The organism is Duganella sp. Dugasp78, from assembly GCF_059491455.1.
The window spans coordinates 1-229,903 of record NZ_CP168506.1 but is presented as its reverse complement, the minus strand read 5'-3'; the positions used below and the strand labels follow the sequence as shown (position 1 = coordinate 229,903).

At 63.1% G+C, this 229,903-nt stretch carries 193 protein-coding genes, 3 tRNA genes, 3 rRNA genes, 1 pseudogene and 1 riboswitch (1 of these 201 cut by a window edge); of the genes and pseudogenes, 145 read left to right on the top strand and 55 right to left on the bottom strand.

Going from position 1 to position 229,903, the window contains the following annotated elements; all coding sequences use genetic code 11:
* Positions 1-791, bottom strand: the 5' end (the start) of a protein-coding gene (locus tag ACEN9O_RS01000) for a TonB-dependent receptor (RefSeq protein WP_495615809.1). It extends 1,996 nt beyond the left edge of the window; 791 of the gene's 2,787 nt are visible here — the first part of the coding sequence; it begins with the start codon at positions 789-791; the stop codon falls past the left edge of the window.
* Between the two features lie 347 nt (positions 792-1,138).
* Here ACEN9O_RS01000 and ACEN9O_RS00995 point away from each other — a divergent pair, with 347 nt between their 5' ends.
* The 6 genes from ACEN9O_RS00995 (at position 1,139) to ACEN9O_RS00970 (ending at position 5,639) form a co-directional block, all read left to right on the top strand.
* Positions 1,139-1,582: a rhodanese-like domain-containing protein gene (locus ACEN9O_RS00995; protein WP_495615808.1), complete on the top strand. Its 444-nt coding sequence runs from the start codon at positions 1,139-1,141 to the stop codon at positions 1,580-1,582.
* Between the two features lie 8 nt (positions 1,583-1,590).
* Entirely contained in the window at positions 1,591-2,283 is a 693-nt protein-coding gene (locus tag ACEN9O_RS00990; protein WP_495615807.1) for a cytochrome b/b6 domain-containing protein, read from the top strand.
* 46 nt (positions 2,284-2,329) lie between these two features.
* Positions 2,330-3,103, top strand: a complete 774-nt coding sequence (locus ACEN9O_RS00985) for an energy transducer TonB (RefSeq protein WP_495615806.1) — start codon at positions 2,330-2,332, stop codon at positions 3,101-3,103.
* A 25-nt stretch (positions 3,104-3,128) separates the two neighbouring features.
* Entirely contained in the window at positions 3,129-3,854 is a 726-nt protein-coding gene (locus ACEN9O_RS00980; RefSeq protein ID WP_495615805.1) for a MotA/TolQ/ExbB proton channel family protein, read from the top strand.
* Positions 3,854-4,264, top strand: a complete 411-nt coding sequence (locus tag ACEN9O_RS00975; protein ID WP_495615804.1) for an ExbD/TolR family protein — start codon at positions 3,854-3,856, stop codon at positions 4,262-4,264. The genes ACEN9O_RS00980 and ACEN9O_RS00975 overlap by 1 nt, the downstream gene beginning before the upstream one ends.
* Before the next feature lie 103 nt (positions 4,265-4,367).
* On the top strand, positions 4,368-5,639 hold the full coding sequence (locus tag ACEN9O_RS00970; protein ID WP_495615803.1) for an O-acetylhomoserine aminocarboxypropyltransferase/cysteine synthase family protein: 1,272 nt from the start codon (positions 4,368-4,370) through the stop codon (positions 5,637-5,639).
* Here ACEN9O_RS00970 and ACEN9O_RS00965 read toward each other — a convergent pair.
* The 5 genes from ACEN9O_RS00965 to ompA form a co-directional block, all read right to left on the bottom strand.
* Positions 5,636-6,745, bottom strand: coding sequence for a hypothetical protein (locus ACEN9O_RS00965; RefSeq protein ID WP_495615802.1), 1,110 nt, complete (start codon positions 6,743-6,745; stop codon positions 5,636-5,638). The two genes, ACEN9O_RS00970 and ACEN9O_RS00965, sit on opposite strands and share 4 nt — an antisense overlap.
* 148 nt (positions 6,746-6,893) lie before the next feature.
* Positions 6,894-7,931 carry a hypothetical protein gene (locus ACEN9O_RS00960; RefSeq protein ID WP_495615801.1) on the bottom strand — a complete coding sequence of 346 codons (1,038 nt, stop codon included), beginning with the start codon at positions 7,929-7,931 and terminating at the stop codon, positions 6,894-6,896.
* 219 nt (positions 7,932-8,150) lie between these two features.
* Positions 8,151-8,843 (bottom strand): HAD-IA family hydrolase, encoded by a 693-nt coding sequence (locus tag ACEN9O_RS00955; protein WP_495615800.1) that lies wholly within the window; start codon positions 8,841-8,843, stop codon positions 8,151-8,153.
* Positions 8,844-8,850: 7 nt separating this feature from the next.
* Entirely contained in the window at positions 8,851-9,546 is a 696-nt protein-coding gene (ubiG, locus tag ACEN9O_RS00950) for a bifunctional 2-polyprenyl-6-hydroxyphenol methylase/3-demethylubiquinol 3-O-methyltransferase UbiG (protein WP_495615799.1), read from the bottom strand.
* Positions 9,547-9,693: 147 nt separating this feature from the next.
* Positions 9,694-10,407, bottom strand: coding sequence for an outer membrane protein OmpA (ompA, locus tag ACEN9O_RS00945; RefSeq protein ID WP_495615798.1), 714 nt, complete (start codon positions 10,405-10,407; stop codon positions 9,694-9,696).
* 435 nt (positions 10,408-10,842) lie between these two features.
* Here ompA and gyrA point away from each other — a divergent pair, with 435 nt between their 5' ends.
* The 20 genes from gyrA to ACEN9O_RS00845 all read left to right on the top strand — a co-directional run bounded on the left by gyrA (position 10,843) and on the right by ACEN9O_RS00845 (position 37,294).
* A complete protein-coding gene (gyrA, locus tag ACEN9O_RS00940; RefSeq protein ID WP_495615797.1) occupies positions 10,843-13,488 on the top strand; it encodes a DNA gyrase subunit A in 2,646 nt (881 codons plus the stop codon).
* Positions 13,489-13,609: 121 nt separating this feature from the next.
* Entirely contained in the window at positions 13,610-14,146 is a 537-nt protein-coding gene (locus tag ACEN9O_RS00935; protein WP_495615796.1) for a DUF2059 domain-containing protein, read from the top strand.
* A gap of 10 nt (positions 14,147-14,156) precedes the next feature.
* Positions 14,157-15,242 carry a 3-phosphoserine/phosphohydroxythreonine transaminase gene (gene serC, locus ACEN9O_RS00930; RefSeq protein ID WP_495615795.1) on the top strand — a complete coding sequence of 362 codons (1,086 nt, stop codon included), beginning with the start codon at positions 14,157-14,159 and terminating at the stop codon, positions 15,240-15,242.
* 118 nt (positions 15,243-15,360) lie between these two features.
* Positions 15,361-16,434: a prephenate dehydratase gene (pheA, locus tag ACEN9O_RS00925; RefSeq protein ID WP_495615794.1), complete on the top strand. Its 1,074-nt coding sequence runs from the start codon at positions 15,361-15,363 to the stop codon at positions 16,432-16,434.
* A gap of 24 nt (positions 16,435-16,458) precedes the next feature.
* A complete protein-coding gene (gene hisC / locus ACEN9O_RS00920) occupies positions 16,459-17,568 on the top strand; it encodes a histidinol-phosphate transaminase (protein WP_495615793.1) in 1,110 nt (369 codons plus the stop codon).
* A 5-nt stretch (positions 17,569-17,573) separates the two neighbouring features.
* Positions 17,574-18,476, top strand: a complete 903-nt coding sequence (locus ACEN9O_RS00915; RefSeq protein WP_495618409.1) for a prephenate dehydrogenase — start codon at positions 17,574-17,576, stop codon at positions 18,474-18,476.
* Positions 18,477-18,593: 117 nt separating this feature from the next.
* Positions 18,594-19,907, top strand: coding sequence for a 3-phosphoshikimate 1-carboxyvinyltransferase (aroA, locus tag ACEN9O_RS00910; RefSeq protein WP_495615792.1), 1,314 nt, complete (start codon positions 18,594-18,596; stop codon positions 19,905-19,907).
* Positions 19,908-19,930: 23 nt separating this feature from the next.
* Entirely contained in the window at positions 19,931-20,599 is a 669-nt protein-coding gene (gene cmk, locus ACEN9O_RS00905; RefSeq protein WP_495615791.1) for a (d)CMP kinase, read from the top strand.
* A 105-nt stretch (positions 20,600-20,704) separates the two neighbouring features.
* Positions 20,705-22,384, top strand: a complete 1,680-nt coding sequence (gene rpsA / locus ACEN9O_RS00900) for a 30S ribosomal protein S1 (RefSeq protein ID WP_020705490.1) — start codon at positions 20,705-20,707, stop codon at positions 22,382-22,384.
* Between the two features lie 10 nt (positions 22,385-22,394).
* Entirely contained in the window at positions 22,395-22,700 is a 306-nt protein-coding gene (locus ACEN9O_RS00895; protein ID WP_008446215.1) for an integration host factor subunit beta, read from the top strand.
* 192 nt (positions 22,701-22,892) lie between these two features.
* The gene (locus ACEN9O_RS00890) at positions 22,893-23,195 is read left to right on the top strand and encodes a LapA family protein (protein ID WP_495615790.1); all 303 of its coding nucleotides are present in this window, start codon (positions 22,893-22,895) and stop codon (positions 23,193-23,195) included.
* Positions 23,196-23,208: 13 nt separating this feature from the next.
* Entirely contained in the window at positions 23,209-24,384 is a 1,176-nt protein-coding gene (gene lapB, locus ACEN9O_RS00885) for a lipopolysaccharide assembly protein LapB (RefSeq protein ID WP_495615789.1), read from the top strand.
* A 137-nt stretch (positions 24,385-24,521) separates the two neighbouring features.
* Positions 24,522-25,889 carry a UDP-glucose dehydrogenase family protein gene (locus ACEN9O_RS00880; RefSeq protein ID WP_495615788.1) on the top strand — a complete coding sequence of 456 codons (1,368 nt, stop codon included), beginning with the start codon at positions 24,522-24,524 and terminating at the stop codon, positions 25,887-25,889.
* Between the two features lie 10 nt (positions 25,890-25,899).
* Entirely contained in the window at positions 25,900-26,847 is a 948-nt protein-coding gene (gene rfaE1 / locus ACEN9O_RS00875; RefSeq protein WP_495615787.1) for a D-glycero-beta-D-manno-heptose-7-phosphate kinase, read from the top strand.
* A 108-nt stretch (positions 26,848-26,955) separates the two neighbouring features.
* Positions 26,956-27,363: a ComEA family DNA-binding protein gene (locus ACEN9O_RS00870; protein ID WP_495615786.1), complete on the top strand. Its 408-nt coding sequence runs from the start codon at positions 26,956-26,958 to the stop codon at positions 27,361-27,363.
* A gap of 237 nt (positions 27,364-27,600) precedes the next feature.
* A complete protein-coding gene (locus ACEN9O_RS00865; protein WP_495615785.1) occupies positions 27,601-31,278 on the top strand; it encodes an EAL domain-containing protein in 3,678 nt (1,225 codons plus the stop codon).
* A gap of 81 nt (positions 31,279-31,359) precedes the next feature.
* Entirely contained in the window at positions 31,360-32,715 is a 1,356-nt protein-coding gene (locus ACEN9O_RS00860) for a M20/M25/M40 family metallo-hydrolase (protein ID WP_495615784.1), read from the top strand.
* Between the two features lie 12 nt (positions 32,716-32,727).
* Complete coding sequence (locus tag ACEN9O_RS00855; protein ID WP_495615783.1) at positions 32,728-34,050, top strand: MBL fold metallo-hydrolase; 1,323 nt, start codon at positions 32,728-32,730, stop codon at positions 34,048-34,050.
* Positions 34,047-35,429, top strand: coding sequence for a polysaccharide deacetylase family protein (locus tag ACEN9O_RS00850; RefSeq protein WP_495615782.1), 1,383 nt, complete (start codon positions 34,047-34,049; stop codon positions 35,427-35,429). Before ACEN9O_RS00855 ends, ACEN9O_RS00850 begins: the two co-directional genes overlap by 4 nt.
* Positions 35,430-35,548: 119 nt before the next feature.
* Positions 35,549-37,294 carry a methyl-accepting chemotaxis protein gene (locus ACEN9O_RS00845; protein ID WP_495615781.1) on the top strand — a complete coding sequence of 582 codons (1,746 nt, stop codon included), beginning with the start codon at positions 35,549-35,551 and terminating at the stop codon, positions 37,292-37,294.
* Between the two features lie 21 nt (positions 37,295-37,315).
* On the opposite strand, the gene ACEN9O_RS00840 is transcribed toward ACEN9O_RS00845, so the two are convergent.
* Positions 37,316-39,085 (bottom strand): FAD-dependent oxidoreductase, encoded by a 1,770-nt coding sequence (locus tag ACEN9O_RS00840; RefSeq protein WP_495615780.1) that lies wholly within the window; start codon positions 39,083-39,085, stop codon positions 37,316-37,318.
* Positions 39,086-39,244: 159 nt separating this feature from the next.
* Here ACEN9O_RS00840 and cysM point away from each other — a divergent pair, with 159 nt between their 5' ends.
* Complete coding sequence (cysM, locus tag ACEN9O_RS00835; protein ID WP_495615779.1) at positions 39,245-40,147, top strand: cysteine synthase CysM; 903 nt, start codon at positions 39,245-39,247, stop codon at positions 40,145-40,147.
* A 60-nt stretch (positions 40,148-40,207) separates the two neighbouring features.
* Here cysM and ACEN9O_RS00830 read toward each other — a convergent pair whose 3' ends face one another.
* The 5 genes from ACEN9O_RS00830 to ACEN9O_RS00810 form a co-directional block, all read right to left on the bottom strand.
* Entirely contained in the window at positions 40,208-40,543 is a 336-nt protein-coding gene (locus ACEN9O_RS00830) for a hypothetical protein (protein ID WP_161087690.1), read from the bottom strand.
* 428 nt (positions 40,544-40,971) lie between these two features.
* Entirely contained in the window at positions 40,972-42,102 is a 1,131-nt protein-coding gene (mltB, locus tag ACEN9O_RS00825; protein WP_495615778.1) for a lytic murein transglycosylase B, read from the bottom strand.
* Positions 42,093-44,180 carry a transglutaminase TgpA family protein gene (locus ACEN9O_RS00820; protein ID WP_495615777.1) on the bottom strand — a complete coding sequence of 696 codons (2,088 nt, stop codon included), beginning with the start codon at positions 44,178-44,180 and terminating at the stop codon, positions 42,093-42,095. The genes mltB and ACEN9O_RS00820 overlap by 10 nt, the downstream gene beginning before the upstream one ends.
* Positions 44,177-45,172 (bottom strand): DUF58 domain-containing protein, encoded by a 996-nt coding sequence (locus ACEN9O_RS00815; RefSeq protein WP_495615776.1) that lies wholly within the window; start codon positions 45,170-45,172, stop codon positions 44,177-44,179. The genes ACEN9O_RS00820 and ACEN9O_RS00815 overlap by 4 nt, the downstream gene beginning before the upstream one ends.
* A gap of 6 nt (positions 45,173-45,178) precedes the next feature.
* Positions 45,179-46,099: an AAA family ATPase gene (locus tag ACEN9O_RS00810; RefSeq protein ID WP_495615775.1), complete on the bottom strand. Its 921-nt coding sequence runs from the start codon at positions 46,097-46,099 to the stop codon at positions 45,179-45,181.
* A 184-nt stretch (positions 46,100-46,283) separates the two neighbouring features.
* Here ACEN9O_RS00810 and ACEN9O_RS00805 point away from each other — a divergent pair, with 184 nt between their 5' ends.
* Positions 46,284-47,210 carry a histone deacetylase family protein gene (locus tag ACEN9O_RS00805; protein WP_495615774.1) on the top strand — a complete coding sequence of 309 codons (927 nt, stop codon included), beginning with the start codon at positions 46,284-46,286 and terminating at the stop codon, positions 47,208-47,210.
* A gap of 20 nt (positions 47,211-47,230) precedes the next feature.
* Here ACEN9O_RS00805 and ACEN9O_RS00800 read toward each other — a convergent pair whose 3' ends face one another.
* Together ACEN9O_RS00800 and ACEN9O_RS00795 are read right to left on the bottom strand one after the other, a co-directional pair.
* Positions 47,231-47,521 (bottom strand): hypothetical protein, encoded by a 291-nt coding sequence (locus ACEN9O_RS00800; protein WP_495615773.1) that lies wholly within the window; start codon positions 47,519-47,521, stop codon positions 47,231-47,233.
* Positions 47,522-47,883: 362 nt separating this feature from the next.
* The gene (locus ACEN9O_RS00795; protein ID WP_495615772.1) at positions 47,884-49,869 is read right to left on the bottom strand and encodes an OPT family oligopeptide transporter; all 1,986 of its coding nucleotides are present in this window, start codon (positions 49,867-49,869) and stop codon (positions 47,884-47,886) included.
* A 133-nt stretch (positions 49,870-50,002) separates the two neighbouring features.
* Here ACEN9O_RS00795 and ylqF point away from each other — a divergent pair, with 133 nt between their 5' ends.
* Positions 50,003-50,953: a ribosome biogenesis GTPase YlqF gene (ylqF, locus tag ACEN9O_RS00790; protein ID WP_495615771.1), complete on the top strand. Its 951-nt coding sequence runs from the start codon at positions 50,003-50,005 to the stop codon at positions 50,951-50,953.
* A 104-nt stretch (positions 50,954-51,057) separates the two neighbouring features.
* On the opposite strand, the gene ACEN9O_RS00785 is transcribed toward ylqF, so the two are convergent.
* Positions 51,058-51,855: a DODA-type extradiol aromatic ring-opening family dioxygenase gene (locus tag ACEN9O_RS00785; RefSeq protein ID WP_495615770.1), complete on the bottom strand. Its 798-nt coding sequence runs from the start codon at positions 51,853-51,855 to the stop codon at positions 51,058-51,060.
* Between the two features lie 111 nt (positions 51,856-51,966).
* Positions 51,967-52,141: riboswitch (cobalamin riboswitch) on the top strand.
* A gap of 86 nt (positions 52,142-52,227) precedes the next feature.
* On the opposite strand from ACEN9O_RS00785, the gene ACEN9O_RS00780 reads away from it, so the two are divergent.
* The 5 genes from ACEN9O_RS00780 (at position 52,228) to ACEN9O_RS00760 (ending at position 57,109) form a co-directional block, all read left to right on the top strand.
* The gene (locus tag ACEN9O_RS00780; RefSeq protein ID WP_495615769.1) at positions 52,228-54,237 is read left to right on the top strand and encodes a TonB-dependent receptor; all 2,010 of its coding nucleotides are present in this window, start codon (positions 52,228-52,230) and stop codon (positions 54,235-54,237) included.
* Positions 54,237-55,142, top strand: a complete 906-nt coding sequence (locus ACEN9O_RS00775; RefSeq protein WP_495615768.1) for a cobalamin-binding protein — start codon at positions 54,237-54,239, stop codon at positions 55,140-55,142. The genes ACEN9O_RS00780 and ACEN9O_RS00775 overlap by 1 nt, the downstream gene beginning before the upstream one ends.
* An 84-nt stretch (positions 55,143-55,226) precedes the next feature.
* On the top strand, positions 55,227-55,892 hold the full coding sequence (locus ACEN9O_RS00770) for a thiol:disulfide interchange protein DsbA/DsbL (RefSeq protein ID WP_495615767.1): 666 nt from the start codon (positions 55,227-55,229) through the stop codon (positions 55,890-55,892).
* A gap of 9 nt (positions 55,893-55,901) precedes the next feature.
* Positions 55,902-56,234: a hypothetical protein gene (locus ACEN9O_RS00765; protein WP_495615766.1), complete on the top strand. Its 333-nt coding sequence runs from the start codon at positions 55,902-55,904 to the stop codon at positions 56,232-56,234.
* Positions 56,235-56,362: 128 nt separating this feature from the next.
* Positions 56,363-57,109: an SDR family oxidoreductase gene (locus tag ACEN9O_RS00760; protein WP_495615765.1), complete on the top strand. Its 747-nt coding sequence runs from the start codon at positions 56,363-56,365 to the stop codon at positions 57,107-57,109.
* Positions 57,110-57,115: 6 nt separating this feature from the next.
* Here the strand turns inward: ACEN9O_RS00760 and ACEN9O_RS00755 are convergent, their stop codons facing one another.
* The 6 genes from ACEN9O_RS00755 to ACEN9O_RS00730 are packed head-to-tail and all read right to left on the bottom strand — an operon-like array spanning position 57,116 to position 62,696.
* A complete protein-coding gene (locus ACEN9O_RS00755) occupies positions 57,116-57,976 on the bottom strand; it encodes an efflux RND transporter periplasmic adaptor subunit (RefSeq protein WP_495615764.1) in 861 nt (286 codons plus the stop codon).
* A 38-nt stretch (positions 57,977-58,014) separates the two neighbouring features.
* Positions 58,015-58,215 carry a DUF1656 domain-containing protein gene (locus ACEN9O_RS00750; protein WP_116992902.1) on the bottom strand — a complete coding sequence of 67 codons (201 nt, stop codon included), beginning with the start codon at positions 58,213-58,215 and terminating at the stop codon, positions 58,015-58,017.
* Positions 58,205-60,352: an FUSC family protein gene (locus ACEN9O_RS00745; RefSeq protein ID WP_495615763.1), complete on the bottom strand. Its 2,148-nt coding sequence runs from the start codon at positions 60,350-60,352 to the stop codon at positions 58,205-58,207. Before ACEN9O_RS00745 ends, ACEN9O_RS00750 begins: the two co-directional genes overlap by 11 nt.
* 14 nt (positions 60,353-60,366) lie before the next feature.
* Positions 60,367-60,864, bottom strand: coding sequence for a MarR family winged helix-turn-helix transcriptional regulator (locus tag ACEN9O_RS00740; RefSeq protein ID WP_495615762.1), 498 nt, complete (start codon positions 60,862-60,864; stop codon positions 60,367-60,369).
* A 50-nt stretch (positions 60,865-60,914) separates the two neighbouring features.
* A complete protein-coding gene (locus tag ACEN9O_RS00735) occupies positions 60,915-62,357 on the bottom strand; it encodes an efflux transporter outer membrane subunit (protein WP_495615761.1) in 1,443 nt (480 codons plus the stop codon).
* A 15-nt stretch (positions 62,358-62,372) separates the two neighbouring features.
* Positions 62,373-62,696 carry a DUF4148 domain-containing protein gene (locus tag ACEN9O_RS00730; protein WP_495615760.1) on the bottom strand — a complete coding sequence of 108 codons (324 nt, stop codon included), beginning with the start codon at positions 62,694-62,696 and terminating at the stop codon, positions 62,373-62,375.
* A gap of 166 nt (positions 62,697-62,862) precedes the next feature.
* Between ACEN9O_RS00730 and ACEN9O_RS00725 the strand changes: the two genes are divergently transcribed.
* From ACEN9O_RS00725 to ACEN9O_RS00710, 4 genes are all read left to right on the top strand, one after another.
* The gene (locus tag ACEN9O_RS00725; RefSeq protein ID WP_495615759.1) at positions 62,863-63,207 is read left to right on the top strand and encodes a hypothetical protein; all 345 of its coding nucleotides are present in this window, start codon (positions 62,863-62,865) and stop codon (positions 63,205-63,207) included.
* 174 nt (positions 63,208-63,381) lie between these two features.
* Positions 63,382-65,844 (top strand): ABC transporter permease, encoded by a 2,463-nt coding sequence (locus ACEN9O_RS00720; RefSeq protein ID WP_495615758.1) that lies wholly within the window; start codon positions 63,382-63,384, stop codon positions 65,842-65,844.
* Between the two features lie 8 nt (positions 65,845-65,852).
* On the top strand, positions 65,853-66,554 hold the full coding sequence (locus ACEN9O_RS00715) for an ABC transporter ATP-binding protein (RefSeq protein WP_495615757.1): 702 nt from the start codon (positions 65,853-65,855) through the stop codon (positions 66,552-66,554).
* Positions 66,555-66,567: 13 nt separating this feature from the next.
* Positions 66,568-67,323 carry a hypothetical protein gene (locus ACEN9O_RS00710; RefSeq protein ID WP_495615756.1) on the top strand — a complete coding sequence of 252 codons (756 nt, stop codon included), beginning with the start codon at positions 66,568-66,570 and terminating at the stop codon, positions 67,321-67,323.
* Between the two features lie 153 nt (positions 67,324-67,476).
* Here ACEN9O_RS00710 and sodB read toward each other — a convergent pair whose 3' ends face one another.
* Complete coding sequence (gene sodB / locus ACEN9O_RS00705; RefSeq protein ID WP_495615755.1) at positions 67,477-68,055, bottom strand: superoxide dismutase [Fe]; 579 nt, start codon at positions 68,053-68,055, stop codon at positions 67,477-67,479.
* A gap of 125 nt (positions 68,056-68,180) precedes the next feature.
* Positions 68,181-69,161 carry a LacI family DNA-binding transcriptional regulator gene (locus ACEN9O_RS00700; protein ID WP_495618408.1) on the bottom strand — a complete coding sequence of 327 codons (981 nt, stop codon included), beginning with the start codon at positions 69,159-69,161 and terminating at the stop codon, positions 68,181-68,183.
* A gap of 246 nt (positions 69,162-69,407) precedes the next feature.
* Between ACEN9O_RS00700 and ACEN9O_RS00695 the strand changes: the two genes are divergently transcribed.
* Positions 69,408-70,400 (top strand): glucokinase, encoded by a 993-nt coding sequence (locus ACEN9O_RS00695; RefSeq protein WP_495615754.1) that lies wholly within the window; start codon positions 69,408-69,410, stop codon positions 70,398-70,400.
* A 134-nt stretch (positions 70,401-70,534) separates the two neighbouring features.
* Positions 70,535-72,718, top strand: a complete 2,184-nt coding sequence (locus ACEN9O_RS00690; RefSeq protein ID WP_495618407.1) for a glycoside hydrolase family 3 C-terminal domain-containing protein — start codon at positions 70,535-70,537, stop codon at positions 72,716-72,718.
* A gap of 315 nt (positions 72,719-73,033) precedes the next feature.
* On the opposite strand, the gene ACEN9O_RS00685 is transcribed toward ACEN9O_RS00690, so the two are convergent.
* The 3 genes from ACEN9O_RS00685 to xseA all read right to left on the bottom strand — a co-directional run bounded on the left by ACEN9O_RS00685 (position 73,034) and on the right by xseA (position 76,396).
* Complete coding sequence (locus ACEN9O_RS00685; RefSeq protein ID WP_495615753.1) at positions 73,034-73,264, bottom strand: addiction module protein; 231 nt, start codon at positions 73,262-73,264, stop codon at positions 73,034-73,036.
* Between the two features lie 61 nt (positions 73,265-73,325).
* Complete coding sequence (locus tag ACEN9O_RS00680) at positions 73,326-74,951, bottom strand: hypothetical protein (RefSeq protein ID WP_495615752.1); 1,626 nt, start codon at positions 74,949-74,951, stop codon at positions 73,326-73,328.
* 83 nt (positions 74,952-75,034) lie between these two features.
* Positions 75,035-76,396: an exodeoxyribonuclease VII large subunit gene (gene xseA, locus ACEN9O_RS00675; protein ID WP_495615751.1), complete on the bottom strand. Its 1,362-nt coding sequence runs from the start codon at positions 76,394-76,396 to the stop codon at positions 75,035-75,037.
* 1,359 nt (positions 76,397-77,755) lie between these two features.
* On the opposite strand from xseA, the gene ACEN9O_RS00670 reads away from it, so the two are divergent.
* The 9 genes from ACEN9O_RS00670 (at position 77,756) to ACEN9O_RS00630 (ending at position 85,279) form a co-directional block, all read left to right on the top strand.
* Positions 77,756-78,361 carry a MotA/TolQ/ExbB proton channel family protein gene (locus ACEN9O_RS00670; protein ID WP_495615750.1) on the top strand — a complete coding sequence of 202 codons (606 nt, stop codon included), beginning with the start codon at positions 77,756-77,758 and terminating at the stop codon, positions 78,359-78,361.
* A 9-nt stretch (positions 78,362-78,370) separates the two neighbouring features.
* Positions 78,371-78,805, top strand: coding sequence for an ExbD/TolR family protein (locus ACEN9O_RS00665; RefSeq protein ID WP_495615749.1), 435 nt, complete (start codon positions 78,371-78,373; stop codon positions 78,803-78,805).
* A gap of 114 nt (positions 78,806-78,919) precedes the next feature.
* The gene (gene lpxK, locus ACEN9O_RS00660) at positions 78,920-80,080 is read left to right on the top strand and encodes a tetraacyldisaccharide 4'-kinase (RefSeq protein ID WP_495615748.1); all 1,161 of its coding nucleotides are present in this window, start codon (positions 78,920-78,922) and stop codon (positions 80,078-80,080) included.
* Entirely contained in the window at positions 80,061-80,237 is a 177-nt protein-coding gene (locus tag ACEN9O_RS00655; protein WP_008446346.1) for a Trm112 family protein, read from the top strand. The genes lpxK and ACEN9O_RS00655 overlap by 20 nt, the downstream gene beginning before the upstream one ends.
* 3 nt (positions 80,238-80,240) lie before the next feature.
* The gene (gene kdsB / locus ACEN9O_RS00650) at positions 80,241-80,987 is read left to right on the top strand and encodes a 3-deoxy-manno-octulosonate cytidylyltransferase (protein ID WP_495615747.1); all 747 of its coding nucleotides are present in this window, start codon (positions 80,241-80,243) and stop codon (positions 80,985-80,987) included.
* A gap of 215 nt (positions 80,988-81,202) precedes the next feature.
* Positions 81,203-81,859 (top strand): adenylate kinase, encoded by a 657-nt coding sequence (adk, locus tag ACEN9O_RS00645; RefSeq protein WP_495615746.1) that lies wholly within the window; start codon positions 81,203-81,205, stop codon positions 81,857-81,859.
* A 180-nt stretch (positions 81,860-82,039) separates the two neighbouring features.
* Complete coding sequence (locus tag ACEN9O_RS00640) at positions 82,040-84,313, top strand: sodium-translocating pyrophosphatase (RefSeq protein ID WP_495615745.1); 2,274 nt, start codon at positions 82,040-82,042, stop codon at positions 84,311-84,313.
* 82 nt (positions 84,314-84,395) lie between these two features.
* Positions 84,396-84,812 (top strand): hypothetical protein, encoded by a 417-nt coding sequence (locus tag ACEN9O_RS00635; protein WP_495615744.1) that lies wholly within the window; start codon positions 84,396-84,398, stop codon positions 84,810-84,812.
* The gene (locus ACEN9O_RS00630; RefSeq protein ID WP_495615743.1) at positions 84,809-85,279 is read left to right on the top strand and encodes a hypothetical protein; all 471 of its coding nucleotides are present in this window, start codon (positions 84,809-84,811) and stop codon (positions 85,277-85,279) included. Before ACEN9O_RS00635 ends, ACEN9O_RS00630 begins: the two co-directional genes overlap by 4 nt.
* Here the strand turns inward: ACEN9O_RS00630 and ACEN9O_RS00625 are convergent.
* On the bottom strand, positions 85,276-86,196 hold the full coding sequence (locus ACEN9O_RS00625) for an acyltransferase family protein (RefSeq protein WP_495615742.1): 921 nt from the start codon (positions 86,194-86,196) through the stop codon (positions 85,276-85,278). The two genes, ACEN9O_RS00630 and ACEN9O_RS00625, sit on opposite strands and share 4 nt — an antisense overlap.
* 163 nt (positions 86,197-86,359) lie before the next feature.
* Between ACEN9O_RS00625 and ACEN9O_RS00620 the strand changes: the two genes are divergently transcribed.
* The 15 genes from ACEN9O_RS00620 (at position 86,360) to ACEN9O_RS00550 (ending at position 107,168) form a co-directional block, all read left to right on the top strand.
* Positions 86,360-87,118, top strand: coding sequence for a 3-hydroxyacyl-CoA dehydrogenase (locus ACEN9O_RS00620; RefSeq protein WP_495615741.1), 759 nt, complete (start codon positions 86,360-86,362; stop codon positions 87,116-87,118).
* 81 nt (positions 87,119-87,199) lie between these two features.
* Positions 87,200-88,999, top strand: a complete 1,800-nt coding sequence (ggt, locus tag ACEN9O_RS00615; protein ID WP_495615740.1) for a gamma-glutamyltransferase — start codon at positions 87,200-87,202, stop codon at positions 88,997-88,999.
* Positions 89,000-89,058: 59 nt separating this feature from the next.
* Positions 89,059-90,234 carry a patatin-like phospholipase family protein gene (locus tag ACEN9O_RS00610; RefSeq protein WP_495615739.1) on the top strand — a complete coding sequence of 392 codons (1,176 nt, stop codon included), beginning with the start codon at positions 89,059-89,061 and terminating at the stop codon, positions 90,232-90,234.
* Positions 90,235-90,335: 101 nt separating this feature from the next.
* Positions 90,336-95,321, top strand: a complete 4,986-nt coding sequence (locus ACEN9O_RS00605; RefSeq protein ID WP_495615738.1) for a two-component regulator propeller domain-containing protein — start codon at positions 90,336-90,338, stop codon at positions 95,319-95,321.
* Between the two features lie 124 nt (positions 95,322-95,445).
* On the top strand, positions 95,446-96,162 hold the full coding sequence (locus ACEN9O_RS00600) for a response regulator (RefSeq protein WP_495615737.1): 717 nt from the start codon (positions 95,446-95,448) through the stop codon (positions 96,160-96,162).
* A 90-nt stretch (positions 96,163-96,252) separates the two neighbouring features.
* Positions 96,253-97,902, top strand: a complete 1,650-nt coding sequence (locus ACEN9O_RS00595) for an AMP-binding protein (RefSeq protein WP_495615736.1) — start codon at positions 96,253-96,255, stop codon at positions 97,900-97,902.
* 10 nt (positions 97,903-97,912) lie between these two features.
* Complete coding sequence (locus ACEN9O_RS00590; protein ID WP_495615735.1) at positions 97,913-100,303, top strand: bifunctional salicylyl-CoA 5-hydroxylase/oxidoreductase; 2,391 nt, start codon at positions 97,913-97,915, stop codon at positions 100,301-100,303.
* Between the two features lie 4 nt (positions 100,304-100,307).
* Complete coding sequence (locus tag ACEN9O_RS00585; RefSeq protein ID WP_495615734.1) at positions 100,308-101,159, top strand: SDR family NAD(P)-dependent oxidoreductase; 852 nt, start codon at positions 100,308-100,310, stop codon at positions 101,157-101,159.
* A 15-nt stretch (positions 101,160-101,174) separates the two neighbouring features.
* Entirely contained in the window at positions 101,175-101,708 is a 534-nt protein-coding gene (locus ACEN9O_RS00580; protein WP_495615733.1) for a MarR family winged helix-turn-helix transcriptional regulator, read from the top strand.
* An 11-nt stretch (positions 101,709-101,719) separates the two neighbouring features.
* Complete coding sequence (locus tag ACEN9O_RS00575) at positions 101,720-102,574, top strand: enoyl-CoA hydratase family protein (protein ID WP_495615732.1); 855 nt, start codon at positions 101,720-101,722, stop codon at positions 102,572-102,574.
* Entirely contained in the window at positions 102,574-103,749 is a 1,176-nt protein-coding gene (locus ACEN9O_RS00570) for an acyl-CoA dehydrogenase family protein (protein ID WP_495615731.1), read from the top strand. The genes ACEN9O_RS00575 and ACEN9O_RS00570 overlap by 1 nt, the downstream gene beginning before the upstream one ends.
* Entirely contained in the window at positions 103,749-104,141 is a 393-nt protein-coding gene (locus ACEN9O_RS00565; RefSeq protein WP_495618406.1) for a RidA family protein, read from the top strand. The genes ACEN9O_RS00570 and ACEN9O_RS00565 overlap by 1 nt, the downstream gene beginning before the upstream one ends.
* Before the next feature lie 428 nt (positions 104,142-104,569).
* The gene (locus ACEN9O_RS00560; protein ID WP_495615730.1) at positions 104,570-105,607 is read left to right on the top strand and encodes a hypothetical protein; all 1,038 of its coding nucleotides are present in this window, start codon (positions 104,570-104,572) and stop codon (positions 105,605-105,607) included.
* A gap of 108 nt (positions 105,608-105,715) precedes the next feature.
* Positions 105,716-105,922, top strand: coding sequence for a helix-turn-helix transcriptional regulator (locus ACEN9O_RS00555; protein WP_495615729.1), 207 nt, complete (start codon positions 105,716-105,718; stop codon positions 105,920-105,922).
* A 196-nt stretch (positions 105,923-106,118) separates the two neighbouring features.
* The gene (locus ACEN9O_RS00550) at positions 106,119-107,168 is read left to right on the top strand and encodes a YagK/YfjJ domain-containing protein (protein ID WP_495615728.1); all 1,050 of its coding nucleotides are present in this window, start codon (positions 106,119-106,121) and stop codon (positions 107,166-107,168) included.
* Between the two features lie 66 nt (positions 107,169-107,234).
* On the opposite strand, the gene ACEN9O_RS00545 is transcribed toward ACEN9O_RS00550, so the two are convergent.
* The gene (locus ACEN9O_RS00545) at positions 107,235-108,167 is read right to left on the bottom strand and encodes a toxin-antitoxin system YwqK family antitoxin (protein ID WP_495615727.1); all 933 of its coding nucleotides are present in this window, start codon (positions 108,165-108,167) and stop codon (positions 107,235-107,237) included.
* A 110-nt stretch (positions 108,168-108,277) separates the two neighbouring features.
* Here ACEN9O_RS00545 and ACEN9O_RS00540 point away from each other — a divergent pair, with 110 nt between their 5' ends.
* Positions 108,278-108,520, top strand: coding sequence for a helix-turn-helix domain-containing protein (locus tag ACEN9O_RS00540; RefSeq protein ID WP_495615726.1), 243 nt, complete (start codon positions 108,278-108,280; stop codon positions 108,518-108,520).
* A 10-nt stretch (positions 108,521-108,530) separates the two neighbouring features.
* Here the strand turns inward: ACEN9O_RS00540 and ACEN9O_RS00535 are convergent, their stop codons facing one another.
* Positions 108,531-109,100: a recombinase family protein gene (locus tag ACEN9O_RS00535; RefSeq protein WP_495615725.1), complete on the bottom strand. Its 570-nt coding sequence runs from the start codon at positions 109,098-109,100 to the stop codon at positions 108,531-108,533.
* A 224-nt stretch (positions 109,101-109,324) separates the two neighbouring features.
* Between ACEN9O_RS00535 and ACEN9O_RS00530 the strand changes: the two genes are divergently transcribed.
* The 3 genes from ACEN9O_RS00530 to ACEN9O_RS00520 all read left to right on the top strand — a co-directional run bounded on the left by ACEN9O_RS00530 (position 109,325) and on the right by ACEN9O_RS00520 (position 113,477).
* Positions 109,325-111,442, top strand: coding sequence for a DUF262 domain-containing protein (locus tag ACEN9O_RS00530; protein ID WP_495615724.1), 2,118 nt, complete (start codon positions 109,325-109,327; stop codon positions 111,440-111,442).
* A 121-nt stretch (positions 111,443-111,563) separates the two neighbouring features.
* Positions 111,564-111,779: a hypothetical protein gene (locus ACEN9O_RS00525; protein ID WP_495615723.1), complete on the top strand. Its 216-nt coding sequence runs from the start codon at positions 111,564-111,566 to the stop codon at positions 111,777-111,779.
* A gap of 1,008 nt (positions 111,780-112,787) precedes the next feature.
* On the top strand, positions 112,788-113,477 hold the full coding sequence (locus tag ACEN9O_RS00520; protein ID WP_495615722.1) for a RipA family octameric membrane protein: 690 nt from the start codon (positions 112,788-112,790) through the stop codon (positions 113,475-113,477).
* Positions 113,478-113,542: 65 nt separating this feature from the next.
* Here ACEN9O_RS00520 and ACEN9O_RS00515 read toward each other — a convergent pair whose 3' ends face one another.
* On the bottom strand, positions 113,543-114,760 hold the full coding sequence (locus ACEN9O_RS00515; RefSeq protein WP_495615721.1) for a tyrosine-type recombinase/integrase: 1,218 nt from the start codon (positions 114,758-114,760) through the stop codon (positions 113,543-113,545).
* A gap of 176 nt (positions 114,761-114,936) precedes the next feature.
* Positions 114,937-115,011: transfer RNA gene (locus tag ACEN9O_RS00510), tRNA-Arg, on the bottom strand.
* Positions 115,012-115,185: 174 nt separating this feature from the next.
* Here ACEN9O_RS00510 and ACEN9O_RS00505 point away from each other — a divergent pair.
* The 17 genes from ACEN9O_RS00505 to ACEN9O_RS00425 all read left to right on the top strand — a co-directional run bounded on the left by ACEN9O_RS00505 (position 115,186) and on the right by ACEN9O_RS00425 (position 134,960).
* Entirely contained in the window at positions 115,186-117,081 is a 1,896-nt protein-coding gene (locus tag ACEN9O_RS00505; RefSeq protein ID WP_495615720.1) for an ATP-binding cassette domain-containing protein, read from the top strand.
* Positions 117,082-117,249: 168 nt separating this feature from the next.
* Positions 117,250-117,909: a CAAX prenyl protease-related protein gene (locus tag ACEN9O_RS00500; RefSeq protein WP_495615719.1), complete on the top strand. Its 660-nt coding sequence runs from the start codon at positions 117,250-117,252 to the stop codon at positions 117,907-117,909.
* Positions 117,910-117,949: 40 nt separating this feature from the next.
* Positions 117,950-119,170: an XrtB/PEP-CTERM-associated polysaccharide biosynthesis outer membrane protein EpsL gene (epsL, locus tag ACEN9O_RS00495; protein WP_495615718.1), complete on the top strand. Its 1,221-nt coding sequence runs from the start codon at positions 117,950-117,952 to the stop codon at positions 119,168-119,170.
* Between the two features lie 18 nt (positions 119,171-119,188).
* Complete coding sequence (locus ACEN9O_RS00490) at positions 119,189-120,568, top strand: undecaprenyl-phosphate glucose phosphotransferase (protein WP_495615717.1); 1,380 nt, start codon at positions 119,189-119,191, stop codon at positions 120,566-120,568.
* A 222-nt stretch (positions 120,569-120,790) separates the two neighbouring features.
* Positions 120,791-121,729, top strand: coding sequence for an EpsD family peptidyl-prolyl cis-trans isomerase (locus ACEN9O_RS00485; protein WP_495615716.1), 939 nt, complete (start codon positions 120,791-120,793; stop codon positions 121,727-121,729).
* 53 nt (positions 121,730-121,782) lie between these two features.
* On the top strand, positions 121,783-122,571 hold the full coding sequence (gene epsE / locus ACEN9O_RS00480; protein ID WP_495618405.1) for a polysaccharide export protein EpsE: 789 nt from the start codon (positions 121,783-121,785) through the stop codon (positions 122,569-122,571).
* Positions 122,572-122,628: 57 nt separating this feature from the next.
* Positions 122,629-124,038 (top strand): chain length determinant protein EpsF, encoded by a 1,410-nt coding sequence (gene epsF, locus ACEN9O_RS00475; protein WP_495615715.1) that lies wholly within the window; start codon positions 122,629-122,631, stop codon positions 124,036-124,038.
* Positions 124,039-124,053: 15 nt separating this feature from the next.
* Entirely contained in the window at positions 124,054-124,929 is an 876-nt protein-coding gene (gene epsG, locus ACEN9O_RS00470) for a chain length determinant protein tyrosine kinase EpsG (protein ID WP_495615714.1), read from the top strand.
* Positions 124,929-125,840, top strand: coding sequence for an exosortase B (gene xrtB, locus ACEN9O_RS00465; protein WP_495615713.1), 912 nt, complete (start codon positions 124,929-124,931; stop codon positions 125,838-125,840). Before epsG ends, xrtB begins: the two co-directional genes overlap by 1 nt.
* Complete coding sequence (gene epsI / locus ACEN9O_RS00460; protein WP_495615712.1) at positions 125,837-126,523, top strand: exosortase-associated protein EpsI, B-type; 687 nt, start codon at positions 125,837-125,839, stop codon at positions 126,521-126,523. Before xrtB ends, epsI begins: the two co-directional genes overlap by 4 nt.
* A 27-nt stretch (positions 126,524-126,550) precedes the next feature.
* Positions 126,551-127,843 carry an oligosaccharide flippase family protein gene (locus ACEN9O_RS00455; RefSeq protein ID WP_495615711.1) on the top strand — a complete coding sequence of 431 codons (1,293 nt, stop codon included), beginning with the start codon at positions 126,551-126,553 and terminating at the stop codon, positions 127,841-127,843.
* Positions 127,844-127,901: 58 nt separating this feature from the next.
* Positions 127,902-129,020: a polysaccharide pyruvyl transferase family protein gene (locus tag ACEN9O_RS00450; RefSeq protein WP_495615710.1), complete on the top strand. Its 1,119-nt coding sequence runs from the start codon at positions 127,902-127,904 to the stop codon at positions 129,018-129,020.
* Positions 129,004-130,206 (top strand): Coenzyme F420 hydrogenase/dehydrogenase, beta subunit C-terminal domain, encoded by a 1,203-nt coding sequence (locus tag ACEN9O_RS00445; RefSeq protein WP_495615709.1) that lies wholly within the window; start codon positions 129,004-129,006, stop codon positions 130,204-130,206. Before ACEN9O_RS00450 ends, ACEN9O_RS00445 begins: the two co-directional genes overlap by 17 nt.
* A gap of 10 nt (positions 130,207-130,216) precedes the next feature.
* A complete protein-coding gene (locus tag ACEN9O_RS00440; protein ID WP_495615708.1) occupies positions 130,217-131,572 on the top strand; it encodes an O-antigen ligase family protein in 1,356 nt (451 codons plus the stop codon).
* Position 131,573: 1 nt separating this feature from the next.
* Positions 131,574-132,491: a glycosyltransferase family 2 protein gene (locus ACEN9O_RS00435; protein WP_495615707.1), complete on the top strand. Its 918-nt coding sequence runs from the start codon at positions 131,574-131,576 to the stop codon at positions 132,489-132,491.
* Positions 132,492-132,549: 58 nt separating this feature from the next.
* Entirely contained in the window at positions 132,550-133,725 is a 1,176-nt protein-coding gene (locus ACEN9O_RS00430; RefSeq protein ID WP_495615706.1) for a glycosyltransferase family 4 protein, read from the top strand.
* Between the two features lie 62 nt (positions 133,726-133,787).
* The gene (locus ACEN9O_RS00425; protein WP_495615705.1) at positions 133,788-134,960 is read left to right on the top strand and encodes a DUF1972 domain-containing protein; all 1,173 of its coding nucleotides are present in this window, start codon (positions 133,788-133,790) and stop codon (positions 134,958-134,960) included.
* Between the two features lie 65 nt (positions 134,961-135,025).
* Here the strand turns inward: ACEN9O_RS00425 and ACEN9O_RS00420 are convergent, their stop codons facing one another.
* Positions 135,026-136,204 (bottom strand): glycoside hydrolase family 99-like domain-containing protein, encoded by a 1,179-nt coding sequence (locus tag ACEN9O_RS00420; protein ID WP_495615704.1) that lies wholly within the window; start codon positions 136,202-136,204, stop codon positions 135,026-135,028.
* A gap of 414 nt (positions 136,205-136,618) precedes the next feature.
* On the opposite strand from ACEN9O_RS00420, the gene ACEN9O_RS00415 reads away from it, so the two are divergent.
* The 12 genes and pseudogenes from ACEN9O_RS00415 to ACEN9O_RS00360 all read left to right on the top strand — a co-directional run.
* Positions 136,619-137,353, top strand: a complete 735-nt coding sequence (locus ACEN9O_RS00415) for a hypothetical protein (protein WP_495615703.1) — start codon at positions 136,619-136,621, stop codon at positions 137,351-137,353.
* A 285-nt stretch (positions 137,354-137,638) separates the two neighbouring features.
* Positions 137,639-138,664 (top strand): GHMP family kinase ATP-binding protein, encoded by a 1,026-nt coding sequence (locus ACEN9O_RS00410; RefSeq protein ID WP_495615702.1) that lies wholly within the window; start codon positions 137,639-137,641, stop codon positions 138,662-138,664.
* The gene (locus tag ACEN9O_RS00405; RefSeq protein ID WP_495615701.1) at positions 138,664-139,251 is read left to right on the top strand and encodes a D-sedoheptulose 7-phosphate isomerase; all 588 of its coding nucleotides are present in this window, start codon (positions 138,664-138,666) and stop codon (positions 139,249-139,251) included. The genes ACEN9O_RS00410 and ACEN9O_RS00405 overlap by 1 nt, the downstream gene beginning before the upstream one ends.
* A complete protein-coding gene (locus ACEN9O_RS00400) occupies positions 139,248-139,943 on the top strand; it encodes a nucleotidyltransferase family protein (RefSeq protein ID WP_495615700.1) in 696 nt (231 codons plus the stop codon). Before ACEN9O_RS00405 ends, ACEN9O_RS00400 begins: the two co-directional genes overlap by 4 nt.
* Positions 139,940-140,524, top strand: coding sequence for a D-glycero-alpha-D-manno-heptose-1,7-bisphosphate 7-phosphatase (locus tag ACEN9O_RS00395; protein ID WP_495615699.1), 585 nt, complete (start codon positions 139,940-139,942; stop codon positions 140,522-140,524). Before ACEN9O_RS00400 ends, ACEN9O_RS00395 begins: the two co-directional genes overlap by 4 nt.
* Positions 140,514-141,590 (top strand): glycosyltransferase family 2 protein, encoded by a 1,077-nt coding sequence (locus ACEN9O_RS00390; RefSeq protein WP_495615698.1) that lies wholly within the window; start codon positions 140,514-140,516, stop codon positions 141,588-141,590. Before ACEN9O_RS00395 ends, ACEN9O_RS00390 begins: the two co-directional genes overlap by 11 nt.
* Before the next feature lie 30 nt (positions 141,591-141,620).
* Entirely contained in the window at positions 141,621-142,886 is a 1,266-nt protein-coding gene (locus tag ACEN9O_RS00385) for a glycosyltransferase family 4 protein (protein ID WP_495615697.1), read from the top strand.
* Between the two features lie 336 nt (positions 142,887-143,222).
* The gene (locus tag ACEN9O_RS00380; RefSeq protein WP_495615696.1) at positions 143,223-144,392 is read left to right on the top strand and encodes an acyltransferase family protein; all 1,170 of its coding nucleotides are present in this window, start codon (positions 143,223-143,225) and stop codon (positions 144,390-144,392) included.
* Between the two features lie 77 nt (positions 144,393-144,469).
* A complete protein-coding gene (locus ACEN9O_RS00375; protein ID WP_495615695.1) occupies positions 144,470-145,636 on the top strand; it encodes a nucleotidyltransferase family protein in 1,167 nt (388 codons plus the stop codon).
* A complete protein-coding gene (locus tag ACEN9O_RS00370; RefSeq protein ID WP_495615694.1) occupies positions 145,633-147,048 on the top strand; it encodes a mannose-1-phosphate guanylyltransferase/mannose-6-phosphate isomerase in 1,416 nt (471 codons plus the stop codon). The genes ACEN9O_RS00375 and ACEN9O_RS00370 overlap by 4 nt, the downstream gene beginning before the upstream one ends.
* Positions 147,049-147,134: 86 nt before the next feature.
* Positions 147,135-148,154, top strand: a complete 1,020-nt coding sequence (locus tag ACEN9O_RS00365) for a TIGR03790 family protein (protein ID WP_495615693.1) — start codon at positions 147,135-147,137, stop codon at positions 148,152-148,154.
* A gap of 335 nt (positions 148,155-148,489) precedes the next feature.
* A pseudogene (locus ACEN9O_RS00360) lies at positions 148,490-148,975 on the top strand (FxDxF family PEP-CTERM protein); the annotation flags it as partial.
* A gap of 51 nt (positions 148,976-149,026) precedes the next feature.
* On the opposite strand, the gene ACEN9O_RS00355 reads toward ACEN9O_RS00360, so the two are convergent.
* Positions 149,027-149,581, bottom strand: coding sequence for a hypothetical protein (locus ACEN9O_RS00355; RefSeq protein ID WP_495615692.1), 555 nt, complete (start codon positions 149,579-149,581; stop codon positions 149,027-149,029).
* Positions 149,582-149,829: 248 nt separating this feature from the next.
* On the opposite strand from ACEN9O_RS00355, the gene ACEN9O_RS00350 reads away from it, so the two are divergent.
* The 16 genes from ACEN9O_RS00350 to ACEN9O_RS00275 all read left to right on the top strand — a co-directional run bounded on the left by ACEN9O_RS00350 (position 149,830) and on the right by ACEN9O_RS00275 (position 165,623).
* Entirely contained in the window at positions 149,830-152,865 is a 3,036-nt protein-coding gene (locus tag ACEN9O_RS00350) for an ExeM/NucH family extracellular endonuclease (protein WP_495615691.1), read from the top strand.
* 10 nt (positions 152,866-152,875) lie between these two features.
* Entirely contained in the window at positions 152,876-153,502 is a 627-nt protein-coding gene (locus ACEN9O_RS00345) for an NF038129 family PEP-CTERM protein (protein WP_495615690.1), read from the top strand.
* 198 nt (positions 153,503-153,700) lie between these two features.
* Entirely contained in the window at positions 153,701-154,426 is a 726-nt protein-coding gene (gene phoB, locus ACEN9O_RS00340; RefSeq protein ID WP_495615689.1) for a phosphate regulon transcriptional regulator PhoB, read from the top strand.
* 2 nt (positions 154,427-154,428) lie between these two features.
* A complete protein-coding gene (gene epsA / locus ACEN9O_RS00335) occupies positions 154,429-155,217 on the top strand; it encodes an XrtB/PEP-CTERM-associated transcriptional regulator EpsA (RefSeq protein ID WP_495615688.1) in 789 nt (262 codons plus the stop codon).
* A 105-nt stretch (positions 155,218-155,322) separates the two neighbouring features.
* Positions 155,323-155,766, top strand: a complete 444-nt coding sequence (gene gspG / locus ACEN9O_RS00330; RefSeq protein WP_495615687.1) for a type II secretion system major pseudopilin GspG — start codon at positions 155,323-155,325, stop codon at positions 155,764-155,766.
* Positions 155,767-155,796: 30 nt separating this feature from the next.
* The gene (locus ACEN9O_RS00325; RefSeq protein ID WP_495615686.1) at positions 155,797-156,993 is read left to right on the top strand and encodes a type II secretion system F family protein; all 1,197 of its coding nucleotides are present in this window, start codon (positions 155,797-155,799) and stop codon (positions 156,991-156,993) included.
* The gene (locus tag ACEN9O_RS00320; RefSeq protein WP_495615685.1) at positions 156,990-158,705 is read left to right on the top strand and encodes a GspE/PulE family protein; all 1,716 of its coding nucleotides are present in this window, start codon (positions 156,990-156,992) and stop codon (positions 158,703-158,705) included. Before ACEN9O_RS00325 ends, ACEN9O_RS00320 begins: the two co-directional genes overlap by 4 nt.
* Entirely contained in the window at positions 158,698-159,552 is an 855-nt protein-coding gene (locus ACEN9O_RS00315; protein ID WP_495615684.1) for a hypothetical protein, read from the top strand. The genes ACEN9O_RS00320 and ACEN9O_RS00315 overlap by 8 nt, the downstream gene beginning before the upstream one ends.
* On the top strand, positions 159,549-160,094 hold the full coding sequence (locus ACEN9O_RS00310) for a PilN domain-containing protein (protein WP_495615683.1): 546 nt from the start codon (positions 159,549-159,551) through the stop codon (positions 160,092-160,094). Before ACEN9O_RS00315 ends, ACEN9O_RS00310 begins: the two co-directional genes overlap by 4 nt.
* Positions 160,091-160,654: a hypothetical protein gene (locus ACEN9O_RS00305; RefSeq protein ID WP_495615682.1), complete on the top strand. Its 564-nt coding sequence runs from the start codon at positions 160,091-160,093 to the stop codon at positions 160,652-160,654. Before ACEN9O_RS00310 ends, ACEN9O_RS00305 begins: the two co-directional genes overlap by 4 nt.
* Positions 160,651-161,208 (top strand): hypothetical protein, encoded by a 558-nt coding sequence (locus ACEN9O_RS00300; RefSeq protein ID WP_495615681.1) that lies wholly within the window; start codon positions 160,651-160,653, stop codon positions 161,206-161,208. The genes ACEN9O_RS00305 and ACEN9O_RS00300 overlap by 4 nt, the downstream gene beginning before the upstream one ends.
* Positions 161,208-163,187: a secretin GspD/PilQ domain-containing protein gene (locus tag ACEN9O_RS00295; RefSeq protein WP_495615680.1), complete on the top strand. Its 1,980-nt coding sequence runs from the start codon at positions 161,208-161,210 to the stop codon at positions 163,185-163,187. Before ACEN9O_RS00300 ends, ACEN9O_RS00295 begins: the two co-directional genes overlap by 1 nt.
* 4 nt (positions 163,188-163,191) lie before the next feature.
* Complete coding sequence (locus tag ACEN9O_RS00290; RefSeq protein ID WP_495615679.1) at positions 163,192-163,668, top strand: type II secretion system protein; 477 nt, start codon at positions 163,192-163,194, stop codon at positions 163,666-163,668.
* Positions 163,662-164,042, top strand: a complete 381-nt coding sequence (locus ACEN9O_RS00285) for a type II secretion system protein (RefSeq protein ID WP_495615678.1) — start codon at positions 163,662-163,664, stop codon at positions 164,040-164,042. The genes ACEN9O_RS00290 and ACEN9O_RS00285 overlap by 7 nt, the downstream gene beginning before the upstream one ends.
* The gene (locus tag ACEN9O_RS00280) at positions 164,042-164,770 is read left to right on the top strand and encodes a type II secretion system protein (RefSeq protein WP_495615677.1); all 729 of its coding nucleotides are present in this window, start codon (positions 164,042-164,044) and stop codon (positions 164,768-164,770) included. The genes ACEN9O_RS00285 and ACEN9O_RS00280 overlap by 1 nt, the downstream gene beginning before the upstream one ends.
* A 364-nt stretch (positions 164,771-165,134) precedes the next feature.
* On the top strand, positions 165,135-165,623 hold the full coding sequence (locus tag ACEN9O_RS00275) for an FxDxF family PEP-CTERM protein (protein WP_495615676.1): 489 nt from the start codon (positions 165,135-165,137) through the stop codon (positions 165,621-165,623).
* A gap of 57 nt (positions 165,624-165,680) precedes the next feature.
* On the opposite strand, the gene murJ is transcribed toward ACEN9O_RS00275, so the two are convergent.
* On the bottom strand, positions 165,681-167,231 hold the full coding sequence (gene murJ, locus ACEN9O_RS00270) for a murein biosynthesis integral membrane protein MurJ (protein WP_495615675.1): 1,551 nt from the start codon (positions 167,229-167,231) through the stop codon (positions 165,681-165,683).
* 191 nt (positions 167,232-167,422) lie between these two features.
* Here murJ and rpsT point away from each other — a divergent pair, with 191 nt between their 5' ends.
* Positions 167,423-167,689 carry a 30S ribosomal protein S20 gene (gene rpsT / locus ACEN9O_RS00265; protein ID WP_008446456.1) on the top strand — a complete coding sequence of 89 codons (267 nt, stop codon included), beginning with the start codon at positions 167,423-167,425 and terminating at the stop codon, positions 167,687-167,689.
* Between the two features lie 126 nt (positions 167,690-167,815).
* Here rpsT and ACEN9O_RS00260 read toward each other — a convergent pair whose 3' ends face one another.
* Together ACEN9O_RS00260 and ACEN9O_RS00255 are read right to left on the bottom strand one after the other, a co-directional pair.
* Positions 167,816-168,040 (bottom strand): hypothetical protein, encoded by a 225-nt coding sequence (locus ACEN9O_RS00260; protein WP_495615674.1) that lies wholly within the window; start codon positions 168,038-168,040, stop codon positions 167,816-167,818.
* A gap of 142 nt (positions 168,041-168,182) precedes the next feature.
* Positions 168,183-168,743: a pseudouridine synthase gene (locus tag ACEN9O_RS00255; RefSeq protein WP_495615673.1), complete on the bottom strand. Its 561-nt coding sequence runs from the start codon at positions 168,741-168,743 to the stop codon at positions 168,183-168,185.
* 158 nt (positions 168,744-168,901) lie between these two features.
* Here ACEN9O_RS00255 and icd point away from each other — a divergent pair, with 158 nt between their 5' ends.
* Positions 168,902-170,155, top strand: coding sequence for an NADP-dependent isocitrate dehydrogenase (gene icd / locus ACEN9O_RS00250; RefSeq protein ID WP_495615672.1), 1,254 nt, complete (start codon positions 168,902-168,904; stop codon positions 170,153-170,155).
* Between the two features lie 72 nt (positions 170,156-170,227).
* A complete protein-coding gene (gene chrA / locus ACEN9O_RS00245) occupies positions 170,228-171,562 on the top strand; it encodes a chromate efflux transporter (RefSeq protein WP_495615671.1) in 1,335 nt (444 codons plus the stop codon).
* A 180-nt stretch (positions 171,563-171,742) separates the two neighbouring features.
* Here the strand turns inward: chrA and cspE are convergent, their stop codons facing one another.
* Entirely contained in the window at positions 171,743-171,946 is a 204-nt protein-coding gene (gene cspE, locus ACEN9O_RS00240) for a transcription antiterminator/RNA stability regulator CspE (RefSeq protein WP_008446468.1), read from the bottom strand.
* Between the two features lie 324 nt (positions 171,947-172,270).
* Between cspE and clpS the strand changes: the two genes are divergently transcribed.
* The 4 genes from clpS (at position 172,271) to ACEN9O_RS00220 (ending at position 181,020) form a co-directional block, all read left to right on the top strand.
* Positions 172,271-172,573, top strand: coding sequence for an ATP-dependent Clp protease adapter ClpS (clpS, locus tag ACEN9O_RS00235; protein WP_008446470.1), 303 nt, complete (start codon positions 172,271-172,273; stop codon positions 172,571-172,573).
* Complete coding sequence (gene clpA, locus ACEN9O_RS00230; protein WP_495615670.1) at positions 172,570-174,876, top strand: ATP-dependent Clp protease ATP-binding subunit ClpA; 2,307 nt, start codon at positions 172,570-172,572, stop codon at positions 174,874-174,876. Before clpS ends, clpA begins: the two co-directional genes overlap by 4 nt.
* A 218-nt stretch (positions 174,877-175,094) precedes the next feature.
* On the top strand, positions 175,095-178,436 hold the full coding sequence (locus ACEN9O_RS00225) for a S41 family peptidase (RefSeq protein WP_495615669.1): 3,342 nt from the start codon (positions 175,095-175,097) through the stop codon (positions 178,434-178,436).
* 139 nt (positions 178,437-178,575) lie between these two features.
* Complete coding sequence (locus ACEN9O_RS00220; protein WP_495615668.1) at positions 178,576-181,020, top strand: ABC transporter permease; 2,445 nt, start codon at positions 178,576-178,578, stop codon at positions 181,018-181,020.
* Between the two features lie 104 nt (positions 181,021-181,124).
* Here the strand turns inward: ACEN9O_RS00220 and ACEN9O_RS00215 are convergent, their stop codons facing one another.
* The 4 genes from ACEN9O_RS00215 to prpR form a co-directional block, all read right to left on the bottom strand.
* Positions 181,125-181,853 (bottom strand): LytR/AlgR family response regulator transcription factor, encoded by a 729-nt coding sequence (locus ACEN9O_RS00215; RefSeq protein ID WP_495615667.1) that lies wholly within the window; start codon positions 181,851-181,853, stop codon positions 181,125-181,127.
* Positions 181,853-182,893, bottom strand: a complete 1,041-nt coding sequence (locus ACEN9O_RS00210; protein ID WP_495615666.1) for a sensor histidine kinase — start codon at positions 182,891-182,893, stop codon at positions 181,853-181,855. The genes ACEN9O_RS00215 and ACEN9O_RS00210 overlap by 1 nt, the downstream gene beginning before the upstream one ends.
* A gap of 7 nt (positions 182,894-182,900) precedes the next feature.
* Positions 182,901-183,785, bottom strand: a complete 885-nt coding sequence (locus ACEN9O_RS00205) for an alpha/beta fold hydrolase (RefSeq protein ID WP_495615665.1) — start codon at positions 183,783-183,785, stop codon at positions 182,901-182,903.
* A gap of 121 nt (positions 183,786-183,906) precedes the next feature.
* Complete coding sequence (prpR, locus tag ACEN9O_RS00200) at positions 183,907-185,568, bottom strand: propionate catabolism operon regulatory protein PrpR (protein ID WP_495615664.1); 1,662 nt, start codon at positions 185,566-185,568, stop codon at positions 183,907-183,909.
* Between the two features lie 153 nt (positions 185,569-185,721).
* On the opposite strand from prpR, the gene prpB reads away from it, so the two are divergent.
* The 8 genes from prpB (at position 185,722) to ACEN9O_RS00160 (ending at position 199,549) form a co-directional block, all read left to right on the top strand.
* Positions 185,722-186,609, top strand: a complete 888-nt coding sequence (gene prpB / locus ACEN9O_RS00195; protein ID WP_495615663.1) for a methylisocitrate lyase — start codon at positions 185,722-185,724, stop codon at positions 186,607-186,609.
* Positions 186,610-186,718: 109 nt separating this feature from the next.
* The gene (prpC, locus tag ACEN9O_RS00190) at positions 186,719-187,864 is read left to right on the top strand and encodes a bifunctional 2-methylcitrate synthase/citrate synthase (protein WP_020705638.1); all 1,146 of its coding nucleotides are present in this window, start codon (positions 186,719-186,721) and stop codon (positions 187,862-187,864) included.
* Positions 187,864-190,461 (top strand): Fe/S-dependent 2-methylisocitrate dehydratase AcnD, encoded by a 2,598-nt coding sequence (gene acnD, locus ACEN9O_RS00185; protein ID WP_495615662.1) that lies wholly within the window; start codon positions 187,864-187,866, stop codon positions 190,459-190,461. The genes prpC and acnD overlap by 1 nt, the downstream gene beginning before the upstream one ends.
* Before the next feature lie 105 nt (positions 190,462-190,566).
* The gene (gene prpF / locus ACEN9O_RS00180) at positions 190,567-191,757 is read left to right on the top strand and encodes a 2-methylaconitate cis-trans isomerase PrpF (protein ID WP_495615661.1); all 1,191 of its coding nucleotides are present in this window, start codon (positions 190,567-190,569) and stop codon (positions 191,755-191,757) included.
* Positions 191,758-191,783: 26 nt separating this feature from the next.
* Positions 191,784-193,685, top strand: a complete 1,902-nt coding sequence (locus tag ACEN9O_RS00175) for a propionate--CoA ligase (RefSeq protein WP_495615660.1) — start codon at positions 191,784-191,786, stop codon at positions 193,683-193,685.
* 66 nt (positions 193,686-193,751) lie between these two features.
* Positions 193,752-194,060 carry a DUF485 domain-containing protein gene (locus ACEN9O_RS00170; protein ID WP_495615659.1) on the top strand — a complete coding sequence of 103 codons (309 nt, stop codon included), beginning with the start codon at positions 193,752-193,754 and terminating at the stop codon, positions 194,058-194,060.
* Positions 194,057-195,730 (top strand): cation acetate symporter, encoded by a 1,674-nt coding sequence (locus ACEN9O_RS00165; protein WP_495615658.1) that lies wholly within the window; start codon positions 194,057-194,059, stop codon positions 195,728-195,730. The genes ACEN9O_RS00170 and ACEN9O_RS00165 overlap by 4 nt, the downstream gene beginning before the upstream one ends.
* A gap of 177 nt (positions 195,731-195,907) precedes the next feature.
* Positions 195,908-199,549: a sensor domain-containing protein gene (locus ACEN9O_RS00160; RefSeq protein ID WP_495615657.1), complete on the top strand. Its 3,642-nt coding sequence runs from the start codon at positions 195,908-195,910 to the stop codon at positions 199,547-199,549.
* Here the strand turns inward: ACEN9O_RS00160 and xth are convergent.
* Positions 199,546-200,310 (bottom strand): exodeoxyribonuclease III, encoded by a 765-nt coding sequence (xth, locus tag ACEN9O_RS00155; protein WP_495615656.1) that lies wholly within the window; start codon positions 200,308-200,310, stop codon positions 199,546-199,548. The genes ACEN9O_RS00160 and xth overlap by 4 nt on opposite strands.
* Before the next feature lie 416 nt (positions 200,311-200,726).
* Here xth and ACEN9O_RS00150 point away from each other — a divergent pair, with 416 nt between their 5' ends.
* From ACEN9O_RS00150 to ACEN9O_RS00135, 4 genes are all read left to right on the top strand, one after another.
* Entirely contained in the window at positions 200,727-201,134 is a 408-nt protein-coding gene (locus tag ACEN9O_RS00150; protein ID WP_495615655.1) for a phiTE_015 family protein, read from the top strand.
* A gap of 5 nt (positions 201,135-201,139) precedes the next feature.
* Positions 201,140-201,328, top strand: coding sequence for a DUF1653 domain-containing protein (locus ACEN9O_RS00145; RefSeq protein ID WP_161085309.1), 189 nt, complete (start codon positions 201,140-201,142; stop codon positions 201,326-201,328).
* Positions 201,329-201,388: 60 nt separating this feature from the next.
* A complete protein-coding gene (locus tag ACEN9O_RS00140; RefSeq protein ID WP_495615654.1) occupies positions 201,389-201,832 on the top strand; it encodes a hypothetical protein in 444 nt (147 codons plus the stop codon).
* Positions 201,833-201,989: 157 nt separating this feature from the next.
* Positions 201,990-203,702 carry a methyl-accepting chemotaxis protein gene (locus ACEN9O_RS00135; protein WP_495615653.1) on the top strand — a complete coding sequence of 571 codons (1,713 nt, stop codon included), beginning with the start codon at positions 201,990-201,992 and terminating at the stop codon, positions 203,700-203,702.
* A 6-nt stretch (positions 203,703-203,708) separates the two neighbouring features.
* On the opposite strand, the gene ACEN9O_RS00130 is transcribed toward ACEN9O_RS00135, so the two are convergent.
* On the bottom strand, positions 203,709-205,202 hold the full coding sequence (locus ACEN9O_RS00130; protein ID WP_495615652.1) for a leucyl aminopeptidase: 1,494 nt from the start codon (positions 205,200-205,202) through the stop codon (positions 203,709-203,711).
* Between the two features lie 101 nt (positions 205,203-205,303).
* On the opposite strand from ACEN9O_RS00130, the gene lptF reads away from it, so the two are divergent.
* Genes lptF through ACEN9O_RS00115 form a run of 3 tightly spaced genes read left to right on the top strand, consistent with a single transcriptional unit; the run spans position 205,304 to position 207,996 of the window.
* The gene (gene lptF, locus ACEN9O_RS00125) at positions 205,304-206,440 is read left to right on the top strand and encodes an LPS export ABC transporter permease LptF (protein WP_495615651.1); all 1,137 of its coding nucleotides are present in this window, start codon (positions 205,304-205,306) and stop codon (positions 206,438-206,440) included.
* Entirely contained in the window at positions 206,437-207,606 is a 1,170-nt protein-coding gene (gene lptG, locus ACEN9O_RS00120) for an LPS export ABC transporter permease LptG (protein ID WP_495615650.1), read from the top strand. Before lptF ends, lptG begins: the two co-directional genes overlap by 4 nt.
* On the top strand, positions 207,607-207,996 hold the full coding sequence (locus tag ACEN9O_RS00115) for a sirohydrochlorin chelatase (protein WP_495615649.1): 390 nt from the start codon (positions 207,607-207,609) through the stop codon (positions 207,994-207,996). It begins immediately after the preceding gene.
* On the opposite strand, the gene ACEN9O_RS00110 is transcribed toward ACEN9O_RS00115, so the two are convergent.
* Entirely contained in the window at positions 207,973-208,464 is a 492-nt protein-coding gene (locus ACEN9O_RS00110; RefSeq protein WP_495615648.1) for a lipocalin-like domain-containing protein, read from the bottom strand. The two genes, ACEN9O_RS00115 and ACEN9O_RS00110, sit on opposite strands and share 24 nt — an antisense overlap.
* A gap of 94 nt (positions 208,465-208,558) precedes the next feature.
* Between ACEN9O_RS00110 and ACEN9O_RS00105 the strand changes: the two genes are divergently transcribed.
* Both ACEN9O_RS00105 and ACEN9O_RS00100 read left to right on the top strand, forming a co-directional pair.
* Positions 208,559-209,413: a LysR family transcriptional regulator gene (locus tag ACEN9O_RS00105; RefSeq protein WP_495615647.1), complete on the top strand. Its 855-nt coding sequence runs from the start codon at positions 208,559-208,561 to the stop codon at positions 209,411-209,413.
* Positions 209,414-209,552: 139 nt separating this feature from the next.
* Complete coding sequence (locus tag ACEN9O_RS00100) at positions 209,553-209,927, top strand: hypothetical protein (protein WP_495615646.1); 375 nt, start codon at positions 209,553-209,555, stop codon at positions 209,925-209,927.
* 13 nt (positions 209,928-209,940) lie between these two features.
* On the opposite strand, the gene ACEN9O_RS00095 is transcribed toward ACEN9O_RS00100, so the two are convergent.
* From ACEN9O_RS00095 to ACEN9O_RS00060, 8 genes are all read right to left on the bottom strand, one after another.
* A complete protein-coding gene (locus ACEN9O_RS00095; RefSeq protein ID WP_495615645.1) occupies positions 209,941-210,720 on the bottom strand; it encodes a glutaminyl-peptide cyclotransferase in 780 nt (259 codons plus the stop codon).
* Complete coding sequence (locus ACEN9O_RS00090; protein ID WP_495615644.1) at positions 210,720-211,457, bottom strand: hypothetical protein; 738 nt, start codon at positions 211,455-211,457, stop codon at positions 210,720-210,722. The genes ACEN9O_RS00095 and ACEN9O_RS00090 overlap by 1 nt, the downstream gene beginning before the upstream one ends.
* 39 nt (positions 211,458-211,496) lie before the next feature.
* Entirely contained in the window at positions 211,497-212,258 is a 762-nt protein-coding gene (gene cobA / locus ACEN9O_RS00085; RefSeq protein WP_495615643.1) for a uroporphyrinogen-III C-methyltransferase, read from the bottom strand.
* Between the two features lie 105 nt (positions 212,259-212,363).
* Positions 212,364-213,683, bottom strand: a complete 1,320-nt coding sequence (locus ACEN9O_RS00080) for a sulfate adenylyltransferase subunit 1 (protein ID WP_495615642.1) — start codon at positions 213,681-213,683, stop codon at positions 212,364-212,366.
* Positions 213,683-214,615, bottom strand: a complete 933-nt coding sequence (gene cysD, locus ACEN9O_RS00075; RefSeq protein ID WP_495615641.1) for a sulfate adenylyltransferase subunit CysD — start codon at positions 214,613-214,615, stop codon at positions 213,683-213,685. The genes ACEN9O_RS00080 and cysD overlap by 1 nt, the downstream gene beginning before the upstream one ends.
* A gap of 105 nt (positions 214,616-214,720) precedes the next feature.
* Positions 214,721-215,437, bottom strand: coding sequence for a phosphoadenylyl-sulfate reductase (locus ACEN9O_RS00070; RefSeq protein ID WP_495615640.1), 717 nt, complete (start codon positions 215,435-215,437; stop codon positions 214,721-214,723).
* Between the two features lie 11 nt (positions 215,438-215,448).
* Positions 215,449-216,036, bottom strand: a complete 588-nt coding sequence (locus ACEN9O_RS00065; protein WP_495615639.1) for a DUF934 domain-containing protein — start codon at positions 216,034-216,036, stop codon at positions 215,449-215,451.
* Positions 216,029-217,720 (bottom strand): nitrite/sulfite reductase, encoded by a 1,692-nt coding sequence (locus ACEN9O_RS00060; protein ID WP_495615638.1) that lies wholly within the window; start codon positions 217,718-217,720, stop codon positions 216,029-216,031. The genes ACEN9O_RS00065 and ACEN9O_RS00060 overlap by 8 nt, the downstream gene beginning before the upstream one ends.
* Before the next feature lie 150 nt (positions 217,721-217,870).
* Here ACEN9O_RS00060 and ACEN9O_RS00055 point away from each other — a divergent pair, with 150 nt between their 5' ends.
* From ACEN9O_RS00055 to ACEN9O_RS00045, 3 genes are all read left to right on the top strand, one after another.
* A complete protein-coding gene (locus ACEN9O_RS00055; protein WP_495615637.1) occupies positions 217,871-218,812 on the top strand; it encodes a CysB family HTH-type transcriptional regulator in 942 nt (313 codons plus the stop codon).
* Positions 218,813-218,827: 15 nt separating this feature from the next.
* Positions 218,828-219,481, top strand: coding sequence for a class I SAM-dependent methyltransferase (locus ACEN9O_RS00050; RefSeq protein ID WP_495615636.1), 654 nt, complete (start codon positions 218,828-218,830; stop codon positions 219,479-219,481).
* Between the two features lie 167 nt (positions 219,482-219,648).
* Positions 219,649-220,740: a porin gene (locus ACEN9O_RS00045; protein WP_495615635.1), complete on the top strand. Its 1,092-nt coding sequence runs from the start codon at positions 219,649-219,651 to the stop codon at positions 220,738-220,740.
* A 6-nt stretch (positions 220,741-220,746) separates the two neighbouring features.
* On the opposite strand, the gene ACEN9O_RS00040 is transcribed toward ACEN9O_RS00045, so the two are convergent.
* The 3 genes from ACEN9O_RS00040 to ACEN9O_RS00030 all read right to left on the bottom strand — a co-directional run bounded on the left by ACEN9O_RS00040 (position 220,747) and on the right by ACEN9O_RS00030 (position 224,206).
* Entirely contained in the window at positions 220,747-221,907 is a 1,161-nt protein-coding gene (locus ACEN9O_RS00040) for a sensor histidine kinase (RefSeq protein ID WP_495615634.1), read from the bottom strand.
* 100 nt (positions 221,908-222,007) lie between these two features.
* Positions 222,008-222,775 carry a LytR/AlgR family response regulator transcription factor gene (locus ACEN9O_RS00035; protein WP_495615633.1) on the bottom strand — a complete coding sequence of 256 codons (768 nt, stop codon included), beginning with the start codon at positions 222,773-222,775 and terminating at the stop codon, positions 222,008-222,010.
* 81 nt (positions 222,776-222,856) lie between these two features.
* Positions 222,857-224,206, bottom strand: a complete 1,350-nt coding sequence (locus ACEN9O_RS00030) for a sensor histidine kinase (protein ID WP_495615632.1) — start codon at positions 224,204-224,206, stop codon at positions 222,857-222,859.
* 553 nt (positions 224,207-224,759) lie between these two features.
* Between ACEN9O_RS00030 and ACEN9O_RS00025 the strand changes: the two genes are divergently transcribed.
* The 5 genes from ACEN9O_RS00025 (at position 224,760) to rrf (ending at position 229,884) form a co-directional block, all read left to right on the top strand.
* Positions 224,760-226,288 (top strand): 16S ribosomal RNA (locus ACEN9O_RS00025).
* 76 nt (positions 226,289-226,364) lie between these two features.
* A tRNA-Ile gene (locus ACEN9O_RS00020) sits at positions 226,365-226,441 on the top strand.
* Positions 226,442-226,464: 23 nt separating this feature from the next.
* Positions 226,465-226,540 (top strand) — tRNA-Ala (locus tag ACEN9O_RS00015).
* Between the two features lie 232 nt (positions 226,541-226,772).
* Positions 226,773-229,643: ribosomal RNA gene (locus ACEN9O_RS00010) — 23S ribosomal RNA — on the top strand.
* A 128-nt stretch (positions 229,644-229,771) separates the two neighbouring features.
* Positions 229,772-229,884: ribosomal RNA gene (gene rrf, locus ACEN9O_RS00005) — 5S ribosomal RNA — on the top strand.
* Together the 16S, 23S and 5S rRNA genes with 2 tRNA genes alongside form the textbook arrangement of a ribosomal RNA operon.
* Positions 229,885-229,903 lie beyond the last annotated feature (19 nt).

Genomic DNA, 229,903 nt, shown 5'->3' with positions numbered 1-229,903 from the left:
TTGACGTAGTAGCCCCGACTGCGGTCGACCAGGAAGGAGCCGCGCCAGGCCAGCAGGTCGTCGATGATAGGACCGCCCAGATTGGCCTTGGCCATCAGCGTGTCGCGCTGGCCGTAGGTGATCTGGTAGTCGGCGCTTGGATAGAACGAAGGCCGCTTGGTGTTGATGCTGACCACGCCGGAACTGGCGCCCTTGCCGCCCAACGTGCCTTGCGGACCGCGTGTGACGTCGACCGAATCGACGTCGTAGAAATCGAAGTTGGCCAGCTGCGACAGGCCGTAACTGACGCCATCGACCACCATGCCAACGCTGGGGTCCTGCGTTTCGGTGAAGGAGCGCTTGCCCAGGCCGCGTATCGACAGCGAGGCACCGCGCGTGTTGTTCTGGTTGAACTGGATGCCGGCGCTGCGCTTGGTGATGGCGCTCAGGTCCTGCGCCAGCTCGCGGTCCAGCTCCGCGCCGGTGACCACGGATACCGACAGCGGCACGTCCTTTAGTAGTTCGATCTTGCGCTTGGCGCGCACGGTGACGGCACCCAGCGCTTGCGGTTCTTCCTCTGTGGCGGCAATGGCTGGCGCGGGGGCGGCTTCGGGCGCAGGCTGCGCGACCGCGCCTTCCTTAGCGGCCAAGGCCTGCTTGAGCCGCGCGATTTCGGCTTGCAGCTCGGCGATGGTCGGCGTGTCGGCGGCGCGCAGGGCGCCCGACGACAGCAGCCCAAGTGCGGCAACGACTGCGGCCGCCAGCGGCGCCGCTCGGAAGTGTTTAGGTAAGACGTTATGCGCTTTACTCATTACTTTGTTCTCCTGACGATGGCGGTGGTATTGACCTCCATTCCGCAAGTAGCGTGCCATCGCGGAGAAATCGTTTATACGATTAACACATATGGTTAAGCATCAGTATCTGGCTGGAATTTCGCCTTTGCGTCTGGCAGCGCCAGTGTAAGGAAGCGCCGAAAGGGCTGTTGAATTCGCAGCAGCCCTGTTTCCGTTTCTGGTGACCTGACAGCACCGGCGCTGCGACGGAAAATCCCACAAAGCCCGCCAATACAGGCTTTGTGCCACATCGGCAGGCTTGGCACGATAGTTGCGGAAGTGGCTGGGCAGGCATCTCACTCAATCACTTTGAAAGCATCGATACCATGAAAAAAATTCGCATCGCCGCACTGGCCCTGGCGCTGAGCGCCACCGTATCCGCATGGGCGCAACAAGCGCCGCAGCCGTGGACTTACAAGACCAAGCAACTGGAGCGTGCCGAAGTCGACGCGCTGCTGGCCAAGCCGGAGAAGCTGGTGGTGCTCGACGTGCGTCGCCCGGACGAGGTGACCACCAAAGGCAGCTTCCCGGTGTTCCTGAATATCCAGGCCAAGGATGTCGAAAGCCAGCTGGCCTATATACCCAAGGACCGCGTCATCGTCACCGTCTCCAACCACGCGCACCGCGCGGGCGCCGTTGGCGACCTGCTGACTGCCAAGGGCTACAAGGTTGCAGGCGCCGCCGGTTCCGAAGACTATGAAGCGCAGGGCGGCAAGATCGTCCGCATCGCCGCGCCGGCCAAGCAGGTCGCCGCCGCCGCGCCTAACTGAGTCGCATCATGAACAAGCGCGCCACCTTTGAGGAAGTGCTGCCAGCCGTTGCGGTGAAAAAGCGCATCCTGGTCTGGGATCTGCCGACGCGCGTATTCCATTGGTCGCTGGTGCTGGCAGTGACAGTCGCTGTCATCAGCGGCGAGATCGGCGGCGACTGGATGGAAGTTCATGGCAAGGCCGGACTGGCGATCCTGGGCCTGGTGGCGTTCCGGCTGGCGTGGGGCTTTGCCGGCTCCACGTATGCGCGCTTCGTCAACTTCCTGCCGTCCGGCGCCGGGTTGCGCGCCTATCTGCGCGGCCGCTGGAAAGGGCAGGGCCACAATCCGCTCGGCGCCTTGTCGGTGTTTGCCTTGCTTGGATTGCTGGTGGCGCAGGCGGGGACCGGCTTGTTCGGCAACGACGACATCGCCTTCACCGGTCCGCTGTTTGCGCTGGTGGAGGAGGGCCTGGCAAACCGCCTCACCGGCGTGCACAAGCTGCTGGCCTATGTGCTGCTGACGGTGCTGGCCGTGCATATCGCGGCGATTCTGGTCTACGTGTTCATCAAGAAGGACAACCTGGTCAAGCCGATGGTCACGGGCTGGAAAGAAGTACGTGCCGGCGCCTCGGCGGCCAAGGGCAGCTGGCCGGCGCTGCTGCTGTCGATCGCGTTCGCCTTCGCGGTCGTGGCTTTCGCCAGCGGTGTTGTTCGATGGTGAACAGCGATATCAACGAATTTAGTCACACAATCGAAAGGGCCTCTTCATGACCGCACTGACTTTTGAGAGCATTAATTATTCGCCACGACGCGCAGCGGTTAGGCGCCAGGCGCGGCCCGCGCCGGTGATCGCGCCCGCGCTGCCGGTGAGCGTGGCGATATCGCGAGCGGGTACCATCGCCGCCAAAGGCAACAAGCGTGGCCTGGCCGCGCTGGTCGGGGTGGCGGTACTGCTGCATGCGAGCGTGATCGTCGCCCTGCAGCAGGGCGGCCGGATCGATCCGCTGCCGCCGAAAGCGGCCGAGCCGTTGGCGATCGAGTTCGCACCGCCACCGCCTCCACCGCCCGAACCGCCTAAGGTGCAGCAGCAGGTGGCCAAGGTGGCGCCCGCGCCGGCCAAGGCGCCGCCGCAAGTGCCAGTGGTGGCGCAGGCGCCGGTGGACGACGGCCCGCCAGGCGCCAGCACGGTACAGGTGGCGACACCGGCCCCGCCTGCGCCTGCGCCTGTCGCCGCCGCGCCGGCGCCGCCACCGGAACCTGTGACCGAGCCGCGCGGCTACGCCGGCTACCGCAGCAACCCGGCGCCCGACTATCCGGCGCTGGCGCAGGACCGCGGCCTGCAAGGGCAGGTGGTGCTGAAGGTGCACGTACTCGCTTCCGGCAAGCCGGATAACGTCGCCGTCGACAAATCCAGCGGCCACAAGATCCTCGACGACGCCGCCGTCAAGGCGGTGCTGGCGTGGTCCTTCGACCCGGCCAAACGCGGCCAGACGCCCATCGACGGCTGGGTCAAGGTTCCGCTGAATTTCAAACTTTCCTAATCCTTTTTAACTGAGAGCGCTATCCATGTCTTCCTACTACTTAGATCTTATCGTCCAAGGCGCCCTTTACGCATTGGTGCTGTTCTCCGTCATTACCTGGGTGTTGATACTGGCCAAGGGCGTGCAGCACTACCGCCTCGGGAAACGGGATAAACAATTTACACGGCAGTTCTGGAGCGCCAGCACGCTGGACGCGGCCAGCGCATTGGCCAGCGACGCCAGTCCGAAATCGCGGCTGGCCAATGTCGGTTTCGCGGCGCTGCATGTGAGCGAATCGGGCGACGCCAGCAGCGACCTGGAACACAGCTGGGACAGGCAGGAGCTGCTGGAACGCCATCTGCGCCAGCAAATCCAGAAGGAGTACCAGTCGCTCGAAAGCGGGCTGGCGGTGCTGGCGTCGATCGGCAGCACGGCGCCGTTCGTCGGCTTGTTCGGCACCGTGTTCGGCATCATCCATGCGCTGGGTGCGATCGGCAAGAGCGGCTCCGCCGGCATCGACGTGGTGGCCGGCCCGATCGGTGAGGCGCTGATCGCCACCGGCGTCGGCATCGCGGTGGCGGTGCCCGCGGTCCTGGCGTTCAACTTCTATGTGCGCCGGTTGAAGGTGACGGCCGCCGAACTGGATAACTACGCCACCGACTTCGTCAACCTGGCGCAGAAGAACGGCTTCCGCGTCACGCGTCCCGCATCAAGGGCCGTGCCGCAGACGGCCCGTCCGTCCGGCGCGCCGCAACAGGGAGCATACGCATAATGGCCTTCTCGACCGGTAGAGACAGTAGCGACGTGGTCAGCGAGATCAACATCACCCCGCTGGTGGATGTGATGCTGGTGCTGCTGGTGACTTTTATCCTGACCGCGCCGCTGCTCAACAACGCGGTGCGCATCAACCTGCCCAAGACCTCCACCACCACGCCGGCCAATCCGTCGAAGACGGTGACGGTCAGCATCGACGGCGGCAACAAGATCTTCATCGACAAGCGCGAGGTGGAGCCGGCGGCGCTGGAGCCGGAACTGAAGGAACTGGTGACCAGGGACCCGGAACTGGCACTGAGTCTGCAAGCCGACCAGGGCGTGCCGTACCGCGCGGTGGCCAAGGTGATCGCTAACATTCAGCGCTCCGGCGTGACCAAACTGTCGGTGTTGACCGAGCCGGGAGGTTGAGGCCGGATTCCGCATATTCAAGCGCGATTAAATTCCTTGGCCCCTCCGCGATTTTGTTCTATTCTTAAAGATGATTTTTTTGTAACTTCATCGCGGAGACCACATGAAACTTGAAACCATCGCCGTCCACGGCGGCTACAAACCCGACCCCACCACGCGCGCGGTGGCGGTGCCGATCTACCAGACCGTCGCCTACGCCTTCGACGACACCCAGCACGGCGCCGACCTGTTCGACCTCAAGGTGCCCGGCAACATCTACACCCGCATCATGAACCCGACCCAGGACGTGCTGGAGCAACGCGTGGCCGCACTGGAGGGCGGCGTGGCGGCGCTGGCGCTGGCCTCGGGCCAGGCCGCCGTCACCTACGCGATCCAGACCATCGCCGAGGCGGGCGACAACATCGTCTCGGCCTCGGCGCTGTACGGCGGCACCTACAACCTGTTCGCCCACACGCTGCCGCAGTTCGGCATCAGCACCCGCTTTGCCGACGCCCGCGACCCGTCCTCGTTCGACGCCCTGATCGACGAGCGCACCAAGGCCGTGTTCATCGAATCGATCGGCAACCCGCTCGGCAACATCACCGACATCGAGGCCATCGCCGCCATCGCCCACAAGCACGGCGTGCCGCTGATCGTCGATAACACCGTCGCCACACCCTACCTGCTGCGTCCCTTCGAGCACGGCGCCGACATCGTGGTGCATTCGCTGACCAAGTACCTGGGCGGCCATGGCAATTCGATCGGCGGCGCCATCGTCGATTCCGGCAAGTTCCCGTGGGCCGAGCACAAGCAGCGCTTCAAGCGCCTCAACGAACCGGATGTGTCCTACCACGGCGTGGTCTACACCGAGGCGCTGGGGCCGGCGGCCTACATCGGCCGCGCGCGCGTGGTCCCGCTGCGTAACACCGGCGCGGCGATCTCGCCGTTCAACGCCTTCCTGATCCTGCAAGGCATCGAGACGCTGGCGCTGCGCATGGAGCGCATCACCGACAACGCGCGCAAGGTGGCGCAGTTCCTCAGCCGTCACGCCAAGGTCAAGTGGGTCAACTATGCGGGTCTGGAAGAGCACCGCGATCACGCGCTGGCGCAGAAGTACCTGGGCGGACGGCCGTCCGGCGTGCTGACCTTCGGCGTCGAGGGCGGTGTGGAGGGCGGGGCGCGCTTCCAGGATGCGCTGCAGCTATTCACGCGGCTGGTCAACATCGGCGATGCCAAGTCGCTGGCCTGCCATCCGGCGTCGACCACGCACCGCCAGCTCAACGAGGAGGAACTCGCCAAGGCCGGGGTGACGGTGGATACGGTGCGGCTGTCGATAGGCATCGAGCACAGCGACGATCTGCTGGCCGATCTGGAGCAGGCGCTGGGCGCCGTTTAAGGCTTGGGTTTGTCCAGCACGCGCGTGACCAGCACTTCGCCGTCGACGATGGTGCAGTCGATGATGTGGTTGCGCGACACCGGCGCGTGCTTGGAGTACAGGTCGTGGTACTTGCCTGGATCCTCCAGCCGCAAGTCGATGCGGAAGATGTCCAGCTTGTTGGCTTCCTTGATCTGGCGTATGCGCTGCTTGCGGATCTCGGCTTCCTTGTCGCTGCGGCCGTGCATCTCCGGGCCTTCGAAGTAGCGTATCAGCGCGCATTCGATGACGTCGATGCGGTCCTTCAGCAGCACGTCGGCCGCCACCGGGTTGTCGTTGGCCGGCAGTTCGGCCGGGTCGCCGTCGTCGGAGATCACTTCCACGTTCATGCGCTGGATCAGCAGCAGCATGTCGTTGCTGTCGCTGTTTTGCTGGTGGATGCGCTGCACCGCCGGCAGGCGCGCGCGCGCCAGGCGGCCGAGCGGGTCCTTGGTCTGGCCGACGTATTGCACCTTGCTCTGGAAGGTCAGCCCGTTCTCGTAGTGCTGCAGCACGTCGTGGATCGACAGCGCCTCGATCAGGCCGCCCCAGTTCAGGGTGATGAAGCGGTCGGTGACCACCACGGTCGGCTTCTTCAGCGTGGCGGCGAACGGCACTTCCAGTTCGATGGTGAGGCTGTCGCGCTTTTCCTCGGCGCCCACCAGGATGGGCACCGTCAGCTTGAGCGAGAAGAAGCCCCAGCTGGTGCTGCGGCTGGTGTCGAAGCGCACGCGCGGACGGTTGATGGCGAAGAAGATCAGCCGCTTTTCCATCGTCGCTTCCAGGTCGAACTGCATGCGGCGCAGGTGGCGGCCGACCGGGTCGCGGATGTCGGGGATCTCGGGGAAGCCGGCCACCAAGTCGTACCAGTGGAATTTGGCGTCGGCCACGGTCACCGCCCAGGTTTGCGGCGCGCTGGTGCGCTGCGGCATCAGCGGCAGCAGCTCGTCGAGCGGCTCGACCGGCGGGGCGATCAAGTCGTGGAACGGCTCCGGCGCTTCGGCGAATAGTGCGCCCACGCCCAATTCATCGGGCGAAGGATCGGGGTAGTCGTCATCAGCGATTATGGCTTTGTAATCGCTCGTCATGGCGTGCGCTCCAGGGTCTCGGGTATTGGTTGCCCACAGTATAGTACGTCCCTGCGAATATTTCCATATAGCAAGTAAGTACGGTGTGAATTCTCCTCACAATGTAACACTGCTACGGCCGGCGCGCACGCGCGCCGGCGAGCGGAACCTAGGCTTTGGCGTTTTTTGCCGCCGGCGGCAACGGCATGGGCGAGGCCATGGCCTGGCCGTTGACGATGTGGCAGCTCAGCAGGTGGCGCCTGGCGCTGGCCACATGCTCGGAGCACAGGTATTGGTAGCGGCCGGCATCCTCGTAGTGCAGGTCGATGGTGAACTGGTCAAGGTTGTGTTCGGCCTGGACTTCGGTCACGCGGGCGGCGCGCAGCAGGCGCTGCTCCTGGTTGCGGCTGCGGGCGTTGGCGCCCTCGAAGTAGTGGGACAGCGCCGCTTCGATGACGTCCATGCGTTCGGCCTGCAGGGTGTCGGCCGCCAGCGGGTGGGCGTTGTGCGAGGCGTCGGCCGGGTCGCCGTCGGCGCAGCTGACCTGCACGTCCAGCTGCTGCACCAGCAGCAGCGTGTCGAAGTGCTCGCTGTGCTGGGCGTGCAGCTTTTGCAGTGCCGGCAGGCGGCCTTTGCCCAGGCGGGCCTCGTCGTCGCGGGTCTGGCCGACATACACCACCTTGCCCGGGATCTTCAGCGTGTGGGCGTAGGTTTGCAGGATGTCATGGATCGACAGCGCCTCGACCAGGCCGCCCCAGTTGAGGGTGACGAAGTTCGGCGTCAGCGTCACGGTCGGCTTCTTCATGGTGGCCGCGAACGGCACCTTGAGCTCGATGGTGATGCTTTCCCTGGCCTCGTCCGCGCCCATCAGCAGCGGCAGCGTCAGCTTGAGCGAGAAGAAGCCCCACTGGATCGCACCCTTGATGTCGAAGCGCACGCGCGGGCGGATCACGGCGAAGAACAGGTGGCGCTGGGCCGCGGCCGCCTCCAGCTCGAACTGCATGCGGCGCTGGTAGCGGCCGATCGGGTCGCGGATGTCCGCGGCTTGCTGGAAGCCGGCCACCAGGTCGTACCAGTGGAATTTGGCGTTGGCCACGCTGACGGTCCAGCTTTGCGGGGCGCCCGGTGCGGTCGATGGAGAGGCTAAGACAGCGAACTGCTCAGAGTGAGGCTGCGAGGTCGTGGCAGCCAGCTCAGGAAAAGTCATAAAACTCCTGATTGGAAAGTTGAGATAGTGTGGTGACTGTCTCCCTTCCCATTCAGCGAGATTGTGGCTTGCAGGAAATAAGTAATACTACGCAGTCGGGGCCGATTATTGCGTAGTTAAACTGCCTGAACAACCGATTAGTGTGCCTGTTCAAATGGCAGCGTTTTCATTGACTCGTCTATACAACGGTTAGCGTTATCAAATGCAAAATCGCTAATCTTACGCGGCCAACTCGGATCCGCCGGACAACGCCCCTTGTAATAACAGTAATAATTGCGAAGGGCTATCAAACAGGTAGTCAGCCTGCCAGCCTTGCGGTTCGACCGGGCCGCAGTAGCCCCAGCCGCAGGCGATGGTTGGCATGGCGGCGGCCTTGCCGGCCTGGATGTCGCGCAGGTCGTCGCCCACGTACCAGCATTGCTCGGGCGCCAGGCCGAGGCGGGCGGCAGCCTCGAACAGCGGCGCCGGGTGCGGCTTGGCGTGCGCCGTGGTGTCACCCGAGACCACGCAGGCCGCGTGCGCCAGGCCGATCTGCGGCAGCAGCGGATCGGTGAAGCGGGACGGCTTGTTGGTGACGATGCCCCATTGCAGACCGGCCTGCTCGATGCCGGCCAGCAGCTCGACGATGCCGGGGAACAGCGTGCTGTGCACCGCCATCGCCGCCTGGTAGTTGGCGAAGAAGCCGTCGCGCAGCGGGATGAAGCCGTCGTCCTCCGGCTTCAGGCCGAAGGCCGCGCCTATCATGCCGCGCGCGCCGGCCGAGGCGGTCGGGCGCAGCAGTTCGTAGGCGGTCGGCTCCAGGCCGCGCTCGGTGCGCAGCAGGTTGACGGCGGCCGCCAGGTCGGGGGCGGTGTCGGCCAGCGTGCCGTCGAGGTCGAACAGGATGGCGCGCGGAGGAGTGATCTGGTTCATAGGGACTTTACAGCGGACGGGTGGTGGCGACCAGGTAGTTGACGCTGGTGTCGTCGTTCAGGGAATAGATCTTGGTCAGCGGATTGTAGCCCATGCCCTTGAAGCCCTGCACGTCGAGACCGGCGCTGCGGATGTATTGCGACAGCTCGGACGGCGTGATGAACTTGTCGTAGTCGTGGGTGCCCTTGGGCAGCATGCGCAGCAGGTACTCGGCGCCCAGGATGGCGAACAGGTAGGCCTTGGGATTGCGGTTCAGCGTCGAGAAGAACACCTGGCCGCCCGGCTTGACCAGGGTGGCGGCGGCGCGCACGATGGCGCCCGGGTCCGGCACGTGCTCCAGCATTTCCATGCAGGTGACGACGTCGAACTGGCCCGGCTCCTGGGCCGCCATCTCTTCGGCGGCGATCAGCTTGTAGCGCACCGCCACGCCCGATTCCAGGCTGTGCAGGTCGGCCACCTTGAGCGCTTTTTCCGACAGGTCGATGCCGGTCACGGTGGCGCCCTTGCGCGCCATCGATTCGCTCAGGATGCCGCCGCCGCAGCCGATGTCGATCACCTTCTTGCCGGCCAGCGGCGCGCGCGCGTTGATCCACTCCAGCCGCAGCGGATTGATCTCGTGCAGCGGGCGGAACTCGGAGGTCGGATCCCACCAGCGGTGGGCCAGGTCGGAGAATTTTTGCAGTTCTAAGGGATCGGCGTTCATGTGCGTGGTCGTGTTGGGTAGGCTCGTTATTTTACCCCGCACGGCACAAAAAGGGGTCGGACCCCTGTGGGGTCCGACCCCGGCGCGCGGGGTGCGGGGTAAAAAAAAACCCCGCCGGAGCGGGGCTTCGAACTGCGGGACAAGCAATTACTTGCTGGTGCCGACTACTTCGATTTCTACGCGACGGTTCTTGGCGCGGCCTTCTGCAGTTTTGTTGTCTGCAACTGGCTGCTTCTCGCCTTTGCCTTCGGTGTACACGCGGTTAGCTTCAACGCCTTTGGAGATGATGTAGGCTTTGACGGCTTCAGCGCGGCGTACCGACAGCTTCTGGTTGTATTCATCGCTACCAACGGAGTCGGTGTGGCCGACGGCGATGATGACTTCCAGGTTGATCGAACCCAGTTTCGAGGTCACGTCGTCCAGTTTCGCCTTGCCTTCTGGTTTCAGAACGGCTTTGTCGAAGTCGAAGAACGCGTCGGCTGCGAAGCTGACTTTTTGTGCGGTAGGCACGGCAGCGGCTGGCTTAGGTGCCGGTGCTGGGGTTGGTGCTACTGGTGCTGGAGCGACTGGAGCGGCTGGAGCGACGCACTTGCCGTCAACCAGTTTCTCTGGCTCGGTGCACAGTGGCAGATCGCAACCTGGAACGGCATCGGCCGGGGTCCAGTAGCCGGTGCGCCAGCACAGGCCGAACGGGTCACGGGCGATGACGCCGCGTGCATCCTGAACATAGGCGCTCTTAGGGGTTGCCGCTTTGATGTCCTGGGTAACAGGCGCATATGGAGGAGCGGTAGGCGCGGTTTGGGCGATAGCCGAGCCGGCAAATGCGGCCGACACGGCCAACATCGAAATCAGTTTCTTCATATTTTTCTTCCTTTCGGGGGTGATATCCGCAGAAAAACTGCGCGACGTAGTAATACGTGGGGCGAATTCTACCACGCAGGGGCGTCGCGCCTGTCTCCCGATTGCGAAACGAGCAATTAACTTCTAATCCATTTTGCCACAAGCGATCTTTGGGCGTGAAAAGGGTCCAACACGACTCCTTTTTGATTCCGACCAAAATGTTGTTTTGTTGCAACGTGATTATCGATAATAATTGAGTAATGTGTCATGAATATTACATGGCGTTACAACGTGCCGGCCCTGCGGCGGCGGGGCGCGGCGCCGGAATTGTGCTGGTTGCTGTGCGCGCATGCTAAAATCGCACGCTTGCCTGTCCGTAGTGAGGGGCGCTAGAAATGCAGTAAGTGCGGCATACATTGCTTAATAAACCACAGTCAAAGATCAGTCGACCCGCCAATGGATCAATTCGCAAAAGAAACAATCCCTATTTCCCTCGAAGAAGAGATGCGCAAGAGCTACCTCGATTACGCCATGAGCGTGATCGTCGGCCGCGCCTTGCCGGACGTGCGCGACGGCCTCAAGCCGGTGCACCGCCGGGTCCTCTTCGCGATGCACGAAATGAACAACGTGTGGAATCGCCCTTACGTCAAATGCGCCCGTGTGGTGGGCGAGACGATGGGTAAGTACCACCCGCACGGCGACGCGTCGATCTACGACACGCTGGTTCGCATGGCGCAGGATTTCTCGCTGCGCTACATGCTGGTCGACGGCCAGGGCAACTTCGGCTCGGTCGACGGCGACGGCGCCGCGGCGATGCGTTACACCGAGTGCCGCCTGGACAAGATCTCCGCCGAGCTGCTGGCCGACATCGACAAGGAAACCGTCGACTTCCAGCCCAACTATGACGGCAAGGAAAAAGAACCGACGGTGCTGCCGACCCGCATCCCGAACCTGCTGATTAACGGCTCGTCCGGTATCGCGGTCGGCATGGCGACCAACATCCCGCCGCACAACCTGCACGAAGTGATCGCCGGCGCGCTGCACGTGCTGCGCAACCCGGCCTGCTCGATCGACGAGCTGATCGAACTGATCCCGGCGCCGGACTTCCCGACCGGCGGCACCATCTACGGCGTCTCCGGCGTGCGCGACGGTTACCGCACCGGCCGCGGCCGCGTGGTGATGCGCGCCAAGACCCACTACGAAGAGTACGGCAAGGACGGCGGCCGCACGGCCATCATCGTTGACGAGCTGCCGTACCAGGTCAACAAGAAATCGCTGCTGGAGCGCATCGCCGAAAACGTGCGCGACAAGAAGCTCGAAGGCATTTCCGACATCCGCGACGAGTCCGACAAGTCGGGCATGCGCGTGGTCATCGAGCTGAAGCGCGGCGAAGTGCCGGAAGTGGTGCTCAACAACCTGTACAAGCAAACCCAGTTGCAGGACACCTTCGGCATGAACATGGTGGCGCTGGTCGACGGCCAGCCGCGCCTGCTGAACCTGAAGGAAATGCTGAGCTGCTTCCTGTCGCACCGCCGCGAAGTGGTCACGCGCCGCACCGTGTTCGAGCTGCGCAAGGCGCGCGAGCGCGGCCACGTGCTGGAAGGCCTGGCCGTGGCGCTGGCCAACATCGATGATTTCATCGCCATCATCAAGGCCGCGCCGACCCCGCCGGTCGCGAAAACCGGCCTGATGGAACGCTCGTGGGATTCGTCGCTGGTGCGCGAGATGCTGGCCCGTACCGGCGAAGGCGGCACCGTGGGCGGCATCGACGCCTTCCGTCCGGAGCACCTGCCCAAGCACTACGGCATGCAGACCGACGGCATGTACAAGCTGTCCGACGACCAGGCGCAGGAAATCCTGCAGATGCGCCTGCAACGCCTGACCGGCCTGGAACAGGACAAGATCGTCAACGAGTACAAAGACGTGATGGCCGAAATCGCCGACCTGCTGGACATCCTGGCCAAGCCGGAACGCGTGACCACCATCATCACCGACGAGATGACCCACGTGGTCAACGAATTCGGCGACCCGCAGAAGGACCCGCGCCGCTCCAACATCGAGCACAACGCGACCGACCTGGGCACCGAAGACCTGATCACGCCGCAGGACATGGTGGTGACCCTGTCGCACACCGGCTATATGAAGGCGCAGCCGATTTCCGAGTACCGCGCGCAGAAGCGCGGCGGACGCGGCAAGCAGGCCATGGCGACCAAAGAGGAAGACTGGATCGACCAGCTGTTCATCGCCAACACGCACGACTACATCCTGTGCTTCTCCAACCGTGGCCGCATGTACTGGCTCAAGGTGTGGGAAGTGCCGCAAGGTTCGCGCAACTCGCGCGGCAAGCCTATCGTCAACATGTTCCCGCTGGCCGACAATGAGAAGATCACCGTTATCCTGCCGCTGTCCGGCGATAACCGCACCTTCCCCGAAGACCACTACGTGTTCATGTCGACCAGCCTGGGCACCGTGAAGAAGACGCCGCTGAAGGACTTCAGCAATCCACGCAAGGCCGGCATCATCGCGGTCGACCTCGACGAGGGCGACTTCCTGATCGGCGCCGCGCTGACCGACGGCCAGCACGACGTGATGCTGTTCTCCGACGCCGGCAAGGCGGTGCGCTTCGACGAGAACGATGTGCGTCCGATGGGCCGCAACGCCCGCGGCGTGCGCGGCATGAACCTGGACGAGGGCCAGCGCGTGATCGCGCTGCTGGTGGCGGAAAACGAGCAGCAGTCGGTGCTGACGGCAACCGAGAACGGCTTCGGCAAGCGTACCCCGATCACCGAGTACACCCGCCACGGCCGCGGCACCAAGGGCATGATCGCGATCCAGACCTCCGAGCGCAACGGCAAGGTGGTGGCGGCCACGCTGGTCGATTCGACCGACGAGATCATGCTGATCACCACCGGCGGCGTCCTGATCCGCACCCGCGTATCCGAGATCCGCGAGATGGGCCGCGCCACGCAAGGCGTGACCCTGATCGCGGTCGAAGACGGCACCAAGCTGTCCGGCCTGCAGCGCGTGGTGGAGACCGACATCGACGAAGTCGAGCTGGAACCGGGTCCTGATGCCAAGCCAGACGAAGCTCAAGCTGAGTAAGTCCTAGCACACACCGCCCGGACCCAGGTCCGGGGAGAGCGGGGTCAGGTTTATTGCGCGGATAAATGCGACAATAAGACTGGTCCCGCTTTTTATTTTTGAACGAACTTCCGAGACGACTATGAAAAAAATTGTAGCAAGTATCGTTACCGCCTTCGCCCTGGTTGGCGCTCCAGCCTTTGCGCAAGCCGACGCCGCCTCCACCGCGGCCGCGCGCGAGCTGTTCGAGGCGATGAACTACCGCACCATGATGACCGGCATCATGCAGCAGATGTCGCTGAATATCGGCCAGTCCATGCGCGCCGGCGCGGAAGCCGCCATCAAGAACAATCCGAAGACCACGGCCGAGCAGAAGGCGGCGGAAACGGCGAAGATGGAGGCCGAATTGCCGGCCGTCGTCGCCACGCTGCAAGGCGTGATCACCGACCCGGGGATGATCGAAGAAATCATGACCGAAAGCGTGCCGCTGTATGCGCGCACCTACAGCGCCGACGAACTGAAACAGATCACCGCCTTCTACCGCACGCCGATCGGCGCCAAGATGCTGGCCACCATGCCCAAGCTGACGGCTGAAGCCATGCAGATCGGCCAGCAGATCGCCACGCGCCGCATCGGCCCGGTGATGCAGAAGCTGCAGGAAAAACAAAACGCAAAATAAGGATCGCAACGTGACTCATATCTATAATTTTTCGGCCGGCCCCGCCGTATTGCCGAAGGAAGTGCTGGCGCAAGCCGCTGCCGAAATGCTGGACTGGCATGGCAGCGGCATGTCCGTCATGGAGATGAGCCACCGCGGACCGGAGTTTATTTCGATTTACAAGGCAGCCGAGCGCGATCTGCGCGAGCTGCTGGCAGTACCGGACAATTACAAGATCTTGTTCATGCAGGGCGGCGGACTGTCGCAGAACGCCCTGATCCCGCTGAACCTCGTCGGCCACAAGCCGCAGCCAGCGACCATCGATTTCATCCACACCGGTTCGTGGTCGGGCAAATCCATCAAGGAAGCCGCCAAGTACGCCAACGTGAACGTCGCCGCCTCGTCGATGACGTCGGTGCCGCCGCAGTCGGAGTGGAAGCTCACGCCCGGCGCCGCCTACCTGCACATGTGCACTAACGAGACCATCGACGGCATCGAGTTCGATTTCGACGCCGGCGTGCCGGCGCCGCAGGAGGGCGTGCTGCTGGTGGCCGACATGTCCTCGCACATCCTGTCGCGCCGCGTCGACGTGTCGAAGTACGGCGTGATCTTCGCCGGCGCGCAGAAGAACATCGGCCCGGCCGGCGTCACCATCGTCATCGTGCGCGAGGACCTGCTGGGCAAGGCGCTGCCGGCCTGCCCGTCGGCGTTCGACTTCAAGCTGGTGGCCGGCAACGAATCGATGTACAACACGCCGCCCACCTACGGCATCTACATCGCCGGCCTGGTGTTCCAGTGGCTGAAACAGCAGGGCGGCGTGGCCGAGATGGAGAAGCGCGCCATCGCCAAGGCCAAGCTGCTGTACGACGCGCTCGACGCCAGCGATTTTTATGAAACCCGCGTAGCGAAAGCCAACCGCTCGCGCATGAACGTTCCCTTCTACCTGAAGGATGAAAGCAAGAACGAAGCATTCCTGGCCGGCGCCAAAGCGCGCGGCCTGCTGCAACTGAAGGGCCACAAGTCCGTCGGCGGTATGCGCGCATCGATCTACAACGCGATGCCGATTGAAGGTGTGCAAGCCCTGGTCGACTACCTGAACGAATTCGCCAGACTATGATTGAGCCCCAACGTCAAACCCGGCCAGGCGGGGTCTGTCCCCGTGCGGGGACAGACCCCTGGTCGCCGCAGTGCGGGTTAAACTGTGCCGCGGACGTCAGCAGATAAATACGCCAACTATGACCGATAAACTTACCCCCCTGCGCGAGCAGATCGACGCCATCGATGCGCAGATCCTCGACCTGTTGAACCAGCGCGCCAAAGTGGCGCAGCAAGTCGGCCACGTCAAGGCCGAGACCAACGCCCCGGTGTTCCGTCCCGAACGCGAGGCGCAGGTGCTGCGCGGCGTGGCAGAGCGCAATCCCGGCCCGATGGGCGACACCGAGCTGCAAACCATCTGGCGCGAGATCATGTCCGCCTGCCGCTCGCTGGAGAAGCGCGTCACCATCGCCTTCCTCGGCCCGGCCGGCACCTACACCGAGCAGGCCGCGTACCAGCAGTTCGGCACCGCCGTCGACGTGCTGCCTTGCTCGTCGATCGACGAGGTGTTCCGCGCCACCGAGGCCGGCACCGCCGAATTCGGCGTGGTGCCGGTCGAGAACTCGACCGAAGGCGCCATCGGCCGCACGCTCGACCTGCTGCTGCATACGCCGCTGTCGATCAGCGGCGAGGTGTCGCTGGCGGTGCGCCACAGCCTGCTGACGGGCACCGGCAATATGGACGGCGTCACCGCCATCTGCGCCCACGCGCAGGCGCTGGCGCAGTGCCAGATCTGGCTGAACAATAACTACCCCGAGATCGAACGCCGCGCCGTGTCGTCCAACGCCGAGGCGGCGCGCATGGCGCGCGACGACCACAGCATCGCCGCCATCGCCGGCGAGCGCGCCGGCGTGCGCTACAGCCTGGGCACGGTCAAGGCCAACATCCAGGACGACCCGCACAACCGCACCCGCTTCGCCGTGATCGGCCAGCTGCAGGCCGGCCCGTCGGGCCAGGACCGCACCTCGCTGGCGCTGGCCGCGCCGCACAAGGCGGGTTCGATCTACCGCCTGCTTGGTTCGCTGGCCCAGCACAACGTGTCGATGACGCGCTTCGAATCACGTCCGGCCCGCACCGGCACGTGGGAATACTACTTCTACGTCGACGTCGAAGGCCATGTGCAGGACGCCGGCGTGGCCAAGGCGCTGGAAGAATTGCAAAGCAATGCGGCCTTCTTCAAGGTGCTGGGTTCCTACCCGGTCAGCCTGACTTAATCGTTTATTCAATAGAGAGAGACCATGTCCAAGAACTACGGCCCGGAATACGTCCGCGCCATCGCTCCTTACCAAGCCGGTAAACCGATTGCGGAAGTCGCGCGCGAATTCGGCCTCGATGAAGCGGCCATCGTCAAACTGGCGTCGAACGAGAACCCGTTCGGCGTGCCGCCGTCGGCAGTGCAGGCGATGACCGCCGCCGCCGCGGACCTGGGCCGCTACCCGGACGCCAACGGTTTCGACCTGAAGGGCGCGCTGTCCAAGCGCTACGACGTGCCGGCCGATTGGATCACGCTGGGCAACGGCAGCAACGACATCCTGGAAATCGCCGCCCACGCCTTCGTCGAGCGCGGCCAGTCGGTGGTGTATGCGCAGTACTCGTTCGCCGTGTACGCGCTGGCGACGCAGGGCGTCGGCGCGCGCCACATCGTGGTGCCGGCCAAGGACTACGGTCACGACCTGCCGGCCATGCTGGCCGCGATCCAGGAAGACACCCGCCTGGTCTTCATCGCCAACCCGAACAACCCGACCGGCACCTTCATCCCGGCCGCCGACATCCAGGCCTTCCTGGACAAGGTGCCGGCCAACGTGGTGGTGGTGCTGGACGAGGCCTACAACGAATTCCTGGCCGAGGAAAACCAGTTCGAATCGGCTTCGTGGGTCAAGAAGTATCCCAACCTGCTGGTCTCGCGCACCTTCTCCAAGGCCTATGGCCTGGCCGGTCTGCGCGTGGGATTCGGCATCGCCCAGCCGGCGCTGACGGACCTGATGAACCGCATCCGCCAGCCGTTCAACGTCAACTCGATGGCGCAGGCAGCGGCCATCGCCGCGCTGAACGACAAGGCCTTCCTGGAGCAGAGCGCCAGCAACAACGCCGCCGGCTACCAGCAGTTCACCGAAGCGTTCGACAAACTGGGCCTGCAATACGTGCCGTCGTACGGTAATTTCGTGCTGGTCAAGGTCGGCGACGACGTGGGCGCCGGCGCGCGCGTCAACCTGGCGCTGCTGAAGCAGGGCGTGATCGTGCGTCCGGTCGGTAACTACGGCTTGCCGGAGTGGCTGCGCGTCTCGATCGGCCTGCCGCAGGAGAACGCGGTGCTGATCGCGGCATTGACCAAGGCACTGGCGCAATAATGCCCATGTTGAACAAGGTCGTCATCTTTGGCGTGGGCCTGATCGGCGGATCGTTTGCACGGTCGCTGAAGAAGGTCGGCGCCGTCGGCAGCGTGGTCGGCATGGGGCGGTCCGCCGCCTCGCTGAAGCGCGCGCAGGAGTTGGGCATCATCGACGTCATCGGCGGTGACATGCGTGAGGCGCTGGACGGCGCCGATCTGGTGCTGCTGGCGGCGCCGGTGGCGCAGACCGAGGCGATCTTGGCGGCGATTGCGCCGCATCTGCAGCCGGGTACCGTGGTCACCGACGCGGGCAGCACCAAGTCCGACGTGGTGGCATCGGCGCGGCGCGCGCTGGGCGGCAAGATCGGCCAGTTCGTGCCGGGCCATCCGATCGCCGGCCGCGAGACCAATGGTCCCGAGGCGGCGATCGATGATCTGTACGTCGGCAAGAAGGTGGTGCTGACGGCATTGGATGAAAATCCGGCGCAGGATGTCGAGCGTGTGGCCGCCGCGTGGCGCGCCTGCGATGCGATCATCCATCGTTTGACGCCGCAAGAACATGACAAGGTGTTTGCCGCCGTAAGCCATTTGCCGCATTTGCTGGCGTATGCGCTGGTGGACGACATCGCGAACAAACCGCATGCAGATTTACTGTTCCAGTATGCGGCCAGCGGCTTCCGCGATTTCACAAGGATCGCGGGATCGTCGCCCGAAATGTGGCGCGACATTAGCCTGGCCAACCAGTCGGCATTGTTGACGGAGCTGGATTCTTATCTGGCACAATTGACGGGCCTGCGCGCCCGTCTGGCCGCCGGTGACGGGGCAGGGCTGGAGAGCGTGTACGGCAACGCCCAGCGCGCCCGCCACCAGTGGATTACAGCGATCGAGGCGGCCGAGGCGCCGCCGTCGCAGGACAAGGCAGATTAACAGGAGGCCGCAACGCCGTCGTTCCCGCGAAAGCGGGAATCCATACTGAGCTAGCGTTCTATGGGCCCCCGCGTTCGCGAGGGCGACGGTTTTGGGGCCGCCGCATAAGGAAACAGTATGACCCACGAATTTATCGATCTTCCAACAGTCGCCCACGTGCAGGGCGCCGTGCGCCTGCCGGGTTCCAAATCCATCTCCAACCGCATCCTGCTGTTGTCGGCGCTGTCGCAGGGCGACGTCGCCATCGTCGACCTGCTGGCCTCCGACGATACCGCCGTCATGCTGGCCGCGCTGCGCTCCCTCGGCGTGCAGTGGACCGAAGAGAAAACCGCCACCGGCACCATCCACCACGTCAAGGGCGTGGCCGGCGTGCTGCCGAACAAATCGGCCGATCTCTTCATGGGCAACGCCGGCACCGCGATCCGTCCGCTGACCGCCGCGCTGGCCGTGATCGGTGGCGACTACACGCTGCACGGCGTGCCGCGCATGCACGAGCGTCCGATCGGCGACCTGGTCGACGCGCTGAACGCCGCCGGCACCAACGTCGAATACACCGGCAACCCGGGCTTCCCGCCGCTGCACATCAAGCAGGGCAAGATCCACGCGCAGCGCCTGTCGGTGCGCGGCGACGTGTCGAGCCAGTTCCTGACCGCGCTGCTGATGGTGGCGCCGCTGATGGCGCGCGAACACGCCATCAGCATCGACGTGGTCGGCGAGCTGATCTCCAAGCCCTACATCGAAATCACGCTGAACCTGATCCGCCGCTTTGGCGTGACGGTCGAGCAGAACGGCTGGGAGTCGTTCACCATCCAGCCCGGCCAGGTCTACCAGTCGCCGGGCACCATCCACGTTGAAGGCGATGCCTCGTCGGCCTCCTACTTCCTGGCGGCAGGCGCCATCGCCGGCGGTCCGGTACGGGTCGAAGGCGTGGGCAAGGACAGCATCCAGGGCGACGTGCGCTTCGCGGCCGCGCTGGAGCAGATGGGCGTGCAGATCACCATGGGCGACAACTGGATCGAAGCCAAATCGAACGGCGTGCTGAAAGCCATCGACGCCGACTTCAACCACATCCCCGACGCCGCCATGACCATCGCCATCGCCGCGCTGTACGCCGACGGCACCAGCACGCTGCGCAACATCGCCAGCTGGCGCGTCAAGGAAACCGACCGCATCGCCGCCATGGCCACCGAGCTGCGCAAGGTCGGCGCGATCGTGGAGGAGGGCGTCGACTACATCAAGGTCACGCCGCCGGCCGTGATCACGCCTGCTACCATCGATACCTATGACGATCACCGCATGGCGATGTGCTTCTCGCTGGTGTCGCTGGACGGCGCGGCGCGCAAGGGCAATGTCATGCGCATCAACGATCCCAAATGTGTCGGCAAGACCTTCCCCGAGTACTTCGCGGCATTTGCAGCGATAGCAAAATAAGCAAAATTAGCAAAGTGAATTAAATGGTAACTTCCCCAATTCCAGTCATCGCCATCGACGGCCCTACCGCATCCGGCAAGGGCACCGTCGCGCACCGCGTCGCCGATAAGCTCGGCTTCCACTACCTGGATTCGGGTGCTCTGTACCGTTTGACGGCGCTGTCGGCCATCCGCCGCGGCACCGATCTGACCGACGAGCACGCCCTGGCCAAGCTGGCCGAGCATCTGCAATGCAGTTTCCAGGGCGGCGACATCATCCTGTCGCACGAAAACGTCACCGAGGCCATCCGTGCCGAAGAGGTCGGCAACACCGCTTCAAAAATAGCAACCTTTCACGCGGTGCGCCACGCGCTGCTGGGGCTGCAGCTGGGTTTCCGCAAGGCGCCCGGCGTGGTGGCCGACGGCCGCGACATGGGTTCGGTGATCTTCCCGAACGCCGTGCTGAAGGTGTTTTTGACCGCCAGTGTGGCGGCCCGTGCCGAACGTCGCTATAAGCAATTGATTGGCAAAGGAATTTCTGCTAATATGGAAGACCTACTGATGGATTTGCAGGCGCGGGACGACCGGGATACAAACCGGGCCATCGCGCCGCTGGTCCCCGCAGAGGGGGCGCATGTGCTCGATACCTCGAATTTGACCGCTGACGAAGCGGTCGCCCAGGTGTTGCAGTGGTATGCGGCCATCGGTAAATAGCTGGTGTTGCGGTCGCTCTGATGGCCGCAACGTTTATTAACCCTAACCCAACTGAAGTCGCATATCGCGAGCCTTGTTGGTAACCTGGAAGTTACAATGTCTAATATGGAAAGTTTTGCAGCCCTCTTCGAAGAATCCCTGTCGCGTCAAGACATGCGTTCGGGCGAAGTGATCTCGGCTGAAGTCGTTCGTCTGGATCACAACTTCGTGATCGTCAACGCCGGCCTGAAATCGGAAGCATTCATCCCAGTTGAAGAATTCAAGAACGACCACGGCGAACTGGAAGTCAAAGTAGGCGACTTCGTTTCCGTGGCGATCGAATCGCTCGAAAACGGTTTCGGCGATACCATCCTGTCGCGCGACAAAGCCAAGCGTCTGGCTTCGTGGCTGGCACTGGAAAAAGCAATGGAATCGGGCGAAATCGTCGTCGGTACCGTCAATGGTAAAGTCAAGGGCGGCCTGACCGTTCTGACCAACGGCATCCGCGCGTTCCTGCCAGGCTCCCTGGTTGACACCCGTCCAGTGAAAGACACCACCCCATTCGAAGGCAAGACCCTCGAATTCAAAGTGATCAAGCTGGATCGCAAGCGTAACAACGTGGTTCTGTCCCGCCGCGCCGTCATCGAAGCTTCGATGGGCGAAGAGCGTCAGAAACTGATGGAAACCCTGAAAGAAGGCACCGTGGTGACCGGCGTCGTCAAAAACATCACCGACTACGGCGCGTTCGTGGATCTGGGCGGTATCGACGGCCTGCTGCACATCACCGACCTGGCATGGCGTCGTGTGCGTCACCCATCGGAAGTGCTGACCGTTGGCCAGGAAATCACCGCCAAGGTCCTGAAGTACGATCAAGAGAAGAACCGTGTGTCCCTGGGCGTTAAGCAACTGGGCGACGATCCTTGGACCGGTCTGTCCCGTCGTTACCCACAGAGCACCCGCCTGTTCGGTAAAGTCACCAACCTGACCGACTACGGCGCGTTCGTTGAAGTGGAACAAGGCATCGAAGGCCTGGTACACGTTTCCGAAATGGACTGGACCAACAAAAACGTCGCTCCAAACAAAGTTGTCCAGCTGGGCGACGAAGTTGAAGTGATGGTTCTGGAAATCGACGAAGAGCGTCGCCGTATTTCGCTGGGCATGAAACAGTGCAAAGCAAATCCATGGGATGACTTCGGCGTGACCCACAAGAAGGGCGATAAAGTCCGTGGCGCGATCAAATCGATCACCGACTTCGGCGTGTTCATCGGCCTGGCCGGCAACATCGACGGCCTGGTACACCTGTCCGACCTGTCCTGGACCGAAACCGGCGAAGAAGCCGTGCGTCGCTTCAAGAAAGGTGACGAACTGGAAGCCATCGTTCTGGCCATCGACGTTGAGCGCGAGCGCGTTTCCCTGGGCGTCAAGCAACTGGAAGGCGACCCATTCAACAACTTCGCAGCCATGAACGACAAGGGCGCGCTGGTCACCGGCACCGTTAAATCGGTTGAGCCTAAAGGCGCCGTGATCCAACTGTCCGAAGAAGTTGAAGGCTACCTGCGTGCATCCGAAATCTCCCGCGACCGCGTGGAAGATGCCGGTACCCACCTGAAGGTTGGCGATTCCGTGGAAGCCCTGGTCATCAACATCGATCGCAAAGCGCGCAGCATCCAGCTGTCGATCAAAGCGAAAGACAACGTCGAGACCCAGGAAGCCATGCAGAAGATGGCAGCGACCGACAACAACGCAGCTTCGGGCACCACCAGCCTGGGCGCGCTGTTGAAAGCCAAGTTCGATAACAAGAACTAAGAACTAGTCGATGACTAAGTCCGAATTGATCAACCGCCTGGCTGAGCGTTATTCTCAGCTGGTGGCCAAAGATGCGGAGTATGCCGTCAAGACCATTCTGGATGCGATGACCAACGCCTTGGCGACTGGTCAACGCATCGAGATCCGCGGTTTTGGCAGCTTTGCTCTGAACAGCCGGCCACCGCGTATCGGACGTAATCCGAAGTCGGGCGATAAGGTGATGGTGCCCGAAAAACGGGTGCCTCACTTCAAGCCGGGCAAGCAATTGCGCGAGCGGGTTGACGCGATGGTCGGGCAACCGATCATTGAGGACTGAAGCGTCTGATGAGTTAAAATAAAAGCGGCGTCTACGGATGCCGCTTTTTTTTCTTTTGATTGAGCGTTACCCCGCACCCCGGATGCCGGGGTCAGACCCCGTACGGGGTCTGACCCCTTGGGGCCGCATTGCGGGGTTGCACTTCTGGTGCCATACTGGCGCTCTTAGAAATCCAGAACAGGAACCAAGCTGATGAAATTCATATCCACTATCATTGGATTCGTTCTTTTCGTCTTGTTTTTTGGCTTTGCCTTGAAGAACACGCAGGAAGTCGACCTGCATTTCTTCCTTCACTATGATCTGCACGGACCGCTGGTCCTGATGCTGCTGGGCTTCTTTGTGGCCGGCGCCTTCCTGGGCGTGCTGGCGCTGACACCCACCGTGTTCCGCCACCGCCGCGAAACGAACAAGCACAAAACCACGATCACCACGCTGCAAACGACCGCGCTGCAGGCCAACGCCCAGCCGCAGCCGGACAGCGTCAACACACAATAAAAAAATACAAAGCATGGAATTCGAACTCTGGTGGTTATTGGGTATTCCGGTCTTCTTCGGACTGGGCTGGGTCGCCGCGCGCGTCGACATACGCCAACTGGTGTCGGAATCGCGCACGCTGCCGCGCGGTTACTTCAAGGGCCTGAACTTCCTGCTCAACGAGCAGCCGGACAAGGCCATTGACGCCTTCATCGAGATCGTCCGCATGGACCCGGAAACGGCCGACATGCACTTCGCGCTGGGGAATTTGTTCCGCCGCCGGGGCGAGACCGAGCGCGCCATCCGTGTGCACCAGAACCTGCTGTCGCGGCCCGACCTGCCGCAGGAGCAGAAGGAACACGCGCAGTATGAACTGGGCATGGACTACCTGAAGGCCGGCCTGCTGGACCGCGCCGAGGAGACCTTCAACGCCATGGTCAGCGGCCAGTACGCGGTGCAGGCGCGCCGCGCGCTGCTGGAGATCTTCCAGCGCGAGAAGGAGTGGCCGCGCGCCATCGAGGCGGCGCTGGGCCTGCAGGAGTCGGGCGCCGGTTCGCGCCAGAAGGAAGTCGCGCAGTTCTACTGCGAGCTGGCGCAGGACGCGCTGGTGCACATGCATCCCGAACAGGCCTTGCCGCTGCTGGAGAAATCGCTGCAGGCGGACCGCGTCAACGTGCGCGCCACCATGCTGAGCGGCGACGCCCAGCTGGCGCAGGGCGATGTCGAGGGCGCGCTGCTGACCTGGCGCCGCGTCGAGCAGATCAGCGTGCCGCACACGGCGCTGGTGGCGCAGCGCATGATGGACGCCTACCGCAAGGTGGGCCGTCCGCAGGAGGGCGTCAACCTGCTCAAATCGTATCTGGAGCAGGCGTCGTCGATCGACCTGATCGAAGTGGTGTACAAGGCGGTGCTGGAGCTGGACGGGGTGGACGCCGCCAAGCAGCTGGTCAGCAATGAGCTGCGCCGCACGCCGACCCTGCTGGGCCTGGACAAATTGCTGGAGGCGCGCCTGATGGACGCGCCGGCCAACCTGGTGCCGGAACTGTCGATGGTGAAGAACCTGGTACACGGCTATACGCAGAAGCTGGCGCGCTACCAGTGCAGCCACTGTGGTTTCAAGGCGCGCCAGTTCTACTGGCAGTGCCCTGGATGCAGCCGGTGGGAGACCTACCCGCCGCGCCGCACCGAAGAACTGAATGTGATGAATTAAATACGGCGCCATCGCAGTCGTTCCCGCGCAGGCGGGAACCCATGCTGAGTATGGAGGGAATTCATGCAGTGCATGGATTCCCGCCTGCGCGGGAATGACGGCGGGGCGGCGGCGCTCAACAAGAAGGCGGAACAAACATGAAAATTACAATTATCGGCACCGGCTATGTAGGCCTCGTCACCGGCGCTTGCCTCGCCGAACTGGGCAACGACGTTTTCTGCCTCGACGTCGACCAGAAGAAGATCGACCTGCTCAACAACGGCGGCATCCCCATCCACGAGCCGGGCCTGGAAGAAGTGGTCGCGCGCAACCGCGCCGCCGGCCGCCTGCAGTTCTCCACCGACGTCGCCGCCTCGGTCGCCCACGGCTGCCTGCAGTTCATCGCGGTCGGCACGCCGCCGGACGAAGACGGCTCGGCCGACCTGCAGTATGTGCTGGCCGCCGCCAAAAACATCGGCAAGCACATGACCGAGTTCAAGGTCATCGTCGACAAGTCCACCGTCCCGGTCGGCACCGCTGACCGCGTGAAGGCCGCGGTGCAGGCCGAGCTGGCCGCGCGCGGCGATGCGTCCAAGTTCTCGGTGGTGTCGAATCCGGAGTTCCTGAAAGAGGGCGCCGCGGTGGAGGACTTCATGCGCCCCGACCGCATCGTCATCGGCTGCGACAGCACGCCGGAGGGCGAGAAGGCCCACGGCCTGATGAAGAAGCTGTACACGCCGTTCAACCGCAACCACGAGCGCACCTTCTGGATGGACGTGCGTTCGGCCGAGTTCACCAAGTACGCGGCCAACGCCATGCTGGCCACCCGCATCTCGTTCATGAACGAACTGGCCAACCTGGCCGACCAGGTGGGCGCCGACATCGAGGCGGTCCGCCACGGCATCGGCTCCGATCCGCGCATCGGCCACAGCTTCCTGTACGCCGGCGCCGGCTATGGCGGTTCGTGCTTCCCGAAAGACGTGCAGGCGCTGGAACGCACCGCGCGCCAGTACGACCAGGACCTGCTGATCCTGCGCGCGGTGGAAGCGGTCAACGACAAGCAGAAGCTGGTGCTGGGCCAGAAGGTGGTCAAGCGCTTCGGCGACGATTTAAGCGGCAAGCACTTCGCGGTCTGGGGCCTGGCCTTCAAGCCCAACACCGACGACATGCGCGAAGCCCCGGCCCGCGTGCTGATCAAGCAGCTGCTGGACGGCGGCGCGACGGTGGCGGTGTACGACCCGGTCGCGATGACCGAAGCGAAGCGCGTGCTGGAGCTGGACCTGACGGCCGCTGAAATGGCGCGCATCCGTTTCGCCACCAGCCCGATGGACACGCTGACCGCCGCCGAGGCGCTGGTGATCGTGACCGAATGGAAGGCCTTCCGCAGCCCGGACTTCGACCGCATCAAGGCGTCGCTGAAGCAGGCCATCATCTTCGACGGCCGCAACCTGTTCGAGCCGGAAGTGATGGCCGAAGCAGGCTTCGAATACCACGGCATCGGCCGTTCCATCCTGACCCGCATTTAACGAGGCATCTGTGAGCACCAACGTCACGACGTATCAAGCACCGGCACTGGATAAAGTGCGCATCCTGGTGGTAGGCGATGTCATGCTGGACCGTTACTGGTTCGGCGATGTCAGCCGCATTTCGCCGGAAGCGCCGGTGCCCATCGTCCGCATCGAGAAGCGCGAGGCGCGCCTGGGCGGCGCCGCCAACGTGGCGCGCAACGCCGCCGCGCTGGGCGCGCGCGCCGGCCTGCTGGGTGTGGTCGGCGCCGACGAGGCCGGCAATGAAGTGGAGCAGATGCTGCAAAGCGGCGGCATCCACAGCTACCTCAAGCGCGACGACGCCATCTCCACCATCATCAAGCTGCGCGTGATCGGCCGCCAGCAGCAGATGGTGCGCATCGACTTCGAGGAAGCGCCGACCGACACCGTGCTGCGCGACAAGCTGCTGCAGTTCAAGGCGCTGCTGCCCGACTACGACGTGATCGTGCTGTCGGACTACGCCAAGGGTTCGCTGGTCAACGTGGCTGACATGATCGCCTCGGCGCGCGCCGCCGGCAAGGTGGTGATGGTCGACCCGAAGGGCGACGACTTCAGCCGCTACGCCGGCGCCACCGTGCTGACGCCGAATAAGTCGGAGATGAAGCGCATCGTCGGCAGCTGGCACAGCGAAGAGCAGCTGACCGCCAAGGCGCAGCAGCTGCGCACCGAGTTGAAGCTGGATGCGTTGTTGCTGACCCGCTCGGAAGAGGGCATGACCCTGTACACCGACGGCGAGCAATTCAACATGCCGGCGCAGGCGCGCGAGGTGTTCGACGTCTCCGGCGCCGGAGACACGGTGATCGCCACCATGGCCGCCATGCTGGGCGCCGGCGTCGGCTGGCACGAGGCGGTGCAGACCGCCAATCGCGCCGGCGGCATCGTGGTCGGCAAGCTGGGCACGGCGACGGTCACGCGCGAGGAGCTGTTCAGCGCTTGACCGTTGTCATAAAACCTTCATGAACGATCTGTCAACCGCCGTCGAGGTTGGCCGTTAAGGGTGTTCAAGGCGCGCTTGCCGCCTTTCACCCACCATGGAGATTGAGACATGTTCAAGAAAATTTTGCTGGCGGTTGCGACCCTGATCGCAACGATGGGCTTCGCTTTCGCGCAGGTCGACGTCAACAAGGCTGACGCCGCCGCGCTGGATGCGGTCAAGGGCATCGGCCCGGTCAAATCGAAAGCCATCATGGAAGAGCGCAAGAAAGGCGATTTCAAGGATTGGGCTGATCTCGAGAAGCGCGTGAAGGGCATCGGCGAGAAAAGCGCCGTCAAGCTGTCGCAAGCGGGCCTGGTGGTGAACGGCAAGCCGCTGGAAGGCGCGCCAGCCGCAGCGGCACCGGTCGCCAAGGCTGACAAGGCTGACAAGTCCGCCGACAAAACCGCCGCCAAGGCCGACAAGGCCGCGGCGAAGAGCGCCAAGGCAGATAAAACCGCAGCGCCCGCCGCCAAGTAATCCCCCTCCGCAGCACGCCAGCCCGCCGCCAGGCGGGCGTTCGGCTCTCTCCAGCGTCCGTTTCACCATCCCTATAACAAAATCAGCCAAGGGCGTTAACATATCCGCCAGTTCACGAATATTTTCTATATTTAATAAGAATTTCTATTTTGAAATAACATTGTCTTCATTTATATTCATGTTTGCGCGTAGCTCGCTGCCGTCGCCAGCCGTGCTGGTCCACCGAAGTGCATGATCATGAAGAAGCCTATGCCCCTGATCTTTCGACGCAGAGCGCCGAAGAGTTCCCTTACCCGCGGTCGTCTGGCGCGTCAGGCAACGCGTCTTCAATTACAGCAGCTCAAGCTGCAGGAACAACTTTCGTCCGTCGCTGCCGCTGTGCCGGGCTTCCTGTTTACCGTTCGTGTCGAGGCCGACGGTCATACCAGCTTCCCTTATGCCAGCGCTGGCGTGGAGAACCTGCTCGCCCTGAATCCCGGAGAGATACGCGCCAACGCTGCCGTGCTGCGCAACCGCTACCATCCGGACGATCTGGCGCGCGTCCGGAAACTCATGGCGGAAACGGCCAGCACGCTGGCGCCGTTCCGTATCGAAATACGCATCGAACATCCCGATAGGGGACAACGCTGGGTCGAAATCCGCTCCACGCCGCAAAGGCAGCCGGACGGCGCCACCGAGTGGCACGGGTTGATGATCGACGTCTCCGAACGCAAGGCGATGGAGGAGCGCCTGATCGCGCGCGAGGAACAGTTCCGTTCCCTGGCCGAGAACAGTCCCGACCCGATTTACCGCTATGGCCCGGACTGCCGCCGGCTCTATGCCAACCAGGCGGTCGACAGAATATTTGGCACGCCGGTGGCGGGCTTGATTGGCTGTCCGCCCAGCGATGGCATGGCTCTCGGAGCGACGCAGAGCAGCAAACTCATGGAGGCCATACGCGGCGTGTTTGCCAACGGTGCCGCCAACCAGATCAATCTCGACTGCATCGACCGCGACCAGCGGCGCCGCGACTACAACGTGCTGCTGGTGCCGGAACCCGGCACGGACGGTCAGGTGGCGACTGTGCTGGCCATCGCACGCGACCTGACGGCCATGCGCGAAGCCGAGCGCCGCATGGCGCACTTTGTCGCCAACGTGCAGGGCTTCGTCTACACCCTGCGCCGCTCGTCCGGCGGACATTTCAGTTTTTCCTTCGCCAGTCCCGGTATCGCCGACATTTATGGCTTGCAGCCGGAAGACGTGGAGCATGACATGGCGCCATTGCGCGCGTTGCTGCATCCCGCCGACCTGTCCAAAATCGACGCCGCCCTGGCCGAGACGGTGGTCATGCTCGCGCCGCTGGAACTGGTTTTCCGCGTCTGCCGGCCGGGATTGCCGGAGCGCTGGGTCGAGACGCGCTCCACCCCGCTACGCGAATCGGACGGCTCAACGGTCTGGCATGGCTTCATGTTTGACGTCACCGAGCGCAAGCACAACGAACGCGCGCTCGAGGAATCCAGACACCGTCTGTCCAGCGTGATGACGACGCTTCCGGATTACATCTGGTTGAAAAATCCCCATGGTGTCTACGTGGCCTGCAATCCGGCCTTCGAACGTTACTTCAATGCGCCGCAAGCCGACATCGTCGGCAAGACCGACTACGATTTCGTCGATGTCGCGTTGGCCGATTCCTTCCGCCAGAAAGACAGGGAGGCCATGCAGGCCGACGGCATCCGCATTTACGAAGAATGGGGCGGCGTCGACGGGGATGGCCAGCCCATGTTGTTGGAAACCCGCAAGGTCTCGGTGCGGAGCGCCGGCGGGGAGCTGGTCGGAGTCCTCGGCATCAGCCGGAATATCACGGAACGCAAGCGGCGCGAAGAGGAGCTGGTCCGGTTGAACTATGCCGTCGATCACATCGAGGAAGCAGTTTTCCTGATCGATGAAGCGGCAAGAATTACGTATGCCAATCAGCACGCTTGCCGGGGCCTGGGCTATGACAAGGAGGAGTTGAAGGGCTTGAGCGTTCTGGATATCGATGCCGACAGCGATCCAGCGACTTGGAGGGAACATTGGATCGAGCTCCAGGCCAGCGGCTCGCTGACGTTTGAGCGCCGCCACCGGGCGAGGGACGGCCGTATTTTTCCGGTTGAAATTGTCGCGAACTATTTTGAATCCGGCGGCCAGGGCTACAACATGGCCATGATCCGCAACATCACCGAGCGCAAGCGCATGGAGGCGCTGTTGCTCACCCGGGAGCAGGAATTCCGCACGCTCGCAGAGAACTCACCCGACACGATCGCCCGTTACGACCGGGACTGCCGCCGGATATATGCCAACCGGAGGCTGATCACAGACCTGGGGGGCGACCGCGAACGTATCCTGGGCACCACGCCGATCGAGTATCCCGGCGGCCTCCACGCGCAGGAATACGTGGATAAGTTGCGCGCGGTATTCGAGCAGGGCGAGCCGCGCGATTTTGAACTGCACTGGCAGGTGGAAAGCGGGGGATACTGCACCCATATCCGCCTGAGTCCGGAATTCGACGACGCCGGCCAGGTGGTGCGGGTGCTGGCGGTCGGGCGCGACATCACGGAAATCGACCAATATCGCAAGAAGGTGCGGCACCTGGCTTTTTACGACAGCTTGACCACGCTACCGAACCGCGCATTGCTGTTCGACCGTATCCGCCTGGAGATCGCTCATGCCCAGCGGTCTCCCGACCGGATCGGGCTGATGATTCTCGATCTGGACCGCTTCAAGCAAGTCAACGATACGCTGGGGCACGGGGCCGGCGACCGCTTGCTGTGCGAGGTGGCGCAACGCTTGAAATACGCCGTGCGCGCATCGGACACGATAGCGCGGCTGGGCGGCGACGAATTCGGGGTGCTGCTGCCGGAAGTGCATGACAAAGGCGACCTGAATACGATCGCGGGGAAAATACTGCAAGCGCTGGCCGAACCATTCCTGATCGAAGGCCGTGACCTGTTCGTATCGTGCAGCATCGGCATTGCGATGTTCCCCGACGATAGTGTCGAGATGGAGGCGTTGCTCAGGTATGCCGATACCGCCATGTATTTCGCCAAAAAAAAGGGGCGCAACAATTTCCAGTTCTACGCCAAGGAATTGGGGGCCCAATTCTCCGAAAAACTGGAGCTGGAGTCGGCGCTGCGCAAGGCTTGCGACAAGGGGGAGCTGGTCTTGCATTACCAGCCGCAGATCGATTTGCCGAGCGGGCGCGTGGTCGGGGCGGAGGCCCTGCTGCGCTGGAACCGTCCGGGACATGGGATGGTGCCGCCGGACCTGTTCATCCCGATCGCCGAGGAATCGGGCCTGATCGTCGGGATAGGCGAGTGGGTACTGGCGACCGCATGCGCCGCCGTGGCGGACTTGAACCGCAGGCTCGAAGCGATGTCGGCGACGCCGGTGAAGATGGCCGTGAACGTGTCGACCCGCCAGTTCTTGCGCAACGACCTGGTGGGGGCGGTACGCCGCACTCTGGCCGACAGCGGATGCAGGGCCGAATGGCTGGAGCTGGAGATCACCGAGGGGCTGCTGCTGGAGGATAGCCCGGAAGTGGCGGAAATGCTGACGGAGCTGGACCGGATGGGCGTCTCGATCTCGATCGACGATTTTGGTACCGGTTATTCAGCGTTGAGTTATCTGCACCGCTTCCCCGTGGCGCAGATCAAGATCGACAAGTCGTTTGTGCAGGGTATTCCGCACGTACGCCGGCAGTACGAATTGGTGAAGGCCATGCTATCGATTTCAACGGCGTTGCAGCTGGAAGTGGTCGCGGAGGGGGTTGAAACACAGGCGCAGGCGGACTACCTGTCGACGCATGGCTGCTCCCTGGTGCAGGGGTATTTCTTTAGCAGGCCGGTGCCGCTGCTTAAGTTCGAGGCCATGTTAATGGTGACGGAAGCGGCGGAATAGTTGTTTCTTTCCCGGTCGGCAACGCTGCGGGTTTTGTGTTTCCGTGAGAAGATATCGCGATCTTTTCACCGGAGACCGCCGATGTATTGCAAGTCCCTTATCCTGTCCTTGCTGGCCGTCGGGCCGGCCTTCGCGGCCGCGCCCGATACCAATCGCCACCAGGCCCAGATCGACCAGATCGTGCGGGAGATCTCGCCGGCCCGTATCGAAGGCTATATCCACAAGCTGGCTGGCTTCCGCACACGCCACACGATGTCGGACACGGTCTCCGAAACCGAAGGCATAGGCGCGGCACGGCGCTGGATCAAGAGCGAGCTGGAACGCTGTGGCGCGGCCCAGGGCGGGCGCCTGCAAGTGGCGTTCGACAGCCACATCGCGCCGGTCTCCGCGCGCATCAGCCGTCCGACCGAGATCGTCAACGTGGTGGCGACGCTGCCGGGCACGCAGCCTGCGTCCGTGGACCGGATGTACGTGGTCAGCGGCCACTACGACTCGCGCAACACCGACGTCATGGACGCCAGGGGCGACGCGCCCGGCGCCAACGACGACGCCTCCGGCACCGCCGCCGTGATGGAGATGGCCTGCGTGATGGCCAAGTATAAATTCGACGCCACGCTGGTCTTCATGACGGTGGCGGCGGAAGAGCAGGGCTTGCTGGGCGCGGCGCACTGGGCCGAGCAGGCCAAACTGAAGAACCTGAACATCGCCGGCATGTTCACCAACGACATCATCGGCAGCTCGCACGACGAGCACGGCAAGGTCGACAACACGCAGGTGCGTTTGTTCGCCGAAGGCCTGCCGGTGCAGAAGGAAAACAGCGACGTTGTGCGCACGCTGATCCAGACCGGCGGCGAGAACGATTCGCTGTCGCGCCAGCTGGCGCGGGCGGTGAAGGAGGCCGGCGAGCGTTATGTGCCGAAGTTCAGGGTCAACATCATCCAGCGCCGCGACCGTTATTTGCGCGGCGGCGACCACATGCCGTTCCTGGAGCGTGGCTACGCGGCGCTGCGCTTCACCGAGCCGGCCGAGGACTTCAACCACCAGCACCAGAACATCCGCACCGAGAACGGCGTGCTGATCGGCGACCTGCCTCAGTACGACGACTTCAACTACATCGCCCAGGTGGCGCGGGTGAACGCGGCGGCGCTGTCGTCGCTGTCGCTGGCGCCGGCCGCGCCGGCCAAGGTGCAGGTGCGCACAGCCAAGCTGCAGAACGACACCGAGCTGGTATGGCAAGCCAACGCCGAGCCGGACCTGGCGGGCTACCGCATCGTCTGGCGCGACACCTCGTCGGCCGAATGGCAGGGCAGCCAGTTCGTCGGCAAGGCCACCGAGTTCACGGTGCCGCTGTCGAAGGACAACTACTACTTCGGCGTGCAAGCCATCGACAACGACGGCAACGCCAGCCCGGCCAGCTATCCGACGCCGTTGCGGTGATAACATGGCGGGATGACGCTAAAAATCTCCCGCATCCTGCACGCAGGCTATGTCTTCGAATGCGACGGCACGCTGATCGCATTCGATCCCATATTTGAAAACCCGTTCAGCAGGAATTGCCACGCCTTTCCCGATGTGCGTTTCGATCATGCTCAGATACGTGGGTGGAAGCCGGACGCGGTCTTCATCTCGCATTTCCATGACGACCATTGCTCGCTGGAGAGCCTGGATCTGCTCGACCGCGATACGCCGATCTACCTGTACTGCCTGTTCGACGAACTGTTCGCGATGATACGCGCGCTGGGCTTCGTCAACGTGCTGCCGTTGAAGGTGGATGCGCCGGTGCAGGTCGGTGCGATCGAAGTCATTCCGCGCAAGGCTCTGGACTCCGATGTCGATTCGATGTTCCATATCCGCGCCGTCGGCCTGAATGTGTTGAACGTGGTTGATTCGTGGATGGACCCGGAAACGCTGGAGCAGCTCAAGCCCTATGCGCCGTGGGACATGGTGCTGTGGCCTTTCCAGACCATGCGCGAGATCGACGTCATCGCGCCGTCGCGCGCGGAGGGCGGCGCACCTGTGCTGCCGGAGGAATGGCCGGAGCAGTTGCAGGCGCTGGCGCCGCGCTATGTGGTGCCGAGTTCCTGCCAGTTCGTGCAGGAGCCGTGGTCCTGGTATAACCACGCGCTGTTCCCGATCACCTACCGCCAGTTCGCAGAAGAGGTGAGCGCCTGGCTGCCCGGTGCCGCCGTGGTGCGCCTGAATCCCTCGGTGTCGGTGGAGCTGACGCCGCAAGGGCTGACGCCGTCCGCGCCGCTGTCATGGGTGCTGCCGGTCGGCGGGCAGGATGTCGACTACGAATACGATGCCGATATCGCGCCGCCACCGACGTCCGACATCGCCCGTCACTTCGCTCCGCTAAGCGCCGAACACACGGCGCTGGCGCTGGACTACTGCCGCACCGGCCTGCTGGAAAAATACCGCGACATGGAGCTGACGCCGGACAGCTATTTCGAAACGCCCTGCATCTGGCAGCTGTCGGTCTACGATCATGAAGGCGTGGCGCAGCAGTTCCGCTACCGCAGACACGGCGACGCCATCGCGCTGGCCGGCGACGAGGAAGCGCCGACCTGGATGACGGAAATCCCCATCGCCAAGCTGTACGCGGGCCTGGCATTGGGCGAGTCGCTGACGTCGATGTATATGCGCATCAACGGCGCGCCGCCCGACGCCGACATCGTCGATGATCCGCTGATCCGCTGCCTGTTCAACGACGCCTTCGGCGCCTACCAGTCGGCACAACTGAAACGTATCAAGGAGAGAACTGCACAATGACGTCATTGATTCCGGCTCTGGGCCGCGCCCTGGTCATCGCCGCCGCGCTGTGCGCCGCCACCGCGCAGGCGCAATCGGTGGCCTTCACGTTTGACGACGGACCCAGGCTGGAAACGACGCCGCTGCTGTCGCCGCAGCAGCGCAACCAGGCGCTGCTCGATGCGCTGGCCGCGCGCCATGTGCAGGCGGCGCTGTTCGTCACCTGCGGTAACGGCGCCGACCAGCCGGACGGCTATGCGCTGGCCAAGGCATGGGGCCTGGCAGGACACGCGCTCGGCAATCACACCATGACCCATCCGGACCTGAACAGCGCCCAGCTCTCGCTGGCGCAGTACCAGCAGGAAGTGCGGGACTGCGACCGCATCACCGCGACCTTGCCGGGCTATCAGAAGTGGTTCCGCTACACCTTTCTGCGCGAAGGCAATACGCCGGAAAAGCGCGATGGCATGCGGGCGTTCCTGAAGCAGAGCGGCTATCGCAATGCCTACGTCAGTCTCGATACCAGCGACTGGCGGCTGGATGAAAAACTGAACGAGGTGCTGCGCGCCGATCCCAAGGCCGACATCGCGCCGATCAAGCAAGCCTACCTCGCGCATGTGCGCCAGCGCGCCACCGCCTACCGCGACCTGTCGCGCAAGCTGGAGGGGCGCGATATCCCGCAAGTCATGCTGATGCACCACAACCTGATCAACGCGCTGTGGCTCAAGGACGTGATCCAGCAGTTCGTCGACATGGGCTGGACCATCACCACGCCGGCGCAGGCGTTCGCCGATCCGGTCTACCAGCTGCAGCCGGAACGGCCGGCGCCGGGGCAGAGCCTGCTGCTGTCGATCGCCCGCACGCGCGGCCTGGGCAAGTTCGAGGGCTGGGAGCGGCTGGTCGATGACGGCGACTTCGAGATCGACGCGCTGGCCGCGTCGGCGCCGCCAGTGAGCGCACGGGACACGCCGAATATGGCCCGGTGCCGCGCGCTGCTTGCGGCGCCATTCCCGTTGGCGCAGCTTGAACGGCTGTTCCAGGCGTCGGTGATGGTGGAGGTCAGGAAGACGCCACGGGACTGCGTCTATAGCCTGGCCGACAAGACCAATGCCGCGGCCGGTCCGCTGGTAGTGTTGAGTTTTTCGCACCGCAAGGAGTCGCAGAAATATTACGAGGGCAGCAAGGATAAGCCGCGCGGCGACGGGCCTCACCCGGCGGGTGCGGTGTTCGATTTCAGCTACCGTCGATTTGACCTCTACTTTGTCGAGGCGCTTACCGATGAGCAGGACTGGGTGGTGGTGGCGACTTCGCGCAAGCAGTCCCTGCCTGAAGCGACTGCGCTGGTGATCGATTTCATGAAGACGGCGCCGATGCAGCAGTGGGCGCGCGAGCCGGAATAGCGCTCGTTAGCAAGGCGACAGCACTTGAAAGCAACAGTGCTGCCAGCCATTTCATGTAACGCGCCAGATTAGTGCGCTTGGGTCTACAATCATCGGAGAACCGATCATTGGGGGCTTTCATGAAAAGCAAATTCTCGATCAAGAATATTTTCATCGTGTTCTTCCTGGTCAGCCTCGCGCTGTCCAGCCTGACCTTGTGGGCGCTGATGCGCATCGCGACCAAGGAAGCCGAGCTGAACCGCGCCAACGAGGCGCGCTATCACTCCTACCTGCTGGCAGACGAATTACGGCAGAGCTCGGACGACCTGACCCGGCTGGCCCGCACCTACGTCGTCACCGGCGACCCCAAGTACGAAAAGGAATACCTCGACATCCTCGATATCCGCAACGGCAAGAAGCCGCGGCCGCAGCATTACGAGCGCATCTACTGGGACTTCGTCGCGGCCGGCATCGACAAACCGACGCCCGACGGCGCCACCATCGCGCTGGCCGAGCTGATGCGCCAGGCCGGCTTCACCGACGAGGAATTCGGCAAGCTGAAAGAGGCGCAGGCCAATTCGGACGGGCTGGTGAAAACCGAGGTCATCGCCATGAACGCCGTCAAAGGCCTGTTCGACGACGGCAGCGGCAAGTTCAGCAAGACCGGGCCGCCCGATCCCGAGATGGCGCGCAAGATCATGCACGACGAGCAGTACCACCAGAACAAGGCCAAGATCATGCAGCCGGTGAATGCATTCCTGGTGCTGCTGGACCAGCGCACCGGCGCGGCGGTCGCGGCCTCGAGCCACAGCACCAATATGGCGTTCTGGACCGCGATCGCCCTGCTGGCGCTGCTGGTCGGCGTGTCGCTGATCTGCCTGTTCATGATTTACCGCCACATCAAACTCAGCTTCGACCACGCGATCGACACCGCGCGCAATATCGCGTCAGGCGACCTGGACCACGACATCCGCATCGAGCGCGACGACGAGGTCGGCCATCTGATGGATGCGATGAACACCATCAACACCAACCTGACCGGCATGATAGGCCGCATCCGCTCCAGCACCGACGAGATGATGGTGGCCACCGACGAGATCGCGCGCGGCAATGCCGACCTGTCGTCGCGCACCGAGGCCCAGGCCAGCTCGCTGGAGCAGACCGCCAGCTCGATGGAGCAGCTGACCGATACTGTCAGGCAGAACGCCGAAAGCGCGCGCTCGGCCAATCAGTTCGCGGCCGACGCCTCCACCGTGGCGGTGCAGGGCGGCGCGATGGTGGCGCAGGTGGTCGATACGATGGGCTCGATCAAAGCCAGTTCCAGCCGCATCGTCGACATCATCGGCGTGATCGACGGCATCGCTTTCCAGACCAATATCCTGGCCCTCAACGCCGCCGTGGAGGCGGCCCGCGCCGGCGAGCAGGGGCGCGGCTTCGCGGTGGTGGCCTCGGAGGTGCGCAACCTGGCGCAGCGCAGCGCGGCGGCGGCCAAGGAGATCAAGCAGCTGATCGGCGCCTCGGTGGAAACGGTCGACGCCGGCAGCAAGCTGGTGAACGACGCCGGCAGCACCATGACGCTGCTGGTGAGCTCGGTGCAAAAAGTGGCCGACATCATGGCGCAGATCACCGCCGCCAGCCAGGAGCAAAGCACCGGCATCGGCGAGGTCAACCGCGCGGTGACGCAGATGGACGACATCACGCAGCAAAACGCCGCGCTGGTGGAGCAGGCGGCCGCGGCGGCGGAAAGTCTGCAGGAACATGCGCAGGCATTGGCGCAGTCCGTCCAGGTATTCCATCTGAAGGGGGAGGCGCAGACCGCCTTGCAACGGCAGCCGCAGGCGCGGGCGGCGCGGCCCGCCCGGCTGGCGCTGCCAGGCCGGGCCTAGCGCCGGCTTGGGCCGGACACTTTAGCTGAACACCTTGTCGGCCGGCAGGTTGGCCAGGAAGGCGTGGATCTGCGAGACCACGGCCGCGCCTTCGCCCACCGCCGCGGCGACCCGCTTGGTGGAGCTGGCGCGCACGTCGCCGATGGCGAACACGCCCGGCACGCTGGTCTCCAGCGCCGCCCGTGACGGCAGGTCGCGCGGATACACGCCGTCGGCGAAGTTGGCCCGGCACTGCGCCTTGGTGACGTCGAAGCCGGTGCGGATGAAGCCGTGGGCGTCGACGTCCACGCCGCAGTCGCTGAGCCAGTCCGTGTTCGGATCGGCGCCGATGAACAGGAACACGCGGCAGACGTCGTAGTCGCATTCCTGTTCGTTCAGCGCGTTGCGGATGCGGACCTGCTTCAGGCCGTCGTCATCGCCTTCCAGCGCGACGATTTCCGTGTGCGTGTGCAGCTCGATGTTGGGCGTGGCCTGGATGCGCTCGATCAGGTAGCTGGACATGGTGGAGGCCAGGCTGTCCTTGCGGATCAGCATATGCACCTTGGACGCGTGGCCCGACAGGAACACCGCCGCCTGGCCGGCCGAGTTGCCGCCGCCGACCAGCACGATCTCCTCGGTCTTGCACAGCTTGGCCTCGATCGGCGAAGCCCAGTAGTACACGCCCTTGCCCTCGAACTGGCGCAGGTTGGCCAGCGACGGACGGCGATAGCGCGCGCCGCACGACAGCACCACGGTGCGCGCCTTGAGCCGTTGCAGGCTGCCGCACATTTCCACCTGCAGCGGATAGGTGTCGCAGATCAGGCGGGCGGCCGGGGCGGGGATCGCCACCTCGACGCCGAACTTCTGCGCCTGCACGTAGGCGCGGCCGGCCAGCGCGCGGCCGGAGACGCCGGTGGGGAAGCCCAGGTAGTTCTCGATGCGCGCGCTGGCGGCGGCCTGGCCGCCGTAGGCGCGCGTTTCCAGCGCCAGCACCGACAAGCCTTCGGACGCGGCGTACACCGCCGTCGCCAGGCCGGCGGGGCCGGCGCCGACCACGATCACGTCCCAGATCTTTTCGCTGTCGATCTCGGGCAGCATGCCGAGGCAGCGGCCGATGTCGACCACCGTCGGATTCTTCTTCACCACGCCGTCCGGGCAGACCACCAGCGGCAGCTCTTCCGGCTTGGGCTGGTAGTGCGCCATCAGGTCGGCGGCCTGCTGGTCCAGTTCCGGGTCGAGCACGGTGTGCGGGTGGCCGTTGGCCGACAGGAAGCTTTGCAAGGTGTGGATGCGGCCGTGGCCGCGCGGGCCGACGATCACCGGCCCGCCGGAGTTCTGCTCGATCAGGCCGACGCGGCGCAGGATCAGCGCGCGCACGATGCGCTCGCCCAGGTCGGCATGCGCCACCAGCAGCGCGCGCAGCGACTCGGACGGCACCACCAGCACCTCGACCGCGCCGTCCGCCTTGCCGTTGCCCAGCGACGGCCGGCCCGACAGTTGCGATACTTCGCCGCTGAATTGCCCCGGCTTGTGCGTGGTGATGTAGGATGTGTTGCCGAGGCCGTCGTAGCGGCTGACTTCGATGCCGCCCTTGAGCACCAGCATCAGGCCGAAGCTGGTCTTGCCGGCCTCGAAGATCATTTCACCGTCGTTGAAATGGCGCACATGGCCGAAGCGCATCATGTGCTTGATGTCGGTCGCGCTCAGCGTGGGAAAGATCTGGTGCTGGCGCTTTTCCAGGTCGAGGTTGGATATCGGGGTCGGCTCGTCCGGCGTGTCTTCGGGGAGCAGTTCCATAGGGGTTGTAGCCATGACGATTCCGCGGAAATGAGGGTGGTGACAGGAGTGGTGCAAGTCTAGCGCAAGGCCGGCTCCCGGTGTAAACACTTAGGAGGGAGGCCGGCGCAATACGTGGTCCGCCAACTCGGATTAAAATGCCTGTTTTGGCGAAATAACTGAAGATAGAACACAATGGCTTACAAGACTCTGGAAGACACGATAGGCAACACGCCGCTGGTGCAGCTGACGCGCCTGCCGGGCGCCGACGCGCTGGCACGCAACAACGTCATACTGGGCAAGCTGGAAGGCAATAACCCGGCCGGTTCCGTCAAGGACCGCGCCGCCATGTCCATGCTCAAGCGCGCCGAGGAGCGGGGCGACATCAAGCCGGGCGATACGCTGATCGAGGCGACCAGCGGCAACACCGGCATCGCGCTGGCGATGGCGGCCGCGCTGCGCGGCTACAAGATGCTGCTGCTGATGCCGGAGAACCTGAGCGTGGAGCGGCGCCAGAGCATGGCGGCCTACGGCGCCCAGATCATGTTGACGCCCAAGACCGGCGGCATGGAATACGCGCGCGACATGGCCGAGCAATTGCAGAAGGACGGCAAGGGCATCATCCTCGACCAGTTCGGCAACGCCGACAATTCGCGCGCCCACTACGAAGGCACGGGCCCGGAAATCTGGCGCGACACCGGAGGCCGCGTGACGCACTTCGTCAGCGCCATGGGCACCACCGGCACCATCATGGGGGTGTCGCGTTATCTGAAGGAACAGAATCCCAAGGTGCAGATCATCGGCGCCGAGCCGGAAGAGGGCTCGTCGATCCCCGGCATCCGCAAATGGCCGGAGGCTTACCTGCCCAAGATCTACGACCGCGCGCGGGTCGACCAGGTGGAGGCGGTGTCGCAGGCGGCGGCAGAACGCATGGCGCGCCGCCTGGCTGCCGAGGAGGGCATCTTCTGTGGGATTTCGGCGGCAGGCGCCTGCGAGATTGCGCTGCGCATCTCGCAAACGGTGGAGAACGCAACCATCGTGTTCATCGTTTGCGACCGCGGCGATCGCTATTTGTCGACCGGGGTCTTCCCGGCGTAAGGTGTTGCTACCCTCTCCCCTGGATCAGGGGAGGGAGTCGCTGCAGGACGACGGCTAGAATCAGCTCTGGCCGCCTGGTTCGCCTTCTTTAGGCTTGAACTGCTTGTCGCTGATGCGGAACTTGTTGCGGCGGTCGCCCATCAGGTAACGCAGGTCGCGGATGCTCAGGTCGCTCACTTCGTGCATGCGGATCAGCAGCGAGGCGCCAACCGGCAGGCGGTGGTGGCGGATTTTGCTGATGACCGGCGGCGCGACTTCCAGCGCGCGCGACAGGGCTGCATCGTTTTTCAGACGCAGGTTCTCGATCAGGGTATCGAGCAGGCGGTTGGGATTGTATTGCAGCAGATCATCGCCATCCGCATCGTTGTTCATATCTATGCCGACTTGGTTTGTCATGATTTCGTCTTTTCCTTCTGTAAAGTTGTCCTGCAAAGTACAACACTCGGAGCTCGCTTTGCTGCGTTAATGTTCATCCTTACCAAGGAACGAATTCACACACGGACGGATTCCGGGATAACAAGTTTCATAATATATACACAATTGTACAACAACGCGCCTTCTAATACTCATAAGCAATAAAAAAACCTGATTGCCACGGGTTATTGTTGTCCGGTTGCAACATTGTGTGAGAATTATACACCCTCTTATATGCTAAGCTGCCTGTGCGCACTTTTAATGAACACGCAAAGTTAATTATAAATTAATTTTGTTGTAGAACGGCTTACGTTTGCCGTCCTGTTACCGCAAGTTTGTACAAATAATTTCCAAGTGTCAACTAAACAATACAGCCGGTAAGTCTGTACAGCAACACTCTTTACGCTTCCTTACAAACCGCCGCGCGCCAGACGCACGGCCCGCCCCAGTTCCACCACCGACATCGCATAAAAATAACTGCGGTTGTATTGCGTGATCGTAAAGAAATTATTATTGGCCAGCCAGTACTCGGTTGGTTCGGCGCCGTTCTGCAAGTCCACCAGGCCGTAAGTCTGCTGTTCCGGCACGGGCACCGTGGTGGTGACGCCCGCCGCCGCCAGTTCCTGCGGCCGGTACCTGGCGCTCAAGCCCTGGTTGGTCAGGCTTTCCCAGGCGCGGTTGGGCGAGACGGCGGCGGAGTATACCAGCGGGCCGCCGATGTCGCGTTGCCAACCGTGCGCGGTCAGGAAGGCCGCCACGCTGCCGATGGCGTCGGTGCCGGAGTTGAGCAGGTCGATCTTGCCGCTGCCGTCGAAATCCACCGCGTATTTCATCACGCTGCTGGGCATGAACTGCGGCATGCCGATGGCGCCGGCAAACGAGCCGCGCAGCGACAGCGGATCGATCTCGCTCTGGCGCGCGAACAGCAGCGTGGCCTCCAGCTCGCCGCGGAAGAAGGCCATGCGCTCGGCGCGCTGCGGCGCCTCGGGGTAGGAGAAGGCCAGCGTGGTGAGCGCGTCGATCACGCGGAAGCGGCCGGTGTTGCGGCCGTACACGGTTTCCACGCCGAGGATGCCGACCAGGATTTCCGCCGGCACGCCGTACAGGGCCTCGGCCCGTTCCAGCGCCTCGCGGTTCTCGTTCCAGAACTTGACGCCGTGGTCGATGCGCACCGGGTCGACGATCAGGCGGCTGTAGGCTTGCCAGTTCTTGGGCTTGCCCGGCGGCGCCGGCTTGACCAGCTGCACCGCCGAGTCGACGTAGCGCACCTGGCTCATCAGCGTATTCAGCGCGGCGCGGTCGAAGCCGTCGCGGGTGGCGATGTCGTCGAGGAAGGCGCGCACTTCCTTCCATTCGCCGAAGTTGACGAACTCGCCGACGTAGTCGATCGGCGGCGGGCCCTTCTTGACGGCCGGCGCTTTTTTCTTTGGCTGCATGCTGGGCGGCAGCTTGTAGCCGTAAGGGTCGACGGCGGCCTGTCCGGTCTGGCTTAAGGTGGCGGCGCCCAGCAGCAGGGCGGTAATCAGAGTCTTCATCGGCATAAGGCTAGCAGTTTTTTCAGCGTCGTCAGCGACGCCGAGCGTGATTCGGAACCGGCGACGCCATACTTCAGCGCGCCGTACAGTGTTAAAAATTTCTCCATCGCGGCATGCTTGTCCGGGCTGGCCTGCATGTCGCGCAGGCGGGCGGCGTAGCTGAGCGGGCCTTCGTCCGGGCGGCGCGCGTAACCGTGGCGCGCCTGCTGCCGGCAAAAACGCTGGTACAGCCCGTCCAGCGGCGCCAGCGGCCGCTGTTGCCGCCGCCAGTACCACCCCGCCAGCAGGGCGCACACCGCCGCCGCACCGAGTGCGCTGCGCCAGTTGGCGAAGGCCGAGCTTAGTTCCTCAAGGAAACCTCGCTGCCTCTCTGGATTGTAATCCAGGACCCATTGATTCCAAGCATTATTCAACGCGGCGTAGTGGAATCTGAGCTTGCCCAGCCACGAATTGGGGTCGTTTTGCAGGTTCAGCAAGGGGCCGAGGCCGAATCCGGACGGCTGCGGCAGCGCCTGCGCCAGGTTGTGGGCGATGCGCTCGGGGGCGACGGCGGCGGTCGGGTCGACGCGGCGCCAGCCGGCGCCGGGGGTCCAGAACTCGGCCCAGGCGTGGGCGTCGGACTGGCGCACGGTCAGGTAGCCGTCCACCGGGTTCAGTTCGCCGCCCTGGTAGCCGGTCACCACCCGCGCCGGCACGCCCATGGCGCGCATCAGCACCACGAAGGCGCCGGCGTAGTGCTCGCAGAAGCCGGCCTTGCTGCCGAACAGGAAATCGTCGACCGCGTCGCGCCCCAGCAGCGGCGGTTGCAGCGTGTAGACGTAGCCGCCGTCGTGGAAGCGCTGCATCGCCTGCAGCGCGGCGCCGGCGGCTTCGCGCGCGGACAGCGGGGCGTCGTCGGCGGTGGACGGGGCGGCGGCCCGGCGCAGCGTGCGCGCCAGCGCCAGCGTGCGCGGGTTGTAGCCGGACGGCAGTTCGGTCCAGCGCACCATGCGCTGCGCCTGCTCGTCGGCCTGCACGCGGAAGTCGGTCCAGGCGTTGGCGTCGTAGCGCACGCGCTGCGTGACCGGCTCGCTGGTGAAAAATTCCAGTTCGTCGGAGTCGCGCACGCGGTAGCCGGGCAGCGACAGCATCGGGCCGCTCAGTTCCAGCGCCGCCAGCCAGCGGGTGTTGGTGGGCTCCATCGTGATCTCGTGGCGCAGCGGCTGGCCGCGCGTGCTGATGCTCACTTCCAGGCGTTGCAGGCCGCGCCGGCGCGGCACGCGGGTCCAGGTGCGGCCGTCGTAGTCGCCCAGCACGATGCTGCGCCAGTACAGCTGGTCCTGCGTCGGCATCTTGTTGTCGAGGAAGCGCACGCGGAAGGCCACCGCGTCCGACTGCGCCAGCGAGGACAGCGTGCCCGGCGCCATGCTGTCGGAGATGCCGGTGTGGCCGCTGTGGGCGTCGCCCGGCAGGCCCCACAGCGGGCCCTGGATGCGCGGGAAGCCGACAAACATCAGCAGCGCCAGCGGCGCGGCCAGCAGCGCGGTCTTGGCGGCAGTGCGCAGGCGCTGGAGCAGCGGCGGCACGGCGCCGGTGTACTGGAACGATTGCTGCGCCGTCAGCAGCACGATCAAGGTGGCGCCCATGCACAGCGCGGTCAGCATGGTTTGCGAGTAGAAGAAATTCGTCAGCAGCACGAAGAAGCTGAGGAAGATCACCACGAACAGGTCGCGCCGGGCGCGCATTTCCAGCAGCTTGAGGGCCAGCAGCAGCGCCAGCATGGCGACGCCGGCGTCGCGCCCCAGCAGCGTGTGGTAGCTGCGGTAGACGCCGGCCATCGCGGCCAGCGACACCGGCAGCAGCAGCCACAGCGGCGGCATGCGCTTGCCGCGCCAGGTGATGGCGGCGCGCCACAGCAGCGTGCCGCACACGACGGCGCTGGTCCACAGCGGCAGGTGCTCGAAGTGCGGCGCCAGCACCATCAGCGCGGCGGCCAGCAGCAGCAGGGTGTCGGACTTGTCGCGCGTCAGGCGCAGCGCCAGGCGCGCGCGCGCGCCGGCGCCGGCGCTGGTGCCGGCGCTGGCAGGCGGCAACGCGGCGCTCATGCCTGTCCCTCGCGGCCGAACAGCGCCAGCGCGCGCAGGCAGGCGGCCTGGTGGGCGTCGCCCAGCGCCGGGCCGTATTCGTGCTGCGCCAGGCGGAAGGTGTAGGGCAGGGCGCGCCGCTCGGCCTCCAGCACCCAGCCCGCCATGCGCGAGAGCTTACGTTCCAGGTCCATCTGCAGCGGCAGTTCGGCGAAGTCGAGGCACAGCTCGGCCACCGCGCCGCCGTCGAAATGCTTGGTGACCAGCTGCCCGCCCAGCGCCGGATCGTGGCGGGCGATCTGGCGCCAGGCCAGGTGGCGCATCGGGTCGCCCGGCTGGTAGCTGCGGATGCCGGCGAAATTGTCCAGCCCGACGGTGCCGTGGCCGTCCTCGCTGGCGGCGCCGCTGGACGGCAGCGGTTGCGCCGGCACTTCCGGCGCCGGATACACCAGCGCCCTGAGCTCCGGCCGCCAGTAGCTCCAGGCGCGGAACAGGCCCAGCGGGAAGCGCGTGACCAGGCGGATGCGCGGCGCCTGCAGCCAGCCGCGCTCGGTGGTGGCGGTCGACAGCCGCACCGCGCTGGCGCCGCCGGCCGGGATGTCGGTGACCTGGCGCGGCTCGCCGTCGGCCTGGAAGCCCAGCCAGACGGCGTAGCGATCGAGCTTGCCGCGGTTGTGCAGGTGCAGTTCGAACTGCGCCTCCTCGCCGGCAAACACCGCCTGCGCGCGGCCGGGCGCGAGCTGCAGGCGGGCCAGGTTGCCGGCGGTCTGCACCATGTCGGCCACGGCGCAGGCGCCGGCAAAGAAGGTCAGCGCGAAGCCCAGGCCGAGGTTGTAGTTGAGGGCGCCGATCAGCATCAGCAGCAGCAGGCCGGCGAAGGCCAGGCCCGGCCGGGTCGGCACGATGAAGACGCGGCGCATCGTCAGCGTGACCTCGCCCGGTTCGCTGGGGCCCAGCTGGAACAGCCACTTGTCGCGGGCCTTCCGATAGAGCGATGACAGCGGGCCGCCCATGGCCGCCTAGACCGGCACCGACTTTTGCAGTTGCAGCACCAGGTCGCGGCTGGCCAGCGCCACGCCGTGCGCCGACTTCAGCGGCCGCAGCCGGTGCGCGCACACCGGCACCAGCACCGCCTGCACATCCTCCGGCAGCACGTGGTCGCGGCCCTCGAGCGCGGCCCAGGCGCGCGCGGCCTGCAGCAGCGCGATGGCGGCGCGCGGGCTCATGCCCTCGGCGAACAGGCCGTTCTGGCGCGAGGCGGCGGCCAGCGCCTGCACGTAGTCGATCAGCGCCGGCGCCGCGTGGATCTGCCTGAGCGACAGCTGCGCCCCGGCCAGCTCGGCCGGCGTCATGGCCGGCGGCAGGGCCTTGAGCAGCACGCGGCGGTCCTCGCCCATCAGCAGCGCGCGCTCGGCGGCGGCGTCCGGGTAGCCCAGCGACAGGCACATGAGGAAGCGGTCCAGCTGCGATTCGGGCAGCGGGAAGGTGCCGATCTGGTGGGTGGGGTTTTGCGTGGCGATGACGAAGAACGGTTCCGGCAGCGGCCGGGTGACGCCGTCGGCGCTGACCTGGCGCTCCTCCATCGCCTCCAGCAGGCCGGACTGGGTCTTGGGCGTGGCGCGGTTGATCTCGTCGGCCAGCAGCACCTGCGTGAAGATGGGCCCGGGGTGGAACACGAAGCCGTTCTTCTCGCGCTCGTAGATCGAGATGCCGTTGACGTCGGCCGGCAGCAGGTCGCTGGTGAACTGGATGCGGTTGAAGCGCAGCCCCAGCGAGATGGCCAGCGCATGCGCCAGCGTGGTCTTGCCCACGCCCGGCACGTCCTCGACCAGCAGGTGGCCGCCGGCCAGCAGGCAGGTCAGCGCCTGGCGGATTTGCAGGTCCTTGCCGACGATGATGCTGCCGACCTGCCGGGCCACGGCATGCAGTTTTGTGTACATGGTATCGATGGGAGTTGATCGCTGTACAGATTCTATGCGAGAAACTGCCCAGGCGATACCATGCGGCACGGCGGTTTGGCCTTCGTTTGGTAATTGCTTTTTTGTTCATTTAGTGGCGGCGGACGGGCCGGCCCGCGCGATATCTATGGTAGATTAGCGCCTACAAGCAGCAGATACCCGCCACATGACCACAGCCATCTACAGCCATCCCGATTGCGCCCGCCACGACATGGGCGACTGGCACCCCGAATCCCCCGCGCGCCTGCAGGCGATCGCCGACCAGCTGATCGCCTCGCAGATCAGCGACCTGCTGGACCATCGCGAGGCGCCGCTGGTGGACATCGCGGACCTGGAACGCAACCACAGCGGCAACGCCATCGCCATCGTGCGCGACAACGTGCCGGCGCCCGGCTGCACCTACCCGATCGACGGCGACACCTCGCTCAACCACTACAGCTGGCAGGCCGCCCAGCGCGCCGCCGGCGCCGCCGTGGCCGCGACCGACGCCGTCATCGACGGCGAGATCGACAACGCCTTCTGCTCGGTGCGTCCACCCGGCCACCATGCGCGGCCGGTGGAGCCGATGGGCTTCTGCCTGTTCAACAACGTCGCCGTGGCGGCCAAGCACGCGCTGGACGCGCGCGGTCTGGCACGGGTGGCGGTGGTGGATTTCGACGTCCACCACGGCAACGGCACCGAGGAGGCGCTGCTGGACGAGCCGCGTGCGCTGATGGTCAGCTTCTACCAGCATCCGTTTTATCCGTACACGGAGCCGCTGCCGGTCGGCGGCCACATGGTCAACGTGCCGGTGCCGGCCCACACCAAGGGCGACGCGGTGCGCCAGATCGTGCTGGAGCAATGGCTGCCGGCGCTGCACGCGTTCAAGCCGGAGATGATCTTCATCTCGGCCGGCTTCGACGCCCACCGCGAGGACGACATCGGCGGCATGGGCCTGGTCGAGGCAGATTACGCGTGGATGACGCAGCAGGTGATGGAGGTGGCGCGGCTGTACGCCAAGGGCCGCATCGTCAGCTGCCTTGAGGGCGGCTACAACCTGTCGGCGCTGGGGCGCAGCGTGGTGGCGCATGTGAAGGCGCTGGCCGACCTGTGATCGCAGATGTCGGTGCGGGATCAGTGATCGTCGCTCAATTGATCGACTTCGCGGCGATAGCGCGGCAGGCGGCGCTCCAGTGTGTTTTGCGATTGATGGTTGGCGTGTTCCACCAGCGCCAGTGCGGTGGTTAGCGCGTCGCTCATCGATTTCGCGGCGACGGTCATGGCGTCGGCGGCGGACAGGGGCTGCTTGGCGGCGCGCTGCTGCAAGCGGTCGCGCAGGCGGGCCGCATTGGCCCAGGTTTTTTTGCCGGGCAGTAGTATCCAGAGATCGCGCCACGCGTTGCGGCCGTCGCCGGCAATCTGCATGTGATGGTCGCTTCCACCGGCGACAGCGTGCTGCCGCTCTGGCGCAGAAAGTTTTCCAGTTCGGAGTATGCAGCGGGTGGCAGTTCACAGGTACGTGCGGCATTCATGCTCGTTCTCCTTGCGCGTTTGATCTTGTTTTGTCTCGTTCCGTCTCGTTAGACCTTGTGCGCTGCACAAAGTTCAAACGAGACAAAACGAGACAGAACAAGACACGCAAACGAGCACGAATGCCGCACGGGCTGATTTTTGCATGGGGCGTCTATACTGGCGGCATGAAAATTCGAGGCCATTCGAGCTGAACCTGTTCAAATGAAAACGCCCTGCGGACTGGCAGGGCGTTGGACTTCAGGCGGGGTGCCGCATCAGGCGGCGACGTTGCGGCCGCTGGTGGCCGACCAGCGGTACAAGCCCCACACCATGGCGACGCCGAGGATCAGCGCGATGACCATGGTCTGCGCCTCGCTCAGCGAGTTGGCGATGGCCAGCGGCTCGCCCTTGCCGGTGACCACGATCAGGCCGGCCAGCGCGACGTTGAACAGGCTCTCGCCGACGATGAAGCCCGACATCACCAGCACGCCCAGGCGCTTGGCGGTGTCGCCGCCGACCTTGTGCTCCATCGCGCGGTCGAACAGGTAGCCGGTCACGGCGCCGATGCACACCGGCGTGATCACGGCGCTCGGCAGGTAGATCGCCAGCCCCACGCCCAGCGGCGGCAGCGAGTACTTGCCGTTGCTGGACTTCTTCAGCGCGAAGTTGATCGCCACCAGCACCAGGCCGACCAGCGCGCCATAGCCCAGCAGGTCCCAGCGCAGCTGGCCGCCGATGACGCCCTTGGCCAGCGTCGAGATCAGCAGCGCCTGCGGCGCGGCCAGCGGCTGGTCCGAGATCGAATTGAGGTTGGGCGCGCCGACGAAGCCGTTCGCGTGATTGAGCAGCTCCAGCACCGGCGGCACCACGCAGGAACCGGCGATCACGCCGATCAGCAGGCCGACCTGCTGCTTCCAAGGCGTGGCGTCGACCAGCTGACCGGTCTTCAGGTCCTGCAGGTTGTCGTTGCCGATCACCGCCACCGCCAGCACCACGGTGGTGACGAACAGCGCGTAGGCGATCAGCGCCTGCGCCACTTCAGGACCCATGATGCTGCGGCCCACCATGCCCACGCTCAGCGCGGCGCCGAGAATGGTCAGGATGGCGATGCCGGACACCGGCGAATTCGAGGAGCCGATCAGGCCCGCCATGTAGCCGCAGACGGCGGCGGCGAACATGCCGGCGATCAGGATGTAGCCGATGCCGACCGCCACCAGCGGGAACGCCAGCGACGACAGCGGGCCGCCCTGCAGGAAGCTGGCCAGCAGCCAGCCGGCCGGCACCATCGACAGCAGCGTGACCAGGCCGACCACGAAGATCGGCAGGTCCTGTTCGGTGCGGTCCAGCACGCCGCCATTGAGCTTGGCCTTGCGGGCCGATTCCATCGCCGACTTCAGGCCGCCCAGGATGGGCTTGGCCAGGCCGGCCAGCGTGATGATCGCGGCCATGCCGATCACGCCGGCGCCCATCATGCGCACTTCCTTGGACCAGATGCCCAGCGCGTGGGCGCTGGCGTCGACGCCGGCGGCGGCCGGCGACAGGGACGTCATCAAGGGCACCATGATGCCCCAGGCGATGACCAGGCCGGCCAGCATCGCGATGCCGACCGTGATGCCCATCAGGTGGCCGGCGCCGATCAGGGCCAGCGAGCTCGATGCGCCGATGCCGGTGGCGCCCGCGCCAGTGCGGAAGTAGATCGCCACTTCGCCGGCCATCAGCTTGACGGCGGCGCCGGCGGCAAACACGGCGGAGGCCACGCTGCCCCAGATCACGGCCCACAGGCCGGCCTTGCCCTCGGCGGCGCCGGCGCGCGAGGCCATGCCGACCTTGAGCACTTCGGCGGCGGCCACGCCCTCGGGATACGGCAGGTCGGACTGCGACACCAGCGCGCGGCGCAGCGGCATCGTGTACATCACGCCCAGCACGCCGCCGATGGCGCAGGCGCCGAAGGTGGGCCAGAACGGCACCTTGGCCCACCAGCCCACCATCAGCAGGCCGGGCAGCACGAAGATCACCGACGCCAGCGTGCCGGCGGCCGAGGCGATGGTCTGGACGATGTTGTTTTCCTGGATGGTGGCGTCCTTGAAGGCGCTCAGCAGCGCCATCGAGATGACGGCCGCCGGGATCGAGGTGGCGAAGGTCAGGCCCACTTTCAGGCCGAGGTAGACCTGAGCGGCCGTGAATACCAGCGTTATCAGAATGCCCAGGATAATGCCGCGAAGGGTGATTTCCTTCGGGTTGGACGGTGCAGCTATGCTCATCTTCAGCACTCCGGTGGAGAAATAATATTGTTTATATAATCAGAAAAAGGGAAAAGCGCCTCATGATATCCGAAGTCCCGGCGGGCCAGCAGGTAAAATAGCGGATTGTCAGAACGAATTTGAAGGTCAGAGCATGTCGATACAATGGTACCCGGGGCACATGAACGCCGCCAAGAAAAAGGCGGCCGAGCAGATGGAGAACACCGATCTGGTGATCGAGGTGGTCGACGCGCGCCTGCCCGAGGCCAGCACCAATCCGATGGTGGAGGAGCTGCGCAAGTTCCGCCAGCGTCCGTGCCTGAAGATCCTCAACAAGATCGACCTGGCCGATCCGGCCGCCACGGCGGCCTGGGTGGCCTACTACAACGCGCAGGAGGGCGTGACCGCGTTCGCGATGACGACCAAGAAGCCGGCCGACGTCGCGCGCGTGCCGGAACTGGCCAAGCAGCTGGCGCCGCACCGCGGCGTGCCGACCAAGCCGCTGCGCATCATGATCATGGGGATCCCCAACGTCGGCAAGTCGACGCTGATGAACGCGCTGCTGAAAAAGCGCGTGGCCAAGGTCGGTGACGAGCCGGCGGTGACCAAGCAGCAGCAGAAGCTTTACCTGGACAAGAACACCATCCTGGTCGACACGCCGGGCATGCTGTGGCCGAAGATCGCGCTGCCGAGCGACGGTTTGATGCTGGCCGCCAGCCACGCGATCGGCTCGAACGCGCTGATCGAGGAGGAAGTGGCGGTGTTCCTGGCCGACGAGATGCTGAAGTATTACCCGCAGCTGCTGGTGGCACGTTACGGCTTCAAGGACATCGAGAGCTTCGACGGCATCGCGGTGGTGGAGGGCGTGGCGGCCAAGCGCGGCTTCCGCCAGAAGGGCGGCGACCTCGATTTCGAGAAGGCGTCGCACACCTTCCTGGGCGACTACCGCAGCGGCATCCTGGGCCGCATCTCGCTGGAGACGCCGGCCAGCCGCAAGGAGCGGCTGGCGGTGCATGATGCCGAGATGGCGGTCAAGGCCGCCGAGAAGGCCGCCATCGCCGCCGCCAAGGCCGAAGCCTACGCCAACGGCAAGCGCGGCACCTGACCCCCGTCGTTCCGCATCGGCGGACCGCCGCGCAGGCGGGAACCTATGCTGAGCTAACTGCGCAGGCGAAGTATGGATTCCCGCCTGCGCGGGAATGACGGCGCCTAGCCGAAGCGGAAGCTCGACACCGCTAGCGATCCCATGAACGCGTCCTCGTGATACGGCACGGACGCCGCGTCGTTCTCCGACGCGCCCAGCACCACCATCAACGGCAGCAGATGCTCCTCGCGCGGATGCGCCATGCGCGCGGCCGGCGCCTGCTCCCACTCCATCAACCGCGCCGTGCGTTCCCGCGGCGGCAGCGCCATCGTCGCGCGCAGCCAGCCGTCGAAGGCGTGCGAGGCCGCCGCGCCCTGGGCGTTGAAGGCGCGCAGATTGTGGTAACTCAGCCCGCTGCCGACGATCAGCACACCCTGCTCGCGCAAGGGCGCCAGCAAACGCCCCACTTCCAGGTGCGTCAACGGATCGAGGCCGCGCTTGAGCGACAACTGCACGATGGGCACGTCCGCATCCGGATAGACCGGATACATGGCGCTGAAGGTGCCGTGGTCGAAGCCGCGCTGCGCGTCCAGCTGCGCCGGGTAACCGCCCGCATCCAGCAACTGCTGGACCTGCGCCGCCAGCTCCGGCGAACCCGGTGCGCTGTAACGCACCTCATAGGTATGCGGCGGGAAGCCGCCATAGTCGTAGATCATAGTCGGCCTGGCCGACGACGACAGCGTGAAGTCACGCTCCTCCCAATGCGCGGTAATCACCAGCACCGCCTTCGGCGTCACGCCGAGCTGGCGCGGGATATCGCGCAGCGAGGCGTCCAGCTGGCCGTACAGATGGCCCACCTGGTCCATCATGAACGGCCACGGGCCGCCGCCGTGGGAGAGGAAATAGCTAGGCAAGATAGTCATGGCAAAACTCCGGTTTGAGTATGACCTCACTATAAAGAGCGCAGCCGTGGTAATCAATGCACGAAATATAGATAGGTCCTATCCAAAATGTGAATCATCCAGGACGCAAGCGTATAATGCCGGGGTTCTGGTGCTTGCCCATGTGCTCACATGCGCAGTTAAACGGGAAACACAAGGCCACCCGCGCAGACAGTGCGACGGCCAAGGTGTGCTGCCCCCGCAACGGTAACGCGAGGCTCTTTTCAGCCTTGCCAGCCCGGATATCGGCCAGACAGGGGGAAGCGCGCAGTGACAAGTTCCGCGCGGCTTCCGTACACTTCCGGCTTGCGGGGACGCAGGCGGATGTCTCTTTTGAAAATGACCTGACCTGACATGCATTCCTCCGCTTTCCAACCGCGCCTGCTGGCCGCCGCTGTAGCCCTGTGCTTTGCCGCCGCAGTTCCCGCCACCGTATCGGCGCAAGTTGCCGCCAGCAACAGCGCAGTCGCCCAGGTGCTCGCGCCGGTGGTCGTCGTCACCGGCTCGCGCTTCGACGCCGACGCGGCGCTGGCTCCGATCGGCGCCATCGTCATCACGGCCGAGGACATCCAGCGCGCTGGCGCCAACGACGTCAACTCCGCGATCCGCAAAGTGGGCGGCGTGTATGGCCGCCAAAGCCTGGACGGCAGCCCGGACTTCAGCCTGGATTTGCGCGGCTTCGGCGCCAACAGCAGCCAGAACATGGTGATCGTGCTGGATGGCGTGCGCCTGTCGGAAAATGAACTGAGCAACGCCATCCTGTCGACCATCCCGATCGACACCGTGGACCACATCGAAATCACGCGCGGCGGCGCCAGCGTGTTGTACGGCGACGGCGCCACCGGCGGCGTGATCAACATCGTCACCAAGCGGCCGGAAAAGAACAGCCGCCGCGGCAGCGTGTTCGTCGAGGGCGGCCAGTTCCGCGCCGGCGAAGCGCGCGTGTCCGGCTTCCAGGCCTGGGACGGCTTCGCCGCCGACGCCACGCTGGACACCCAGCGCACCGACAACTACCGCGACAACAACGAATTCAAGCAGACCCACTTCAGCGGCGGCGCGCAATGGTTCGACAACGCCGGCCGCGCGGGCTTCCGCTACGAAGGCGCACGCCAGGACATGCGCTTTGCCGGCGCGCTGAACGAAGCCCAGTACAACGCCAACCCGCGCCAGGCTTCGACCCCCAACAACTACGGCAGCCTCGATAGCGACCGTTTCACCGCCTTCGGCCAGCGCCGCATCGGCGCTTACGAATTGGCGGCCGACCTGTCGTACCGGAAGAAGACGGCAGAAGCGACTTACTTCGGCTCCCAAGGCCCTAGCACTTACACTCTCGACAGCAAGCAGACCCAGTTCTCGCCGCGCGTGCGCCGCCTGGGCGAGTTTGGCGGTCTGCTGAACGAGATGGTGGCAGGCTTCGACTGGACCGTATGGAATCGCGTCAGTACCGACAGCAACCATTTCTCGGCTGCCGACGCCACGCAGCATTCGAAAGCGCTGTATATCCGCGATGAACTGCGTTTCGACGCCGCCCATGAAGGCCGCGTCTCGGCCGGCGTGCGCCGCGAAATCTTCAACAAGGACTTTAGCGATCCGCTGAACATCTACGGCACCAACACCTACAAATTGGCGCAGGGCCTGAATGCGTGGGAACTGCAAGCGAGTTACATGCCGGTTGCCCACCTGACCGTGTACGGCAAGGCCGGCCAGAGCTACCGTGTCGCCAACGCCGATGAAAACGGCTACACCGTCGACACCAACAAGGTGCTGCTGGCACCGCAGCAGTCGCACGACCTGGAGTTGGGCGTCAGCTACGGCACCGTCGCGCAGAAGGTCACCGGCCGTGTGTTCCGCCACAACCTGACCAACGAGATTTTCTACGATCCGACGGCCAACCTCGGCAACGGCGCCAACACCAACCTGGCGCCGACCCGCCGCGAAGGCTTCGAACTCGATGCAGAACAGCGCATCAGCGCCGACTGGAACCTCACCGCGCATTACCAGCACGTGGATGCCAAGTTTACCGAAGGCTCCAACAACGGCAAGGAGATGGTGCTGGTGCCGAAGAACACGCTGACCGCGCGCCTGAGCTGGACCCCAGCCAGCGGCCACACCGCCGATGTCGGCGTGCAGTGGGTGGATAGCCAGCGTTACGGTGGTGACTTCAACAACGACTGCTCGGCCCAGATCCCGTCCTACACCACGCTCGACGCGCGCTATGCCCGCAAGCTGGGCCGGTGGGAGTTCGCCGTGTCGGGCCAGAACCTGGCCGACAAGCGCTACTTCTCCGAAGCTTACGGTTGCAAGTACGGCATCTACACCGCCGACGGCCGCCAGCTGAAACTGTCGGCCCGCTACGAGTTCTGATGCACGCCATGACCACGACCGTTCGCCACGCTCTGCCGCTGCTGCCGCTGCTGGCGCTGGCGTGCGCACCGCTCTGCGCCCACGCCGCCATCACGGTGCAGGACGACGCCGGCAACAGCGTCGCCGTCGCCAAGCCGGCGCAGCGCATCATCTCGATGGCGCCGCACATTACCGAGCTGCTGTTCGCGGCCGGCGGCGGCGAGCGCGTGGTCGGCGTGATGAACTACAGCGACTACCCGGAAGCGGCCAAGCGCATCCCGCAGGTGGGCAGCAACGCCACCATCGACATGGAACACGTGCTGGCGCTGCGCCCGGACCTGCTGGTGGTCTGGAAAAGCGGGAACACCGCGCGCCAGCTGGAACAGCTGAAAAGCCTGGGCATCCCGGTCTTCTACAGCGATCCGCAAAAGCTGGACGAAGTGGCCACCAGCCTGACCCGCCTGGGCCAGCTGATGGGCACCGAGGCCGCCGCGCAAAAGGCGGCACAGGACTACCGCCAGAAGATCGCCAAACTCTCGGCCACCTACGCGCAACGGCCGACGGTGCGGGTGTTCTACCAGATCTGGGAAAAGCCGCTCTTCACCCTCAGCGGTGAGCACATCGTCAGCGACGCGATCCGCGTCTGCGGCGGCCAGAACGTGTTCGCCGCGCTGAAGGTGCCGGCGCCCACCGTCAGCACCGAGGCGGTATTGCAGGAAAACCCGGAAGCCATCTTCGGCGGCGACCAGCACGATGCCGAATCCGGCATCAACATCTGGAAGCGCTACAAGGGCATGCTGGCGGTCCAGCGCGGCAACCTGTTCATGCTGGACGGTGAGCAGCTGGTGCGCGCCACGCCGCGCGTCGCCGACGGCGTCGCCTTGCTGTGCGAACGGCTGGAGACGGCGCGCCGGCGCCGGCCCTGAGGTTTAACGCCTCCTTAATTTGCACATCGTGGAAAAAGTGGTAATCTCGCGGCGTTTGCCACTCACCCAAGATGAAGGACTGTTATGCGTTTCCTGAGCTTCCTGCGCCCCCTGATTGCCACCGCCGCCTTCATGGCCGCCGCCGCCGGCGCCCATGCCGCCGATTTCAAGAACGGCCTGGATTTCAACACGCTGGACGGGACCAGCCGTCCGGACACCGGCAAGAAGGTCGAGGTGCTGGAAGTGTTCATGTACCACTGCCCGCATTGCAACGCGCTCGACGCGCCGCTGGCGGACTGGGTCAAGAAGCAGGGCGACAAGATCGTATTCCGCCGCATGCACCTGGGCGAGGACGCGCAAGCGAAGGCCTTCTTCACGCTGGAAGCGATGAACGCGCTGGGCAACGGCCTGCACGAGAAGTTCTTCCACACCATCCACGTCGAGCACAACCGCCTCAACACCGACCAGTCCATCCTGGACTTCGTCGTGAAGAATGGCGTCGACAAGGCCAAATATCTGGAATTTTTCAATTCCTTCGCGGTCCAAACCAAGATGAAACGTGGCGTGCAACTGGCAAACCAGTATAAACTGGACAGCGCGCCGGCCCTGGTGATCGATGGTCACTACGTGACCTCGCCAGCCATCGCCGGGCACGGCCTGGCGACCGTTCCCGAGGCGCACGCGAAGATGTTTGCGGTGATGGACAGCCTGGTAGCCAAGTCGGCCCAGGAACGCGCCGGCAAGAAGTAAGGGGAAAATATGAAAGAGATCAGCGACGAACGCAAGGCGGCCGAGGGCGAGGTCATGAAGATCTACAAGGAGTCTTCGCCGGTCATCGAAACCCTGTTCGAATGGGCCTACATCAACCACGTGGCATGGAGCCTGGCAGTGCTGGCGCTGGGCTTCATCGTCTGGTTGCTGATCGCGCTGACCAACGCCGAGAACCAGCGCAACGCGCTGATGACCAAGCAGTGCGCCGATCCCGTCTTCAAGGGAGAACTCGACAAGAAGTGCCTGCGCAGCGTGCAATCGCGCGAGCACTGGTGGCAGCACGTCGGCTACGCGCTGACCCACGTCAGCCCGGAAAAATAAGCATGACCTCGGCCCGCAACAGCGGGCTTTTTTACCCCGCACCGCCAAGTGGGGTCGGACCCCGGCGGGGGTCCGACCCCTAAGTTGTGCGGCTGGCGTGCCGCTTAGGCATACGGGGGAGAACTACAATGAAACAAGTGATACTGGTCACCGGCAGCAGCCGGGGCATAGGCGCGGCGACCGCGCTGATGGCGAGCCGGCGCGGCTACGCCGTCTGCATTAATTACCTGAACGACGCCCAGGCTGCCGACCGGCTGCACGCGCAGATCGTCGCCGAGGGCGGCGAGGCGATCGCCGTGCAGGCCGACGTCAGCGTGGAGGCCGATGTCCAGCGCCTGTTCGCCACCATCGACGAGGATCTGGGGCCGTTGACGGCGCTGGTCAATAACGTCGGCATCCTGGAGCAGCAGTGCCGGCTGACAGAGATGTCAGTGGAGCGCCTGCAGCGCGTGTTCACCACCAATGTGATCAGCTATTTCTTGTGCAGCAAAGAGGCGGTCAGGCGCATGTCGACCGCCCATGGCGGGCAGGGTGGCGGCATCGTCAACCTGTCTTCCGGCGCCGCCAGGCACGGCGCGCCCAACGTCTACATCGACTACGCCTCGTCCAAGGGCGCGATCGACGTGATGACCCTGGGCCTGTCGAAGGAAGTGGCGGCCGAGGGCATACGGGTGAACTGCGTCCGGCCGGGCATGATCTATACCGACATCCACGCCAGCGGCGGCGATCCTGGCCGCGTGGCGCGGCTCGAATCGAACGTGCCGATGCTGCGCGGCGGCCAGCCCGAGGAAATCGCGGAGACGATCTTGTGGCTGCTCGGCCCTCAATCGTCCTACGTCAGCGGCGCCATCGTCGACGCGGCCGGCGCGCGCTAGCAAACCTTAGCCGTGGATCACCACGGTGCAGGTGGTGCCGGCCACCAGTTCGAGCGCTTTCGGCTGCCGGTCGATGTGGATGCGCACCGGCACGCGCTGCGCCAGCCGCACCCAGTTGAAGGTGGGGTTGACGTCGGCCAGCAGTTCGCGGCCGGTGTTGGCGTCGCGGTCGGTGATGCCGTGGGCGATGCTTTCGATATGGCCTTGCAGCTGGGCCGCGCCACTCATCAGGTGCACTTCGACGGCGTCGTTCACTTTCAGCAGCGGCAGCTTGGTCTCCTCGAAATAACCGACCACGTAGAACGAGGCGCTGTCGATCATCGCCAGCTTGGCCGCGCCGACGGCGGCGAAGTCGCCCGCATGCACGTTCAGGTTGGTGACGTAGCCGGTGACGGGTGCGCGCACCACCGTGCGTTCCAGGTTCAGCTCCGCCAGCTTGCGCGTCGCCAGCGCGGCTTGATACTGCGCCGTCGCGGTGCCAACCGCGAATTCCGCCGTCTCCTTGCTCTCGGCCGAGATGATGGAATTATCCAGCCCCGCGCGGCGGCTGGCCTCCTTGCTGCGCCGGCCTTGCTCCACCTGCTGCGACGCCAGCATGGCATTGGCCTGCGCCAGCGCGCTTTGATAGCGGGCGTGGTCCACCACGAACAGCACGTCGCCCTGTTTGACCAGCTGGTTATCGCGCACCATCACTGCGGTCACGGTGCCGGCGACGTCGGCGCTGATGGTGACCACGTCGGCCTTGACACGGCCGTCGCGGGTCCAGGCGGATTCCATGTAGCGGTCCCAGGCCGAGCGTCCCATCCACAGGGCGGCTGCCAGCAGCAGCATGGTCAGGAAAAAACGGAAGATTTTGGATGCACTCACGGTGGGCTTTCTTTCTTATCGAGCTAAATTATTTATACTTATTTATACAGCGTCACCAGCAGGGCGCTGAAGATGCAGACGAACAGGCACAGACGCACCAGCGCCGGATGCCAGCTGCGGCGGTAGGCGCCGAGGTGGCTCAAGGCGCTGTCGAGCGCCACCTGCAGCACCAGGCTGACGAGGAACAAGGGCAGCACGCCGGGCAGCAGCACGCCGAAAAAATCGATCTCACGCGGCATGGCCGGTTTCTCCTGTAGTGATCTGGTCCAGCAGGGACGTGTAAATGGAATGCAGGTCGGTCAGCGCGGTGTGCAGGCGCAGCTGGCGCTCCGGCGTGGCGGAGGGCAGGGCGGCGCGCACGCTGGCGCCGGCATCGAGTATCGACTGCAGCGCCGCCTGGCCGCTGGCGGGCGCCGGTGCCCGCAGGTAGGCGGCCAGCTCACGCACCACCAGCTTGAGCGCATCAGGCACCGGACCTGGCTGCGAGCTGGCGATCAGCTGGCGCAGTTCGATCACGGCGTGCCCCAGTTCCAGCAAGGTCAGGCCCTGACGCACCACGGCGCGCGCGGCGGCATCGGGCGCCGGGCCGGAGGCGGCGTTCAGTTGGCTGAGCAGGTCGCGCACGCGATTGTCGAAGCGGCGCTTCAGCCGGTACATCGATGCCGTGCAAGCACCTTGCGCCTCGCGCCACAGGGCGGCGGCCACGTGGTCCTTCTGACCCATGGTGTGCTCCGGCAGGATCAGCTTGAACATCAGGTAGGCCACCGCCACGCCCATCGTCAGCGACAGTTCGCTGCTCATGAAGCTCTCCACGTCGTAGCGCATCAAGTTGGTCGGCACCAGCAGCGTAGCGCAGAACATGCAGATGCCGATGCCCACGCCGGCCCAGCGCGGGCTGGTGATCAGATAGCTGCCCAGCACGAAGATCGGCAGCGCGGCGAGGATCAGCGTCGGGAAGTCGTTGGCGCGGGCGACCACGAAGAATTCGGTGACGAAGGCCAGCGGCGTCGCCACCAGGAAGCCGGTCAGCACCTGCTGGACCAGGGCCGTCGGACGCGGCGACGATGAGGCCAGCGCGCAGAAAATAGTCGCCATCAAAATGGCGTTGCCGAGGAAGGGCCAGGCCAGCCAATACCACACGCCCGCCGTCAACAGCAGCGTGACACCGGCGCGGAAGCCGCTGGCGGCGATGATGGCCGGCGGCGTCTTCGGCGTGTAGGCACCGGGATCGCTGACCTGCTGCCGCTTCTCCTGCGCCAGGCCGTGATACAGACCGGCGAAGGCTTCCAGGTCGCGCACGTAGCGTTCCAGCAGTTCCGTCGCCGTATCGAAGTCGATTTGCTGCGCGCGTTCGGGTGGCACCGCCGCTGCCGCCAGCGTGGCGCGCGCGGCGGCGATGTCGCGGGCCAGGCCGGTGCGCATTTGCGCCATGCGCTGCGGCGTGAGTTCGTCGCCCATCGCTTGCGCCAGATGCGCGTGCATCGGTTCGACCAGTTCCAGTACCGGCTGCGCGTGGGCCACGGCCGCGCCGCGCAGGCGGTGGATCAGGCGGTGCAGCGTGTAAAAGGTGGTCAGCACCGTCATGAAGGCGGCGTTGAAGGCATGCAGCTGGCGCGTGTGCGAGCGCGGATGGTCGGCCTCGAAGAAGGCCGCGGCGCGGCCCGATTCCAGCGCGGCGATGTCGGCGGCGAACTTCAGGTGACTGAGTTCCGTCTCGGCCGGCGTCAGGCGCTGTTCCAGCACCTGCGTGCAAAAGGTGATGAAGCTGGCGTAGCGCGCCTGCACGGTGCGCATCACGGCGCGCGAATGGCGGCGCGGGAAGACCACGTCGTGCACCACGGCGGCGCAGATGATGCCCAGCCCGACCTCGGTCACGCGCGTGACGGCCAGCGTGAACACGCGGTCCGGCGCGTCGATGGCGGGGACGGCGATCATGCAGGCGGTATAGCCGGCCAGGACGAAGCTGTACGATTGCTGGTTGCGGTGCATGGCGGCGCCGCCGGTGCACAGGGCGATCCAGACCGCCACGCCGATGAACAGCAGCGGCGGCGATTGCGGGAACAGCGCCACCAGCAGCAATGCAGCCGAGCAGCCGACCAGCGTGCCGAGAAAACGGTAGAAAGCCTTTTCCAGCACCATGCCGCTGCTGGGCAGCGCCAGGATCACGGTGGTGGCGAGGGCGGTGTAGGGGGCGTCGAGGCCGAGGCGGAAGGCCAGCCACAGCGCGGAGAAGGAAGCCAGCATCGTCCTGGCGACGAACACCCAGCGCTCGCCCTCGGTGTTGAACCAGCCGGCGGTTTGCGCCGCCAGCCAGCGCAACGCTCCCCTTGCCGCGCTTGGGTCCTGGTGGGGAAGGGCGGCTTGGGGAGGGTTCATGGCGTCAGTTCAGGCTATGTCAGTGCTTCGAGATTATCCAGCTGCCGTTTCAGCAGCGCTTCAAGTACTTTAACTTCTTCAGGGCTGTAGCCGTCGTAGGCGCGGGTGGTGGTCGCCCAGACTTCCGGCAGCACCTTGGCGGCCAGCTCGCGGCCGGCGTCGGTCAGCGTGATCATCACGCAGCGGCGGTCGCCGGGGCGGTTGCCGCGCGAGATCAGGCCCTGGGCTTCCAGGTCATTGCACACGCGCGTCAGGTTGGCCGGCTTTTCCATGCAGGCCTCGCCCAGCGTGGACGCGGTCGAGGTCTCGTCGTCCGAGCCGTACAGCACGGCCAGCACCATGTAGCTGGCGTCGACCAGTTCATATTTGCGCAGCGCCGCGTTGCTCAGGTCTTTCATCCTTTTCTGGATGTGGTAAGTCATGCGCAGCACGCGCATCAAATCCTCTGGGAACTCCGGCATTCGGGCATGGATGTTTTTCAGGCGTTTTTTAGTCGCTTCAAAACTGCTCATTGCCTGCTCCTCATACGTTTTTCAAAGGATTTGATTGTACTATCTAAGCATCATGGCAAATCCAGTTTTATGCCGCCGCCCAGCGCGGTCATCAATAATGTGTAGTTATCTAGTTGTTTGCTAGCCACTTGCGCCATCTGCTGTTCTTCGTTCAATAGCGTCAGCTGCGCGTTGATCACGTTCAGCGCGTCGGTCATGCCGGCGCGGTAGGCGCGTTCGGCCAGCGCCTGCTGGCGGCGCGCCGAGGCCAGGGCGCGCTGCGCCAGCTTGTCCTGCTGCCGGACCGATTCGATCCGCACCACCGCGTTGGCCACGTCGGCCATGGCCTGCACCACGGCCGCGTTGTACTGCTCGACCGCACCATCATAGAGCGCGGTCTGGTTGCCGAGTTGACTGCGCAGTCGGCCGCCTTCGAAGATCGGCAGGCTGATGGCCGGCGTCACGCCGCGCATCGAGGAGTTAGCGTCCAGGAAGTGCGCGAACCCCAGCGACTGGAAGCCGACAAACGCCGCCAGGTTGATGTTCGGGTAAAAATCGGCCTTGGCGCCGGCGATGCGCGCGCTGGCCGCTTCCATCCGCCAGCGCTGGGCCGCGATATCGGGCCGGTGGCCGACCAGCTCCGCCGGCAGCGCGGCGGGCACCGCGTCGCCATGGCCGGCGTCGAGGGCCAGCATCGGCCGGGCGATCGCATCGCCGTCGCCCGGTCCTTTGCCGATCAGTGCCGCCAGCTGGTTGCGCAGCAGGGCGATCGACTCACCGATCTGCTCATGCTCGCGCCTTCCGGCCGGCAGCGTGGTTTCTATGCTGGCCACTTCGATCTCGCTGGCCAGCCCCGCCGCCTGGCGCTTGCGCGTGATCTCCAGGATGCGCTGGCGCTGCGCCAGGTTCTGCGCCACGCTGTCCTGCAGCGTGTATTCCAGCGACAGCTGGATGTAGCTGCGCACGACGGCCGATTCCAGCGTCAGCCGCGCCATCTGCGCTTCGGCCGACGCCATGTGCGCCTCGTCCAGCGCGGCGGCCAGCGCATCGCGGTTGCGGCCCCACAGATCGAGGTCGTAGGCGCCGGACAGCGCGGCCGTGTTCTTCCAGGCGTAGTTGCCGGCCAGCGGAGCGGGCACGGTGCTGTGCGCGGAATACAGTTCGCGGTCGGCGCTGGCGGATGCGGTTACCTGCGGCAGCGTGCCGGCTTTGGCGACGCCGGCCAGCGCCTCGGCCTGGCGCACGCGCGCCTGGGTGGCGCGCAGCGTCGGGTTGTCGGCCAGCGCGGCGGCCACCAGCTGGTTCAGCTGCTCGTCGTGCAGCGCCTGCCACCATTGCTGCTCTGGCCAGCCGACGTTGGCGCTGGCGGCGGCGATGGCTTTGCCGGGATTCAGTCCGGCCGGTTCCAGCGCGACCGCCTGCGGCGTGATCTTGCCCATGTCGGCGCAGCCGGCCAGCATCGCCAGCACGCAGGCTGCGAGGGCGAAGGGCTGGACGGCGCGTGGCGATGTCATGGGGCGTGGTTCCGATTACTTGGCGTTGTGCTTCCGGGTCTGGGCGACATCCATGTCGGCCTCGGTCTCGATCAGCGTGCCGTTCTTGCGCGCTTCCAGGAACTCCGCCTGCACTTGTGCGCGGGTCAGGCCTGCCGGTTGGGCTTTGGTGGCCGTGGCCAGCGCGCCGTTGGCCACAGCGGTTTGCGCGGCGGTGGTGGCTGTGGTGGTGGCCGTGGCGGTGGTCGCGGCCGGCGCGGTGGTTTGCGCAAACGCGTTGGTGACGGTGGTGGCCGTGGCGGCGATGGCAAATGCGGCGGTGGCGGCGGCGGTGATCAGGTTTTTAGTCGTGATGCTCATGATGCTGCTCCTTTGGGTTGGCTGCGGGATGAGTTAACTATAGAGATGAATAATACATTTGTAAAGTAAAAAATTCCTATTGGAACGATAGCTTTTATGCGCGGCCACGCACGGAACGGCCACGGCGGCGGTGGTCAAATGGAGGTTTCATAGGGAGGAACAGATCATGTCTGACAGTACCTTGGACCCGGACAACATACCGGTAGGCACCGACCGCACACTGGGGCGCGGCCACGGCACGCGGGCGCTGGGCCCCAGCGACAACTCCGACAGCGGCAGCGACGTCGTCGGCGAGCCGGATCTCGGCCTCGATAGCGACACCGACGCCGAAGGCACCGGCGAACGCGCCGGAGTGGATGTGGAGACCTTGCCGGCGGATGCCGACATCGGCTTCGATCACGTCGAGACGATACCGGTGGTGGACGGCGCCTTCCACGACGAGCTTACGGAGGAGCGTCCGGAGCGGCGCGACTGGTCGAGAACCAGCTCGCCGCCGGCCCCACGTCCGTAATCGAAGCGGCGGCCGGCATGCCGGTGACATTGTGCCGGGCAATCCAGTCGTCGATTTTTGCAAACCATCGCCGCTGCCGGCGTTTCGTCGCATTCCGGCGGCCGGCCGCGCCAGGTTTGGGCATGCTGCTTTTTTTATATCGAAAGCAGCGAGATGTTCAGACTGGCGTTTTCCATGTTGCTGCGCGACTGGCGTGCGGGCGAGTTGCGGTTTTTGCTGGCGGCGCTGATGCTGTCGGTGGCGGCGCTGTCGTCGGTGAACTTCTTCGCCGCGCGCATGGGCGCCGGCATCGCGCGCAACGCCAACCAGGTGCTGGCCGCCGACCTGGTGCTGGCATCCGACCAACCATTGCCCGTCGACGTGCGCGCCGAGGCGCAGCGGCGCGGCCTGCGCAGCGCGGACACGGTCGCCATGCTGAACATGGCGGTCGCCGGCCGCGACGAGCAGGGCATGTCGATGCTGGTTGCGCTGAAAAGCGTCAGCGATGCCTATCCCCTGCGCGGCCACGTGAAGCTGCGCCGCGACGGCCAGCCGGATGCCGTGGCCACGGCCGTCCCCGCGCCGGGCACCGTGTGGGTGGGCGCGACGCTGACGGCGGCGCTGAACCTGCACATCGGCTCCACGCTGCGCATCGGTGAACGCAGCCTGACGGTGGCCGGCGTGATCGCCGCGGAGCCCGACGCCGCCGCATCCTTCCTGACGCTGGCGCCGCGCGCCATGATCTCCAGCGTCGACCTGATGTCCACCCAGCTGCTGCAACAGCATGCCATCGCCACCTACCGCCTGCTGCTGGCGGGCGAGCCGGCGCAGGTGGCCGGCTTCGAACAATGGCTCAAGGCGCGCCTCGCGGCCGCGCCCAAGCTGGGTATCGAAATCAGTTCGCTCGCATCGATGGGCGAGGACAGCCAGTCCATGCAGGACCAGGTGCGGCAGTTCCTGTCGCTGGTCAGCCTGTTGTCCGCGCTGTTGGCCGGGATCGCGGTGGCGATGGCGGCGGGGCGCTTCATGCGGCGCCACCTCGACGCCTGCGCCGTGCTGCGCTGCCTGGGTCAGACGCAGGCGCAGCAGACGCGCATGTATCTGCTGGAGTTCCTGATGCTGGGCGTGGCCGGCAGCGCCGCCGGCGTGCTGCTGGGATTCGGCTGCCACTTCGTGCTGCTGGAGTGGCTGGGCAAGCTGGTGGCTGCCGACCTGCCGCCGCCCGGCTGGCAGCCGGCGCTGCAAGGACTGGCGGCGGGACTGGTGATGCTGCTCGGCTTCGCGCTGCCGCCGCTGATCCAGTTGCGCAATGTGTCGCAGGTGCGCCTGCTGCGGCGCGAGCAGGAAGCGCCGCAGGCGCGCACCATCGCAGGCTATGCGCTGGGCGCCGCCGCCTTCACTGCCTTGCTGGTGTGGCAGACCGACGATGTCATGCTTGGCCTGGTGGCGGCGGTCGGCTTCGCGCTGTGTGGCTGTGTGTTCGGCCTGGTGGCCTGGCTGGGCGTCGGTTCGCTGCAGCGGTTGCGCGGCCTGTTCAATCATCCGGCCTGGCGCTTCGCCATCACCGACATGCGCCGCCGTCCGATCGCCAGCGTGACGACGATCGTCGCGCTGGCGCTGGGCCTGACCGCCTTGCTGCTGCTGACGGTGGTGCGCGGCGACCTGCTGGCGGCCTGGCATCGGGCCACGCCGGACGGCGCGCCGAACCACTACATCATCAACATCCAGCCGGACCAGCGGCAGGAACTTGCGGCGCGCCTGAAAAAATACGGCCAGCCGCAAATGCATGTGCTGAGCCGCGCACGGCTGACCGCCATCAACGGCAAGCCCGCGCAATCGGCCGATCCGCGCGCGAAGGATCTGGTCGAGCGCGAACTCGAAATCGAGCAGGCCGACCTGCTGCAAGCGCCCAACACCCTCACCGCCGGCCGCTGGTACGACGGCGGCGCGGCGGAGGTGTCGGTGGACCATGGCATCGCAGAGATCCTCGGCATCAGGCTGGGCGACCGCCTGAGCTTCGACGTGGCCGGCGAAACGCTGGAGGTCAAGGCCACCAGCCTGCGCAAGGTCGACTGGCGCGCACACCAGGTGGGCGCCGCGTTCGAGGTGGCGCCCAGGCTGATGGCCGGCATGCCGATGACGCTGGCGACAACGGCGCATGTGCCGGCCGACGACCGGCGCTTCGCCTACCTGTTGGCGCGCGATTATCCGAACCTCAGCGTGTTCGATATCAGCGCCTTCATCCAGCGCATGCAGGATATGCTGGCGCAGGTCAGTGCGGCGGTGGAATTTTTGTTCGGCTTCACGCTGCTGTCGGGATTACTGGTACTGTACGCGGCGATGGCGGGATCGCTGGATGCGCGCAAGCGCCAGGCGGCCCTGCTGCGCGCGCTGGGCGCGACGCGCAGGCAGCTGTCGCAGGCCCAATGGATAGAGCATCTGCTGACCGGCGCCCTGGCGGGCTTGCTGGCCGCCGGCGGTGCCACCGTCGCCAGCTGGGCGCTGGCGCGCTTCAGCTTTCACCTGGAATGGCATTGGTCGCCGCTGGTGTGGATCGCCAGCCTGGTGGCCGGCGCGCTGTGCGCCATGTGCGGCGGTTGGGCGGGCCTGCGCGGTGTGCTGAACCAGCCGCCATTACTGAGTCTTCGTGAAAACTAGGAGTAGCAATGACCAATATGAATCTCGCCGCCAGCCTGTTGCGGCCTGCGATCGCGGTAAAAAAACTGAGCAAGCGGGTGGCCGACGCCACCGGCGAACTGACCATCCTGCATGATGTCGACCTGACGGTGCAAGCCGGGGAGACGCTGGCCATCGTCGGCGCCTCTGGCTCCGGCAAGTCGACGCTGCTGGGCATACTGGCGGGGCTGGACCTGCCGACCAGCGGCACGGTGGCGCTGGAGAACACCGATATCTTCCAGCTCACGGAGGACGGCCGTGCCGTGTTCCGGCAGCAGAATGTGGGCTTCGTTTTCCAGTCCTTCCAGCTGCTGCCGCATCTGACGGCGCTGGAGAACGTCATGCTGCCGCTGGAGCTGCGCGGAGAAGGGCAGGCCAGCGAGAAGGCGAAGGCGATGCTGGAGCGGGTGGGTTTGTCGGCCCGCTTGCGGCACTATCCGAGGTATATGTCCGGCGGCGAGCAGCAGCGGGTGGCGCTGGCGCGCGCCTTTGTCTGCGAGCCGCCCTTGCTGCTGGCTGACGAACCGACCGGCGCGCTCGACGCGGCCACCGGCGCGGCGGTGATCGAGTTGATGTTCGCGCTCAATCGCGAGCGCGGCTCGACGCTGGTGCTGGTCACCCACGATTTGTCGATCGCCGCGCGTTGCGGCAGAACCGTTACCATGACGGCTGGCCGTCTGGGCCACGCTTGAGAAAGAGGACTGAATGCGTTTATCGAAACTGGTATTGATTCCCGTGCTGGCGCTGGCCGGCACCGCCGCACGCGCCGACGGCCTGGCCGACCTGAAGGCCGCGCTGGAGCGCTTGCAGGAGCCGGTGCCGTTAAAGGCCTCGCTGGATTCGAGCGTGTGGCGCCGCAACGGCGAAGGCAAGGATGCCGATGAAACCAATGGGCAGGCCGTCGTCGCCATCGAGGACGGCCAGCGCGGCATGCAGCTCAGCTACAGCCGCGAGATGCTGGCCAGGCTCGATGCCGAGGCAACGACACTGGCCCGCAACCCCAACGCCAAGACGCCGACGCTGAACGCGGCGCGCGAATTCAGCCCGACCGATCTGCGGCCCATGATCTCGGCTGCCAGCAGTCTGTCGCACATGCTGGAGAAGACCAGCTTCGTGGCCGAGAAGGCCGATGTCTACCAGGGCAAGCCGGCGCGCCTGCTCACCTTCGCGCAGGGCATCGACGCGCTGGCCGATCGCGATCGCAAATATGTCAAGGAATTTGACGGCCGCCTGAACGTATGGATCGCGGCCGACGGCACGCCGCTGGCCAGCCGCGTGACGCAGAACGTCTATGGCCGCGCGTTCATCGTGGTGACCTTCGAGGCGAAGAATGACGAGTCCAGCGTCTACGCGCTGGCCGGCAACCGGCTGGTGTCGATCCGCAAGGAGAGCCACAACACCGCCTCCGGCGCCGGAGAGAAGAGCGAGTTCAAGGCCGTCAAGACCCTGCAGCTCCAATAGGCTCGTCATTCCCGCGAAGGCGGGAATCCATGCCGGACAAGCTCACTCGCGGTGTATGGATTCCCGCTTTCGCGGGAATGACGGCGGGCGACTCAAGCTTAACTGAACGGCATTACCCCACAAGGGGGCTTTTCAGCAGCAGTCCGGAATCGCTTAAGCGAAGTTCGCGGCTGCGAAGTCCCAGTTGGCCAGCTTGAAGAAGGTCTCGACATACTTAGGACGCGCATTGCGGTAGTCGATGTAGTAGGCGTGCTCCCACAGGTCGCAGGTCAGCAGCGCTTTGGCGTCGGTGGTCAGCGGGGTGGCGGCGTTGGAGGTGTTGACGATGTCCAGCGTACCGTCGGCTTTTTTCACCAGCCAGGTCCAGCTCGAACCGAAGTTGCCTACGCACGACTTGGTGAACTCTTCCTTGAACTTGTCGAACGAACCCCACTTGGCGTTGATCGCGTCGGCCAGCGCGCCCGATGGTGCGCCTTTGCCGTTCGGGGTCAGGCCGTTCCAGTAGAAGGTGTGGTTCCATACCTGGGCCGAGTTGTTGAAGATGCCGCCGGACGATTTCTTGATGATCTCTTCCAGGGACAGGTTCTCGAACTCGGTGCCCTTGATCAGGTTGTTCAGGTTGGTCACATACGTTTGATGGTGCTTACCGTAGTGGTATTCCAGCGTTTCTTGCGAGATGTGCGGCGCCAGGGCGTCGATTGCATATGGCAGTGGTGGCAGGGTATGTTCCATTGTTCTTCCTTTTGTTGGTTTGACGATGTGAAAAGATCGAGGTGATTTTTGCCGAAACGTCCGCCATTGTAAAGCGGTTGGGGCTTCGGTGCAGAAAAGGCCAGTTTTCCGTGTGGCTACTACGGTCAGCGCACGCGCCGCGTGGTTTCGCGCACGATCAGCTCCAGCGGCGGCACTTCGCCCCGCGCTTCCTCGCCGTTGATGATGCGCAGCAGCGCCTGGGTGGCGATGCGGCCGATGTCATACAAGGGCTGGCGTATAGTCGTTAAAGGCGGCGTGGTATATGAGGAGCCGGGCAAATCGTCGAAGCCGACCAGCGAGATGTCGTCCGGCACGCGGATGCCCTTGCGGTACAGCGCCAGCCGCGCGCCATACGCGCTCAGGTCGTTGGCCGCGAAGACCGCGGTGAATTGCTGGTGCGTGTCGAACAGGCGGTTCATGGCCAGCATGCCGCTGGACTCGTGGTAGTTGCCCTCGACGATCAGGTTCGGGTCCAGCTCGATGCGCGCCTCGCTCAGCGCGCGGGTGTAGCCGGCCAGGCGCTCGGCGGCGTCGATGTTGTTGGCCGGACCGGAGATGAAGGCGATCTTTCGATGCCCCAGCTCGATCAGGTGGTGGACCGCCATGCAGGCGCCCGCTTCGTTGTCCAGCTTGAAGCCCAGCGCGCTGCGGGTCTGCAGCGCGCGGCCGGTGGAGACGATGGGACGCTGGCTGGCAAAGCCCAGCACGGCCTGGTCCGACATGCGGCCCGACAGCAGGATGATGCCGTCGACCTTGCGCGCCAGCAGCAGGCGCATGCGGTCCGCTTCCTCTTCCGCGTTCCAGTGGCCGCTGACGATCACCGAGGCGTAGCCGGTGCCCTTCAAGCCGTCGTCGACGCCGCGCAGCGTTTCGTCGAAGAAGGGGGAGGAGATGTCCTGCACCACGATGCCGATGGTCATCGAGCGGCCCTTTTTCAGGCCCTGCGCCATCTGGTTGGGCGCGAATTTCATTTTGTCGATGGCGGCCAGCACGGCCAGGCGCTTGTCGTCCGACACCTTGGCGGTGCCGTTGAGGATGCGCGACACGGTACTGGGCGACACTCCGGCCTGGCGTGCAACATCCATCAGGGTCGATGGGCCGGAGGAGTGGGGTATATCTGCCAAGGCGAGTCCTAGTCTTATTTCTATTCTTATCTGAAAACCTTTTCCTTGCAAGATTACCATAAATTTCACGATTTCCAGCCAAAACCATGCCCGATGCTGCATTGACTTTCATCGCGATACGGTATTTAATGAAAAAGGCGCTTGAAAACGTTTTCATGAGTGACCTGACATATAATCGAGCCGCCGGTAATAACAAGGAAGAGACCCATGAAACGCGAATCTTTTTCGCACCTCGCGAACGGCCCCCGCCTGCTGGCCGACATCGGCGGCACCAGCGCCAGCTTCGGCCTGGAGACGGCCCCCAACCGGATCGAGGCGATCTGGGTGACCGAGTGCGCGGCCTATCCGACCCTCGGCGCGGCGCTGGTGGCCTACCTGTCGCAGGCGGCCACGGTGGCGGCGGGCGGCTACCAGGCGCGCTTCGCCGGCATCGCCATCGCCAATCCCATCGACGGCGACTGGGTGACGATGACCAACCACCACTGGTCGTTCTCGATCGAGGCGGTGTGTTCGCAATTCAGTTTGAAATCGCTGGTGGTGGTGAACGACTTCACCGCATTGGCCAGCGCCTTGCCCTACCTGGCGCCGGACCACAAGCGCCAGATCGGCGGCGGCGTGGCGCGCGTCGGCGCCACCATCGGCCTGGTGGGCGCGGACGCGGGCCTGGGCGTGTCCGGCCTGGTGCCGGCCGGCGAGCGCTGGATCGCCATCGACAGCGAGGGAGGCCACAGCACCTTCGCGCCGATGAACGAACGCGAGATCGACATCCTGCGCTATGCGCGCCGCTATCACGAGCACGTGTCGAGCGAGCGGCTGGTGTCGGGCATCGGCATCGCGCTGGTGTACCGCGCGCTGGCCGAACGCGCCCGCATCGAGCCGCAGAACCTGAACACCGCGCAGATCATGGAGCGCGGCCTGCATCGCCTGTGCCCCGTGTGCGAGGAGACGCTGGAGGCCTTCTGCGAGATGCTCGGCACCGTGGCCGGCAACGTCGCGCTGACCCTGGGCGCCAAGGGCGGCATCTACATCGGCGGCCGCATCGTGCCGCAGATGAGCGAGTTCTTCGAGCGCTCCGGCTTCCGCGCGCGCTTCGAGCAGAAGGGCCGCTTCTCGGACTACCTGGCGCACATCCCCACCTTCGTCATCACCGAACAATATCCCACGCTGATCGGCATGTCGGCCATGCTGTCGGCCGGCTGATCACAAATCCCTCTGCGGTGGGCGGGCCGGTATCAATTACTAACAGGGTGCGCCGCGGCGTCTGCAGACGCCGTGGTGTGCATCGATAACAAGGAGACGCTTTGAAATCTGTTTTGAATCTTCGTGTGCTGGCGATGGCGCTGGCGATAGCCGCGGCGCTGCCGGCCAGTGCCGCCGATACCGTTCCGACCAACCGCCCCTGGCTGGACGCCAGGCTTGGCGCCGACCAGCGCGCGACGCTGGCGCTGCAGGCGATGACGCAGCAGGAAAAACTGGGCTGGGTGTTGGGCTGGTTCGGTTCCGACTTCGCCGACAAGAAACGCAATCCGGCCTCGCTGCCTCAATCGGCGGGCTATATCGCCGGCGTGCCGCGTCTCGGCCTGCCGGCTTTGTTCGAGACCGACGCTGGCCTGGGCGTCGCCAGCCAGGCCGGCAAGGCGCCGCGCGAGCGCACTTCGCTGCCGTCCGGCCTGGCCACGGCCGCGACCTGGGACCGCGAGCTGGCCTACAGCGGCGGCGCGATGATAGGCGCCGAGGCGCGCGCCTCCGGCTTCAACGTCATGCTGGCCGGCGGCGTGAACCTGCTGCGCGAGCCGCGCAACGGCCGCAACTTCGAATACGCGGGTGAAGATCCGCTGCTGGCCAGCACCATGGTGGCGCAGCAGATCAAGGGCATCCAGTCCAATCACGTGATCGCGACCATGAAGCACTTCGCCGTCAACGACCAGGAGACCGGCCGCTTCATCGTCGACAGCCGGATCGACGATGCCAGCAACCGCATGTCCGACCTGCTGGCCTTCCAGCTGGTGCTGGAGCAGTCCGATCCCGGCTCCGTCATGTGCTCCTACAATCGCCTGAACGGCGCCTATGCCTGCGAGAGCGACTACCTGCTCAACCAGGTGCTGAAGCAGGACTGGGGTTTCAAAGGTTATGTCATGTCCGACTGGGGCGCGGTGCACAGCACGGTGGCCGCGGCCAACAGCGGCCTCGATCAGGAATCGGGCTGGGAGTTCGACAAGAGCGCCTACTTCGACGGCGCGCTGGAAGAGGCGGTCGCCAACGGCCACGTGCCGCAGGCGCGCCTGGACAATATGGTGTTCCGCATCCTGCGCACCATGTTTGAAAAAGGCGTGGTCGATCATCCGGTGGCGGAGGGCGGCGCGATCGACTTCGCGGCGCATGCGCTGGTCAGCCGCAGCGATGCCGAGCAGGGCATGGTGCTGCTGAAGAACGCCGGCAACGTGCTGCCGTTGAAGGCCGGCGCGAAGAAGATCGTCGTCATCGGCGCGCATGCGGATGTGGGCGTGCTGGCAGGCGGCGGTTCGTCGCTGGTGTATCCGGTGGGCGGCAGCGCCGTCACCGGCATCGCGCCGACCAGCTGGCCCGGTCCGGTGGTCTACCATCCATCATCGCCGCTGAAGGCGATCCAGGCGCGTGCACCAGGCGCCAGCGTGGTCTACCTCGATGGCCTGGATGCCGCAGCCGCAGCGCGCGCGGCCACCGATGCGGACGTGGTGCTGGTGTTCGCGCAGCAGTGGATAGGCGAAGCGCTCGACGCGGTCTCGCTGTCGCTGCCGGATAATCAGGACGCGCTGATCGCCGCAGTCGCCAAGGCCAATCCGAAGACGGTGGTGGTGCTGGAGACTGGCGGCCCGGTGCTGATGCCGTGGCTGGACCAGAGCGCCGCCGTGCTGCAGGCCTGGTACGCCGGCACCAGCGGCGGCGAGGCGATCGCCCGCGTGCTGTTCGGCGAGGTCAATCCGTCGGGCCGCTTGCCGGCGACCTGGCCGGCGTCGACGTCCCAGTTGCCACGGCCGGTGCTGGATGGCGATCCGAAGGACGAGAAAACCCGCTTCGCCGTCAACTATCACGAAGGTGCGGCGGTCGGCTACAAGTGGTTCGACCTGAAGGGACTGAAGCCGCTGTTCCCGTTTGGTCATGGCTTGTCGTACACGCGCTTCGCGTATTCCGGCCTGGCCGTCAGCCAGAAGGACGGCAAGCTGCAACTGCGCTTCAAGGTGACCAACACCGGTGCGGTCAAAGGCAAGGATGTGCCGCAGCTGTACGTGGCGCCGCAGGGCGTGAAGTGGGAAGCGCCGAAGCGCCTGGCCGGCTGGGACAAGGTCGAACTGGCGCCTGGCGAAAGCAGGGAAGTCAGCGTGACGGTCGATCCGCGCCTGCTGGCGACCTACGACAGCCGCAGCAAGAGCTGGCGTATCGCCAAGGGCAGCTACAAGGTGCTGCTGGCGCACAGCGCCGCGGATGCGGATGCCGCCAGCATCAACGTTGCGCTGGACGCCCGCACGTTCAAACCGTAAGGCTGGAACTAAGGGTCAGTCGCCTTCGATATGACTGGCCCAGTAACCAGGTTTTCTACGATGACGTACGACGGCAACTACCAGGATTTCAGTCTGACTCGCCCGATATACCACACTGAATGGAAAACCTTTTACAAGTCGGCGGCGAGTTCCACCCGTTGAAGGGGCTCCACCAGCAGGATTGGCGACGGCCATGTTGATGGCAGATTCCACCGCCCGTTGAAAAATTGACACCGAGGCCAGTACCGGCAGCCGAGAAATACGCTACTTCCTTCAGAAGCTCAGCTTCAGCATCGGGTAGAAACCGGAGCTTGATCACCGCGCAAGGCTACGCACTTTGGCAAAAACGTCTTCGCCTGTGACGCTCTGTATTTCTCCACTGTCGTATGCGGCCAGGCGCCGCTCGATCTCGATAGCCCAAGCCGCCTCTACCTCGTTTATAGGCGACTCGTGGAGCGATTCAAGCAATAGGTCAACGAGCCGCGAACGATCTTCGGTCGAGAGCGCTATGCCGCGCTGCGCGAGTTCTTTCACTTGGTCATTCATGATGATCTCCCCGGAGCTAATACCAATAGTCTATACCGTTTGACAGATGAGTGGTTGGTGCTCATTCGTGCAGCAGCTGGGATAAGGCTTTCTCGATATCGATGGCGTAGAACGCCGCGCGCATTTGATACGGCGTCTGGCAGGGCACGACCAGCTTGCTGCCGTCCTTCAGGCCGAACGCCACTTCGTGCCGCGCCACGCAGGCGTCGGTCATGGCAGGGCCGGTGGCGGCGTCGCCGAACACGGGATGGCCTTCGATGCTGGTCGCGTAGCTGTCCTTGTGGATCGATTTGCAGACTGCCATGCCATCGAGGATGATGCCCTCCGGCGTCTCGGTGGTGCCGCTGCGGCCGGCGCAGTCGTCGACCATCAGCTTGACCACGGCGCGCAGTATCATCCGGTCCTTCAAGGCCTGGCTGGGGGGACGCAAGGTCGCCAGCGCGGTCTTGGGTAGCACGTCGTTCCACTGTTGTTCCATGGTCGTGGAGGAGGTCAGCAACTGCGGCAGCAACTGCGGCTTGCATGCCGGCGTGTCGCCGCATTCCAGCGCCTGCGCGAAGTCGGGCACCTGGCCCTGGCGCAGCTGATGGTAGAAGCGGTCGAAGCGCGCCAGCGCGCTGCCGGAGCCCTGGCGCGCCGCCAGGCTGTAGACATAGGCCGGCAGGCCGCACAGGTATTCGAGCCGCAGGCTGCCGATCTGACGCGGCGTCAGTGCGCGCCAGCTTTTGCCTTCGGTGTACAGCATGCATTCGGCCAGCGCCTTGTCCAGTTGCGCTGCCGCCTCCGGGCGCGTGAGCCAACCCTGCTGCACCGACGTGAGCCAGCGCAGGAACTCGCCGCCGCCTTCGTTGATCAGGCGCGAATCGGGATAGACATCGACTGCGTCGCGCAACTGGAAGCGGTGGCTGAATTCGTGCGAGACCAGCAGCGTCAACTTGGCTTTCTCTTCCGGTCCCGGCGCCTGCGGCCAGTTGAACAACGCCAGCCGCAGGATATTGCCGGCGTCGCCGCCGACATTCGGGCCTCCAGGTTCGCTGGCCGCGATGGCGGCAATCACCGGCCGGGTGAAGAGCGCTTGCGGCAGCTGCTTGCTCAGATAGGCGATCGTGCCATCGGCCACCTCGCGGATTTGCGCGACGGTCGCCGCCGACAGGCGCGGATCGAAGTAGTCCAGCGTGGCCGAGGTCTGCGGCGTCAGCATCAGCATGGCGGGGGTGTCGCCGCCGGTGGCTGCATTGGGCGTGGCCGTGTCGCGGTAGCGGTGGCCGTCCATGACGATGTCCGCAGCCTCGAAGCGGTAGCGCACCGGGCCGCAGCTGTCGGCCAGCGCGTAGTTGGAGCTGTGGACGTACATGCCGCCGGGCGCGGGGAAGGAGCCGGGATAGCCGCTGATCTTTTGCATCGTCGCCGGCACGCGGAAGCGCGCGGTGCAGGCGCCGGCGCTCTTCAGCAGATCGCCTTCCGGCGCGGCGCAATCGTTTTGCTTCTGCCATGCGGCGCGGATCTCCTGGCCGCCACGCCCGTCCTTGAGAAAGCCGAGGGCGGTGCAATGCTCCGGCAGCGCGAAGCTGACCTCCAGGGCGTCGGCGGAGAGCAGCTTGATGTCGACGTCCACCGTTGCCGAGTGGGCGGTGAGCGGCAGCAGCGCTACGCCCAGCAGGTGCAGCCAGGTAGGTGATATTTTCATGTATATCGGATGCAGTAAGCGGTCGCAGAAAATATCATAAATGCAACCGGCACACAAGCAAGCGCCGGCGCCACCCGGCCGGCTTAGTCCAGCGAGGGCTGCACCGATGCCACGCCGACTTGGGCGCTGCCTTCCGCCAGGCGCACGGTCAGCGTGCTGCGCGGCTTGAGCTGCGCCGGCGCGCGCACGATGGCGCCCTGGTCGTCGGTGACGATGGCGTAGCCGCGTTCCAGCGTGCGCTGTGGATTCAACAGCTCCAGCTGCGAGGACAGGGCCGCCAGCGCGTCGCGCCGTTGCGCCAGCTGCGTGGCGACGCTCATCGTCACGCGGTGCTGCAAGTCCGACAGCTTCGAACGCGCCGCCGTCACATCCGGCTTGCGCGCGCCGAGCCGGCCGCTTAAACGGTCCAGTTGAAAGCGCGCCTGCGACAGCGGGGCGCGGTTCGCATGCGTCATGGCGGTCGACAGGGCCAGCAGCTTCAGGCGCTGCTGGCGGATCTGCGCGCCGGGGCTGAGCAGGCGCCGCGTGTAGTTGTCCAGGTTCTGCGTCGCTTCGTTGACGCTGCGCCGCATCGCGCGCCGCAGGTCGATCGCATCGGCGCGCAGCGACGCCATCCAGTCCGCGCGCGGCGTGACGGCCAGTTCGGCGGCCGCGGTGGGCGTGGCCGCGCGCAGGTCGGCGGCGAAGTCGCAGATCGTGAAGTCGGTCTCGTGGCCGACGCCGGAGATCACCGGCATGCGGCAGTTGGCCACGGCGTAGGCCACATCTTCCTCGTTGAAGGACCACAGATCCTCGATGCTACCGCCGCCACGACAGACGATCAGCACATCGCAATCGTTGCGCAGCGAGGCGGTATCGATGGCGGCGGCGATCTTGTCGCCGGCACCCTGGCCCTGCACCGGCGTCGGATACAGCACCACGTTCACATGCGGCGCGCGCCGTTTCAACGCGGTCAGCACGTCGCGCAATGCGGCGGCCTGCGGACTGGTGACGATGCCCACCGTGCGCGGGAACAGCGGCAAGGCGCGCTTGCGCTCCGGGTGGAACAGGCCTGCCGCGTCGAGTTTTTCCTTGAGCCGCTGGAAGGCTTCAAACAGCGAGCCGACCCCGGCGCGGCGTATCGCCTCCACGTTGATCTGGTAATCGCCGCGCGCGCCGTACAAGGTAACCAGCGCCCGCACTTCGACCTTGTCGCCTTCGCGCGGAATGAAGCCGGCATATTGGGCGCGTCCGCGGAACATCACCGCGCGTACCTGGGCCGCGTCGTCCTTGAGCGTGAAGTACCAGTGGCCGGAACTGGCCTTGGTGAAGTTGGACACCTCGCCGGAGATCCACGTGAGCGGGAAGCTGCGTTCCAGCAGCCGCGCGACGGCCTGGTTGAGCGCGGTGACACTCATGACAGGGGCGGCGGCAGGGGCGTTTTCGTTACGGTCGTCGAGGTTCATACATTTCAAAAAAAGAAACTATCCACACTTTGCGATTTGAGTCATACAGCGGTCACAGAGCATCTAAAGCGCTAGGTATTATAGGTAGGTATATGATTTTAAAGGGTAAACATTTCTGCCGTATTTGCGAGCAAAGAGGAAAAACCCTTACGGATCAAGTACTTTGCCCTGGCCACCAGCAGTTACGCACAAAGTTATCCACAAAAGATGTGTGAAACTTTTGTGATCGATAGCTATTTTCTTCTTGCTGATTTTATCATGCTCAAAATTTACGCAAGGCAAGTATATTGTGACAAATCAATGACTTAAGTAGTGACGTGCGGCATTACACACACTTTTATCCACAGAAGATGTGCAAAACTCCGGACTTGCCCCCAGGCGATGCATGACGGTGAATGAGGGTGAGATCGGCGTCCGCCTTGGCCGCCGGCCGGCCTGGGGATAAAAAACCGCCTGCTTCATTTTTGCGCAGGGCAATAAAAGCGATATAAATCAATGGCTTTGACTGCACTGTCCGGCCTTGCTAACAATCTTATCCACACAAAATGTGCAGAAGTGCCCGCTTTAAGGCGATAGGCGGGCGTTATCGCTCGCGGACGCGGCAGGGGCGGTGGAAAACTTGGTTTTAGCTATGAAAAGTGGTCGAAAACCGTGGGCTGCACTATTTTTACTCACGGCAAAAATTCCCTTATAAAACAACGGTCTTTCACCATGTGGGAGGCGTTGCTCACAATCTTATCCACATTAAGTGTGCAGAAGTCCACAAGCGTACCAGCGCCGCAAGGCTGCGTTTTTGTCGGGTTTTTCCTGCGGTTTTTTTACGCATGGAAAAAATATCCTTATGAATCAAGGACTTTGTATACCATCGGAGTCCTTGCTAACAATCTTATCCACATTTTTTGTGCAGAACTCGGCCAAGTTCAGCCGTTGGCCACTTTTGGTGGCTGAAATTAGTGAAAATGCAATGGTTGTGGTGTGGATAAGGCCATATGCCAGATTTTTACGCAAGGATATAAGTTTGATTGAAATCAATGACTTGAGTGATCGTGCAGTGCCTTGCACACAATCTTATCAACAGAATATGGGCATAACTGGGCACAACTTTTGCTGAGCAAAAAGCGGGCCTGAGCATGGAAACTGCGTCATTTTTAAGCTTTGAAATTATCCCGTTTAGAATCAACGGCTTGGGTGGGGTAGGTGGGCATTGCGCACACAATTGTCCACAGAAAATGTGCAGAACTCAGTTGCTTGTATGATGACCGTCTTGCGGCGACGTTCCCTCAGCCATCGGGCACTTGCCGTGGACGGCCCAACAAGATACATTGCGCCTTCGGGTGTTTATCTAGACAGGAGTTCCTTTTGCTCGCCTTATTACAAGCCGCCGGTTGGCCTATCTGGTTGTTGCTGGTCGCCTCGATCGTCGCGACAGCGCTGATCATCGAACGCTTGCTCTATCTGCGTCGCAGCAAGATCCTGCCGAAGAAGTTGCTCGATGAAGTGGTGCAGGTCTACCGCGGCGGCAATATCACGACGGACGTGATCGACAAGCTGGAGAAAAGCTCGCCGCTGGGCGTGGTGCTGTCGGCCGCGCTGCGCAATATCGATGCGCCGCGCGATGTGATGAAGGAGTCGATCGAGGAGGCGGGCAGTGGCGTGGCGCACACGCTGGAACGTTTCCTGACGACGCTGGGCACAATCGCAACCCTGGCTCCGCTGATGGGACTGTTCGGCACGGTGGTCGGCATGATCGAGATTTTCGGCGCGCAGAATGCGACCGGCGCCAATCCTGCGCAGCTGGCGCACGGTATTTCGGTGGCCTTGTATAACACCGGCTTCGGCCTGGCGATCGCGATGCCGACGCTGGTCTTCTACCGTCACTTCCGCGCGCTGGTGGACAGCTTCGTCATCGAGATGGAACAGCTGGCGGTGAAGTTTGTCGATGTCGTGCACTCCAAGCGCAAGTAAGGACGCCGCATGAACTTTCGCAAAGGCCGGCACCGTGAAGACCCTGAGATCAACCTGATCCCGTTCATCGACGTGCTGCTGGTGATCCTGATCTTCCTGATGGTGACCACCACCTACAGCAAGTTCACCGAGCTGCAGATCACGCTGCCAACCGCCGACGCGCAGAAGGCGACCGACAAGCCGTTCGAGCTGAACGTGACGGTGGACGCCAAGGGCAATTACACGATCAACGGCGATCCGGTGTCGTTCCATGACGTGGCCGGCTTCGCCCAGGCCATGAAGAACGCCGCCGACAAGGGCGGCGCGGGCGGCAAGTCGCCGGTGGTGATCGTCAACGCCGACCAGTTCGCGATGCACCAGATGGTCATCAACGTGATGGAAGCGGCGCGCATCGCAGGCTACGAAAAGCTGACCTTCGCCGCGCAGACCAGCGGTGCAAAATAACATGTGATCGCCCGTCATTCCCGCGAAAGCGGGAATCCATAGAACGCCGACTACGGACGTTCAGCATGGATTCCCGCCTGCGCGGGAATGACGGCGGTAGGCTAAGGCTCTGAATTGCCCAATCAATCTCCCACCAAATCGTCGGCGCTCGAAACGACGCTCACGCGTAACTGGCTGCGGCGCGGGCCGCTGGCTTGCGCCTTGTGGCCGGTGTCGCTGCTGTTCCGCGCGCTCAGCGGCCTGCGGGCGGCCCTGTTCCGCGCCGGCGTGCTGAAGTCCTCGCGGCTGCCGGTGCCGGTGGTGGTGGTGGGGAATATCTACATCGGCGGCACCGGCAAGACGCCGCTGACGATCTGGCTGGTGCAGGCCCTGCAGGCGGCCGGCATGAAGCCCGGCGTGATCTCGCGCGGCCACGGCAGCGACGGCGTCGGCGACGACGCGCGCGCGGTCAGCGCCGCGTCCACGCCGGCGCAGGTCGGCGATGAGCCGTTGCTGATCTGGCAGCGCACCGGCTGCCCGGTCATGGTCGGCCGCGACCGCGCCGCCACCGGCCGCGCGCTGCTGGCCGCCCATCCCGATGTGGACATCCTGCTGACCGACGACGGCCTGCAGCACTACGCCTTGCAGCGCGACGTGGAAATCATCTTGTTCGACGGCCGTGGCGCCGGCAACGGCTGGCTGCTGCCGGCTGGTCCGCTGCGGGAACCGGTCTCGCGCCGGCGCGACTTCACCGTCATCAACACGCCCGAGCTGACCGATGAGCTGGCGCGGTCGGTCGGCTGCGCGATTGAGCCGCGAAGCCACCCCGAAGAGCTGGGGTCTGACCCCGTAGGGGGTCAGACCCCTGTTCGCCGCAGTGCGGGGTTGAACGATTTCCGCCAGCGCCCGATCCAGATGACGCTGACAGGCCTGCACGCCGAGCAGCTGCTCGACCGTTCGCAGCGCCGTGCGCTGGCCACCTTCGCGCAGCCTGGCCTGCGCGTGGCCGCCGCCGCCGGCATCGGCAATCCGGTGCGCTTCTTCGGCATGCTCAAGGCGGCCGGCCTGCGCATCACGGAGCTGCCTTTGCCCGACCATCACGACTTCCAGGACCGCCCGTTTGCCGCGCTCGACGCGGACCTGATCTTGATGACCGAGAAGGATGCAGTAAAATGTGCGCAAATTGAAGAACTCAGAGACGACCCGCGACTATGGGTCGTCCCGGTGACGGCGCAGCTCGATGGCGCGCTGGCCGACCAAATTGTGGAGAAATGTCGTGGACGCTCGATTGCTTGATATCCTGGTATGCCCGGTCTGCAAAGGCCCCCTGGAGTACGATAAAAAAGCCCAGGAAATGATATGCAAGGGCGACCGCCTGGCCTATCCTATCCGCGACGGCATCCCCATCATGTGGGCCGACGAGGCGCGCACCCTGCAGGACAAGGCGGAATAAGCGGTGTCCTTCATCGTCATCATTCCGGCCCGCCTGGCCTCGACCCGGCTGCCGAACAAGCCGTTGGCCGACCTGGGCGGCAAGCCCATGGTGGTGCGCGTGGCCGAGCGCGCGCAGCTGGCCGGCGCCAGCCGCATCATCGTCGCCACCGACCATGAAGACATCCGCGCCGCCTGCGTGCAGCACGGCGTGGAAGTGTGCATGACCCGCGCCGACCATCCGTCCGGCACCGACCGCATCGCCGAAGTGGCGCGCGCGCTGAACCTGCCGGCCGACGCCGTGGTGGTCAACCTGCAGGGCGACGAGCCGTTGATCGACCCGGCGCTGCTGCAGGCCGCCGCCGCCCGCATCAACGCCGACGTGCCGATGTCCACCTGCGCCCACCCGCTGCACGACGCCGCCGACGCCTTCAACCCGAACGTGGTCAAGGTGGTGCTGGACAAGGCCGGCCGGGCCCTGTATTTCTCGCGCGCGACCATACCCTGGAACCGCGACGCTTTTGCGCAGTCTAAATCCACGCTGCCGGACGGTTACGTACCGTTGCGTCACATCGGACTGTACGCCTACCGCAACGACTTCCTGCAGGCCTACCCGGCGCTGGACGTGTCGCCACTGGAATCGATCGAAGCGCTGGAGCAGTTGCGCGTGCTGTGGCACGGTTATCCCATCGCGGTCCATGTGACCGACTCGGCCCCGGCGGCCGGGGTGGATACGCCGGAAGACCTGGTCCGCGTCCGGCAGTTCTATTGATTTGTATCAAACAGGCGCGTCAGGCAGCCGTCAGTTACGATTGATATAACCAAGACAACGGTGCGATATTCATACGGAATATCTCTCCATACCCCGGTTTCGGGAGCTAAGAACGGTCTAAGCCGTCACAAATTGGCGTTGAGACGAAGTTTTGTGGTAAGTTTCGTACGATCCGATACCAACTAACCCATCCATATCTGTTTTAGGAATTTTTCATGCGTCTTATTCTTTTAGGAGCACCAGGAGCCGGCAAGGGCACCCAGGCTAATTTCATCAAAGAAAAATATAACATCCCGCAAATCTCCACCGGCGACATGCTGCGCGCCGCGATCAAGGCGGGCACGGAAATGGGCCTGGCGGCCAAGAAGGTGATGGATGCAGGTGGTTTGGTATCGGATGACATCATTATCGGTCTGGTCAAGGACCGCCTGGCCGAGCCGGATTGCGCCAACGGCTACCTGTTCGATGGCTTCCCGCGCACCGTCGCGCAAGCCGATGCGATGAAGGACAGCGGCGTGGTGGTGGACTACGTGCTGGAAATCGCCGTGCCGGACGAATCGATCATCGAACGCATGGACGGCCGCCGTTGCCATCCGGGTTCGGGTCGCGTTTACCACGTCAAATTCAATCCGCCCAAAGTCGACGGCAAGGACGATGTCACCGGCGAGCCGCTGGTGCAGCGCGACGACGACAAGGCCGAGACCGTCAAGAAGCGCCTGGACGTCTATCACAACCAGACCGAAGTGCTGCTGAGCTACTACAACAACTGGGCGCAAACCGGTCAGCCGGGCGCGCCGAAGTATCGCCGCATCGTCGGCGTCGGTCCGGTAGAGCAAATTCGCGACAGCGCGTTTGCCGCGCTCGCGGAATAAGCGTTAAAGTAGAGCGGACCGAGTGTCCGCTTTTTTTGCGCCTGAAATAGGCTGGATGCCATCCCGTTTTTTGAAGTGTTGCAGTTCGCAGGTTTAGTTGGCTGCGCTTGCCTACCCGGCGGGCGTTGGTTTTCTGAAGTGTGGGTTTGTAGGCTCGATCAATAAAAATAAGGGGACACTATGGCAGCTAGCCTTTGGTTTGCAGTTGCGTGCGGCGTTATCGCCGTGATTTACGGATTATGGTCACGAAGCTGGATTTTGGGTCAGGATGCGGGCAACCCGCGCATGCAAGAAATTGCACTGGCCATCCAGCAGGGCGCCGCCGCCTATCTGGCGCGCCAGTACCGCACCATCGCGATCGTCGGCGTGGTGCTGCTCATCCTCATTGCCGGCCTGCTCGACATGAAGACCGCCATCGGTTTCCTGGTCGGCTCGGTGCTGTCCGGCGCCTGCGGCTTCATCGGCATGAACGTCTCGGTGCGCGCCAATGTGCGCACGGCGCAGGCGGCCACCAAGGGCATGAACGAGGCGCTCGACGTCGCCTTCAAGGGCGGCGCCATCACCGGCATGCTGGTGGTGGGCCTGGGCCTGCTGGGCGTGGTGCTGTTCTATATGTTCCTGACGGGGATGGCGCCGGGCGCGCCCAACCCGCCGCTCAATCCGCACGATGTGATCAAGCCGCTGATCGGCCTGGCCTTCGGCGCTTCGCTGATCTCGATCTTCGCCCGGCTGGGCGGCGGCATCTTCACCAAGGGCGCGGACGTGGGCGCGGATTTGGTGGGCAAGGTGGAGGCGGGCATCCCGGAGGATGATCCGCGCAACCCGGCGGTGATCGCCGATAACGTCGGCGACAACGTCGGCGATTGCGCCGGCATGGCGGCCGACCTGTTTGAAACCTATGTGGTGACCCTGATCGCCACCATGCTGCTGGGCGCCTTGCTGATCACCTCGGCGCCGACCTCGGCCATCGTCTATCCGCTGCTGCTGGGCGCGGTGTCCATCATCGCTTCCATCATCGGCTGCTCGATGGTCAAGGCCAAGCCGGGCAAGAAGATCATGTCGGCGCTGTACACCGGCTTGTGGTGGGCGGCCGGCCTGTCGCTGCTGGGCTTTGTCGTGGTGACCTGGCAGATCTGGCCGGACGAGGCCATGCGCATGAAGATGATGGGCTGCACCGTGGTCGGCATCGTGCTGACCGGGCTGATGGTCTACATCACCGAGTACTACACCGGCACCGATTTCGCGCCGGTCAAGCATATCGCCGAGGCGTCGACCACCGGCCACGGCACCAACATCATCGCCGGCCTGGGCGTGTCGATGAAGTCCACCGCCTATCCGGTGCTGGCGGTGTGCGCGGCGATCCTGGTGTCCTACCAGCTGGGCCAGCTGTACGGCGTGGCGATCGCCGCCACCTCGATGCTGTCGATGGCCGGTATCGTCGTGGCGCTGGATGCCTACGGTCCAATCACCGACAACGCCGGCGGCATCGCCGAAATGTCGGGCATGCCGGAATCGGTGCGCGCGATCACCGATCCGCTGGACGCGGTGGGCAACACCACCAAGGCCGTCACCAAGGGCTACGCGATCGGCTCGGCCGGCCTGGCCGCGCTGGTGCTGTTCGCCGACTACACGCACGCGCTGGAATCGCGCGGCCAGAGCATCACCTTCGACCTGTCGAACCCGATGGTGATCGTCGGCCTGATCATCGGCGGCCTGATTCCCTACCTGTTCGGCGCGATGGCGATGGAGGCCGTGGGCCGCGCCGCCGGCGCCGTGGTGGTGGAGGTGCGCCGCCAGTTCCGCGACATCAAGGGCATCATGGACGGCAGCGGCAAGCCGGAGTACGACAAGGCGGTCGACATGCTGACCGCGTCGGCGATCAAGGAAATGATCATCCCGTCGCTGCTGCCGGTGGTGGTGCCCATCATCGTCGGCATGTTGCTGGGAGCGGCCGCGCTGGGCGGCATGCTGATGGGGACCATCGTCACCGGCCTGTTCGTGGCGATCTCGATGACCACCGGCGGCGGCGCCTGGGACAACGCCAAGAAATACATCGAGGACGGCCACTTCGGCGGCAAGGGTTCGGATGCCCACAAGGCGGCCGTGACCGGCGACACCGTGGGCGACCCGTACAAGGATACGGCCGGCCCGGCCGTCAATCCGCTGATCAAGATCATCAACATCGTGGCGCTGTTGCTGGTGCCGCTGCTGCCCGCCTCGGGCTGGCTGGCGGTGACGGTAGCGGCGCCGGTGAGCGCGATCGTCGCGCCGCCGCCAGTCATGATGACGGCGCCTGGCGCGGGGATGATGGGGCAGGGCGCGGAGATGATGAAACCGGCCGACGCGCCGCCACCACCGCCGGCGTCGGCGCCGATGACCGAAGGTGCACAGCCGGGGCAGGGGGCGCCGGCCGCACCGGCCACGCCGGCCGATCAGCCACCGCCAGGCAAGTAAGCGTTACCAATTGTTTCAAGTGCTTCCCTCCGGTGCTACACCTGCTAATAATGAAAGGTGTAGCACTACGCGAGGTGATGCCATGAACATGTTGAAACCGGCGCTGGCGCTGGCCTTCCTGCTGGGAGTCCTGGTCAGCCCCAATGCCTGGGCGCAGCGAGGCGGCCATGGAGGCGGTGGTCATGGTCATTTCCACGGTGGAGGAGGTGGTGGTCACGGCTATCATCACGGCCACGGCCACGGCTACTTCCGCGGCGGCGTCTTTATCGGTGCGCCGCTGTTCTGGCCGCGCTACGGCTACTACGGTCCCTACTACGACGGTTACTACTATCGGCCCGGCTATTACGCCGATGCGCCGCTGTATTTACCGCCATCCGACGCGGCAATGTCGCCGACACGCTTGTACTACTGCGACAATCCGCGCGGCTACTATCCCAACGTCACCGCCTGCCTGCTGCCATGGCGCGCGCTGACAGCCACCTTGGTGCCGCCGCCATGACGCCGCGCACCGCGCTATGCCTGATGCTGGCGCTGCCGGGCGCGCTGGCCGCCGCCCAGGCGCCGGCACCGGGCGCTGCCAGGATCGCCGCCTCCGCCAGCCCCGAGTTACGTGAATACGCCAAATTGCCGGTCTGCACCTTGAGCGCCGACGGCCTGCGGCTGGCGGTCGAACCCTGCCGCACCGCGCCGGCGCGCAAGCCGATGCCGCGCCGCCCCGTCCCACAGATCATCCAGCGCATGCCGGTGGTCAAGCAGGCGCCGCAAGTCGCGATGCCCGCCGCGCCGCCGTCGCCGTCGCTGCAGACCCTGCTCAATCCTCCCAACGCGCCGAAAGCACTGAACAACTGCGGCCCCACCGGCTGCAACGACGCCAACGGCACGCACATCAACAACGCCGGCCCCGGCACGGCAATCTCTCCTGCCGGCAAAGTCTGCAACCGCAACGGCGTCTGGCTGCAGTGCTAGCGCGTCGTCCGGTTGATGCCCACAGCGGCTGCCACGATGATCATGGTCGAGATGATCAGGTCCAGCCAGGTATTGTGAGTGAGGCGCACAAACAGGTAAGTGTGTATCAAGAAGATTTCCAGGAGATAGACCTCGAATTCCGCTAGCCGCGCAAAGCCGTGCCAGCTGAAGTTGGTGGCGTTTGCCAGCCAGACGCTGCAGGCGATGCTCGTCGTGGCGATCAGCGCTGTATTGGCGCCGTTGAATCCAGCCCGGTTTGCCGCCAGCAAGGCCATACAGCCGAGCGCGGCGACCACGGACGCAAGCCAGGCGCGCAGCCGCGGTTCTTGCGCCCCGTATGCAACCCCGAGGATAAAGCCAAGCGATGTCAGCCAAAGTTCATGGCCGATGTGGGATTTGTCTTCAAGATAAACGGCGGCGATGGTCGCTCCCGCCGCGACCGCCAGCGCCCGCTGCTTCGACCGGCACAGCTTCGCCAGGAAGGGATAGAGCAGGTAAAACAGCAACAGCAGCGTGAAGAACCAAAGGCCCGCACCCAGTCCGCTGCGGTTGCGGATGTCCAGCCAGTTCAACACACCCGACAATCCGAAAAAATGCACGAGGGTGTGCCAATGCAGCAGCGTTCCTCCCCGGAGCACGACCACGACGGCAAGAAATCCCATGATGACCCAGTAGCGCATGCCCAGCCGCTCCAGCTTTTTCTTCCAAAACCGGCGCATGTCGAGGTTGGGCCCGTAGATGCGCGAAGTAAAGTATCCCGAAGAGAAGGCGAAGATGAACAGGCCCACAGTGACCGGTATCCACAGGATTGACGGCGAAAACCAATGGCCAAGGAGAACGATGAATATGGCAACAACCTTGGCGATGGAGAAGTTGAGGCTGATCCTGGGATCCAGCGTATGGGCTTGGTTTTTCATGGTTTCCCCCTCGAGGCGCGATTGAAAACCGTAACATGCTGACGAAGATGCAACCTTGCGCCGGATCCGCCTGCACAGCTTTTCCTCATCTCCGATAAAAAATTCGCTACAATTGCGATGTGACGTTAACGTAAACGTCAAATAAAAACAGATAGGGACACACATGCAAATTCAGAACAACGTATTCATCGTCACCGGCGGCGCCTCGGGCCTGGGCGCGGCCACCGCGCGCATGATCGTCGCGCAGGGCGGCAAGGTGGTGCTGGCCGACGTGCAGGTGGAACCGGGCGAGGCGCTGGCCGCCGAACTCAAGGCCGTCTTCGTCAAGTGCGACGTCACCTCGGAAGCCGACGGCAAGGCCGTGGTCGACGCCGCCCTCGCGCTGGGCACGCTGCGCGGCCTGATCAACTGCGCCGGCGTGGCGCCCGCCGTCAAGACCGTCGGCAAGGACGGCCCGCACCCGCTGGATGTGTTCCAGCGCACCGTCAACATCAACCTGGTCGGCACCTTCAACATGGCCCGCCTGGCCGCCGACGCGATGGGCAAGACCGCCGCCACCGACAGCGGCGAACGCGGCGTGATCATCAACACCGCCTCGGTGGCTGCCTTCGACGGCCAGATCGGCCAGGCCGCCTACGCCGCCTCCAAGGCCGCCGTGGCCGGCCTGACCTTGCCGATGGCGCGCGACCTGTCGCGCAGCGCCATCCGCGTGATGACCATCGCCCCAGGCATCTTCGAAACGCCGATGTTGATGGGCATGCCGGAAGAAGTACGTACCGCGCTGGGCAATATGGTGCCGTTCCCGCCGCGCCTCGGCCGCCCGGACGAATACGCCCACCTGGCCAAGACCATTATCGAAAACACCATGCTGAACGGCGAAACCATCCGCCTGGACGGCGCCATCCGCATGCAGCCGAAGTAAACGATTTACACGATTTCGTGTAGGATGCCAGAGTGATCGGGCGCGCGGCCCTGGCCGCGCGCCTCTTATTTTGGAGAGTCCATGTCCCGCAAGTTTCGTATCGAGCCTTTGGCGCTGAGCCTCGCGCTGTCCCTTCCGCTGCTGGCCGCACTGCACGCGCCAGCCTACGCACAACGCACCGGCGCCGACGTGGCGCCCGAAATCGCCACCGGCTACAGCGAGAAAGCCGGCAAGTCCGCGCAAAAATTCATGGTGGCGGCGGCCAATCCACTGGCCACCCAGGCCGGCTACCAGATGCTCAAGCAGGGCGGCACCGCCATCGACGCCGCCATCGCCACCCAGCTGGTGCTGACGCTGGTCGAGCCGCAATCGTCCGGCATCGGCGGCGGCTCCTTCCTGCTGTACTCCGACGGCAAACGCGTGCAATCCTATGACGGCCGCGAAACCGCACCCGCCGCCGCGGACGAACACCTGTTCCAGGACAAGGACGGCAAGGCCGTCTCGCGCGAGACCGGCGTGATCGGCGGCCGCTCGGTCGGCGCGCCCGGCGTGCTGCGCATGCTGGAGCTGGCGCACAAGGAGCACGGCAAGCTGCCATGGAAGGCGCTGTTCGCGCCGGCCATCAAGCTGGCCGAAGACGGCTTCAATGTCAGCCCGCGCCTGAACGCCTTGCTCAGCTACGACCGCTACCTGGCGCGCGACCCGGTCGCCAAGGCCTACTTCTTCGGCGAGGACGGCAAACCGCGTCCGGTCGGCTACCTGCTGAAGAACCCCGAGCTGGCGCGCACGCTGCGCGAGATCGCCGACGGCGGCGCCGACGCCTTCTACCAGGGCCGCATCGCGCGCGACATCGCCGCCAAGGTGGCCGGTCATCCGACCAATCCCGGCAAGCTGACCGCCGCCGACATCGCCGGCTACCAGGCCAAGGAGCGCACGCCGATCTGCAGCGACTACAAGGCGTGGACCGTGTGCGGCGCGCCGCCGCCGTCGTCCGGCGGCATCGCCATCGCGCAGATGCTGGGCATCCTGGAAGTGAAGGACATCAGCCCGTACAAACCAGTCAACGGCGCGCTGACCGCCGAAGGCATCCACCTGTTCACCGAGGCCGGCCGCCTGGCTTACGCGGACCGCAACCGCTACCTGGCCGACACCGACTTCGTGCCGCTGCCCGGCAAGGGCGTGGCCGCGCTGCTGGACAAGGCCTACCTGAAGCAGCGCGCGGCGCTGATCGGCGATAAATCCATGGGCCGCGCCAACTACGGCACGCCGGCGTCGGTGCAGGTCGCGTGGGGCGCCGATACCGCCATCGACAAGCCATCCACCTCGCACCTGGTGGCGGTGGACGCCTACGGCGGCGGGCTGTCGATGACCACCTCGGTGGAAGACGCCTTCGGCGCGCGCCAGATGGTCGACGGCTTCATGCTGAACAACCAGCTGACCGACTTCTCCTTCGATTCGCAGGACGAGAACGGCCCGATCGCCAACCGCGTGCAGGCCGGCAAGCGCCCGCGCAGCGCCATGTCGCCGACGCTGGTGTTCGACAAGGTCACGCACAAGCTGGTGCTGGCCACCGGCTCGCCGGGCGGCTCGACCATCATCAACTACGTGGCCAAGGTGCTGGTCGGCACGCTGGACTGGAAGCTGGACGTGCAGCAGGCCATCAGCCTGCCCAACTTCGGCAGCCGCAACGGCCCGACCGAACTGGAAGCGGGACGCGTGTCGCCGGCCGTGATCGAGCAGCTCAAGGCGCGCGGCCACCAGGTGCGCGAGTTCGAACTCAACTCCGGCTTGCAGGGCATCCAGCGCCGCACGGTCAACGGCAAGGAGGAGTGGTTCGGCGGCGCCGATCCCCGTCGCGAAGGTGTCGTATTAGGCGACTAATGGCTCTAAACTGACCCCGGCGCCTCCCCAAATCCGGCAGACCCTGCTAACCTTGTCGTATGGGAATTCAAAAGAAAACAGGATTGATCCTGACGGGCGGTGGCGCCCGCGCCGCCTACCAGGTCGGTGTGTTGCAGGCAATCTCGGAGATACTGTGGGAAGCGGGCTGGCCCCCCGCGCGCAATCCGTTCGAGATCATCTGCGGCACCTCGGCCGGCGCCATCAACGCCACCGCGCTGGCCTGCCGCGCCGATAACTTCGGCGAGGGCGTGCAGAAGCTGCTCGACGTCTGGCAGGAGATCGAGGTCGAACAGGTCTACCGCGCCGATTCGCTGGGCGTGATCCGCTCCGGCGCGCGCTGGCTGTCGCTGCTGTCGTTCGGCTGGCTGCTGCGCAAATGGCGCGCCGCGCCGCCCGCCTCGCTGCTGGACAATACGCCGCTGGTCAGCCTGCTGCACCGCATGCTGGACTTGCCGCGCCTGGACACGGTGCTGTCCGAAGGCCTGCTGCACGCGCTGGCCGTCACCGCCTCGTCCTACACCGCCGGCAACCACCTGACCTTCTACCAGACCGCCGCCGACATCGCGCCGTGGATACGCATGCAGCGCGTGGCCCTGCAGGACCAGATCGGCGTCGAGCATCTGCTGGCGTCATCGGCCATCCCGTTCATCTTCCCGGCCACGCCGCTGTACATGGGGGGCCACCGCGAATACTGCGGCGACGGTTCGATGCGCCAGCTGGCGCCGATCTCGCCGGCCATCCACCTCGGCGCCAGCAAGGTGCTGGTGGTCGGCGCCGGACGCCTGACCGAGCCGGCCCGCAGCGCCGCCGAAAAGAGCGCGGCCCGCTATCCCAGCCTGGCGCAGATCGCCGGCCATGCCATGTCGTCGATCTTCCTCGACAGCCTGGCGGTCGACATCGAGCGGCTGGAGCGCATCAACAAGACGCTGTCCATGCTGCCGCCGGAGCTGCTGGAGAAGACGCCGCTCAAGCCGGTGCAGCTGCTGGTGATCGCGCCGTCCGAACGGCTCGACGATATCGCCAGCCGCCACATCGCCAGTCTGCCGGCGCCGATACGCACCATGCTCTCGGGGATAGGCGCCACCGAAACCCGCGGCGCCGCGCTCGCGTCGTACCTGTTGTTCGAATCGACATATACTTGCGAGTTGATCCGCCTCGGACAGCGCGACACGCAAGCGCGCAAGGACGATGTGCTGGCCTTCTTCGAATCCTGAAGTGCGCCCCCCGAAACGATGGGGTCTGACCCCGTACGGGGTCAGACCCCTGCCCGCGGGGTGCGGGGTAAACGGTGCCGCATACTTTTAACGAGATTCCAGTGACGGTTTTTGTTCGCCTATTTTGCCGATTCCTGCTGCCCGTCCTGCTGTTGTGGGGCCTGGGCGCGGCCGCCGCATGGGCGGGGGCGCCGCCGCGCACGCTGCGCTTCGAGCAGCTCAGCGTCGAGCACGGGCTGGCGCAGGAATCGGTGCTGGCCATCGCCCAGGACAAGCAGGGCTTCATCTGGCTCGGCACCCAGGCCGGCCTGACCCGCTTCGACGGCTACCGCACCATCACCTACAAGAGCGCCGTCTCCGACCCGCGCAGCCTGGCCGACAACTGGGTGCGCGTGCTGCACCTGGACCGCTCCGGCCAACTGTGGGTGGGCACCGACGGCGGCCTGGATCGCTACGACGCCGCCACCAAGAGCTTCACCCACTTCCTGCCGCACGAATCGGCGCAGCGCGGCAACGGCAACCGCCACGTGCGCGCCATCGCCGACGACGGCGAGGGCGGCCTGTGGCTGGCCAGCGCCGACGGCCTGCATCACTTCGAGCCGGGCAGCCAGCGCTTCACCAGCTGGCACCACGACCCGGCCGATGCCGGCAGCCTGGCCAACGACCAGGTCAACGCGCTGGCGCGCGACGCCGCCGGCCGCCTGTGGGTGGCCACCGCCACCGGCCTCGATATGCTGGCGCCGGGCGAGGCGCGCTTCCAGCACTTCACCATCGACGCCAGCGGCGACAGCAAGTACAACGCGGTGCTGGCGCTGCAGGTGGACAGCGCGCAGACGCTGTGGGTGGGCACGCTGGGCGGCCTGGAACAATGGCGCCTGCTGGGCAAGGAGCCGCAGCGCCGCCGCCTCGGCCCGCGCGAAGGCATGAAGCCGGGCATGAGCATCACCACGCTGTACGTCGACGCCGAGACCAACGTCTGGGTCGGCACCCAGGCCGACGGCCTGCTGCGCTGGCTGCCGTCGGAGAACCGGCTGGTGCAGTACCTGCACCAGTTCAGCGACAGCCACAGTGTGGCGGACAACCAGATCTCGGCGCTGTTCCGCGACCGCGTGGGCACCTTCTGGGTCGGCACCTGGAACGACGGCGCCAGCCGGGTGGACCTGGGCAGCGGCGGCTTCGCCCGCATCGTGCGCCAGGCCGACATTCCGAACACGCTGTCGGACAACAAGGTGCGCGCCATCGTCGCCGAGGCGCGCGGCCAGCTGTGGCTGGGCAGCAGCGGTGGCCTGAATCTGTACGATCCGGTCAGCGGCGAGGGCAAGGTGTGGCGCCACGATCCGCAGCGCGCCAACAGCTTGAGCGACGACCAGGTCACCGCGCTGTGGCGCGAGAAGAACGGCAATATGTGGATAGGCGGACGGGCCGGCGTCAACCACCTGGACGTGGCGAGCGGCGCGATCAAGGCGCTGTCCTTCGTGCGCGGCGACCCGGCCAGCGACACCATCCGCAACATCGTCGGCGACCGCAGCGGCATCCTGTGGATCGCCTCGCGCGGCGGCCTGCACCGGCTGGACCCGCAGACCATGGACGTGCGCACCTTCCGCCACGATCCATCCGACATGAGCAGCCTGGCCGACAACGTGGTGCGGCCCATCCTGGAGGACCGCAAGGGCCAGCTGTGGATCGGCACCTTCAACGGCCTCGATCTGCTGGACCGCAAGACCGGCACCTTCCGCCACTTCCGGCGCGACCCGGCCGACCCGTTCAGCCTCAGTCACGACGAGGTGCACTACCTGTACGAGGACGGCCGCGGCACCATCTGGGTCGGCACCGCGGCGGGCCTTAACAAGATGGTGGTGGCGGCCGACGGCGTCATCCGCTTCCGCCGCTACCTGCGCAAGGACGGCATCGCCGACGACGCCATCGCCTCGATCCTGCCCGACGACGCGGGCAACCTCTGGCTGAGCACCAACAGCGGCCTGTCGCGCCTTAACACCAGCACGGGACTGGTGCGCAACTACAGCGGCGCCGACGGCACCATCGAAGGCGCCTACTTCGACGGCGCCGCGCTGCGCACGCCGGACGGCACGCTGTACTTCGGCGGCTTCAACGGCATCACCGCCTTCGTGCCGACGGAGGTGCGCGAGAACAGCGTGGCGCCGAGCGTCGCCATCACCGATTTCCAGATCTTCAACAAGTCGCTCAAGCCGGGGCAGGGCGACCATCCCGACGTGCTGAAGGTGGCGATCGAGCACACCAGCGCGCTGACGCTGCGCGAGAGCGATTCCGTGTTCTCGCTGGAGTTCGCGGCGCTGCACTACGCGGCGCCGCAGCGCAACCGCTTCGCCTACCAGCTGCAAGGCTTCGACGAGGACTGGGTGGTCACCGATTCGACCAAGCGCTTCGCCACCTACACCAACCTCGATCCGGGCCAGTACACCTTCCGCGTCAAGGCCGCCAACAAGGACGGCATCTGGAACGACAACGCCGCCACGCTGGAGATCACCATCCTGCCGCCGTTCTGGAAAACCTGGTGGTTCCGCGGCCTGTTCGGCCTGGCCCTGCTGGGCGCCGGCTATGCCGCCTACGCCGCGCGCGTGCGCAGCCTGCACCATCAGCAGCAGCGGCTGGAGGAACTGGTCGGCTCGCGCACGGCGGAAGTCGAGCACAAGAACCTGCTGCTGCAACAGCAGAAACAGGAGCTGGAGCAGCGCCGCCTGGAGGCGGAGGCGCAGCGCGCCGAGGCCGAGCAGCGCCGCATCGACACCGAACGGCAGAAGGTGGAAGTCGAGCGGCAGAAGGAGAATGTCGAACAGGCGCACCGCAACATCTCGGTGCTGAGCGAACTGGGTCGCGAGATGAGCGCCACGCTGGACATGGAGACCTCCATGCGCACGCTGTACCGCCACGTGCATCACCTGATGGATGCGCAGATCTTCGGCATCGGCTTCGTGCGCGAGGACGAGGGCGTGATCGACTTCCCGTTCGCCATCGACGCCGGCGTGCGCACCTTGCCCTATCAGCGCCACATGGATCAGCCCAACCAGCTGGCCGTATGGTGCCTGACGCACCGCAAGCCGGTGTTCATCAACGACTTGCAGGCGGAGTACCGCGACTACATGGACGACACGGGGCTGGACATGCTGGTGGCCTGCGTGCGCGAGGATGGCCAGCCGGCCGCCGTGGCGCAATCGCTGATGTACGCGCCGCTGGTGGCCAACGACAAGGTGGTCGGCTTGCTGTGCGTGCAGAGCGTCGAGAGGAACCGCTACCAGCAGGTGCACATGGACATGCTGCAAACGCTGGCCTCGCACGCCGCGGCGGGCCTGGAAAACGCGCGCGCCTACCAGCAGCTGGAGGAAACGCTGCAGACGCTGCGCCAGACCCAGGCCCAGTTGCTGCAGCAGGAGCGCCAGGTGCGGCTGCACACCGAGGAGCTGGCGCTGGCCAACCGCGCCTTGCAGGAGAACGACGAGCGCCTGCGCCTGGCCAAGCAGAAGGCGGAAGACGCCACCCGCCAGAAGTCCGAATTCCTGGCCAATATGAGCCACGAGATGCGCACCCCGCTGGCCGGCGTGATCGGCATGCTGGGCTTCGCGCTGCGCGACAGCCGGCTGGCCATCAGCACGCGCGAGCAGATCATGCGCGGCCAGGCCAGCGCGCAGTCGCTGCTGTCGATCATCAACGACCTGCTGGATTTCTCGAAGATCGAGGCCGGCAAGCTGACCATCGAGAATATCGACTTTTCGCTGTCGGCGGCGGTGGAGAACGTGGTCAGCCTGTTCGAGGAGCAGGCCGCCGCCCACAGCGTGCAATTCAGCCTGGAGTTCGGCGACGGCCTGCCGCAGTTCGTCGTCGGCGATCCGACCCGGCTGCGCCAGGTGCTGGTCAACCTGGTCGGCAATGCGTTCAAGTTCACCGAGCGCGGATCGGTGCGGATGCGCGTCGAGCGCGTGCCGCAGGAGGACGATGTACGGGCCCGCGCCGGCTACAAGGGGGCGCTCAACCGCATCCGCTTCAGCGTATCCGACACCGGCATCGGCATCGAGGCGGCGGCGATACCGCGCCTGTTCCAGCAGTTCGAGCAGGCCGACGCCTCCACCACGCGCCGCTACGGCGGCACCGGCCTGGGGCTGGCGATCTGCCGCCAGCTGGTCGAGCTGATGGGCGGCGGCATCAACGCCGTCAGCACGCCGGGCGAGGGCAGCACCTTCTCCTTCGAGCTGCCGCTGGCGAACGGCGTGCCGCCGCCGATGGTGCCGCATGTGCCGCGCGAGCCGCACAGCCACCAGCTCAAGGTGCTGTGCGCGGAGGACTTCCCGACCAACCAGATCATCATCCGCATGATGCTGGAGGACCTGGGCCACAAGGTCGACATCGCCGCCAACGGTGCGCTGGCCGTCAAGGCCTGCTCGCTGACGCGCTACGATCTGATCCTGATGGACGGCCGCATGCCGGAAATGGACGGCGCCAGCGCCACCCGCATGATACGGTCCGGCGGCACCGAGGCGGCGCCGGTGCGAGACCAGGAGCTGATGATCATCGCGCTGACCGCCAACGCCAGCGAGGAAGACCGCAGCCGCTACCTGGCCGCCGGCATGGACGATTTCCTGACCAAGCCGATCGACGAGGACAAGCTGCACTTCCAGCTTAGCCGCGCGATCGAACGCCAGCTGCAGCGGGGCGTCCAGCTGCCGCGCATGGAGCCGCGCCACAACCCGGCGTTGGGCACGCCGGAGCTGGACTCGCTGTTCGGCGTGGCGCCGGCGGCCGAGGAGCCGGCGCGGTTGGCGCAGCACAGCGGCGGCAGCGATCTGAAACTGCGGCTGCGCAGCGCCTTCCACCAGGACGCGCCGCTGCGCCTGGTGGAGCTCGAGCGCGCCGTGGAGTTGGGCGACGCCGATGCCGCCAGCCGTCTGCTGCACGGCATGAAGGGCAGCGCCGGTTATCTGGAGGAGCAGGAACTGCAGGCGCTGTGCGGGGAGCTGGAGCTCGATGCGGACCACGGCAACTGGCCGCGCATCGTCGAGGCCATGCCGCAGCTGCGCGCGTTGCTGCTGCGGGCCGGCGCGGCTAGCACTTTGTAAGCTGCGGCAATTCGTATAAATCCTTATCTGTCCAGGACGTATAAGCCCGGTTTTTCATGTAATATCGTTGCAAGTGCCGTACTAGGGTCACACTAAAGTAGTTGTTAAGGGCACAGGGAGTCTCATGAAAGTTCTGGTAGTCGACGACGATGTCGTCTCGCGCATGGTGTTGATGCATTTGATCGACAGCTGTGGCAAGTTCGATATCGTCGAAGCGGAAGATGGCGCCGACGCCTGGCAGCAGCTGGAAGACGGCTTGCGTCCTGCGATCTGCTTCTGCGACCTGCGCATGCCGCGCCTGTCCGGCATGGAGCTGCTGCAGCGCGTCAAAGGGCATGCGGAAATCAACACCATGCCCTTCGTGCTGGTGACCTCGGCCAACGACAAGGATACCGTGCAGGAGGCCTCCAATTCCGGCGCCGCCGGCTATATCGTCAAGCCGTTCCAGGCGGAGCAGGTGCGCGTGCACCTGACGGGTTTCCTCGACCAGGCGGCCAGCGGCTACGATCATCACGCCGAGGATCCCGCCGCCACCATGCGCCGGCTGGGCATCAATGGCGAGCGACTCCTGGTTTACCTGAGCGGTTTCCAGAACCAGCTGACCGCCGCCAGCGGCGACTTGGCGAGCTTGCTGGCCAAGGGCCAGCAGCAGGAAGCGCAGGCCCGCATCGACCGCCTGCACGCCGGTTGCGTCACGCTGGGGTTGGACGGCGCGGCCGTCGTGCTGAAGGGCTTCAACCCGGGCGGTCTGTCCAACGACGCGGTGCAGGCCGCGCTGGCCGACGTGGTGCGCGCCGTGATCCATCAATCCGGCCTGATACGGCAGGGCGCCTCCGCCTGAGCGATTGCACTTGATGTTGAGATAGTTTAAGTTTAAAGTATCTGTGGCGTGAGCAGCGGATACCGAACGACTTCCAACTCCAGGGCGACCATGACCAGACCGACAGCCAGTTCTGCCAGCACTTCCGTCACCAGCAGCGACAGCGCACACACCGACCACTTCGCGCGCGAGCACTTGCCGCCGCCGGAGCTGTGGCCGGAGTTGCGCTTCGACCTGCCGGAGCTCCAGTACCCGCCGCGCCTCAATTGCGTGGCGGAGCTGTTCGAGGGCGCGCTGGCCGGCGGCGCGGCGGAACGCATCGCGATCCGCGGCGAGCAGCTCAGCTGGACCTACGCCCAGCTGCTGGAGCAGATCGACCGCATCGCCCATGTGCTGCGCGGCCCGCTGGGGCTGGAGGCGGGCAATCGCGTGCTGCTGCGCGGCGCGAACAATCCGATGATGGCGGCCTGCGTGCTGGCGGTGCTGAAGGCCGGTTGCATCGCCGTGCCGACCATGCCGCTGCTGCGCGCGCGCGAGCTGGGCACCATCGCCGCCAAGGCCGAGATCAACGCCGTGCTGTGCGCGGACGGCCTGCGCGCTGAAATGGAGGCGGTGGATTTGCCCGCCGCCGTGAAGGCGAAGACGCTGTGGTTCGGCGGCGCCGGCGCCACGCTGGAGCTGCTGATGGCGCAGCAGTCGGCCAGCTTCGACGCGGTGGACACGGCGGCCGACGACGTCTGCCTGATCAGCTTCACCTCCGGCACCACCGGCATCCCGAAGGGCACCATGCATTTCCATCGCGATGTGATGGCGATCTGCGACTGCTTCCCGCGCTCGGTGCTGGATTCGCAGCGCAGCGATATTTTCATCGGCACGCCGCCGCTGGCCTTTACCTTCGGCCTCGGCGGCCTGCTGCTGTTCCCGTTGCGGGTCGGCGCCAGCGCCGTGCTGCTGGAAAAACTGACGCCGGAAACCCTGCTCAAGGCGATCGAACAATACCGGGCCACGGTGTGCTTCACCGCGCCGACCTTCTACCGGCAGATGGCGCCGCTGGCCGGCAAGTACGACATCGGCAGCCTGCTCAAGACCGTCTCCGCCGGCGAGGCGCTGCCGCTGGCGACGCGCGAGAGCTGGCGCCAGGCCACCGGGCTGGCGATGATAGACGGCATAGGCGCCACCGAGCTGCTGCATATTTTCATCTCGGCGGCGGGCGAGCAGATACGGCCGGGCGCCACCGGCAAGCCGGTGCCGGGCTACCAGGCCTGCATCCTCGATTACGACGGCAAGCCGGTCGGGCCGGGCGTGATCGGCAGGCTGGCGGTGAAAGGCCCGACCGGCTGCCGCTACCTGGCGGACGAACGCCAGCGCGACTATGTGCTCGATGGCTGGAACCTGACCGGCGACGCCTACGAGATGGACGCCGACGGCTATTTCTACTACCGCTCGCGTACCGACGACATGATCATCTCGGCCGGCTACAACATCGCCGGCCCGGAAGTGGAGGACGCGCTGCTGCGCCATCCCGCCGTGGCCGAATGCGGCGTGATCGGCCGGCCGGACGAGGAGCGCGGGCAGATCGTCGAAGCGCACGTGGTGCTCAAGCCGGGCCACGAGGCGTCGCCGGAGCTGACGGCGCAGCTGCAGGAATTCGTCAAGGGGCAGATCGCGCCGTATAAGTATCCGCGCGCGGTCCGCTACCTGACGGCGCTGCCGCGCACCGAGACCGGAAAACTACAGCGCTTCAAACTGCGTACCGAGTAAAGAGAACCGTATGAATATTGTATGCATAGGCGGCGGCCCCGCCGGCCTGTATTTCAGCCTGCTGATGAAGAAGCAGGACCCGTCCCACCAGATCACGGTGGTGGAGCGCAACCGTCCCTACGATACCTTCGGCTGGGGCGTGGTGTTCTCCGACCAGACGCTGGGCAACCTGATGAATTCCGACGAGGCGACCGCGCGCGCGATCCTGCAATCGTTCAACCACTGGGACGATATCGACGTCTTCTTCAAGGGCGAGAAGGTCACGTCCGGCGGCCATGGATTCTGCGGCATCGGCCGCAAGCGCCTGCTCAACATCCTGCAGCAGCGCTGCGAGGAACTGGGCGTGTCGCTGGTGTTCGAGACCGAGGTGGCGGACGACCAGGAAATCGCCACCCGCTACGGTGCTGATCTGGTGATTGCCTCCGATGGCCTGAACAGCCGCACCCGCACCCGCTACGCCGACAGCTACCAGCCGCAGATCGAAGCGCGCCAGTGCCGCTTCGTGTGGCTGGGCACGCGCAAGAAATTCGACGCCTTCACGTTTGCCTTCAAACAGACGGAGCACGGCTGGTTCCAGGCCCACATCTACCAGTACGACGACGACACCTCGACCTTCATCGTCGAGACGCCGGAGTCGGTATGGCGCGCGGCGGGACTGGAAGACATGAGCGCTGAAGAATCGATCGCGTTTTGCGAGCGGCTGTTCGCGGAGCAGCTGGACGGACATGAGCTGATGTCCAATTCGGCGCACCTGCGCGGCTCTGGCATGTGGATCAAGTTCCCGCGCATCGTCTGTGGCCAGTGGGTGCATTGGAACACGGTGGGAGACAAACGTGTACCGGTGGTGCTGATGGGCGACGCCGCGCATTCGGCGCATTACTCGATCGGCTCCGGCACCAAGCTGGCGCTGGAGGATGCGATCGAACTGGCACGCTGCTTCGGCCAGCATGCCGATGCCGACGCCGATGCTGCGCTGGCGGCCTATCAATCTGCGCGCGCGGTGGAGGTCATCAAGCTGCAAAGCGCGGCGCGCAATTCGATGGAGTGGTTCGAGAACGTCGAGCGCTACACGGCGATGGAAGCGCCGCAGTTTGCCTATTCGATGCTGACACGCAGCCAGCGCCTGTCGCACGAGAACCTGCGCCTGCGCGATGCGGCCTACGTGGCGGACTACGAACGCTGGTTCGCCGCCCGCGCCGGCATACAGGCGGGCCTGGCGCCGGCGAAGGCGGCGCCGCCGATGTTCACACCCTTCAAGGTGCGCGACGTGGTCTTGAAAAACCGTATCGTCGTCTCGCCGATGGCGCAATACAGCGCGGTGGACGGCGTCGTCGGCGACTATCACCTGACCCACCTCGGCGCGCGCGCGCTGGGCGGCGCGGCGATGGTGTTCGCCGAAATGACCTGCGTATCGGCCGATGCGCGGATCACACCGGCTTGTCCCGGCATGTACGCGCCGGAGCACACCCGGGCCTGGAAGCGCATCGTCGATTTCGTCCACCAGCACAGCGACGCGAAGATAGCGCTGCAGCTGGGCCATGCCGGCGCCAAGGGTTCGACCCGCGCCATGTGGGACGGCATCGACCAGCCGCTGCCGGACAGCCGGGACAACTGGCCGCTGGTCTCCGCCTCGCCGCAGCAATACCTGGCGGGCATATCGCAGACCGCGCGCGCCATGACGCTGGCCGACATGGACCGCATCGAAGCGGACTTCGTGCACGCCACGCGGGCCGCCGATGAAGCGGGCTTCGATTGGGTCGAGCTGCATTGCGCCCACGGCTACCTGCTGTCGTCCTTCATCTCGCCGTTGACCAACGAGCGCGGCGACGAATATGGCGGCAGCCTGGAAAACCGCTGCCGCTATCCGCTGCGCGTGTTCGCCGCGATGCGCGTCGCCTGGCCGCAACACAAGCCGATGAGCGTGCGCATCTCGGCGCACGACTGGGTCGAAGGCGGCATCACGCCGGACGACGCGGTGCACATCGCCCGCCTGTTCAAGGCCGCCGGCGCCGACATGATCGACTGCTCGTCGGGCCAGGTCAGCAAGCTGGAAAAGCCGGTCTATGGCCGCATGTTCCAGACGCCGTTCGCGGACCGCATCCGCAACGAGGCCGGCATCGGCGCGATCGCGGTCGGCTCGATCTTCGAGGCCGACCACGCCAACGGCATCATCGCCGCTGGCCGCGCCGACCTGTGCGCGGTCGGCCGCCCGCACCTGGCCAATCCGGCGTGGACGCTGGCCGAGGCGGCAAAGATCGGTTATTCCGCCGTCGCCTGGCCCAAGCAGTACCTGCCGGCCAAGCAGCAGCTGGAACGCAATCTAGAACGCGAACGCCAGCTGGCGGCGGCCAATACCGGCCTCACGCCGCAGCAGGTCGCGGCCAAGTTACTGGAAGGATGAAGCAATGAGCACCACGAACAAATCCCGGGCAGCCTATCTGGCGCCTGGTTCGACGCAGGTCGGCGCGAACCTGCCGCTGGCGGGCAAGCATGCGCTGGTGACGGGCGGCGCGCGCGGGATCGGCGCCGCCTGCGCGCGGGCCTTGCTGCTGCGCGGAGCGCGCGTTACGCTGGCGGGCCGCGATGCGCAGGCGCTGCTGGCCGCCGTCCAATCCATGAGCGCCATCGTTCCGCCGCTGGGCGGTGCGGTCGCGATGCAGGTGCTGGACGTGACCGATGAGGAATCGGTGCGCAGCGGCTTTGCGGCTGCCGCCGCATGCTTCGGCCGCATCGACATCCTGGTCAACAACGCCGGCCAGGCCGCGCCCGCGCCGTTCGGCAAGACCGACGCCGCGCTGTGGCAGCGCATGCTGGACGTGAACCTGACCGGCACCTTCCACTGCACCCAGGCCGCGCTGCCCGGCATGCTGGATGCGAACTGGGGCCGCATTGTCAACGTCGCGTCGACGGCGGGGCTGGTCGGCTATCGTTATGTGTCGGCCTATGTCGCGGCCAAGCACGGCGTGATCGGCCTGACCCGCGCGCTGGCGCTGGAAGTGGCGACCAAGGGCGTGACGGTCAACGCCGTCTGTCCCGGCTACACCGAAACCGACATCGTGCGCGAGGCGGTCGCCAACATCGTCGCCAAAACCGGCCGCAGCGAGGACGAGGCGCGCGCTGAACTGGCCGCCGGCAATCCGCAGAAGCGGCTGGTGCAAAGCGAGGAAGTCGCCAGCGCCGTGGCCTGGCTTTGCCTGCCGGAGGCGGGCGCCATGAATGGACAATCCGTCGCCGTCGCCGGCGGCGAGGTAATGTGAAGTACGAGGAAAACTATGCCACCATTTTCAGACAACGATAACGATGAAATCCCGGTCGGGGACGGCGATGCGCCGGTGCTGGATCTGGCCAGCCGCCTGACGCAGGACCATCACCAATCGCTCAAGCTGTGGCTGCGCATGTTGTCCTGCACCGTCAGGATCGAGAACGAAATCCGCAGCCGGCTGCGCGCCAGCTTCGGCATCACCTTGCCGCGCTTCGACTTGATGGCGCAGCTGGAACGCTATCCGCAGGGCTTGCGCATGGGCGAGCTGTCCAAGCGCATGATGGTCACCGGCGGGAACATCACCGGCATCACCGACCAGCTGGAGCAGGAGAAGCTGGTGGTACGAGTGCCGGACCCGAAGGACGGCCGCGCCTACAGCGTGAAGCTGACGGCGGCCGGCCGCAAGGCCTTCGCCACCATGGCCACCGAACATGAAGGCTGGATCGCCGAGCTGTTGCAGGACATGTCCGGCGCCGACAAGAGCCAGCTGATCGACCTGCTGTCGCAGATGAAGCAGCACCTGAATGCCTCGGACGAAAAATAAGGAACCACACCATGCGATATCTTCCCGGCGAAGCGCAGCAACTGCCCGGCAACCGTGCCGCGCTGACCGATTACCAGGCCAGTCATTTTCTGTTTGAAGTCAGCGGCGGCGTCGCCACGCTGACGCTGAATCGGCCCGAGCGCAAAAATCCGCTGACCTTCGATTCCTACGCCGAGCTGCGCGACCTGTTCCGCGCGCTGGCCTATGCGGATGACGTCAAGGCCGTGGTCATCACCGGCGCCGGCGAGAACTTCTGTTCAGGCGGCGATGTGCACGACATCATCGGCCCGCTGACCAAGCTGGATATGCCCGGCCTGCTGGCGTTCACACGCATGACGGGCGACCTGGTGAAAGCCATCCGCGCCTGCCCGCAACCCATCGTGGCGGCGGTCGACGGCATCTGCGCCGGCGCCGGCGCGATCCTGGCGCTGGCGTCGGACATCCGCCTCGGGACGGCGCGCAGCAAGACCGCCTTCCTGTTCACGCGGGTTGGCCTGGCTGGCTGCGACATGGGCGCCTGCGCCTTGCTGCCGCGCGTGATCGGCCAGGGCCGCGCGGCCGAGCTGCTGTACACGGGACGCTCGATGTCCGGCGCGGAGGCGGAGCGCTGGGGCTTCTTCAACAGCGTGCAGGAACCGGAAGCGCTGCTGGCCGCGGCGCGCGCCTTCGCGCAAGGCCTGGCCGACGGCCCCACTTTTGCGCACGGCATGACCAAGAAAATGCTGCAGCAGGAATGGAATATGGGCGTCGATGAAGCCATCGAGGCGGAAGCGCAGGCGCAGGCGATCTGCATGGCGACCAACGATTTCCACCGCGCCTACCACGCCTTCGTGGCCAAGCAAAAACCTGAATTCGAAGGCGACTGATGGCGGACAAATCTTATCTTGAATGGCCGTTCTTTGAAGCGCGCCACGTGGAGCTGGAGGCGCGGCTCGACGCCTGGGCGGCACAGCATATCGCCCAGCACCATGAGGCCGATGTCGATGCCGCCTGCCGTCAGCTGGTGCGCCAGCTGGGTGAGGGCGGGTGGCTCGCGCACGCCATCGGCGGCAGCGCATACGGCGGCGCCGGCGACGGCATCGACACCCGCGCCATCTGCCTGATCCGGGAAACGCTGGCGCGCCACAACGGCCTGGCCGATTTCGCCTTCGCCATGCAGGGCCTGGGCTCGGGCGCCATCAGCCTGCACGGCAGCGGGGCGCAGCGGGCCGACTATCTGCCGCGTGTCGCGCGCGGCGAGGCGATCGCCGCGTTCGCGCTGTCGGAGCCGCAGGCCGGCTCCGACGTCGCCGCCATGCAGTGCGCGGCGGTTCCCGATGGCGACCACTATGTGCTCAACGGCGAGAAGACCTGGATCTCCAACGGCGGCATCGCTGATTTCTACGTGGTCTTCGCCCGCACCGGCGAACAGCCCGGCGCGCGCGGCATCAGTGCCTTCATCGTCGATGCCGGCACGGCGGGCTTCGAGATCGCCGAGCGTATCCAGGTCATCGCCCCGCATCCGCTGGCGCGCCTGGTGTTCAGCGATTGCCGCATCCCGGCCGCCAGGCGGATCGGCGACGCCGGGCAGGGCTTCAAGGTGGCGATGGCGACACTCGACGTGTTCCGCACCTCGGTCGCGGCGGCGGCGCTGGGCTTTGCGCGGCGTGCGCTGGACGAGGCGCTGGCGCGCGCCACGCAGCGGCAGATGTTCGGCCAGGTGTTGGCCGACTTCCAGCTGACGCAGGCCAAGCTGGCGCAGATGGCGACCGGTATCGACGCCGCCGCGCTGCTGACCTACCGCGCCGCGTGGCAGCGCGACCAGGGGCGCAAGGTGACCAAAGAAGCGGCGATGGCCAAGCTGAGCGCCACCGAGACGGCGCAGCAGGTGATCGACGCCGCGCTGCAGATGTTCGGCGGCCTGGGCGTGGTCAGCGAACAGCCGGTCGAGCGGCTGTACCGCGAGATCCGCGCGCTGCGCATCTACGAGGGCGCCACCGAGGTACAGCAACTGATCATCGCGCGCGAACTGCTGCGCGAACTCAATCACAAGGGAGCATGATGGAATTTCTTCAACCGCCGGGCTGGGCGCGGCCGCGTGGCTATTCGAACGGCGTGGCCGCCAGCGGCCGCACGGTGTGCGTCAGCGGCATGATCGGCTGGGACGGGCAGGGCGTGTTCCACACCGACGACTTCGCCGGCCAGGTGCGCCAGGCGCTGCAAAACGTGGTCGAGGTGCTGGCCGAGGCCGGCGCCCGGCCCGAGCACATCGTGCGCATGACCTGGTACGTGCTGGACCGGAAGGAATATGTCGGCGCCTACAAGGAGGTGGGCGCCGCCTACCGCGAGATCATCGGCGCCCATTATCCGGCCATGACGGCGGTGCAGGTGGCGGGGCTGGTCGAGGACCGGGCCAGGGTGGAGATCGAGGTATCGGCTATCGTGCCGAATTAAACGCCAGCATTTTTCGGGTGTGGTTCAGGGAAATTGGTTGGATTATTGTCAATAAGTGATGCCGGACTGGCTGGTCCTCATTGCGGACGCGATGTGCCCGCCGGTTCGCCGGCATGACAAAAAAGCCGCAGTGCCTTACAGGCACGCGACTTTTTAAGGGGTGTATGCTGGTCCCCCGACTGGAATCACATTCCCCTATAAGGAATGAGGGAAATGGATAAAGATACCATCAAAAGTACCAACAAATCTCGTGATGATGCTCGTTGTCCTCCTCCTTCGCATTGATCTCCGAAGAGAGAAGGGGTATCACGGACCGATAATAGGCTAGTCCAGCTAACTTGTGTAAGATATCACCCAACTTGTGTGCGCTTCTGTTCTTGTACGGGGGTGTACTCTTACCTTGACATCTTGACTGGGCACGTGATTTTGTGGAATTAAAAAAACCTATCTACACAATCGAAGAAGTTGCAAGGTTGCTTGCATTCGACCTAGAACATTTCATTAATAAGGCTACGGTCGAGGACTTGGAATTGTTCGTTCATGTGCCAAAATCTTTAGATGTTTACAATGTCCGTCCGTCTGATACTAACTACTACCTTGGTCAGTTTGATGCGCGGGAGCGACCATCTGACGCCTATCTGATATCTGAACTTTCTCTGCTAAGAATTCCATTTCGTGGATTGAAACGCTTGGCCAAGACTCATGTACTCAAAGAGACTATTTTTGAATATGGTGGGTCAATTGACGAGAATGGGGATGTAGTTAGAGTATTTCCGTTATCGCCCCCATCCGAGAGCACATATGTCGGTCGAGATGCTTACAATCGCCGCTTTATTACCTTTCCCAAAGGCATAGAAAATATATATTTTCAAAATTCTATTAAGCATCCCAAGCGGCTGGAAGTCGTCATTCACGACGTTGTCGTACTACGCGACACACTAGAAAAGCTTCTGGAGTTTAAAGGTGATGTTGAAAACCTAGTACCTGCGCCAGTAAATTCCATTGCTCTTTTAGATTTTCCGCATGTCTCAGAGCCATATGTTGGAAAAGGTTTAAAGATTTTGCACGATGTATTTAATAGAGTCTGGTCTGGGTATGCAACGGCCAATTTTCTAAGAAAAGACTCAGATTTTGTTTCGGATTTACTACGTAAAGAGTTCAATTTTCCAAAATACAAAACAAAATTCGGAATACAGGTTGTTTTGAATGACGTTGAGATTAAACGCAACACCGAAGATGGTACCCTCCGGATAAGCGCACCGATGTTGGCTCAATTAATGGAAGCTTCATTGTATCATTGGTGGCCGAAGCCTGGCCAGGCTTCACCACGTCATGCGAATGACGATGTAGCGCAGTGGTTTTTGGACGTTGGATGGACTCCCAATGCTGCTGCTATCGGAGCAGCAATCATTCGTCCCGACTATGTCAAATTAGGGCGACCCTCCGTAAAAGATTCACCCATTTAACAGGGGAAGGCTGTGCTCTAAAAAATGGTTGGTCCAATAGTTTAAGTTTTATTGTGGCAATTCTTTTGCCAATATACCGTCATGTTTCCAACGCCTTAGGAGGCTTACATGACTGTACTAAAAATTATCCGCCGTAAAGAAGTAGAGGAGCGTATCGGTATGTCGCGCTCTGCTATCTATGACAAGCTCTCCCACGCTTCTCCCCGCTTCGATCCATCTTTCCCTCGTCCAATCAATCTGGGGCTGCATGCTGTAGGTTGGATTGAGGCTGAGGTAGACGCTTGGCTACATGCCCGAATCACTGCATGCCGATAGCTACCCAGTTACTCATCAATAAATTTTCTCCAGCAACCACTTACCGCGTAACTCTGCAAATCTCTGAGCGAGGATTTCGTCGAGTTATTCGATAAGGGCGTGTTGCTATGTACCGAAGCCCTCGATGCTTTCGTTTAGCTGGAGTTTTGGTTATTTATGTTATTAACAAAGAATTGAGTAGGATAAATTATTTATTATGGATGAATTTAATAACTTAGATGATGATTACGAATTCTGTACAGACGCTATCAATTTTAATAGTCAAAGCAATTTGACCCTGGAAGATGGAAGAACCTTACGTGTTCTAGGAAAGAACTACTCCGAAAGCCATTGGTACAACATTTACCAGTTTGTTAAAGCTATAGAAGAGACAAGCGACTCCACAATAAAAGCCATTATCAATCCAGATAACTCGATTCTGCCTAATAATGACATAACTGAGTACTATGACCAATTGGTTGGATTAAGCCGTAGCCATGATCCAGAGCTGGCCTATGGTCCCCATGTTCAGTTGTTCTATGACCTTGCGACCGATACGCATCTCAGTGCTGAAATTACAATTGAGAAATTTAAGAAGCTGGTTGAGAAGATAAAGCTAGAGACTCAGTCTAAGGAATTTAAGAAACAAGCCAGACGGAAATATGAGCGACTGAAGGAAAATGAAAAAGCTGCTATCAATTACATAGATAAAATTTTTGAAAACCATGCAAGGGTAATGTTACTTAGGATCGATTTGCACTTAAAAAATTCAGGTGAAGATAAAATCTGTCAGCTTGCTAAAATTAGGGATCTGTTTACAAAGTTCCTCAATGATCGGCGGAGTAATAAATTTTTCAATCATGAACTCGGCTACCTATGGAAACTTGAAGATGGTCAATCACGAGGTTGTCATTATCATTTAATCCTTCTGCTTGACGGATCGAAAGTTCAAAAGGATGAATTCATTGCAACACAAATAGGTGAATTCTGGAAGAAAATTACTGATGGCCAAGGTACTTACTTCAATGCAAATTCTAAGCAATATCTCGACAGCTTAACTGCGAAGGGCATTGGCATAGGTGTAGGCCGCATTGAGAGCCACGATACTGAAAAACGAGCTATTTTGATAAGGGTAGTGAAGTATTTCTTCAAGGCGGAGCAGTATGTCGAAGCTAAGCTCTCCTTAGGCATGCGGTCCTTCGGCAAGGGTACTTTCAAGGTGCGCCCAGGCCAAGGTGGTAGACCACGTAAGGTGAGGCACCAATGATGGCGGCAGTCGGCAAGGACAAGTCGAGTAAGTCGTTGCCGACTGCGGCTGTTGGGCCATCAATGGCTATTTCTTGCAGCCAGCTTCCCACTCCTGCATTACGTCGTTCATGATCGGAGCATCGTCGCCGTTCGCTTTGTGGAACGCAGCTATTTTTGAATCAAGGCAGGCATCACCTGTAGATGGGGCCGCTGCATTCGTAGCTAGTTGTTTGACTCCGTTGCTGTAGATAGTTTCTGTACACACTGCGCCGGACGGGTCGTCAACCAACGCGGGCAAGAAGTATGTGCCTCCTAGCTTTTCTGCTAAGGCAGCATATACTTGGAACTTTTCGTAGTTGGGCTTGAGCCGCTCCATTGGAATGTCGCGGTTCAACTGGCAGGACTTCCAAATGCCATCGGGTACACCGGCTTTGTAGTGTTCTTCCCGCTCGCCCGAACGGGAGACGCCGGTTTGTTTGCCGTTCTCCCAAACCAGATCAGTCAGCAAGGTTTCGCCGGTAATGTCCCAGCGCTTCTCTTCTCCGACTTTCTTACCCGCTTGATAGTTGATGCGACTGATGATTTTGCCAGTCTTCGGGTTGTAGCGTTCTTCAACACCGTCTGGCTCGCCGCCGTGAATTGTGGACGCCATCATCAGGTTGCCGCTGTCCGACGCCCAAAGTTTCAGGGTTCCGTCGATCCGGCCTTTGCTGTAGGCGAACTCACCGATCTGTTTGCCTTTGGCGTCCTTACACACGGCAGTTCCATCAAACAGACCATCCTTCACAGGCACGTTACAGCTACCTTCCCAGTCGCCATACTGCGCGGCGTATCGTTTGCCGACCTGGATAACGTCCACATTCGTCAGCGTGCCTGTGAAGGGATCGCTGGCGTCCTTCTTGTAAATCAAGCCTTGTTCAACGTGGGTTTGCCGCATGTCGATCTCGCGGCTACAGCCGGTGAGGCTCAATAACCCAGTGAGCATTAGCGCGGCCGCTGGGGCGGTGATTTTGGACATTTGTTTCCTTTCGTTAGGCGTTAATAATTCTTTCTAGAAACATGCAAATACTATCACGTGCTACTCAAACTCTGTAGACCCAAAGTCATCATGAAAGCAACCTATGGTCCGTGAACGCCCAAGCAAATACCTCCCAGCAGCAACGACAGCCAGCGAAGATTCTCTTCGGCGTCAGGTTGCGGCTCGCACGTGAGGAAATGGGGCTGTCCCAGGAATTGCTTGCGGAGAAGGCAGGACTACATCGGACCTACATTGGTCAGGTGGAGAGAGGTGAAAGAAACACGTCGGTAGATAGCATGGAGCGCTTGGCTGATGCCGTCGGCCTTCCGCTTTGGGAAATGCTGCGACCGTGAGAGCGCTGTCTTAAGCAGGCTGTGCCTTGAGGATGCGGTACACGCTGGCGATGCCGATAGAGCAGGCGTCGGCTATCTCCTGTTTGGTTAAGTCTTTCGCAGCCAGCGCCAAGACCTTGGCACGTTTCGCTTGTGCTGTTGGCACGCGGCCTGTATATGCCCCACGTTGTTTCGCGGCGGCTATTCCGACCCGCTGGCGCTCTAGCATGTTCTCCCGCTCGAACTGAGCAATGGACGCGAACAGATTGAACGTGAGCCGCCCAGATGGCGTTGCGGTATCTACGGCCAGATCAAGAATCCGTATCGTTGCGCCTGCACGCGCTACACGTGATTCAATCTCAACCATGTGCACCATTGACCGGGCGGCGCGGGACAAGCTGCTAAAGACCAGTACGTCACCAGGCTTTAAGGCGGCGAGCACCTTAGCGAACTCGATCCGATCCTCCATTTTGACGCTGCTGATCTGCTCCCGGTAGATCGACTGGTCAGTGCAGCCGGCTCCCTTGAGCTTTGCGATTTGATCTGCAAGCCCGGCAACCTGCTCAATTGTCGAGGTGCGAGCGTATCCATAAATCGTCATGGCGATTCCTTTCTATCATTAGGTTCTAGAAGTGGTGAAATTATCAATAGGCTCTGGAGGGATGAGCAGCATTGATAGGGTTTTGGTGGAGGGGACGGGCAGATCAGTTGACCCTGCTCTATTGGGAGTTTCTTTTTAGCAACTCCAACATGAAGTCTGATGATGTTGACTTGTCGTTACGATTTTCGTCGTACAATGTTTTTTTATAGTCGAATCGATAAAAGATGCCACTCTATCAAGCCCACCACGCAACGCTAACGGATTTGCTCAATAGCAGTAGCCATGAAGCAAATGTCCTTATCCCCAATTTACAGCGGCCATACGTATGGAATCCTGATCAGGTAATCAGGCTTGTCGACTCTTTGTTGAGAGGGTGGCCCTTTAGTACGTTGTTACTATGGAATCTCGGAGCGGTTAATCAAAAAGAGACCCTAATTCCATCTAGACCATTTTGGCGGTTAATCGATAGGACATACGAGAATAAGGCTGAGCAGTTCGGTGCTGCTGAAAAGCCAAATGAATTCAAGATGGTTCTTGATGGGCAGCAACGTCTTCAAAGCCTTTTGTTAGTTTTTGGTTCTGAGGCGTCTGGCCTTCGGCTACTGGACGCTGATTGGAAAATTTCGCTTACGGGAGCGAACAACCTTAGAGGTATTCTTGCTAAGAAACGTTGGACCGTAGGGCGGGTTTACCTTGATTTGCAGAAACTCCGAGAGAACTTAACAGAAAGTAAGTTTGGCCATCCCAATCTTCGACCGGACGCAGATTTTACTCAGATACTTGTTTGGGCCTTTAACGGAACTGATCCAATGTCCCGTTATGTCACTCCTAATGATTCTACTTATCAGTCGCCTCTGCCTGACGTAAGTTTACAGCCAGGGCGATACATTAGTATGGCGAAAATTTGGAAACATAGCATCGGTCTCGGCAGCAGAGACCATGACAGTCAGTTCGGATCTTCTTTAACATTACTTGAGCAGCACGATGTAAATGAGCCGCTTAGTTTGCTAAATGGATTCGTGCAATTTGCTTTAAAGATATGCCAAGCCCAAACTCAAAATGTAAATTTCTTGGAGCTAGGCACTCTCGCATCGTCCGGTTATACACAGCAGCATGAGTACAACGATGCGATTGTTAATATTTTTACGCGCCTTAATAGCGGTGGTAGAACTCTAACGCGGGAAGAAATTACATTTGCATGGATCAAAGTGTCTTGGGATCACAAGCCGTTGTCTGAGTTTGGCTCTGCTGAGAGCGCTATAGCAAAATTATCGGAGATTTGTGTTGATGCTGATCCGGAGTTGAAGCTTGCATCAGATGAAGTGGTGAAAGTGCTGTCATTCATCTGGTCGATTTTTGATACTAATCGGAAAGGTGCAATTGTTAAAGACCGTGACTTGCTAGATGGTGGTACAGTCCGATCTATGGCTGACTGGTTGTATCAAGAAATGGGTGCCATACGTGTTGCATTCGAAAAGGTTCTAGTAGTGTTAGCAGAGCAAGGTATCCGTTATGGTGAAGTTTATAGATCGACCAACGCTTTAGCTGTGCTCTTAGCTTGCGCTACAGGCTTTGAATTGCTGCGTAAAAAAATGCAAATCACGACGACTGATCGCTTAGGGGCTGACCTTGCCGTTACAAAGTTTTTAGAGTCTATCAGCGAAGCGTGGTTGGTTTTATCCCAATGGGCTGACGAGTGGGCAAAAGGTACTGATGAGACGATGGCGCATTACGCAAAAGTTATTGCTGAAAAATGGACTTCTTTGGAAAGCGAAGAAGTACTAAGTGCCGCTCAGCGTACTTGGACTGCTGTCCTCGAATCTAGCTTGGTGGAGTTGCGATCAAAGTCACTTAACTACATACGGAAACTAGAGGTCGAGGAGCGCGGTCAGGTGCGGGCCTATCGACTGCCGCTGTGGGTTTGGAATAGGCTAACTCCAGCTCGATCCAAATGCTCAGGAATACTTTTGCGAGACACGGCCAAAGGGAAGTCCACTGTCGAAGTCGATCATCTAGTGCCTTGGTCTTATTGGGAGGCGAAATTTAATGGAAATCTTGAGAAACTTAAAGTTGTAAATCAAATTGGAAACTGTGCGTTACTGGAAAAAACATTTAACATTTCTAAAGGAAAAAATAGCCTTGATAGCTGGCTGAGTAAAGTAGCAGACTTCCCCGGCCAACCCTGGAAGGATGCTCTTGCGATTCCTGAAGTAATGTCTAATTTGATTGTAGATGAAGAAAATTTTGAGTTGGAAATTACTAAGGTTATCGTTGGGAGAACTGCTCTAATAAAAGAGGAACTGAGTGCATATGTAGCTACGGCGGGTGTGCTTTCGAGCTAAACTGAAACTGGTAGTGCTTTAATTGAAGTTTTTTTGCGAAGCTGATATCAACCTCGCTGTTCAATTTTTTGTTAATTGAATGGTGAAAATTTATCAAACTTTATATTTTAGGACCTCTATCATGAGTGAGACTATTGTTAAGGTCAGTAGCAACGAATATGGTGCGTGCGCATTTTGCTCGGAGATAATCAATGGTGAAAATAACTTTGCAATTGGTGTAAATCATTATATTAAGAAGCATGGTTGCAAGATTTTGCACGTTGGAACCGAAACACTTGCTGATAATAATGGAGGCCCTTGGCACACAACGGTTGCGATTCTCTCGAAAGAAGTCTAAAAATAGAGCATGAAATGCAAGAGGTTTAATGTGTTCTGTTTTGCGGGAGGTGAGGTGTTTTCTACTGCAAACTGCCACACTTGTTGAAAATAAACGGTTTAATATTGCCGCCTGATTGATGCGGTCGCTGGCTTGTTTGGCGAAACAAGCCAGCAAGCATACGTTAGGTTAAATCCGTAGGCTCAGTGAAATGGGCCTGCACAACTTGAGTTGCATCATCCATTCTTCCAAAGCGGAACCGACAGGAAAGGCACAAGAAGCTGTCTAGGACGTTATGATCGATAATTTCGCCAAGCGCAGCACCAGCAGCGGCCCCGCTTACACTGGCAACTAGAGCGCCAATAATTGAGCCAGCGATGCCTCCCAAGGCGACTCCTGGAGGTCCTGCAATAAGTCCCGCAGTTGCTCCGATCTCTGCGCCGCCTGTGGCTCCTACAACTATGCTTGCGCCACCGCTAACGGCGCCGGCAATAGCACCGATAGAGCAGGCTATTCGTCTCGCATAGCCTCTGTGCGTAATGCTTTCGCTCCCGCAGTGCGGGCATAGGTTTGTCATTGGTCGATGCTCCTATTTTCGGTCAAGATGGTGGACAGTTTTGTTTCTGCATTGAGCCTTCTATAGTGGTCTCGGATAGCTCTGCGCCGGGCCTGAGCCATGAAAGTCACGAAGCTGGCTGCTGTGATAATTCCGGCGGCGAAGACGATGGAGAACGCTGTGAGATGCTCAAGAGGTGATGGGTGTCGGCGCAAAGTGAATCCTTCAAGAATTTGATTTCAATGAGTGGTTAAATCCGAGGCTTAAAAAGGCATAGTCCACGGCCTGATGGCCGTGGACTATGCCTGTGACAGAGATAGAATTAAACTGATTAATCTGGGTGTTTTGATCGATCAGGTTCCAGGCGCACGGTAGTAATATCGATCTGAAAATTTCTAGCTCAATAATTGATCGCCATGCAGCCCAATGGCTCGGGTGAGTGCTACCATTGTTTTTTTGCAAGTGGATACGTAATGAGTGTCACGAACCCTAACGATGCACGCTCGCCAGTCGGAGATTTGGGTGCTGCGTTTGAATTCGCCATGCGTCAGCGTGAGTTCGAAATTACGCAGTTAACGCAGAGAAACAATTTCTTCATGATCTTTCAAGGTGTCTTGATTGCTGGACTGGTACAGTCACAAGGCACTGCGGCGGCGGTAATCTCATTTGCTCTCTGCTTGCTTGGACTTGTGGTCTCATTGCTTCAGGTAGGGATGGCGGCCGGGTCGAAATATTGGCAGGTGCGGTGGGAGCGAGCAGCAAAAACTACTGAAATTTGGCTCTTGGAATCCTTAAAGGAACAGCCCCGAGTCAGTCACTTCCTGACGGCAGACGGAAAGCACCTTACCGCAGAGGAGGTTAATACGCTCAATTCAATTAACAGGACCTGTTCACGTCTTCTTGACCCGCTGACTTTCGCGCCCGATGCAATCAGGGAGGCTAATCGAAAAGAACTCGCAGCAGGAGACCCGAACTGGAGGGCTAAGTTCGGGAACTGGCTAATTTTACGAAAATACTCAGTGAGCAGAATCCCAATTTGGGTTGGGATCGTTCTAGCCTGCTTTTGGCTGTTTTTGCTCACCTTCACGGTATCTATAAATTTGCCTTCGTGGAATCCGCAGGACTGGGTTCATGTCGTAACGCTAGTGCCGTTCAAGACGTAACATCGTCCGCCTACTCGCGTCGGCAAAATTTGAATTCATCTTTGATCAAGTGACGAAGACAGGTGCTAAACGGCTAGCAGCGGAATGACCTGCGCACCGATCCTCAAGCTGTCCAAATAATCGGCCCACCGCTGCATCATTTCCCGACGGGCAGGAAGATGAGCCGTCCGGTTGTACGCTCGCCCGTTTGGATCTTTAACGGCATGGGCAAGCTGATGCTCGATCAGATCAACACGCTCCCCAAGCACCTCATCCATGATGGTGCGCGCCATTGCACGGAAGCCGTGGGCGGTCATCATTTCCTTGTTATAGCCCAAGCCACGCAATGCTGCATTGACGGTGTTCTCACTCATGCAGCGTTCCGCTGTCCTAATGCTTGGGAAAACAAATTTTCCGTCGCCAGACAAGGGGCGTATTGAAAGAAGAATCTCCACGGCTTGCTTTGATAATGGCACGATATGATCGTTGTCCATTTTCATTTTGTGGCCAGGTATGCGCCATTCGGCAGTGTCGAAATCAATCTCAGCCCATTCGGCTGATCGCAATTCTCCGGGGCGGACAAACACTAAGGGCGACAATTTCAATGCGGCTGTCGCGTAAGCGTGGCCTTGGTAGCCGTGAATGGAACGTAGAAGGGCACCTACCTGTTTCGGTTCAGTGATTGCTGCAAAATGCCCTTTCTCCGGTACTGCTAGCGCACCTTTCAGGTCGGCGGTAACATCGCGGCTTGCCAGCCCGCTGGCGACTGCGTAACGAAACACTTGCCCGCAAATCTGTTTGACGCGATGCGCGGAATCTCTTGAGCCGCGATCTTCGATTTTCTGGACGGTCGCGAGGACGTCTCGTGGAGTGATCGCGGAAATAGGCTTGCTGCCTATGAATGGAAATACATTTTTAGTCAGCCAGTTCACTACTTTTGCTTGCGTATTAGCGGCGCGGTCTGGCTCGGTTTTCGCTAACCACTGGCGGGCTACGACCTCAAAGGTCTGCGCGGCTTCTAAAATCTTTGTTCGCTTGTCTTCTTGCTTTGCTCGGCTGGGATCTATGCCGTCTGCAAGAAGCTCGCGTGCTTCGTCACGGCGCTTGCGTGCCTTTGCTAGTGATACTGCTGGGTAGACGCCTATGGCTAAAGTCTTTTGCTTGTCGGCGAAGCGATAGTTCATGCGCCAGTACTTGCCCGCTGCTTTTACCAGCAGGAACATGCCTTGCCCATCAGTGTATTTGTCGCCTGCCGGCGCGCCAGAATGCTTGACTTGACGAACGAATGTATCTGTTAAGGGCATAGTGCCTCCCGTTGTTGGTATCTGATTTGACGCCCGAAAAAGGTACCAACAAAAATACCAAGAAAATGATGGTATCTGATGCTACCCCGTCGGAATGCTTTGGACAATAAAAAACCCGCGCTCCTATGATGGAGGCGGGTTGTTTGGACTCGATTGGAATTCGTTGAACTAGTGGGTGGTCCCCCCGACTGGAATCGAACCAGTATCCCACGCTTAGGAGGCATGTGCACTATCCATTGTGCTACGGGGAGGACGCGAGACCGCGCTTCGCAGGCGGACGGGCGTCATTATAGCCGACCAACACCATCCCGTGACGACAGAATATGCCGGTCACCGGGCATTGCCGGTACAATACCGCTTCTTTCAATTTTCCGGTAGCGCCGCGCACGATGTTCCGCGCCTCAGCCGGGCATTCCCACACTCTTATGGCTGTCATTTCTCTTTCCTCCGCCCAACTTGCGTTCGGACACGTCGCCCTGCTTGATCATGCAGAATTTTCCCTGGAAACGGGCGAGCGCGTTGGCCTGATCGGCCGCAACGGCACCGGCAAGTCTTCTTTGCTGAAGATCATTTCCGGCCGCTTCAAGCTGGACGACGGCTTGCTGGTCATGCAGCAAAACCTCAAGATCGCCTACGTCGAGCAGGAGCCGGTGTTCGATCCGGAAATGACGGTGTTCGACGCGGTTGCCTCCGGCATGGGGGACCTGCAGGATCTGCTGAAGGAGTACGACGCCCTGACCGGCCAGTTTGGCCAGGGGAACGACGATGCCGTCATGGAGCGCATGCACGACGTCCAGGTGCTGCTGGACGCGGCGGACGCCTGGAGCCTGCCGAACAAGGTGGAAACCGTGCTCGACCGCCTGAACCTGACCGGCGACATGCTGATGAAGACCCTGTCCGGCGGCATGCAAAAGCGCGTGGCGCTGGCGCGCGCGCTGGTGTCGGCGCCGGACGTGCTGCTGCTCGATGAACCGACCAACCACCTGGACTTCACCTCCATCATGTGGCTGGAAGGCCTGCTGCGCGACTTCAAGGGCAGCGTGCTGTTCATTACCCACGACCGTTCCTTCCTGGATAACGTGGCCACCCGCATCATCGAGCTGGACCGCGGCCGTCTGTTGTCGTTCCCGGGCAATTTCACCGCCTACCAGGTGCGCAAGGCCGAGCAGCTGGAAAACGAGGAAGTGGAAAACGCCAAGTTCGACAAGGTGCTGGCGCAGGAGGAAATCTGGATACGCAAGGGCGTCAAGGCACGCCGCGTGCGCGACGAGGGCCGCGTGCGCCGTCTGGAAGCGCTGCGCCTGCAGCGCGCCGCGCGCCGCGAGCAGCAGGGCCAGGTCAAGCTGGAGGTGTCGTCGGGCGAACGGTCCGGCAAGATCGTGGCGGAGCTGGAAAACGTCAGCAAGCGCTTTGGCGAGCGCGTCATCGTCAGCAATTTCACCGGCACCGTGCTGCGCGGCGACAAGGTCGGCCTGATTGGCGCCAACGGCGCCGGCAAGACCACGCTGCTGAAAATGATCCTGGGCGAGCTGGCGCCGGACGGCGGCGTCGCCAAGCTGGGCACCAAGCTGCAGGTGGCGTACTTCGACCAGATGCGCACCCAGCTCAATGAGGAAGCCAACCTGATGGAAACCATCGCCCCGGGCAGCGACTGGGTCGAGATCAACGGTGCCCGCAAGCACGTGATGAGCTACCTGAACGATTTCCTGTTCGCGCCGGAGCGCGCCCGTTCGCCGGTCAAGTCGCTGTCCGGCGGCGAGCGCAACCGCTTGCTGCTGGCGCGCCTGTTCGCCAAGCCGGCCAACTGCCTGGTGCTAGATGAGCCGACCAACGACCTGGACATCGAAACGCTGGAACTGCTGGAAGAGTTGTTGGAAGAATACCAGGGCACCGTGTTCCTGGTCAGCCACGACCGTACCTTCCTGGACAACGTGGTGACCCAGGTGATTGTTGCCGAGGGGCAGGGCCACTGGCGCGAATTCGTGGGTGGCTACAGCGACTGGGAGCGCGTGCGCGACACGGTGAGCACGCCGGTCAAGGCCGCCAAGCCTGCCGCCAAGGCCGAGCCGGCTCCGGCCGCGGCCGCCGCGCCCAAGGTCAAAAAACTCAGCTTCAAGGAGCAGCGCGAGCTCGACGAGCTGCCCAAGCTGATCGCCGCGCTGGAAGACGAGCAGACCGCGCTGACGCTGCAGCTGTCCGATCCGGACTTCTACAAGAAGAACGCGGCGGAGGCCAAGCGCGTGAATAGCCGCATCGAGGAAATCGAGGGCGAGCTGCTGGCGGCGCTGGAGAAATGGGAGAGCATCGAAGCGCGCGGTTGAGGCGCTGGTTCGGCGTGCTGCACTGCAAAAAAAATTTAGCAAATAGTTGGTGTGCGGTGCGGAACGCGGGGTTGTATCAAATATAATGTGAGTAATTGCGTATTTTTGGATGCCGGATGGTACTTGTTTCCCAATTGTTGGTTGGCATGGGCGCCGCGGGCGGCGCCCATGCTTGAGCGGAGCGCGTTGGCCCGTATTGTGCCGTTTGCCATCTACATGGGTTTCATCCTGGTGGCCGATGTGCTGGCGCGACTGGGCGTGCCGGAGCCGCAGCTGCGCTGGCTGTACGCGGTCAAGATCGGCGCGGTGGTGGCGGCCTTGCTGTTCTACCGTCGCGAGTACAGCGAACTGACGGGCCGGCTGTCGCCGCGCGCGGCGCTGGTGGCCGTGATTGCCGGCGTGCTGGTGCTGGTGTTGTGGATTAACCTCAGTCTGCCCTGGATGCGGGTTGGCGCCTCGGGCGGCTTCGACCCGCGCAACGACGGCGCCATCGACTGGACCCTGGTGAGCATACGCCTGTTGGGTGCGGCGCTGGTGGTGCCGTTGATGGAGGAGTTGTTCTGGCGCTCCTTCCTGATGCGCTGGGTGCAAGCCCCCGACTTCTTAAATGTGACTCCGGCTCAAGTAAAAGTCCGAGCTTTTGTTGTCACGGTGATATTATTCGGTATTGAGCACAATTTGTGGCTCGCCGGCATGGTTGCTGGTCTCATTTATAACTTGCTTTATATCCGGAGTTCAACGCTCTGGTCACCCATCGTGGCGCATGCGGTGACCAACGGCTTGCTGGGCGTGTGGGTCATCCGCACGGCCAGCTGGACTTATTGGTAATATTTTTCAACCGCGATTAGCCTCTTTCAGAAGACGAACAATGTTGAAGCGACTGCACAAAAATTTAAATAACTGGCCTGCGGCACGTCAGTGCGCACCGGCCGCGTTGCTGCTGGGGATGATCTCCAGCATGCCGGCTTCGGCCGCGCTGAGTGATACCATCAAGCCGTTCGTCGGCGTGTCCTACAGCTACGACGACAATCTGTTCCGCCTGCAGGACGACAACCCGGCGAAAGAGAGCGACACCATCAAGTCGGCCGTGGCGGGCCTGAGCTTCGAGCGGCCGGTGGGGCGCCAGCTGTTTACCGGCTCGGCCAAGGTCACGCGCGTGAGCTTCGGCACCTTCCATCAGCTCGATTACAACGGCAAGGATGCGGCGCTGAACTGGCAATGGCAGCTCGGAAATCACTTTGACGGCACCGCCGGCACCACTTATTCGGAAGTGCTGTCATCGTTCAGTGACTTCCACTCGACTGAAAAGAATATCCGCAAGACGATAGGCGAGTATGCGTCCGCCAACTGGCGCTTTCATCCTAGCTGGCGTCTGCGCGGCCGTGTCAGCCGCGACAAATATACTTACGACCTGCGGTCGCAGCAGTACCTGGACCGCATCGAGAATCGCGGCGAAGTTGGCTTCGACTACCTGGCCGCCAGCGGCAGCACCATCGGCCTGCAGGCGCGCCGCAGCCGCGGCAGCTATCCGCATCCGCTGCAGTTCGGCGCCTTTGTCGACGACGAGGGCTACAGGCAGACCGATTTGCAGCTGAATGTCTACTGGCGCTACAGTGCCGTGACCCAGGTGCAGTTTGTTGGCGGCCGCGCCAAGCGTGAGCACACGCTGTTTTCGTCGCGCGACTCCAGTGGCGCCAATGGCCGCCTGACCGCGACCTGGACGCCGCGCGTGGCGCTGCAGCTGGTGGGCAGCGCCTGGCGCCAGTTTGAACCGTTCGAAGGTAGCCTGGCCAGCTACAGCCTGAGTACCGGCGCCAGTGTGTCGGCGGTATGGGCAGTCACGAGCAAGATCCAGACCCAGGCCGACCTGAAATACACCAAGCGGGATTTCCAGGGCATCGCCGGGCTGTCCGTGCCGTTAGCGGTCACCGACAACACCCGCAGCATGTCGCTGGGTGTCACCTATATGATTCTGCAAGATCTACAGCTTAGCGCCAGCGTGTTCCACGACACGCGCAGCGCCGGTTCCGTGTTCAGCACGCAGTATCGTGCCAATGGCGCCGCGCTGAACGCCAACATCCAGTTCTAGAATCGATGAAGCTCTGTAATGGTTAATGATATTCCCTTGATCCCTTTCTTTCAGCGCGTACTGGACCCGATCATCATCATGGGCACCCTGTATTTGTCGTCCATGTTGCTGGGGCAGCCGTTCTCCGGCTATGGACTGGTGCTGATGGTGCTGTCGTTTTTCATCTCGACCTCGGTTTACCAGCACATCGATCCTTACCGCACCTGGCGCAGCGGCCGCATGCTGGCCTATGCGCGCGATATCCTGACCGGCTGGGGGGTGACGGTGGGCTTGCTGATGCTGCTGGCGTCGGTCACCGGCCTGGGCGGCCACTACGACCAGTCGGTGATCGTGACGTGGTTTGTCGCCACGCCCGCGCTGCTGGTGCTGAGCCACCTGGCTGTTGCGCGCATGATGTCCGCCAACGGCAGGTCGAACGAGGTGCGCTCGGTGATCATTGTCGGCGCCAACGACGTCGGCGTGAAATTCGCCTCGACACTGGACAAGAGCCCGAACCTGTTCATGAATGTATGCGGGTTTTTCGACGACCGCGCGGAAGACCGTCGTCCGGCCAATCTGCGCCACCCGATGCTGGGCAACATGCCCGATATCGCGCGCTATGTGCGCGAGCACCAGATCAAGAAAATCTTCATCAGCCAGCCGATTTCGGCGCAACCCCGCATCCGCCGCCTGCTTGACGAGCTGCAGGACACCACCGCGTCGGTATATTTTTTGCCGGACATCTATGTGTTCGACCTGATGCAGGCGCGCTTCGACAACGTCGGCGGCATGCCGGTGATTGCCATCTGCGAAACGCCGTTTACCGGCATTAACAGCATGGTCAAGCGCGCCAGCGACATTATTCTCGGGCTGCTGATCCAGCTGATGCTGCTGCCGGTGATGGCGCTCATTGCCATCGCCGTCAAGGTCAGTTCGCCGGGGCCGGTGATCTTCCGCCAGCGCCGCTACGGCTTGTATGGCGAGGAAATTATTGTATACAAGTTCCGCTCGATGACCGTGGCCGAGGATGGGGCGCACGTGGTGCAGGCCAAGGTGGGCGACCAGCGCGTGACCAAGGTGGGCGCGTTCCTGCGCCGCAGTTCGCTCGATGAGTTGCCGCAATTTATCAACGTGCTGCAAGGGCGGATGAGCATCGTCGGCCCGCGGCCGCACGCCGTGGCGCACAATGAACAGTATCGCAAGCTGATCAAGGGTTATATGCTGCGCCATAAGGTCAAGCCGGGCATCACCGGGTGGGCCCAGGTCAACGGCCTGCGGGGCGAGACCGAGACGCTCGACAAGATGGAGGCGCGCATCAGCTACGATCTCGATTACGTGCGCAAGTGGTCGCTGTTGCTGGATTTGTGGATCATAGTCCGGACCGTGGTGGTGGTGCTCAAGCGTGAAAACGCGCACTAGCGCGCCTTAACCATTTGTTAAGGACGGCGGGCTATGATGGAAATGTGTCAATCTTTATAAGATTGACAAGTGTGTTGGCAGGACGCATACTTCTTGCGATAATTTTCTGCCGCCCGCGTTGGGTGGTAGAGTAGGGGGATGTGGATGCGCAGAGTCCTGTCATCGTTCCGCGGCGTAGCGTTGCAAATAAATATTGGGGAATCCATTTTGAAGCACTTTAAGATGACCACCGTAGCACCCGCAGTCCCTGCGGTCCGCCTGGCCTGCGCCGCGCTGGCACTGGTCGCCATGGCCGGCCTGACCGGTTGCGACAGCAAGGAAAAGAAGCCCGGCCAGGCCCTGGCCAGCGTCAACGGCGATGAAATCACCGTCTTGCAACTCAATGAGGAACTGCAGCGCGCCGGCGTCAATGCGAGCCAGCAGGAAGCGGCCAGCAAGCAGTTGCTGGAGTCGTTGATCGACCGCCAGTTACTGCAGAGCGAGGCGGCCCGCGACAAGACCGACCGCGATCCGAAGGTCATGCAGGCGATCGAGCGGGCCAAGGCCATGATCGTGGCCCAGGCCTACCTGCAAAAGCGGGTCGGCACCGTCGCCCGTCCCGACAAGGCCGAGCTGGCCGCGTACTATGAAAAGAATCCAGGCTTCTTCTCCCAGCGCAAGACGCTCGACATGCGCCAGCTGGTGTTGGCCACCAAGGATGTCGGCGACGAGCTGCGCAAGGCGATCGACGGCTTCAAGTCCATCGACGAGGCCGCCGCCTGGCTGGACAGCCACCAGGTGCGCTACAGCCGCAGCCAGGTCAGCCGCACCACCGCCGACCTGCCGCCGGAGTTCTCGGCCAAACTGCTGTCGATGTCCAAGGGCCAGCTGTTCATCGTGCGCGAGGGCGAGCGCACGCTGCTTAACGTCATCAGCGACGTCAAGGACACGCCGGTGACGCTGGAGGCGGCGGCGCCGCAGATCGAGCAATTCCTGTTCAATCAGAAGCTCAAGGCTGCCACCGACGCCGAGGTGGCCCGTCTGCGCGCGGGCGCCAAGATCGAATACCTGAACAAGACGATGGCGCCGAAGGCGGCCGCACCGGCCGCAGCGTCCAAGGCGGCGTCGTCCGCATCGGCTACGGACGACGCCACCGCGCGCGGCGTCGCAGGACTGAAGTAAGCGTCGCGGCGCGACGGCCATATTTATAATTTAACCGACTGGGCAAACAAATGATGAAACGTTTTGGACTGTGGATAATGGCGGCCTGCATGGCGCTGGCCGGCGCGGCGGCCTCGGCTTCCGACCTGCCGCTGGGCGCCAGCGATGTGATCAAGGTGACCGTGTATAACAACCCCGATCTGACCACCGAGACCCGCATCAGCGACAACGGCAGCATCACCTTTCCGCTGATCGGCAACGTGCCGGTGGCGGGCCTGGCGCCGGCCGCGGCCGAGCAGAAGATCGCCAAGATGCTGGAGGCGGGCGGCTTCGTCAAGAAACCACAGGTCAACGTGCTGGTCACGATGCAGCAAAGCCAGCTGGTGTCGGTGCTGGGCCAGGTCAATCGCCCGGGCCGTTATCCGATCGACGGCAAACGCAGCGTGCTGGACTTGCTGGCGCTGGCAGGCGGGGTGGCCGCCGACGGCGGCGAAACGGTCAGCCTGATCCGCAAGCGCGACGGCAAGGCCACGCGCGAACAGATCGACGTGGTCGACATGGTGCGCAGCGGCGATCTCAGCCATGACTATGAGCTGGGCGGCAATGACGTGCTGTTTGTCGAGCGCGCCCCGCGCTTCTACATTTATGGCGAAGTGCAGCGTCCCGGCGTGTTCCGCCTGGAACGCGCCATGACGGTGCTGCAGGCGCTGTCGACCGGTGGCGGCCTGACCCCGCGCGGCACCGAGCGCGGCGTGCGCATCAAGCGCCGCGACGCCCAGGGGCACCTGCAGGTGATGCAGGCCAAACATGACGACTTGATACAGTCGGACGACGTGGTCTACGTACAGGAAAGTCTGTTCTAATCCCTAGCGTCGGCCCCGGTGGTGGGCCTTTTCCAGCTTAGCAATGAGAGCGTTATCATGAACTTTACTCAATTCCTCTTGATCTTGCGTGCGCGCAAGAAAATCATCCTGCAGACCCTGATCGCGGTGGTGCTGGTGACGGTGGTCGTCAGCCTGGTGTTGCCCAAGACCTATAAAGCGACCTCGTCTGTGGTGCTGAACTACAAGGGCGTCGACCCGGTCACCGGCCTGGCGATGCCAGGACAATTGATGCCCGGCTATATGGCGACACAGATCGACATCATTTCGAGCAAGAACGTGGCGTTGCGCGTGATCGACGAACTCAAGCTGGCGCAAAGCGCGGCCGTGGTGCAGCAGTTCAATGAGGCGACCGAAGGCAAGGGAACGGTGCGCGACTGGCTGGCCGACCTGCTGCTGAAAAAACTCGATATCGTGCCGTCGCGCGAAAGCAGTGTGGTGGAAATCAGCTTCAAGGGCGCCGATCCGCAATTCGTTGCCGCGGTGGCCAACGCCTTCGCGGAAGAGTATCAAAAGGCCAGCATCCAGCTGAAGGTCGATCCGATGAAGAAGGCCTCCAGCTATTTCGACGCCCAGACCAAGCTGCAGCGCGACGCGGTGGAAGCGGCGCAGAGCCGCCTGTCGAAATACCAGCAAGAGACCGGCATCGTCAGCCTGGACAACCGCCTGGACGTCGAGTCCAACCGCCTGAACGACCTGTCGGCCCAGCTGGTGATGGCCCAGGGGCAGCAGATGGAGGCGGCCTCGCGCCAGCGCATGGCGATGGGCGCCAGCGGCGCCGAGTCGCCTGACGTGGCGGCCAATCCGCTGGTGCAGAACATGAAGTCCAGCCTGAGCGCGGCCGAGGCCAAATTCGCCGACGTGGCCCAGCGCCTGGACAAGAACCATCCGCAGTACCAGTCGGCCCAGGCCGAGGTGGAGCACCTGCGTGCCGACCTGAAGGCGCAGATCCGCATCGCCTCCAACAGCGTCGGCAACAACGCCCAGATCCTGGCCCAGCGCGAAGCGTCGATCCGCGCCGCCCTGGCTGCGCAAAAAGCCAAGGTGCTCGAGCTGAACCGCACCCGCGACGAGCTCAACGTGCTGCAGAAGGACGTCGAGAGCGCCCAGCACGCCTTTGACGCGACCTCGATGCGCCTGGCACAGACGCGCATGGAAGGCCAGTCCGAGCAGTCGGACGTGGCGCTGCTGAATCCGGCGGTGCCGCCGATCGAGCCGTCCAGCCCGCGCCTGGTGCTGAACGTGCTGCTGTCGATTTTTGTCGGCACTTTCCTGGGCCTGAGCCTGGCGATGGTAGGCGAGCTGCTGGACCGCCGCGTGCGTTCGGAAACCGACATCGTCGAAGTGCTCGGCATCCCGGTGTTCGGCACCGTCGAGTGGAGCGCCAAACCGCGCCGTCCGCGCACCTTGTTGAATGCCTTCCTGCCTAGCCGCCTCCGACTGAACTAACCTATGGACACTCTCATGAACAATCCAGCGCCAGCCACCACCGCCGCGCCTGCGCCGCCATCGCGTGACTCCAGCATTGGCGGTCTGTTGCTCGAATCGGGCAAGATCACCCCGGAAAACGCCGAGCGCGTGCTGCGCATGCAGCGCGAGCTGGGCATCCGCTTTGGCGAGGCGGCCCAGCGCCTGGGCCTGATCACCGAGGCCGACATCCAGCAGGTGCTGGCGCGCCAGTTTGACTATCCCTATCTGCTGGAAAACGAGGGCAAGTTCTCGCCCCAGCTGGTGGCGGCCTACCAGCCGTTCAGCGTGCAGGTCGAGACCTTGCGCGCCATCCGCAGCCAGCTGATCCTGCGCTGGTTCCAGACCGGCCGCAAGTCGCTGGCCATCATCAGCATCAATCCGGAAGACAATGCCGCGCTGTTCTGCGCCAACCTGGCAATCGTGTTCTCGCAACTGGGCGAGCACACGCTGCTGGTCGACGCCAACCTGCGGGCGCCGCGCCAGAGCGAACTGTTCGACCTGAAGGCGCAGCAGGGCCTGTCGGACATGCTGGCCGGCCGCGCCGAGGCCAGCAGCGCCGCCAAGATCGATTCCTTTGTCGACCTGTCGGTGCTGCCGGCCGGCACCTTGCCGCCGAATCCGCAGGAACTGCTGAACCGGCCTGCCTTCGGCGCGCTGAACATGCAGCTGGAAAACCGCTACGACGTGGTGCTGTACGACACGCCGGCGCTGACGCTGGGCTCCGAGTCGCTGGCCATTGCCGCCCGCGCCGGCGGCGCGCTGCTGCTGGCGCGCAAGAACAAGACGCCGCTGGCCGACTTGAACGCGGTGACCACGCAATTGACGTCGGCCGGGGTGCAGGTGGTCGGCTCGGTGCTGGTTGATTTCTGATGGACATGGCGCGCCCGGTCCCCGCATCGCGCATCGCGCTGCTGCAGCAGGCGTTGCCGGAATGGCTGCCCATTCTGGTCGGCCTGCTGTGCATGTACGTGCCGACGTTCTACGACCTGTTCCATGGCGTCTGGGCCAGCGAGGAGCAGGCCCACGGCCCGATCATCCTGGCCCTGTCGCTGTGGCTGCTCTACCGCCAGTGGCCGGACATGATGGCCCGCAGCGAAGGACGCGGCACCAGTGCGGCCGGCTGGCTGGTGCTGGCTGTGGGCCTGGCGCTGTACGCGGTGGGGCGCTCGCAGCAGATATTGGTGGCCGAGATCGGCTCCTTCATCTGGGTGCTGCTGGCGGTGCTGCTGATCAAGCGCGGCGGCAGCGCCTTCCGGGTGCAATGGTTTCCATTCTTCTTCATGCTGTTCATGGTGCCGTTGCCCGGCGCGCTGGTCGACATGCTGACCATGCCGATGAAGATGGCGGTATCCTATGTGACCGAGCAGTTGTTGTACTGGGCCGGCTTCCCGATCGCCCGCAACGGCGTGATGTTGCAGATCGGCCAGTACCAGCTGCTGGTGGCCAACGCCTGCGCCGGCCTGCAGACCCTGCTGACCCTGGAGGCGCTGGGTTTGTTCTATCTGAACGTGGTGCGCCACACGTCGGCGTTCCGCAATATCGCGCTGGCCGCGCTGATCGTGCCGATCTCGTTTACCGCCAACGTGATCCGCGTCATGGTGCTGACGCTGGTGACCTATTACTTCGGCGACGCCGTGGGCCAGGGCTTCCTGCACGGCTTTGCCGGCATGCTGTTGTTCATCAGCGCGCTGATCCTGATCCTCTGCGTTGATTCGCTGTTGCAATTGATCGTCAGGAGGCGCCAGGCCGGCGCGCTGGCGCAGACTGGAGTTCCGCAATGAAAAAGGTGATCGTGGCCAGCGTGGTGCTGGGCGCAGCGATGCTGTCGTCGGTGGTGTTGAGCAAGGTGTTGACGCCGACCGTCAGCCTGGCGGACCAGCAGACCCGCATCAACCTGGCGCAGCTGATCCCGCTGGACTTTGGCGATTGGAAGAACCTGGAGACCGATTCAGCCATGGTGGTCAATCCCGAGGTGGCGGCCGAGCTCAACGAGATCTACAGCCAGACGCTGAGCCGCACCTATGTCAACCAGCGCGGCGACCGCATCATGCTGTCGATCGCCTACGGCGACAACCAGAGCCGCCAGCTGCAGGTGCACCGTCCCGAGGTGTGCTACAGCGCGCAAGGCTTCAATGTGTCATCGCTGGAAAAAAAGGTGATGCAGACGAGTACCGGCGCCATCCCCGTGATGCAACTGGTGGCCCAGCAGGGCGGCCGTATCGAGCCGATCACCTACTGGGTGCTGATCGGCCAGAAGGTTGTGCGCGGCAACATCGAGCAGGGCGTGGCCAGGCTGGAGTATGGCCTCTCGGGCAAGATCGCCGACGGCCTGCTGTTCCGGGTCTCGACCATCACCGCCGACAAGCAGGATGCCTACGCGGTGGAGCAGTCCTTCGTCAACGCGCTGATGGCCAAGCTGCCGGCCCAGCAGCGCGCGCGATTGATCGGACACATCGGTGTCTGATCAGTGGCCGGAGCGGAGGTATAGGGTTTGTTAAGGCATACTTTTTTCATGGGCCTGTCCACCGTGCTGCGGTTGTTGACCGGCACCGTGGTGTTCATCATCCTGGCGCGGGCCTGGGGGCCGGAGCGCTTCGGTATCTTCATGTACGCGTTTACGCTGACGTCGCTGGCGTCGCTGGTGGCCGACTATGGCTTTTCCGCGCAGCTGATGCGTGAAGTGGCGCGGGCGCCGGCTCAGCTGGGCCATGCGTTTGCCTCGGTCATGAGCGCCAAGCTGATGATACTGGCGGTGGTGCTGGTGGCCGCGGTGCTCGCTTCGCTATGGCGCGGCGCCAGCGCCAGCGAGACTGCCGTCCTGTGGGTGCTGCTGGTGGGAGGATTGATCGGATCGTTTGCCGAAAGTTATATCGCGGTGTTTCGTGGCTTGAACCGCTACCACGAAGAAACCGTGATCATGGTGTGGGTGAACTTGTTGCATGTGGCCACCATCTGCCTGCTGTTGTGGCTGGGCAGCGGCGTGCTGGGCGTGGCCTGGGGCATCCTGGGCAGCCGGGTGTTGTTCCTGGCGATGGCCTGGCGCACCTTCCGCCGGATGCAGCCGCAACTGCCGGGATTCCAGGTTGGCAGCGCGGCCGAAGGCTGGCATTACATTAAGGTGGGTTTTCCGTTTGCGGCCGAATCGGGGTTCACGAATTTCCAGTCGCAGGCCGATACGCTGATTGTCAATTATTTCCTGGGACCGGTGGCGGTCGGCGTGTATCAGGCGGGATTGCGGCTGATGCAGGGCGCTAACAGCTTCGCGCAAGTACTCAGCAATGTGTACATGACGGCGATGGCCGGCAAGCTGGACGACGCCGGCGCGATGAAGCTGTTTGGTAACCGGCTGTTTTACCAGATGCTGTTGATCGGCATGCTGTGTTTCCTAGTGTTTACCATTGGTGCGGAGCCTATCACCAGATTGTTGTATGGTGCTAAATATTCCGCCCTGGTGGGCTTGATGCCGTGGTTCGGGCTGGTGTTGCTGGCACGTTATGTCGCGGCCAGTCATGGGGTGATCCTGTCCGCTATCGGCATGCAGAGCTACCGGGTCGCCGCCATCGGTGGCGCGCTGGCGGTGTTGTTTGCCGCCACCGCGCTGCTGGTGCCGGCGCTGAAGTTGAAGGGAATGCTGCTGTCCTCGCTGACGGCGGTGATCGTGTTGGAACTGTTGTATGTGTTGAGCTTGTCACTACGTGATATGCCGAGGGGGCTGAGCCGGCGCAACGTAGTGCTCCTAGTGTCGATTGTGGCCGCCAGCGTTTTTTTGATGCAATATAAATAAACATACCATGCTGACTATAGGCCTTTTGTGGCATTCGGTTACCTCGGGTAATCTTGGAGTGGGCGCACTCACTTTTTCTCAACTCGCGCTGGTGGAGCAGGCTGCTGCCCGGGCCGGCACGCCGGTCCAATTCCGTATGCTGGGCTGGATTCCTCCCGGCACCCGCGATCCCATCCCGCATGTGATCAGCGAATGCGGCATCACGCGCAGTTTCTTTGCGCCGTGGAAGTCGCCGTTCTGGTCGCATATCCGGTCCTGTGACCTGGTGCTCGATATCGGCGAGGGCGACAGCTTCACCGACATCTACGGCATGAGCCGCTTTGCCCACTTCACCGGCACCAAGCTGATGACCTGGCTGGCCGGCCGGCCGTTGGTGCTCAGTCCGCAGACCATAGGCCCGTTCAACCAGCCGCTGACGCGCATGCTGGCCAAGTTCGCGATGCGCCGCTGCCAGCGGGTGTTCGCGCGCGACCACATGTCGCGCCAGTACCTGCGCGAGCAGCATATCGAGAACGCCGACGAGGCCATCGACGTGGCGTTCGCCCTGCCGTTCCAGCGCCAGGCATTGGCCGGCAACGGCAAGATCAAGGTCGGCATCAACGTCTCCGGCCTGCTGTACAGCGGCGGCTACACGCGCGACAACCAGTTCGGCCTGACCATCGACTACGTCGCGCTGACCCAGCAGATGCTGCAGTGGTTCACCGGGCGCGACGACGTCGAGGTCTACCTGGTCTCGCACGTGATCGCCGACACCGTGCCGGTCGAGGATGACTACGCGATCAGCCGCACGCTGGCCGAGCAGTATCCCGGCACCGTGCTGGCGCCCAAGTTCAAGACGCCGGTGGAGGCGAAAAGCTATATCTCGGCGATGGACTTCTTCGTCGGCGCCCGCATGCACGCCTGCATCGCCGCGTTCTCGAGCGGCGTGCCGGTGGTGCCGCTGGCCTACAGCCGCAAGTTCAACGGCCTGTTCGAGTCGCTCGGCTATCACCACTACGGCGATTGCAAGGCGGCCAGCGAGGCGCAGTTGATGACGCTGATCCAGTCCTCGTTCGAGCAGCGCGCGGCGCTGCAGCAGGAAGTGGCGGCGGGCGTGCAAGAGGCCAAGCGCCGCCTGGCGCGTTACGAAGAGTTTTTGACCAGCCAGCTGCGAGCGCTCCATGCCAAGAATCATTAGCATCGAAAAGGTCGTCGACAGCGGGCTGTGCACCGGTTGCGGCGCCTGCCAGGCGATGTTCCCCGCCAAGGTGGCGGTGCGGCTCAATGCCGAGGGATATCTGCGGCCGCAGGCCTCGCAGGCGCTGGACGCCGCCGAGCGCCGCCAGTTCTCGCAGATCTGCCCCGGCGCAAGCCTGGAGCACAAGGCGCTGGAGGCGCCGTACGACGCCCTGTGGGGCCCGTTGATGACGATCCGCACCGGCTACTCGCTGGACGAGACGATCCGCTATGAGGGCTCCTCCGGCGGCGTGCTGTCGGCGCTGCTGGTGTATCTGCTCGAGAGCAAGAAGGTCGACTTCGTCGCCCACGTCAAGGCCGACCCGGCCGATCCGATCGGCAATGCGATGAGCATCAGCCGCAACCGCCAGGAAGTGCTGGAGGGCGCCGGCTCGCGCTACGCGCCGTCGGCGCCGTTGGCGGCAATCGAGAGCCTGCTGCGCGAAGGCAAGCGCTTCGCGTTTGTCGGCAAGCCGTGCGACGTCGCCGGCCTGCGCCAGTACCTGCGCGTTCATCCGCAGGCCGCGCCGCAGATCCCCTACATGCTGTCCTTCATGTGCGCCGGTATTCCAAGCCGCAAGGGCACCATCGCCATCTTGAACAAGCTCGAGGTCAAGCCGGAAGAGGTGGCCAGCTTCACCTTCCGCGGCAACGGCTGGCCCGGCATGAGCACGGCCATCACCCATCAGGGGCGCCGCTCGGAAATGGATTACGCCACGTCGTGGGGCACCATCCTCAACCGTCACCTGCAATTCCGCTGCAAGATTTGTCCGGACGGCATCGGCGAGTTTGCCGACGTGGTGGGCGCGGACGCCTGGTATGGCAAGGATGGCTATCCGGACTTCGCCGAGCGCGCCGGCCGCAGCCTGGTGCTGTCGCGCACGCGCGCCGGCGAGCAGCTGGTGCAGGAGGCGGTGGCCGCCGGCTATATCGCGGTGGAGGCGCTGGCGCGCGAGGAAATCGCCAAGATGCAGCCGTATCAGGAAAATCGCAAGAAGATGATCTTGTCGCGCGTGCTGGCCTTGCGCCTGACGGGACGGGTCATTCCCCGTTACCGCAGGTTCCGGCTGCCGCAGCTCGCGCTTACCGGCGGCTTGCGCGAGAACATGCGCAATTTTGTCGGCATGGCCCGCAGAACCTGGTTTTAGGTAGAACATTATGCAAAATCGTATCGCTTACGGCCTGTATCCGGCCCTGCCCACCGCCAAGGTCAAGACCACGGCCAAGCGCGACTGGTTGGCGCTGTTGTTCTTCATGCTGCTGTTCCTGCTGCCGCTGTGGCCGGAATTCGCCGAGGTGAAGCCGGGTGGCATACCGAACATCGCGCCGCCACGGCTGGTGCGGGCGGCACTTATTTTTCTGGCGACAATATATTTATTCCAGGACCGCGAGCGCGCGGCCGTGTTTTTCCGCCGGCTGCGTGAAAACTGGATGCCGATCACGCTGTTGCTGGCGTTCTTGGCGTTGCGCTTGGCCAGCGGGTTTGTCGCGCGGTTTCCAGTGCTGCAAATATTTGTCTTTGTGCGTAATGATCTGTGGTCCTACCTCAGTATTTTCTTCATCACCTTGTTTGTCTTGCGTGATGAGCGCGACGTCAAGCGGGTCATGGAGGTCATCGTTGTTGCCGGGGTGATTGTTGGCATGGCGGCTCTGCTTGAATTCTTCTTGAAACGAAATCTGTTTCAGCGGTTTATCTCGGTGACCAGCGACTACTTGATGGCTGTGCTGAGCGACAAGACACGCGACAATACCTATCGGGCGCAAGGGACGCTGGACCACCCGCTGTCGCTCGGGCAGTTCTTCGCGATGATTTTGCCGTGGTGCTGGTACTGTATGTTGCATTCCAAGCGCCTGCTATTTAAGGTGGCTGCATTCTGTTCTGGGGTGCTGGGTGTTGGGGCGATTTATGTCTGCGGATCACGTTCTGCATTTGCGATTGCGATTCCTGTGGTTGCCATAATGTTTCTCTGGGAATTGTGGCGATGGACACTGCGCTCACACAACCGGCCGGCGCAGTACCTGATCCTGTTGCAATTCCCGCTGCTGCTGGGCGTGTTTGCCGGTGTGCTGTATTACATCAAAAAAATTGCGGTCGGCACCACCCACGTGACGCAGGGCAGCGCCTCGATACGTATGGAGATGCTGAACTCCGGCATCGCCAAGCTAGGCGATGCCTTGTTCCTGGGTCATGGTCTGGGTGAAGCCACCAGTGTCGTCACCTTTGTCGGCGCCAGTGGTATCAAGACTCTGGACAACTACTACCTGATGATCGCTCTGGAATCGGGTATGGTCGCGCTGCTGCTGAACGGAGTGCTGTGGTTGTATTTCCTGTTCTTGTCGTTTTCGCTGTCACGCCAGAAGGATACTGCGAATGCCAGGATATCCATGCTGCTGGGACTGTCCGTGCTCGGGTACATCATCGTCATGACTATTCACTCGCTGCAAGGACTGACGTGGCTGCTGTTTGTCATCTTCGGCTGCCTGCTGGTTTTAAAAGACAAGCGTGGCGCCTGATATGCTGCTGTCCATCCTCATCGTCAACTACAACGGCCTGCGCTTCCTGCGCGACTGCCTGGAGTCGGTCGAACGCCACGTACACTGCGAGCACGAAGTGATCGTGGTGGACAACGCCTCGGCCGACGACAGCGTCGCCTTCATCCGCGAGCACTTCCCACGGGTCAAGCTGGTGGCCAGCGCGGTCAATACCGGCTTCACCGGCGGCAACAACCTGGCGGCCGCGGCGGCCAGCGGCGACTTGCTGCTGCTGCTCAACAACGACACCGTCATCCTCAGCGATATCGGGCCGGTGGTCGACGCCATGGGCGCGCCCGGGGTGGGCATCGTTGGCGCCCATCTGCAATATGCGGACGCCCGCAACCAGCCGTCGGCCGGCTATGCCCACACGCCGGCGCGGCTGCTGCTGTCCTGGCTGGGCCTGTCCAATGTCGGCTTCCTGCCCAATGTGTTCCGCCGCGTGGAAACCCGTACGGCGTTTTACGACGCCGACCAGCGCGGCCTGGCCTGGGTCTCCGGCGCCTTCCTGCTGACCCGCCGCGCGCTGTGGGAGCAGCTGGGCGGGCTCGACGAGCGCTACTTCATGTACGTCGAGGACGTCGACTATTGCCGCCGCGTGCAGCAGGCCGGCTACTCGGTCGACTACGTCGCCAACGTCCACGTGCTGCACTACGAAGGCGCCGGCAAGCCATGGATAGGCGAGGCCGCGCTGCTGCGCACGATGACCTCGTACGCGCTGTTCCTGCGTAAATATTACAGCCCCGGCATCGCGGTGCTGACCAAGCTGTCGCTGGGCCTGGTCATGATGGTCCGCGCGCTGGCCTACCAGTGCAGTTCGCTGTCGTCGCGTTCGCAAGTGCTGGCCGAGAAAAAAGCGGCCTACTTCAAGGCCGCGCGCTATCTGCTGACCGCTGGCTGAGCGCCGTCGCATTCTTCCGTACGCCCGGCCCGCGCCGGGCCTGGCTAGTCATGAGATTATGAAAAAAATTGTATTGTTCATTCACCAGGGCGCCGAGCTCTACGGTTCAGACAAGGTGCTGCTGAACCTGGCCGCTGGTCTGCGCGACAGCCCCTTCCAGGCCGTGGTGCTGCTGCCGTTCGACGGCCCGCTGGTGGCCGAGCTGGCGCGCGAGGGCGTGGAAACCCATATCGTGCCGGTGACCAAGGTCAGCCGGGCGCTGTTCAGCGTGCGCGGCTTGCTGGGCTTGCCGGGCGACCTGTGGCGCGCCACCCGCGCCATCACGCGCGTGATGGCCGGGCGCAAGGTGGCGGTGGTGCATTCGAACACGCTGGCCGTGCTCAGCGGCGCGGTATGGGCCGCGCTGCATCGGGTGCCGCATCTGTGGCACGTCCATGAGATCCTGATGAAGCCGGCGCTGATACGGCGCGGCTTCCCGTTGCTGGTGCGTCTGCTGGCCGACAAGGCCGTGTCCAACTCCAGCCTGACCACGCAATGGCTGGTCGACGAGCAGGCCGCTCTGGCGCGGCGCACGGTGACGATCTGGAACGGCATCAGCCGCACGGTGCCGCACGACGCCGCCCGCACCGCCCAGCTGAAGGCCGAAGTGAACGGCGGCGTGCCCGAGCGCCTGATTGCCGCGCTGGTTGGCCGTATCAACCACTGGAAAGGCCACTTGCTGCTGGTCGAGGCGGCCGGGCTGCTGTGGCAGCGCGGCTATCGCGACATCCGCTACCTGGTGGTCGGCAGTATTTTTGCTCAGCAGGAGCATTTCCTGGATCAGCTGAAAGAAGCTATCGCGGCCTCGCCGGCACGCGACTGCTTTGTGTTGCGGGGCTTTACCGAATCGATCTGGGACGTGTGGGACGCCTGCGATATCGCGCTGGTGCCCTCGACCGAGCCGGAGCCGTTCGGCATGGTGGCGATCGAGGCCATGTGCGCAGGAAAGCCACTGGTGGCGGCCGCCCATGGCGGCCTGCTCGATATCGTCGACGACGGCGTCAGTGGTTTCCTGGCCACGCCGCGCGACGCCCAGGCTCTGGCCGACGCCATCGCCCGCCTGGCCGACGACGCCGCGCTGCGCCGGCAAATGGGCGCGGCAGGCCAGCAGCGCCAGGCCAGCCTGTTTTCGCTGGAAAGCCAGGTGGCTAAGACCATCGATGTGTACCAGGAGATGCTCGCCGTCGCCCAATAAGGGCCAGTCGCCCGGTGTGCCGGGCACGCCCATCCCTATCCGAATCCATAGAAAGTGCCCCCATGTCGACTCCGATCTCCGACCCGAAGCAATTAAAGAAAATCCGCATCCTTGGCACCCGCGGCGTGCCGGCCAACCACGGAGGTTTTGAAACCTTTGCCGAACACCTGGCGCTGTACCTGGTGAAGCAGGGGTGGGAAGTCATCGTCTACTGCCAGGAAGACAGCGGCGACCGCATCTACGAGGACGACTGGCAAGGGGTGAAGAGGGTGCACATCCCGGTCACCCAGCAGGGGGCGGCCGGCACCATTGTGTTTGACTGGAAATCGAATCTGCACGCGGGCAAAAGCTCGGGCCTGATCCTGACGCTGGGCTACAACACCGCGGTGTTCTCGCTGTGGTTCCGCCTGAAGGGGATCAACAACATCATCAACATGGACGGCATCGAGTGGAAGCGCCAGAAATGGGGCATGCTGGCCAAGACCTGGTTCTACCTGAACGAATGGGCCGGCGCCTGGCTCGGCAATCACCTGGTGGCCGACCACCCAGCCATCAAGACCCACCTGTCGACCCGGGTCAACAGCAACAAGATCACGACGATCGCCTACGGGGCGGCCGAGGTGGCGCAGGCCGATGTCGGCCGCCTGGCCCAATACGGCTTGACGCCGGGCAGCTACGCGATCCTGATCGCCCGCGCCGAGCCAGAGAACTCGATCCTGGAAGTGGTCAAGGCCTGGTCGCGCAAGCCGCGCGGCGTCAAGCTGGTGGTGCTCGGCAAATACGATCCGCAACACGCCTACCAGCGTGCGGTGAAGGAGGCTGCTTCGGACGAGGTGGTGTTCCTGGGGGCGATATATGAGGCGGAAAATGTCGGCGCACTGCGGTTTTATTCGCGCCTGTACGTGCACGGGCACCAGGTTGGCGGCACCAATCCGTCGTTGGTCGAAGCACTGGGTGCCGGCAACCCGGTGCTGGCCCACGATAACCAATTCAACCGCTGGGTGGTCGGCGGCGACTCCTGCTTCTTCGACGGCGAGGAGGGCTGTGCGCGGGTACTGGACGAACTGCTATCCAATCAGGACTTGTTGGCGCGCTTGAAGGCGTCGAGCCTGGCGCGTCACCGCGACGCTTTTACCTGGGATCGGATCCTGGGGCAATACGAGCAGTTGCTGTTACCGCATTCGGTGGCGGCGCTGGCGCCGGGGGCGACGCAAAACACCGCAATCACGCGCTAAGCGCGGCAGGCATAAAAAAAGCGCCGGCAGTTCAATAGCCGGCGCTTTGGGCGGGACGACGTGAATTACTCTTTGTTCTTGATATTGTCGCGCAGCGCCGCCAGGCGCGTGGTGCCGATATCCGGTGTCGGCGTCAGCCAGCCGCCTTCGCCCAATTCGTTCCAGGCATAGATGAACACGGTGTTGTTGGTGACCGTCGGATAGCTTCTCAACACATTCCGCACCTGCGTCGCATGGGCAATGAATTCGGCCGCATTTTTAGGCGTGCTGTTGTCATGCAGTGGATCGGCGGTCGTTCCGCCCCAGGGTTTCTGATTGAAGCCAGTCATCACCGTAGGCCACCACACCTTGCCCGGGGCGTAGTTCTTCATGGCTGGGAGCACCAAGTCATAGTTTTGCTGGCAGGCGGTCATCATTTCCGCGAAGCTATGGGTCAGGCGCTTGGTCCCATTGAAGATACCCTGGCGGATATTGTAGACATACATGCCGGCCACCGTGGCGCAGCGTGCCCAGGCGCCCACGTCCGAGGTCGCCACCATCAGGTACATCGACGGCTTGAACGTGCTGGACGTGCCCGACTTGTTGATTTTTCCGGGCGTGCTGCCGACGCGGACCACCGTCGTGTTGAGCGTGCCGGAGATGCCGCCGGTGGTGTCGCCCGCCAGCACATTGGTCACGATGTTGTGGCAATCCTCCAGGAACGCGTCGTGCATCCCGACGGCTTCGGCGGCCGTCGCGTAGGCGTAGGTCGCGGGCAGACCGTGGGTCAGCTTGATGATGCGGTCAATTTGCGCCACGTCATAGATGGCAAACACCGGACGGTTGTCCTGCTTCCAATACGACGATTCCCCCTTCATGTGCATCGCTGCGCGGCGTATGCCTTCAAAGAAGTACTCGCGCGAATCCGATGGCGGCGCCTTGCTGACGTTGGCGATGTTCGACCATTGCAGGAAGAACTTCATCAAGCCCTTGTTCGGCGACTTTTTGAAGTTGACGATGGGGTGGTTGAGGAACTCGTCGCGGTACCAGTTCATGGCGAAGACGTCGATGCCATACGAGCTGGCGGTCTTGATTTCGCCATCGATGACGGTTTGCTGGGATTCATCGTAACCGTTGGGCCATGGTCCGGCGGTCGGGAAGCGGCCCGGATAAGCCTTCATGTTGTGAGTGACGCCGGGCAACGCGGTGGTGGGATAGGAACCCCACGGATTGTCGCCGTGGACGCCCCGCTGGGACGGATCCATCGGTACTTTCCAGCCGCCGAAATAGGCCGCGATCAAGGTGCGTGAACTGGAAGCTGCGAACGCCGAAGCTGGCAGCAGTGAACTAGCGATTGCGCTGCCGGCGCCAACCAACAGCTGCCTTCTCTTGATATAAATCATGTTTTCTCCAGTGGAGTGATGAACCGTTTCCGCGCTGCGCTTGTCCCCGCAGGCGTTTGTGGGGCTATTTTATAGCAGCCAGACCGCTGGAAACCGTTAGCTCGCATGCGAAATGACAAAATATTGCAAGTAGCAACTTGAAAGTTCCTTAAAGCAACAGCCAGTGACAAAAATGTCATCATTTCGTCGCATCCGAGCGACAGCGGCATTTCAATTTCGGTATCACAGCATGGAGCGGATAAAATGGCCGGCAATTTTAAAGGAATTAACGACAGAATGTGTACCCGCACCCAAGGCAAACGCCTGCCGTCGGCGCGGCAGCGTGGCGCCGTACTGCTGCTCCTGCTCCTGGTGCTGGGCATGGGGGCGTCGGCCGTGCTGATGAGTGTCGCTGGGCGTTGGGATGGCCGGGCCGCCCATGTCGCCGCCACCCAGCAGGCGCTGGGGCGGGCCCAGGATGCGCTGATTGGCTTCGCCATCTTGCATGGGCGGTTGCCCCGGCCCGCAGTGTCGGCCACCGACGGCCGCGAATCCGGCCTGCCCTGCAAGGATGACGCCGGCTGTACCGGCGTGCTGCCGTGGGTAACGCTGGGGCTGGCGCCGCTGGATGGCTGGGGGCATCGCCTGCGCTACAGCGTTGCGCCGGACTTCACCCGGTCACCCATCGATTTTTCCATCGCTGTTGCCACCAAGACCGTGCAAAGCCGCGTCGGCGGCGTGCTGCAGTATGTGGCGGGCCAGGCGCTGTGCGAGCGCTCCGCGCAGTGCCTGCCGGCGCTGGTCTGGTCCACCGGGCAGAACAATTTCGGCATCGGCGAACAGGGTATCGTCCAGGCCTCGGTCAGCGACGTCAATCTCGACGAGCGCGCCAACGCCGCCGCCACCGTCAACCTGATCCGGCGCGCCGCCGCGGCAGCCGGCGAGCCGGGCGGGGAATTTGACGACCAACTGGCATGGGTGCCGCTGCTGCCGCTGATTAACCGTATTACCGCCACCTTGCCCGGCCCCTAGGCGCTTACTGCGGTGCAGCAAACTGCGCGGCGCCGCGCCCTATGAATGACGCACATTTGCCTTTGTTTCATTTTTTTGATATTGTTTTGTACACTGCATACATGCTAGTTCCTGATGGAAATTTCTTACGATTCAAGGGCTTAGCACTTGTCAGGCGATGGGTGTGTCGTTGGCCGTAAATGCATTGCGGGCCGCGGCACCCTGCGCGGACGGGGCGGTAAGGGATACTGCGCTGCAATGGCGGGCGCGGGCATCGTCCAAGCATATACCTGAAGGACTTTTTTGATGATAATTCGCGCGCGCGCTCCGCTGCGTCTGGGACTGGCTGGCGGTGGTACCGACGTGTCCCCCTACTGCGACATGTTTGGCGGCTACGTGCTCAACGTCACCATCGATCGCTATTCCTATGCCGTGATCAAGCTGCTGCCGGAGCCGGCGGTGCGCTTCATCGCGGCCGATTTGCAGTTGCAGCAAGACCTGCCACTGGCCGAGCGCTACGAGCTCGACGGCAAGCTGAACCTGCACAAGGCGGTCTACAACATGGTTGTTCAGCGCTACAACGACGGCCGCCCGCTGCCGATCGAGCTGACCACCTTCTGCGACGCGCCGGTCGGCTCCGGGCTGGGGTCGTCGTCGGCGCTGGTGGTGGTGATGATCAAGGCCTACACTGAACTGCTGAACCTGCCGTTGGACGAGTACGGCATCGCGCGCCTGGCGTTCGACGTCGAGCGCAACGACTGCGGCCTGCAGGGCGGCCGCCAGGACCAGTACTCGGCCACCTTTGGCGGCTTCAATTTCATGGAATTCTCGGCGCAGGAGCGCGTGCTGATCAATCCGCTGCGCATCAAGAACTGGATCGCCTGCGAACTGGAAGCGTCGCTGGTGTTGTTCTACACCGGCGTGTCGCGCGAGTCCGCCACCATCATCGCCGACCAGAGCCGCAACATGACCGGCAGCGACAGCGGCGCGATCGACGCCATGCACGGCCTCAAGCAGGAAGCGCTGACGATGAAGGAGTGCCTGCTCAAGGGCGACTTCGGCGGCATCGTCGATTCCATGCGCCTGGGCTGGGAGAGCAAGAAGCGCTCGGCCAAATCGGTGTCCAACCCGCACATCGAAGGCATTTATAATGCGGCGGTCGATGCCGGCGCGCTGGCCGGCAAGGTGTCCGGCGCCGGCGGCGGCGGCTTCATGATGTTCTTCGTGCCGCCGGAAAAACATATCAGCGTGGTCAACACGCTGGCCAAATACGACGGCGTTGTCAGCAATTGCCACTTTACCCACCACGGTTGCCAAGCTTGGAAAATCTAATGAAAAACAGTATCGTCGAACAAATTGCCGAAGCCGAACGCGTGATGCACGCCATGCAAAACGATGCGGCCTTGCTGGCCAATGTGGAAGCGGCGTCGAAAGCCTGTATCGCCTGCATCCAGTCCGGCGGCCGCGTGCTGCTGGCCGGTAACGGCGGCAGCGCCGCCGACGCCCAGCACATCGCGGGCGAGTTCGTCAGCCGCTTCAATTTCGACCGCCCCGGCCTGTCGGCCATCGCGCTGACCACCGACACCTCGATCCTGACCGCCATCGGCAACGACTACGGCTACGAGCAGCTGTTCGCGCGCCAGGTGCAGGCGCATGGCGGCAAGGGCGACGTGTTCATCGGCTATTCGACCTCCGGCAAGTCGCCGAACATCCTCAAGGCGTTCGAGGAAGCGCGCGCGCGCGGCCTGGTGTGCATCGGCTTTACCGGCAACCGCGGCGGACCGATGCGCGAGCTGTGCGACCACATCCTGGAAGTGCCGTCGAGCCAGACGCCTAAAATCCAGGAAGGCCACCTGGTGCTGGGACACATCCTGTGCGGCCTGGTGGAAAGCACGATCTTCACCCCGCCGTCAGCATGAGGGAGGCGATCGTCCTGGCGGGCGGTTTCGGCACCCGCCTGCGCGCGGTGGTGCCGGACCTGCCCAAGCCCATGGCGCCGGTGGCCGGCCGTCCATTCCTGGAAATCCTGCTGACCAGCCTGGCGGCCAAGGGCTTTCAGCGGGTGGTGCTGTCGCTCGGCTTCCTGGCCGACACCGTGGTCCAGCACTTCGGCCGCAGCTACGCCGGCATGGAGCTCGATTACGAAATCGAAACCACGCCGCTGGGCACCGGCGGCGCCATCCGCGCCGCGCTGGGCCGCTGCCAGGCGCAAGCGGTGTGCGTGCTGAACGGCGATACCTATCTCGACCTTGAGGCCGATGCCTTGTGGTCGCTGTGGGAGCAGCGCGGCGAGCCCGTCATTGTCGCCCGCCAGGTCGACGACACCGCCCGCTATGGCCGGCTTCAGGTCGACGACGGCCGCGTGCGCCGCTTTGCTGAAAAGGGCGAGGCCGGTCCCGGCCTGATCAACGCAGGCTGCTACCTGGTGCCGCGCGCCTTGCTGGACGGCTTCCCGGTGGGGCAGGCGTTCTCGTTCGAGACCGAATTCCTGGCGCAAGCCGTGGCCCAGCGCGACATCTCGGTGTTCGTCAGCGAAGGCCATTTCATCGACATCGGCATCCCCGAAGACTATGCGCGCGCGCAGACCGAGCTGGCGGGAGTGTGCGCTTGAATCATGCAACATCGGCACGACCGGCCCTGTTCCTGGACCGTGACGGCGTCATCAACGTCGACCACGCCTATGTCCACCAGCGCGAGCGCTTCGAGTTCATCGATGGCATCTTTGAATTGTGTCAGGCCGCGCGCGCGCAAGGCTACCTGATCTTCGTCGTCACCAACCAGGCCGGCATCGGCCGCGGCTATTACACCGAGGCGGATTTCCATGCGCTGACCGCGTGGATGCGCGAGCAGTTCGCGCAGCGCGGCGCGGCCATCGACCAGGTGTATTTCTGCCCGTCGCATCCGGTGCACGGCATCGGCGCGTACAAGGTCGACTCGCCGTTCCGCAAACCGGGAGCGGGCATGATCCTGCAGGCGGCCGCCGAGTTCGCTGTTGACCTGCCGCGCTCCATCCTGGTCGGCGACAAGGAAAGCGACCTGCAGGCCGGCGCCGCCGCCGGCATCGGCACCCTGGTGTCGTTCCGCAATCCGGCCAGCGGCTTCGAGCATGCCGAAGTGCGCGCCGCCGCCCGCTTTGTCGACAGCCTGGCCGAGGTACAGGCTTTGCTGGCGCCGGTCAACCATGAGGACTGATATGCTGAGCGAGCACAAGCAGGACCAGCCGCTGGTCTATGTGGTTTTGCTGAACTGGAACGGCTGGAAGGACACCATCGAGTGCCTGGAAAGCGTGTTCCGCATGGATTACCCGAATTTCCGCGTCGTCGTGTGCGACAACGATTCGCACGACGGTTCGCTGGACCACATCAAGGCCTGGGCCGAGGGCCGGCAGCCTGCCGCGCCGTTTGCCGTGCCGCTGGCGTCGGCCGGACAGCCGCTGGCCAAGCCCGTGGCATGGGTCGAGTACGACCGCCAGCAGGCGGAAGCGGGCGGCGACCGTGCCGATGGCCACGCGCCGCTGGTGCTGATCCAGACCGGCGCCAACCTCGGTTTTGCCGGCGGCAACAACGTCGGCTTGCGCTACGCGCAGGCGCGCGCCGATCACGGCTACGCCTGGCTGCTGAACAACGACACCGTGGTGCAGCCCGATGCGCTGAGCCAGCTGGTGCGCCACATGCGGCGCCGTCCCGGCGCCGGCATCTGCGGCTCCAAGCTGGTGTTCTATCACCGCCCCGGGATGGTCCAGGCCTGGGGCGGCTCCTCCTACAACGAGGTGCGCGGCTATGTCACGCCGCTGGGCATGTTCCAGCCGGTCACGGCGGCGGCCGATGTGGACGACATCGAGCGTCAGATGGCCTATGTGGTGGGGGCGTCGATGCTGGTGTCGGCGGACTTCCTGCGCGACATAGGCTTGATGGCCGAGGATTATTTCCTGTACTCGGAGGAGATCGACTGGGCCTGCCGCGCCAAGGGCCGCTACACGCTGGCTTACGCCGGCGACAGCGTGGTGTACCACAAGGAGGGCGGCTCGATCGGCTCCAGCAGCACCGGCGCCCAGTCGTCGCTGGCCATCCATTACCTGTACCGCAACCGGGTGCGTTTCATCCGCCGTTTCTACCGCCCGCGGCTGGGTTCGGGACTGCGCCAGATCGCCTTTGAAATGCTGGTCATGACCAAGCGCCGCCAGTTCCGCGCCGTGCTGGTGGCGACCCGCGCGGTGGTGTCTGAACTAATCCATGGACCGCGGCAGCCCGCTGCCTGAGCGGCCACAGCCTTCAACCAAAAGAATCCCGTGAAAATACTCGTCCTTTCCCCGTTTCTCTACCACTCCAAGGTGGGGCATGGCGGCGGCGTTGCCTGCATCGAGCAGCTGCGCATGCTGGCCCCCCATCACGACATCCACTTCCTGAGCTTTGTCACCAAGGAAAGCGACGAGGAGTTGCGGGTGGCCCGCGCCGAGCTGGAGGGGCTGTGCCGGGCGGTGCATACGGTCAAGCTCGACATCAGCAAGGGCGCGGTCTTGCGCGCCAAGTTGAAATTCCTGCTGCGCCTGGCGCCCATCGACGCCGAGCTGTTTGTGTCGCTGGAAATGCAACGGCAGCTGCAGGCGCTGATCGCCAGCGAGAAACCCGACGTGGTGTTTGCCCAGTTCCCGCAGATGGCGCAGTACGTGGCGTTTTGCGGCGACACGGCCACGGCGATGGATGTGCAGGATGCGTTTTCCATTTCCGGCTTCCGCAAGTTCCGCTCGCAAACCTCGCTGCCCAAAAAACTGGGCATGTTCTTCAATTGGATTTCCTGGCTGCTGTACGAGGCCCGCTACTATCCGGCGTTCGACGCCGTGGCCGCGGTCACGGACCAGGACCGCATTGGCCTTGAAATCTTCTCGCCGGGACTGGGCGCGGACGTGATCAAGGCCGCGATCTCGCTGGAGGACGCGGCGCCGGCCAGTGTCGTGCCGGACACCATCGGGTTTATCGGTTCGTTCTCGCACTACCCGAACGTCGAAGGGGTGCGATACTTCATCGAGCAGGTGCTGCCAGCGATCGTGGCGCAGCGCCCGGGCGCGCGCCTGCTGGTCGCCGGCGGCAATCCGCCGCAGCAATTGCTCGACCTGGCGGGCAAGCATGTGGAGTTCCTCGGCTTTGTGCCGGACGCCAACGCCTTCATGCGGGCCAATGCGGTGATGGTGGTGCCTTTGCTGAGCGGCGGCGGCGTCAAGATCAAGACGCTGCACGCGATGGCCTGTGCCAGCCCGATGGTGACGAGCAGTATCGGCGCCGAGGAAATCGGCGTGGTCGACGGCGAGCACGCCTTGATCGCCGACACGGCTGCGGAGTTTGCCAGCGGGGTGCTGGCCTTGCTGGGCGATCCCGTGCGCGCCGGCCAACTCGGCGCGAATGCTCGCGCATGGGTCAGCCAGCATTTCTCATGGGACGCCAAGGCCGCCTCGGCGGAGCGGGTATTGCAGCACGCGCGCGCGCGGCGCCAGGATCGTTTGCGCGCTGCCGGCAAGCTTGCCATTGCGACGTCTGCTAAAGAAACGATTGATGCCTAACACCGATCACACTCCACCCGCATTGGGAAGGTTCGAATGAATTCGCAAGCACATCAAAATAAATATTATCCGGCGATTGACGGACTGCGGGCAGTGGCTTTCTCGGCGTTAAATGTTTCACGCGGATATGAGGCTATATCCGGCTTTCGTATCCTTACTCTCACCTAGATGGGGTGAGCATAATTGAAGCACGAGCATCGGGCTGGCTCAATGCCTCCGTTGACCGCGTCGCCGTCCCGGTTTTAAGCTAAAAATAATATGCTAGGCTGCAACGAAAAAACTCTCCGGGCGCCCTTGAATCTATGCGAGATTCTCCTTAACTCTAAGGCAAGCTGAATGAAAAATATGACAAGCGAAGTTGCGATTGAGAGTATCCCGCAAGATGGGAACTATTTCAATGTGCTTCCGAAAAACAAGGAAAGAATAAGCGAGTTGGAAAGTGTTCGGGGCATTGCGGCATTGTTGGTGGTGTTATTTCACATACCCAAGTGGAATATTTTGTTTGATGTCGGGATCGTGAATAATGGCTATCTGATGGTCCAGCTTTTTTTTGTTTTGTCTGGTTATGTCATATTTAGCGCCTATGATGGAAAAATAAATTCCGCTCGGGATTTTGTTAGGTTCCAGTTTCTTAGATTTGGAAGGTTGTACCCGGTACATATAATTTTTCTATCTCTATTTCTTTTGATTGAGATTGGTAAATACATCGCATTAAACAAAATCGGCACGCAAAGTATACGTGGTGTTCCATTTTCTGAAAACAGCGTGACGGCGCTGGTTCAGCAATTGCTGTTATTTCAGGCGATAGGCCCAACTGGGAACTCGCTGACGTTTAATACGCCGGCGTGGTCTATCAGCGTTGAATTTTATACCTATATTATCTTCGGCTTGATTACGCTGTACTTAAGAAAATTCAAATCGTTTGTCTATTTTTCGATTATATTTATTTCTGCTTTAATGCTTTTTTATAAGGCTACATTTGGTTTTTCAGGTCTGCTTCTCTGCTTGGTTGGATTTTCTTGCGGCTGTTTGACGGCGGATTATTTGAAGAGGGCAGGCGTGGAGATATCTAATCGTATATCAATACTGGTGTTTCTTGCTTTGATTGTATTTGTGCAAATAAATTCGGCAAAGGAATTTGATTTTTTTATCTTCCCTTTGACAATGATATTGATCGTGTCTATCGTGGCTTCCTCGGATAATTTTCTTAAGAGGATTTTAAGAAATAAGTTGCTGGTGTGGTTGGGTGTAATGTCTTATTCCATATATATGTCTCATTTTTTTGTTTTGTGGCTTATTTCGAATGTTTTAAAGCGTATTTTCAAAAGGCCGGAAGTGTTGACGATGGATGGTACATGGGCTTTGTCTCTGACCGCTGGTGAGGCAATTGGAGCACTGATTTTCACTCTATTGGTTATTTTTGGGGTTAGCCAACTTGTGTACAGTGTCTTTGAGAAACCGTTGCGCGAAAAATCCCGTAAATGGGCATTCAAGAATTTGGCTTGAATTTTGCGCTCGACTAGGGCGTAGGTCAAAATTATCAATTACCGACTTATAATTCGGTGAGTTCTTCAGGAGTAAGCATGAAAGCAATGATTTTAGCTGCTGGTAAAGGCACCCGTGTCCGTCCCCTGACCTACGATTTGCCCAAGCCCATGATTCCCATTCTCGGCAAGCCGGTGATGGCGTATCTGATCGAGCACCTGGCCAAGTATGGCATCAATGAAATCATGGTCAACGTCAGCTACCTGCACGAGAAGATCGAGGATTATTTCGGCGAAGGCCACCAGTACGGCGTCCAGATCGGCTACTCGTTCGAAGGCTATACCAACGACACGGGCGAAGTCACCCCGCAGCCGCTGGGCTCGGCCGGTGGCATGAAGAAGATCCAGCAGTTCGGCGGCTTCTTCGACGACACCACCATCGTGCTGTGCGGCGACGCGCTGATCGACCTCGACATCAAGTCCGCCCTGTTCGAGCACAAGCGCAAGGGCGCCATGGCCTCGGTGGTGACCAAGGAAGTGCCCTGGGATAAGGTCTCCAGCTACGGCGTGGTGGTGGCCGAGAAGGATGGCCGCATCAAGTCCTTCCAGGAAAAACCCAGCCAGGCCGAGGCAATGTCGAACTTCGCCAGCACCGGCATCTACATTTTCGAACCGGAAGTGCTGGACCTGATCCCGGCCGACCGGCCGTTCGACATCGGCTCGGAGCTGTTCCCGCTGATGGCGGAAAAGGGCTTGCCGTTCTTTGCCCAGACACGCGCCTTCAACTGGATCGACATCGGCACCGTCATCGACTACTGGGAAGTGTGCCAGAGCGTGCTGATGGGCGAGGTGGCGCACCTGGACATGCCCGGCATCCAGATCAACGACGGCCTGTGGGTGGGGCTCAACACCAGCATCGACTGGGAGGGCACGCGCATCGAGGGGCCGGTGTATATCGGCTCGGGCAGCCGCGTCGAGGCGGGCGCCACCATCATCGGCCCGACCTGGATCGGCCACGGCAGCCATGTCTGCCGCGGCGCCGAGATCGTGCGCAGCGTGCTGTTTGAATATACGCGCGTGTTACCGAATGTTTCATTTAACGAGAAGATCGTGTTCAAGGATTATAGTGTCGACCGCGCCGGCACCATGCAGCACGTGTCGGATTCCGATCCCGATTCATGGGCCAACGCGCGTGATCGGCGCAACAAGCGGCGGACCGAAAACAGCGTCTCGCCAGAACAAACTGAAAAGAGAAACAGAGCATGAAGATTTATCCGGTCATCTTGTCGGGCGGCGCGGGAACGCGCCTGTGGCCGCTGTCGCGCGCCGTGCTGCCGAAGCAGTTGCTGTCCATCGTTGCTGAAAAGACTATGCTGCAGGAAACCGCGCTGCGTCTGGCTGGCCGGCCGCAATTGATGGATCCGCTGGTGCTGTGCGGTAACGAACACCGCTTCATGGTGGCAGAGCAGCTGCGCGAAGTCGGCATCAAGCCGCTGGGCATTCTGCTCGAACCGTCCAGTCGCAACACCGCGCCGGCCGTGGCTGCGGCTGCCAACTTCCTCAAAGCCATCGACCCGGACGCGGTGATGCTGCTGCTGCCGGCCGACCACGTGATCAACGATGTCGACGCGTTTTACGCGGCCATCGGTTACGCCGCCGTGCCGGTCGCCGACGGCGCCCTGGCCACGTTCGGCATCGTGCCGACCGCGCCGGAAACCGGCTATGGCTACATCCAGAGCGGCCAGCCGGCCGGCGCCGAACATTGCTTCAAGGTCGATCGCTTCGTTGAAAAACCGAATCTGGAAACAGCCCGGGGCTTTGTCGCCGCCGGCAATTATTTCTGGAACAGCGGCATGTTCCTGTTCCGTGCCGACAGCTACCTGAGGGAATTGCAGACGTTCCAGCCGGCCATGGCCGAAGCTGCCGAAGCGGCCGTGCGCCTCGGCTACAGCGACCTCGATTTTTGCCGCCTGCATGAGGCCTCGTTCAACGCCTCGCCGTCCGATTCGATCGACTACGCGGTGATGGAGCTTACCCGCCACGCTGTCGTGGTGCCGGCCGATATCGGCTGGAGCGACGTCGGTTCGTGGTCGGCGCTGTGGGAAGTGCAGCCCAAGGATGGGCAGGGCAACGCCGTGCGCGGCGACGTCTACCTGGACAACGTCAGCGATTCGCTGGTGCGCGCCGAAAGCCGCATCGTGGCGATGATCGGCGTCCAGGACCTGGTGGTGGTGGAAACCGCCGACGCCGTGCTGGTGGCCCGCAAGGACCAGGTGCAGCGGGTCAAGCAGATCGTCGACCACCTGAAGAGCCAGGCGCGCACCGAGCATTTGCACCACACCAAGGTCTATCGTCCATGGGGATGCTATGAGGGCATCGACATCGGCGAGCGTTTCCAGGTCAAGCGCATCACCGTTAATCCGGGCGGCAAGCTGTCGCTGCAGATGCACCACCACCGCGCCGAGCACTGGATCGTCGTCAGCGGCACCGCCCGCGTGACCTGCGGCGATACCGTCAGCTTGTTGACCGAAAACGAATCGACCTATATCCCGATCGGCATGAACCACCGGCTGGAAAATCCCGGCAAGCTGCCGCTGCACCTGATCGAAGTGCAATCGGGCAGCTATCTGGGCGAGGACGATATCGTGCGCTTCGAGGACGTCTACCAGCGCAGCTGATGCCGCCGGGGAGGGGGGCGATGCGCGAGCGTATATAATCCGGTGCAGTGCTCCCCTTTGTCGTTACTCAGGATCGGTCCCCACAATTGCGTATTTCGATTTTGCTGGCGCTGGCGCTGGCCTGTGTGTCCTTCGCAGTCCGCGCCCAGATGGTGCCGGCTCAAGGCCTGTCCGCCAACCAGCTGGCGCTGGTGATCAATGATGATGAACCCAACAGCGTCGAGATCGGCGAGTTTTACCGCCAGGCCCGCAACGTGCCTGCGGAAAACGTGGTCCACGTCCGCATCCCCAACCGGCCGCGCAAGCTCGACGCCGAGCAGTTCAGCCAATTGCGCGAGCAGATCAATACCAGGCTGGGTCCGCAAATCGAAGCGGTGCTGATGGTCTGGACCGCGCCCTACGCGGTCGAATGCAATTCCATTACCGCCGCTTACACGCTCGGGCTCGATGCCGGCCTGTGCACGCGACCATGCGGCGCGGCCAAGCCCAGCGCCTATTTCAACTCCGCCGTCGGCCGGCCTTATGAACAGCTTGGCATGCGCTTGTCGATGCTGCTGCCGACCGATTCGGTGGAGGGGGCCAAGGCGCTGATCAACCGCGGCGTGGCCAGCGGCTTCGCCATGCCGGCCGCCACTGCGTTTTACCTGACCACCAGCGAGGCGGCGCGCAACAGCCGGGCGGCGTTTTTCCCGCCCAATGGCGTGGTGTCGTCCAGGAAGCTGACCATCAAGCGGCTGTCGGCCGACAGCATCGAGAATGAAAAAAACATCATGATTTACCAGACCGGCATGGCGCGCGTGGACAAGCTCGATACGCTGCAATTCCTGCCTGGCGCGCTGGCCGACAGCCTGACTTCGTTTGGCGGCGACTTGCTGGGCAGTTCGCAGATGAGCAGCTTGCGCTGGCTGGAGGCGGGCGCGACCGCCAGCTACGGCACTGTCACCGAGCCATGCAACTACTGGCAGAAATTCCCCCAGCCCACCGTGCTGCTGCGACAGTATCTGGGCGGCGCCAGCGCCATCGAAGCCTACTGGCGCAGCGTCGCCTGGCCCGCCCAGGGGGTGTTCATCGGCGAGCCGCTGGCGGCGCCTTACCGCCACCGCTGACACCGCCCGCAATTGCCGCCTGAGCCCGACTCAGGATTTCCTGTGTTTTTGTCGGCCTGCTCCTACTTGGCCCTGGCCCGCTCCACGCGGCAGCTCGCGCTGCCGCGTTTCTCCTATGAGGCCCCCTGATTGGCTTCTGTTTGCAACCTTGCCCGTCCGCGCAGAGCGTGTGCGCGGCGCAAGTTTCCAGTGCTAAATAGTCAATAGTATCAATTCAATCATGATAGGATCATTGTGCAGTTTCTGTACAACGAGGCGGCTCTGGGCTGCTTATTTCATGGAGGATGCGTATGAAGAAAACTACTACCATGCTGGCGGTGCTGGCTCTGGCCGGGGCTGGATGGGCGCCGTTGGCGCTGGCGGCCAATGTCAGCCAGGGGACGCAGGTACTGGACCTGAGCCACGGCGTCGCCAGCTTTTCCCGCACTATCGATGCCGGCAACGCCGGCAACACCTTTGCCGACCGCTACGATTTTCACCTGAGCGGTACGTCATCGGTCGCGGCCTTGCTGTCAGGATTCGATCTTGCGGATTTTGGCGGCGTCACATTCAGCAATTTCAGCCTGGTTAATTCGGCCGGCCTGGCGCTGGACGGCGTCAAGTTGCTCGATACGGGCGGTGTGCAGACGTGGCGCGTCACCGCGCAGCCACTGATGGCGGACACGTATCACCTGCTGGTCAGCGGAAGCGTGCTCAACGCGAAAGCCGCCAACTATGTGGGATCGCTGGTGGTGACGGCTGTGCCGGAACCGTTCTCGTATGCGATGCTGGCGGGCGGCCTGGGCCTGCTGGGCTACGTGGCGCGTCGTCGCCGGACTTGAGGGGAGCGCGGCGCTCAGGAAAAAACGGAGGCCTGGCCTCCGTTTCCGCGTTTAGCAGGCCTGCTTTGCCGCAGGCGTGGCGCGGCGCCGCAGCTGCCACGACCAGCCGCCCAGCAACAGCAGCCCGGCGGTCGTCATTGTCGCGCCGGCAGGTTCCGGCACCGACGGCATGGCGTTGTTCATCAGCGCGAGCGGAACGTCCGGCGTGCCGGTCGCGTCGCGGCTGTCGGCGTCCAGGCGGAAGTGGCGCGTGACCGGGTTGGACAACTGGTGTTCGTCGCCTTCGTTGTAATGGCGGCTCAATTCGAGCACGTCATCGGCTTTTTGCCATGGGTCTTCCCTGGATACGCCGGTGTTCACATACTGGTTGATTTCCTTGTCGGCGTCGACCAGCCCGCACTCGCGCGGCAACAAATGCAGACGCTGCCTGAGGCGCTGTCCGGGGCGCTGCTCGGTTGCCGTTTGCTCCGGGGGCTTCGCTTGCGCCTGCATGCCGCAGGACGCGTACGCCGGCGACGGGTCGGCCGGCGCGCCGGCCGCGTTGCACGCAAGTGCCGTCAGGGCGGTTCCGAGTAACAGCGCGGTGCGACTGGCGAGGGTTTTCATGGTGTTCATCCCTGGTCTGAACAGCAAGCTTCAAATATTGAAAATAGGGAATTATTATTTCATATTGGAAATAATTATAGCATGTAAAACACAAATTACTATCGTGTTGCGTCCGGCTGACAAAGGGCCGCCGGGCGGCGCGGCTTAGTCTGAACGGACTAAACCCACGTCATCACGGCGTCATGGCCGGACCTTAATATGTAAATTGCAAGCTTCAAAATCAATTTGCCAATATTCCAGGACTGTTCATGAAAAAACTCTTCCCTACAGCGGCCACCCAGGCTGCCGCGACGCCAGGCCGCCGCACCATCATTGCTGCCGCCCTGATGACCGGGCTGTCGGCCCAGGCGCTGGCGGCGACGCCCATCGTCATCAGCCAGGTGTATGGCGGTGGCGGCAATTCCGGCGCCCGGTACAAGAACGACTTCATCGAACTGTTCAACCGCGGCGACAGCGCCGTCGACATCAGTGGCTGGAGCGTGCAGTACGCCAGCGCCACCGGCAGCAGCTGGCAGCTCACCAAGCTGGCCGGCAACACCGTGCTGCAGCCCGGCCAGTATTTCCTGGTCCAGGAATCGGCCGGCACCGGCGGCACCGACGACCTGCCCACGGCCGACACCACCGGCACGCTGGCGCTGAGCGGCACCGCCGGCAAGGTGGCGCTGGTCAGCAACGTCAGCGCACTGGCGGGCGCGGCGCCGGCCGCAGGCTCCTATGTCGACCTGGTCGGCTTTGGCACGGCCGGCTACTTTGAAGGCAGCGCGGCCGCGCCGACGCTGAGCAATACCACCGCCGCGCTGCGCGCCGCCGCCGGCTGCACCGACGCCGACAACAACGCCACCGATTTCAGCGCCGGCGCGCCGACCCCGCGCAACCGCGCCAGCGCGCTGCACGCCTGCGGCGTGCCGGCCGCGCCGGCTATCGTCGCCACCTGTCCGCCCAGCTTGTCGCTGGCCTATGGCGTCAGCGGCGGCGCCGACCTCAGCGCCACCGACAGCGACGGCATCGTCAACAATGCCGTGATCACCTCGGTCGTCGTGCCGGGCATCAGCCTGGTCAATTTCCTGGCCGCGTCGGCCGCCGGCGGCAACGCCACCGTCAGCCTGAACGTGGCGGCCTCGGTGCAGGCCAACACCTATCCGGTGACGATCCGCTTCGACAACAACCAGTCGCAGCAGACCAGCTGCACCATCAACGTCAGCGTGGCCGCGCCGGCCGCGGTGACCCACACGATCCCGCAAATCCAGGGGCCGGGCGACACCAGCCCGTACGCCGGCACCATCCAGACCACCGAGGGCGTGGTCACGGCCAAGGTCGGCTCCGGCTTCTTCATGCAGGACGAGACCGGCGACGGCGATCCGACGACCTCGGACGGCATTTTTGTCTACACCACCGCCGCCAATCTCGGCACCGTGCAGGTCGGCGACAAGATCCGCATCACCGGCAGCGTCACCGACTACGCGCCGGTGGCCGGCGGCCATGCCTACACCGAGCTGCAGAACATCAGCGCCATCGTCAAGCTGGCCGGCGGCATCAGCATCACGCCGACCAACGTCCAGCTGCCGCACCCGAACCTGGGCCAGGTCGAGGGCATGCTGGTGCGCTTCACCAACGCGCTGACCGTGTCGCAGCTGGAATTCCTGGGCGACCGCGGCGAAGTGACGCTGTCGTCGGGCCGCCTGGAGGCGCCGACCAACCACTACCGCGCCGGCTCGGACCAAGCCAAGGCGCTGGCGCTGGCCAACGCCGGCAACCAGATCGTGCTGGACGACGGCATCTTCGTCACGCCGACCACCATTCCCTATCTGGGCGCGGACGGTTCGCTGCGCGCCGGCGACACCGTCTCCGACCTGACCGGCGTGGTGGACTTCGGCGCCAAGGGCGGTGGCGGCGCAGGCTTCAAGCTGCAGCCGACCGTGGCCCCGGTGTTCTCGCAGGATAACCCGCGCAGCGCGCCGCCAGCCCTGGTGGCCGGCAACATCAAGGTCGCCAGCGCCAATGTGCTGAACTACTTCACCACCTTCACCAACGGCACCGACGTCGAAGGCCACACCGGCCAGGGTTGCTCGCTGGGGGCCAGCGTCAGCAAGTCCAATTGCCGCGGCGCCGACAACCTCAACGAGTTCAACCGCCAGACCGCCAAGATCGTCGGCGAACTGAAGTCCATCGACGCCGACGTCTTCGGCCTGATGGAAATCCAGAACAGCGGCGAGTACACGGTGGGCTACCTGGTCAAGGCGCTCAACGAGGCGATCTCGCCGGGCACCGGCTTCCAGACCTACGCGGTCGTGCCCAAGCCGGCCTCCACCGGCACCGACGCCATCCGCGTCGCCATGATCTACAAGCAGGCCTCGCTGGCCATGGTGGGCATCGCGCTGTCCGACGCCGACAGCGTCAACAACCGTCCGCCGATGGCGCAGACCTTTGTCGCCGCCAACGGCGCCAGGTTCTCGCTGATCGTCAACCACCTGAAATCGAAGGGCAGCTGCCCGACCGGCTCCGGCGGGGACGCCGACCACGGCGACGGCCAGAGCTGCTGGAACGCCACCCGCGTCAACCAGGCCACCCGCCTGGTCACCGTGTTCGCGCCGCAAGTGGCGGCCGCCGCCGGCGACGCCAAGGTGCTGATGATCGGCGACTTCAACTCCTACGGCATGGAAGATCCGATCAAGGTCATCACCGACAACGGCTACGTCAACCAGCTGGAGCGCTTTGTGCGCGGTGGCGGCGGCATGCCGTACTCCTTCGTGTTCAACAGCGAAGCGGGCTACCTGGATCACGCCCTGACCAACGCGGCCATGAGCGCCTCGGTGGTGGACGCCGCCGAATGGCATAACAACGCCGACGAGCCGACCGTGGTCGACTACAACACCGACGGCAAGCCGGAGGACAAGTACACCGCCGCACCGTACCGCGCCTCCGACCACGACCCGGTCGTCATCAGCCTCAACCTGGCCGCGCCGTACAGCGACGTCAGCGCCAGCGTCAAGGCGGTCGGCAGCGGCCTGGTGTTCAACCGCGCCACCGGCAAGTACAGCTCGACGTTCTCGGTCACCAACACCGGCGCAGCCGCGTTGAACGGTCCGTTCCAGGTCGAGTTCGACGGCCTGCCGGCCGGCGTCACGCTGAGCAACGCCAGCGGCAGCCACGCCGGCGCCCCTTACATCACCGTCAACGCCGCCACGCTGGCGCCGGGCGCCACCGTCTCGTTCGCGCTGAGCTTCAGCAAGACCGGCACGGCCAACATCAGCTACACCACCAAAGTCTACAGCGGCACTTTCTAAGGATCTGACCATGTTCAAACCAAACTTCTCACTCACCCTGCGCCATGCCGCGATGGCGCTCGCGCTGAGCACCATCGCCGGCCTGGCCTCGGCCCAGACCCTGCATGTGGAACTGAACACGGCGTCGCTGGGCAGTAGCGGCTTCCTGGACTTGGAGTTCAATCCGGCGAACACCCCGGCCGTCTTCGCCAGCGCCACCATCAGCCACCTGAGCGGCTTCGGCGACCTGTCCGGCGTCAGCCTGATGGGCGACGTGCAGCAGCACGCCGGCGGTTTCGTGTTCGGCAACAGCACCGACTACAACGACCTGTTCCAGGCGATGTCCTTCGGCGGCAAGGTCAGCTTCGACGTCACCTTTGGTGGCCCGTCCGATCCGTCGCCGGCTGCGATCCCGAGCAAGTTCGCCGTGTCCTTCTACGGCGCCGATGGCATGACTGTCCTGGGCAACGCCATGCCGGACGGCAGCCTGATGTCGCTCAGCTGGCAGCCGTCCGCCGGCGCCGGCCTGGTCTCCTCGGACATCACCGACCACGCCGTCGGCAGCATCAGCGCGGTGCCGGAACCATCGGCCTGGGCCATGCTGGGCGCCGGCCTGGCGCTGGTCGGCTTTGCGCGCCGCCGCAAGCTGCAGGCCTGAGTCCGCACCCGCAGCAAAAAAACGACACAGCAATGTGTCGTTTTTTTATGCGCGCAAAATTTTAGATCGCTTCTTCTAAATGGCAAGCCACACAGCTGGGGACTGGATATATATAAAAAATATCTGAATTTTCAATAGAAATCATATTAGTAATGCCAGTTTGCCTATTGCATAGTATTTCCTTTACACGGATTTGCCATGCTACCCGCCCATCTCCTTGTTATTGAAGACGAACCTGCGATCCAGGAACTGATAGCCCTTAACCTGAGCATGGCCGGGCACACGGTCAGCCGCGCGCGCGACGCCGAGAGCGCCTTGATGCTGCTGGAGGACGGCCTGCCGGACATGCTGATGACGGACTGGAACCTGCCGGGCCAGTCCGGCCTGTCGCTGATCCGGCGCCTGCGCGCGCAGCCCGCCACGCGCGGCCTGCCGATCATCATGGTGACCGCCCGCTGCGGCGAGCCCGACAAGATCATGGCGCTGGAAAGCGGCGCCGACGACTACATGACCAAGCCCTTCAGCCCGCGCGAGATGGTGGCCCGCGTGCACGCGCTGCTGCGGCGCGGCCAGTCGCACGCCCGGCAGGACGACGCCGGCGCGGTGCAGATGAACGGCCTGCGGCTCGATCCGCACACGCTGCGCGTGACGGCCGGCGCCCGCGAGCTGGCCATGGGCCGGGTCGAATTCAAGCTCTTGAACTTCCTGATGAGCCATCCCGAGCGGGTGCACACGCGCGCCCAGCTGCTCGACCAGGTGTGGGGCAGCGACGTCTACCTGGACGAGCGCACCGTCGACGCCCACGTCGGCCGCCTGCGCAGCGCGCTGCAGCCCAGCGGCCACCAGCAGCGCATCGAAACCGTGCGCGGCAGCGGCTACCGCTTCATCGCCGGCGAGCGCGCCGCCCTGAGCGCCCGGGCCTGAGCATGGAACAACTGGTCATCCTGAGCAAGCTGGAGCAGGAGCATCTGCTGCACGCGATCGAGGCGGCGCTGCCGGTGCGGCAGGCGCGCCAGTTCTTCCTGTGGACGCAGGGCCAGCTGCAGGCGCTGCTGCCGCACCAGGTCATGCTGTGCCTGCAGTTCGGCCCGCAGGACGAGGTGCAGCATATGGAATGCGTGCACAGCACGGTGCTTGACGCCGGCCTGCTGGACCGCCTGGGCAACCGCGACGACGGCCTGGCGCTGCGGCTGGCGCGCCATTGCCGCCAGGGCGTGCGCCTGCCGGCCTGGCTGGACGCCATGCCGGACGCCGGGCACCATCCCCTGGCGCCGTTCCTGGGCGAGCTGCGCGACCTGGGCCTGGACAACCTGCTGCTGCACGGCACCGAGCGGCTGCCGGGCGGTTCGACCTTCTTCGTGCTGTTCGGCCTGCCGCACCGGCCGCGCCCGCGCCACGCCTACTTCTTCGAACTGCTGCTGCCGCATCTGCACCTGGCGCTGCAACGGGTCGGCCAGCAGCAGCGCCAGGCTCGCGCCGGCGCGCTGGCGCGGCCGGTCAGCGCGCGCGAGATGGACATCCTGCACTGGGTGCGCGAGGGCAAAAGCAACGAGGAAATCGGCCTGATCCTCGGCATCAGCGGCCTGACGGTGAAGAACCACCTGCAACGGCTGTACCGTCTGCTGGGCGTGTCCAACCGCGCCCACGCGATCGCGCGCGGCATGGCGCTGCACCTGTTCGAGCAGCAGCGCCTGCCGCTGGCCAGGGCCGCCTGAGGCAGCTTTGCGCACACAAGCAAGAAAAGATTGTCTGCTAAGCAAACCGCATGGTAGCCTCTGACTTCTTGCCGGTAGGCGTGGCGAATTAAGGGAGTCGTTCGGATGGAAGTCGCAAAGAATCACCGTCAGGCCGCAGCGCACAAGGCTGGCGGCTTTACCCTGCTGGAATTGCTGGTCGTTATCGTGATCATCGGTTTGCTGGCCGCTTATGTCGGGCCCAAGTATTTCGCCCAGCTGGGCAAGTCGGAAGTGACCATCGCCAAGGCGCAGATCGAGGCCTTCGAGAAATCGCTCGACACCTACCGCCTGGACGTCGGCCGCTACCCGACCACCGACGAGGGCCTGGCCGCCTTGCTGGTCGCGCCGGCCACGGCGGGCGCCAAGTGGAACGGCCCCTACCTGAAGAAGGGCGTGCCGCCCGATCCATGGGGCCATCCTTACCAGTACAAGGCGCCCGGCAGCAAGGCCGAGTTTGAAATCACCTCGCTGGGCCGCGACGGCCAGCCCGGCGGTAGCGGCGAAGACGCCGACATCACTTCACAATAAGTCTCGCCGCCACGGAAAGTCGTTTTCACCATGCAGTTCGATGTCCGCACCTTGTCGGCCGATATGGCCATTTCCCATCTGGTGATCGATGGCCGGGATGAGGCCGACGCGCGCCGTCAGGTGGAGGCGCGCGGCCTGTACGTCAGCGCCATCGCGCCGGCGCGGGGCGGGCTCGGCCTGCGCGGCGGCAAGGCGCGCGGCAAGGGCCTCTCGCTGGTGCTGTTCAGCCAGGAACTGCTGGCGCTGCTGACCGCCGGCCTCGGCATCGTCGAAGGCCTGGAGGCGCTGCTGGAAAAGGAAACCAGCCCCGTCACGCGCAGCGTGCTCGAGCGCCTGCTGGCCGGCCTGCGCGAAGGCCAGCGCTTCTCCGCCGTGCTGGCCGAGCAGCCGGAGCTGTTCCCGCCGCTGTACATCGGCATCGTCAAGGCCGCCGAGGGCACCTCGGACCTGCCGCGTTCCCTGTCCCGCTTCATCGACTACCAGCAGCGCATCGACCTGGTGCGCGGCAAGCTGGTGTCGGCCGCGATCTATCCCTGCATCCTGCTGCTGGTCGGCGGCGGCGTCAGCCTCTTTTTGATCGGCTACGTGGTGCCGCGTTTTGCCGAGGTCTACCAGGGCGCCGGCCGCAACCTGCCGTGGCTGTCGCAGCAGATGCTCAACTGGGGGCAGTTCGCCGGCGCCCACACCACGCTGCTGCTGGGCGGCATAGGCGCCGTGCTGGGCGCGCTGGCCCTGGGCGTGCGCCAGCTGATGGGCAACGGCGGCTTCACCCGCCTGCTGGGGCGCCTGCCCGGCATTGGCGAGCGGGTGCGCATCTACGAATTGTCGCGGCTGTACCTGACCCTGGGCATGCTCAGCGAAGGCGGCATCACCATCGTGCACGCCATCGAGACCGTGCAGGGCATGGTCTCGGCCGGCATCCGTCAGAACCTGCAGACCGCGCGCGCCGACATCGAATCGGGCCTGCCGCTGTCGACCGCCTTCGAGGCCAGCCAGCTGACCACGCCGATCTCGCTGCGCATGCTGCGCGTGGGCGAGCGCACCGGCGACATGGGCCCGATGCTGACCCAATCCGCGGCCTTCTACGACGGCGAAATCAGCCGCTGGATAGAACGCTTTACCCGAACCTTTGAACCGCTGCTGATGGCCGCCATCGGCCTGGTGGTCGGCGCCATCGTGGTGCTGCTGTATATGCCGATTTTCGATCTGGCCGGAGACATGTCATGACGGCCCAGGCCACCCCTCACGTTGTCGCCGCAGTGCCGGCGCTGGACATGGCCCTGGTCGCGCGCGCGCGCCACCTGCGCCAGCAATCGAAGCGCACGCTGGTCGAGGAACTGGTCGCGCTGAGCGATCTGGAACCGCGCCTGGTGGTGCAGGCGCTGGCGCAGCCGTTCGGCATGGCGGTACTGGAGACGGTCGACATGCTGGCCTACACGCCGGCCTTCGACCTGCTGCCGCTGTCGCAGGCGCTGGCGCGTCATTCTGTGCTGCTGCGCGGGCACGACGGCATGGTGGTCGGCGTGATCGCCGATCCCTTCGACCTGGACCTGCAAACCTGGCTGGGCACGCAGGCGCGCGCCACGCCGCACGCGCCGCTGCCCACCCGCCTGGCGCTGCAGGCCGACATCCAGGCCTACCTGTCCAAGCAGGAGGAATCGGCGCGCGCCACCGACACGCTGCTGCCCGGCGCCAGCGAGGGCCGGCGCGACGGCAAGACCGCCGCCGTGCTGTCGTTCGCCTCGGTATCGGAAGCGGCCAGTCCCGCCGTCCGCCTGGTCAACTCGACCTTGTACGACGCCCTGAAGGCCGGCGCCTCCGACATCCACCTGGAGAGCACCGCCGGCGGCCTGGCCGTCAAATACCGCGTGGACGGCGTGCTCGATCACGCCACCTCGGTCAACGGCATCGACGTCGCCGAGCAGATCATCTCGCGCCTGAAGGTGCTGGCGGAGCTGGACATCGCCGAACGCCGCGTGCCGCAGGACGGCAGCTTCCGCGTCGAGGCCAACGCGCGCGAGATCGACCTGCGCGTCTCCATCATGCCGAGCATCCACGGCGAGGACGCGGTGATCCGTATCCTCGACAAGCGTGCCATGATCGAAGCCTACGGCTCGCTGACGCTGGAGGCGCTGGGCTTCGACGCGCCGTCGCTGGCCACCCTGCGGGTGCTGGCGCAGGAGGCCTACGGCATGCTGCTGGTGACCGGGCCCACCGGCTCCGGCAAGACCACCACGCTGTACGCCGCGCTGACCGAGATCCACAACGGCCGCGAGAAGATCATCACCATCGAGGACCCGGTCGAGTACCAGCTGCCCGGCATCCTGCAGATCCCGGTCAACGAGAAGAAGGGCCTGACCTTCGCCAAGGGCCTGCGCTCCATCCTGCGGCACGACCCGGACAAGATCATGGTCGGCGAGATCCGCGACCGCGAGACGGCGGAAATCGCCGTGCAGTCGGCGCTGACGGGCCACCTGGTGCTGACCACCGTCCACGCCAACAACGTGTTCGACGTGTTCGGCCGCTTCACCCACATGGGCATCGATCCATATGCCTTCGTGTCGGCGCTGAACGGCATCTGGGCGCAGCGCCTGGTGCGCATCAACTGCCCGCACTGCGCGGCGCAGTACACGCCGGACGACCACGAGCTGGCCAGCGTGGGCCTGACCCGCGCCGACGTCTACGATTACCGCTTCATGCAGGGCAAGGGCTGCGGCGACTGCCGCGGCACCGGCTACAAGGGCCGCCGCTCGATCGCCGAGATCCTGACCCTGAACGACGAGATCCGCGAGCTGATCGTCGACAAGCGGCCGATCCGCCAGATCAAGCAGGCGGCCTACGAGAACGGCACGCGCAGCCTGCGCCTGGCGGCGCTGGAACTGGTCAAACGGGGCGGCACCACGCTGTCCGAAATCAAACGAGTAACCTTGCATGCGTAGAGCAATCGGACAATCCCTGCGCATCGGCGTCTCCGGCTTCGCCGTGAGCCTGCTGCGCGTCAGCCGCTGGCGCGGCGAGCCGGTGACGGTGCTGGCCGAACAGGCGTTCGCGCCGTCCTCCACGCATCCGTTCGACGCCATCGCCAATGCCTTGCGCGCGCTGCTGGGCGAGCAGCTCGGCGACAAAAGCGTGGCCGGCTGGCCGGTCAGCATCGTGCTGGCCGACGACCTGACGCGCTTGTGGCGCGTCACGCCGCCGCCGGAAGCGGCGCGGCTGGCCGACATCGAAGCGGCGGCCGGCTTCCGTTTCCAGGCGCTGTACGGCGAGTCGCCGGCGGCCTGGCAGATCTCCGGCGACTGGAACACCACCCAGCCGTTCTTCGCCGCCGCCGTGCCGCGCGCCTTGCTGGCCGTGCTGCGGCTGGTGGCGCAGGAATTCAGGCTGCACGTGGTCGGCATCGAACCGCATTTCATCAGCGCCTACAACCGCTGGCGGCGCGACGTGAAGCCGGGTGCGTGGTTCGGTCTTGCGCACGACAACCTGCTGACGCTGGCCGCCATCGAAGCCGACGGCAAAAGCATCCGCGCCATCCGCGCCTTGCCGATGCCGGCCGGGCAGGCCGCGGATCAATACTGGCTGGGCCAGACGCTGAAGCGCGAGGCGCTGCTGCTGGATATGCCGGAGCCGGAACTGCTGCAGGTGTGCGGCGCCGCGCCGGCCGTGTGGAGCAAAGCGGTCAGCAATCCCGCGCACATCGCCTGCGCCGTGCTGGACCAGGTGCAACGGGCGTCCAGCGACGGCCTGTCGACGATGGCGCTGCTGGCGCGCGGCGGGAGCGCGACATGAAGAATATGCATATCGATTTCGCGCCGCGCAGCCTGCGCCGCACCTTGTTCCATACGCATCCGGCGGTGCTGGCGCTGGCCGGCGCCGGCTTGCTGTTGTGCGCAGCCGCGGCGTTCGGCGGCTGGAAGCTGGTGGAGCAGAAACGCTTGCGCGAGCATGAGCTGCGCCACGTGCAGGAACGTGCGGCGGCCATCTCGGCGCGGCCGGTGGAGGTAGCGCAGGTGGCGATACCGGAAGGGCAGGCTGCCTTCGTCAACGGCGCCATCCTGCAACTGAACCTGCCGTGGCGCGATCTGCAGGACGCGGTGGCCGCCGCCACGCCGCACAGCGTCGCGTTGGTGGCGATGGAGCCGGACCCGCGCAAGCAGGTGCTGAAGATCACCGCCGAAACCAAAAACAGCGACGACATGGTGGCCTACGTGGCGGAGCTGAAGCAGCAGGAGCTGTTCAGCGGCGTGATCCTGACCCGACATGAAATCAATGAGCAAGACCCCAACCGGCCCTTGCGCTTCCAGCTGGAGGCGACATGGATAGCCCGATGACGCATGCGAAAGACAAGGTGAACGTGGCAGCCATCGTGCTGCGCGCGCGGCTGGCGTTGACGCGCCTGGGCGCGCCGGCCTGCATCGCCATCGCGCTGTGCGTGGCCGGCGCCGCCGCGTGGGCCTGGCTGCTGCCGCAACGCGCCGCGCAGGCGCAGTTGATGGCGCGGCCCTTGCCGACGCCGGCATCGCTGGTGACCGCTCCGCCACCGCCGTCGGCCAACCAGAACCTGGCCGGCTTCTACGAAGTGCTGGGCGAGAAGCGCTACGCCGAGCAGCAGGTCAAGGTGCTGTTCGACCTGGCGGCCAAGAACAAGCTGTCGCTGAGCCAGGGCGAGTACAAGGCCGCGTACGACAAGGCCAGCCGCGTCAGCACCTATCAGATACTGCTGCCGGTGAAGGGGCCGTATCAATCGATCTGGCAGTTCGCCATGCAGGGCCTGAGCGACATGCCGTTTGCTTCGCTGGACGAAGTCGGCTTCCGCCGCGAGGCCATCGCCGAAACCACGGTGGAAGCGCGCCTGCGCTTCACCCTGTACCTGAAGGACGGCGAGCCATGAAGCCTTATCAAATCGCGATGGGCATCGCCCTGGTCGTAGCCGGTGGCCTGGCGCTGTTCGGCGATAAATCGCCGGCGGGCGACATCGCCGAGCCGGTCACGCGCAGCCGCGCCACGCCGGCAAGCGCGCCCGCCGTTGCTGCCCCCGCACCGCGCGCCGGCAAGGACGCCAGGCCGCAGGCCGAGGTGGCGATCCTGCGCCTGACGCCGCGCGCCATGCTGGTGGGCGAATCCGGCGAGGCCACCTTCGCCTCGGGCGAGGGCGTGTTCCAGGGGCAGAATTGGAATCCGCCGCCGCCACCACCGCCACCCGTATCGACCGCACCGCCACCCGCGCCGGTGGCGCCGCCGATGCCCTTCACGGTGCTCGGCAAGGCCGTCGCCGACGGCGCCTGGGAAGTCTACCTGGCGCGCGGCGACAAGACTTACGTCGTTAAAAACCAGACCGTCATCGACGGCACCTACCGCGTCGACAAGATCGCGCCGCCGCTGATGTCCGTGACCTATCTGCCTTTGAATCAGGTACAACAGATTAATATTGGAGTCCTCGACTGATGGCTAGTCATCTGAAGAATTTGGGCCGCCGCGCCGCGCTGCCTGCCATGCTGGCGATCGCCCTGAGCGGTTGCGCCGGACAAATGGCCTATCGCGATGGCCGCGACCTGATCGCCAGGGACCAGCTGGAAGCGGGCCTGCTCAAGTACCAGGAGGCCGTGAAGGCCGAACCCGGCAACGCCGAATACCGCTCGGCCTATCTGCTGGCGCGCGACCGCGCCACGCTGCGCTTCCTCGACCAGGCCGAGCGCCAGCAGGCCGACGGCAAGCTCGATCTGGCGGAGCAGGGCTTCCGCCGCGTGCAGGCGCTGGACCCGCTCAACGAGCGCGCCCGCGCCGGCCTGCGCGCGCTGGAACGCGACGACCGCCAGGCCAGGCTGCTGGCCGGCGCCGCCGAACAGGTGAACAAGGGCGAGTATGAACTGGCGAAGCAAAAGCTCAACGCGCTGCTGATCGAAAATCCGGCCAACGAGAAAGCGCGCCTGATGCTGCGCGAGGTGAGCGACAAGATCGCGCCGCCGGTGGCGGAAGCTGGCCTGGCGAAAGCCTATAAGCAGCCGATCTCGATCGAGTTCCGCGACGCGCCGCTGAAGCAGGTGTTCGAGGTGATATCGCGCCGCTCCGGCCTGAACTTCGTGTTCGACAAGGACGTCAAGACCGATCAGCGCACCACCGTGCTGCTGAAGAACAGCACCGTCGAATCGGCGATCTACTTCCTGCTGCTGACCAATCAGCTGGAGCAGCAGGTGATGGATGCGAACACCATCCTGATCTACCCGAACGTGGCGGCCAAGCTGAAGGAATACCAGGAGATGACGGTCAAGACCTTCTTCCTGGCCAATGCCGAGGCCAAGCTGGTGGCCAACACGCTCAAGACCATCCTCAAATCGCGCGACGTGGTGGTCGATGAAAAACTCAACCTGCTGATCGTGCGCGACAGCCCGGAGGCGATCCGCCTGGCCGAGAAGCTGGTGGCCCTGCAGGACGCGCCGGAAGCGGAGGTGATGCTGGAGGTGGAGATCCTGGAAGTGAAGAAGAGCAGCGTGATGGACCTGGGCGTGGTGTGGCCGACCGGGATCGGCCTGACGCCGTTGTCGACGTCGGGCGGCACCGGCATCACCATCCGCGACCTGAATAACCTGAACCAGCGCACCATCGGCGTGACCGGCATTTCGGCCGGCATCAACGCCAACAAGAACGACCAGGATTCCAACCTGCTGGCCAATCCGCGCATCCGCGTGCGCAACAAGGAAAAAGCCAAGATCGTCATCGGCGACAAGCTGCCGGTGGTGACCACCACGGTGTCGTCGGGCGTGGGCGGCTTCGCCAGCGATTCGATCACCTACGTTGACGTGGGCCTGACGCTGAACGTCGAGCCGACCGTCTACCTGAACAACGAGGTGGCGATCCGCGTGCAGCTGGAAGTCAGCAACCTGACCAACACCATCACCACCAAGAACGGCGGCACCGCTTACCAGATCGGCACGCGCCAGGCCGCCACCATGCTGCAGCTGAAGGACGGCGAGAACCAGGTGCTGGCGGGCCTGATCAACAACGAGGAACGCGGCACCGCCAACCACGTGCCGGGCGCGGGCGACCTGCCCATCGTTGGCCGCCTGTTCGGCAGCAAGCGTGACGACAGCCAGAAAACCGAGATCGTGCTGTCGATCACGCCGCACCTGATCCGCAATGTGCAGCGGCCGGAAGCGGCGGCGTCTGAATTCTCGGCCGGCACGGAGGCCAGCTTCCGCCGCCGTCCGGACCTGAGCGCGCGTCCCGCCGTGGCGATGCCGCCGGCGCCGGGCGCCTTGCCGCCGCCGGCCGGCGTGCAGACGGCGCCGCTGCGTCCACCGGTGCAGGCGATGCCGCTGTCGCAAGGCCAGCCGGCGCCGCTGCCGCCCAGCCAGGGACAACAACCGCAGCCGGTGCCGCCGCCGCCGGAGCCGGCGCAGCCGCAGCAACAGCCGGTGCAGCAGTAAACCCATGATGAAACGCGGCCGCGGGTTCACGCTGATCGAACTGCTGGTGACGCTGGCCATCCTTGGCCTGCTTAGCGCCCTGGTGGTGCCGACCGCGCAAGTGGTGGTGCAGCGCCGCCAGGAACAGGAGCTGCGCGAGGCGCTGCATCTGATCCGCGCCGCGCTGGACGCCTACAAGCTGGCCTACGACCAGGGCCGGGTGGCCAAGACGCTGGCCTCGACCGGCTATCCGAAGACGCTGGAGTTGCTGGTGGAGGGCGTGCCGGATTTGCAGAGCCCCAAGCACGCCAAGATCCACTTCCTGCGCCGGGTGCCGCGCGATCCGTTCAACCCGGACGCCACGCTGAGCGAGGGGCAAACCTGGGGCAAGCGCAGCTATGCCAGCGAGGCCGACCAGCCGAAGGAGGGCGAGGATGTCTACGACGTCTACAGCCTGAGCGAGAAGACCGGCCTGAACGGCGTGCCCTACAAGAAATGGTGACCATGAAAACCAAAGGATTCACGCTGATCGAGCTGCTGGTGGTGCTGGGCATCGTGGCGCTGATGTTGACGCTGGCCGTGCCGCGCTATTTCCCCAGCATCGACAAGTCGAAGGAGGTGGTGCTGGCCGATAACCTGCGCAATGTGCGACAGGTGCTGGACCAATACTACGGCGACACCGGCCGCTATCCCGACTCGCTGGAGCAGTTGGTGGAGAAAAAATACCTGCGCGCGATGCCGGTCGATCCGATCACCGACAGCGATACCACCTGGGTCATCGTGCCGCCGGAAGACGCCGGCAAGGGCGGGGTCTACAACATCAAGAGCGGCGCCCCCGGCAACGACCGCAGCGGCAAACCTTATTCCGACTGGTGATGGCCGCGCGACGCCGGAGCCGCAACGGCGGCTTTACCTATCTGAGCCTGATCATCCTGCTGGCGATCATCGGGCTGGTGACGGCGTCGGCGCTGAAGCTGGGCTCGGCAATACAACGGAGCCGGGCGGAGCTGGAATTGCTGGACATTGGCGCGGCCTTCAGCGACGCCTTGAAAAGCTACGCCGACGCCACCCCTGCCGGGCAGCCGCCGCAGCCGCCTTCGCTGAAGGAGTTATTGAAGGATCCACGTTTCCCCGGCACCCGCCGACACTTGCGCAAATTGTTTGTCGATCCCATGACCGGCAAGGCGGAGTGGGGCATCGTTTATCTGGGCGACAAGGTTGGCGTGCTGGCGGTGTACAGCCTCTCCCCGGCTAAACCGGTGAAAATAGGGAACTTTCCCGATCGCTATTCTGGTTTCGAAGGCAAGAACCATATTTCAGACTGGAAATTTTCGATGGCCTTGTCTGGGCCGGAGCCAACCTTGATGACCGGGCCATCGCCGCAAATCTCGGCCAAGGGCGGCGAACCACTGCAAAAATCCAAGCCGGCTCCGGCTCCGGTCCCGGTTGCCCCGGTCGCACCGAGCCCTGCCGCGCCTTCCGTGCCACCCGAGCCACCCGAGCCGCCGGCCGAGCTACCCGCTGCGCCACCGCCGGCGCCAGAAGAGTCGCGGCAGCCCAAGGAGCCGGATTCGCCCGAGCCGCAGCCGGTGCCGCAAGATTAATGGCTGATCGCGCGCAACGACTTCCATCGAAGTTGGCGTCAGCTGTGTTAAATATGCAACAGCACCTCGTTGCACCTGCGATGCGACCGTTTACTGTCGGAATGCCCTGTATTGGTGCTCAATAGGCAAAAAATGTCATGAAACTGTGCATTGCTTTCATAAAACAAGCACAAAATTTATTGCGGTGCAGCGTGGTTTTTTGCACTGTGAAATAAGTTTCTCTCATGGCAACTAAGGTAAAAAATTTGCAATGACAGATCGTATTGTTATGCTATTATTTGTCCTGTAGCACTTCTACACTCCTATTAACAACACGGTGGTTGGCGAAAGCGCAGCCACAATTCGTATGATTAAGGAAAATCACATGAAATTGAAATCTATCGCTGCTGGCGCCTTGCTGGCCGCCGCATCTTTTGGTGCATCGGCTACCCAGATCTTTGCTCCTAACCCAGTCGTTGGCTCGTCGTTCGCCAACACGCTGATCGGTCAGATCACCGTCTCCGGCCCATCGGATATCGTTGGCAACATCTTTGCCGCTGAATCGGTGAACTACGGCTTCATCAGCCTGAACTTGGATCACGTCACCTTCACCAATGCTACCGTTGGTAGCCTGGTGGATTCGGATGCAACGGCTACGGGCTTCAACCTGCACAACGTTGCAGCTGGCACCTACGACATCCTGGCAACTGGCTCCATCGATTTCACCGCGACGAGCCCTGTGCACGGCGTGGGATTCCTGGGCGCGAACTATACCGTGACCGCCGTACCAGAACCAGAAACCTACGGCATGCTGCTGGGCGGTCTGGCACTGATGGGTGTTGTTGCTCGTCGTAAGGCAAAAAAAGCAGCCTAAGTTTCAGCTGCTCCTGAAACCCGCCTCGGCGGGTTTTTTTTCGTCCGTTGTTTTGGTTTAGCGGGCCGTGCGCTTGATGTCGCGCAGGCGGAAGCCCATCGCAAACAGCGCGGCGAAGTACACCGCGCCGCACAGGCCGATCAACAGCATCAGCGCGCCGATCCGCAGCAGCGTATGGTGTTGCATGCCCAGCCAGTCCACCTGCTGCCCGCCGAACCAGGCGGCGGCGCCCATCAGCGCGCAGGCGACGGCCAGTTTCGCGCAGAACACCGTCCAACCCGGCTTGGGCTGGTAAATGCCGCGCTTGCGCAGGCCGGCGTAGAGGAAGCTGGCGTTGATGCAGGCGCCCAGTCCGATCGACAGCGCCAGACCCGACACTTTCAGATACGGCACGAAAATCCAGTTCATCAGCTGCGTGGCGACCAGCACGCCGGTGGCGATCTTGACCGGGGTGCGGATGTCCTGGCGGGCATAGAAGGCCGGCGCCAGCGTCTTGACCAGGATGATGCCCAGCAGGCCGGCGCTGTAGGCGATCAGCGGGTAGGACGACTGCGTGGCCGCCTCGTCGGTGAATTTACCGTAGTGGAAGAGGGTGGCGATCAGCGGCTTGGCCAGCGCGGCCATGCCCACCGCCGCCGGCAGCGCCAGCAGGAAGGTCAGGCGCAGGCCCCAGTCCAGCAGATCGGAGTATTCCTGGGTGTCGCCGTCGGACTTCGCCTTCGACAGGCTGGGTAGCAGTACCGTGCCCAGCGCCACGCCCAGCAGCGCGGTCGGGAATTCCATCAGGCGGTCGGCGTAGGATAGCCACGAAATGCTGCCCTCGGCCAGGCGCGAGGCGATGCTGGTGTTGATCATCAGGCTGATCTGCGCCGCCGAGACGGCGAACACGGCCGGTCCCATCTTCTTCAGCACGCGGCGCACGCCCGGATCGCCGAGGCCGGCCGCCGGATTCCACGACAGGCTGGGCAGCATGCCGATCTTGATCAGCGCGGGAATCTGTATCGCCACCTGCAGGATGCCGCCGACGAACACGGCGATCGCCATGGCGTAGATCGGCTGCTCCAGGTGCGATTGCAGGAACAGCGAGGCGGCAATGAACGACAGGTTCAGCAGCACCGGCGTGAAGGCCGGGATCTTGAACTCGCGCCAGGTGTTGAGCACGCCCCCGGCCATCGCCACGAAGGCCATGAAGCTAATATAAGGGAACATCAGCCGCGTCATCCAGACGGCGGCGTCGAAGGCGCCTGGTTGCTTGTCCAGGCCGGTAGCGATGAGGTAGACAAACAACGGCGCGCCTATAATGCCGAGCGCGCTGACGAACAGGGTCGACCATACCAGCGTGTTGGCCACGTGGTCGGCCAGTGTCTTGCTGGCCTCCTGGCCGTGCTGGTTTTTGTATTCCGACAAGATCGGCACGAACGCCTGCGAGAAGGCGCCCTCGGCAAACAGGCGGCGCAGCAGGTTGGGAATGCGGAACGCGACGATGAAAGCGTCCGTGTAGGCGCCGGCGCCGAAGGCCCGGGCAAACAAGGTTTCACGCAATAATCCGGTTACGCGGGACAGCATGGTCATGCTGGAGATGGCGGCTAGAGTTTTAAGCAAGTTCATGGGGCATGATTATAGTTGCTCCTGACGGAAAACATCGCTATAATCGCAGGCTGTACAGAATTCTGTTACGCAGACACTAATGTTTGGCAGGCAGTAGTTTGACTCACATGGTTCGGCAGACGCACTGAACGCACCTGTTTGGCAAACAATAATGTTTGCAAACGCACCTTTACCCTGTTTTAGGAAATTCCATGGCAAATACCGCACAAGCGCGCAAACGCGCTCGTCAAGCAGTTAAGCAAAACGCTCACAACTCGTCCCAGCGTTCGACCCTGCGCACCGCTATCAAAGCAGTTCGCAAAGCGATCCAGGGCGGCGACAAAGCTGCTGCGACGGCAATCTTCCAATCGTCCGTGTCGACCATCGACAGCATCGCGGACAAGAAGATCATCCACAAAAACAAGGCAGCTCGTCACAAGAGCCGTCTGGCAGCTGCCCTGAAGGCACTGTCCGCTTAATTCCCCTCGCTGGGATTTAAAGCAAGAACCCGCCTGACCTCTGGTCAGCGCGGGTTTTTTCGCATGGGCGGGAAAAAACGGACGTAAAAAAGCCGGCCCGAGGCCGGCTTGCTGGGGGCGCAGCGATTACTTGGCTGGCATCGAAGCGGAGGCTTCTGCCGATGCGGCGGCTTTCTTGTGCTTGGCTTTTTTAGCTTTTGGTGCGGAGGCGGAGGCGGAGGCCGATGCGGAAGGGGCCGATGCCATCGGGGCCGAAGCAGCAGCCGAAGCGGACGCCGAAGCCGATGGGGCGGCAGCAAAGGCGGAAGCGGCAAACAGGGAGGCAACCAGGGCAGCGATGATCTTGGACATGATGAGTTCCTTTGGCAGTTGATTGAACCAGCTAAAAAAAACGAAGATTCATATGAATCTAGCTCATTAACGCTGCCCGAAATTTTCCAGTTGACACGAAAATGCGCAAAAAGAAGAATTTTATTTGCTGCGACGCATCAATCTAGCCGGCCAGGTCCTTGGCCGACACCTCCATCCATTCGCCCGGCATCAGCGGGTGGGTCGCCAGCGAGATGGCGCCGATGGCGCTGCGCACCAGCCGCAGGGTCGGCAGGCCGACCGCCGCCGTCATGCGCCGCACCTGGCGGTTCTTGCCTTCCTGTAGCGTGATCGCCAGCCAGCTGGTCGGCTGGTCGGCGCGGCTGCGGATCGGCGGATTGCGCGGCCACAGCCACGCCGGCTCGGCGATCCGCACCGCCTTGCACGGTTTGGTGACGAAGTCGCCCAGGTCCAGCGGCGCCTGCAGCCGGGCCAGGCTGTCCGCGTCCGGCACGCCGTCGACCTGCACCAGGTAAATCTTCGCTTCCTTATGGTCGGGGTGGGCGATGGTGTGCTGCAGCTTGCCGTCGTCGGTCAGCAGCATCAAGCCTTCGCTGTCGGCGTCCAGACGGCCGGCGGGGTAGATGTTCGGGATCTTCAGGTGGTCGGCCAGGGTGGCGCGGCCGTCTTGCGGCGAGAACTGGCACAGCACCTGGAAAGGTTTGTTAAATAGAATGAGGGACATACTTCTCTTAAGATGATTTTGGTGTAGGCTTGACGGCTTGTGAAGGAAAACCTTGGCGCCTACTAAAATACTGGTGCATAATGCGAAACACTGTCTTATGTCTTATAGAAGACCTGGGAAAATGTATTAAACCGGCAATGTCCATTTCGGAGAACACGATGTATCAGCATATCAAAGTACCTGCCGACGGCCAAAAAATCACCGTCAACGCCGATTTTTCCCTGAATGTACCAGATAACCCGATCATTCCCTACATCGAGGGCGACGGCACCGGTGTGGATATCAGCCCGGTCATGATCAAGGTGATCGACGCGGCGGTGGCCAAGTCCTACGGCGGCAAGCGCAAGATCAGCTGGATGGAAATCTTCGCCGGTGAAAAATCGACCACCGTGTACGGTCCGGACGTCTGGCTGCCGGAGGAAACCCTGCAGGTGCTGAAGGATTACGTGGTCTCGATCAAGGGCCCGCTGACCACGCCGGTCGGCGGCGGCATCCGTTCGCTCAACGTGGCGCTGCGCCAGCAGCTGGACCTGTACGTCTGCCTGCGTCCGGTGCGCTACTTCACCGGCGTGCCGTCGCCGGTCAAAGAGCCGGAGAAGACCGACATGGTGATCTTCCGCGAGAACTCGGAAGACATCTACGCCGGCATCGAATACCAGCAGGGCTCGGAAGGCGCGAAGAAACTGATGGACTTCCTGGTCAAGGAAATGGGCGTCACCAAGATCCGCTTCCCGGCCACCTCGGGCCTGGGCATCAAGCCGGTGTCGATCGAAGGCACGCAGCGCCTGGTGCGCAAGGCGATCCAGTACGCCATCGACAACGACAAGCCATCGGTGACCATCGTCCACAAGGGCAACATCATGAAGTACACCGAGGGTGGCTTCCGCGACTGGGCCTATGAACTGGCGCAAAAGGAATTCGGCGCCGAGCTGATCGACGGCGGCCCATGGTGCAAGTTCAAGAACCCGAAGACCGGCCGCGACATCATCATCAAGGATTCGATCGCCGACGCCTTCCTGCAGCAGATTCTGCTGCGCCCGATCGAGTACAGCGTGATCGCCACCCTGAACCTGAACGGCGACTACATCTCGGACGCGCTGGCGGCGCAGGTGGGCGGCATCGGCATCGCGCCGGGCGCCAACCTGTCGGACTCGGTCGCCATGTTCGAAGCCACCCACGGCACCGCGCCCAAGTACGCCGGCAAGGACTACGTGAACCCGGGTTCGCTGATCCTGTCCGCCGAAATGATGCTGCGCCACATGGGCTGGACTGAAGCGGCCGACCTGATCATCAAGGCGATGGAGAAAGCCATCGATTCGAAGAAGGTCACCTACGACTTCGCCCGCCTGATGGAAGGCGCGACCCAGGTGTCGTGCTCCGGCTTCGGCGATGTGATGATCGACCAGATGTAAGCAATGCGCGCCGGCATTCGCTAGCGCAGCCCCGTTCCAGCGATGGAACGGGGCTTTTTTATAAGGACGACGATGACGCCTGCTGACGCGCCGACCGCGCCAACCCTGTGGCAAGCCTTCCGCTTCTGGCTCAAGCTGGGCTGCATCAGCTTTGGCGGGCCGGCAGGGCAGATCGCCATCATGCACCAGGAGCTGGTCGAGCGCCGGCGCTGGATTTCCGAGCGCCGCTTCCTGCACGCGCTCAACTACTGCATGCTGCTGCCCGGCCCCGAGGCGCAGCAGCTGGCCACCTATATCGGCTGGCTGCTGCATCGCACGCGCGGCGGCATCGTTGCCGGCGGCCTGTTCGTGCTGCCGTCGCTGCTGTTGCTGGTGCTGCTGTCGTGGCTGTACATGGCGTTCGGCCAGCAGCCGCTGGTGGCGGGGCTGTTCTATGGCATCAAGCCGGCGGTCACGGCCATCGTGCTGCAGGCCGCGCACCGCATCGGCACGCGCGCCTTGCGCAACGGCTGGCTGTGGGGCATCGCCGGCGCCGCCTTCGTGGCGATCTTCGCCTTGCAGTTGCCGTTCCCTCTGATCGTCGCCGGCGCCGCGCTGGCCGGCTATGCCGGCGGCCGCTTTATTCCGCAGGCGTTCAATACCGGCGGCCACGGCGCCGCCCAGGCCTCGTATGGCGCCGCCGTCATCGACGACGAAACGCCACCGCCGCCGCACGCGCAGTTCCGCTGGAGCAGGCTGGCGTGGGTGGCCGGCTGCGGCGTGCTGCTGTGGCTGCTGCCGATGGCGCTGCTGATGCTGACCGTCGGCTGGCAGCACACCTACACGCAGATGGCCTGGTTCTTCACCAAGGCCGCCTTGCTGACCTTTGGCGGCGCCTATGCGGTGCTGCCCTATGTGTACCAGGGCGCCGTGGCCAACTACGGCTGGCTGACCCCGCCGCAGATGATAGACGGCCTGGCGCTGGGCGAAACCACGCCCGGCCCGCTGATCATGGTGGTGGCGTTCGTCGGCTTTGTCGGCGGCTGGGGGCAGGCGCCGTTCGGCGCGGCGCTGTTGCCGCTGGCCGGCGCGGTGGCGGCGGTGCTGGTGACGTGGTTCACCTTCCTGCCGTCGTTCGTGTTCATCCTGGCCGGTGGTCCGCTGGTCGAAGCCACGCGCGACGACATCAGCTTCACCGCGCCGCTGACCGGCATCACGGCGGCGGTGGTCGGCGTGATCCTGAACCTGGCGCTGTTCTTCGCTTACCACGTGTTGTGGCCGGCGGGCTTCGGCGGCTCGCCCGACTGGATGGCGGCATTGATCGGGGTGGGGGCGGCGGCGGCCTTGCTGCGCTACCGGCAAAAGGTGCCGCGCGTGATCGCCGCGTGTGCCGTGGCGGGCCTGCTGCTCACGCTGCTGGCGCGCTGATCGGGGGTCGTGATGTTCGTTCAGGTCGGCGCGCGGTTGTGCGCATTAGCGACACGTGGTGTGGATTCTATGGAACTGTCACGCGGCGGCCGGGTGTAGGGGTTCTGCAACACTTGCCGGAAGATAGGGACGAAAAAAAACCCCGCGGTGCGAGGTTTTTCACATCTGCTGCTTAATAAATTAAGCCGATTGGATGTTGGAAGCTTGCTTGCCTTTAGGGCCTTGCGTGACTTCGAATTGAACTTTTTGACCTTCTTTGAGGGTCTTGAAACCGTTCATGTTGATTGCGGAGAAGTGAGCGAACAAATCCTCGCCGCCGTCATCTGGAGTGATGAAGCCAAAACCTTTGGAATCATTGAACCACTTAACTGTACCTGTTGCCATAAAAAGAACTTTCAAAATTAAAACGGATCACACGAGCCATAAAAGCAAGAAGCTTCTTGCCCCCTCCTCACGCCTCACTTCTTATCACCTTGTACATTTCTGCACGCAGTCGATAACGCATTGTTAGCGGACCAAATTCTAAAGTCAAGCAGATTTGTATGCATTTTGCTACTTTTAACCCAATTGGCGAAAAAGCAACTCTTGATTTTGGCATATGGGTCGCCATCTGCGTCAAGTTCAGAAAACGCGTAAGATGGAAAACAATTGGATGTGCATAGTGAAATGCACATTGCATCAACCCCGAAAGCATTAGAATATAAGCGTATGGCAACCAAGCATGACACCGAAACCCTCTTGGAGCGGCAAACGCTGAAGCCGCCACCTCTGTACCAGGTGGCGTTGCTCAATGATGACTACACCCCGATGGAATTCGTGGTGGCCATCATCCAGGAGTATTTCAATAAAGACCGTGAAACGGCCACGCAGATAATGCTCAGTGTTCATCGCTACGGCAAAGGAGTGTGCGGCGTGTTCTCAAAAGATATAGCCTGTACCAAAGTGGAGTTCGTTTTAACGCATGCACGCAAGGCGGGGCACCCCCTGCAATGCGTGATGGAGGAAGTATGATTGCGCAGGAATTAGAAGTAAGTTTGCACATGGCGTTTGTCGAAGCTCGGCAGGCACGGCACGAATTCATCACGGTGGAGCACTTGCTGCTGGCCTTGCTTGACAATCCTTCGGCTGCCGAAGTGTTGCGCGCTTGCGCCGTCAACATTGAAGACCTGCGCAAAACCCTGACCAACTTCATTGGCGACAACACGCCGACCGTGCCCGGCACGGGCGAAGTGGACACGCAGCCCACGCTGGGCTTCCAGCGCGTGATCCAGCGCGCCATCATGCACGTGCAGTCCGCGTCCAACGGCAAGAAGGAAGTCACCGGCGCCAACGTGCTGGTGGCCATCTTCGGCGAGAAGGATTCGCACGCGGTCTACTACCTGCACCAGCAGGGCGTGACCCGCCTGGACGTGGTCAACTTTATCTCGCACGGCGTGCGCAAGGACCAGCAGACCGACGCCGCCAAGGCCTCGGAAGGCGTGGAAGAGGGCGCACCGGGCGGCGAAGGCCAGACCAAGGAGTCCCCGCTCGACCAGTTCACGCAAAACCTGAACAAGGCCGCAGCCGAGGGCAAGATCGATCCGCTGATCGGCCGCGAGGACGAGGTGGACCGCGTGATCCAGATCCTGTGCCGCCGCCGCAAGAACAATCCGCTGCTGGTGGGCGAGGCAGGCGTGGGCAAGACCGCCATCGCCGAAGGCCTGGCCTATCGCATCACCCAGAACGACGTGCCGGAAATCCTGTCGAATGCCGTCGTGTATTCGCTGGACATGGGCGCGCTGCTGGCCGGCACCAAGTACCGCGGCGATTTCGAGCAGCGCCTCAAGGCCGTCCTCAAGCAATTGAAGGACAACCCGAACGGCATTCTGTTTATCGACGAGATCCACACCATCATCGGCGCCGGTTCGGCGTCGGGCGGCACGCTGGACGCGTCCAATCTGCTGAAGCCGGCCCTGGCCAACGGCCAGCTGAAGTGTGTCGGTGCGACCACCTACACCGAGTTCCGCGGCGTGTTTGAAAAAGACCACGCGCTGAGCCGCCGCTTCCAGAAAGTGGACGTCAACGAGCCTACCGTCGAGCAGACCGTGCAGATCCTGCGCGGCCTGAAGTCGCGCTTCGAAGAGCACCACGGCGTGAAATATTCGTCGTCGGCGCTGTCGACCGCGGCCGAGCTGGCGGCCCGCTTCATCAACGACCGCCACCTGCCGGACAAGGCCATCGACGTCATCGACGAAGCCGGTGCGGCGCAACGCATCCTGCCGAAATCCAAGCAGAAGAAAACCATCGGCAAGACCGAGATCGAGGACATCATCGCCAAGATCGCGCGCATCCCGCCGCAGACCGTCAACCAGGACGACCGCAGCAAGCTGCAGACCATCGACCGCGACCTGCGCAACGTGGTGTTCGGCCAGGACCCGGCGATCGAAGCGCTGGCCTCGGCGATCAAGATGGCGCGCGCCGGACTGGGCAAGACCGACAAGCCGATCGGCTCCTTCCTGTTCTCCGGTCCGACCGGCGTCGGCAAGACCGAGGTGGCCAAGCAGCTGGCCTTCATCCTCGGCATCGAGCTGATCCGCTTCGACATGTCCGAGTACATGGAGCGTCACGCCGTGTCGCGCCTGATCGGCGCGCCGCCGGGCTACGTTGGTTTCGACCAGGGCGGCCTGCTGACCGAAGCCATCACCAAGAAGCCGCACGCGGTGCTGCTGCTGGACGAGATTGAAAAAGCCCACCCGGACATTTTCAACATCCTGCTGCAGGTGATGGACCACGGCACGCTGACCGACAACAACGGACGCAAGGCCGACTTCCGCAACGTGATCATCATCATGACCACCAACGCGGGCGCCGAGAGTTTGCAGAAGACCTCGATCGGCTTCACGAATTCCAAGCAGGCAGGCGACGAGATGGCCGACATCAAGCGCATGTTCACGCCGGAGTTCCGCAACCGTATCGACGCCACCATCAGCTTCCGTGCGCTGGACGAGGAAATCATCCTGCGCGTGGTCGACAAGTTCCTGATGCAGCTGGAAGAGCAGCTGCACGAGAAGAAGGTCGAAGCGGTCTTCAGCGAGAAACTGCGCAAGTTCCTGGCGAAGAAAGGTTTCGACCCGCTCATGGGCGCACGTCCGATGGCGCGCTTGATCCAGGACATGATCCGCAAGGCGCTGGCCGACGAGTTGTTGTTCGGCCGCCTGGTCACCGGCGGTCGCGTGACGGTCGACCTGGACGACAAGGACCAGGTCAAGCTGGAATTCCCGGAACCGCCGGACGCCGCACCGACGCTGCCACCGGAAACCGTCGAAGTCGAATAAGCTTTTTAAGCTTCATCAGAGACCCGCCCACGAAAGTGGCGCGGGTTTTTTTTATACCCCGCACCCCCAAGCGGGGTCTGACCCCGTACGGGGTCAGACCCCTAAGCGGCGCACCTGCCATATCGCTAAAAGCATACGGGGTGAAAAAAGCATTATCCAGTTTATGTTCAAGCTGTGCCAGAATTGTCGTTCCATTTGACAAACATTGAAACTGTCCCATGACCCTGTCACGCCCGCTTTCCCTGATGTTCCTGTCCGCCGGCCTGCTCACCGGCACCGCCTCCGCCACCGACGCCTACTACCGATACCCCGCCATCCGCGGCGACGCTGTGGTCTTCACCGCCGAGGGCGACCTGTGGAAGACCGGCGTCCACGGCGGACCCGCGCAGCGCCTGACCACCCACCCGGCCGCCGAAACCAACGCCGCCATCTCGCACGACGGCAAGTGGATCGCCTTCTCGGCCTCCTACGAAGGCGGGCAGGAAGCCTATGTGATGCCGGTGGCCGGCGGCCTGCCCAAGCGCGTCACCTTCGAGAACAGCGCGGTGAATGTGCTGGGCTGGACCGCGCAGGGCGAAGTGCTGGTCACCACGCTGGACAGCAAAGGCCCGTCGCGCAACAACGTCATCGCGGCGGTCAAGCCGGACGACCTGCAACGCCGCGTATTCGCCGTGGCCGACGCCAACGACGCCGTGCTCGACGACGCCGGCAAGACGCTGTACTTCACCCGCAACGGCCTGGCGCTCACCAGCGACAACGTCAAGCGCTATCGCGGCGGCGCCCATGCGCGGCTGTGGCGCTACGACCTGGCCGGCACCGCGGAAGCCGTGCCGCTGCTGGCCGACGACGCCGGCAACAACAAGCGCCCCATGTGGTGGCAGGGCCGCCTCTACTTCATCAGCGACCGTGGCGGCTCCGACAACCTGTGGTCGATGGCGGCGGACGGCAGCGATCCGCGCCAGCTGACCAGCCACACCGACTGGGACGTGCGCAACGCCGCGCTGGGCGACGGCCGCATCGTCTATCAGCTGGGCGCCGACCTGCATGTGCTGGACCTGGCCGCGGCCAGGGATGAACAGCTGGCCATCAGCCTGGTCTCCGACTTCGACCAGCAGCGCGCCCGCCAGATCCGCTCGCCGCTGGAGAACCTGACCAACGTGCAAATCTCCGGCAAGAACGAGCGCCTGGTGCTGACCGCACGCGGCCGCGTCAGCGTGGCCGGCACCGGCTCCCAGCGCCGCGTGGAGATCGCCGTGCCGGAAGGCGCGCGCGCCCGCGAGGCCGTGTTCAGCCACGACGACAAATGGGTCTACGCCATCGTCGACAGCACCGGCGAAAACGAAATCTGGAAATTCGCCGCCGACGGTTCCGGCAAGGGCGAGCAGCTGACCAGGGACGGCAACAGCCACCGCTGGCACCTGTATCCATCGCCGGACGGCCGCTGGCTGGCCCACACCGACAAGAAGGGCCGCCTGTGGTTGCTGGACCTGGCCACCAAGGCCAACACCGTCATCGACGACGGCAGCAAGGCCGGCTCCGACCGGCACGGCGACGTCCTGTGGTCCGGCGACAGCAGGAACCTGGCGCTGGTGCGCGTCACCAGCACCGAGCAGCGCAACCAGATCGGCCTGTACAACCTCGAATCGAAGCAGCTGGCCTTCATCACCGGCGACCGTTACCATTCGGTCTCGCCGGCGTTTTCGCCGGATGGCAAATGGCTGTACTTCCTCTCGGCCCGCAACTTCCAGCTGGCGAATGGCTCGCCCTGGGGCGACCGCAACATGGGGCCGGTGTTCGACAAACGCACCGTCGTGTATGCGCTGGCGCTCCAGCCGGGCAACCGCTTCCCGTTCAAGCCGGACGATGAACTGAACAAGCCGGGCGACAAGCCGGCCGAGGGCGCGGCGGAAAAAGCCGTCGAGCAGGCTGCGGAGAAGGCGGTGGAAAAAGCCGTGGCCAAGGCCGTGCCGGAAAAGAAAACCGGCAAGGCGCTGCCGGCCATCGTCTATGCGGGACTGGCGGACCGGCTGTACGAAGTGCCGCTGGCCGCCGGTAACTACCGCGACCTGCAACTCGACGAGAAGCGCCTGTACTTCCTCGACGTCGATGGCAGCGACGGCAAGGCCAACCTGAAAACGCTGGCGATCGCCGCCAACGGCCCGCAGCCGGAAGTCTTCGTCAGCGGCGTGCGCGAATACGACCTGGCCTTCGACAAGAAGCACCTGTACTACCGCACGTTCTCCGCCGGCGGCGCCGGCGACATGCTGGTGGTGGAGGCGGGCGCCAAGGCGCCGGCGGACGTCTCCAAGGCCAAGGTCAAGGTGGACGACTGGACCTTCACCTCCAATCCGCGCCTGGAATGGACACAGATGTTCAACGACGCCTGGCGCATGCACCGCGACTTCCTGTACGACGCCAAGATGCGCGGCGTGAACTGGACCAGCGTGCGCACCAAGTACGCGCCGCTGGTCGAGCGCGTGACCGACCGCGCGGAACTGAACGACGTGCTGGGCATGATGATCAGCGAAGTCGGCGCGCTGCACTCGCAGGTCGCCCCCGGCGAGTTGCGTCGGCCGGCGCCGGAAGGCTCGCCGGCCGGCCTGGGCGCGCTGCTCACGCGCGGCGCCGACGGCTACCGCGTCGATCATGTCTACCGCAGCGAACCGGAGCTGCCGTCCGAACGCGGCCCGCTGCTGCAGCCGGACGTGGACGTGAAGGAGGGCGACGTCATCACTGCCGTCAACGGCAAGCCGGTGCTGGAGGCGCGCGACATCGCCGACCTGCTGCTGAACCAGGCCGACAAGCAGATGCTGCTGCAAGTGAAGCGCAAGGAAGGCAAGGGTGACGCTGCACGCTCGGTGATCGTCACGCCGGTCAACATGGCGAAGCAGGCCAGCCTGCGCTACAGCGACTGGGAGCAGAGCCGCGCGCGCCAGGTGGACGCCGCGTCCAAGGGCCGCATCGGCTACCTGCATCTGCGCGCCATGGGAGCGCGCGACATCGCCTCGTTCGCGCGCGACTTCTACGCCAATGTCAACCGCGAAGGCCTGATCATCGACGTGCGCCGCAACAACGGCGGCAATATCGACAGCTGGGTGATCGAGAAGCTGCTGCGCAAGGCCTGGGCCTTCTGGTCGTCGCCGGGGGCGCTGCCCGCGCCGAATATGCAGAACACCTTCCGCGGTCACCTGGTGGTGCTGGTGGACGAATACACGTATTCGGACGGCGAGACCTTCGCGGCCGGCATCAAGGCGCTGGGACTGGCGCCGCTGGTCGGCAAGCGCACGGCGGGCGCCGGCGTCTGGCTCAGCGATAGCAACCGCCTGAGCGACAACGGCATGGCGCGCGTGGCCGAAAACGGCCAGTTCAACACGGCCGACGGCCAATGGCTGATCGAAGGCGTAGGCGTGTCGCCGGACGTGGAGGTGGAAAACCCGCCGCATGCAACGTATCAAGGCCAGGACCGCCAGCTGGAAGTGGCGCTGGACCTGCTGGACAAGAAGCTGAAGGCGCAGCCGATCAAGGCCTACCAGCCGCAAACCATCCCCGCGCTGAGATAAGCAAAGTGTTCGGAAGTGAACAGCCATAACGTCCGCTTCCGGACAGCGGCCGCTCGAAAGCGGCCTTGCAAGCGCCTGAGCAACCGTGGCATGGATGTTGCAAACGCTATGGGTTTTCCAACCACGGATTTTCGACCACATGAAGCTAAGAGACTTTCGCATTGGCTGGCGCGCGCTGGTACAGGAGCCGGCCTACACGCTGGCGGTGGTGCTGGGGCTTGGCGCCGGCCTGGCCGCGTGCCTGCTGCTGCTTGGCTTTGTGCGTTACTCGATGGAGTACGATGCCCATTTTCCGGATGTGGACAAGGTCTACGTCGTCAAGCAGCATTTCAATGTGGATCCCACGTCGCCGTTGCAGGATGTGGTGCCCATGCTGCTGCGCGAGCCCGCGCTGAAGACGTCGGGCGTGGCCGACGCTGCGCTCTATATCCCGGCACGGCCGGAGATCACGCCGCTGACGGTGCGGGTCAACCGCAGCATCTTCGCGGTGCGCGGCCTGACCGTCATGCCAGGCTTTACGGAGATGCTCGGACTGCGCGCGGTGCAGGGCAACCTGGCGGATGCGCTGGACAAGCCTGATCGCTTTGTCGTCACCGAGGCCGGTGCGTTGCGTTTGTTCGGTACGGCCAATGCGGTGGGCCGCACCATGCTGGCTGAAGGGAACACCGTGCAGGTAGGCGCCGTGGTGCCGACGCCGCCGGCCAACACGACGATCCCGTTCGAAGTGATTTTCGGCGTCAACTCGGTCGTGGCGGGGCCGGATATCCGGCACGAGATGATGACCGGCGAGCATGGCTGGATGGGCAAGATGCTGATACGCGTGCAGCCCGGCGCTTCGCTGCAGGCGATCGTCGACCGCCTGCAGAAAGTGGTGGACACCGCGCCGAGCATGCAGAACTTCCCGCCGGAGACGCGTGCGCGTCTTGGCAAGCGCAAGGCGATAGAACTCACCATGTCGCCGCTGCGCGATGCCTACTTCGACTACAAGATGCAGAACAGTTTTTTGTCCGCGCCTGGCGACCGCGCCAATCCGGTGCTGGTCGCAGGCCTGGCGGCGCTTGCGCTGCTGATCCTGGTCATGGCGGCGATCAACTACGTCAACCTGAGCATGGTGCGCGTGCTGCGCCGCCAGCGCGAGGTGGCGATGCGCAAGGTGCTCGGCGCTGGCGTGGGGCAGCTCATGCTGTTGTTCCTGCTCGAATCGCTGCTGGTGGCGATGATAGCCACCGCGCTCGGACTGATGCTGGCCTGGCTTGCGCTGCCGGTCTTCTCGCAACTGGTCAACCGCCAGCTGGATGGCCTGTTCTCGTTGCAGAATATTGTCGCCGCATTCGGCATAGGCGGTTTGCTGGGCGCGCTGACGGCGATCTACCCGGCATGGGTCGCGCTGCGCGTGCATCCGACGCAGGTGCTGGCAGGCCGTCCCGACGCTGAGTCCCGCGCCAGCATGCAATGGCGGCGCGCGTTGACGGTGCTGCAGGTGTCGGTCGCGATGGGTTTTGCCAGCGTGACGATCGCGATGGTGTGGCAAACGCGCTATGCGATGCATGCGTCGCCAGGCTTCGATACGTCGCCGTTCGTTATCGTCGATATGCCGGAGCGGGTCAAGGACAGCGAGAAGGCGCGGCGCTTCTACTCGACCCTCATGGCGCAGCCAGGCGTGGAGGGTGTCGCGATATCGGAAGACCCGGTGGGCCGGCTCGATTGGATCTGGACCCATGAACTCAAGCGCCCCGGTGGCGAGAGCGCGATCATGGAGATGAAGTCAGTCAGCGCGAACTTCTTCGAGTTGTATGGCATAGCGCCGCTGGCCGGCCGCCTGTTCCAGGCCGCTGTCGACAAGGAGGACGACCGGGTACCGGTGGTGCTGAATATGGTCGCAGTGCGCAAGCTGGGTTACGACAATGCCGAAGCGGCCATCGGCCAGACCGTGCTGTTCAAGGGTTTTGACAATAAGGTGATCTCCAAGCGGATAGTCGGCATCGCTCCTGATCTGAGATTCCATTCGCTGCGCGATGCGCCCGGTGCCACGGCCTACGAACTGTGGACCGCGGGGACGGTGTTGAGCGTGCGGGCGTCGAGCGATCCGGCAGCCGTCGAGCGCAGCGCGCAGGCGTTGTGGGCCAGCTTCTTCCCGGATGCGATCCCCAAGATCGTTCGCGCCGGCGATGTACTGGCGGCCAATTATGCCGACGACGCGCGCCTGGCCAAGTTGATGTCGGTCGCCACCGGCATCGCGCTGGCGATCGCCGCCTTCGGCACCTATGTGCTGTCGGCGAACACGGTGCAGCGGCGCGCCAGGGAGATCGTCATGCGCAAGCTGCATGGCGCGCGCGGCGCCGACATCGGCCTGCTGGTGGTGCGGGAAATCGGCGCGCTGGTGCTGGCGGCGGCGGTGATCGCCTTGCCGGTGGCGGTGATCGCGATACGCCGTTACCTGTCGGGCTATGTCGAACACGCGCCGATAGGCTACTGGACCTTGCTGTTTGCCTTATCGCTGACGCTGGCCATCGCCCTCGTCGCCATCGCCCGCCACACCTGGATCGCCATGCGCATGGTGCCCGCCGAGGCATTGCGAACGTAGCTTTACATCGGGGGTCAAGTCTGACATTCGGACACGAGCACAACCGCAACGACGGTTTACGGTTGTGCTCGTGTCCGAATGTCAGACTTGACCCCCTCCGGTTTTTAGAGGCTGGCCAGGCTTTTGAACTGGGCGGCACGGCGGCGGGAGACTTCGACTTCGAGGTCGTCGCGCAACAGCAGATCGAGGCCGCCGGCGTCGTTGGGCGTGACCTGGTCGACGTAGTCCAGGTTGACGATGTGGCGCCGGCTGGCGCGGAAGAAGCGTTGCGGGTCCAGCCGCTCTTCCAGCTGGTTCAGTGAGCGCAGCATCAGCGGCTTGTTATCGTCGAAGTAGACGCGCGTGTAATTGCCGTCCGATTCGAACAGCCTGACGTCCTGCAAGCCGACAAACCAGCATCGCTCGCCGTCCTTGATGAACAGCTTCTTGGCCGCTGTCGGCGCCACCGCCGGAATACCCGCCGCCGCATATGCCAGCGCGCGGCTGTGACGCAGCGAACAGCGCTGCAGGGCCGCCGCCATGCGCGCCGCCTGGATCGGTTTTTGCAGATAGTCCAGCGCGTTGACTTCGAAGGCCTGCAACGCGTACTGGTCGAACGCCGTGGTGAAGATCACCTCCGGCGCTTCCTCCAGCGCGGCCAGCATGTCGAAGCCGCTACCGCCCGGCATCTGCACGTCGAGGAACACCAGGTCCGGCCTGAGCGCGGCGATCTGCTGGATGCCGTCGGCCGCGTTGACGGCCTCGCCGACGATTTCCACTTCAGGGTGCGCCGCCAGCAAACGGCGCAGTTCTGCGCGCGCCAGGCGTTCGTCGTCGATCAGCAGTGCGCGCATCAGGCGGCCTCCGGTAAGGTCATCGTGGCGCGTACCCAGCCACTGTTTTCAGTCAGATCCAGGCTGGCGTTGGAACCCAGCGCCAGCGCCAAACGCTTGCGGGTGTTGACCAGGCCAACCTTGGTGGAATTCGCAAACGGCAGGATCGCGCCCAGGTTGGCGATCTCGATGTGGATCTTGCCGTCGTCCATGCGCTGTGCGCGGATACGGATCTCGCTGCCGGTGGGGCTGGCCTCGACGCCGTACTTGACGGCGTTTTCCACCAGCGTCTGCAAGGACATCGGCGGAATGCGCACCTGCTCCAGTCCCAGTCCGATCTCCACGCTGACCCGCATGCGTTCTTCGAAGCGGATTTTTTCAATCGCCAGATAGGCCTGCACGGCTTCCATTTCCGCCGCCAGCGGCACAGTGTCGTGCTGGCCCGATTGCAGCGCGTAGCGCATCACGCTGGCCAGCTGGTCGATCATCTGCGCGGCGGAGTCCTGGTCCTCGTAGATCAGGGCGCGCACGCTGTTCATGCTGTTGAAGAAAAAGTGCGGGTTGACCTGCGCCTGCAGGGCGCGCAGCTCGGCGTCCTTGGCGCTGATCTCCAGCCTCAGCGCCTCCTGCTCGAAGCGATTGGCGCGGCGCAGCGACAGCACCGCCATGTAGAAGGTGTTCCACACCAGATAAACCCCCCACCAGAACATCAGCGCGCCCGGCACCCAGTACACGCCGTGGACCTCGCCGAAAGGCTTGATGACCAGGTAGCCGACCGTCTGCACGCCGGTATGGATGGTCCCCAGGATCAGGATGGCCACCATCATCATCTTCCAGCTGACCCGCACGCCGTTGCGAATCTGGCGCTTGAGCAGCCGGTGCCAGGTATCCGAAATCGCCAGCCCGGCCGCCACGCCCCAGAACGAAATGGCGATCATGCGCCCGGTGTGGCTGTCGCCCGGCGTCATGGCGATCAGCAGCAGCGGCAGGAACAGCCAGCCCGCCAGCTGGAACAGCCAGTACCAGTTCAGGCGCGCGAGCAGTGGACGGTCATTGGTCATGATGGGCTTATTTCAAAAAGTTATCGATGCGATCATACATCCAAGCCGGATCGTCGTACATGATGAAGTGGCGGGCGTTGTCCGCCAGCTCCACTTTGACGTTGGGCAGCTGCTGGTACTGGCTCTTGTACATCTGCTCGAAAATCGGCTTGGTGCCGTAGTCCTTGTAGGCGATCCAGGAGCCCAGCACCAGTGTCGGTGCCTTGATGCGGCTCACTTCAGTGCGCAAGTCCTCGCTCATCATCTCGACCATCGCATTGGTGATCGTGGCCGGGTCGGATTGCTTGCCCCAAGCTGCGACACGGTCGATATCTTCCTGCTTGGTGATCATGGAGTGCAGCGTTTTCATCTGGCTGGTGCGTTTGGTTTCCGCGTCCATGGACTCCATGCGGGTCCGCAAGCCGGCCGCCATTTCCTTCATCTGCGGGCCGGTAATGCTGGGCATCTGGACCGCTGCCAGCGCCGGCAGGGTGTCGACGATGACCAGGCGGCCCACTTGGTCGGGATGGTCGACGGCCAGCTTCATCCCCAGGAAGCCGCCGAGGCTATGGCCGATGACAATGGGATGATCGAATTTATTGGCGGCGATGTAGTCGCTCAGTTGCTGCTCCACGGCCGGCAGCAGCGGGCCTTCGACGGCGGGTACGCCGGCAAATCCGGCCAGCGTGACAACGTGGCACTGGCGGTTGCCGCAATAGTGGGCGACGGTGCCGTTCCACACTTCGCCGGACGAGGCCAGGCCGGGGATCAGGATCACAGGTTCGCCCTTGCCGGTCACTTCGACCTTGAAGGCAGGGTGGGCTGCGCCGGCGGCAACGGCCGGTGCAGCGGCGTAAGCCAGCGCCAGGCTGGCGGCGATGGTGGCGATACGTTGGATGAGCGAGCGTGGCATGTTGACCTCCGTTGTTGTGATTAAGTGAGGCCATGCTATCGAACCGGCATCGCACCGGCGACGACTACTGGATGAGCGGTTTTTTTGAAAGGATGAACGGTAGTTGTCTGTTCTCCCGGCCTCACTCGCCGGTTTCGGCGCGCAGTTTGCGCCACAGGGTGGTGCGGCTGATGCCCAGGTAATCCGCCGCCGCATCCCGGCGGCCGCCGAAGCGGGCCAGCACGGCTGCGATGCTTTCGGCCGCCGGGCGCTGCGCGACGGGCGGCATGGACGTCGCGCCGGCATTGGCATGGGCGCCGGCGACGGGCAGGGCGATGGTGCGCGTCGCCAGCTCCGGCGCCACGCTCAGGACGAAGGCCGGTGTCAAGGCCTGCAGGGGCTCGGCGGCCAGGAACAGCGCCAGGCGCTCAGTCAGATTGCGCAGTTCGCGCACGTTGCCGGGCCAGTCGTAGCGCTGCAGCAGCGGCGCGCAGGTCGCCATCTCGGCATGCAAGTTGGGATGCGGACGCGCGCCCAGCGAGGCCAGCGCGTTCTTCAGCGACCATTCGGCCAGCGTCATCACGTCGTCCTGCCGCGCGCGCAGCGGCGGCAGCGACAGGCGCAGCACCGCCAGCCGGTAGAACAGGTCGGCGCGGAAGCGGCCTTCGCGCACGCGCTGCTCAAGGTCGCAGTGGGTGGCGCTGATGATGCGCACGTTGACGGCGATCGGCCGCGTGCCGCCCACCCGCACCACCTCGCGCTCTTCCAGCACGCGCAGCAAACGGGTTTGCAGCGTCAGAGGCATTTCGCCTATCTCGTCGAGGAACAGCGTGCCGCGGTTGGCCGCCTCGAACAGGCCCGCGTGGCCGCCGCGCCGCGCGCCGGTGAAGGCGCCTTCCTCGTGGCCGAACAGCTCGGACTCCAGCAGCGATTCCGCGATGGCGCCGCAGTTGACGGCGACGAAAGGCCGGTTCTGGCCCAGCGTGCGCGGGCTCTCGCGATGGATGGCTTGCGCCACCAGTTCCTTGCCGCAGCCGGTTTCGCCTTGTATCAGCACGGTCGCCGGGGATTTCGCGTACAGCACGACGGATTGGCGCAGCGCCTCCATCGCGTCGGAATCGCCGCGCAGGTCGTTGATGCCGTGCTTGGCGCGCAGCGTGTCCGCCACCACGGCGCCGCGTGTGCGGCTGCGGTTCGATTCGAGCTGCGCCAGCCGCGCCATCTCCAGCGCGTCGTCGAAGGCGTGGCGGATCGAGGCGGCGGAGTAGACGAATATGCCGGTCAGTCCTGCTTCCTCGGCCAGGTCGGTAATCAGGCCGGCGCCGACGATGGCCCTGATGCCTGCCGCTTTCAGGTCGTTGATCTGGGCGCGCGCGTCTTCCTCCGTCGCGTAGGTGCGCTGCTCGACGTCGAAGCCGAAGGTGCCGGCGAATTCGGCCAGCTCCGGCAGGCGCTCCTGATAGGTGACGATGCCGATGCGGTCCGACACGCGGCGCGCCCGCGCCAGGGCCTGCATCACGTCGAAGCCGCTGAACTTGGCGATCACCACCGGCACCGACAGCCGGCCTTTCAGATAGGCCGCGTTGGAGCCGGCGGCGATGACGGCGTCGCAGCGCTCGGTGGCCATGCGTTCGCGGATGTGGCGCGCCGCCTCGTCGAAGCCGAGGTTGATCGGTTCGATGGTGGCCAGGTCGTCGTATTCCAGTGTGATGTCGCGGAACAGGTCGTACAGGCGCGAGACGGACACCGTCCAGATCACGGGTTTGTCGCTGGCGTCGAAGGGCAGGGGCGTGGAATGGCGCATGTTTCAATTGTAGTTCATATGTTTCGCTGTTTCAAAGTGAAACGTATTTGAAACATGGTGAAAGCCTAAGTGGTTGATTTATATAGGGTGACTATCTGGCATGCCCCTTGCACTAGATAGCCCAACTTCACTGCAACATTGAAAGGTCATAACATGAGTTCATACTCCGCAGGCGCCGCGTTCCGCAAAGCCGTACAAGAAGAATCCCCATTGCAGGTGGTCGGCGCGATCAACGCCAATCACGCCCTGCTGGCCAAGCGCGCCGGCTTCAAGGCGATCTACCTGTCGGGTGGCGGCGTGGCGGCGGGTTCGCTCGGCCTGCCGGACCTGGGCATCTCCAACCTGGATGACGTGCTGACCGACGTGCGCCGCATCACCGACGTGTGCGACCTGCCGCTGCTGGTCGACGTCGACACCGGCTTTGGCGCTTCCGCCTTCAACGTGGCGCGCACCGTCAAGTCCATGATCAAGTTTGGCGCCGCCGCGATGCACATCGAAGACCAGGTCGGCGCCAAGCGCTGCGGCCACCGTCCGGGCAAGGAAATCGTCACCAAGCAGGAGATGGTCGACCGTATCGCCGCCGCCGTCGATGCGCGCACCGACGAGAACTTCGTCATCATGGCCCGCACCGACGCGCTGGCCGTCGAAGGCCTGGACGCCGCGATCGAACGCGCCGTGGCCTGCGTCGAAGCCGGCGCCGACATGATCTTCCCGGAGGCGATGATCAGCCTCGATATGTACAAAAAATTCGCTGCCGCCGTCAAAGTGCCGGTGCTGGCCAATATCACCGAATTCGGCTCGACGCCGCTGTTCACCGTGGACGAACTGCGCGGCGCCGATGTGGGCTTGGTGCTGTATCCCTTGTCCGCGTTCCGCGCGATGAACAAGGCTGCGGAAAACGTCTACGGCGCGATCCGCCGCGACGGCACGCAGCAGAACGTGGTCGACACCATGCAAACCCGCGCCGAACTGTATGAACGCATCAACTACCACAGCTTCGAGCAGAAACTGGATGCCCTGTTCGCCGCACAGAAGAAATAATTTGCCACCACCGTCGTTCCCGCGAAGGCGGGAACCCATGGAACGCGTGCAGTCACGCTCAGCATGGATTCCCGCCTGCGCGGGAATGACGGGCTCACTGGAGACTTAAATGACCGAAGCTACCTTCAAACCAAAAAAATCCGTCGCCCTGTCCGGCGTCACCGCTGGTAATACCGCACTGTGCTCCGTCGGCAAAACCGGCAACGATCTGCACTATCGCGGCTACGACATCCTGGACGTCGCCAGCACCTGCGAATTCGAGGAAATCGCTTACCTGCTGGTGCACGGCAAACTGCCGACCGCCGCCGAACTGAAAGGCTACAAAGCCAAACTGCGCTCGCTGCGCGGCCTGCCGCAAGCGCTGAAGTCCGCGCTGGAAGCACTGCCTGCGTCGGCGCATCCGATGGACGTGATGCGCACCGGCGTCTCGGTGCTGGGCTGCACGCTGCCGGAAAAGGACGACCACAATGTCCCCGGCGCGCGCGACATCGCCGACCGCCTGATGGCCTCCTTCGGCTCGATGCTGCTGTACTGGTACCACTTCAGCCATAACGGCAAGCGCATCGACGTGGAGACCGACGACGACTCCATCGGCGGCCATTTCCTGCACCTGCTGCACGGCGAGAAGCCATCCGAAAGCTGGGTACAGGCGATGCACACCTCGCTGATCCTGTACGCGGAACACGAGTTCAACGCCTCCACCTTCACCAGCCGCGTCATCGCCGGCACGGGTTCGGACATCCATTCCGCCATTACCGGCGCGATCGGCGCGCTGCGCGGCCCTAAGCACGGCGGCGCCAACGAATTCGCCTTCGAGATCCAGAAGCGCTACGAAAACGCCGACGAAGCCGAAGCGGACATCCGCAACCGCGTCGCCAACAAGGAAGTGGTGATCGGCTTCGGCCATCCGGTGTACACCATCTCCGACCCGCGCAACGTCGTCATCAAGGAAGTGGCGCGTAAGCTGTCGCAGGAAGCCGGCTCGATGAAGATGTTCGACATCGCCGAGCGCCTCGAAACCGTGATGTGGGACATCAAGAAGATGTTCCCGAACCTGGACTGGTTCTCGGCCGTGTCCTACCACATGATGGGCGTGCCGACCGCGATGTTCACGCCGCTGTTCGTCATCTCGCGCACGTCCGGCTGGGCCGCGCACATCATCGAACAGCGCATCGACAACAAGATCATTCGTCCAAGCGCGAACTACGTCGGTCCTGAGGACCTGAAATTTGTGCCGATCAAGGACCGCAAATAATGAACACCCAATTCCGCAAATCCCTGCCGGGCACCAAGCTCGATTACTTCGACGCGCGTGCCGCTGTCGACGCGATCCAGCCAGGCGCCTGGGCCAAGCTGCCGTACACCTCGCGCGTACTGGCTGAAAACCTGGTACGTCGCTGCGATCCGGCGACGCTCAACGCCTCGCTGTCGCAGCTGATCGAGCGCAAGCGCGATCTGGACTTTCCATGGTTCCCCGCGCGCGTGGTCTGCCACGATATTCTCGGCCAGACTGCGCTGGTCGACCTGGCCGGCCTGCGCGACGCCATCGCGCTGCAAGGCGGCGATCCTGCGCTGGTCAACCCTGTGGTGCCGACCCAGCTGGTGGTGGACCACTCGCTGGCCGTTGAATGCGGCGGCTTCGATCCCGATGCCTTCGACAAGAACCGCGCCATCGAAGACCGCCGCAACGAAGACCGCTTCGACTTCATCAACTGGACCAAGAAGGCGTTCAAGAACGTCGACGTGATCCCGCCGGGTAACGGCATCCTGCACCAGATCAATCTGGAGCGCATGTCGCCGGTGATTCAAGCGGTGGACGGTGTGGCCTTCCCGGATACGCTGGTCGGCACCGACTCGCATACTCCGATGGTCGATGCACTGGGCGTGATCGCCATCGGCGTCGGCGGCCTGGAAGCGGAGAGCGTAATGCTGGGCCGCGCATCGTGGATGCGGCTACCGGACATCATCGGCGTCGAGCTGACCGGCAAGCCGCAAGCCGGCATCACCGCCACCGACACCGTGCTGGCGCTGACCGAATTCCTGCGCAAGCAGAAGGTCGTATCGTCCTATCTGGAGTTCTTCGGCGAAGGCGCTTCGCACCTGACGCTTGGCGACCGCGCGACCATCTCCAACATGGCGCCGGAATACGGCTCCACCGCCGCGATGTTCTACATCGACGAGCAAACTATCAAGTACCTCAAGCTGACCGGCCGCGATGATGAATTGGTCAAGCTGGTGGAGACCTATGCGAAGGAAACCGGCCTGTGGGGCGAAGCCCTGAAGACCGCCGAATACGAGCGCGTGCTGAAGTTCGACCTGTCGTCTGTGGTGCGTACCATCGCCGGCCCGTCGAATCCGCACAACCGCGTGCCGACCTCCGAGCTGGCCGCGCGCGGCATCAGCGGCGTGGTGGAGAACGAGCCTGGCCTGATGCCCGACGGCGCCGTGATCATCGCCGCCATCACCAGCTGCACCAACACCAACAACCCGCGCAACATGGTCGCCGCAGGCCTGCTGGCCCGCAACGCCAACGCGCGCGGCCTGACCCGCAAGCCGTGGGTGAAAAGCTCTCTGGCGCCCGGCTCCAAGACCGTGACGCTGTACCTGGAAGAAGCTGGCCTGATGCCGGAGCTGGAGCAGCTGGGCTTTGGCGTGGTTGCTTACGCCTGCACCACCTGCAACGGCATGTCCGGCGCGCTCGATCCGGTGATCCAGAAGGAAGTCATCGACCGCGACCTGTACGCCACCGCCGTGTTGTCCGGGAACCGCAACTTCGACGGCCGCATCCACCCATACGCCAAACAGGCCTTCCTGGCTTCGCCGCCGCTGGTGGTGGCCTACGCCATCGCCGGCACGATCCGCTTCGACATCGAGAAGGACGTTCTGGGCCTCGACGCCAACGGCCAACCGGTCACGCTGAAGGACATCTGGCCGACCGACGAAGAGATCGATGCGCTGGTCGCGGCCAGCGTCAAGCCTGCGCAATACAACAAAGTCTATATTCCGATGTTCGCCAAGCAGGAAGACGACGGCGTGAAAGTGAAGCCGTTGTACGACTGGCGTCCGCAGACCACCTACATCCGCCGTCCGCCGTACTGGGAAGGCGCGCTGGCTGGTGCGCGTCCGCTGAAAGGCATGCTGCCGCTGGCGGTCCTTGGCGATAACATCACCACCGACCACCTGTCGCCGTCCAACGCCATCATGTTGAACAGCGCGGCTGGCGAGTACCTGGCGAAAATGGGCCTGCCGGAAGAGGACTTCAACTCCTACGCCACCCATCGCGGAGATCACCTGACCGCGCAACGCGCCACTTTCGCGAATCCGACGCTGAAGAACGAAATGGTGCGCGACGCCGACGGCAAGGTCAAAGCCGGTTCGCTGGCGCGCGTGGAGCCGGAAGGCAAAGTGACCCGCATGTGGGAAGCCATTGAGACTTACATGGAACGCAAGCAGTCGCTGATCGTGATCGCCGGCGCCGACTACGGCCAGGGTTCGTCGCGTGACTGGGCGGCAAAGGGCGTGCGTCTGGCTGGCGTGGAGGCGATCGTGGCCGAGGGCTTCGAGCGCATCCACCGCACCAACCTGGTCGGCATGGGCGTGCTGCCGCTGGAGTTCCAGCCGGGCGTGAACCGCCTGACGCTGGCGCTGGACGGCACCGAGAGCTACGACGTGATCGGCGAGCGCACGCCGCGTTCGACGCTGACGCTGGTGGTTAACCGCCGCAACGGCGAGCGTGTCGAAGTGCCGGTGATCTGCCGCCTCGATACGGCGGAAGAAGTGTCGATCTACGAAGCGGGCGGCGTGCTGCAGCGCTTCGCCCAGGACTTCCTTGAATCCGCCAAAGCGGCCTAACCTGCGTCATTCCCGCGAAAGCGGGAATCCGCACATTGCTTGGATTCCCTCCATACTCAGCATGGACTCCCGCTTTCGCGGGAGTGACGGTAACGGATGAATGTCATGACACATAAACCGCAAATCAAGATCCCCGCCACGTATATGCGTGGCGGCACCAGCAAGGGTGTGTTCTTCCGCCTGCATGACCTGCCGGCAGCAGCACAACAGCCGGGCGCCGCGCGCGACGCCTTGCTGCTGCGCGTGATCGGCAGCCCTGACCCATACGGCAAGCAGATCGACGGCATGGGCGGCGCCACCTCCAGCACCAGCAAATCGGTGATCCTGGCCAAGAGCAGCAAGCCGGATCACGACGTCGACTACCTGTTCGGCCAGGTCTCCATCGACAAGGCCTTCGTCGACTGGAGCGGCAACTGCGGCAACCTGTCCGCCGCCGTCGGTGCCTTCGCCATCAGCGGCGGCCTGGTGGACGCAGACCGCGTCCCGCGCGACGGCGTGGCCGTGGTGCGAGTGTGGCAGGCCAATATCGGCAAGACCATCATCGCCCACGTGCCGATGACCAATGGCGAAGTACAGGAGACCGGCGACTTTGAACTCGACGGCGTGACCTTCCCGGCTGCCGAAGTCCGGCTGGAATTCATGGACCCGGCGGCGGAGGAAGAGGGCGCAGGCGGTTCCATGTTCCCCACCGGCCAACTGGTCGACGAACTGGAAGTGCCAGGCGTCGGCACCATGAAGGCGACCATGATCAACGCCGGCATCCCGACCATCTTCGTCAACGCGGAAGATATCGGCTACCTCGGCACTGAGCTCCAGGACGCGATCAACAGCGATCCCAAGGCGCTGGCACGCTTCGAGCTGATACGTGCGCACGGTGCGCTGCGCATGGGGCTCATCAAGCATATCGACGATGCGGCCACGCGCCAGCACACGCCCAAGGTGGCCTTCGTCGCCAAGCCGGCGCCGTACACGTCCTCCAGCGGCAAGCAGGTCGCCGCCACGGATGTCGATCTGCTGGTACGCGCCATGTCGATGGGTAAGCTGCATCACGCGATGATGGGCACTGCGGCTGTGGCCATCGGCACCGCCGCGGCGATCCCTGGCACGCTGGTGAACCTGGCGGCGGGCGGCGGCGCGCGCGATGCGGTGCGCTTCGGCCACCCATCCGGCACGCTGCGGGTCGGCGCGGAAGCGACGCAGCAGAACGGCGAATGGAGCGTGACCAAGGCGGTCATGAGCCGTAGCGCCCGCGTGCTGATGGAAGGTTGGGTACGGGTTCCCGGCGACACGTTCTAAGCTGAATACACGATAACGGAGGAGACATGAAATACGCTGATTTTTATCAGCGCTCTATCGCCACGCCTGAACAATTCTGGCAGGACGAATCAGCGCTCATCGACTGGAACGCCCCGTGCACCAAGGTGCTGGATTATTCCCACCCTCCGTTCGCCAGGTGGTTCGTCGGCGGACAGACTAACCTTTGCCACAATGCCGTGGACCGCTGGTGTGCCAGCCAGGGCGACCAGCCCGCGCTGATCGCCATTTCCACCGAAACCAATACGGAGCGCAGCTACTCCTTCAACGAACTGCGCACCGAAGTCGAACGCTGCGCCGCGATGATGCAGGCGCTGGGCGTCGGCCGTGGCGATCGCGTGCTGATCTACATGCCGATGATCGCCGAGGCGGCGTTCGCGATGCTGGCCTGCGCCCGCATCGGCGCGATCCACTCGGTGGTGTTCGGCGGCTTTGCCGCCAACAGCCTGGCCAGCCGCATCGATGACGCCAGGCCGGTGCTGATCGTCTCCGCCGATGCGGGCTCGCGCAACGGCAAGGCGATCCCTTATAAGCACCTGCTGGACGAAGCGATCTCGCTGTCGTCCGCCAAGCCGGCCAAGGTGCTGCTGGTGAATCGCAACCTGGCGCCGATGGACCTGGTGCCAGGCCGCGACGAGGACTGGGCCAGCCTGCGCGCCGCCCACATGGATGCGCGCGTGCCGGTGACCTGGCTGGAATCGAACGAGCCGTCCTACATCCTCTACACCTCCGGTACCACCGGCAAGCCGAAGGGTGTGCAGCGCGACGTCGGCGGCTACGCGGTGGCGCTGGCGTCGTCGATGAAGTACAACTTCTGCGGCAAGGCCGGCGAGACCTTCTTCGCCACCTCCGACATCGGCTGGGTGGTCGGCCATTCCTACATCGTCTACGGCCCGCTGATCGCCGGCATGGCGACCATCATGTACGAAGGCCTGCCGGTCTGCCCGGACGCGGGCATCTGGTGGAGCATCGTCGAGAAGTACAAGGTCACGCGCATGTTCTCCGCACCGACGGCGATCCGCGTGCTGCGCAAGCAGCCGCCGGAGTTCATGCGCAAGTACGACCTGTCGTCGCTGCGCGCGCTGTACCTGGCCGGCGAACCGCTGGACGAGACCACATCGCAATGGATACACGGCGAGTTGGGCGTGCCCATCATCGACAACTACTGGCAGACCGAAACCGGCTGGCCCATCCTGTCGATCGCCAAGGGCGTCGAGGACATGCCGACGCGCCTGGGCAGCCCCGGCGTGGCGATGTACGGCTACAAGGTCAAGCTGCTCAACGAATCGACCGGCGAAGAATGCGCCGCCAACGAGAAGGGCGTGGTGGTGATCGACGGCCCGCTGCCACCGGGCTGCATGCAGACCGTGTACGGCGACGACCAGCGCTTCGTCGATACCTACTGGTCCACCTTCGACGGCCAGCAGGTCTACTCGACCTTCGACTGGGGCGTGCGCGACGCCGATGGCTACTACTTCATCCTCGGCCGCACGGACGATGTGATCAACGTCGCCGGCCATCGCCTCGGCACGCGCGAGATCGAGGAATCCATCTCCAGCCACGCCAACGTTTCCGAGGTGGCGGTGGTGGGCGTGGAGGACAAGCTCAAAGGCCAAGTGGCGGTTGCCTTCGTCATCGTCAAGGACGCGACACGCACCGCCAGCGAGGAGGGGCGCGCGGAGCAGGAGCGCGAGATTCTTGGCGTGGTCGATCACCAGCTGGGCGCCGTCGCCAGGCCATCGCGCGTGTACTTCGTGCCGCAGTTGCCGAAGACGCGTTCCGGAAAACTGCTGCGCCGCTCGATCCAGGCCATCTGCGAAGGCCGCAACCCCGGCGACCTCACGGCGATCGAAGATCCAGCTTCGCTCCAGCAGATACAAGGTGTCCTGCAAGCGGGTGTGGCGAAATAGTCTGCGCGTAAGGGGCCGGTAAGTCTCGCTGTTTATTGTGGTGACAAACAACACAGGAGACAAACCATGCATGACGATCTGGTTCAAAAAATAAAGCGGGACCCCAACTACCATCAACTGGTGAGGGCCCGCTCCCGTTTCGGCTGGGCGCTGACGGCGGTAATGATGCTGGTTTATTACGGCTACATCCTGCTGATTGCTTTCGACAAGGAGCTGCTGGCGTCGAAAACCGGTGCCGGCGTCATGACGTGGGGGATGCCGCTCGGCCTGTTCGTGATCGTGTTCACGGTGCTGGTCACCGGCGTCTATGTACGCCGCGCCAACCAGCGCTTCGATGCGTTGACGCAGGCGATCCACGACCGGGTGCAAGCATGAACGCCGCCAAACCCATGCTGCGCGGGCTTGCCGCGCTGGCGCTGCTGGGCGCCAGCGGCGCGGTGCTGGCGGCCGGCGCCGATCTGGGCCAGGCGGTGAAGCAGCCGGTTAACTGGACCGCGATCACCATGTTCGGCGCGTTCGTCATCTTCACGCTGTTCGTGACCAAGTGGGCGGCTGCCAAGACCAAGTCGGCATCCGACTTCTACACCGCCGGCGGCGGCATCACCGGCTTCCAGAACGGCCTGGCCATCGCCGGTGACTACATGTCGGCGGCGTCCTTCCTCGGCATTTCCGCCGCGGTCTTCCTCAACGGTTACGATGGCCTGATCTACGCCATCGGCTTCCTGGTGGGCTGGCCGGTGATCACCTTCCTGATGGCCGAGCGCCTGCGCAACCTGGGCCGCTTTACCTTTGCCGACGTTGCCGCCTACCGCTTCAAGCAGGCGCCGATCCGCATCTTCTCCGCCTCCGGCACGCTGGTGGTGGTGGCCTTCTACCTGATTGCGCAGATGGTCGGCGCGGGGCAGTTGATCAAGCTGCTGTTCGGCCTTGAATACTGGATCGCGGTGGTGCTGGTTGGTTCGCTGATGATGATCTACGTGCTGTTCGGCGGCATGACCGCCACCACCTGGGTGCAGATCATCAAGGCGGTGATGCTGCTCGGCGGCGCCACCTTCATGGCCTTCGTGGTGATGGCGCAGTTTAACTTCAGCCCGGAGGCGCTGTTCGCCAAGTCGGTCGAAGTCCATGCCAAGAAGGACGCCATCATGGGGCCGGGCACCTTCATCAAGGATCCGGTGTCGGCGATCTCGTTCGGCATGGCGCTGATGTTCGGCACCGCCGGCCTGCCGCACATCCTGATGCGCTTCTTCACCGTGCCGAGCGCGAAGGAAGCGCGCAAGTCGGTGTTCTGGGCCACCAGCTGGATCGCTTACTTCTATGTGCTGACCTTCATCATCGGCTTCGGCGCCATCGTTTTGGTGAGCACCAATCCCGAGTTCAAGGACGCCGCCGGCAAACTGCTGGGCGGGAACAACATGGCGGCGATCCACCTGGCCAAGGCGGTGGGCGGCAATGTCTTCCTGGGCTTTATCTCGGCGGTGGCCTTCGCCACCATCCTGGCGGTGGTGGCCGGCCTGACGCTGTCCGGCGCCTCGGCGGTGTCGCACGACCTGTACGCCACCGTCATCAAGAAGGGCAAGGCCAGCAGCGCCAAGGAGCTGTATGTGTCGCGCCTGACCACCGTCGCGCTGGGCGTGGTCGCCGTGGTGCTGGGCATCGTGTTCGAAAAGCAGAACATCGCGTTCATGGTGTCGCTGGCGTTCGCCATCGCCGCATCGGCCAACTTCCCGGCGCTGTTCATGTCGGTGCTGTGGAAGGACTGCACCACGCGCGGTGCCACCATCGGCGGCTTTGTGGGCCTGATCACCGCGGTGGTGCTGACGGTGGTGTCGAAATCGGTGTGGGTCGATGTGCTTGGCCACGCCGACGCGCTGTTCCCTTACGCCTCGCCGGCCATCTTCTCGATTCCGGCCGCCTTCCTCAGCATCTGGCTGTTCTCGTTGCTGGACCAGAGCGCGCGTGCGCGCATCGACCGCGCCGGCTATGAGGCGCAAGAGATGCGCTCCGAGACCGGCATCGGCGCCGCCGGCGCCAGCGCCCACTGATATAATTGACAAGTGGTCAGATAACGACAATGCCCGGCTCTCCGGGCATTGTCGTTTTTAAGGGTGCCGCGCGGCGCCCGCGATGGCTAATGCGCCCAATGTGGTTTATGATCTGCCAACTATGCTGCCGGGAAGTAACGGGCGAGGCGGCGGCTTTCTTGGGTGCCTTTGGTGTACATGAATCGAGTTTCGACCAATCCGGATTTCGTCGCAGACGCGCTGGCGCTGATCGGCGTCCCCGCGTGCGCTTATGGCGCCGATGGCGTGGTGCTGGCCGCCAATCAGGAGCTGGTGGACTTGCTGGGTTTCGATCCTGGCGCAAGGCCGCTGGCCGACCTGTTCGCGCGCCATGTGCGCGGCGCCAGCGTCAAGGCGCTCGAGGCGGCGCTGGAGGCGGCCAACGCGGGCCAGCGCTGGGACAGCTGCCTGACCTGCGCCAACGGCCGATACCTGTCGGTGCAGGCATGGTGCAAGCCGCTGCCGGCCGCTTCGGCGGTGCGCGGCGCCACCGTCGTATTCCACGACATCAGCGCGGTGGAGCGCGATCAGCGCGCGCTGCGCAAGACGCTGCTGGAGCAGCAGGCCATCCTGGAGAATGCGGCCGTCGGCATCCTGTTCACCAAGGACGGGGTTATCCAGGAGTGCAATATCCGCTGCGCCGAAATGCTGGGCTACAGCCGCCAGGAGCTGGAGGGCATGGCCAGCGTGACTGTCTATCCGAGCGAGGCGGACTTCCTCGACCTGGGCCGCAAGGCCAGCCCGCCGCTGTCGCAGGGCCTGTCCTTCATGCAGGAGGCGCAGTTGCGGCGCAAGGACGGCTCGCTGTTCTGGGCCCGCCTGTTCGGCCGCGCCATCGATCCTATCCAGACCGCCGAAGGCACGGTGTGGATCATGGAAGACATCAACGAGCACCGCATCGACGAAGAGAAGCTGCGCCGCGCGCTGCTGGAGATGCAGGCCATCATGGACAGCGCGCCGTTGGCGATCGGCTTCCAGCGCGATAACCGCATCCTGCGCTACAACCACCGCTTCGCCGAATTCTTCGGCTTCAGCGACGATGGCGGCGTGGGCCAGCTGACGTCGACCCTGTATCCGTCGCAGGAAGCGTTCGAGGCGGTGGTGCGCAAGGCGCGGCCGCTGCTGGCGCGCGGCAAGCCGTACCAGGCGGAGATGGAGATGCGGCGCCAGGACGGCTCGACCTTCTGGGCGCACGCCTTCGGCTACGTGATCAATCCGGGCCGCACGCAGCAGGACACCATCTGGATCTTCGACGACCGCAGCGCGCAGAAGCGGCATGAGGAGGCGACCCGGCAGCTGCTGCTGGAGCAGAAGGCGATCCTGGACAACGCCTCGGTCGGCATCCTGTTCAGCAAGGCGCAGATCATGTTGAGCTGTAATCCGCGCATGGCGGAGATGTTCGGCTACGACATCGACGAAATGGTGGGGCAGCCGTCGGCCATGGTGTTCCCATCGCCGCAGCATTACGAGGAGTTCGGCCACGAGGCGGCGCCGCTGCTGGGGGCGGGCATGCCGTTCGAGAAGAAGGGCTACCAGTTCAGGCGCAAGGACGGCACCTTGTTCTGGTGCCGCGTGCGTGCCAAGGCGGTGGACGACGAGCATAGCGAAGGCGGCACCATCTGGATCCTGGAGGACGTGACCAGCACGCGCAGGACCCAGATGGAGGTCGAGGCCATCATGACCAACGCCTCGATGAGCATCCTGTTCACCAAGAACCGGCTGATCACGCGCTACAACCGCGGCTTTGCCGAGATGTTCCGCTACGAGGGCGATTCCGGCCTGGGCATGCCCGGCCGCGCCTTATATCCCTCACAGGAATCCTACGACAAGCTGGGCGAGCTGGCCTATCCCTTCCTCTCGGTCGGCAAGCCGTTCCAGATCGAGATGGAGTTGCGCCGCTCCGACGATACGACCTTGTGGGCGCAGGTGATCGGCTACGTCGTCAATCCCGAGGAGCCGAGCCAGGGCACGATCTGGGTGATCGAGGACCGCACCGAGCAAAAGCGCGCCGAGGAATCGCTGCGCAACGCGCTGCTGGAAAACCAGGCCATCCTGGACAGCGCGGTGCTGGGCATCTCGGTGGTGGAGCAGGGCCGCAACCTGCGCTGCAACACCAAGATGGAGGAGCTGTTCGGCTATGCGCCCGGCGAGATGAACCAGCTGAGCGTGCAGGCCTTCTACGCCGACAAGGATGCGTGGGAAGCGGCGCGCGCCGCCACCGCCGACGACTTCCACGCCGGCCGTGTGCACGCCTCCGAATACCAGCTGGTGCGCAAGGACGGCAGCACGTTCTGGGGCCGCTTGTCCGGCCGGCCGTTCGACCTGGCGCGGGCCACCGGGCGCTCGGTGTGGCTGGTGGACGACATCACCGAGCGGCGCGAGGCGGCCGAAGCGGTCAGCCGCGCGCGCGACGAGCTGGAAGTGCGGGTGCTGGAACGCACCGCCGAACTGGCCGGCGCCAACGCGCTGCTGCAGGGCGAGATCGTCGAGCGCCGCCAGGCCGAGGCGCGCGTGCACCACATGGCCTACCACGACAGCCTGACCGGCCTGCCGAACCGCGCGCTGCTGTCGGACCGACTGGACCGCGCCATGCTGGCGGCGCAGCGCTCCGAGCGCCGGCTGGCGGTGATGTTCATCGACCTTGACCGTTTCAAGACCATCAACGATTCGCTGGGCCACATGACCGGCGACCAGCTGCTGAAGGAAGTGGCCAGCCGCCTGTGCCGCGCGGTGCGCGCCAGCGACACCGTGGCCCGCCTGGGCGGCGACGAGTTCGTGGTGCTGGTGCCCGGCATCCGCTCGTCGGAAGAGGCCAGCCACGTGGCGGAGAAGATCATCGAGGCGCTGTCGGACAGCTTCCCGCTGGAAGGCCGCAACCTGCACATCACGCCGTCGATCGGCATCTGCGTGTATCCGGACGACGGCGGCGACGTCGAGACGCTGATGCGCCACGCCGACGCCGCCATGTACCACGCCAAGGCCAGCGGCAGGAACAATTACCAGTACTTCAAAGAGGCGATGAACCAGTCGGCGGCGGCGCACTTCGAGCTGGAGTCGAGCCTGCGCGGTGCGCTGGCGCAGGACGAGTTCGAGCTGCACTTCCAGCCCATCATGGACATCGGCACGCGCCGCCTGCACACGATGGAGGTGCTGCTGCGCTGGCGCCGCGGCGGACAGCTGGTGCTGCCGGACCACTTCATTCCCATCATCGAGGAGAACGGCCTGATCGTGCCGATCGGCGAGTGGGTGATACGCCAGGCCTGCGAGCAAAGCATGGCGTGGCTGCGCGCCGGCCTGGCGCCGGTGCCGCTGGCGGTGAATCTGTCGCCGCGCCAGTTCATGCACCGTGGGCTGATCGAATCGATCCGCGCCATCCTCGACGAAACCGGCATCGATCCGTCGCTGATCGAATTCGAGATCACCGAGACGGCGCTGATGCAGCACGGCGAGCAGACACTGGACATCCTGGGGCAGATCAACAACATGGGCATCCGTTTGTCGATCGACGATTTCGGCACGGGCTATTCCAGCCTGGCCTACCTGAAGCGCTTCCCTGTCAAGAAGATCAAGATCGACCGCGCCTTCATCAAGGAACTCGAAGAGAGCGCGGAAGACCGCGCCATCGTGGCGGCGATCATCGCGCTGTCGGACAGCCTGCAGCTGTCGGTGGTGGCGGAGGGGGTGGAGACGGAAGGGCAGTATGCGCTGTTGCAGCGCAATGGCTGCCAGTATGCGCAGGGTTATCTGTTCTCGCAGCCGGTGCCGCACGCGACGGCCCAGCTGCTGCTGCCGCGGCTTTAGTCCAGCGTGGCGATCACGGGAGCGTGGTCGGACGGTTGCTCCCACTTGCGCGGCACGCGGTCGATCACGCAGGCGCTGCAGCGCGCCACCAGCGCCGGCGACAGCAGGATGTGGTCGATGCGCAGGCCCTTGTTGAGGCGGAAGCCCAGCGCGCGGTAGTCCCACCAGCTGAACGATTTTTCCGGCTGCTCGAACAGGCGGTAGGAGTCGGTCAGGCCGATGTCGAGCAGGCGGGCGAGGGCGGTGCGCTCCTTGTCGGACACCAGCACCTGGCCGGCCCACGCGGCGGGATCGTGGACGTCGCGGTCTTCCGGCGCGATGTTGTAGTCGCCCAGCACCGCCAGCTGCGGATGCAGCGCGGCTTCCTCGCGGATCCAGTCGTGGAAGGACGACAGCCAGCCCAGTTTGTACTCGTATTTGTCGGAGTCGACGCTCTGGCCGTTGGGCACGTAGGCGCACACCACGCGCACGCCGTCGATGGTGGCGGCCAGGATGCGCTGCTGCGGGTCTTCGTAGCGCGGATTGTTCTTGACCACGTCGGCCAGCGGCAGCTTGGACAGGATGGCCACGCCGTTGTAGGTTTTCTGGCCGCTGTAGGCGACGTGGTAGCCGGCGGCCTCGATGGCGGCCACCGGAAACTTGTCATCCGTTAATTTTGTTTCTTGAATACAGAGGACATCGATGGGGTTCTCCTCTAGCCATTTCAAGACGTGCGTCAGCCGAACGTTGAGTGAGTTAACATTCCATGTGGCTATTTTCATCTGAGTCAGTGTCCTTGCGGGTTTGGGGGAGGCGTGAGCCTGCATACCGGAATCTTACAGCATCCTGATTTAACACATGAGGTTGCTAAGTTGACGATTTTTACTAAAAACATGGAAAAGTCTTTCGTGCGGGCACTGTCAGCGCCTAAAATGTTGCAAAATATGTGAAATCAAAAAAAAATTGCTAGGGGTGTCTCATTGTTGTCAGAATATAACGGTAAATAAAGACAAAATAAGCAAAAGAGAAATATACTGATACAAATTACGTGGAAAACTTGTGTTTCCTTCGAGCAATCAAAAATAGTGGTGTCCCGAGTGCATTTTTGTGTTGTAGGTGAACAATAAATGGTACTATACGGAAATTACTTGTGGTTTTAACAGTGAATTGCGCGTAGCGCGTTTGCAAAGGAATAAAAATGCGAGCTGCATTTGAGACATGGGCGCAGAAAGACGGTCACATCGTCCGGCGCCGGGAAGACAAACCAGAAGAGTATCTGGTTTTTGAAACGCAACGCCGTTGGGTCATCTGGCAGGCTGCGTTAGAGCACGGCAAAACGCCGGGCGGCCGCAAGACTGCCGCGCAAAAGGAAGCCGCCGCGCTGGAAAAGGCCAAGGCCGCCGTTCAACGTCCGCCGGTCATCAATTCCGACGAGGCAGCGGTGCGCAACCAGGTGCTGAACGAAGTGCTGGACGCGTTCTCCTCCCTGGGCGGCGAACGCGGCATGGACGACATCCTGAAAGTGGTGCAGGGTTTGAAGAAGAAGCAGCAGGAGCAGGCGGAAGAGCGCATTGCCGCGGCTGAGCCGGTACGGCATAACGCCTGACCCGGATGCGCTTCAGGCATTACAAAGGGGGCCTCTACGAACTGGTATGCGAGGCCACCCTGGAATCCGATCTCAGTACCATGATCGTCTATCGCGCCGCCAACGGATCCATCTGGACCCGGCCGAAAGACGTGTTTTTTGAAATCCTGGAAGTCGATGGCGTAAAAGTGCAACGCTTTACGCCTCTTGATTGACCATATAGAACCGCTCGCGGGCTGCTACACTGGTCTGACCCACTAACCCTGAGGCAGACCATGTATTACCGCCCCGTTGCAGCGGCAATGGCGCTGCTGGCCCTGATGGCCGGTTGCGCCTCGCTCACTGAATCCACCCAACAAAACGTGCTGGTGCAAACCGTGCTCGATCATCGCGAGATCGCCGGCGTCGGCTGCGTGCTGTACAACGACGTCGGCAAATGGTTCGTGACCACGCCGGCGCGCATCACCTTGCGCAAGAGCGCGGGGCCGCTGCGCATCGACTGCCAGAAAGAGGGCGCCGGCTGGGCCTATGAAAAGGTCGATTCCAAGGCGGACGCTAACCTGTGGGGCAATCTGGTGTTGACCGCGGGGGTGGGCTACTTCATCGACAAGAATACCGGCGCGGGCTACGACTATCCCACCACGCTGACCGTGGTGATGCACGCGGACGCCCAGCGCGACGGCCTGCCGCCGCCGGCGGCCGGCGTGACGCTGTATTGATCGTTCGTGCTCGCGATGTAGGATTATTCCTACGAGAATCATCCGATTCCCACAGCTGAATAAGGATATTCCTATATTTCCAATTTGCAATGCTTGTTACTATCCGTAATGCTACATTAATAAAAATTATTTAATTATTACGGATATGGGACGGTGTATGCGTTTTGCGAATATGAAAGTGGTAACCCGGCTGGGTTTGGGTTTCGGGTTGGTTGCGTTGTTGCTGGGCGTCGTGACGCTATTCGGCATCCTGCGCATGGGGCAGATGCAGGAGCGCGTGACGGATATCGTCGACGTCAACAGTGTGCAGTCCAAGCTGGTGGCGAAAATGGATTTGACGGTGACCGAGCGCGCGCTGGCGCTGCGCAACCTGATCCTGTTGCCGGAGGAGCAGCGGGAGGAGGTCCAGATCGAGCTCAAGCGTATCGTCGCGCAGAGCGAAAAGTACGAACAGGCGCAGAGCAAACTGGGCGAGATGTTCGCCACCCTGCGCGGCACCTCGCCCGAAGAGGTGGCGCTGTACCAGAAGATCCGGCAGCAGGCCCTGTTGGCCGCACCCTTCGTCGCCCAAGCCCAGGACCTGATCCTGCAAAAGAAAAACAGCGAAGCCTACCACTTGCTGCGTTTTGAATTCCGTCCGGTGCAGAAAAAATGGTGGGAGTTGCTGCGCGAGCTGGCCGCCATCGAGGAAAAGCAGAACGAGGAAGGGGCGGCCGCCATGAAGCAGGCCTACCATGAAACCCGTACGCTGATGCTGGTCATCGGCGCGCTGGCCCTGCTGTGCAGCGTGATCGCGGCGGTGCTGATCACGCGCAGCCTGGCGCGGCAACTGGGCGGCGAACCGGCTTACGCGGCCGGCATTGCCGCCCGCATCGCGGCCGGCGACTTGAGTATCGCGATCGACACCGCGCCGCACGACAGTTCCAGCCTGATGTTTGCAATGAAAACCATGCGCGACAGCCTGGCCGGCATGGTCGGCCAGGTGCACGACCGCGCCGGCGCCATCGAATCGGCCTCGGTGCAGATCGCGGCCGGCAACCTGGACCTGTCTTCCCGCACCGAGCAGCAGGCCGCCGCACTGGAGGAAACCGCATCGTCGATGGATGAACTGTCGTCCACCGTCAAGCAGAACGCCGAAAGCGCGCGCCAGGCCAACGAACTGGCCGCCTCGGCATCGGCCATCGCGCAAAAAGGCGGCAGCGTGGTGGCGCAGGTGGTGGGCACCATGGGCTCGATCAACGAATCGGCCGGCAAGATCGGCAACATCATCGGCGTGATCGACGGCATCGCCTTCCAGACCAATATCCTGGCGCTGAACGCGGCGGTGGAGGCGGCGCGCGCCGGTGAACAGGGGCGCGGCTTCGCCGTCGTCGCCACCGAGGTGCGCAACCTGGCGCAGCGCAGCGCGGCCGCGGCGCACGAAATCAAGGCCCTGATCGGCGATTCGGTGGAGAAGGTGGAAATCGGCACGCGCCTGGTCGACCAGGCCGGCGCCACGATGAGCGATATCGTCGGCAGCATCGAGCGCGTGACCCGCATCATGGAGGAGATCACCTCGGCCACGCAGGAGCAGAGCGCCGGCATCGATCAGGTCAGCCAGGCGATCATACAGATGGATGATGTGACCCAGCAAAACGCCGCGCTGGTCGAGGAAGCCAGCGCCGCCGCCGTATCGCTGCAGGATCAGGCGTCGGGACTGGTGCAGATGGTCGACGTGTTCAAGCTCGATGGCGCCCATGGCGGCGCCACCAGGTCGGCCGTGGTCCTGCCGCTGGCGCGGCGCAAGGCACCGGCCAGGATCGCGGCGCCGGCCAAGGCGCCGGTCCGCCGCCGCGCCGCTGCCGGCGCCGACGAGTGGGAAGAGTTCTAACCGTGCTTACGCGCGGCCGATCAGGAAGTTCGACAGCAGCGGCACCGGACGGCCGGTGGCGCCTTTCGCGCCGCCCGACTTCCACGCGGTGCCGGCGATGTCCAGGTGCGCCCAGGTGTACTTGCGGGTGAAGTTCTCCAGGAACGCCGCCGCCGTGCACGAGGCGCCGCCCGGCGTGCCGATGTTGGCCAGGTCGGCGAAGTTGGACTTGAGCTGCTCGTTGTACTCTTCGCCGATCGGCAGGCGCCATGCGGTGTCGCCGGCGGCTTTGCCGGCGGCCATGATCTCGTCGGCCAGCTTGTTGTGCACCTCGTCGTCGCGCGTGAACAGGCCGCTCTTGTGGTGGCCCAGGGCGACGATGCAGGCGCCGGTCAGCGTGGCGATGTCGATCACGGCGGCCGGGTTGAAGCGCTCGGCGTAGGCCAGCGCGTCGCACAGCACCAGGCGGCCTTCGGCGTCGGTGTTGAGGATCTCGATGGTCAGGCCGTTCATCGAGGTGACGATGTCGCCCGGCTTGGTGGCGCGGCCGGAAGGCATGTTCTCGCAGGCGGCGATCACGCCGATCACGTTCAGCTTCAGGTTCATCTCGCCGATGGCGCGGAAGGTGCCCAGCACCGACGCCGCCCCGCCCATGTCGTACTTCATCTCGTCCATGCCGGGACCGGCCTTGAGCGAGATGCCGCCGGTGTCAAAGGTGATGCCTTTACCGACCAGCACCACCGGCGCGTCCTTGGCCTTGCCGCCCATGTGCTTGAGGATGATGAACTTCGGCGGCTGCTCGCTGCCGTTAGTCACGGACAGGAAGCTGTTCATCTTCAGCGCTTCCAGCTGTTTGCGGTCCAGCACTTCAACTTCGAACTTGTAGTCCTTGCCCAGCTTCTTGGCGGTGTTGGCCAGGTAGGTCGGGGTGCAGATGTTGGCCGACAGGTTGCCCAGTTCCTTGGTCAGGTCCATGCCGTTGGCGATCGCCTCGGCCTGGGCCAGCGCCAGCTTGGTGGCGGCGGTGTTCGGCACGGCCAGCGCGATTTTCTTCACGCCGGTCGGCGCCGGGTCCTTCTTGCTCTTCTGGGCGTCGGTGCGGAACACGCTTTCGTGCGCGCTTTGCACCACGCAGCGGATCGCCCAATTCACGTCGCGCTCTTTCACTTCGGTCATCGGCAGTGCGATAATAGCGTCGCTCGCGCCCAGCGCGGAGAAAGCCTTCAACACCGCGGACACGCCGCTGGCGAAATTCTTCTCGCTGACGGCATCGTCGCTACCCAGGCCGACCAGCAGCACGCGTTCGGCGCTCGCGCCTTTCACGCCGCGCAGCAGCAGGGTGGTGCCGGCCTTGCCGGAGATGTCGCCGGACTTCAGCGCAGCCGTGATTTCACCGGAGCCGTCCAGCGCCTTGGCGGCCTGCGACAGCTTCTTGTTCTCAAAGACCGCGACGGCGACAACGCCGGCTTTGGCCGAAGCGATGGTGTTTTTTGTGTCGAATGCTTTTATGCTAAAGTCCATTTGATTCTCCGTGTCGTGTACGAATTGCCAGCCTGTTTGACAGGCTGTTACTTAAACTTGTGGCCCTGTGAGGCCCTTAACTACCGAATTATAACTTTCGAATGATCTTTCAACGCGCCCTGAGACGTGAAATGGCAAGTGCCGCCGGCGCCACCTTCACTGTGCTGTTCAGCATATGTGTCACCTGGACCCTGATTGCCGTGTTGGGCCGCGCCGCCGGCGGCAAGGTCGCCTCCAGTGATGTCGTCGCGCTGATCGCATTCGCAACGCTGAATTATCTGCCAACTATCCTCATCCTCACCAGCTTTATTTCAGTGCTGATGGTGGTCACGCGCACTTACCGCGATTCGGAGATGGTAGTGTGGTTCGCGTCGGGCCTGAGCCTGACCAAATGGATAGCCCCGGTGCTGACCTTCGGCCTGCCGATGGTGCTGCTGACGGGCGCCCTGAGTTTCGTCGCCACGCCGTGGGCCAAGCAGAAAAGCTCGGAGTACGTGGAGCGCTTCGAAAAACGCGAAGACCTGCAAAAGGTCTCGCCCGGCCAGTTCAAGGAATCGGCGTCGGCCAACCGCATCTTCTTCGTCGAGGGCGTGGCCGGCAAGACGGCCGTGGTGCAGAACGTGTTCGTCAACACGGTCGACGAGCATGGCACCGCCGTCATCGTCGCGCGCGAGGGCGTGATCAACACCGGCGACAAGGGCGAGCGCTATCTGGTGCTGAAGAACGGCCGCCGCTATCAGGGCATCCCGGGCCAGTCGGACTTCCAGACCATGGAATTCGAAAGCTACAGCATGCGCGTGACCAGCCAGACCCAGGACCTGGAATCCGAACGCAACACCGACGCCGAACCTATCATGGCGCTGCTGTCCGACACCACCGCGTTCGGCAGGGCTGAACTGTTGTGGCGCATCTCGTCGCCGGCCACCTGCCTGATCCTGATCCTGCTGGCGGTGCCGCTGGGCTTTGTCAATCCGCGCGCCGGCAGTTCGGCCAACCTGATCATCGCGCTGCTGATCTTCTTCAGCTACAGCAACCTGGTCAAGCTGGTCGAGGCCAGCGTCAAGCAGGGTAAGTCGACATTCGCGCTGTCGTGGTGGCCGCTGCACCTGGCCGCGGCGCTGCTGGTATTCGGGCTGTTCGCCTGGCGCCTGAACCTCAACCATCGCTACCATCCGCTGGCATTGCTGGCGGCGCTGAAGCGCTCGCGCGCCGCCGGCAAGAAAGCTGTCACGCCATGAAAATCCTGCAACGCTATTTCGCCGTCTCGATCCTGCAGGCGGTGGCCTTTGTGCTGGTCGCCTTCCTGGGCCTGCAAGCCTTCATGGACCTGACGGGCGAACTGCCGTCGGTCGGCAAGAACGGCTACGCCATCCAGTACGCCTTCCTGTATGTGCTGGTGCAGCTGCCGGCCCACGTGTATGAAGTGATGCCGATTGCGGCGTTGATCGGCACCATCTACACGATGGCGCAGTTCGCGGCGACGTCCGAGTTCACCATCATGCGCGCGTCCAGCATGTCGACCGGGATGGTGGCGTGGATGCTGGCCAAGATCGGATTCGTGCTGGTGATTGTCACCTTCATATTCGGCGAGTTGGTCGCGCCGCGCACCGCGCCGCTGGCGGAAAAAATTAAACTCAGCGCGCGCGGCGCCGCGATCTCGTCGGAGTTCCGCTCCGGCCTGTGGACCAAGGACATCGTCAAGTCGGACGGCATGAGCGGCACCGTGACCGGTTCGCGCTTCTTCAACGTGCGCCAGGTGAAGCCGGACGGCACGCTGGTCGACGTCAAGCTGTACGAGTTCGACACCAGCTTCCGCCTGCGCTCGATCACGCTGGCCAAGCTCGGCACCTTCAAGGGCAACAACAACTGGCAGCTGTCGGACGTGACGGAAAATATCTTCACCAATCCGGCGCTGCTCAAGCCGGGCAGCGAGGCCAACCTGGCCAACAACTTCGCCCAGGACACCAGCCTGATCGAAACCCGCCACAGCGCCACCAAGGACCTGCTGTCCGAGGTGACGCCGAAGATCCTGTCGGTGGCCGGCTCCGATCCCGAGCGCATGTCGGCCAACGAACTGGCGGTCTACACCCGCCATCTGCAGGAGAACAAGCAGGAGACCGAGCGCTTCAAGATCGCCTTCTGGAAGAAGCTGTTCGACCCGCTGGCCATCTTCGTGCTGATGGCGCTGGCGCTGCCGTTCGGCTACCTGCACACGCGCAGCGGCGGCGTGAGTCTGAAGATCTTTGTTGGTATCATGATCGGTGTCGCCTTCCAGCTGGTGAACACGCTGTTCTCGCATCTGGGCCTGCTGAGCACCTGGCCGGCGGTGATCACGGCGATCGCGCCGAGCCTTTTATTCCTGCTGCTGGCGCTGGGCGCCTTGTGGTGGGTGGAGCGACATTAGATGAGCAAGCAAGCACTGGTTCTGTTCGCGCACGGCGCCCGCGCCGCATCCTGGGCGGCGCCGTTCGAGCGCCTGCGCGACCTGACCCAGGCGCGCACGCCGGAGGTGCGCGTTTCGCTGGCCTTTCTGGAGCTGATGACGCCGCGCCTGCCGGAGCTGGTGGCCGAGCTGATCGCCGACGGCGTCACACAGATCACCGTGGTGCCGGTATTCCTGGGGCAGGGCGGCCATGTGCTGCGCGACCTGCCGCTGATGATCGAGCAACTGCGCATCGATCATCCGCGGGCGGCGATTAACGTGGTCGAAGCGGCCGGCGAGAACGCGGCCGTGCTCAACGCCTTGTCCGACTACTGCGTCGCAGCGCTGTCAACGCAGGCGGCGCCAGACTGACAGCGGAATCTGCCCGTCCGGCCTGGCCGGTACGCGGTAGCTGAGCTCATCCCCGTTCATCTCGTAGCTGCGTTTCTGCTGCGTCCCCTCCCAGTTTGAAAAGGCCGCGCCGGCGATGCTGAAGGTCAGCGTGCGCGCCTCGCTGTCGATGGCGATGGTGCCGAAGTGCGTGCTCGATCCGAGGACCGCGGCCTCGAATTCGGCCGGCGTGCCGGTCTTTTTGTCGCCGCCGGCGAAGCGCGGGCGGTCGGCACGGTAGATTTGCACGCTGTAGCGGCCTTGTTTATCGATCGTCATCAGGCCGGCCGGTGTGTCGCCGTAGTCGCGCACGCGGGTGCCGTCGGGGAGGATACGGTCGGCCGCGACCAGCGTCCAGGTGCCGGCCAGCGGAAAGTCCGGCATGGCGCCGGCGGCCTGCGTGGCCGGCACCCACATGACGAGGCAAAATAATCGGTTCAGCAGTTTCATGGCGATCTCCCAGGTGGCGATGCAGTCACGATAGCGCCAAACGCACCCGAACGAAATTAGCGAAAACCGCCCGATATATGTGCATAATTGCACAATGGACCAACCTGACTGGGATCACCTCCGCTATTTCCTGGCGCTGCACGACGCCGGCACCTTGAGCGGCGCCGCGCGCGCGGCCGGCGTCGAACACACCACGGTGGCGCGGCGCATCGATGCGCTGGAGGCCGCGCTGGCGGTGAAGTTGTTCGACCGCTTCCCCAAGGGCTGGTCGTTGACGGCGGCCGGCAAGGCGCTGGTGCCGCACGCGCGCAAGATGGAGGAGAACCTGCACGGTTTGATGCGGGCAGCCAGCGGCGCAGCTACCCTGAACGGCAAGGTGCGGGTGTCGGCACCGCCCGCGCTGGCGGCATACCTGCTGGCCCCGCGCCTGAAAGAGGCGCTATTCCGCTTGCCCGGCATCGAACTGGATTTGCGCGGCGAGGCCCGCGAAACGGACCTGATGCGGCGCGAGTCGGACATCGCACTGCGTTTCAATCGCCCTGTGGCGCCGGGGCTGGCGGTGCGGGCGCTGACGACGGTGGCCTATCGTTTGTACGCCAGCGCTGCCTATCTCGCCGCGCGCACGCCTGACCAGTGGGAGTTTGCGGCCTACGATGAACTGATGCAGGACACGCCGCAACAGCAATGGCTGGAGAAGATACGCCACGGGCGCCGCTACTGCCTGCGCTCCAACGACCTGGGCACCTTGTACCAGGCGGTGGTGGCTGGCTGCGGCGTGGCCGTGCTGCCTGAGTACTTCTTCGATATACGGCGCGGCGACCTGGTCGCCATCGACACGCCGGCCTGTCCGGTCAAGCGCAAGCTATGGATCGTCATGCATGAAGACGTGCGCCGCGCCGCGCCGGTGCGCGCGGTGGCCGACGAGTTGATCGCGCTGTTCACTTCCTGAGCCTTGGTGCCCGCCGTCCTCCTGGGCACCGTCGGCGTGCGTCAGCGCACCGACAGTTAGCCGAGTGGTTGGATACTGTACAGGAATGGTGGCGTGTAATGGTCGGGACACGGCCTGCGGCCACGTTCCGGAGGCTGGCATGGAATCTGTCCTACTTTTGCAGACGTCCACAGCGCTGTTGGTCGTCGCCGCTTTGGGCGGTGCGGCAATGGCTTACATTCGTTTCAGCGGCAAGCCCCATCCACCCTCGTGGCTGGCCATGCTGCATGGCTTTCTGGCTGCCGCCGCGATCACCTTGCTGGCGTATGGCGCGGCGACGATAGGCTTGCCGCGTCTGGCGAACCTGGCGCTGGTGTTGTTTCTTATCGCCGCGGTGGGCGGCGTTGTACTCAACCTGAAATTTCACCTGCAAGCGATCGCGCTGCCTATATGGCTGGTACTGGCGCACGCGGGCATCGCAGTCATCGGTTTCCTGTGCCTGCTACTGGCGACGTTTGGCCGTTTAGCCGTTTAGCTGGGAGCGGCGGTCACCTCCTGGGCACGATCTTGATCTCGTACAGTTTGGGCCACAGCTTGCCGGTGACGAACAGACGTTTTTTCTCCGCGTCGTAAGCGATGCCGTTCATGACGTTTTCGCCGTTGAGGCCTTTGCCGGCATCGGGGTACAGCTTGCCCAGGTCGATCCAGCCGGTGATCTTGCCGTTGGCCGGATCGATGCGCGCGATGGTGTTGGTGTGCCACAGGTTGGCGAAGATCTCGTCGCCCACCACTTCCAGCTCATTGACCTGGTCGACCGCGATACCGTCCGCCGTCACCTTCACGCGGCGCACTTCGAGGAAGGTCTTGGGATCGAGGAAGCGCAGCGTGGCCGTGCCGTCGCTCATGATCAGTTCCTTGCCGTTCTGGGTCAGGCCCCAGCCTTCGCCGGGGTAGGCAAACTGGCTGCGCATCTCGAAGGTGGCGAGGTCGAATACGAAGCCGGTCTGCGTCTGCCAGGTCAGGCCGACCAGCGTGTCCTTCCATGCCGTCAGGCCTTCGCCGAAATACTTTGGCGGGATGTCTTTGCTCTGCAGGACCTTGCCGGTCTCCAGGCTCACCTTGCGGATCGACGATTTGCCATTCAGGCCGGTGCTCTCGTACAGGAAGCCGTCGCGGTACAGCAGACCCTCGGTGAAGGCTTGCGGATCGTGGGGATAGGTGTGGACGACCTTGAAATCGTAGGTCGGGATGGCGGCGGCAGCGCTGCCGGCGGCCGACAGCAGAAGGATGGCGGGGAGGAGCAGGGTCTTGGCGTAATTGGTTTTCACTATTCGGTCGCTGATGAGTTTTCGAGTTCGATCATGGCGTCGAGCGTCGTGCCGGGGGCGTCGAGTTCCGCCTGGACGCAGGCGCGCGCTTCCGGCGACTGCACCAGCGTCACCGCCTGCGCACGCGCCGCTTCCGCCGCAGCAGTATCGCCGCAGCCGCTCAGCAAGTCCAGCACCAGCGCAAGTTCGGTGACGTAGTTGTACACCTCGGCCAGCAGGGCGGCTATGCCGGCGGTGGTCAGCACGTTGAAGTCGGCTCGCCGCTGGTTGAGCAGGGCGGCAGCCTGCGCCAGGTGCTGCATCGGCTGCGGCAGGTGGCGGCTGGCCAGCGCGTAGTCGCCGCAGGCCATGATCGACGGCAGTGCCGAGCGGGCGCATTGCCGCGCCAGCGCTTGCGGCAGCTGCTGGAACAGATGGTAGGTGTTTTGCAGGTCGCCCAGCTTGTCGTTGATGGCGCGGATGTCGTTGAACAGGGCCTCGGCGGCGTCGCCTTCGGCTTGGGCCAGCAGGCGCTGGCTGTCGCGGTCGCGCAGCTCAACCAGCGCGCGGCGCGCCGGCAGGTGTTCCTCCGCCAGCTTGGCCCAGGCGCTCAGCACATAGGACAGGCGCAGTGGCGCGGTTTCCGCATCGCTGGCGGTGGCGTCGAAGAGCCAGATGTAGTCCTGCAGCGCGCTATCGAAGGCGCCCTCGGAGTGGGCCTTCCATGCGCGTTCCAGCACGTCGTGAACTGTGTCCATTACTACCTCGTTTGGTATGAATGGACATTCTATTACGGATCAGGCGCGCAGTTGCTGTACAGCTGAAGGGAGTTGTGGTTCGTCGCTGTGCTGGTGGGGGCGGGTTTTCATCGCGTCGCCCAGCATCACCAGCACCGGGCCGTGGGCCGCGCCCAGGCCTTGCGCCAGCGAGGCGACGGTCAGGCGGCGGATATGCTGGTCCGGGCGGCTGCAGTTCTCGATGATGACCACCGGCGTATCGGGATGGCGGCCCTGTGCCAGCAGGCGTTCCGCCGTGGCGATGGCTTCGCGGCCGCCCATGTACTGCACCAGGGTGTCGGTGTCGGGGATGGCGTCGTGCTCAGTGTGTTCCGGCGCGGTGGAGGAGGTGAAGAAGGCCACGCTGCGCGCCACGCCGCGCTTGGTCAGCGGCTGCTTGCTGGCGGCCGCCGCAGCCAGCGCGGTGGTGATGCCGGGGACGACTTCCACCTCGATGCCGGCTTCTTCCAGCGCGCGCAGCTCCTCGTCGGCGCGGCCGAACAGCATCGGGTCGCCGCCCTTGAGGCGCACCACCAGCGGGAACTTGTGGGCGTTGTCGATCATCTGCTTGTTGATGAACTGCTGCGCGGTGGACAACTGGCCGCAGCGTTTACCGACCAGGATTTTCTCGGCCTGAGGGCACAGCGCCAGCATCTCGTCGGTCACCAGGGCGTCGTGCAGCACCACGTCGGCTTGCGCCAGCAGGCGCGCGCCGCGCAGGGTGATCAGGTCCTGGGCGCCGGGGCCGGCGCCGATCAGGTAGACCTTTCCGGGGGATGACATGGTTATTCCTTTGTTGGCTTGTCGTTCCCGCGCAAGCGGGAACCCATGCTGAGTATGGAGGGAATCCAAGCAATGCGCGGATTCCCGCCTGCGCGGGAATGACGGCTATTCGCCCAGGCGGATCATGCCCGCTGCGACGGTCTGGTGCGTGACTTCGTCGATCAGGATGAAGGCGCCGGTGGCGCGGATGTCGGCATAGGCGTCGGCCGCCAGCGGCTGCTGCACGGTCAGGCCGATGCGGGCGATGTCGTTCAGCTTCAAGCCCTCGGCGCTGTGGCGCTGCTGGGTGTTGATGTCCAACAGCGATTCGATGCCGGTGATCTTGGCCGAGGTCTGCTTGGTGCCGTGCTTGATCCAGTACTTGCGGCGCTGGTCCAGCGACTCGTCGGACATCCAGCACACGTCAGCCTTCAGCTGCTTGAGCAGCGTCGCAGGCTGCTCGGCGCCGGCCAGCAGGTCGCCGCGCGAGATGTCCAGGTATTCGTTCAGCAGCAGCGTGATCGACTGACCGACCACCGCCGATTGATGCGAACCTTCCAGCGTGACGATGTCCTTGACGGTGGCGGTCTGGCCGGACGGCTGCACCACCAGCTTGTCGCCGACCGATACCTTGCCGGCCTCGATGCGGCCCATGTAGCCGCGGAAGTCGTTGGCTTCGTGGCCGTTGTGGCGCGCCACCAGCTGCACCGGGAAGCGGAAAGGCGCGTTGTGCGATTCGTCGTACACCGACAGCGATTCCAGCAGCTCGATCAGCGTCGGGCCTTTGTACCAGCTCAGTTTTTCGCTGACGTCGACGACGTTGTCGCCGGTCAGGGCGGACAGCGGAATCGGCGTGATGTCCTTCAGGCCCAGCGTGGCGGCGAACTCGCGGTAGGCCTTGACGATGCGGTCGTAGATCGCCTGGTCGTAGTTCACCAGGTCCATCTTGTTGACGGCGACCACGATATGCTCGATCTGCAGCAGGTGGGCGATGGTCGAGTGGCGCTTGGTCTGGATCAGCAGGTCCACGCCGCCATCTTCGCGCAGCTTCACTTTCGAGACGTCGATCAGGATGATGACGGCATCGGCGGTCGAGGCGCCGGTCACCATGTTGCGGGTGTACTGCTCGTGGCCCGGCGTGTCGGCGATGATGAACTTGCGCTTCGGCGTGGCGAAGTAGCGGTAGGCCACGTCGATGGTGATGCCTTGTTCGCGTTCGGCTTCCAGGCCGTCGGTCAGCAGCGACAGGTCGACGGCGTCGCCGACGGTGCGCTTGTGCTTGGAGCGCGACATGGCGTCCAGCTGGTCGGCGAAGATGCCTTTGCTGTCGAACAGCAGGCGGCCGATCAGGGTGGATTTGCCGTCGTCGACGGAGCCGGCGGTGATGAAGCGCAGCAGGCCGCGTTCAGTCAGATTCTCAGAGGTGTTGTCTATGCGAGCGTTCATCAGAAGTATCCTGCTTTTTTACGTTTTTCCATCGATGCTTCGGAGGTCTGGTCGTCCATCCGGGTGGCGCCGCGTTCGGTGATTTGGGTGACTGCGGTTTCGGCGATGATCTGCTCCACCGTGGCCGCATCCGACGATACGGGGCAGGTGCAGGAGATGTCGCCGACGGTGCGGAAGCGCACCACTTGCGTTTCGACGGTCTCGCCTTCGCGCGCCGGGGTCAGGTCGGTCAGCGGCACCAGCAGGCCGTTGCGCGGAATGACCTGGCGTTCGTGGGCGAAGTAGATCGGCGGCAGTTCCAGCTTTTCGCGGGCGATGTACTGCCACACATCGAGTTCGGTCCAGTTCGAGATCGGGAACACGCGCATGTTTTCGCCTGGGTGGACGCGGGTGTTATACAGGTCCCACAGTTCCGGGCGCTGCGATTTCGGGTCCCACTGGCCGAATTCATCGCGGAAGGAGAAGATGCGCTCCTTGGCGCGGGCCTTCTCTTCGTCGCGGCGGGCGCCGCCGATGCAGGCGTCGAAGCCGTGTGCGGCGATGGTCTCCAGCAGCGTGACCGCCTGCGCGGCGTTGCGCGAATCGGTCAGCGGATTACGCAGGCGCACCGTGCCTTTTTTGATCGACTCTTCAACCGAGCCGACGATCAGGCGTTCGCCCAGTTCGGCCACGCGCTTGTCGCGGAAGGTGATCACTTCGGCGAAGTTATGGCCGGTGTCGACGTGCACCAGCGGGAACGGGAATTTGCCCGGACGGAAAGCCTTCTCCGCGATGCGCAGCAGGACCACCGAGTCTTTACCGCCCGAGAACAGCAGGGCAGGGTTGCTGCATTCGGCCGCAACCTCGCGCATGATGTGGATCGCTTCCGATTCCAAAGCGTCGAGGTGGCGCGAATTCACGTGCGCGGCGTGGTTTTCAACTAAAGCGTTCATATTGGGACTAGCCTATCGTTATACGTCGTCCCCGCGAAAGCGGGGACCCATGCTGAGTAACTGCGGACGCGGTCTATGGATTCCCGCTTTCGCGGGAATGACCCATCAGGCCACGGATTTAATGCGTATCAGTTTGCCGTCGACCATGTGCAGGCCGCATTCCTTCGAGTCCGGATTCTCCCACCACCAGCGGCCGGCGCGGACGTCTTCGCCCGGCTCGATGGCGCGCGTGCAGGGTGCGCAGCCGATCGACGGATAGCCCTGGTCGTGCAGGGCGTTGTACGGTACGCCGTTGTCGCGGATGTAGTTCCACACGTCCGCCTCCGACCAATCGGCCAGCGGATTGAACTTGGTCATGAAGTGAGCCGGATCGTCTTCCTCCACCATCAGCGAGGTGCGGGTGGCCGACTGTGCGCGGCGCTGGCCGGTGACCCAGGCCTTGTTGCCGGCCAGGGCGCGGCCCAACGGCTCGACCTTGCGGATGCGGCAGCACTCGCGGCGCATCTCGACGCTGTCGTAGAAGGCGTTCAGGCCGTTCTGCGCGACGTAGGCGTCGACCGCCTCGGCCTGCGGCTTGTACAGCGCGATCTCGTAGCCGTCGTAGTGCTCCTTGACGCGGTCCAGCATGGCCAGCGTTTCAGGATGCAGGCGTCCGGTTTCGAGCGAGAAGATGCCGATATCCAGTTTGCCTTTCAGGATCAAGTCGGTCAGCACCATGTCTTCGGCCGCCAGGCTGGAGGCGAAGACCGCCGGGCTGTGGTCCTTGACGATGCGGGCCAGCGTGGCGTTGGTGTCGGCAATTAGTTTGTTCAGCTCACTCATGGCGGCCCCGATCAGATACCGTAGCCGGCGTCGCCGGCGTTGACGCCGACGTTGCGGGCGTGGCGGCGGAACAGCGGCGCCTTCTGGTCCACCGATGCCTGGTAGGTCTCCGAGAAATCGGACAGGCCCTTGAGCGCGTCGTGGATGCTGCGGTCCGGCCGCGTGGCGTAGGCGTTGAAGCCGACGCGCTGCATCGAGAACAGCTGGTCGCGCAGCACGTCGCCGATGGCGCGCAGTTCGCCGGTCCAGCCCAGGCGGGTGCGCAGGTTGTAGGCGATCGAGTAGCCGCGGCCATCGGTGAATTTAGGGAAGTCGATGGCGACCAGGGCGAGCTTGGACAGGTCGTCCTTCAGCGTTTCCGGGCGTTCGTCGCTGGCGATCCAGACGCCGATCTCGCCGGCGGCGGCGCGCGCCGACAGCAGTTCGCGCTGCACCAGCCAGAGGCTCAGCGGGACGATGAATTTGCCCGCCGGGACGGCGACGGTGGCTGGGTCGTGCTTGGGCGCGCCGTCGACCGGCTCGGCCAGGCGCAGCACCTGCCAGTCGTCTTCGACGATTTCACGGCCTTTGATGATCAGGTTTTTCACGGCTTCAGACATATTCATCCTCTCCAACCAGGCGACCGGCTTCGACGATCGGCGTGGCGTACACAAATTCCTTGAACGGCGCGATGCCCAGGCGCTGCGCGCAGTCGGCGAACGACTCGTCTTCGTAGCGATCGCGCACATACACTTGCAGCAGGCGGCCTATCACTTCCGGCATTTGCAGCGCGGAGAACGATGGTCCGATGATCTTGCCGATGGCGGCGTTGTTGCCCTGCGAGCCGCCGATCGACACCTGATACCATTCGCTGCCGTCCTTGTCGACGCCCAGCACGCCGATGCTGCCGACATGGTGGTGGCCGCAGGCGTTGATGCAGCCGGAGATATTCAGTTCGATCTCGCCGATGTCGTGCTGGAAGTCGATGCTGTCGAAGCGTTCCGCGATGGCGGCGGCGATCGGCAGCGATTTGGCGTTGGCCAGCGAGCAGAAGTCGCCGCCCGGGCAGCAGATCATGTCGGTCAGCAGGCCGATGTTCGGCGTCGCCAGGCCCTTGGCCTTGATCTGCTCCCACAGCGTAAACAACTGCGACTGCTCGACGTCGGCCAGCACGATGTTCTGCTCGTGCGTGACGCGCAGTTCGCCGAAGCTGTAGCGGTCGGCCAGGTCGGCCATGAAGTCCATCTGCTCGGCGGTGGCGTCGCCCGGCGGCACGCCGGTCTTCTTCAGCGACAGCACCACGGCGGCGTAGCCAGGCTGCTTGTGCGGCTTGACGTTGCGGTTGACCCAGTTGGCGAAGGCCTTGTTGCCGGCCTGCGCGGCCACCACGTCGCTGTCGTCGAGCTGCCTGTAGGCTGGCGGCTGGAAGTAGTCGATCACGCGCTGCATCTCTTCGACGGTCAGCGTTTCCGGACCGTCCTTCAGGTCGGTCCATTCGGCTTCGACCTGGCGGGTGAACTCCTCGACGCCGATGGCCTTCAGCAGGATCTTGATGCGGGCCTTGTATTTGTTGTCTCGGCGGCCGTACTGGTTATACACGCGCATCACGGCTTCGGTGTAGGTCAGCAGGTGCTGCCACGGCAGGAAGTCGCGGATCACGCTGCCCAGGATGGGCGTGCGGCCCATGCCGCCGCCGGCCATGAACTTGAAGCCGATCTCGCCGGCGTCGTTGCGCACCACGGTCAGGCCGATGTCGTGCACCGCGATGGCCGCGCGGTCTTCAACGGCGCCGTTGATGGCGACCTTGAACTTGCGCGGCAGGGCGATGAATTCAGGGTGGAAGGTGGACCACTGGCGCAGCACCTCGGCGTACGGACGCGGATCGATGATCTCGTCGGCGGCGACGCCGGCGTACGGATCGGAGGTGGTGTTGCGGATGCAGTTGCCCGAGGTCTGGATGGCGTGCATCTCCACCGAGGCCAGGTCGGCCAGGATGTCCGGGGTCTGCTCCAGCTCGATCCAGTTAAACTGGATGTTCTGGCGGGTGGTGAAGTGGCCATAGCCGCGGTCGTACTTGCGGGCGATGTGCGCAAACATGCGCATTTGCTTCGATGCCAGCAAGCCGTACGGCACGGCGATGCGCAGCATGTAGGCGTGACGCTGCATATACAGGCCATTTTGCAGGCGCAGCGGCAGGAATTCGGCTTCGGTCAGCTCATCGGACAGGCGGCGGCGCACTTGATCCCGGTATTGGGCGATGCGTTCGCGGACGATGAGATGGTCATATTGGTCGTATTGATACATATTCTTCCTAGATAGTCGCTTGCTAGAACCCCCAAACTAGCGCTAATAGTAATAAACTTCGTCTTTATTCCATACGACTTAGTCTTTATTTGCTTATATACGTATCGGGTATAAGCAAGCTTAATAATTTTTGATGGGCCTGGACCTGCAATGAACCTTCACCAACTGCGCTTCGTGCGCGAAGCTGTACGCCAGAACTACAACCTGACCGATGCCGCCAAGGCGCTGTTTACGTCGCAGCCGGGCGTGTCCAAGGCGATTATCGAGCTAGAGGAAGAGTTGGGCGTCGATATCTTCACCCGGCACGGCAAGCGCATCCGCGGCCTGACCGAGCCGGGACGGCTGGTGCTGGAATCGGTAGAGTTGATTATGCAGGAAATCGACAGCCTCAAGCGTATCGGCAAGGAATATGCGGCCCAGGACAGCGGCAGTTTTACCATCGCCACCACACACACGCAGGCGCGCTACACGCTGCCGCGCGTGGTGCAGGCTTTCATGCTGAAGTTCCCCAAGGTGCGATTGTCTTTATTGCAAGGCAATCCGCAGCAGATCGCCGAAATGGTCCAGCGCGACCAGGCCGACCTGGCCATCGCCACCGAATCCATCGCCGGCGTGACGGGTTTGATAACCTTGCCATGCTATCAATGGGAGCACGTGGTGGTGGTGGCGCCGGACCATCCATTGCTCAAATCCAAGCAGGTGACGCTGGAAGAAATTGCCGCTTTCCCGATTATCACTTACGATGGCGCCTTCGCCGGCCGCAGCAAGATCGACCATGCCTTCTCCCTGCGCGGCCTGAAGCTGGACGTGTTGCTGGAAGCCATAGACGCCGACGTGATCAAGACTTATGTGGAGTTGGGCATGGGGATTGGTATCATAGCGGGCATGGCCTTCGACGCCGAGCGCGACAAATCGCTGCGCGCCATTCCTGTGGGTCACCTGTTCGGCATGAATGTGTCGCGGGTGGCGGTCAAGCAGGGGGCTTACCTGCGCAGCTATATCTACACCTTTATCGAACTGCTGGCGCCCACGCTCAACCGCAAATTGATCGAGCAGGCCATGAGCGGTGAAAAAGAACACTACGAACTGTAAATTAGAAAGTAAGACATGATTACCAATCAGTTGGCACAATTTTATGCCGTCAACGCCGACAACTACGACCAGGTCTACGCGCAGGAAGAGCGCTTCGACGATCTGGATGACTTGCAGGAAATGGTCGCCGAGCTGTTCCAGGGCCACAAGGTGCTGGAACTGGCCTGCGGCACCGCCTATTGGACCGATTTGATCGCCGAAGTGGCGGAATCGGTGCACGCCACCGACCTGGTGCCGGAAATGATCGCGCTGGCCGAAACCCGCGGCCTGGACGAGGACGTCGTCAGCTTCGGCGTGATGGACGCCTTCAACCTGCCCGACGGCCTGGAAGGCAAGTACACGGCGGTGTTTGCTGCCGGCTTGTGGGCGCACGTCAAGCGCGAAGATCAGGAAAAATACCTGAAGACCCTGCGTGCCAAGCTGGGCAAGGACGTGCTGCTGGTGCTGCTGGACGAGACTTATGTCGATGGCAACAGCATGGTGTTCGCCCGCACCGACATGGAAGGTAATACCTTCCAGATCCTGACCGCCGACGACGGCCAGCGCTACGAAGTGATGAAGAACTACCTGACCGACAGCACGCTGCGCAAGCGCTTCGCGACGTCGGCGCGGCAGATCCGCGTCGAGCGGCTGGAGTATTACTACCTGCTCAGCTGCCGGTTGAAATAAGTCCTGAAAGAAAGTCCGAAAAGCCGCTTTAAGCGGCTTTTTTCATCTTGGTGCCGATTTACAACAAATGGTTGATGTCACATTGTTGAAGTAATTGATAGGCAAGATACGCCCCGTAGATAAATTACAGGCAGTTACTTCTTTCAACCTCAAGTAGAGAACATCAAGTGAAAAAACTTACTCTGGTAGCAATGATCATCGGCGGTTTCGCAGCCCAGGCCCAAGCTCAATCGAATGTCACGATCTATGGCCTGGTGGATGCCGGTCTGGTCAGCGAGCGCGGCGGCGCTGCAGGCAGCGTGACCAAAGTCACCAGCGGTATCGGTGGCCAGTCGCGTCTGGGCTTCCGCGGCACCGAAGACCTGGGCAACGGCCTGTCGGCTATCTTCACCCTGGAAACCGGCCTGAAAGTGGACGACGGTTCGCTGGACAACGCCAACAGCGCGCTGTTCAACCGTCAATCGTTCGTCGGCCTGAAAAGCAAGGACGCCGGCACCCTGACCATCGGTCGCCAATACACCATGCTGTACAACGCCATGAGCCAGGTCGCCGACCCGTTCGGCGCCGGTTACGCAGGAAGCATCAAGAACTTGTTCCCGGCAGCCGGCGCGAACACCCGCACCAGCAACGCCCTGGTCTACTCGACCCCGGTGATGGAAGGCTTCAGCGCGGACGGCCTGTACTCGCTGGGCGAGCAGGCTGGCAGCTCGACCGCCGGCCGTCAGTTCGGCTTCGGCCTGAACTACGCCAACGGCCCGCTGAACGCGCGCCTGGTGTACAACAACCGCAACAACGACACCGCCGCAGTCGGCGCCACCCCGGCCAAGCTGCAGGACAGCGGCCGCAACACCCTGTTCGCGATCAACTACGATTTCCAGGTTGTCAAAGCCTTCTTCGCCTACGGCGCGGACAAGGGCGTGAACAGCGCAGCCCTGCCATCGGCTAACGCCTACGGCTACACCGTGGCGCCTAAGGCCAGCCTGGACAGCAACGACCTGCTGATCGGCGTGCAAGTGCCGGTCGCTCCTGGCGGCACCATCATGGCGTCGTACGTGCGCAAGAACGACAAGACCGTCAACAACCAGGACGCCGACCAGTGGGCGCTGGGCTATCTGTACTCGCTGTCGAAGCGTACCGGCATGTATGTCGCCTACGCCAAGATCAAGAACAAGAACGGCGCCGGCTACACCGTTGGTAACAACAACGAAGCTGGTAGCGGCGACAAAGCCTTCAACGTCGGCATCCGTCACGCGTTCTAAGCAGGATCAGGCGGCGTTTTCCTGAGGCGGCAGCGGCAGCCGGATCATGATCCGGGTGCCGTTGTCGCTGACGATGGAGATGTCGCCATGCAGTGCCCAGACGCGTTCGCGCATCCCGATCAGGCCGAAGGATGAAGCTTTGTCCATGTCCTTTTCGGCGATGCCGCGGCCGTCGTCATGGATGGTGATTTGCAGCAGACCGTCGATGCGGTACAGTGACAGCAGGACATTGCGCGCTTCGGCGTGGCGGGTGATATTGGTCAGCGCTTCCTGTGCAATGCGGAAGATGGCCGTGCTGTAGGCGTCGTCGAGTATCAACTCTTCTTCATTCGCGTCCAGCGTGCAGGCGATGCCATAGCGCGAGACGAATTCCTGGCGCAGGCTTTCCAGCGCAAAGTACAAACCTCCCTCATCGAGCGCGCGCGGCCGCAGGTTGCTGGCGATGCGCCGCAGCGAAGTGATGGCCGACATCAGCAGCTCATCCATGCCGGCCTGTAGCTTGCGGGCGACTGTGTCGTTGCTGCGCTGTTGTTGCAGCAGCGCCAGGTCCACGCGCAACGTCGCCAGCAACTGGCCGAGGTCGTCGTGCAGCTCGCGGGCGATGTACTTGCGTTCCTCCTCCCGTATCGTTTGCAGCGCGGCCGACAGTTCGCGCAGCTGTGAATAAGACTGTTCCAGCTGCTCCTGCACCTGCTTGCGTTCGGTGATGTCGCGCAGGATGATGGTGTAGACACGGTGGCCGTTTTCCGCCAGCGACGAAATCGACCCCTCCAGCGGGAAATGCTGGCCGCTGGCTTTCAGGCCGGTCACGGCATAGTCGCTGGCGCGCCGCCCCTTCATGCGCAGGCGGATGCCGGTGTTGCCGAAGTAGCGCGTGCTGGCCGGCTCGTTGCTCAGGCGTTGGTCGCGTGGAATGAATTGCTGCAAGGGCGAGCCTTCCATGGCCTGTACCGTGGTGCCGAACATGGTGGCGGCCGACGGGTTGGCTTGCAGGATGTACTGGCGTTCGTCGGTGGAGATGATGGCGTCGCTGGCATGCTGGATGATGCCGCGGCTGCGTCGGTGCGCGGCGGTCGAGCGCGCGCATTGCCAGCCCATGCGCCAGGACAGGCGGCTGGCCAGCGCGACGGCGCCGGAGAGTAGCAATAGTGATCGGATACGGGCCATGCGCTTCCCCATGCGGCAGGGGGCCGCGTGGGTACACACTAAAGTAAGCGCGGGGCGGGAGCTTGATGTGCCTCAGACGCACTCGGCGTCTGGGACACGATTACATCTGTTTGAACAGGTGCAGGAAGCTGCGGCTCACTTCCAGCTTGTCCGGCTTGCCCTTGATCATGACGAGATGGCGGCCGCGGATATCGCGCGTCACGCCTTCGATGGCGTTGACGTTGACCAGTGTGGCGCGGTGGATCTGCCAGAACAGGGCCGGGTCGAGTTCCTCGGCCAGGTCGCGCACCGGCTTGCGGATCAGCGCCTCGTAGCGTTCGGTCTGCACGCAGGTGTATTTCTCGTCGGAGCGGAAGAACAGGATTTCCTCGACCGGAATCATGCGCAGATCCTGGCCGATGCTGGCCTGTATCCACTGCAGGTAGGTCGGCTTGGGCGCGGTGATCTTTTCCGCCAGTTGCGACAGCATCGCCGTCACGCTGGCGTTGACGTCGGCGGCCGCGGCCGGCTTGCTCATGCGGGTCTTGAGGCGGTCTACCGTGATTTGCAGGCGCTCCTGCTCAGGCGGTTTGAGCACGTAGTCGACCGCGCCGCGCTCGAAGGCTTCGACCGCGTAGGCGTCGTAGGCGGTGACGAAGACGATGTGGCTCTTGTTGCCGATCACTGAGGCGGCTTCCATGCCGGTCTTGCCCGGCATGCGGATATCGAGGAAGGTGAAGTCAGGCTTGAGCTGGTCGACCAGTTCGATCGCCTCGTCGCCGTTCTTGGCTTCGCCAATAATTTCCAGCTCGGGCCAGACCTGGCCCAGGCGCATGCGCAGTTGGTCGCGCATTAATCGTTCGTCGTCGGCAATAATTGCAGTAGGCATCGTGGTCGGGTGTGTAGTGTTAATTGTTTAGTCAATTATTCAACGAATTATTCAACGAATCGCCGTAATAATCAATCGATCTTATTTGGACAGCTGGTACGGGACTTCGATCGTGGCGATCACGCCGCTCGGGCTGTTGGCGGCGATCAGCAACTGGCCCTGGTCGCCGTGCAGCAGCTTCAGGCGTTCGCGGATGGTCATCAGGCCCAGGCCGGTGCCGTCGCTGGGCACGGCGCCGAAGCCGAGGCCATTGTCGGTGACGATCACGCGCAGCTTGTTGTGGGCCACGTCGGCGCGCACCTTCAGCGTACCGCCTTCGGGCTTGGCTTCCAGGCCGTGTTTGATGGCGTTTTCCACCATCGACTGCAGCATCATCGGCGGGAAGGCGGCGGTGCGCAGGCCGTCGGGAATGTCGAAGTCCACGGTCAGGCGTTCTTCCATGCGCATTTTCAGCAGGTTCAGGTAGGCTAGCACCATGTCGGCCTCGCGGCCCAGGTTGGTGATCAGGGCGTTGTCACGCATTTGCGGCAGCACCGCGCGCAGGTACTTGATCAGGCTGCGCTGCATGGCGGAGGCGCGTGGCGGGTCGGTTTCGATCAGGTGTTCGACCGAGGCCAGGGTGTTGAACAGGAAGTGTGGCTCGACTTGGGCCTGCATCATCTGCATCTTGGCTTCGCTGAGCTGGCGCTGCATGGATTCGCGCTCGACGGCGGCGTTGGCGGTCAGGGTTTCGGCTTCGGCGCGTTTTTTTCCGCCCATCAGGGCCTTGGTGCCGAACAGCGCAAGTACCAGCAGCGAGACGAAGCTCTTGAACCAGGTCGATGCTTGGCGATGGTAGCGGGTGACTTTTTGCTCGGCCGCATCATCGACGGCTTCTTCGATGGCATTCGACAATTCTTCGCCGATTTGTGGCGGCAGGTCGATGTGGACTTCTTCGCCCGGCAAGGTGGGCAGGGCGGGGACGGATGCTACGCCCGGCTTGCCTGCTTTGGCTGGCGGGGCGGGAGGGGCCGGTGGCGCTGCAGGTGCGGCGTTCGCAGGTTCGGCCGGTGGTGCTACCGGCGGCACGTGGGGAGTGTTGTTGTCCTCGCTGCTGGAATCGGAGGAATCGTTTTTGTCAGTCTTGTCGGCATCCTTGTTGCGGATCTTGCCGCGCGGGTTGAAATGAATGCCGCTGTCGTCGATCAGGATATTGGTGTCGCCGTTTTTGCGTTTCGAGTGCTTGTCGTTTTTGATCACGACTTCTTCGTCCGGGCTGGATGAGAACAGCTCGTCCTGCAGGATGGAGCCTGCAATCAGCGTCAACACTGCGAACACCAGGAACTTCCACCACGATAGCTGCGTGACCCAGGTGGCGGTCGCATCGAAGCCGCGGTGCAACCAGGCGCCGGCGGTTTTCAGGGTATCTTGCGTTTTAGGCATCGGAAACATGTGAGGCTTTCGTTCTATGTTGTCATGCAAGCGGCAGTGTAGCCTAACGTCAACTGTCCAGTCTCCGCATTGTTTTAGATGACAAGGCTATTGGGACGATGCAACTGTAAGGGATCGCTGCCATGGAAGCTAATGCCGTGCGACAGTCTGCAGAAAAACGGGAATGGGTGGCGAGGATGGGGGTAGGGATGCAACGAGGCCTTGCGCAATTCGTATTCGTTTGCTATAGTTCGCCCCCTCGCAGAACACAACACATGTTGCTGAGTGAAGCGAGAGAAAAAGAAGGGGGTTCATGCTCTTTCTTCTTCGCTGACGGACACAACGCTCCGCAGCAAACGCAGTACCGAATTGAAGTTCTTTAAAAATTAACAGTCGATAAGTGTGGACGTTTGATGAAAGTGCACACGCTGCTTCGGTAGCGTGAAACTTAAAATATCAAATGTTCACAAGAAGTAATGAAATAGGCGCTACGAAAATAGTGGCCTGTCAGTATTTTGAGTGAGCGACCCGTCAGCAATGACGGTGACACGCAAGTGTCAAATAAACAGAGATTAAACTGAAGAGTTTGATCCTGGCTCAGATTGAACGCTGGCGGCATGCCTTACACATGCAAGTCGAACGGCAGCGCGGGGCAACCTGGCGGCGAGTGGCGAACGGGTGAGTAATATATCGGAACGTACCCTGGAGTGGGGGATAACGTAGCGAAAGTTACGCTAATACCGCATACGATCTAAGGATGAAAGTGGGGGATCGCAAGACCTCATGCTCCTGGAGCGGCCGATATCTGATTAGCTAGTTGGTAGGGTAAAAGCCTACCAAGGCATCGATCAGTAGCTGGTCTGAGAGGACGACCAGCCACACTGGAACTGAGACACGGTCCAGACTCCTACGGGAGGCAGCAGTGGGGAATTTTGGACAATGGGCGCAAGCCTGATCCAGCAATGCCGCGTGAGTGAAGAAGGCCTTCGGGTTGTAAAGCTCTTTTGTCAGGGAAGAAACGGTGGGGGCTAATATCCCTTGCTAATGACGGTACCTGAAGAATAAGCACCGGCTAACTACGTGCCAGCAGCCGCGGTAATACGTAGGGTGCAAGCGTTAATCGGAATTACTGGGCGTAAAGCGTGCGCAGGCGGTTTTGTAAGTCTGTCGTGAAATCCCCGGGCTCAACCTGGGAATGGCGATGGAGACTGCAAGGCTAGAGTTTGGCAGAGGGGGGTAGAATTCCACGTGTAGCAGTGAAATGCGTAGATATGTGGAGGAACACCGATGGCGAAGGCAGCCCCCTGGGTCAAAACTGACGCTCATGCACGAAAGCGTGGGGAGCAAACAGGATTAGATACCCTGGTAGTCCACGCCCTAAACGATGTCTACTAGTTGTCGGGTCTTAATTGACTTGGTAACGCAGCTAACGCGTGAAGTAGACCGCCTGGGGAGTACGGTCGCAAGATTAAAACTCAAAGGAATTGACGGGGACCCGCACAAGCGGTGGATGATGTGGATTAATTCGATGCAACGCGAAAAACCTTACCTACCCTTGACATGGCTGGAATCCCTGAGAGATTGGGGAGTGCTCGAAAGAGAACCAGTACACAGGTGCTGCATGGCTGTCGTCAGCTCGTGTCGTGAGATGTTGGGTTAAGTCCCGCAACGAGCGCAACCCTTGTCATTAGTTGCTACGAAAGGGCACTCTAATGAGACTGCCGGTGACAAACCGGAGGAAGGTGGGGATGACGTCAAGTCCTCATGGCCCTTATGGGTAGGGCTTCACACGTCATACAATGGTACATACAGAGGGCCGCCAACCCGCGAGGGGGAGCTAATCCCAGAAAGTGTATCGTAGTCCGGATTGTAGTCTGCAACTCGACTGCATGAAGTTGGAATCGCTAGTAATCGCGGATCAGCATGTCGCGGTGAATACGTTCCCGGGTCTTGTACACACCGCCCGTCACACCATGGGAGCGGGTTTTACCAGAAGTAGGTAGCTTAACCGCAAGGAGGGCGCTTACCACGGTAGGATTCGTGACTGGGGTGAAGTCGTAACAAGGTAGCCGTATCGGAAGGTGCGGCTGGATCACCTCCTTTCTAGAGTAGCACTGGTCTTCGGACTACTCATCAAGCGTTCACACTTATCGACTGTCAATATTAAAGAACAGCATTTGGGGCTGTAGCTCAGCTGGTTAGAGCACCGTGTTGATAACGCGGGGGTCGTTGGTTCGAGTCCAACCAGCCCTACCAGTTTCTGCCTGTAGTAAATCTCAGGGGGATTAGCTCAGCTGGGAGAGCACCTGCTTTGCAAGCAGGGGGTCGTCGGTTCGATCCCGTCATCCTCCACCAAAAGTTCAAACGTAAGTCAGCCAAATAAACGGTTGCGATTTAGGTTTGATCTTTTAGAGATCAAGTGCTGTACGTTCTTTAACAATCTGGAAGAAGTAAGTAAATTTTTATGTACCCATGCGGGGAACCGCGTGGGTGGGTAATGATTGTATGTATCAACAAACGCAACAACGTAGTACTTCTTATTCCTATGACCGCTCCTTTGTTTAGTCGCAAGGGGCTAACGTTATAGGGACAAGTGAATAAGTGCACATGGTGGATGCCTTGGCGATTACAGGCGATGAAGGACGTAGTAGCTTGCGATAAGCTGCGGGGAGCTAGCAAACAAGCTTTGATCCGCAGATTTCCGAATGGGGAAACCCGGCCTTTTAGGTCATTGCATACTGAATACATAGGTATGCAAAGCGAACGCGGCGAACTGAAACATCTAAGTAGCTGCAGGAAAAGAAATCAACCGAGATTCCCAAAGTAGTGGCGAGCGAAATGGGATGAGCCTGCACGTTTTAGCATGACGCATAACAGAATCCACTGGAAATTGGAGCCATAGCGGGTGATAGCCCCGTATGTGAAATGCGATGTGTGGAACTAAGCGTGCGACAAGTAGGGCGGGACACGAGAAATCCTGTCTGAATATGGGGGGACCATCCTCCAAGGCTAAATACTCGTAATCGACCGATAGTGAACCAGTACCGTGAGGGAAAGGCGAAAAGAACCCCGGGAGGGGAGTGAAATAGATCCTGAAACCGTGTGCATACAAACAGTAGGAGCGGACTTGTTCCGTGACTGCGTACCTTTTGTATAATGGGTCAGCGACTTACATTCAGTGGCAAGGTTAACCAGATCGGGAAGCCGTAGAGAAATCGAGTCCGAACAGGGCGATAGTCGCTGGGTGTAGACCCGAAACCAAGTGATCTACTCATGGCCAGGATGAAGGTGCGGTAACACGCACTGGAGGTCCGAACCCACTAATGTTGAAAAATTAGGGGATGAGCTGTGGGTAGGGGTGAAAGGCTAAACAAACTTGGAAATAGCTGGTTCTCTCCGAAAACTATTTAGGTAGTGCCTCAAGTATCACCATCGGGGGTAGAGCACTGTTATGGCTAGGGGGTCATCGCGACTTACCAAACCATTGCAAACTCCGAATACCGATGAGTGCGAGCTTGGGAGACAGACGTCGGGTGCTAACGTCCGGCGTCAAGAGGGAAACAACCCAGACCGCCAGCTAAGGTCCCAAAGATTGGCTAAGTGGAAAACGAAGTGGGAAGGCTAAAACAGTCAGGATGTTGGCTTAGAAGCAGCCATCATTTAAAGAAAGCGTAATAGCTCACTGATCGAGTCGTCCTGCGCGGAAGATGTAACGGGGCTAAGCCAGTCACCGAAGCTGCGGATATCCGTAAGGATATGGTAGGAGAGCGTTCTGTAAGCCTGCGAAGGTGTCTTGTAAAGGATGCTGGAGGTATCAGAAGTGCGAATGCTGACATGAGTAGCGATAATGGGGGTGAAAAGCCCCCACGCCGTAAGCCCAAGGTTTCCTGTTCAACGTTCATCGGAGCAGGGTGAGTCGGCCCCTAAGGCGAGGCAGAGATGCGTAGCTGATGGGAAGCAGGTTAATATTCCTGCACCGTCGTATGATGCGATGGGGGGACGGATCGCGGAAGGTTGTCTGACTGTTGGAATAGTCAGTTTCTGGTTCATAGAAGGCGCTTAGGCAAATCCGGGCGCGTAATTCAAGGGACTGGGACGAGGTGCTTAGGCACTGAAGCAATCGGAAGTGGTTCCAAGAAAAGCCTCTAAGCTTCAGTCATACGAGACCGTACCGCAAACCGACACAGGTGGGCGAGATGAGTATTCTAAGGCGCTTGAGAGAACTCGGGAGAAGGAACTCGGCAAATTGGTACCGTAACTTCGGGAAAAGGTACGCCCTTGTAGCTTGGCTGATTTACTTCAGTAGGGCGAACGGGTTGCAATAAACTGGTGGCTGCGACTGTTTAATAAAAACACAGCACTCTGCAAACACGAAAGTGGACGTATAGGGTGTGACGCCTGCCCGGTGCTGGAAGATTAAATGATGGGGTGCAAGCTCTTGATTGAAGTCCCAGTAAACGGCGGCCGTAACTATAACGGTCCTAAGGTAGCGAAATTCCTTGTCGGGTAAGTTCCGACCTGCACGAATGGCGTAACGATGGCCACACTGTCTCCTCCCGAGACTCAGCGAAGTTGAAGTGTTTGTGATGATGCAATCTACCCGCGGCTAGACGGAAAGACCCCATGAACCTTTACTGTAGCTTTGCATTGGACTTTGAATCAATCTGTGTAGGATAGGTGGGAGGCTTTGAAGCGGGGACGCCAGTTCTCGTGGAGCCATCCTTGAAATACCACCCTGGTTCATTTGAGGTTCTAACCTTGGCCCGTTATCCGGGTCGGGGACAGTGCATGGTAGGCAGTTTGACTGGGGCGGTCTCCTCCTAAAGTGTAACGGAGGAGTTCGAAGGTACGCTAGTTACGGTCGGACATCGTGACGATAGTGCAATGGCATAAGCGTGCTTAACTGCGAGACTGACAAGTCGAGCAGGTACGAAAGTAGGACATAGTGATCCGGTGGTTCTGTATGGAAGGGCCATCGCTCAACGGATAAAAGGTACTCTGGGGATAACAGGCTGATTCCTCCCAAGAGTTCATATCGACGGGGAGTTTGGCACCTCGATGTCGGCTCATCACATCCTGGGGCTGTAGCCGGTCCCAAGGGTATGGCTGTTCGCCATTTAAAGTGGTACGTGAGCTGGGTTTAAAACGTCGTGAGACAGTTTGGTCCCTATCTGCCGTGGGCGTTGGAAATTTGAAGGGGCTGCTCCTAGTACGAGAGGACCGGAGTGGACAGACCTCTGGTGTACCGGTTGTCACGCCAGTGGCATTGCCGGGTAGCTAAGTCTGGAAGAGATAACCGCTGAAAGCATCTAAGCGGGAAACTTGCCTTAAGATGAGATTTCCCAGAGCCTTGAGCTCTTTGAAGGGTCGTTCGAGACCAGGACGTTGATAGGTCAGGTGTGGAAGTGCAGTAATGCATTAAGCTAACTGATACTAATTGCCCGTACGGCTTGTCCCTATAACCTTAGCAGGTTATGGTGAATGAGAAGTACGTTGGAACGTTCGTTGATACACAACTTCATTACCCCATTACTTACTTCTCCAGATTCGGAGCGTCGCTGAAAGCGTCGCTCGTACAAGTCAATGCCTGATGACCATAGCAAGTTGGTCCCACCCCTTCCCATCCCGAACAGGACCGTGAAACAACTCTGCGCCGATGATAGTGCTGCAACCAGTGTGAAAGTAGGTTATCGTCAGGCTAGTTATATTAAAAAGCCC

What these genes read in the sequence shown, in the direction of transcription:
- ACEN9O_RS00255 (WP_495615673.1), bottom strand. Translation starts at nt 168,743, where the DNA reads ATGTCCCTCATTCTATTTAACAAACCTTTCCAGGTGCTGTGCCAGTTC.
- ACEN9O_RS00750 (WP_116992902.1), bottom strand. Translation starts at nt 58,215, where the DNA reads ATGCCGCGTGAGATCGATTTTTTCGGCGTGCTGCTGCCCGGCGTGCTG.
- ACEN9O_RS00310 (WP_495615683.1), top strand. Translation starts at nt 159,549, where the DNA reads ATGAAGAATATGCATATCGATTTCGCGCCGCGCAGCCTGCGCCGCACC.
- ACEN9O_RS00570 (WP_495615731.1), top strand. Translation starts at nt 102,574, where the DNA reads ATGGCGGACAAATCTTATCTTGAATGGCCGTTCTTTGAAGCGCGCCAC.
- ACEN9O_RS00150 (WP_495615655.1), top strand. Translation starts at nt 200,727, where the DNA reads ATGCGAGCTGCATTTGAGACATGGGCGCAGAAAGACGGTCACATCGTC.
- ACEN9O_RS00975 (WP_495615804.1), top strand. Translation starts at nt 3,854, where the DNA reads ATGGCCTTCTCGACCGGTAGAGACAGTAGCGACGTGGTCAGCGAGATC.
- ACEN9O_RS00290 (WP_495615679.1), top strand. Translation starts at nt 163,192, where the DNA reads ATGATGAAACGCGGCCGCGGGTTCACGCTGATCGAACTGCTGGTGACG.
- ACEN9O_RS00610 (WP_495615739.1), top strand. Translation starts at nt 89,059, where the DNA reads ATGGGAATTCAAAAGAAAACAGGATTGATCCTGACGGGCGGTGGCGCC.
- ACEN9O_RS00890 (WP_495615790.1), top strand. Translation starts at nt 22,893, where the DNA reads ATGAAATTCATATCCACTATCATTGGATTCGTTCTTTTCGTCTTGTTT.
- ACEN9O_RS00525 (WP_495615723.1), top strand. Translation starts at nt 111,564, where the DNA reads ATGAGTGAGACTATTGTTAAGGTCAGTAGCAACGAATATGGTGCGTGC.
- ACEN9O_RS00575 (WP_495615732.1), top strand. Translation starts at nt 101,720, where the DNA reads ATGCGATATCTTCCCGGCGAAGCGCAGCAACTGCCCGGCAACCGTGCC.
- ACEN9O_RS00635 (WP_495615744.1), top strand. Translation starts at nt 84,396, where the DNA reads ATGAACATGTTGAAACCGGCGCTGGCGCTGGCCTTCCTGCTGGGAGTC.
- ACEN9O_RS00740 (WP_495615762.1), bottom strand. Translation starts at nt 60,864, where the DNA reads ATGAGCAGTTTTGAAGCGACTAAAAAACGCCTGAAAAACATCCATGCC.
- ACEN9O_RS00715 (WP_495615757.1), top strand. Translation starts at nt 65,853, where the DNA reads ATGACCAATATGAATCTCGCCGCCAGCCTGTTGCGGCCTGCGATCGCG.
- ggt (WP_495615740.1), top strand. Translation starts at nt 87,200, where the DNA reads ATGTCCCGCAAGTTTCGTATCGAGCCTTTGGCGCTGAGCCTCGCGCTG.
- lapB (WP_495615789.1), top strand. Translation starts at nt 23,209, where the DNA reads ATGGAATTCGAACTCTGGTGGTTATTGGGTATTCCGGTCTTCTTCGGA.
- ACEN9O_RS00870 (WP_495615786.1), top strand. Translation starts at nt 26,956, where the DNA reads ATGTTCAAGAAAATTTTGCTGGCGGTTGCGACCCTGATCGCAACGATG.
- ACEN9O_RS00445 (WP_495615709.1), top strand. Translation starts at nt 129,004, where the DNA reads ATGCCAAGAATCATTAGCATCGAAAAGGTCGTCGACAGCGGGCTGTGC.
- cspE (WP_008446468.1), bottom strand. Translation starts at nt 171,946, where the DNA reads ATGGCAACAGGTACAGTTAAGTGGTTCAATGATTCCAAAGGTTTTGGC.
- ACEN9O_RS00440 (WP_495615708.1), top strand. Translation starts at nt 130,217, where the DNA reads ATGCAAAATCGTATCGCTTACGGCCTGTATCCGGCCCTGCCCACCGCC.
- ACEN9O_RS00815 (WP_495615776.1), bottom strand. Translation starts at nt 45,172, where the DNA reads ATGGGCGGCCCGCTGTCATCGCTCTATCGGAAGGCCCGCGACAAGTGG.
- clpA (WP_495615670.1), top strand. Translation starts at nt 172,570, where the DNA reads ATGATTGCGCAGGAATTAGAAGTAAGTTTGCACATGGCGTTTGTCGAA.
- ACEN9O_RS00295 (WP_495615680.1), top strand. Translation starts at nt 161,208, where the DNA reads ATGGCTAGTCATCTGAAGAATTTGGGCCGCCGCGCCGCGCTGCCTGCC.
- ACEN9O_RS00850 (WP_495615782.1), top strand. Translation starts at nt 34,047, where the DNA reads ATGACGTCATTGATTCCGGCTCTGGGCCGCGCCCTGGTCATCGCCGCC.
- ACEN9O_RS00620 (WP_495615741.1), top strand. Translation starts at nt 86,360, where the DNA reads ATGCAAATTCAGAACAACGTATTCATCGTCACCGGCGGCGCCTCGGGC.
- ACEN9O_RS00535 (WP_495615725.1), bottom strand. Translation starts at nt 109,100, where the DNA reads ATGACGATTTATGGATACGCTCGCACCTCGACAATTGAGCAGGTTGCC.
- ACEN9O_RS00590 (WP_495615735.1), top strand. Translation starts at nt 97,913, where the DNA reads ATGAATATTGTATGCATAGGCGGCGGCCCCGCCGGCCTGTATTTCAGC.
- ACEN9O_RS00580 (WP_495615733.1), top strand. Translation starts at nt 101,175, where the DNA reads ATGCCACCATTTTCAGACAACGATAACGATGAAATCCCGGTCGGGGAC.
- ACEN9O_RS00555 (WP_495615729.1), top strand. Translation starts at nt 105,716, where the DNA reads ATGACTGTACTAAAAATTATCCGCCGTAAAGAAGTAGAGGAGCGTATC.
- gspG (WP_495615687.1), top strand. Translation starts at nt 155,323, where the DNA reads ATGGAAGTCGCAAAGAATCACCGTCAGGCCGCAGCGCACAAGGCTGGC.
- ACEN9O_RS00280 (WP_495615677.1), top strand. Translation starts at nt 164,042, where the DNA reads ATGGCCGCGCGACGCCGGAGCCGCAACGGCGGCTTTACCTATCTGAGC.
- ACEN9O_RS00690 (WP_495618407.1), top strand. Translation starts at nt 70,535, where the DNA reads ATGGCGCTGGCGATAGCCGCGGCGCTGCCGGCCAGTGCCGCCGATACC.
- ACEN9O_RS00205 (WP_495615665.1), bottom strand. Translation starts at nt 183,785, where the DNA reads ATGCCACGCTCGCTCATCCAACGTATCGCCACCATCGCCGCCAGCCTG.
- aroA (WP_495615792.1), top strand. Translation starts at nt 18,594, where the DNA reads ATGACCCACGAATTTATCGATCTTCCAACAGTCGCCCACGTGCAGGGC.
- ACEN9O_RS00860 (WP_495615784.1), top strand. Translation starts at nt 31,360, where the DNA reads ATGTATTGCAAGTCCCTTATCCTGTCCTTGCTGGCCGTCGGGCCGGCC.
- ACEN9O_RS00275 (WP_495615676.1), top strand. Translation starts at nt 165,135, where the DNA reads ATGAAATTGAAATCTATCGCTGCTGGCGCCTTGCTGGCCGCCGCATCT.
- ACEN9O_RS00845 (WP_495615781.1), top strand. Translation starts at nt 35,549, where the DNA reads ATGAAAAGCAAATTCTCGATCAAGAATATTTTCATCGTGTTCTTCCTG.
- ACEN9O_RS00665 (WP_495615749.1), top strand. Translation starts at nt 78,371, where the DNA reads ATGAACTTTCGCAAAGGCCGGCACCGTGAAGACCCTGAGATCAACCTG.
- ACEN9O_RS00320 (WP_495615685.1), top strand. Translation starts at nt 156,990, where the DNA reads ATGACGGCCCAGGCCACCCCTCACGTTGTCGCCGCAGTGCCGGCGCTG.
- ACEN9O_RS00420 (WP_495615704.1), bottom strand. Translation starts at nt 136,204, where the DNA reads ATGGATCCGTCCCAGCGGGGCGTCCACGGCGACAATCCGTGGGGTTCC.
- epsF (WP_495615715.1), top strand. Translation starts at nt 122,629, where the DNA reads ATGAACTTTACTCAATTCCTCTTGATCTTGCGTGCGCGCAAGAAAATC.
- ACEN9O_RS00285 (WP_495615678.1), top strand. Translation starts at nt 163,662, where the DNA reads ATGGTGACCATGAAAACCAAAGGATTCACGCTGATCGAGCTGCTGGTG.
- ACEN9O_RS00315 (WP_495615684.1), top strand. Translation starts at nt 158,698, where the DNA reads ATGCGTAGAGCAATCGGACAATCCCTGCGCATCGGCGTCTCCGGCTTC.
- ACEN9O_RS00800 (WP_495615773.1), bottom strand. Translation starts at nt 47,521, where the DNA reads ATGCAGATTGCCGGCGACGGCCGCAACGCGTGGCGCGATCTCTGGATA.
- ACEN9O_RS00410 (WP_495615702.1), top strand. Translation starts at nt 137,639, where the DNA reads ATGATAATTCGCGCGCGCGCTCCGCTGCGTCTGGGACTGGCTGGCGGT.
- ACEN9O_RS00390 (WP_495615698.1), top strand. Translation starts at nt 140,514, where the DNA reads ATGAGGACTGATATGCTGAGCGAGCACAAGCAGGACCAGCCGCTGGTC.
- ACEN9O_RS00970 (WP_495615803.1), top strand. Translation starts at nt 4,368, where the DNA reads ATGAAACTTGAAACCATCGCCGTCCACGGCGGCTACAAACCCGACCCC.
- ACEN9O_RS00820 (WP_495615777.1), bottom strand. Translation starts at nt 44,180, where the DNA reads ATGAGCGCCGCGTTGCCGCCTGCCAGCGCCGGCACCAGCGCCGGCGCC.
- ACEN9O_RS00915 (WP_495618409.1), top strand. Translation starts at nt 17,574, where the DNA reads ATGTTGAACAAGGTCGTCATCTTTGGCGTGGGCCTGATCGGCGGATCG.
- mltB (WP_495615778.1), bottom strand. Translation starts at nt 42,102, where the DNA reads ATGCCGATGAAGACTCTGATTACCGCCCTGCTGCTGGGCGCCGCCACC.
- ACEN9O_RS00170 (WP_495615659.1), top strand. Translation starts at nt 193,752, where the DNA reads ATGCATGACGATCTGGTTCAAAAAATAAAGCGGGACCCCAACTACCAT.
- ACEN9O_RS00115 (WP_495615649.1), top strand. Translation starts at nt 207,607, where the DNA reads ATGAGCAAGCAAGCACTGGTTCTGTTCGCGCACGGCGCCCGCGCCGCA.
- ACEN9O_RS00345 (WP_495615690.1), top strand. Translation starts at nt 152,876, where the DNA reads ATGTTCAAACCAAACTTCTCACTCACCCTGCGCCATGCCGCGATGGCG.
- ACEN9O_RS00625 (WP_495615742.1), bottom strand. Translation starts at nt 86,196, where the DNA reads ATGAAAAACCAAGCCCATACGCTGGATCCCAGGATCAGCCTCAACTTC.
- ACEN9O_RS00225 (WP_495615669.1), top strand. Translation starts at nt 175,095, where the DNA reads ATGACCCTGTCACGCCCGCTTTCCCTGATGTTCCTGTCCGCCGGCCTG.
- ACEN9O_RS00110 (WP_495615648.1), bottom strand. Translation starts at nt 208,464, where the DNA reads ATGAAACTGCTGAACCGATTATTTTGCCTCGTCATGTGGGTGCCGGCC.
- cysD (WP_495615641.1), bottom strand. Translation starts at nt 214,615, where the DNA reads ATGAACGCTTTAGTTGAAAACCACGCCGCGCACGTGAATTCGCGCCAC.
- ubiG (WP_495615799.1), bottom strand. Translation starts at nt 9,546, where the DNA reads ATGAACGCCGATCCCTTAGAACTGCAAAAATTCTCCGACCTGGCCCAC.
- lptF (WP_495615651.1), top strand. Translation starts at nt 205,304, where the DNA reads ATGATCTTTCAACGCGCCCTGAGACGTGAAATGGCAAGTGCCGCCGGC.
- ACEN9O_RS00710 (WP_495615756.1), top strand. Translation starts at nt 66,568, where the DNA reads ATGCGTTTATCGAAACTGGTATTGATTCCCGTGCTGGCGCTGGCCGGC.
- ACEN9O_RS00960 (WP_495615801.1), bottom strand. Translation starts at nt 7,931, where the DNA reads ATGACTTTTCCTGAGCTGGCTGCCACGACCTCGCAGCCTCACTCTGAG.
- ACEN9O_RS00585 (WP_495615734.1), top strand. Translation starts at nt 100,308, where the DNA reads ATGAGCACCACGAACAAATCCCGGGCAGCCTATCTGGCGCCTGGTTCG.
- chrA (WP_495615671.1), top strand. Translation starts at nt 170,228, where the DNA reads ATGACGCCTGCTGACGCGCCGACCGCGCCAACCCTGTGGCAAGCCTTC.
- ACEN9O_RS00990 (WP_495615807.1), top strand. Translation starts at nt 1,591, where the DNA reads ATGAACAAGCGCGCCACCTTTGAGGAAGTGCTGCCAGCCGTTGCGGTG.
- ACEN9O_RS00220 (WP_495615668.1), top strand. Translation starts at nt 178,576, where the DNA reads ATGAAGCTAAGAGACTTTCGCATTGGCTGGCGCGCGCTGGTACAGGAG.
- ACEN9O_RS00770 (WP_495615767.1), top strand. Translation starts at nt 55,227, where the DNA reads ATGCGTTTCCTGAGCTTCCTGCGCCCCCTGATTGCCACCGCCGCCTTC.
- ACEN9O_RS00745 (WP_495615763.1), bottom strand. Translation starts at nt 60,352, where the DNA reads ATGAACCCTCCCCAAGCCGCCCTTCCCCACCAGGACCCAAGCGCGGCA.
- ACEN9O_RS00730 (WP_495615760.1), bottom strand. Translation starts at nt 62,696, where the DNA reads ATGAGCATCACGACTAAAAACCTGATCACCGCCGCCGCCACCGCCGCA.
- ACEN9O_RS00165 (WP_495615658.1), top strand. Translation starts at nt 194,057, where the DNA reads ATGAACGCCGCCAAACCCATGCTGCGCGGGCTTGCCGCGCTGGCGCTG.
- prpR (WP_495615664.1), bottom strand. Translation starts at nt 185,568, where the DNA reads ATGCGCCATTCCACGCCCCTGCCCTTCGACGCCAGCGACAAACCCGTG.
- ACEN9O_RS00515 (WP_495615721.1), bottom strand. Translation starts at nt 114,760, where the DNA reads ATGCCCTTAACAGATACATTCGTTCGTCAAGTCAAGCATTCTGGCGCG.
- ACEN9O_RS00840 (WP_495615780.1), bottom strand. Translation starts at nt 39,085, where the DNA reads ATGGCTACAACCCCTATGGAACTGCTCCCCGAAGACACGCCGGACGAG.
- cobA (WP_495615643.1), bottom strand. Translation starts at nt 212,258, where the DNA reads ATGTCATCCCCCGGAAAGGTCTACCTGATCGGCGCCGGCCCCGGCGCC.
- ACEN9O_RS00880 (WP_495615788.1), top strand. Translation starts at nt 24,522, where the DNA reads ATGAAAATTACAATTATCGGCACCGGCTATGTAGGCCTCGTCACCGGC.
- ACEN9O_RS00145 (WP_161085309.1), top strand. Translation starts at nt 201,140, where the DNA reads ATGCGCTTCAGGCATTACAAAGGGGGCCTCTACGAACTGGTATGCGAG.
- ACEN9O_RS00040 (WP_495615634.1), bottom strand. Translation starts at nt 221,907, where the DNA reads ATGGCCCGTATCCGATCACTATTGCTACTCTCCGGCGCCGTCGCGCTG.
- ACEN9O_RS00795 (WP_495615772.1), bottom strand. Translation starts at nt 49,869, where the DNA reads ATGAGCATAGCTGCACCGTCCAACCCGAAGGAAATCACCCTTCGCGGC.
- ACEN9O_RS00545 (WP_495615727.1), bottom strand. Translation starts at nt 108,167, where the DNA reads ATGTCCAAAATCACCGCCCCAGCGGCCGCGCTAATGCTCACTGGGTTA.
- phoB (WP_495615689.1), top strand. Translation starts at nt 153,701, where the DNA reads ATGCTACCCGCCCATCTCCTTGTTATTGAAGACGAACCTGCGATCCAG.
- ACEN9O_RS00720 (WP_495615758.1), top strand. Translation starts at nt 63,382, where the DNA reads ATGTTGCTGCGCGACTGGCGTGCGGGCGAGTTGCGGTTTTTGCTGGCG.
- xseA (WP_495615751.1), bottom strand. Translation starts at nt 76,396, where the DNA reads ATGAACCTCGACGACCGTAACGAAAACGCCCCTGCCGCCGCCCCTGTC.
- ACEN9O_RS00325 (WP_495615686.1), top strand. Translation starts at nt 155,797, where the DNA reads ATGCAGTTCGATGTCCGCACCTTGTCGGCCGATATGGCCATTTCCCAT.
- epsA (WP_495615688.1), top strand. Translation starts at nt 154,429, where the DNA reads ATGGAACAACTGGTCATCCTGAGCAAGCTGGAGCAGGAGCATCTGCTG.
- ACEN9O_RS00090 (WP_495615644.1), bottom strand. Translation starts at nt 211,457, where the DNA reads ATGGACACAGTTCACGACGTGCTGGAACGCGCATGGAAGGCCCACTCC.
- ACEN9O_RS00210 (WP_495615666.1), bottom strand. Translation starts at nt 182,893, where the DNA reads ATGACCAATGACCGTCCACTGCTCGCGCGCCTGAACTGGTACTGGCTG.
- cmk (WP_495615791.1), top strand. Translation starts at nt 19,931, where the DNA reads ATGGTAACTTCCCCAATTCCAGTCATCGCCATCGACGGCCCTACCGCA.
- ACEN9O_RS00140 (WP_495615654.1), top strand. Translation starts at nt 201,389, where the DNA reads ATGTATTACCGCCCCGTTGCAGCGGCAATGGCGCTGCTGGCCCTGATG.
- epsE (WP_495618405.1), top strand. Translation starts at nt 121,783, where the DNA reads ATGAAACGTTTTGGACTGTGGATAATGGCGGCCTGCATGGCGCTGGCC.
- ACEN9O_RS00375 (WP_495615695.1), top strand. Translation starts at nt 144,470, where the DNA reads ATGAAAGCAATGATTTTAGCTGCTGGTAAAGGCACCCGTGTCCGTCCC.
- ACEN9O_RS00965 (WP_495615802.1), bottom strand. Translation starts at nt 6,745, where the DNA reads ATGACGAGCGATTACAAAGCCATAATCGCTGATGACGACTACCCCGAT.
- ACEN9O_RS00520 (WP_495615722.1), top strand. Translation starts at nt 112,788, where the DNA reads ATGAGTGTCACGAACCCTAACGATGCACGCTCGCCAGTCGGAGATTTG.
- gyrA (WP_495615797.1), top strand. Translation starts at nt 10,843, where the DNA reads ATGGATCAATTCGCAAAAGAAACAATCCCTATTTCCCTCGAAGAAGAG.
- acnD (WP_495615662.1), top strand. Translation starts at nt 187,864, where the DNA reads ATGAACACCCAATTCCGCAAATCCCTGCCGGGCACCAAGCTCGATTAC.
- ACEN9O_RS00060 (WP_495615638.1), bottom strand. Translation starts at nt 217,720, where the DNA reads ATGTATCAATACGACCAATATGACCATCTCATCGTCCGCGAACGCATC.
- ACEN9O_RS00725 (WP_495615759.1), top strand. Translation starts at nt 62,863, where the DNA reads ATGTCTGACAGTACCTTGGACCCGGACAACATACCGGTAGGCACCGAC.
- ACEN9O_RS00865 (WP_495615785.1), top strand. Translation starts at nt 27,601, where the DNA reads ATGAAGAAGCCTATGCCCCTGATCTTTCGACGCAGAGCGCCGAAGAGT.
- xth (WP_495615656.1), bottom strand. Translation starts at nt 200,310, where the DNA reads ATGAAAATAGCCACATGGAATGTTAACTCACTCAACGTTCGGCTGACG.
- icd (WP_495615672.1), top strand. Translation starts at nt 168,902, where the DNA reads ATGTATCAGCATATCAAAGTACCTGCCGACGGCCAAAAAATCACCGTC.
- ACEN9O_RS00685 (WP_495615753.1), bottom strand. Translation starts at nt 73,264, where the DNA reads ATGAATGACCAAGTGAAAGAACTCGCGCAGCGCGGCATAGCGCTCTCG.
- ACEN9O_RS00810 (WP_495615775.1), bottom strand. Translation starts at nt 46,099, where the DNA reads ATGTACACAAAACTGCATGCCGTGGCCCGGCAGGTCGGCAGCATCATC.
- prpB (WP_495615663.1), top strand. Translation starts at nt 185,722, where the DNA reads ATGAGTTCATACTCCGCAGGCGCCGCGTTCCGCAAAGCCGTACAAGAA.
- ACEN9O_RS00400 (WP_495615700.1), top strand. Translation starts at nt 139,248, where the DNA reads ATGAGGGAGGCGATCGTCCTGGCGGGCGGTTTCGGCACCCGCCTGCGC.
- epsL (WP_495615718.1), top strand. Translation starts at nt 117,950, where the DNA reads ATGTTGAAGCGACTGCACAAAAATTTAAATAACTGGCCTGCGGCACGT.
- ACEN9O_RS00735 (WP_495615761.1), bottom strand. Translation starts at nt 62,357, where the DNA reads ATGACATCGCCACGCGCCGTCCAGCCCTTCGCCCTCGCAGCCTGCGTG.
- ACEN9O_RS00070 (WP_495615640.1), bottom strand. Translation starts at nt 215,437, where the DNA reads ATGAGTGAGCTGAACAAACTAATTGCCGACACCAACGCCACGCTGGCC.
- ACEN9O_RS00500 (WP_495615719.1), top strand. Translation starts at nt 117,250, where the DNA reads ATGCTTGAGCGGAGCGCGTTGGCCCGTATTGTGCCGTTTGCCATCTAC.
- ACEN9O_RS00350 (WP_495615691.1), top strand. Translation starts at nt 149,830, where the DNA reads ATGAAAAAACTCTTCCCTACAGCGGCCACCCAGGCTGCCGCGACGCCA.
- ACEN9O_RS00080 (WP_495615642.1), bottom strand. Translation starts at nt 213,683, where the DNA reads ATGAACGCTCGCATAGACAACACCTCTGAGAATCTGACTGAACGCGGC.
- ACEN9O_RS00135 (WP_495615653.1), top strand. Translation starts at nt 201,990, where the DNA reads ATGCGTTTTGCGAATATGAAAGTGGTAACCCGGCTGGGTTTGGGTTTC.
- pheA (WP_495615794.1), top strand. Translation starts at nt 15,361, where the DNA reads ATGACCGATAAACTTACCCCCCTGCGCGAGCAGATCGACGCCATCGAT.
- ACEN9O_RS00370 (WP_495615694.1), top strand. Translation starts at nt 145,633, where the DNA reads ATGAAGATTTATCCGGTCATCTTGTCGGGCGGCGCGGGAACGCGCCTG.
- ACEN9O_RS00100 (WP_495615646.1), top strand. Translation starts at nt 209,553, where the DNA reads ATGGAATCTGTCCTACTTTTGCAGACGTCCACAGCGCTGTTGGTCGTC.
- ACEN9O_RS00640 (WP_495615745.1), top strand. Translation starts at nt 82,040, where the DNA reads ATGGCAGCTAGCCTTTGGTTTGCAGTTGCGTGCGGCGTTATCGCCGTG.
- ACEN9O_RS00415 (WP_495615703.1), top strand. Translation starts at nt 136,619, where the DNA reads ATGTGTACCCGCACCCAAGGCAAACGCCTGCCGTCGGCGCGGCAGCGT.
- murJ (WP_495615675.1), bottom strand. Translation starts at nt 167,231, where the DNA reads ATGAACTTGCTTAAAACTCTAGCCGCCATCTCCAGCATGACCATGCTG.
- ACEN9O_RS00530 (WP_495615724.1), top strand. Translation starts at nt 109,325, where the DNA reads ATGCCACTCTATCAAGCCCACCACGCAACGCTAACGGATTTGCTCAAT.
- ACEN9O_RS00600 (WP_495615737.1), top strand. Translation starts at nt 95,446, where the DNA reads ATGAAAGTTCTGGTAGTCGACGACGATGTCGTCTCGCGCATGGTGTTG.
- ompA (WP_495615798.1), bottom strand. Translation starts at nt 10,407, where the DNA reads ATGAAGAAACTGATTTCGATGTTGGCCGTGTCGGCCGCATTTGCCGGC.
- ACEN9O_RS00435 (WP_495615707.1), top strand. Translation starts at nt 131,574, where the DNA reads ATGCTGCTGTCCATCCTCATCGTCAACTACAACGGCCTGCGCTTCCTG.
- ACEN9O_RS00055 (WP_495615637.1), top strand. Translation starts at nt 217,871, where the DNA reads ATGAACCTTCACCAACTGCGCTTCGTGCGCGAAGCTGTACGCCAGAAC.
- ACEN9O_RS00425 (WP_495615705.1), top strand. Translation starts at nt 133,788, where the DNA reads ATGTCGACTCCGATCTCCGACCCGAAGCAATTAAAGAAAATCCGCATC.
- ACEN9O_RS00895 (WP_008446215.1), top strand. Translation starts at nt 22,395, where the DNA reads ATGACTAAGTCCGAATTGATCAACCGCCTGGCTGAGCGTTATTCTCAG.
- ACEN9O_RS00405 (WP_495615701.1), top strand. Translation starts at nt 138,664, where the DNA reads ATGAAAAACAGTATCGTCGAACAAATTGCCGAAGCCGAACGCGTGATG.
- ACEN9O_RS00035 (WP_495615633.1), bottom strand. Translation starts at nt 222,775, where the DNA reads ATGCCTACTGCAATTATTGCCGACGACGAACGATTAATGCGCGACCAA.
- ACEN9O_RS00695 (WP_495615754.1), top strand. Translation starts at nt 69,408, where the DNA reads ATGAAACGCGAATCTTTTTCGCACCTCGCGAACGGCCCCCGCCTGCTG.
- ACEN9O_RS00765 (WP_495615766.1), top strand. Translation starts at nt 55,902, where the DNA reads ATGAAAGAGATCAGCGACGAACGCAAGGCGGCCGAGGGCGAGGTCATG.
- ACEN9O_RS00935 (WP_495615796.1), top strand. Translation starts at nt 13,610, where the DNA reads ATGAAAAAAATTGTAGCAAGTATCGTTACCGCCTTCGCCCTGGTTGGC.
- ACEN9O_RS00995 (WP_495615808.1), top strand. Translation starts at nt 1,139, where the DNA reads ATGAAAAAAATTCGCATCGCCGCACTGGCCCTGGCGCTGAGCGCCACC.
- ACEN9O_RS00300 (WP_495615681.1), top strand. Translation starts at nt 160,651, where the DNA reads ATGAAGCCTTATCAAATCGCGATGGGCATCGCCCTGGTCGTAGCCGGT.
- adk (WP_495615746.1), top strand. Translation starts at nt 81,203, where the DNA reads ATGCGTCTTATTCTTTTAGGAGCACCAGGAGCCGGCAAGGGCACCCAG.
- ACEN9O_RS00130 (WP_495615652.1), bottom strand. Translation starts at nt 205,202, where the DNA reads ATGGACTTTAGCATAAAAGCATTCGACACAAAAAACACCATCGCTTCG.
- ACEN9O_RS00305 (WP_495615682.1), top strand. Translation starts at nt 160,091, where the DNA reads ATGACGCATGCGAAAGACAAGGTGAACGTGGCAGCCATCGTGCTGCGC.
- rpsA (WP_020705490.1), top strand. Translation starts at nt 20,705, where the DNA reads ATGGAAAGTTTTGCAGCCCTCTTCGAAGAATCCCTGTCGCGTCAAGAC.
- hisC (WP_495615793.1), top strand. Translation starts at nt 16,459, where the DNA reads ATGTCCAAGAACTACGGCCCGGAATACGTCCGCGCCATCGCTCCTTAC.
- ACEN9O_RS00630 (WP_495615743.1), top strand. Translation starts at nt 84,809, where the DNA reads ATGACGCCGCGCACCGCGCTATGCCTGATGCTGGCGCTGCCGGGCGCG.
- xrtB (WP_495615713.1), top strand. Translation starts at nt 124,929, where the DNA reads ATGGACATGGCGCGCCCGGTCCCCGCATCGCGCATCGCGCTGCTGCAG.
- ACEN9O_RS00260 (WP_495615674.1), bottom strand. Translation starts at nt 168,040, where the DNA reads ATGTCCAAGATCATCGCTGCCCTGGTTGCCTCCCTGTTTGCCGCTTCC.
- ACEN9O_RS00355 (WP_495615692.1), bottom strand. Translation starts at nt 149,581, where the DNA reads ATGAAAACCCTCGCCAGTCGCACCGCGCTGTTACTCGGAACCGCCCTG.
- cysM (WP_495615779.1), top strand. Translation starts at nt 39,245, where the DNA reads ATGGCTTACAAGACTCTGGAAGACACGATAGGCAACACGCCGCTGGTG.
- ACEN9O_RS00565 (WP_495618406.1), top strand. Translation starts at nt 103,749, where the DNA reads ATGGAATTTCTTCAACCGCCGGGCTGGGCGCGGCCGCGTGGCTATTCG.
- ACEN9O_RS00805 (WP_495615774.1), top strand. Translation starts at nt 46,284, where the DNA reads ATGACCACAGCCATCTACAGCCATCCCGATTGCGCCCGCCACGACATG.
- ACEN9O_RS00050 (WP_495615636.1), top strand. Translation starts at nt 218,828, where the DNA reads ATGATTACCAATCAGTTGGCACAATTTTATGCCGTCAACGCCGACAAC.
- ACEN9O_RS00760 (WP_495615765.1), top strand. Translation starts at nt 56,363, where the DNA reads ATGAAACAAGTGATACTGGTCACCGGCAGCAGCCGGGGCATAGGCGCG.
- ACEN9O_RS00485 (WP_495615716.1), top strand. Translation starts at nt 120,791, where the DNA reads ATGACCACCGTAGCACCCGCAGTCCCTGCGGTCCGCCTGGCCTGCGCC.
- ACEN9O_RS00490 (WP_495615717.1), top strand. Translation starts at nt 119,189, where the DNA reads ATGGTTAATGATATTCCCTTGATCCCTTTCTTTCAGCGCGTACTGGAC.
- ACEN9O_RS00985 (WP_495615806.1), top strand. Translation starts at nt 2,330, where the DNA reads ATGACCGCACTGACTTTTGAGAGCATTAATTATTCGCCACGACGCGCA.
- ACEN9O_RS00030 (WP_495615632.1), bottom strand. Translation starts at nt 224,206, where the DNA reads ATGTTTCCGATGCCTAAAACGCAAGATACCCTGAAAACCGCCGGCGCC.
- epsI (WP_495615712.1), top strand. Translation starts at nt 125,837, where the DNA reads ATGAAAAAGGTGATCGTGGCCAGCGTGGTGCTGGGCGCAGCGATGCTG.
- ACEN9O_RS00700 (WP_495618408.1), bottom strand. Translation starts at nt 69,161, where the DNA reads ATGGATGTTGCACGCCAGGCCGGAGTGTCGCCCAGTACCGTGTCGCGC.
- rpsT (WP_008446456.1), top strand. Translation starts at nt 167,423, where the DNA reads ATGGCAAATACCGCACAAGCGCGCAAACGCGCTCGTCAAGCAGTTAAG.
- ACEN9O_RS00550 (WP_495615728.1), top strand. Translation starts at nt 106,119, where the DNA reads ATGGATGAATTTAATAACTTAGATGATGATTACGAATTCTGTACAGAC.
- ACEN9O_RS00595 (WP_495615736.1), top strand. Translation starts at nt 96,253, where the DNA reads ATGACCAGACCGACAGCCAGTTCTGCCAGCACTTCCGTCACCAGCAGC.
- ACEN9O_RS00175 (WP_495615660.1), top strand. Translation starts at nt 191,784, where the DNA reads ATGAAATACGCTGATTTTTATCAGCGCTCTATCGCCACGCCTGAACAA.
- ACEN9O_RS00215 (WP_495615667.1), bottom strand. Translation starts at nt 181,853, where the DNA reads ATGCGCGCACTGCTGATCGACGACGAACGCCTGGCGCGCGCAGAACTG.
- prpC (WP_020705638.1), top strand. Translation starts at nt 186,719, where the DNA reads ATGACCGAAGCTACCTTCAAACCAAAAAAATCCGTCGCCCTGTCCGGC.
- ylqF (WP_495615771.1), top strand. Translation starts at nt 50,003, where the DNA reads ATGTCGATACAATGGTACCCGGGGCACATGAACGCCGCCAAGAAAAAG.
- ACEN9O_RS00980 (WP_495615805.1), top strand. Translation starts at nt 3,129, where the DNA reads ATGTCTTCCTACTACTTAGATCTTATCGTCCAAGGCGCCCTTTACGCA.
- ACEN9O_RS00955 (WP_495615800.1), bottom strand. Translation starts at nt 8,843, where the DNA reads ATGAACCAGATCACTCCTCCGCGCGCCATCCTGTTCGACCTCGACGGC.
- sodB (WP_495615755.1), bottom strand. Translation starts at nt 68,055, where the DNA reads ATGGAACATACCCTGCCACCACTGCCATATGCAATCGACGCCCTGGCG.
- ACEN9O_RS00775 (WP_495615768.1), top strand. Translation starts at nt 54,237, where the DNA reads ATGCACGCCATGACCACGACCGTTCGCCACGCTCTGCCGCTGCTGCCG.
- ACEN9O_RS00065 (WP_495615639.1), bottom strand. Translation starts at nt 216,036, where the DNA reads ATGTCTGAAGCCGTGAAAAACCTGATCATCAAAGGCCGTGAAATCGTC.
- prpF (WP_495615661.1), top strand. Translation starts at nt 190,567, where the DNA reads ATGACACATAAACCGCAAATCAAGATCCCCGCCACGTATATGCGTGGC.
- ACEN9O_RS00830 (WP_161087690.1), bottom strand. Translation starts at nt 40,543, where the DNA reads ATGACAAACCAAGTCGGCATAGATATGAACAACGATGCGGATGGCGAT.
- ACEN9O_RS00160 (WP_495615657.1), top strand. Translation starts at nt 195,908, where the DNA reads ATGAATCGAGTTTCGACCAATCCGGATTTCGTCGCAGACGCGCTGGCG.
- ACEN9O_RS00780 (WP_495615769.1), top strand. Translation starts at nt 52,228, where the DNA reads ATGCATTCCTCCGCTTTCCAACCGCGCCTGCTGGCCGCCGCTGTAGCC.
- ACEN9O_RS00105 (WP_495615647.1), top strand. Translation starts at nt 208,559, where the DNA reads ATGGACCAACCTGACTGGGATCACCTCCGCTATTTCCTGGCGCTGCAC.
- lptG (WP_495615650.1), top strand. Translation starts at nt 206,437, where the DNA reads ATGAAAATCCTGCAACGCTATTTCGCCGTCTCGATCCTGCAGGCGGTG.
- ACEN9O_RS00855 (WP_495615783.1), top strand. Translation starts at nt 32,728, where the DNA reads ATGACGCTAAAAATCTCCCGCATCCTGCACGCAGGCTATGTCTTCGAA.
- ACEN9O_RS00785 (WP_495615770.1), bottom strand. Translation starts at nt 51,855, where the DNA reads ATGACTATCTTGCCTAGCTATTTCCTCTCCCACGGCGGCGGCCCGTGG.
- ACEN9O_RS00380 (WP_495615696.1), top strand. Translation starts at nt 143,223, where the DNA reads ATGAAAAATATGACAAGCGAAGTTGCGATTGAGAGTATCCCGCAAGAT.
- ACEN9O_RS00430 (WP_495615706.1), top strand. Translation starts at nt 132,550, where the DNA reads ATGAAAAAAATTGTATTGTTCATTCACCAGGGCGCCGAGCTCTACGGT.
- ACEN9O_RS00505 (WP_495615720.1), top strand. Translation starts at nt 115,186, where the DNA reads ATGGCTGTCATTTCTCTTTCCTCCGCCCAACTTGCGTTCGGACACGTC.
- clpS (WP_008446470.1), top strand. Translation starts at nt 172,271, where the DNA reads ATGGCAACCAAGCATGACACCGAAACCCTCTTGGAGCGGCAAACGCTG.
- ACEN9O_RS00680 (WP_495615752.1), bottom strand. Translation starts at nt 74,951, where the DNA reads ATGAAAATATCACCTACCTGGCTGCACCTGCTGGGCGTAGCGCTGCTG.
- epsG (WP_495615714.1), top strand. Translation starts at nt 124,054, where the DNA reads ATGAACAATCCAGCGCCAGCCACCACCGCCGCGCCTGCGCCGCCATCG.